164 protein-coding genes (1 of these 164 running past the window's edge) are annotated in these 230,686 nt (G+C 34.2%); 72 read left to right on the top strand and 92 right to left on the bottom strand.

What is annotated here, in order from left to right; genetic code table 11:
- The 3 genes from AVL50_RS29165 to AVL50_RS29155 form a co-directional block, all read left to right on the top strand.
- On the top strand, window positions 1-184 hold the 3' portion of the coding sequence (locus AVL50_RS29165) for an AraC family transcriptional regulator (RefSeq protein WP_062621094.1). Its footprint begins 737 nt before the window's first position; 184 of the gene's 921 nt are visible here — the last part of the coding sequence; the start codon falls outside the window, past its left edge; it ends in the stop codon at window positions 182-184.
- 312 nt (window positions 185-496) lie between these two features.
- A complete protein-coding gene (ispG, locus tag AVL50_RS29160; RefSeq protein WP_062621010.1) occupies window positions 497-2,464 on the top strand; it encodes a (E)-4-hydroxy-3-methylbut-2-enyl-diphosphate synthase in 1,968 nt (655 codons plus the stop codon).
- Window positions 2,465-2,714: 250 nt separating this feature from the next.
- Entirely contained in the window at window positions 2,715-3,443 is a 729-nt protein-coding gene (locus tag AVL50_RS29155; protein ID WP_082796061.1) for a DUF4184 family protein, read from the top strand.
- A gap of 76 nt (window positions 3,444-3,519) precedes the next feature.
- Here the strand turns inward: AVL50_RS29155 and AVL50_RS29150 are convergent, their stop codons facing one another.
- From AVL50_RS29150 to AVL50_RS29135, 4 genes are all read right to left on the bottom strand, one after another.
- Window positions 3,520-4,122 (bottom strand): DUF445 domain-containing protein, encoded by a 603-nt coding sequence (locus AVL50_RS29150; RefSeq protein WP_063850979.1) that lies wholly within the window; start codon window positions 4,120-4,122, stop codon window positions 3,520-3,522.
- Window positions 4,122-4,709: a Maf family nucleotide pyrophosphatase gene (locus AVL50_RS29145; RefSeq protein WP_062621003.1), complete on the bottom strand. Its 588-nt coding sequence runs from the start codon at window positions 4,707-4,709 to the stop codon at window positions 4,122-4,124. Before AVL50_RS29145 ends, AVL50_RS29150 begins: the two co-directional genes overlap by 1 nt.
- 77 nt (window positions 4,710-4,786) lie before the next feature.
- Window positions 4,787-8,404 carry a caspase family protein gene (locus AVL50_RS29140; protein WP_062621001.1) on the bottom strand — a complete coding sequence of 1,206 codons (3,618 nt, stop codon included), beginning with the start codon at window positions 8,402-8,404 and terminating at the stop codon, window positions 4,787-4,789.
- 54 nt (window positions 8,405-8,458) lie between these two features.
- Window positions 8,459-8,719 (bottom strand): DUF2061 domain-containing protein, encoded by a 261-nt coding sequence (locus AVL50_RS29135; RefSeq protein WP_082796060.1) that lies wholly within the window; start codon window positions 8,717-8,719, stop codon window positions 8,459-8,461.
- Between the two features lie 229 nt (window positions 8,720-8,948).
- Between AVL50_RS29135 and AVL50_RS29130 the strand changes: the two genes are divergently transcribed.
- The 5 genes from AVL50_RS29130 (at window position 8,949) to AVL50_RS29110 (ending at window position 14,513) form a co-directional block, all read left to right on the top strand.
- Window positions 8,949-9,317, top strand: a complete 369-nt coding sequence (locus AVL50_RS29130) for a hypothetical protein (RefSeq protein WP_062620999.1) — start codon at window positions 8,949-8,951, stop codon at window positions 9,315-9,317.
- A gap of 30 nt (window positions 9,318-9,347) precedes the next feature.
- Complete coding sequence (locus tag AVL50_RS29125) at window positions 9,348-9,929, top strand: Pathogenesis-related transcriptional factor and ERF protein (protein ID WP_062620996.1); 582 nt, start codon at window positions 9,348-9,350, stop codon at window positions 9,927-9,929.
- 282 nt (window positions 9,930-10,211) lie between these two features.
- A complete protein-coding gene (locus AVL50_RS29120; protein WP_062620994.1) occupies window positions 10,212-10,790 on the top strand; it encodes a DinB family protein in 579 nt (192 codons plus the stop codon).
- A 274-nt stretch (window positions 10,791-11,064) separates the two neighbouring features.
- Window positions 11,065-12,804, top strand: a complete 1,740-nt coding sequence (locus tag AVL50_RS29115; RefSeq protein ID WP_062620992.1) for an ABC transporter ATP-binding protein — start codon at window positions 11,065-11,067, stop codon at window positions 12,802-12,804.
- Between the two features lie 212 nt (window positions 12,805-13,016).
- Window positions 13,017-14,513, top strand: a complete 1,497-nt coding sequence (locus AVL50_RS29110) for a SulP family inorganic anion transporter (protein ID WP_062620990.1) — start codon at window positions 13,017-13,019, stop codon at window positions 14,511-14,513.
- A gap of 378 nt (window positions 14,514-14,891) precedes the next feature.
- Here the strand turns inward: AVL50_RS29110 and AVL50_RS29105 are convergent, their stop codons facing one another.
- The 8 genes from AVL50_RS29105 to AVL50_RS29070 all read right to left on the bottom strand — a co-directional run bounded on the left by AVL50_RS29105 (window position 14,892) and on the right by AVL50_RS29070 (window position 30,867).
- Window positions 14,892-16,385: a sulfatase gene (locus tag AVL50_RS29105; protein WP_062620988.1), complete on the bottom strand. Its 1,494-nt coding sequence runs from the start codon at window positions 16,383-16,385 to the stop codon at window positions 14,892-14,894.
- Window positions 16,386-16,543: 158 nt separating this feature from the next.
- Window positions 16,544-20,611 carry a hybrid sensor histidine kinase/response regulator transcription factor gene (locus AVL50_RS29100; protein ID WP_062620986.1) on the bottom strand — a complete coding sequence of 1,356 codons (4,068 nt, stop codon included), beginning with the start codon at window positions 20,609-20,611 and terminating at the stop codon, window positions 16,544-16,546.
- Between the two features lie 159 nt (window positions 20,612-20,770).
- A complete protein-coding gene (locus AVL50_RS29095) occupies window positions 20,771-22,063 on the bottom strand; it encodes a hypothetical protein (RefSeq protein ID WP_062620983.1) in 1,293 nt (430 codons plus the stop codon).
- 139 nt (window positions 22,064-22,202) lie between these two features.
- Complete coding sequence (locus tag AVL50_RS29090; protein ID WP_062621090.1) at window positions 22,203-24,746, bottom strand: TonB-dependent receptor; 2,544 nt, start codon at window positions 24,744-24,746, stop codon at window positions 22,203-22,205.
- A 255-nt stretch (window positions 24,747-25,001) separates the two neighbouring features.
- Window positions 25,002-26,213, bottom strand: a complete 1,212-nt coding sequence (locus tag AVL50_RS29085; protein ID WP_062620974.1) for an NAD(P)/FAD-dependent oxidoreductase — start codon at window positions 26,211-26,213, stop codon at window positions 25,002-25,004.
- Window positions 26,214-26,309: 96 nt separating this feature from the next.
- Window positions 26,310-28,667: a YfhO family protein gene (locus AVL50_RS29080; protein WP_062620972.1), complete on the bottom strand. Its 2,358-nt coding sequence runs from the start codon at window positions 28,665-28,667 to the stop codon at window positions 26,310-26,312.
- A 137-nt stretch (window positions 28,668-28,804) separates the two neighbouring features.
- On the bottom strand, window positions 28,805-30,004 hold the full coding sequence (locus tag AVL50_RS29075) for a glycosyltransferase (protein ID WP_062620970.1): 1,200 nt from the start codon (window positions 30,002-30,004) through the stop codon (window positions 28,805-28,807).
- Window positions 30,004-30,867, bottom strand: coding sequence for a hypothetical protein (locus AVL50_RS29070; protein ID WP_062620968.1), 864 nt, complete (start codon window positions 30,865-30,867; stop codon window positions 30,004-30,006). Before AVL50_RS29070 ends, AVL50_RS29075 begins: the two co-directional genes overlap by 1 nt.
- Before the next feature lie 130 nt (window positions 30,868-30,997).
- Between AVL50_RS29070 and AVL50_RS29065 the strand changes: the two genes are divergently transcribed.
- Genes AVL50_RS29065 through AVL50_RS29055 form a run of 3 tightly spaced genes read left to right on the top strand, consistent with a single transcriptional unit; the run spans window position 30,998 to window position 34,377 of the window.
- On the top strand, window positions 30,998-31,876 hold the full coding sequence (locus AVL50_RS29065) for an N-acetylneuraminate synthase family protein (protein ID WP_062621089.1): 879 nt from the start codon (window positions 30,998-31,000) through the stop codon (window positions 31,874-31,876).
- Complete coding sequence (locus tag AVL50_RS29060; RefSeq protein WP_062620966.1) at window positions 31,876-33,027, top strand: acylneuraminate cytidylyltransferase; 1,152 nt, start codon at window positions 31,876-31,878, stop codon at window positions 33,025-33,027. Before AVL50_RS29065 ends, AVL50_RS29060 begins: the two co-directional genes overlap by 1 nt.
- Window positions 33,028-33,030: 3 nt before the next feature.
- Entirely contained in the window at window positions 33,031-34,377 is a 1,347-nt protein-coding gene (locus AVL50_RS29055) for a flippase (protein WP_062620965.1), read from the top strand.
- A 44-nt stretch (window positions 34,378-34,421) separates the two neighbouring features.
- Here the strand turns inward: AVL50_RS29055 and AVL50_RS29050 are convergent, their stop codons facing one another.
- From AVL50_RS29050 to AVL50_RS29040, 3 genes are all read right to left on the bottom strand, one after another.
- Complete coding sequence (locus AVL50_RS29050; RefSeq protein WP_062620963.1) at window positions 34,422-35,876, bottom strand: LysM peptidoglycan-binding domain-containing protein; 1,455 nt, start codon at window positions 35,874-35,876, stop codon at window positions 34,422-34,424.
- A gap of 308 nt (window positions 35,877-36,184) precedes the next feature.
- Window positions 36,185-38,749, bottom strand: a complete 2,565-nt coding sequence (locus AVL50_RS29045; RefSeq protein ID WP_082796059.1) for an FG-GAP repeat protein — start codon at window positions 38,747-38,749, stop codon at window positions 36,185-36,187.
- A gap of 567 nt (window positions 38,750-39,316) precedes the next feature.
- Complete coding sequence (locus AVL50_RS29040; protein ID WP_062620959.1) at window positions 39,317-41,851, bottom strand: FG-GAP repeat protein; 2,535 nt, start codon at window positions 41,849-41,851, stop codon at window positions 39,317-39,319.
- A gap of 266 nt (window positions 41,852-42,117) precedes the next feature.
- On the opposite strand from AVL50_RS29040, the gene AVL50_RS29035 reads away from it, so the two are divergent.
- Window positions 42,118-42,597: a glutathione peroxidase gene (locus tag AVL50_RS29035; protein ID WP_062620957.1), complete on the top strand. Its 480-nt coding sequence runs from the start codon at window positions 42,118-42,120 to the stop codon at window positions 42,595-42,597.
- 281 nt (window positions 42,598-42,878) lie between these two features.
- On the opposite strand, the gene AVL50_RS29030 is transcribed toward AVL50_RS29035, so the two are convergent.
- From AVL50_RS29030 to AVL50_RS29010, 5 genes are all read right to left on the bottom strand, one after another.
- Window positions 42,879-45,119, bottom strand: coding sequence for a GH92 family glycosyl hydrolase (locus AVL50_RS29030; protein WP_062621087.1), 2,241 nt, complete (start codon window positions 45,117-45,119; stop codon window positions 42,879-42,881).
- Between the two features lie 63 nt (window positions 45,120-45,182).
- Entirely contained in the window at window positions 45,183-48,227 is a 3,045-nt protein-coding gene (locus AVL50_RS29025) for a GH92 family glycosyl hydrolase (RefSeq protein WP_063850978.1), read from the bottom strand.
- Window positions 48,228-48,249: 22 nt separating this feature from the next.
- Window positions 48,250-50,442, bottom strand: a complete 2,193-nt coding sequence (locus tag AVL50_RS29020) for a beta-N-acetylhexosaminidase (RefSeq protein ID WP_062620956.1) — start codon at window positions 50,440-50,442, stop codon at window positions 48,250-48,252.
- A gap of 150 nt (window positions 50,443-50,592) precedes the next feature.
- Window positions 50,593-52,818 (bottom strand): GH92 family glycosyl hydrolase, encoded by a 2,226-nt coding sequence (locus tag AVL50_RS29015; protein WP_082796058.1) that lies wholly within the window; start codon window positions 52,816-52,818, stop codon window positions 50,593-50,595.
- 56 nt (window positions 52,819-52,874) lie between these two features.
- The gene (locus AVL50_RS29010; protein WP_062620954.1) at window positions 52,875-53,855 is read right to left on the bottom strand and encodes an isoaspartyl peptidase/L-asparaginase family protein; all 981 of its coding nucleotides are present in this window, start codon (window positions 53,853-53,855) and stop codon (window positions 52,875-52,877) included.
- A gap of 314 nt (window positions 53,856-54,169) precedes the next feature.
- Here AVL50_RS29010 and AVL50_RS29005 point away from each other — a divergent pair, with 314 nt between their 5' ends.
- Complete coding sequence (locus tag AVL50_RS29005; RefSeq protein WP_062620953.1) at window positions 54,170-57,088, top strand: two-component regulator propeller domain-containing protein; 2,919 nt, start codon at window positions 54,170-54,172, stop codon at window positions 57,086-57,088.
- A 78-nt stretch (window positions 57,089-57,166) separates the two neighbouring features.
- On the opposite strand, the gene AVL50_RS29000 is transcribed toward AVL50_RS29005, so the two are convergent.
- The 4 genes from AVL50_RS29000 to AVL50_RS28985 form a co-directional block, all read right to left on the bottom strand.
- The gene (locus AVL50_RS29000; RefSeq protein ID WP_062620951.1) at window positions 57,167-58,741 is read right to left on the bottom strand and encodes a M28 family peptidase; all 1,575 of its coding nucleotides are present in this window, start codon (window positions 58,739-58,741) and stop codon (window positions 57,167-57,169) included.
- Window positions 58,742-58,858: 117 nt separating this feature from the next.
- Entirely contained in the window at window positions 58,859-59,344 is a 486-nt protein-coding gene (locus AVL50_RS28995) for an Lrp/AsnC family transcriptional regulator (protein WP_062620950.1), read from the bottom strand.
- Window positions 59,345-59,535: 191 nt separating this feature from the next.
- A complete protein-coding gene (locus AVL50_RS28990; RefSeq protein WP_062620948.1) occupies window positions 59,536-60,786 on the bottom strand; it encodes an N-acetylmuramoyl-L-alanine amidase in 1,251 nt (416 codons plus the stop codon).
- A gap of 314 nt (window positions 60,787-61,100) precedes the next feature.
- Window positions 61,101-62,426 (bottom strand): aspartate kinase, encoded by a 1,326-nt coding sequence (locus tag AVL50_RS28985; protein WP_062620947.1) that lies wholly within the window; start codon window positions 62,424-62,426, stop codon window positions 61,101-61,103.
- A gap of 394 nt (window positions 62,427-62,820) precedes the next feature.
- Between AVL50_RS28985 and AVL50_RS28980 the strand changes: the two genes are divergently transcribed.
- The 6 genes from AVL50_RS28980 to AVL50_RS28955 all read left to right on the top strand — a co-directional run bounded on the left by AVL50_RS28980 (window position 62,821) and on the right by AVL50_RS28955 (window position 69,435).
- Window positions 62,821-63,597, top strand: coding sequence for a carbonic anhydrase family protein (locus AVL50_RS28980; RefSeq protein ID WP_062620945.1), 777 nt, complete (start codon window positions 62,821-62,823; stop codon window positions 63,595-63,597).
- Between the two features lie 106 nt (window positions 63,598-63,703).
- Window positions 63,704-64,999 carry a sigma-54-dependent Fis family transcriptional regulator gene (locus AVL50_RS28975; protein ID WP_062620944.1) on the top strand — a complete coding sequence of 432 codons (1,296 nt, stop codon included), beginning with the start codon at window positions 63,704-63,706 and terminating at the stop codon, window positions 64,997-64,999.
- 11 nt (window positions 65,000-65,010) lie between these two features.
- Complete coding sequence (locus tag AVL50_RS28970; RefSeq protein ID WP_062620941.1) at window positions 65,011-65,367, top strand: Hpt domain-containing protein; 357 nt, start codon at window positions 65,011-65,013, stop codon at window positions 65,365-65,367.
- 83 nt (window positions 65,368-65,450) lie between these two features.
- Window positions 65,451-65,831 carry a RidA family protein gene (locus tag AVL50_RS28965; RefSeq protein WP_062620939.1) on the top strand — a complete coding sequence of 127 codons (381 nt, stop codon included), beginning with the start codon at window positions 65,451-65,453 and terminating at the stop codon, window positions 65,829-65,831.
- A 196-nt stretch (window positions 65,832-66,027) separates the two neighbouring features.
- Entirely contained in the window at window positions 66,028-68,118 is a 2,091-nt protein-coding gene (gene pta / locus AVL50_RS28960) for a phosphate acetyltransferase (RefSeq protein ID WP_062620938.1), read from the top strand.
- Window positions 68,119-68,226: 108 nt separating this feature from the next.
- Complete coding sequence (locus tag AVL50_RS28955; RefSeq protein ID WP_062620936.1) at window positions 68,227-69,435, top strand: acetate/propionate family kinase; 1,209 nt, start codon at window positions 68,227-68,229, stop codon at window positions 69,433-69,435.
- A 278-nt stretch (window positions 69,436-69,713) separates the two neighbouring features.
- On the opposite strand, the gene AVL50_RS28950 is transcribed toward AVL50_RS28955, so the two are convergent.
- Window positions 69,714-70,226, bottom strand: a complete 513-nt coding sequence (locus tag AVL50_RS28950) for a hypothetical protein (protein ID WP_062620934.1) — start codon at window positions 70,224-70,226, stop codon at window positions 69,714-69,716.
- A 188-nt stretch (window positions 70,227-70,414) separates the two neighbouring features.
- On the opposite strand from AVL50_RS28950, the gene AVL50_RS28945 reads away from it, so the two are divergent.
- Both AVL50_RS28945 and AVL50_RS28940 read left to right on the top strand, forming a co-directional pair.
- Window positions 70,415-71,317 (top strand): DNA/RNA non-specific endonuclease, encoded by a 903-nt coding sequence (locus AVL50_RS28945; protein ID WP_062620932.1) that lies wholly within the window; start codon window positions 70,415-70,417, stop codon window positions 71,315-71,317.
- Window positions 71,318-71,400: 83 nt separating this feature from the next.
- Complete coding sequence (locus AVL50_RS28940) at window positions 71,401-73,140, top strand: PAS domain S-box protein (protein ID WP_062620930.1); 1,740 nt, start codon at window positions 71,401-71,403, stop codon at window positions 73,138-73,140.
- Window positions 73,141-73,150: 10 nt separating this feature from the next.
- Here the strand turns inward: AVL50_RS28940 and AVL50_RS28935 are convergent, their stop codons facing one another.
- Window positions 73,151-73,645 (bottom strand): cupin domain-containing protein, encoded by a 495-nt coding sequence (locus tag AVL50_RS28935; RefSeq protein WP_062620928.1) that lies wholly within the window; start codon window positions 73,643-73,645, stop codon window positions 73,151-73,153.
- A gap of 230 nt (window positions 73,646-73,875) precedes the next feature.
- Here AVL50_RS28935 and AVL50_RS28930 point away from each other — a divergent pair, with 230 nt between their 5' ends.
- Entirely contained in the window at window positions 73,876-74,508 is a 633-nt protein-coding gene (locus AVL50_RS28930) for a Crp/Fnr family transcriptional regulator (protein ID WP_062620926.1), read from the top strand.
- A gap of 67 nt (window positions 74,509-74,575) precedes the next feature.
- Entirely contained in the window at window positions 74,576-74,878 is a 303-nt protein-coding gene (locus tag AVL50_RS28925; RefSeq protein ID WP_062620925.1) for a rhodanese-like domain-containing protein, read from the top strand.
- A 75-nt stretch (window positions 74,879-74,953) separates the two neighbouring features.
- Here the strand turns inward: AVL50_RS28925 and AVL50_RS28920 are convergent, their stop codons facing one another.
- The gene (locus AVL50_RS28920) at window positions 74,954-77,299 is read right to left on the bottom strand and encodes an outer membrane beta-barrel family protein (RefSeq protein WP_062620923.1); all 2,346 of its coding nucleotides are present in this window, start codon (window positions 77,297-77,299) and stop codon (window positions 74,954-74,956) included.
- A 418-nt stretch (window positions 77,300-77,717) separates the two neighbouring features.
- On the opposite strand from AVL50_RS28920, the gene AVL50_RS28915 reads away from it, so the two are divergent.
- Window positions 77,718-79,643 (top strand): AAA domain-containing protein, encoded by a 1,926-nt coding sequence (locus AVL50_RS28915; RefSeq protein ID WP_062620921.1) that lies wholly within the window; start codon window positions 77,718-77,720, stop codon window positions 79,641-79,643.
- A 59-nt stretch (window positions 79,644-79,702) separates the two neighbouring features.
- On the opposite strand, the gene AVL50_RS28910 is transcribed toward AVL50_RS28915, so the two are convergent.
- A complete protein-coding gene (locus AVL50_RS28910; RefSeq protein ID WP_062620919.1) occupies window positions 79,703-81,166 on the bottom strand; it encodes a caspase family protein in 1,464 nt (487 codons plus the stop codon).
- A gap of 189 nt (window positions 81,167-81,355) precedes the next feature.
- Between AVL50_RS28910 and AVL50_RS28905 the strand changes: the two genes are divergently transcribed.
- Window positions 81,356-82,264, top strand: coding sequence for a DMT family transporter (locus AVL50_RS28905; RefSeq protein WP_082796054.1), 909 nt, complete (start codon window positions 81,356-81,358; stop codon window positions 82,262-82,264).
- Window positions 82,265-82,322: 58 nt separating this feature from the next.
- Here the strand turns inward: AVL50_RS28905 and AVL50_RS28900 are convergent, their stop codons facing one another.
- The 3 genes from AVL50_RS28900 to AVL50_RS33695 form a co-directional block, all read right to left on the bottom strand.
- A complete protein-coding gene (locus AVL50_RS28900; protein WP_157491660.1) occupies window positions 82,323-83,309 on the bottom strand; it encodes a hypothetical protein in 987 nt (328 codons plus the stop codon).
- A 324-nt stretch (window positions 83,310-83,633) separates the two neighbouring features.
- Window positions 83,634-84,074, bottom strand: coding sequence for a hypothetical protein (locus AVL50_RS28895; protein WP_062620913.1), 441 nt, complete (start codon window positions 84,072-84,074; stop codon window positions 83,634-83,636).
- A 115-nt stretch (window positions 84,075-84,189) separates the two neighbouring features.
- A complete protein-coding gene (locus AVL50_RS33695; RefSeq protein ID WP_062620911.1) occupies window positions 84,190-84,867 on the bottom strand; it encodes an FKBP-type peptidyl-prolyl cis-trans isomerase in 678 nt (225 codons plus the stop codon).
- 263 nt (window positions 84,868-85,130) lie between these two features.
- On the opposite strand from AVL50_RS33695, the gene AVL50_RS28885 reads away from it, so the two are divergent.
- Entirely contained in the window at window positions 85,131-87,578 is a 2,448-nt protein-coding gene (locus AVL50_RS28885; RefSeq protein ID WP_062620909.1) for a PspC domain-containing protein, read from the top strand.
- Between the two features lie 4 nt (window positions 87,579-87,582).
- Here the strand turns inward: AVL50_RS28885 and AVL50_RS28880 are convergent, their stop codons facing one another.
- Entirely contained in the window at window positions 87,583-89,247 is a 1,665-nt protein-coding gene (locus AVL50_RS28880; RefSeq protein ID WP_157491658.1) for a hypothetical protein, read from the bottom strand.
- Window positions 89,248-89,691: 444 nt separating this feature from the next.
- On the opposite strand from AVL50_RS28880, the gene AVL50_RS28875 reads away from it, so the two are divergent.
- The gene (locus tag AVL50_RS28875; protein ID WP_082796053.1) at window positions 89,692-90,165 is read left to right on the top strand and encodes an LEA type 2 family protein; all 474 of its coding nucleotides are present in this window, start codon (window positions 89,692-89,694) and stop codon (window positions 90,163-90,165) included.
- A 70-nt stretch (window positions 90,166-90,235) separates the two neighbouring features.
- On the opposite strand, the gene AVL50_RS28870 is transcribed toward AVL50_RS28875, so the two are convergent.
- Both AVL50_RS28870 and AVL50_RS28865 read right to left on the bottom strand, forming a co-directional pair.
- On the bottom strand, window positions 90,236-93,478 hold the full coding sequence (locus AVL50_RS28870; RefSeq protein ID WP_062620904.1) for an MFS transporter: 3,243 nt from the start codon (window positions 93,476-93,478) through the stop codon (window positions 90,236-90,238).
- Window positions 93,479-93,583: 105 nt separating this feature from the next.
- Window positions 93,584-94,159: a hypothetical protein gene (locus AVL50_RS28865; RefSeq protein WP_062620903.1), complete on the bottom strand. Its 576-nt coding sequence runs from the start codon at window positions 94,157-94,159 to the stop codon at window positions 93,584-93,586.
- A gap of 216 nt (window positions 94,160-94,375) precedes the next feature.
- Between AVL50_RS28865 and AVL50_RS28860 the strand changes: the two genes are divergently transcribed.
- The 5 genes from AVL50_RS28860 to AVL50_RS28840 all read left to right on the top strand — a co-directional run bounded on the left by AVL50_RS28860 (window position 94,376) and on the right by AVL50_RS28840 (window position 99,070).
- Window positions 94,376-94,885, top strand: a complete 510-nt coding sequence (locus tag AVL50_RS28860; RefSeq protein WP_062620897.1) for an HIRAN domain-containing protein — start codon at window positions 94,376-94,378, stop codon at window positions 94,883-94,885.
- Between the two features lie 36 nt (window positions 94,886-94,921).
- Window positions 94,922-95,560 carry a YceI family protein gene (locus AVL50_RS28855; RefSeq protein ID WP_062620896.1) on the top strand — a complete coding sequence of 213 codons (639 nt, stop codon included), beginning with the start codon at window positions 94,922-94,924 and terminating at the stop codon, window positions 95,558-95,560.
- 529 nt (window positions 95,561-96,089) lie between these two features.
- Window positions 96,090-97,226, top strand: coding sequence for a DNA polymerase III subunit gamma/tau (locus tag AVL50_RS28850; protein ID WP_062621083.1), 1,137 nt, complete (start codon window positions 96,090-96,092; stop codon window positions 97,224-97,226).
- 65 nt (window positions 97,227-97,291) lie between these two features.
- Window positions 97,292-97,909 carry a hypothetical protein gene (locus AVL50_RS28845; protein ID WP_062620894.1) on the top strand — a complete coding sequence of 206 codons (618 nt, stop codon included), beginning with the start codon at window positions 97,292-97,294 and terminating at the stop codon, window positions 97,907-97,909.
- 51 nt (window positions 97,910-97,960) lie between these two features.
- Entirely contained in the window at window positions 97,961-99,070 is a 1,110-nt protein-coding gene (locus AVL50_RS28840) for a DUF4421 domain-containing protein (protein ID WP_082796052.1), read from the top strand.
- 57 nt (window positions 99,071-99,127) lie between these two features.
- Here AVL50_RS28840 and AVL50_RS28835 read toward each other — a convergent pair whose 3' ends face one another.
- The 9 genes from AVL50_RS28835 to radA form a co-directional block, all read right to left on the bottom strand.
- Complete coding sequence (locus AVL50_RS28835) at window positions 99,128-101,866, bottom strand: 4-alpha-glucanotransferase (protein ID WP_062620890.1); 2,739 nt, start codon at window positions 101,864-101,866, stop codon at window positions 99,128-99,130.
- Between the two features lie 206 nt (window positions 101,867-102,072).
- Window positions 102,073-102,705 (bottom strand): hypothetical protein, encoded by a 633-nt coding sequence (locus AVL50_RS28830; RefSeq protein WP_157491656.1) that lies wholly within the window; start codon window positions 102,703-102,705, stop codon window positions 102,073-102,075.
- A 121-nt stretch (window positions 102,706-102,826) separates the two neighbouring features.
- Complete coding sequence (locus tag AVL50_RS28825) at window positions 102,827-103,765, bottom strand: methyltransferase domain-containing protein (RefSeq protein WP_172826946.1); 939 nt, start codon at window positions 103,763-103,765, stop codon at window positions 102,827-102,829.
- 83 nt (window positions 103,766-103,848) lie between these two features.
- Window positions 103,849-104,310 carry a YdeI/OmpD-associated family protein gene (locus tag AVL50_RS28820; protein ID WP_062620884.1) on the bottom strand — a complete coding sequence of 154 codons (462 nt, stop codon included), beginning with the start codon at window positions 104,308-104,310 and terminating at the stop codon, window positions 103,849-103,851.
- Window positions 104,311-104,323: 13 nt separating this feature from the next.
- Entirely contained in the window at window positions 104,324-104,839 is a 516-nt protein-coding gene (locus tag AVL50_RS28815) for a GNAT family N-acetyltransferase (protein ID WP_062620882.1), read from the bottom strand.
- The gene (locus AVL50_RS28810) at window positions 104,839-105,984 is read right to left on the bottom strand and encodes a hypothetical protein (protein ID WP_157491655.1); all 1,146 of its coding nucleotides are present in this window, start codon (window positions 105,982-105,984) and stop codon (window positions 104,839-104,841) included. The genes AVL50_RS28815 and AVL50_RS28810 overlap by 1 nt, the downstream gene beginning before the upstream one ends.
- Window positions 105,951-107,855 (bottom strand): ABC-F family ATP-binding cassette domain-containing protein, encoded by a 1,905-nt coding sequence (locus tag AVL50_RS28805; protein WP_062620879.1) that lies wholly within the window; start codon window positions 107,853-107,855, stop codon window positions 105,951-105,953. Before AVL50_RS28805 ends, AVL50_RS28810 begins: the two co-directional genes overlap by 34 nt.
- A gap of 81 nt (window positions 107,856-107,936) precedes the next feature.
- Window positions 107,937-109,835: an OmpA family protein gene (locus AVL50_RS28800; RefSeq protein ID WP_062620878.1), complete on the bottom strand. Its 1,899-nt coding sequence runs from the start codon at window positions 109,833-109,835 to the stop codon at window positions 107,937-107,939.
- A 5-nt stretch (window positions 109,836-109,840) separates the two neighbouring features.
- Window positions 109,841-111,247 carry a DNA repair protein RadA gene (gene radA / locus AVL50_RS28795; RefSeq protein ID WP_062620877.1) on the bottom strand — a complete coding sequence of 469 codons (1,407 nt, stop codon included), beginning with the start codon at window positions 111,245-111,247 and terminating at the stop codon, window positions 109,841-109,843.
- A gap of 249 nt (window positions 111,248-111,496) precedes the next feature.
- Between radA and AVL50_RS28790 the strand changes: the two genes are divergently transcribed.
- The 5 genes from AVL50_RS28790 to AVL50_RS28770 all read left to right on the top strand — a co-directional run bounded on the left by AVL50_RS28790 (window position 111,497) and on the right by AVL50_RS28770 (window position 114,978).
- Window positions 111,497-113,002, top strand: coding sequence for an MBOAT family protein (locus tag AVL50_RS28790; RefSeq protein WP_062620875.1), 1,506 nt, complete (start codon window positions 111,497-111,499; stop codon window positions 113,000-113,002).
- Window positions 113,003-113,019: 17 nt separating this feature from the next.
- The gene (locus AVL50_RS28785; RefSeq protein WP_062620873.1) at window positions 113,020-113,514 is read left to right on the top strand and encodes a MepB family protein; all 495 of its coding nucleotides are present in this window, start codon (window positions 113,020-113,022) and stop codon (window positions 113,512-113,514) included.
- A gap of 53 nt (window positions 113,515-113,567) precedes the next feature.
- Complete coding sequence (locus AVL50_RS28780; RefSeq protein ID WP_062620871.1) at window positions 113,568-113,855, top strand: YciI family protein; 288 nt, start codon at window positions 113,568-113,570, stop codon at window positions 113,853-113,855.
- 119 nt (window positions 113,856-113,974) lie between these two features.
- Complete coding sequence (locus AVL50_RS28775; RefSeq protein WP_062620870.1) at window positions 113,975-114,475, top strand: nuclear transport factor 2 family protein; 501 nt, start codon at window positions 113,975-113,977, stop codon at window positions 114,473-114,475.
- A gap of 2 nt (window positions 114,476-114,477) precedes the next feature.
- On the top strand, window positions 114,478-114,978 hold the full coding sequence (locus AVL50_RS28770; RefSeq protein ID WP_082796051.1) for a nuclear transport factor 2 family protein: 501 nt from the start codon (window positions 114,478-114,480) through the stop codon (window positions 114,976-114,978).
- 157 nt (window positions 114,979-115,135) lie between these two features.
- On the opposite strand, the gene AVL50_RS28765 is transcribed toward AVL50_RS28770, so the two are convergent.
- Window positions 115,136-116,536: a polysaccharide biosynthesis C-terminal domain-containing protein gene (locus AVL50_RS28765; RefSeq protein WP_062620868.1), complete on the bottom strand. Its 1,401-nt coding sequence runs from the start codon at window positions 116,534-116,536 to the stop codon at window positions 115,136-115,138.
- Window positions 116,537-116,701: 165 nt separating this feature from the next.
- Between AVL50_RS28765 and AVL50_RS28760 the strand changes: the two genes are divergently transcribed.
- The 4 genes from AVL50_RS28760 (at window position 116,702) to AVL50_RS28745 (ending at window position 119,987) form a co-directional block, all read left to right on the top strand.
- Window positions 116,702-117,166, top strand: coding sequence for a GreA/GreB family elongation factor (locus tag AVL50_RS28760; RefSeq protein ID WP_062620866.1), 465 nt, complete (start codon window positions 116,702-116,704; stop codon window positions 117,164-117,166).
- Between the two features lie 27 nt (window positions 117,167-117,193).
- Window positions 117,194-118,015 carry a hypothetical protein gene (locus tag AVL50_RS28755; protein ID WP_157491653.1) on the top strand — a complete coding sequence of 274 codons (822 nt, stop codon included), beginning with the start codon at window positions 117,194-117,196 and terminating at the stop codon, window positions 118,013-118,015.
- Between the two features lie 126 nt (window positions 118,016-118,141).
- Window positions 118,142-119,422 carry a hypothetical protein gene (locus AVL50_RS28750; RefSeq protein ID WP_062620863.1) on the top strand — a complete coding sequence of 427 codons (1,281 nt, stop codon included), beginning with the start codon at window positions 118,142-118,144 and terminating at the stop codon, window positions 119,420-119,422.
- 178 nt (window positions 119,423-119,600) lie between these two features.
- Window positions 119,601-119,987: a methylglyoxal synthase gene (locus AVL50_RS28745; RefSeq protein ID WP_062620862.1), complete on the top strand. Its 387-nt coding sequence runs from the start codon at window positions 119,601-119,603 to the stop codon at window positions 119,985-119,987.
- Between the two features lie 108 nt (window positions 119,988-120,095).
- On the opposite strand, the gene AVL50_RS28740 is transcribed toward AVL50_RS28745, so the two are convergent.
- Both AVL50_RS28740 and ffh read right to left on the bottom strand, forming a co-directional pair.
- On the bottom strand, window positions 120,096-122,093 hold the full coding sequence (locus AVL50_RS28740) for an LruC domain-containing protein (protein WP_062620860.1): 1,998 nt from the start codon (window positions 122,091-122,093) through the stop codon (window positions 120,096-120,098).
- A 328-nt stretch (window positions 122,094-122,421) separates the two neighbouring features.
- A complete protein-coding gene (gene ffh / locus AVL50_RS28735) occupies window positions 122,422-123,795 on the bottom strand; it encodes a signal recognition particle protein (RefSeq protein ID WP_062620858.1) in 1,374 nt (457 codons plus the stop codon).
- Window positions 123,796-124,279: 484 nt separating this feature from the next.
- Between ffh and AVL50_RS28730 the strand changes: the two genes are divergently transcribed.
- Window positions 124,280-126,310: a tetratricopeptide repeat protein gene (locus AVL50_RS28730; RefSeq protein WP_062620856.1), complete on the top strand. Its 2,031-nt coding sequence runs from the start codon at window positions 124,280-124,282 to the stop codon at window positions 126,308-126,310.
- 92 nt (window positions 126,311-126,402) lie between these two features.
- Here AVL50_RS28730 and AVL50_RS28725 read toward each other — a convergent pair whose 3' ends face one another.
- Window positions 126,403-128,268 (bottom strand): DUF349 domain-containing protein, encoded by a 1,866-nt coding sequence (locus AVL50_RS28725; RefSeq protein ID WP_062620855.1) that lies wholly within the window; start codon window positions 128,266-128,268, stop codon window positions 126,403-126,405.
- 266 nt (window positions 128,269-128,534) lie between these two features.
- On the opposite strand from AVL50_RS28725, the gene AVL50_RS28720 reads away from it, so the two are divergent.
- Both AVL50_RS28720 and AVL50_RS28715 read left to right on the top strand, forming a co-directional pair.
- The gene (locus AVL50_RS28720; RefSeq protein ID WP_062620853.1) at window positions 128,535-129,755 is read left to right on the top strand and encodes an NADH-quinone oxidoreductase subunit D; all 1,221 of its coding nucleotides are present in this window, start codon (window positions 128,535-128,537) and stop codon (window positions 129,753-129,755) included.
- 22 nt (window positions 129,756-129,777) lie between these two features.
- Entirely contained in the window at window positions 129,778-131,046 is a 1,269-nt protein-coding gene (locus AVL50_RS28715; protein ID WP_062620852.1) for a glycosyltransferase family 4 protein, read from the top strand.
- A gap of 6 nt (window positions 131,047-131,052) precedes the next feature.
- Here the strand turns inward: AVL50_RS28715 and AVL50_RS28710 are convergent, their stop codons facing one another.
- Together AVL50_RS28710 and AVL50_RS28705 are read right to left on the bottom strand one after the other, a co-directional pair.
- Window positions 131,053-131,787 carry a TrkA family potassium uptake protein gene (locus tag AVL50_RS28710; RefSeq protein ID WP_062620850.1) on the bottom strand — a complete coding sequence of 245 codons (735 nt, stop codon included), beginning with the start codon at window positions 131,785-131,787 and terminating at the stop codon, window positions 131,053-131,055.
- Window positions 131,788-131,789: 2 nt separating this feature from the next.
- Window positions 131,790-133,595, bottom strand: a complete 1,806-nt coding sequence (locus tag AVL50_RS28705) for a TrkH family potassium uptake protein (protein ID WP_062620849.1) — start codon at window positions 133,593-133,595, stop codon at window positions 131,790-131,792.
- A 127-nt stretch (window positions 133,596-133,722) separates the two neighbouring features.
- Here AVL50_RS28705 and AVL50_RS28700 point away from each other — a divergent pair, with 127 nt between their 5' ends.
- On the top strand, window positions 133,723-133,938 hold the full coding sequence (locus AVL50_RS28700; RefSeq protein ID WP_062620847.1) for a hypothetical protein: 216 nt from the start codon (window positions 133,723-133,725) through the stop codon (window positions 133,936-133,938).
- A gap of 6 nt (window positions 133,939-133,944) precedes the next feature.
- On the opposite strand, the gene hemH is transcribed toward AVL50_RS28700, so the two are convergent.
- From hemH to ychF, 4 genes are all read right to left on the bottom strand, one after another.
- Entirely contained in the window at window positions 133,945-134,994 is a 1,050-nt protein-coding gene (gene hemH / locus AVL50_RS28695) for a ferrochelatase (protein WP_062620846.1), read from the bottom strand.
- A 129-nt stretch (window positions 134,995-135,123) separates the two neighbouring features.
- Window positions 135,124-136,329: a hybrid sensor histidine kinase/response regulator gene (locus AVL50_RS28690; protein ID WP_062620844.1), complete on the bottom strand. Its 1,206-nt coding sequence runs from the start codon at window positions 136,327-136,329 to the stop codon at window positions 135,124-135,126.
- Between the two features lie 79 nt (window positions 136,330-136,408).
- Window positions 136,409-137,173, bottom strand: a complete 765-nt coding sequence (locus AVL50_RS28685) for a glycoside hydrolase family 25 protein (protein ID WP_082796050.1) — start codon at window positions 137,171-137,173, stop codon at window positions 136,409-136,411.
- Window positions 137,174-137,367: 194 nt separating this feature from the next.
- On the bottom strand, window positions 137,368-138,468 hold the full coding sequence (gene ychF, locus AVL50_RS28680) for a redox-regulated ATPase YchF (protein ID WP_062620841.1): 1,101 nt from the start codon (window positions 138,466-138,468) through the stop codon (window positions 137,368-137,370).
- Window positions 138,469-138,747: 279 nt separating this feature from the next.
- On the opposite strand from ychF, the gene AVL50_RS28675 reads away from it, so the two are divergent.
- Together AVL50_RS28675 and AVL50_RS28670 are read left to right on the top strand one after the other, a co-directional pair.
- Window positions 138,748-139,533 (top strand): O-methyltransferase, encoded by a 786-nt coding sequence (locus tag AVL50_RS28675; protein ID WP_062620839.1) that lies wholly within the window; start codon window positions 138,748-138,750, stop codon window positions 139,531-139,533.
- On the top strand, window positions 139,526-139,918 hold the full coding sequence (locus tag AVL50_RS28670) for a phosphoribosyl-AMP cyclohydrolase (RefSeq protein ID WP_062620837.1): 393 nt from the start codon (window positions 139,526-139,528) through the stop codon (window positions 139,916-139,918). The genes AVL50_RS28675 and AVL50_RS28670 overlap by 8 nt, the downstream gene beginning before the upstream one ends.
- A 28-nt stretch (window positions 139,919-139,946) precedes the next feature.
- Here AVL50_RS28670 and AVL50_RS28665 read toward each other — a convergent pair whose 3' ends face one another.
- A complete protein-coding gene (locus tag AVL50_RS28665) occupies window positions 139,947-140,669 on the bottom strand; it encodes an outer membrane beta-barrel protein (protein WP_062620835.1) in 723 nt (240 codons plus the stop codon).
- 559 nt (window positions 140,670-141,228) lie between these two features.
- Here AVL50_RS28665 and AVL50_RS28655 point away from each other — a divergent pair.
- Window positions 141,229-141,834: a hypothetical protein gene (locus AVL50_RS28655; RefSeq protein ID WP_157491652.1), complete on the top strand. Its 606-nt coding sequence runs from the start codon at window positions 141,229-141,231 to the stop codon at window positions 141,832-141,834.
- On the top strand, window positions 141,815-142,165 hold the full coding sequence (locus AVL50_RS28650) for an MGMT family protein (RefSeq protein ID WP_062620830.1): 351 nt from the start codon (window positions 141,815-141,817) through the stop codon (window positions 142,163-142,165). Before AVL50_RS28655 ends, AVL50_RS28650 begins: the two co-directional genes overlap by 20 nt.
- A gap of 63 nt (window positions 142,166-142,228) precedes the next feature.
- On the opposite strand, the gene AVL50_RS28645 is transcribed toward AVL50_RS28650, so the two are convergent.
- The 11 genes from AVL50_RS28645 to AVL50_RS28595 form a co-directional block, all read right to left on the bottom strand.
- Window positions 142,229-142,519, bottom strand: a complete 291-nt coding sequence (locus AVL50_RS28645; protein WP_157491651.1) for a hypothetical protein — start codon at window positions 142,517-142,519, stop codon at window positions 142,229-142,231.
- A 95-nt stretch (window positions 142,520-142,614) separates the two neighbouring features.
- On the bottom strand, window positions 142,615-143,208 hold the full coding sequence (locus AVL50_RS28640; protein WP_157491650.1) for a hypothetical protein: 594 nt from the start codon (window positions 143,206-143,208) through the stop codon (window positions 142,615-142,617).
- Window positions 143,209-143,279: 71 nt separating this feature from the next.
- Complete coding sequence (locus tag AVL50_RS28635) at window positions 143,280-144,038, bottom strand: hypothetical protein (protein ID WP_157491649.1); 759 nt, start codon at window positions 144,036-144,038, stop codon at window positions 143,280-143,282.
- A 63-nt stretch (window positions 144,039-144,101) separates the two neighbouring features.
- Window positions 144,102-144,914: a hypothetical protein gene (locus AVL50_RS28630; protein ID WP_062620822.1), complete on the bottom strand. Its 813-nt coding sequence runs from the start codon at window positions 144,912-144,914 to the stop codon at window positions 144,102-144,104.
- Window positions 144,915-144,972: 58 nt separating this feature from the next.
- Window positions 144,973-145,563, bottom strand: coding sequence for a DUF4291 domain-containing protein (locus AVL50_RS28625; RefSeq protein ID WP_062620821.1), 591 nt, complete (start codon window positions 145,561-145,563; stop codon window positions 144,973-144,975).
- Between the two features lie 292 nt (window positions 145,564-145,855).
- Complete coding sequence (locus tag AVL50_RS28620) at window positions 145,856-146,845, bottom strand: zinc-binding alcohol dehydrogenase family protein (protein WP_216639099.1); 990 nt, start codon at window positions 146,843-146,845, stop codon at window positions 145,856-145,858.
- Window positions 146,846-146,965: 120 nt separating this feature from the next.
- On the bottom strand, window positions 146,966-147,829 hold the full coding sequence (locus tag AVL50_RS28615) for an AraC family transcriptional regulator (protein ID WP_062620819.1): 864 nt from the start codon (window positions 147,827-147,829) through the stop codon (window positions 146,966-146,968).
- 13 nt (window positions 147,830-147,842) lie between these two features.
- Window positions 147,843-148,526: a hypothetical protein gene (locus tag AVL50_RS28610; protein WP_062620817.1), complete on the bottom strand. Its 684-nt coding sequence runs from the start codon at window positions 148,524-148,526 to the stop codon at window positions 147,843-147,845.
- Window positions 148,527-148,801: 275 nt separating this feature from the next.
- On the bottom strand, window positions 148,802-149,146 hold the full coding sequence (locus AVL50_RS28605) for an antibiotic biosynthesis monooxygenase (protein WP_062620815.1): 345 nt from the start codon (window positions 149,144-149,146) through the stop codon (window positions 148,802-148,804).
- Between the two features lie 97 nt (window positions 149,147-149,243).
- Window positions 149,244-151,688 (bottom strand): hypothetical protein, encoded by a 2,445-nt coding sequence (locus tag AVL50_RS28600; RefSeq protein ID WP_062620813.1) that lies wholly within the window; start codon window positions 151,686-151,688, stop codon window positions 149,244-149,246.
- A 200-nt stretch (window positions 151,689-151,888) separates the two neighbouring features.
- A complete protein-coding gene (locus AVL50_RS28595; RefSeq protein WP_062620811.1) occupies window positions 151,889-153,094 on the bottom strand; it encodes an erythromycin esterase family protein in 1,206 nt (401 codons plus the stop codon).
- Between the two features lie 373 nt (window positions 153,095-153,467).
- Here AVL50_RS28595 and AVL50_RS28590 point away from each other — a divergent pair, with 373 nt between their 5' ends.
- From AVL50_RS28590 to AVL50_RS28565, 6 genes are all read left to right on the top strand, one after another.
- The gene (locus AVL50_RS28590; protein ID WP_062620809.1) at window positions 153,468-154,121 is read left to right on the top strand and encodes a hypothetical protein; all 654 of its coding nucleotides are present in this window, start codon (window positions 153,468-153,470) and stop codon (window positions 154,119-154,121) included.
- A 3-nt stretch (window positions 154,122-154,124) separates the two neighbouring features.
- On the top strand, window positions 154,125-154,499 hold the full coding sequence (locus AVL50_RS28585; RefSeq protein ID WP_062620808.1) for a hypothetical protein: 375 nt from the start codon (window positions 154,125-154,127) through the stop codon (window positions 154,497-154,499).
- A gap of 2 nt (window positions 154,500-154,501) precedes the next feature.
- Entirely contained in the window at window positions 154,502-155,095 is a 594-nt protein-coding gene (locus AVL50_RS28580; protein ID WP_157491648.1) for a hypothetical protein, read from the top strand.
- Between the two features lie 186 nt (window positions 155,096-155,281).
- Entirely contained in the window at window positions 155,282-156,061 is a 780-nt protein-coding gene (locus tag AVL50_RS28575; RefSeq protein ID WP_062620806.1) for a hypothetical protein, read from the top strand.
- 54 nt (window positions 156,062-156,115) lie between these two features.
- Window positions 156,116-158,713, top strand: coding sequence for a leucine-rich repeat domain-containing protein (locus tag AVL50_RS28570; protein WP_157491647.1), 2,598 nt, complete (start codon window positions 156,116-156,118; stop codon window positions 158,711-158,713).
- 539 nt (window positions 158,714-159,252) lie between these two features.
- Entirely contained in the window at window positions 159,253-159,780 is a 528-nt protein-coding gene (locus tag AVL50_RS28565) for a hypothetical protein (RefSeq protein WP_062620802.1), read from the top strand.
- A gap of 29 nt (window positions 159,781-159,809) precedes the next feature.
- On the opposite strand, the gene AVL50_RS28560 is transcribed toward AVL50_RS28565, so the two are convergent.
- Window positions 159,810-160,229: a hypothetical protein gene (locus AVL50_RS28560; protein ID WP_062620801.1), complete on the bottom strand. Its 420-nt coding sequence runs from the start codon at window positions 160,227-160,229 to the stop codon at window positions 159,810-159,812.
- A gap of 260 nt (window positions 160,230-160,489) precedes the next feature.
- Here AVL50_RS28560 and AVL50_RS28555 point away from each other — a divergent pair, with 260 nt between their 5' ends.
- From AVL50_RS28555 to AVL50_RS28545, 3 genes are all read left to right on the top strand, one after another.
- Window positions 160,490-161,524 carry a type I restriction enzyme HsdR N-terminal domain-containing protein gene (locus AVL50_RS28555; protein ID WP_062620799.1) on the top strand — a complete coding sequence of 345 codons (1,035 nt, stop codon included), beginning with the start codon at window positions 160,490-160,492 and terminating at the stop codon, window positions 161,522-161,524.
- Between the two features lie 107 nt (window positions 161,525-161,631).
- A complete protein-coding gene (locus AVL50_RS28550; protein WP_062620797.1) occupies window positions 161,632-162,813 on the top strand; it encodes a DUF255 domain-containing protein in 1,182 nt (393 codons plus the stop codon).
- Window positions 162,814-162,937: 124 nt separating this feature from the next.
- Window positions 162,938-164,134 carry a transglutaminase family protein gene (locus AVL50_RS28545; RefSeq protein ID WP_062620796.1) on the top strand — a complete coding sequence of 399 codons (1,197 nt, stop codon included), beginning with the start codon at window positions 162,938-162,940 and terminating at the stop codon, window positions 164,132-164,134.
- A gap of 64 nt (window positions 164,135-164,198) precedes the next feature.
- Here the strand turns inward: AVL50_RS28545 and AVL50_RS28540 are convergent, their stop codons facing one another.
- A complete protein-coding gene (locus AVL50_RS28540) occupies window positions 164,199-164,564 on the bottom strand; it encodes a hypothetical protein (protein ID WP_062620794.1) in 366 nt (121 codons plus the stop codon).
- A 498-nt stretch (window positions 164,565-165,062) separates the two neighbouring features.
- Here AVL50_RS28540 and AVL50_RS28535 point away from each other — a divergent pair, with 498 nt between their 5' ends.
- Entirely contained in the window at window positions 165,063-165,845 is a 783-nt protein-coding gene (locus tag AVL50_RS28535; protein WP_062620793.1) for a sensor histidine kinase, read from the top strand.
- The gene (locus AVL50_RS28530; protein ID WP_062620791.1) at window positions 165,842-166,537 is read left to right on the top strand and encodes a LytTR family DNA-binding domain-containing protein; all 696 of its coding nucleotides are present in this window, start codon (window positions 165,842-165,844) and stop codon (window positions 166,535-166,537) included. Before AVL50_RS28535 ends, AVL50_RS28530 begins: the two co-directional genes overlap by 4 nt.
- Before the next feature lie 67 nt (window positions 166,538-166,604).
- Here the strand turns inward: AVL50_RS28530 and AVL50_RS28525 are convergent, their stop codons facing one another.
- The 3 genes from AVL50_RS28525 to AVL50_RS28515 form a co-directional block, all read right to left on the bottom strand.
- A complete protein-coding gene (locus AVL50_RS28525) occupies window positions 166,605-169,259 on the bottom strand; it encodes a GAF domain-containing SpoIIE family protein phosphatase (protein WP_082796047.1) in 2,655 nt (884 codons plus the stop codon).
- 103 nt (window positions 169,260-169,362) lie between these two features.
- Window positions 169,363-170,424, bottom strand: coding sequence for an ABC transporter ATP-binding protein (locus AVL50_RS28520; RefSeq protein ID WP_062620788.1), 1,062 nt, complete (start codon window positions 170,422-170,424; stop codon window positions 169,363-169,365).
- Window positions 170,424-171,449: an iron ABC transporter permease gene (locus AVL50_RS28515; protein WP_062620787.1), complete on the bottom strand. Its 1,026-nt coding sequence runs from the start codon at window positions 171,447-171,449 to the stop codon at window positions 170,424-170,426. Before AVL50_RS28515 ends, AVL50_RS28520 begins: the two co-directional genes overlap by 1 nt.
- A 100-nt stretch (window positions 171,450-171,549) precedes the next feature.
- Between AVL50_RS28515 and AVL50_RS28510 the strand changes: the two genes are divergently transcribed.
- The 4 genes from AVL50_RS28510 to purB all read left to right on the top strand — a co-directional run bounded on the left by AVL50_RS28510 (window position 171,550) and on the right by purB (window position 176,584).
- On the top strand, window positions 171,550-172,191 hold the full coding sequence (locus tag AVL50_RS28510; protein ID WP_062620785.1) for an HAD hydrolase-like protein: 642 nt from the start codon (window positions 171,550-171,552) through the stop codon (window positions 172,189-172,191).
- 87 nt (window positions 172,192-172,278) lie between these two features.
- Window positions 172,279-174,723 carry a penicillin acylase family protein gene (locus tag AVL50_RS28505; RefSeq protein WP_062620783.1) on the top strand — a complete coding sequence of 815 codons (2,445 nt, stop codon included), beginning with the start codon at window positions 172,279-172,281 and terminating at the stop codon, window positions 174,721-174,723.
- Window positions 174,716-175,108 (top strand): hypothetical protein, encoded by a 393-nt coding sequence (locus tag AVL50_RS28500; protein WP_062620781.1) that lies wholly within the window; start codon window positions 174,716-174,718, stop codon window positions 175,106-175,108. The genes AVL50_RS28505 and AVL50_RS28500 overlap by 8 nt, the downstream gene beginning before the upstream one ends.
- A gap of 132 nt (window positions 175,109-175,240) precedes the next feature.
- Window positions 175,241-176,584 carry an adenylosuccinate lyase gene (gene purB, locus AVL50_RS28495; protein WP_062620780.1) on the top strand — a complete coding sequence of 448 codons (1,344 nt, stop codon included), beginning with the start codon at window positions 175,241-175,243 and terminating at the stop codon, window positions 176,582-176,584.
- A 126-nt stretch (window positions 176,585-176,710) separates the two neighbouring features.
- Here the strand turns inward: purB and AVL50_RS28490 are convergent, their stop codons facing one another.
- Window positions 176,711-177,931: an S-adenosylmethionine:tRNA ribosyltransferase-isomerase gene (locus AVL50_RS28490; RefSeq protein WP_062621075.1), complete on the bottom strand. Its 1,221-nt coding sequence runs from the start codon at window positions 177,929-177,931 to the stop codon at window positions 176,711-176,713.
- A 348-nt stretch (window positions 177,932-178,279) separates the two neighbouring features.
- Between AVL50_RS28490 and AVL50_RS28485 the strand changes: the two genes are divergently transcribed.
- The 3 genes from AVL50_RS28485 (at window position 178,280) to AVL50_RS28475 (ending at window position 181,795) form a co-directional block, all read left to right on the top strand.
- Window positions 178,280-179,965 carry a glycosyltransferase family 39 protein gene (locus AVL50_RS28485; protein WP_063850989.1) on the top strand — a complete coding sequence of 562 codons (1,686 nt, stop codon included), beginning with the start codon at window positions 178,280-178,282 and terminating at the stop codon, window positions 179,963-179,965.
- The gene (locus tag AVL50_RS28480; RefSeq protein WP_062620777.1) at window positions 179,952-180,629 is read left to right on the top strand and encodes a phosphatase PAP2 family protein; all 678 of its coding nucleotides are present in this window, start codon (window positions 179,952-179,954) and stop codon (window positions 180,627-180,629) included. Before AVL50_RS28485 ends, AVL50_RS28480 begins: the two co-directional genes overlap by 14 nt.
- 122 nt (window positions 180,630-180,751) lie before the next feature.
- Window positions 180,752-181,795, top strand: coding sequence for a quinone-dependent dihydroorotate dehydrogenase (locus AVL50_RS28475; protein ID WP_062620775.1), 1,044 nt, complete (start codon window positions 180,752-180,754; stop codon window positions 181,793-181,795).
- A gap of 199 nt (window positions 181,796-181,994) precedes the next feature.
- On the opposite strand, the gene AVL50_RS28470 is transcribed toward AVL50_RS28475, so the two are convergent.
- Both AVL50_RS28470 and AVL50_RS28465 read right to left on the bottom strand, forming a co-directional pair.
- Window positions 181,995-182,795 (bottom strand): hypothetical protein, encoded by an 801-nt coding sequence (locus AVL50_RS28470; RefSeq protein WP_062620774.1) that lies wholly within the window; start codon window positions 182,793-182,795, stop codon window positions 181,995-181,997.
- Window positions 182,796-182,882: 87 nt separating this feature from the next.
- A complete protein-coding gene (locus AVL50_RS28465; protein ID WP_062620772.1) occupies window positions 182,883-184,793 on the bottom strand; it encodes an ATP-dependent DNA helicase RecQ in 1,911 nt (636 codons plus the stop codon).
- Window positions 184,794-184,928: 135 nt separating this feature from the next.
- Between AVL50_RS28465 and pyrE the strand changes: the two genes are divergently transcribed.
- The 4 genes from pyrE (at window position 184,929) to AVL50_RS28445 (ending at window position 189,734) form a co-directional block, all read left to right on the top strand.
- Window positions 184,929-185,564 (top strand): orotate phosphoribosyltransferase, encoded by a 636-nt coding sequence (gene pyrE, locus AVL50_RS28460; RefSeq protein WP_044200907.1) that lies wholly within the window; start codon window positions 184,929-184,931, stop codon window positions 185,562-185,564.
- Between the two features lie 208 nt (window positions 185,565-185,772).
- Window positions 185,773-187,155, top strand: a complete 1,383-nt coding sequence (locus AVL50_RS28455) for a hypothetical protein (RefSeq protein ID WP_062620770.1) — start codon at window positions 185,773-185,775, stop codon at window positions 187,153-187,155.
- Window positions 187,156-187,734 carry a hypothetical protein gene (locus AVL50_RS28450; protein ID WP_062620768.1) on the top strand — a complete coding sequence of 193 codons (579 nt, stop codon included), beginning with the start codon at window positions 187,156-187,158 and terminating at the stop codon, window positions 187,732-187,734. It begins immediately after the preceding gene.
- Window positions 187,735-187,880: 146 nt separating this feature from the next.
- Entirely contained in the window at window positions 187,881-189,734 is a 1,854-nt protein-coding gene (locus AVL50_RS28445) for a hypothetical protein (RefSeq protein WP_062620767.1), read from the top strand.
- A gap of 64 nt (window positions 189,735-189,798) precedes the next feature.
- Here AVL50_RS28445 and AVL50_RS28440 read toward each other — a convergent pair whose 3' ends face one another.
- Entirely contained in the window at window positions 189,799-190,776 is a 978-nt protein-coding gene (locus AVL50_RS28440) for a helix-turn-helix transcriptional regulator (protein ID WP_062620765.1), read from the bottom strand.
- Between the two features lie 84 nt (window positions 190,777-190,860).
- Window positions 190,861-192,429: an arylsulfatase gene (locus AVL50_RS28435; protein WP_062620764.1), complete on the bottom strand. Its 1,569-nt coding sequence runs from the start codon at window positions 192,427-192,429 to the stop codon at window positions 190,861-190,863.
- Window positions 192,430-192,854: 425 nt separating this feature from the next.
- Between AVL50_RS28435 and AVL50_RS28430 the strand changes: the two genes are divergently transcribed.
- Window positions 192,855-193,544 (top strand): hypothetical protein, encoded by a 690-nt coding sequence (locus AVL50_RS28430; RefSeq protein ID WP_062620762.1) that lies wholly within the window; start codon window positions 192,855-192,857, stop codon window positions 193,542-193,544.
- A gap of 43 nt (window positions 193,545-193,587) precedes the next feature.
- Here AVL50_RS28430 and AVL50_RS28425 read toward each other — a convergent pair whose 3' ends face one another.
- The 17 genes from AVL50_RS28425 to AVL50_RS28345 form a co-directional block, all read right to left on the bottom strand.
- The gene (locus tag AVL50_RS28425; RefSeq protein ID WP_157491646.1) at window positions 193,588-194,382 is read right to left on the bottom strand and encodes a hypothetical protein; all 795 of its coding nucleotides are present in this window, start codon (window positions 194,380-194,382) and stop codon (window positions 193,588-193,590) included.
- A 259-nt stretch (window positions 194,383-194,641) separates the two neighbouring features.
- Window positions 194,642-195,331: a hypothetical protein gene (locus AVL50_RS28420; protein ID WP_062620758.1), complete on the bottom strand. Its 690-nt coding sequence runs from the start codon at window positions 195,329-195,331 to the stop codon at window positions 194,642-194,644.
- A gap of 179 nt (window positions 195,332-195,510) precedes the next feature.
- On the bottom strand, window positions 195,511-196,179 hold the full coding sequence (locus AVL50_RS28415; RefSeq protein ID WP_062620757.1) for a YEATS-associated helix-containing protein: 669 nt from the start codon (window positions 196,177-196,179) through the stop codon (window positions 195,511-195,513).
- A 64-nt stretch (window positions 196,180-196,243) separates the two neighbouring features.
- Window positions 196,244-197,248, bottom strand: a complete 1,005-nt coding sequence (locus AVL50_RS28410) for a lipopolysaccharide assembly protein LapB (protein WP_062620755.1) — start codon at window positions 197,246-197,248, stop codon at window positions 196,244-196,246.
- A gap of 90 nt (window positions 197,249-197,338) precedes the next feature.
- A complete protein-coding gene (locus AVL50_RS28405; protein WP_172826945.1) occupies window positions 197,339-198,184 on the bottom strand; it encodes a DUF1735 domain-containing protein in 846 nt (281 codons plus the stop codon).
- A gap of 11 nt (window positions 198,185-198,195) precedes the next feature.
- Window positions 198,196-199,878: a RagB/SusD family nutrient uptake outer membrane protein gene (locus AVL50_RS28400; RefSeq protein WP_082796045.1), complete on the bottom strand. Its 1,683-nt coding sequence runs from the start codon at window positions 199,876-199,878 to the stop codon at window positions 198,196-198,198.
- Between the two features lie 12 nt (window positions 199,879-199,890).
- Window positions 199,891-202,917: a SusC/RagA family TonB-linked outer membrane protein gene (locus AVL50_RS28395; RefSeq protein ID WP_062620750.1), complete on the bottom strand. Its 3,027-nt coding sequence runs from the start codon at window positions 202,915-202,917 to the stop codon at window positions 199,891-199,893.
- A gap of 12 nt (window positions 202,918-202,929) precedes the next feature.
- The gene (locus AVL50_RS28390) at window positions 202,930-204,711 is read right to left on the bottom strand and encodes a RagB/SusD family nutrient uptake outer membrane protein (RefSeq protein WP_062620747.1); all 1,782 of its coding nucleotides are present in this window, start codon (window positions 204,709-204,711) and stop codon (window positions 202,930-202,932) included.
- A 1-nt stretch (window position 204,712) separates the two neighbouring features.
- Complete coding sequence (locus AVL50_RS28385) at window positions 204,713-207,829, bottom strand: TonB-dependent receptor (RefSeq protein WP_063850988.1); 3,117 nt, start codon at window positions 207,827-207,829, stop codon at window positions 204,713-204,715.
- Window positions 207,830-207,861: 32 nt separating this feature from the next.
- Window positions 207,862-210,093 (bottom strand): beta-galactosidase, encoded by a 2,232-nt coding sequence (locus AVL50_RS28380; RefSeq protein WP_062620744.1) that lies wholly within the window; start codon window positions 210,091-210,093, stop codon window positions 207,862-207,864.
- A gap of 61 nt (window positions 210,094-210,154) precedes the next feature.
- On the bottom strand, window positions 210,155-211,507 hold the full coding sequence (locus AVL50_RS28375; RefSeq protein WP_062620742.1) for a sulfatase-like hydrolase/transferase: 1,353 nt from the start codon (window positions 211,505-211,507) through the stop codon (window positions 210,155-210,157).
- 7 nt (window positions 211,508-211,514) lie between these two features.
- Complete coding sequence (locus AVL50_RS28370) at window positions 211,515-212,879, bottom strand: sulfatase (RefSeq protein ID WP_082796044.1); 1,365 nt, start codon at window positions 212,877-212,879, stop codon at window positions 211,515-211,517.
- Window positions 212,880-212,884: 5 nt separating this feature from the next.
- Window positions 212,885-214,639 carry an arylsulfatase gene (locus tag AVL50_RS28365; RefSeq protein ID WP_062620739.1) on the bottom strand — a complete coding sequence of 585 codons (1,755 nt, stop codon included), beginning with the start codon at window positions 214,637-214,639 and terminating at the stop codon, window positions 212,885-212,887.
- A gap of 70 nt (window positions 214,640-214,709) precedes the next feature.
- Entirely contained in the window at window positions 214,710-217,340 is a 2,631-nt protein-coding gene (locus AVL50_RS28360) for a glycoside hydrolase family 2 protein (RefSeq protein ID WP_082796043.1), read from the bottom strand.
- A gap of 931 nt (window positions 217,341-218,271) precedes the next feature.
- Window positions 218,272-219,615 (bottom strand): sulfatase, encoded by a 1,344-nt coding sequence (locus tag AVL50_RS28355; protein ID WP_062620735.1) that lies wholly within the window; start codon window positions 219,613-219,615, stop codon window positions 218,272-218,274.
- The gene (locus AVL50_RS28350; protein ID WP_172826944.1) at window positions 219,615-226,772 is read right to left on the bottom strand and encodes a ZmpA/ZmpB/ZmpC family metallo-endopeptidase-related protein; all 7,158 of its coding nucleotides are present in this window, start codon (window positions 226,770-226,772) and stop codon (window positions 219,615-219,617) included. Before AVL50_RS28350 ends, AVL50_RS28355 begins: the two co-directional genes overlap by 1 nt.
- A gap of 143 nt (window positions 226,773-226,915) precedes the next feature.
- Window positions 226,916-230,611 carry a T9SS type A sorting domain-containing protein gene (locus tag AVL50_RS28345; protein ID WP_062620727.1) on the bottom strand — a complete coding sequence of 1,232 codons (3,696 nt, stop codon included), beginning with the start codon at window positions 230,609-230,611 and terminating at the stop codon, window positions 226,916-226,918.
- Window positions 230,612-230,686 lie beyond the last annotated feature (75 nt).

The following is a 230,686-nucleotide window of genomic DNA, read 5'->3' as shown; positions in this document are numbered from 1 at the left end:
TTATATCGAATACCAAAGAATGGAAAAAGCAGTTGAATTGCTTCGTACATCAAGAAAGAGTATCCGTGCTATCGGATCTGAAGTAGGCTATAAAGACACTGCATATTTCTGTAGACGTTTCAAAATGATGTTTGGTATTCCTGCAGGAAAAATGAGAAGAAGAGATTCATTAATGAATGTATAATCTCTCTTTAAAAATATATGCTATCAGGCGGAGGCTCTTATTAGGAGCCTCTTTTTTTTGACCAAATATCCCTACAATATAAACAAAACATTAAGATTTTGGTTATTGGTAACATAAGTAGAAAGACAATAGAACTGTGAACAAAATCGTTTTATTTTTGATTTTTAAACTCCAATAGCTGAAAAAAAAGAAATTTCTCTTCACTTGGCTTTTAGGAATCAACGATAAATTATTTTTGACTTAATACTTATAACATTTATTCTATTCCCAATCTAAATTTTATCTGTATTTTTGTCGCAAACAAGCATTTCAATGAAAAAAGAAGATATTCAAACATATAACTACTGCGACAATATTAACGCATATCAGAGAAGGCAAACCGTAACCGTTAATATTGGAGGAGTTCCTATGGGAGGAGACAACCCTATACGAATTCAATCTATGACCACTGTAGACACAATGGATACAGAAGGCTCCATAGAGGAAATAATAAGAATGGTTGAATCAGGTTGTGAGTATGTAAGAATCACTGCTCCTAGTAAAAAGGAAGCTGAAAACCTTCAAAATATTAAAGATGGATTAAGAGCTAGAGGCTTTAATGTCCCTTTAGTAGCTGATATACATTTTACTCCAAACGCAGCAGAAGTAGCCGCTAAAATCGTTGAAAAAGTAAGAATCAATCCTGGTAATTATGCCGATAAGAAAAAATTTGATTTTATTGAATACGATGATGCTACGTATCAAGCAGAGCTAGATAGAATCAGAGAAAAATTTATTCCTTTAGTTGAAATCTGTAAAGAATACGGAACAGCAATGAGAATTGGTACAAACCATGGCTCTTTGTCTGACCGTATCTTAAGCCGTTATGGAGACACACCTCTTGGAATGGTTGAATCTGCTTTGGAATTCCTTAGAATTTGCGATGAATTAGACTATCATGAAATTGTACTTTCTATGAAAGCAAGTAACACTCAAGTGATGGTACAGGCATACAGACTATTAGTTCAGAAAATGGATGAAGAGGGGCTTAAGCCTTACCCTCTGCATTTAGGTGTTACAGAAGCTGGTGATGGTGAAGATGGCAGGGTAAAATCTGCTGTTGGGATTGGAACACTTTTAGAAGATGGCTTAGGGGATACAGTACGTGTTTCTTTAACTGAGGCACCAGAAGCAGAAGCTCCTGTTGCTGAAGCCTTGATCAAGAGATATGATAACAGAAGAGAAGAAAGTAATGTCATTCCAACCTCAATTACTTCATCTCCTAAAAACCCTTTTAAATATGAAAGAAGGTCAACTGCAGAAGTAGCCACTTTTGGTGATCACAATGTACCAAGAGTAATTGCTAACTTTGCTCCGGTGGATGAAATCACTATGAAAAGTTTAAAAGTCATTGGTCACCATTATTTACCTGCTACAGACAAGTGGGCTATGAGTGATCATGGTGCTGATTATATCTATACAGGTACTAAGCCTCTTCCTTTTATGGCTCCAAATGGATTGAAAAATATTGTTGACGCTTCAATCTGGAACAAAGAAGATGACACCTACCCTCTTTTTGAGTTATCTGAATACATTGATAGTAGCAACAACTTACACCAAGATCTTAATTTTGTAAGGACTACTTTAAAGGAGCTTGATGAATCCATCATCGCTACTTTAAAAAATGCATCTAATGTGGTACTTATGATTCATACTGAAAATGCTCATGCGATGCCAGAATTAAGAGCTTTACTGTATAAGTTGTATAGCAATGATGTAAAAACACCTGTGATCATTGAAAGAAACTACACAGATCTCACAGATGATCAGTTACAACTTTATAGTTCTACAGACATTGGTGGTTTATTGATTGATGGTCTAGGTGATGGTGTGATGTTGAGCACTGATAACAGTTTAGAATCCATTGAATTCTGTAATCGCTTATCATTCGGCATTTTACAAGCAGCACGAACAAGAATGACAAAAACGGAGTATATTTCATGTCCTTCATGCGGTCGTACTTTGTTTGACTTACAGGAAACAACGGCTATGATTCGTCAGAGAACGGATCACTTAAAAGGTGTCAAAATTGGAATCATGGGTTGTATTGTTAATGGACCTGGTGAAATGGCTGATGCTGATTATGGTTATGTTGGATCAGGTAAGGGTAAAATTACATTATACAGAGGTCAGGAGGTTGTGAAACGATCTGTTCCTGAAGAAAATGCAGTAGATGAATTAATCAAACTTATTGATGAAGACGGTAATTGGTTTGCTCCTTCGGAAGAAGTTGTTCAATAATAAATAATAGTATTGTAAAGGAGGGTTAGGTGAAAGCTTAACCCTTTTTTATTAATACTATATTCCATTATTCGAATTGTGTACACAGAATATGAATCAGAATTAATTATTATCTATTTTCGACTTAGCACCTAAAGAAAAATAGAAATAAAGTAATTTTATTACATCAATATAACCGGATTATTTATTTGACGGTATGTTATATGTATTCATCTTTATATATTAAAATACACAAAACCTGCTTAAACCTATGCCCATAACATTTGCTCACCCAAGTGCTGTATTACCACTTTTTAGATATTCGCATTATTTGTCAGTATCTGCATTAATCATTGGAAGTGTTATTCCTGATTTTGAACATTATCTTCAACTTCAACAAAGTGTAAAATTAGGCCATACGATATTAGGGATTTTTGTCTTCAATTTACCTGTAGGTATTTTAGTTTATTACATCAATAAAAGGCTTTTTAAACCTGTCTTAAGAAGAGTGACACCTATACGATTTAAAAGACAGCAACCCCGTACTCAATATTCATTTTTTCAAATTTCCCTATCTATTTTCATTGGGGTTATCACTCACTTCCTATTGGACGCAATCACTGGAGAAGAAGGATTTTTCGTCAAAGATCTACCTTACCTTATGGATGACGTTAATGTCACCCCTAATTTTAAAATGAACATTCATAATATTATTTGGGTCAGTATTTCATTATTCGGTACAATTCAATGCATTTGGTTAGGGATTACCGCCTTTGATTTAAATAACAGCCTTGTAAAAGTAAAATTTACAGAATGGTTTCCTGCTTTTTGGGTAGAGTTAATTATTGTTCTTTTCTTAGTAATTTTTATTAGAAACTTAATTCTACCAAAGCCTTTGATACTTTGGGATTGGGGCATTGCTATCGGCGGTGCGTTTTTCTACGCTCTAACCTTTACATGTTTCAGATGGCGTTATTTTTTGAAAATGATCAGGAAATAAAAGTTGCCTAATAAAATGAAAGGATTGAGCAAAGTAACCCAATCCTTTCTGAAAGTTATAAATGAGGAATGATCAATTAAGCTAGCATTAATATTCCTACTTGAATTAAACCAATAAAGAAACCTAAAACAGCACCCATTATTTCAATAAAAGTGAGTTCTTGCTTAATTACTGACATTAATAAATCTTCAAATTTTGCATCGGAGAAGTCCATTACTTTCTCATAGACCACTTGTTCAATACTTATGCCTGAGATATTACTTCCAATATCATCTAAAAGTTTGGGGACCATTTCCTTCACAGAATTCTCCATCCCTGTTCTGATCTGTTGGATAATAGCATCACCTCCAAACATCTGTAACATTGGACCAAATTGAGTTGCTTTTTCATCTACAAACTCATTTACCCTCACCATAATGGCCTTAAAAAGCTTCTCTTTATTTTCCTCCGTCTTCAATTTATCTAAGATCATATCAGGGGTAAAAAGATCTTTCTCCACAATAATCCCTAATCTTCTTGCTAAAGTCTTCTTTCTTCTAGGAAAAACTCCGTGCAATGTAAAAAACAGTACTTTAATTGGCTTTCTTGGATGAAAAAGCATCTTAATCGCCACATAGTTAGTAATCCACCCAATTCCAGCAGAGATCACCGGAAACATCCACATTAAATATGAATTCATTAATTATCTTCTTTTAGTATTTGATTTAATTTTTGATATAAAATAGCTGTTGGCAACCCCATGACTGTAAAATATGATCCCTCAATTTTTTCAATCATTGTCATGCCAATCCATTCTTGGATACCATAGGCTCCTGCTTTGTCAAAAGGTTTTTTTTCATCAATATAATAATTCAAAACCTCATCACTCATTGGAAGAAAAGTCACTAAGGTTTCATCTGTGAATGAAATTACTTTTGAATGCGTTTTTATACATACAGCAGAATAAACGGTATGAGATTTCCCTGACAAACCTTGTAACATTGCTTTTGCCTCATCAAAGTCTTTTGGTTTACCTAATACATCTTTTTGGTTTACCACCACAGTATCGGAGAAAATCGCAATTTCATTTTCATTTAAATCATCAAATGCCACTGCCTTTTGGTTAGCAATATATTCTGCTACCTCTTGAGAAGGGAGGCTTTCTGGATAGGACTCATCTACCTCTCTGACTTTTATTTCAAAGGGGATGTCCATATCTTTTAAAAGCGAGGCTCTTCTAGGACTTTTTGAAGCCAAAATTATTTTTTTACCTTTTAAATCTATCATCAGGTATTATTTCTCTTTGTTGTTCAGTTTTTCAAAACTCAAAAGTAATAAATTTGATCCTTTTAAAGACTTTCCTATTAGAGATCCTTAAAAAAGTTTAGAATATCAATTATACATTCTTCAATCAAAGACTCTTTTTCTTTTGCTAGATATACTTTGTGGTATTTTTCACTTTTACCTTCCACTATTTTCATTGTCAAGGAAATAGAATCATTGACAACAGAATATCTTCCTTTGACTTGATATACATCTACGCCTTTTGCAAATGGAGAAAAAGTAAAATAATTATAACCGCTATTTAGCCCTTCCGATAATCTTAAGAGCCTTTCATCAATAGCTTTTGACAAACCTTCATGGTCCACCCAAGAACTATCTTCTTCAATATCACTAGAAGAAATACGCGATAAAGCAGTTGAAATATCTATACCATTTTTTACTTCATCTGTTACTCTACCAATATCAAAACTATCTCCTCCTTCTGGAATTCTCATTTCAGGCTGTTGAGATGCTCCAAACCTTTCTGCTAACCTCGGCACCTCATCGACGGCATTTCCAAACATCATTTGAACATCCAAAAACTCCCCTTTTCTCAATGTTCCTCTTTTCAGGTAATCCAAAATAGCATATGTCAACAATCCCTGCCCATACATTGTAGATTCATAACTTACTTTATCTGCTGCTGAACCTGCTAAAAGATACATCCCAGACCTTGACCTCACTCTTTCTAATGCTCTCAATCGAACTGACTCATCATCTACATTACGCATAGCAATTATTGTTTCGGCAAATTTCCCTGCATTACAAGCATCCATGATAAATACTTGGCGGGTAATAGGAATTTTCTTCATCCAATCCAGCCATTCTTTACCTGCAATAGTATAATTATCTCTAATTGACGTATCTTTCAGATCTGCAGTCATCATATCTTTTGTGAGATAATAAAAATCTTCATCTCCATTTTGCTCCTGCACTGCCATGCCATGCCCTGCTAAAAAGACAAATAATACATCTGATGGATTGGCTAAAACCTGAAGGCTATCAAAACTTCTTTTAATATTTTCTTTAGAAGGCTGATAAAGGGGATTCTCTGAACTTGTTGAGAAGAGATCTACCTTCACACGATGTTCTCCAAATAATTCTTCTGCTGACTCTTGAATAGATGAAGCAATCTTCTCTGCATCACTTGCCGCATATTTCAGGTCTAATGTATTTCCCCTATAATCAGAAACACCTATTACAATTCCATAGAATGAAGGGATCTCTTTTTGCGTATTTTTTGACTTATGTTTAATTGTAAGTCCTCTTCCAGATAAGGTACCCTGTTTGTTCTCCACCTTTATTGTGATCTGATTTAATGCATCACCACTTTGAAAAAGATAGCTTAACTTTTCCATAGGGACAGCATACTTAACAGTCTGCTGTTTTTGTTTTAGGATATTAAGGTTAAGGTGGTTAACATCTATAGCCACTTTATAAGGAGAAGCATCATCCAATACTTCTTTATTATTGACTAACACCGATACCTTCCCTATGCCACCACCTCTATCGAAAACCTCTATATAAAGCTTATTATTTTTAGTATAAGAGTTTGCTTCAGGGAATAAAGAAACGGTACTTAAAAGTGGCACTTCACGGAGAGGTTGTCCGTTGAAAAGCTTGGTCCCTAAACCAGGCTCCCAATACATACCTTGCAACTGCCCCAAATCAATGGTTTCATTATCTACTACATAATAAAGATTATTCATGTTCGCTTCAGAAGCATCGAATAACCCTGAAAAATGTTCCACAACCCAACCTACATCTCCATCAGAAAGCACTGCTCCGTATTTGTATGGAGATTCTAAATCCCAAATTCCTACCGCAAAGTCATTTGACAGTGTAACAAAAACTTGTTTACCTGGAAAATCAAACAACTCAATAATATCTCCATTACTTTGCACATAGTTGAAAACCTCATTTTTTAAGTCGCTTGAAAAAGATTGTAACTGTCCACTTTCCTCTGCGACCAATATATATTTACCATCGTAAGTAAACGTACTGCTCTTAACAGGGTGCTCAACCATTCTTTCCTGAAGAATTTCACCTTCAGAAAGACTATATAAAGAGAGCTTATTTTTACCTCCTATTAATATCGATTGACCATCAAGACTGAAAGCCAATGAATTAATAAGCCAGTCGCTTACTCTTATTTTCTTTAAGAGCTTAAAGTTATTTCTTACATCTAGAATATGAACGGTTCGATTACTTAAGCTTAAGGCTACTTTTGTACCATCCAAAGAAATATCAAGAGCGGTGATATTATTGAAAGAACTGAATATCTTTCTAGCCTCTTCAAGGTGATTGAGATTTTGTAGTATCAGATCTCCCCCATTGTTAGCTAATATAGCCAAAGTGTCAACAGGGTGAAGCTTTGCAATTGTTATGGGATAATTAAAGTTTTTAGAGAACTTAAGTTTATAATTATTTTTATGATCCCAAACTTTAAATGTACTATCTATGGACGTCGTGACCAATTCACCTCTTCTGTTGAAGAAAATAGAAGAAACACATTGATGATGAGCCTTCCATTTTTTTAAATCCCCCCTGCTCCCTGACTCCCAGAGCCTTACATACCCACTTTCAGAGGATACCGCAATAGCATTAGAAGCTAATGACGCTGAAAAACCAATAGCTTTATCCAATATTGGTTTCCAAGCTGCTTTTAACCGAGAACCTTTGATCTCCCAGAGTGCTATTTCTCCATTTTTATAGGCCACAACAGCAAGTTCTCCTTTTCTATTAAAAGCATTCGTTACTATTTCACGCTCTTCAAAAGTAGAAATTAGCACTAATTTATCATTCTCAAGACTATAGTAGTAAGCGTGATTACCATGTGAAGTAACAATTAGCCTATCAATAGAATGTGAGTAAGTAATCGACCTTACAGCATTGTTATCCGGTAAACGAATAGGCTCCGAAACGGCGTCTGTTTGTTGGTTCCAAACCCTTAAAGTACCATCGTAGCCACCCGAAACAATTACTTTTTTACTATTGATATAAATAAGGTCTGTTACCCAATCATCATGAAGGCTTTTGGAATACTTAAGTTTTTTCTGAGTCGTATTCCAGATCTCTACTTCCCCATTATATTTACCAAAAGCAACCCAAGAATTGGATTTTGGTTTTGTAATAAAACAAGAAATACCACCTGTCATTTCATGAGCCCAACTCCTTAAATCTTGCTCATTTTCTTGCCAATTCCAATGGTATATATTCCCTTGTGAATCAATAAAAACTACAATATTTTTTAGAAATTTAACTTCAATAACAGGATCGTCAAGATCTTCTACTTCAGCCAAAAGAGCTCCGGTTTTGGTTTGCCAAACTTTGACTTTATGATCAGCTCCACAAGTGGCTATAAACTTTTTATCAAAAGATAAAGCAATATCAGTAATTTCAATTTCATGAGCATTGATTGTCCTCAGTAGTCTTTCCTGCTCTATATCCCACAGTTTTACCTTTTTATCTTTTCCAGCAGATATAACCAAAGAAGCATCTTTGCTAATATCTAAAGCTGTCACTTCTCCAAGATGTCCTTGAGAAAAGGTAAGTGTAATGTTAGAAGTTTGGGGAAATAAAAAAATTGGGAAACAAAAAAGAAGGTTCAATAAAATTATCAACCTTCTTTTTTGTATATGATTTTCAATGAAGTACATATCACATTGTTTAATTTACAATGTAAATATAACCATCAAATTAATTTCAAAATATTATTTAGTGAATTTTTCCCATGCTCTTTCATGGAAATAATAAAGTACCATCTTAGAAAATACTTCAAATGAACCAATTGAGACAGCCATTGTTATTTCACCTGTAACAAAATAAGAAATTACCATAGTATCAACCGTTCCTACAGCTCTCCATGAAACTGATTTAGCAACGCTCACCCATTTAGGCTGTTTATTACTCTTGTCTTTCACAGCCTGATCGCTTTCTTCGATCTTTCTCTCTAAAACTTTATCTACAAGCATTAAGTTATTAGTTTATTTTTTTGAGTAAAAATCTTTACTCTAGTGGATTAGTAGGCAATTATATAAATAAGTTTACAAAATTCAAAAAATCACGTTATATTTTACGTAAAATTATGTTTTTATAAAATAAACCTAGATAAAATTGTATAATTCATTGCATTTGATTTAATTAACATTTAATTGAATATAGCTACCAATTAGCGTCGATACTAATATACTTAACAAACTAATGAGAAAAAGGAAAAACTATCCTGGAGAACAGCGTGAAGTAGGAACGAAAGACTACAGCTTAATCCTGGGTAACTTGATGAATTACCGCAATCAACTAATGAGAGAAAATGATGAACAGAGAATGGGATTTATTTTTTCTAAGATAGCTGAAAAATTAAAAGAACTTGGATGTTTACGTGCCTCAAATACCGTGAAAAATAGAGTTGGACGTCGAAAACTAGGTCTTTATCAAGACATTACTCAAAAGAAAAAAGAAGAAGTAATTGAGATAACGAACAAGTACTGGCATGAGGCTAAGGAAAGACATGAAGCTGCTAAAGAAAAGAACAAAAAAGCTGCTAAGAAAAGTTCAACTGTGACAATTTAATTATTTTTTAAATATCTCTCCTCATCTATCATGCTTGTCAAATTACAACTAAAAAACTCTCCAAATCAGGTGATCGTTGATGATCATGTATATGAATTTTTAAGAGACAATCCGTACTACAAGAGCCTAGACTTTATCTACAACCTCAGGGAGCATTCTTCAGGAAGAGCAGTTTTCCAAAAATCTTGGAAACAGAGTGATGGTAAATACAAAACAGAAACTATTTATCTTCATAAACTTATTGCTGAAAAATATTTAGATGAAAGTTCAAAGGGAGATTACACTTTAATCAGAATTATTAATGGTAATAAGTTAGATTGTCGGATCAAGAACCTTACCTATTCAAACCGATCAATTATTAAAAGAAACACACCTTCTAAACATAATAAGACCGGTTATATTGGAGTAGTAAAAGACAAGTATAGCTACAGAGCAGTTATTTATAAGGACAGAAAACCAATTTCTTTAGGCACTTATAAAACACCTCAAGAAGCTGCACTTGCTTATAATAAGAAGTCAATTGAATTGTTTGGTAAGACAAGAAACCTCAATAAAATTAAGGACATTGAGGAAATTACTCCTGATGTCCCTAACAGGGAAAGTCTTGATTAAAATTCACCAACTTTTTTTACAACTTTATCGCTAATATTAAGTGATTACTGCATTTTTTTAATTTGCTTTATCGAAGATATTAACTAAAACAACTACCTCTTTCATATGTTAAATGGAATTTGATTTTCTATTATATGAAAGAGGTAGTTTTTTATGTCTAAAATTTCCCAATACAAAATCATCATTATTTACAACCATATTTAAGTGATTTCAAAATCTTGATTGAAATCAAGATTTTGAAAATTAAAGGGTGGCATATTTGTTTAAATTAAATACTTAAACATGAAAATTGATCAAAAACAATTCCTTCGCTCCCTTCTTCAGAATCTTCAAGAAGAATTAACTCAAACTCAAGACCTGGAAAAGCTTCCTATAGACACATTGCAGTTTCGTAAAAATGAAAAGGCTTGGAATATTCTTGAATGCCTTTATCATTTAAATCTCTATGGTGAATTTTATATTCCTCACTTCCTTAGGCTACTAACAAAAGCACAACCTAAAAAAAGAGATGTTTACAGAAGTGGGTGGCTAGGTAATTACTTTGCTAATAGTATGAAACCTACAGCTCAGAAAGTAAAAAATAAAATGCCCTCTCCTAAGGACAAAAACCCATTAGGTTTACCCTTAGAAAAAGATATCATTTCAACAAGAATCAAACAGCTTAATGAGCTTATTGAAGTGGTCAATAAGGCTCAGGAAAAAGATTTAGAGAAAAAAAGGTGTCCCATAACAATTTCAAAATTTATTACACTACAGTTGGGTGACACGATACATTTCATCATTAATCATGAAGAAAGACATATGCTACAAGTGAAGAAAATATTGATTTATAAAGAAGAGTTAGAACAATTAAATTCTTAATAAATTATGTAATTTCTGATAGAAAATCATTGAATAGTAGGATAATAAGAAAACACTGAACCTTTTAAAGATTCTACTTTCGTTACACAGGGTTAGAAATTTTTTTTTGGTACTTTTAGAATAAGCAGAATTTATTAACCCATTAATGACATTTACACCCAAGTACTAACTGTAATTTAATCACTATCAGGTCTATACATATAAAATGTATAGATCTTTTTTTTGTCCAATTTTTGATGTAGTATTATGTAAAGAATATCTTACGTTACTTAATATGGCAAAACAAAGAATTTCACTTCAGAAAGTTTTCAAAGAAATCATATGGCCTAGAAGAAAATATCTTCTTATTGGCTTATTACTAATTATTGTCAATCGTTTAAGTGGACTTGTATTACCTGGTGCAAGTAAGTACTTGATGGATGATGTGATTGTCAATGAAGATTACGAAAAATTGAAACTATTAGTCTCTGTTGTTATTTCTTCCATCTTCATCCAAGCCTTCAGTAGTTTTATGCTCACAAAGGTACTAAGTATTGAAGCACAGCGCCTTATTTCGGAATTGAGAGCCAAGGTTCAAAAACACATTATATCTTTACCTATCTCCTTCTTTGACAACACTAAGTCAGGTGTACTGGTCTCCAGAATAATGAGTGATGTGGAAGGCGTTAGAAATTTAGTAGGTACAGGATTGGTACAGTTAATTGGTGGGACTATTACAGCTGTTATTTCAACTATTTTATTGGTAAAAATTAGTCTATCAATGACTTTGTTTGTACTTATTCCGGTTTCTATTTTTGGAGTAGTATCTATGAAGGCTTTCAAATCTATCCGACCTATTTTCAGGAAAAGAGGACAGATTAAAGCAGAGGTTACAGGTCGACTTACTGAATCTTTGAATGGCGTTAGGGTAATCAAAGGGTTTAATGCTGAGAGTGAGGAAAATCGAATTTTTGAGGACGGTGTCATCCGTTTATTCAATAACATAAAAAAGAGTATGACAGCCACAGCTATTATGACCAGTTCTAGTGCTTTTCTTTTGGGATTGGCCTCCACTGGAATTATGGGTATTGGTGGCTATAAGATCATGCAAGGAGAATTGACTGTGGGTGATTTCCTTTCTTTCACATTGTATCTTGGTTTTATGGTTGCTCCAATTGTACAAATGAGTAACATAGGCAGTCAACTTACAGAAGCTTTTGCAGGGTTAGATCGAACAGAAGAAATTATGAATCAAGCTGGCGAACAAGATGATCCTTTAAGAGTGGAAGTTGTTCCTCAAGAAATCAATGGGGATATCAAGTTTGAAAATGTTTCTTTTGAATACGAAGAAAACAAGGAGGTTTTACATAATATAAGTTTCAACGCCAAAGCAGGAAGTATTACGGCACTTGTTGGTTCATCGGGATCAGGAAAAACAACTATAGCAAGTTTGGCTGCTTCCTTTTTGAATCCAACCAAAGGAACTATTTTTCTTGATAAACAAGATCTCAGAACCGTCTATCTTCCCTCTTTCAGACAGCATCTTGGAGTTGTACTTCAAGATGATTTCCTTTTTGAAGGAAGTATAAGAGAAAACATCCTATTTTCAAACCCAGAAGCTTCAGAAGATGAATTACAAAATGCAATAAAAAGTGCGTATGTTGATGAATTTACGGACAGATTTGATGATGGACTTCTAACAATAATAGGAGAAAGAGGAGTGAAATTATCAGGTGGCCAACGACAAAGAATTGCAATTGCTAGAGCTATAATTGCCGACCCTCAAATCATCATTTTAGATGAAGCAACCTCAAATTTGGACACTGAAAGTGAAGCTTTAATTCAAGAATCATTGGCAAAATTAATGCAAGGAAGAACTACTATTGTCATTGCACATCGCTTAAGCACCATACAACAGGCTGATCAGATACTAGTAATGGACAAAGGTGAAATTATTGAAACAGGTACACACAATGAGCTACTAGATAAGCAAGGAAGGTACTATCAACTATATAAATATCAGGCAAGAATATAATTTAAAAAAAATAACAATTGTTTTAGTATAAACATTTTTCATTATACGCTTTGTTATTAATGTTTTTGATTAGTTTCATAATTCAATTTCATTTTTATCCAAATATGAAACGATGATTGTTAGCATTGTTCTAGAGAAAGTGTACAGACTATTATTGTATTAAAATCAGATACTATATTAATTCAACAGATAATCTGTCTATAACTTTTAAGATGAACAAATCAAATTTATTCAACAACTATAAGAAGGATTTTCCTGCTAGTATAGTTGTATTTCTAGTAGCATTACCCCTCTGCCTCGGAATTGCATTAGCCTCAGGTGCGCCATTACTTTCAGGTGTCATTGCTGGTATCATTGGAGGAATTGTAGTAGCCTCATTTAGTGGATCTGCAGTTGGTGTAAGTGGTCCTGCAGCTGGACTTGCTGTTATCGTTTTCCACTCAATTCAAGATTTAGGTTCTTTTGAAGCTTTTCTTTGTACCGTTGTTTTAGCCGGTGTTATTCAAATTCTCCTTGGTGTTTTTAAAGCGGGTGTGATTGGATATTACTTCCCCAATGCTGTTATCAAAGGAATGTTGACTGGTATTGGTATTAATATTCTTTTCCAACAATTGCCTAATGCATTGGGTTATGTTGGTCCGGAACATGAACTAACGTTGAGCCTTTCCAATATCACATTAGGTGCAGTGATTGTAACTGCTGTATCGTTACTCATTTTGATTAGCTGGGAAAAACCTTTTATTCAAAAAAACAGGTTCCTTAAAATTATACCAGGACCGTTAGCAACAGTATTGTTCGGCATTCTTTTTTACGTAGGTACAGAAGGGCACCCTACCTTAGGTATTCTTGATTCACAATTAGTTGCTTTACCTGTGATTCACAATATGGATGAGTTTTTAGGAACGTTCAGATTTCCTGACTTTAGTGCATGGAACAATCCACATGTTTATACTATCGCTTTTACAATGGCAATTGTGGCTAGTTTAGAAACACTTCTGTCTGTTGAGGCTGCTGATAAAATGGACCCTCAAAAAAGACACACACCTACCAACCGTGAACTAATTGCACAAGGTACTGGTAATATTATTTCTGGTTTGATTGGCGGGCTTCCGATTACTCAAGTAATTGTTCGTAGTTCTGTTAACGTTCAATCCGGTGGACAAAGTAAATTATCAGCCATTTTCCATGGCGTTTTGCTATTCATCTGTGTATTGACTATTCCAGTTTTATTGGATTTGATTCCATTAGCATGTTTAGCTGCTATACTTTTGACAGTAGGTTACAAACTTGCTAAACCCCAAAACTTTATTCAGATGTACAATAAAGGTATTCAACAGTTTTTACCTTTCATTGTAACTACTTTAGGTGTTGTATTTACAGACTTATTAGAGGGTATTGCATTGGGACTTATCGTTTCTGTTGTAGAAGTGGTTTGGGAAGCAATGAAAGATACTGTTGAGGTTAAAAAAGAAGAATTAGAAGCAGACCAAAATGGTCCAATTCATATTGAGCTTTCTAATCAAGTAAGTTTCTTGAATAAGGCTCAAGTTAAAAAGGCATTAGATGAAGTACCTGAAAATTCACAAGTTATTATTGATGCTAGTAAAAGTAAGGCACTTCATAGTGATGTAAAAGAAATTATTGAAGACTTTATGAAAAGTGAAGCAGACCAAAAGAATATTCAAGCTGAATTGATATTAGCGAAATAATCTTTGAAACACAATTTTTTAATTTTAGGCTCCTTGCAGTATTGCAAGGAGTTTTTTTATATTAATTCTATTGGAACAGTAGATAATTCTTTTCTGATTATTTCTTCAAAAAAGAAAAAATGACTGCTAGGGAGTAGAATAAATCATCAAGAACCACATCACCAAATAGTAATGAGGTTCTCAGTTTATGATTTACGAAAACAATCTTTATTGAAAGTAGGTACTAAATCAAAAATAAATCATGATTTATTCTAATTTATTTTTTGTGAGTACAACGCTAAAAACGTATTAATAGTAGTTCTGTTAAGAGTTTTTTGAAGGAAATAATCGCAAAACAATAAATAGAATTAGTATTAGATAATTTTGAATTCGTACTTACTATTCAATTAGTACAGGTTTTCTTTTAGAAGATTTATCCAACATTTCTTGATGCAGGTCTTCATAAAGTTGTAACCTCCTTTTCTGGTAATCTGAAGATTGCAACCATATTACAGGCTGATTATCAACATTCCAAGTATTCCATAGATCAGCTAAATAAGCTTTCTTTTTGGATTGACTTTCTACTATATTTTTATCCTCATAAGGATCCTTTTTCATGTCAAAAAGTTGAGGCTGACCACCAGGTTTATTCAATAGGTATTTTGAATCTACAGTTCTAACAGCCCAAGATTTACCCTCATATTCTCTCCAGAAGATCGCTTCATGGGGGGAACCTTTTTTCTCTTTTTTAATGAATGGGAGCAGGTCAATTCCGTCGAGCTTTGCCCCTGTTGTATCCACACCCGCCACAGCATATGCAGTTGAAGCGATATCCAAAGATGAAACCAATCCTTCAAACTCAAGAGCCTCGTTGATTCCATTTGGCCAATGAACAAAAAACGGAACGTGTACACCGCCTTCAAAGAAAGAGCCTTTACCTTTTTTAAAAGGATAATTGCTAGTATAATGTACCGGTTGCCATGGTTTTATACCACGGTCTCCACCATTATCTGACAAGAAAAATATAATTGTATTTTCCAATTTCCCAGTTTCCTTTAGCGCATTGACAACCATTCCAATTCCTTGGTCCATTTCATCAATCATAGCCGCATAAACTCTGCGATATTTGTTTTCAATATGGCTGTACTTTTTTATCGTTTCTTTAGGTGCCTCAAGTGGCTGATGAGGAGCATTATAAGCCAAATACAACAAAAAAGGCTTGTCGGTGGACTTCACAAAAGCAGCTGCATCACGACTTAATGCTTTGGTCAAATACTCCTTAAATTCTCCAGCTCCATTATTTCGCCAAAGAGGTTTATAATCCCCTTCGTTTGCACAATAATTTGGATCGCCATTTTTATTGATCAAAGGTGAAATTGCATTTATTCCCGAAGGGAAATAACTATGTCCGCCAGATAAAAATCCATAAAAATGATCAAAACCTCTATTATTAGGGTGATAAGGAGGAGCACCACCCATATGCCACTTTCCTATAATTGCAGTCTTATATCCTACCTTTTGCAATCTTTCTCCAAATGTCTTTTCCTCAAGTGGCAATCCCATATGTAAATCAAAAGGTGAGTTAGTAGGATTGATTTCCATTCCAAACCTAGCCTGATATCGACCAGTGAGAAGACCAGCACGGGAAGGCCCACAATAAGGATGCGTTACATATGCATTAGTACAAATGATTCCATTACTAGCAAGTGCGTCCAATTGAGGTGTCTTGATGTCTTTACAACCTGTAAAACCTACGTCCCCATACCCTAGATCATCCGCTAGAATTACTATAATATTAGGTCGATTTCCCTTTTGAGTTTGAGCTCTTACAACTTGTGGTAAAACTGTTATTAAAAACAGTATTGCAATAAGTATTTTTTCATTTTTCATCATTTCAAATCAGATTTTAATGTACTCTTCTCCATGTATTGAAGCAACAGTCAAATATCTTTACTTGAAAAGAAAATGAAGAGATAAATCATTCATAATAAAGGGCTATAAACATTTGTTCTCTTTATCTGAACATTTATTACTCTACTAAAAATCAATACTTAAACCGTATCATGATCCAGTTTTTCTCTAAGTTCACTTGGTAAAATACCATATTGTTTTTTGAAACATTTTGCGAAATAGGAAGTCGTATTAAAGCCTGTTTGATACATGATTTCTTTGATACTCCAATCTGTTTTTTCAAGGTATTGATGAGCACAAGTCAACCTGTATCTTCTAATATAATCACCTGCTGAGAGTCCTGTTAGATCCTTGAATTTATGATAGAGTCCAGTTCTACTCATCCCCATTTTACTCACTAATGCGTCTACATTAAAATTCGCATCCATCAAATTATCCTCAAGAATTGTAATTACTTCTTCTAAGAATTTTTTATCTTTTGATATCATTTCAATTGCTTTAGGAATTATGAGATCTGGTGTTTGAAATTCTTGAACCAAAGACGATCGGTAAGCAATTATATTATTTACTTTATGAAGAAGTACGTTTATATTAAATGGCTTACAGATGTAATCGTCTGCTCCCATTTTTAAACCTTGTACTTGACTTTCATCAGAAGTTTTTGCGGATAAGAAAATGAAAGGTATGTGATCATATTCTCTATTGGAACGTACTGTTTTCGCAAACTCCAAGCCATCCAAAACAGGCATCATGATATCACTTATAATCAAATGAGGTGTATGCTTGTTTAATAATTCCAAAGCCTCTTTACCATTACTAGCCTCCTTAACTTTGTAGTGATGTATAATTCCTTCCCTTAAGAAAAATCGCATATCCTCATTGTCTTCTACCAACAAAACCAATGGTTTATTTTTAGATTCAATTGGAGAGGTAGTATTGTTTTCCTTTAAATCTAACCTTTGCTCCGCCCCTTCTTTGTTGTTTGTTTTTGGAAGTTTGTTCACTTTGATTTTATCAGTTTTATAATACACATCTGACATTGGAATTTTTACAATAAATCTTGCTCCCGATGTATATGTATTATCCAACTCGATTGAGCCATGATGTAATTCCACTAAACTTTTAGTCAATGATAATCCAATACCAGAACTATGGTTGCTGTCAGCAATTTTATCTTTGAAATTAAAAAAGCGATCAAACAGTTTGCTTTTATTTTCTAAAGGAATTCCATCTCCTGTATCTTGAACTATGAAGTGAAAACTATCTTCAACAATTTTTATCAATAATAAAACCTCACCTCCTGCTTTGTTGAATTTGAAAGCATTCGAAAGAAGATTATAAATAATCTTTTCCATTGCATCAGGTGAAAATAAAATGGTAATGGGTGAAAGAGGGGTTTCTATCTCAAAGTTAATTTGTCTTTTTTGGGCTAATGGATAGAACGGTTGAATAAGATCTTGAATAAAACTAATAATATCATTCCTCTCAAATTCTAATTCGTAATTATCCGTTTCCATTTTTCTAAAATCCAATACCTGATTGATTAACTTCAATAATAATGAGCTGTTCTTTTTCATCAAGGTATATTGATTCAAACGTTCTTGATGAGACAAATCCATATCATTTTCATTAAGGTAATCTAAAGGGCCGTTGATGAGCGTTAGCGGTGTTCTGAACTCATGCGAGATATTCGTAAAAAACTGAAGTTTCATCTTGTAAATGGCTTCTTCCTTTTCTTTTTCAAGCTGAGTTACTAACAATCTATGCTTGTTTTCGCGTCTTTTCTTCATTATGTCACTGAACCCAACTATCATTACGAAAATCAAAAATATATAAAAGAAATAGGCCCAATTACTTTTCCAAAAAATGGGCTTTATCATGAAACGAAACTTTGTACTATTTATAGACCAAACCCCATCATTATTGGCACCTCTAACTTCAAAAATATAATTCCCTGCCGGAAGGTTTGTGTAGCTTACAAAGCGACGTGATGCTGTTGCATTTTGCCATGTACCTTGATAACCTAACAAACGATATTGGTATTTATTATTATCAGGAGATAAGAAATGCAATGCTGAAAACTCAAATGACACACTATTTTCATTATAATTTAAAATAATATCTTGAGGTGTATTTATACTATTTTTCAACAAAACTCTCCCTTCCACCTCATCACCTGCTGTGATTGCCTTATTCCATAGGTAAAATGCTGTAATTTGTACTTTAGGAGGATTTTGATTAGACAGAACCTTTTCAGGATAAAAGCTATTGAAACCATTTATACCGCCAAAAAACATCATTTCATTATCTAACTTTAAACAAGCTTGTTCTTGAAATTCATTCGCTTGTAAGCCGTCACTTACATCATAAGTAGTATATAAACTATCTGCTACATTTATTTTACATAAACCTGTATTTGTCGAGACCCATAAATTCCCTTTTAAATCCTCCAATATTCCTTTTATGGTATTGTTGGGTAAACCATTTTCAGTAGTTAAGCGTTTAAATTCTTCTTTTTTTTCATCTTCAAGTCTGTTCAAACCTCCACCCAAAGTGCCTGCCCATATTCTGTTTTGATTATCTTCCAAAAGGGAAATAATATAATCATGACTTATGGATAATTCATTCTCTTTTTCATGTTTGAAAACCTTAAAAGAAGGATTCTCTAAATATTTCTCCTCACTACTTATTTTCACCAATCCCTTGTCGGTGCCAACCCAAATATTTTCACTAGTATCAATAAGTAAACTTCGAACTGTATTGGATGGAAAATTGGAAAGGGTACTTGTATTGAATTGAGTTAGCTGTTTTGTTTTGGGATTGAACCTCAGTAAGCCATCAAAATAAGTACCCAACCAAATGACATCTTTTTCATCTTGTTCCACACAAAAAACAGCACCCTTATACTCTTTGAATTTATCAACCTTATCATTTTTTGAGGAAGACTCTACCCAATAAGGTCCACTTCCATTTGAGGTTCCAATAAACATTTTTGCAGTACTTCCTACCCTTAATTCTTTGATACATACTGCTAGATCAATTTCTCTTATTTTCTGATAATTATTTCTTCCTTCTTTAAAATCACTTAAATTAATTACATTTACACCTCTCTGAGTTCCAATCCATAACTTTTGACTTTGACTAACAGCAAATGATTTCACTGTGTTATTCGATATATTATTATTGATGGATGATTTATAAATATGTCGAAATTGTTCACTTCTACGGTTGTATTTATTCAATCCACCACCCTGTGTACCTACCCAAAGCAAGCCGGTATAATCCTTATAAATAGATCGAATAGAGTTGGTAGTCAAACTTTTATCATTAGCAATTTGATGGGTAAATGATTTCAGAATATTCACATTATTTTCTGATAAATTCAGAAGCTGTAAACCATAGATGGCACCCATCCAAAATGTTTCCTTTTTATCATTCAAGAGTACCGTACAGCTTTGATTTGTTAACCTTACTAGCTGATTATTAGAATAAGAATGCAATCCACTCAAAGTAGCAAGAATTAGCTTTTCTTTCTTCATTATGATATCATAAATGGAGATTGAACTCACAATTTTTTCAATATCATATTGCCCTTTTTCCTTTTGTTTTATGAGAAATAATCCTTGTGTTGTGCCGGCAAAAATATTCCCTTTCTTATCTTTTATTATACTATTTACCTCAAGGTTTTTATCATGATTATAAGTCAGAATATTTTCAATTATTGCTTTTCCAGTTTCAGCATCAAAAATTACTTTATCCAACCCTCTTCTTGTTCCTACCCAAAGAGTATCCTCATCCATCCATAATTCTTTGATATAATCATTACTTAATTTCCCTTGGTGTTCATTACCTTCCGTCGTAATTATGACAATTTCATTCGTTTTTTGATTAAAATAGTTGAGCCCCTTTCCTGTTGTTCCTATCCATAAGTTTCCTTTCCTATCTTCTTCAATTTTATATATTAGATTACTGCTTAAACGCAGTTTACCATTCGGATGAATTCCATAACGATGAAAGCTATAACCATCATATTTGTTGAGTCCATCATTGGTCCCAAACCATAAAAACCCATATTGGTCTTGTAAAATACATAACACATCATTCTGGCTTAAACCATCATTACTTGTTATGCTTTCAAAAGAACCTAAAGACTGGGCAGAGCTGAAAAAAGGATGAAGAAAAATGAATAAGATCAAATAATATTTCATACAAAATCAAGGAAGTGAATAAGTATTCTAATTTAATGTTTCCTCCACCTTTGATCTATTCTAAAAAGATGAGATTGAAGACCTTTAAAATCTGACACCTTAATTTGATTAATTTATTGACTACTTAAATGTTCTTTTGAATGATTCTAGTGGTCAGCTTTAAAGGATTTCATTGTAATCACTACCCAAAATAATTGCTTTAAAGTCACCTGTTGTCAATATCTTTTTAATCGCCTCATTTTTATTGGGTGCCTTTTCATAATATGATTTACAAATGAGAAATCCCATCGTATAACCAAGATTGCTCGGCCTGTCTTTAATTGCTCCACCGTTATGCATCCATTTTGACAAGTCTTTGCTGTAGATATCTCTCTTTAATTCGTTCATCACAAAATCATAGTTTTTTTGAACAGACAAATAATCAAGATTACGTTGCACTCCAGGGCTTACTTCTTGATTTTCCGTCAGCAATGAAACTAAAAAGTCGCAGGAACCTTCTTCTATTAGTTTACCAAAGAGCACTTCTTTTCCTTCAAAATCAGAATATGATTGCTGAAAGTGCATCAGTTCATGCACCAAATCAAACTTCATATTCTCAAACTCAGTGATGGTTGCAATTTGCCAATCATTCAGATTTTCCTTAGGCATACTATCCGATTTGGCAAACATGTCTACACCTATGTACAAACTTGATTCAGTAAGCGTACCAGATCCATTGATCAAATCAGGAACAATATAGGTTTTAGGAAATACTGCTTTAGGATATAAACTTGCAAACTTCTGCATCATTTGGGTAGCTTCTTGTGCTACTTTGTGTAATTTTTCTTGGCTTATATGATTCCTTAAGTAGAGATAATAATTAGGATTTTTTTTAATCATCACCTTATACATTTTATCAGTATTTTCATATCGTATATGATAATAATCTTTCAGAGCAAATGATCCTTCACAGATATAATTTGAAAGATAAATCCGTCCATTTAGAGTATCAGTAAGTGCCTGATCAAAATACTTCCAAAACCGATCAACAGGTGCGGTTACAATTTCAAAATTTGACACATTGTTCTGTTGTAACTCAATTTGATGAAGAAGGCTATCCAACTCTTCTCTCATATCATGATTTCTTGTCAATTTTTCAAGACCTAGCTTTTGAAGAATATAAGGACTATTCAATCCATATTTGATGGACTCCTTTACTGCTAATAGGGCTGAATCTGCTATGTTTGCTATTCCAAATTGCCATGCAGAATAAACAAAAAGTTCACTGGATTGATTTTGTTGACCTGCTTTAAAATATAAATGAGCCGCTTTTGCATTCTCTCCTCTCTCTCTGAAAACATCACATTGTATTCCCACTTGACCTAAATCCAATAGATCGCACGTCTGGGTATTTTCTTTTTGGCAACTAACTGAAAGTAAAAACAATAAGTATAATAGCGGATTGAGCTTCATTTTTTATTTAATTTTTTTAATAAGAAGAAGAGCAACTCATGATAACTATTTAAGGGTATTTTCAAAAGAAATAGAAAAGATAATTTATAAAAAAACCTCATCACCATAAGGCAATGAGGTTAAAACAATAATCACAATATTAAAAAGTGAATCCTAGTTTAGTATAGAAATAAGCTCCATTGAATCCCATTTGAACAGCATCATGATAACCACCTGATTCGGTAGCTAAAGGATCTTGTTTTGTAGGATACACATTGAAGATGTTATTTCCACCTAAAGTCCAGTTCACTTTTGGATTAACAGCGTAAGTAATAGCGATGTCTGTTGTTACCCTAGGGGCATAATGATCAACTTCTCCATCCCAGTTCATTAATTCTACTTCAGAATATCTGTTCAGACGAATCATTGATGATAATTTTTTATGGTTATGGCTCAAAGAGAAATTGAATTTACTTCTTGGAGCCGAAGCCAATAAGAACATCTGTTCTCTTTCTCCAAAATAAATATCTTCCTTTCCTTCTAATTTTTCATTGGTATTAATGTCACCTAATTCCATGTGGTTGAAGTTACCTGCCACTGAAGCTGTGAAATTATGCAAATCCATCTGGTAAGTATAAGCCAATACAACGTCTACACCATATGTTCTTGTATCTAATGCATTTGTAAAGAATTGAGCAGCACCTACATTCAAATCTTTCAAATCGTCTCCAATATCTGGATCATCATCTGTAAATGCACCTGTCAATACAATTCTATCGTCAATTGCTACATAGTAACCATCCACTGTTAAAGATAGGCCTTCAATTGGATTTAATGTAAAACCTAAACTTGCATTCAATGCTTTCTCTTGTGATAACTCAGGAATACCTAAAGCCTTTGCTAATTCACTATCGTTTGGAGCAATTACTTTATCAATTGTCACACCACCTTCCACGTCTGTAAATGTTGAACTGTAGTGTTTTTGTGCCAATGAAGGTGCTCTAAAACCTGTACTTACCGAACCTCTCATCGCAAAGGCAGGAGAAAACTCATATCTCGTTGCAATTTTACCATTCAGTGTTGAACCAAAATCACTGTAGTTTTCATATCTACCCGCTATAGCAACCATCCACTTTTCAGTAATATCAGTTTCAATATCTAAGTACAAAGCAACATTTGTTCTGTGAGCATTGACAACATTTTCAGGTCTAAAACCTGGGAAACCTTGTGAACCACCTGGTGCACCTTCAGGAGCTCCGCCAGTACCATTTGGATATTGTGCATATGAATCATACTCACCAGCACCAATTCCGTAGGTATCAATTCTAAATTCAGAACCAAATGCAATGTTCATTCCTTCTAAAATACCATCATAGTATTTTGAAACATCAACACCTGTTACATTTTGAGATAAATAATGTTTACCTGCATAAAAACTTGTAGGTGACATCATTCCCATTGATGCATTTACTGTATTGTTCAATGAATACTTGAATTCGTTGTGACCGAAAGTGTTGTTAAAATCAATTTTCCAGTCTTTATAATTTGTTTTCACACCAGCACTGATTGAGAAGTCAGTAATGTCTGAAATAATATTTGGATCAAAACCGTCAGGAAAGATACCTGGAACATTTCTGTCATCATCTGCTGTACGTGTCCATGCATAAGATTCACCATGACGATAGTTTGCTCCACCAAAAGCATAAATTTCTGTATTTTCAGAAAGCGGTAAACCTGCATTAAAGAATGCTCCCCCACTTTGGGCCAGTGCATCACCAACGTAGTTTCTAAATACTTCTTGATCTTCTGGTACTCTATTGGTTCTATCTCTGAATTGATATTGACCTGTAAGGTTCAAATATCCACCATCGTTACCTAATTTTGTTCCGTAGTTTACGTCCATATTCGCAGTCGCACCATCTCCTTCTGAAGTCACACCAGTTCCTATATTGACATTAACGCCTTCACTGTTTTTCTTTAATACAATATTGATTACACCAGCAATTGCATCAGAACCATATTGAGCTGAAGCACCATCTCTAAGAATTTCAATTCTCTCAATTGCCGCCATAGGAATAGCATTCAAGTCGGTACCTGTATTACCTCTACCGCGTGTACCATAAATATTGACTAATGAAGATTGATGTCTTCTCTTACCATTAATTAAAACCAACGTTTGGTCTGGACCTAAACCTCTCAAAGTCGCAGGGTCAACGTGGTCTGCACCATCTGCACCAGACTGACGGTTGGCATTGAATGAAGGAGCAACATATTGTAGTAATTGGTTCATATCCAACTGCCCTGTTGCTGCTGTTACTTCTTCTAAATTAATAACATCAATAGCCACAGGTGTTTCAGTCACTGTTCTGTTTTGACTTCTTGAACCTACCACTTCAATGGCCTCTAATTCCATAGCATCCTCTTTCATTATCACTTTGATATTTTGAGTTGCTATAACTACTTGTTCTTGAAATCCCATCAAGCGAACTACCAATTCAGAGTTCTCTTTGACTTCAATCTGAAATTGTCCTTCAAAGTTGGCCGCTGTACCATGCGAAGGGTTTGATTTCTCATATATTACAGCTCCAGGCAACGGATCTCCATTTTGATCATTAATAATACCTGAGATAAGTGTAGTTTGAGCATTTAGGCTCGTGAAAGATATGAGTAGTAATAAAAATAAATTCGGTAAGATCTGTTTCATGTAATTATTGTACTTTTCTTCTTTTCTCTGTTTGAGATGAATCAAAGTTGTAGGGATTAAGATCACAAAAACAAATCATATACAGTGTTACAAGGAGTATTAAATCTTATTAATAATATTCCACTGTTTGTTAGTTTTAGATAAAAGAGCTGTGTTCAAAATTTAACACCACTTCTCATGTGTTAAATTTTGAACACTTTATTTATATTAAAATAGTACAGTAAAATCACATTGAAATTGTACTATTCAAAGATTTTAATTGTTTTTTGATGCAATAAAGGCAGTTGTCCAAGCAGCTTGAAAATTAAATCCACCTGTAATTCCATCAATATCCATGATTTCACCCGCAAAATGTAAGTTCTTTACTTTCTTGCTTTCCATGGTTTTTACATCAATATCAGAGAGGCTGATTCCTCCACAAGTCACAAATTCCTCTTTAAACTTTGTCTGACCCACCACATCATATTGATCAGACAAAAGGAAATTGATCAGTTTATTCAATTCCTTTTTACTTAGGTCCAACCAAAGTTTAGTTTCAGGCACCTCAATTCTTTGCAAGCAATAATCCCATAAACGCTGAGGCAACTGAAATGGGTTCTTATTTTTGATTTGCTTTTTCTTTAAAACCTCTTTTTGTTCATAGATATATTGCCTTAATTCCTCTTCCGTGTAATTACTCAGCCATGAAACAAGAATTGAAAATTGATAATTTTTATCAGATAATGTCCTAGCTCCCCAAGCTGAAGTTCTTAATACAACTGGTCCACTTACACCCCAATGTGTAATTAATAGAGGTCCTTCTTCTACCAATTTTTTCTCACCAATCACTCTAATTTTAGCGTTAGGAACCGATAATCCCATCAAAGCAGTAAGTGGTTTATGATTTATTTTAAAAGTAAATAAAGAAGGAACCGGACTTTCAATTTTATGCCCAAGAGATTTCAACCAATTAAAACCATCTATCTTAGGCTGTCCTCCAGTACAAACAATTACTTTATCAAAAACCTCTTGTTGTCCATCAATCTCCAAACCGATGCTCTCCTCTTCTAAAGCTGTAAGACTTTGCACCGTAGTACTGTATCTTAATTGAATCCCCAATCTCCTCACTTCATTCATCAAGCAATCAATGATGGTTTGAGAATCATCTGTATCAGGAAACATTCTTCCATCCTCTTCTGCTTTTATTTTCACACCTCTATCTTCAAACCATTTTACAGTATCTTGGCTATTAAAATGGCCAAATGCTTTTTTGAGAAATTTTTCACCCCTTGGATAATGTTTTGACAAGGGAACAGGTTGATAAATCACATTAGTGACATTACACCTTCCCCCTCCAGATATTTTTACTTTTCCTAATACCTTACTTGTTTTCTCAATGATATGTACTTCAGCTTCTGGATTATTTTCCGCTGAATGTATGGCTGCAAAGAACCCTGCAGCACCTCCTCCAATAACTCCTATTTTCATTTTTCTGTATTTTGAGCAAAGGTAATTAATAAGTTCAACTACAAAAAAAGCGAAGCCTTCAAAAGACTTCGCTTTATATTTAAGATAAGAGAAACTCTATTTTTTTGTTTCCTTATAAATAACTAATCCAATGGCTCCAAATAGTAGCAAGATTGTAAGATAACCGGCAATTTTTGAAATCATTCCTCCAACTACAAAAGAGTTGGGGTCAAAATCAAAGGTAATCTCATGCTTTCCTGCTGGAATTTGTAAACCTCTTAAAACATAATTGGCACAAACAATATCCACAGGTTCCCCATCAATTTTAGCTACCCAACCTGCAGGGTACCACACTTCTGAGAAAACAGCAAAACCTCCATTCTTACTATCAGCCGTATATTTCAACCTTCTTTGATTAAATGAAGTCAATTTGATTTGGTCACCTTCCGCAAAATTAGTTGTGATTTCAGCATTCGGGAATTTCTGAACATCCACAATTGCTTGGAAACTTGGATCAATGGTTGATAAAGCTTCCATTTCTTCATCTGCAGAATTGACCTTAATTACCTTATCCACAAACCAAGCATGTCCTAAAGCATTTGGATTTCTATAAACCGCTTGTGCTGTTGAACCTAAGATTGCATATTTCATATTCAGCATGTTCAAAGCAGGTGTTGCTTTTACTGGCAAAGGCTGTCCTGATTGGATACCTGAGGCTAGAGTTTGCATTTCTGTCATTAATTCACGCTCAATGAGGTCTTGATATCTGCGCAACTTAGCGGCAAAATAACCACCAATTGACTTATGATAATATGATGTATTGGCTTCATTAAAAGTACTTGTTGTCAAGTTTAAGACCCTATAGTTCGGATCTTTGTCTTTTAAGATTTCTTTATCTGCTGCTGTTGGAGAGTGGAATTCAGCATTCGATTTTTTCTGGAATGAAGACTCATTAATGTATCGCTTTGCTACTACCCAAACATCCGTAAAGGTCAAAATTGATAATACAACAACAAGAATTGATGTTTTGATTTTCCCTTTAGAATATACAAATAATGTCACTAAAGCTAATAGTAAGAATATGATTGATCTTCTCACATCACTTCTCATTACAAAAACTCTTTCCTCTTCTAAGATCCCTTTATTAGTAAGACCTAACTGTTGGATGATTCCTGCATCTCTTGGACCACTGACATCCATGAAACCTGCTCCTAGCCACATTAAGATCAAAAGTCCTAAAGTACTTCCACCTGCATATAAAAATGCTTTTTGGTTCTTTTCATTCCATCCTTCTTTTATTAGCTTATCCAAACCAATAGCACCACCTAAAGCCATCACAACACAGCTCACTCCTAATGACATCGCCGGTGTTCTGAATTTATTCATACCTGGTAAAATATCAAATAAGGTATAGTTGAACCATTGAAGGTTTTTTCCCCATGCAAACATTAAGGTAATTAATGCACCACCAATTAGCCAAGCTCTAGTTTTAGTATCAAGAATAAATAATGCTAAAATGAAAAAGAATGAGATCAAAATACCTTGGTAAATTGGACCTCCAGTAAAAGGCTGCTCCCCAAAGTATAATGGCATTCTAAAATTAGGCTGACTCAATACTTGATTTTCAACTGTCCTTTTTCCATATTTTTTTACCAAAGCTTCAACTAAAGGTCCATCTTTAGAGATTTTTTCATGGCTACTTCCTCCATAGAAATTTGGAGCTAAAAGTGTTAGAGATTCCATTTTCCCTTCACTCCAACTGAATGCATACCCTTTGTCCAATCCTTCTTCTGTGTGATTATTTTGTTCACCTGGTAAAGGAGTTAATTCTTTTTTACCTCTAATTGAAAACTCTGAATATTCTTTAGTTGTCAAGACTCTCCATAATTGAGATGATGCTCCTAAACCAACTGAAAGAATTCCGATAGGTACAATAATCTTTAGGAAATAAGCCAATTCACCTTTTTTATAGGCATATATTAATTCAACAATACCATAAATCAAGCATACAAAAACCAAGTAATATGTAATTTGATAGTGCCCTGCTCTCAATTCCAGCAACATAGCCCCAGCTAAAACGCCTGCCCCTAATAATAATTTCTTATCAAAAAGAAGACGCATACCACCAATTACCAATGCAGCATATCCAATGGCTAAAAGTTTTGTCATATGACCCGCTTCTAGTGATGTAATATAAAAAGTATTGAAGGCGAATGCAGCCGATATAAAAGCTGCAATCCATGGGTTTACTCTAAAACACATCAAACAAATCCATAATGTCGTCATGAGTAACAAAACTGTCATTGGAGATTCGTAGTTTTCATACATTCCAAACATTGAAATAGTATAAAGGACATGGGCTGGATCACCCTGAATACTAGAGAAAAGTAATTCTGGCATACCAGAAAACATGGCCGAGTTCCATAATGGTGGCTCCCCTGTTTTTTCTGATTCAAGGTGAGACTGATGAGACATCCCTTTAAAGTGAACTAAGTCACTTTGCTGAATCGATTTATTATCAAAAAATTCTGGACTAAAGTATATTATAGTCAAAATAAAAAATACTGGTATTACTAATACCCAATTATATTTTTGAAAACTAAATTTGTTCATTAATTATCTGTATTTTTTTCTTGGTTTAATCTTCCTTCTATTATTTTTTTAAAATTAAAGCCTGCATCTTTAATATTAAATTTTTCAACTGCATTTTTCCTAATTAATTCCCTATTGTAAGTTTTATCCTCTTCAATCCAATCCTGAATTCCTCTCGCCAAACAATCAGAGTCAATTTCTTCTAAAAGCACACCATTCGATTCATTCAGTACTTCTCTCATTCCTCCATTAGCAAAAGACATTACGGGTGTTCCACAGTACAAGCTTTCCAACATAACGTTTGTCAATACATCTTCACGCGTCGGCAAAATAAATAAATCTGAGGCACTATAGGCCATAGCCATTTCCTTTTCAGAAGTTAAAAGACCTGCAATTTTTATATTTTCTGAATCAAAAAGCGTTTTATCATAGTTACCCACAATAAGAAGCTGTATATTCTTCAAATCTACTTTTTTCAATGCTTCAATTAAAATATCAGCTCCTTTTCGGTAATTGGAAACCCTTTCACTAATAAAAAGAATTACTTTTTCTTCCTTATTTAAATTGAAAAACGACCTTGCTATCTCCTTTTCATAAATCTTATATTCACTTTCATCTAAGCAATTATAAAGTAAATTATGTTTGAAATTTGATAGTAATTCACTTCTTAGGGAGTGATCCATTACCCATTGAGAAGGAGCCGAGATCTCAATATCTTTATTGGAGAAAGCCTCTCTTTTCACTTTTCTGAAATCTGCTTCCAAAGCAGCAAATTCTTTGAATCTGTTGAGATCATTTAAATAATGAAATCCTCCTAAAAAATGAGCCATATCGTGCAAATAAATAACAATAGGCTTATCTATATTTTTAAAGAAAGACGGGTAATCTAAAAAGTTGGTAGTCCAATGTAAAACAACAACATCTGCCTGTTTAACAAAAGGATGTCTATCTACTCGAAATAATGAAAAAGGTGAACTAAACCCTTCACAATCTGGATTTTCTTTTAATACTTTGGGGAAAATCCTTATTGCTTTCCACAATGAAGATAGTTTTCTAAACCATACTGAAGGATTAAATGCATAGACTTCTTTCAGTCCATTTGTCTCTGCCCTTGTAATTATCTTAGAATCAACACCGTGATGCAACAGTCCTTTATGTAAACGAAAGGCTGCTTTACCTGCTCCTCCATTGGGATATGTACTGATATGAACTACTTTCATTAGCCTTTTTGAATAATGTGATCTAATGTTTCAAATGGATAAGAGTCGATCCAGCTGTCCTGAGACAAATTTAAAATTTTTTGTTCTCCAGATTGAATAGTTGGATGTGAATTGAAATGCTCATAGACCTTAAAATGGTCATACTGATATTTAAATTGATCTACAGCTTTTGACCAGGAATTCTGATCTGAGGCATTCTTTCGGACATCTTTCTTTTTAGAATCATAAAAATGAGTAATGTTTGCCTTCTTATAATCTCTCATCACTGTACTATCACAACCTAGAAGATAAATCTCAGAATAACCCAAATACAAAAGATAAGGAATCATCATTTGAGGGCCATTAATTGGAGGCATAATTGGTTTAGATATATCATTGAAAGCATCGGTATGTCGGGCTAAAAACAAATATTCTACTTTTCTGTTTTTGAAAAGACCTTCTCTACTTTCTATAAATGGAATATTTTTATGACCTGTAACAATTTTAGTTCTTTCAGGAAGCTCCTTATCAGATTTCTGAAGCCAGTCTAGGTAATTATCCAAAATTAAGGGTTCATGATATGGTGCATAAAAATGAGCAAGGGGGTTAATCACTTTAATATCTTCATGCAAAAAGGCATTACTAATGGTGTAACAATCCTCATTTTCCAACAATTTTAAGTTCTCTAACTTTAAAGAAGGTCCTGTGGCAATCATAAAACACCTCTTGCCCTTTTTAGTATTTTTTAATGATTTATTAGCCTTAATTAGCTCTTTTTTATTGAACGAAAAAAATTGTAGATCAGCAAACCTCTTAAATAAATAAACATAAACTTTTTTCGGCAACCAATCCTTTATAAAACTTTCAGCTTTTACTCTATTCATTAATTTAATTTTTATTGAATATCAACCCCTTATCTGCTTCTAAAAACTAATGTATAAATGGGTTACATTTAATGGTTTTATTTCTAACCAAGAAAATGTAATTTTGATTGATACAAATCTAAAAAACATTATGACTAATATATATAAACAACCTAAAGTTATTGCTGAAATTGGTTGTAACCATAAAGGTGATATGGAAATTGCCAAAGAGCTGATCAAGCTTGCTAAATTCTGTAATGCAGATGTGGCAAAATTCCAAAAGAGAAATAATAAAGAGTTACTGACTGAAGAACAATATCAAGCCCCACATCCTAATCCTAGAAATTCTTATGGAGATACTTATGGTGAACATAGAGAATATCTTGAGTTTAACTTGGAGCAACATAAAGAATTAAAGGAATTCTGTGAGTCTATCGATATAGAGTATTCTACTTCTGTTTGGGATGTTACTTCTGCTCAAGAAATTATTCAACTCAACCCTACTTTAATCAAAGTTCCTTCTGCTTGTAATAATAACTTTGAGATGCTTAAAGTATTGAGAGATGAATACCAAGGTGAAGTACATTTATCTTTTGGTATGACCTCAAAATCAGAAGAGCTTGAAATCATTAACTTTTTCAATGAAACATCTCAAGGAAAAGATAGATTAGTGATTTATTCTTGTACATCAGGTTACCCAGTTCCTTTTGAAGATGTTTGTCTTCTTGAAATTAAAAGGTTACAGGAAAACTATGGTGACAAAGTAAAAGATGTAGGTTTTTCTGGACATCATTTGGGAATTGCCATTGACAATGCGGCTTATACTCTTGGTGCTACTTGGGTTGAACGCCACTTTACGAAAGACAGAACGTGGAAAGGTACTGATCATGCTGCCTCTTTAGAACCTACAGGACTTCAAAAATTATGTAGAGATTTAAAAGCGACCTACACAGCTTTATCATATAAAAAAGAAGAGATTCTAGATATCGAAAAAGTTCAAAGAGAAAAATTAAAGTACAGAAAATCATAATGTCTTCTATTGCATTTATCCCTGTTAGAGGAGGAAGCAAATCTATCCCTTTAAAAAATATCAAAGCATTTTGCGGTCAGCCTTTAGTGTACTGGACAGTAAAAGCCGCTGTGGATTCTCATCAATTTGATACTGTAGTAGTTGCAACAGACTCTATTGAAATCAAAAAAGCAGTTCAATCTTTTCAATTTCAAAATGTAGAGATTTATGACCGCTCAGCTGAAAACGCTCAAGATCATTCTTCTACAGAAAGTGTGATGCTAGAGTACATCAATCAGCTAGAGTCTGACAGCAACAAAATTTTCACTTTGATTCAAGCCACATCGCCACTCCTTAGTGCCAATGATATTGAACAGGGGTTTGCCAAGTTTAAACAGGAAGGTATTGATTCTGTCATTTCATGTGTAAGGGAAAAACGTTTTTACTGGAATGAAGACGGAACCCCTATTAATTATGATTATAGAAACAGACCTAGAAGGCAAGATTTTGATGGTATGCTCGTTGAAAATGGTGCATTTTATATTAATACCGTAAATAATATCATTAAAGATAAAAACAGGCTGAGTGGGAATATTGGTGTAGTTGAATTACCTCATTATACTGCTGTTGAGATTGACGAGGAAGATGATTGGATCATTGCTGAAAAATTAATGCATAAACATTTGTTCCAAGATAAAACTTCTGATATCAAACTTGTACTTTCAGATGTTGACGGCGTACTTACTGATGCTGGCATGTATTATTCTGAAAATGGTGAAGAACTCAAAAAGTTCAATACAAGAGATGGTATGGCCTTCCAACTATTAAGAGAAAATGGTATAAAAACTGGAATTGTAACTTCTGAAGACACTCAACTTGTAGAGAGAAGAGGCAAAAAAATGAAAGTTGATTTTCTTTATCAAGGTAAAAAAGATGGAGGAAAGCTAGAAGTTGCCAAAAAGATTTGTGGTGAATTAAATATTAAATTATCACAAGTTGCTTATATCGGTGACGACATCAACTGTAAAGACCTTCTATCTTCGGTAGGTTTAGCCGCTTGCCCAAATGATGCATTGAAGAAGATTAAAGAAATTCAAAATATTAAAATTCTTTCTAAGAAAGGCGGTGAAGGAGCCTTTAGAGAGTTTGTTGAAGATTATATCCTGATTTAGTCCATGAGAAAAATTTTCGAGGATTTTAATAATTGGCGGAAAAAAGAGGGTGTCGTTGCCATCTTTAAAAACCTCAATTGGCTCGCTTTTGATAAAGTTTCAAGGATCTTAGTTGGTCTCTTTATCAATGCTTGGGTAAGGAGATATTTGGGTGTTGAAGATGTTGGGCTTTGGGAGTATTCCATCGCCTTAACTGTGATGTTTACGAGCATCGCCACTTTTGGGCTTGAAAGAATTGTAATAAGAGATTTACTGAGTACTAAATTTAAAGAGGAAGACGTTTTAGGCACTTCCTTTTTATTTAGGGCTTCTACTTCATTACTGAGCGGATTAGGAATTGTGGCATATATCTACTTTTTCTCGGAAGTAGAATCCTCACTGCTGATGATGTTAGGTATATTGGGTGCTTCAGGGCTATTTTTTCAGACCAGTGATATCATACAATATTTTTACCAAGCTCATTTGGATGTTAAAAAGACTGTAATTGTCAAAAACATCTCATTTATCTCTTTTTCGCTTTTTAAAATATTCTTGATCTACAACGAAAGCAGTTTGTTTTTCTTTGCTCTTGTCAACACTTTGGATATTTGCATAGGCAGTATATTCTTACTAGGTATTTACGCTTTTGAGACCAAGAAAATAAGGCTTTGGAAATTCAATATACAATACCTAAAAGAACTGTTTAGAGATTCTTGGCCTTTAGCCGTTTCGAGTTTAGCCTTCATTATTTATTCCAAAATTGATCAAATAATGCTGGGTGATTTAAGAGAGTCTACTTATGATGTTGGTATTTATGGTACAGCAAGTAAGCTCTATGACATACCAATTTCAGTCATTGGAATTATCTTAGCGTCCATTTACCCGCCCTTTATTGAGCTATGGAATAGAGACTCAAAACAACAGTTTTATGACCGTTATAAGAAAACTACTTTAGGATTGACAGTTTTAGCTTATTTAGGATGTCTATTTAATTGGTTCTTTGGGGAATGGATTATCTTATTTCTATTCGGCGATGCCTTTTTACCATCTTATCACATCTTCTCAATTCAGTGCATTGGAGCTATATTTTTATTCAATGCATCTTTAAGGTCAAATTATTTATCCCTTTCTAATAATCAACATATTATAATGTACAGTACCATCTTGGGAAGTATTATCAATGTGGGGTTGAATCTTTATTTGATACCAGAATATGGCGGTACAGGAGCAGCCTATGCTACATTAATTACTCAGTTTTTCAGTTTATATGTAGTGAATATCTTTTTTAAAGAGACAAGAAAAATTTCTTTGATTCAGGTCCGAAACTTATTTTTAATAGATGCCTATCTTTTCCTTAAAAGAAAGAGATAGACACCTATCTTTAATTCTGATTAATGGTATTAAAGAGCTATCAATTATTGGCGAATATAAACTCTTAGTTCTTGACCTGGATGAATCACATCTGAAGATAATTCATTCAGCTTCCTGATATCCTCTGGCTGGATATCATATTTATTTGAAATAGTACCAATGCTTTCTCCAGGTAAAATTTTATGATCAAAGAACAACGCTGGAACTCCTACCTTTACCACTTCATTATTTTTCAAAATTCTATCCATAGAAATAGGTTTACCTTCTGCATCTAATACCTTTTTTTCCGGTACTTTATAATGATTGGCTATACTGATAACGGTTTCACCAGCTTTACTTTTATGCTTAAACCAGAAATCTTCTTTCTTATTATCATTCATAGCTGAAATTTGTCCCATTATAAATCCACTCAATTGGTTCAGTCTCTTTTCTTGAGCTGGAGTCAATTTATTCGTTCTTTCAGCTTGTTCAATCATTGTAATTCCTTCCTTCAGCTTTCCAATTCCATAAGTGTAATTTCTAAGATCAGCCATCTGTTTCAAAATATCCCCTTCTAGCTTTTTAAAGTAAAGGTCAGATTCTGTTAAAGTCTCTTCTGTTGAAGAATTCATTTCCTCTCCTGTATCAGAGCTACTATCTATTGATGTACCACTAAAAGAAAGTATAAAGCTAAAAATTGTTGAGATAAAAAGTCCTAAAAGAAAAGAAATTGAACCAATAATTGTATATCTGATTTTGTTCTTTTTTGATAAACCTCTTCTTCTATTAACAGGCCCTGACTTTCTTTTTAACCTTGAAGTAGATGGTGCAGGTTCCGTGACTTCCACTTCCTGTTCCTGTGCTTTTACCTGAGATGCTTGTTCCCTTTTTAATTCCTCATCAATTAACTCTACTCTTTTTTGAGCATTGGTCACCCCAACTTCTGCCGCTCTTGCAAAGAATTGTCTTGCTTGGTCAATATTTCGAAAAGTACCCATTCCCTTCTCACACATATCACCTAATAAATAAAGGGTTTCTCCATCTAGCAATAGATCATCAGCATAATCGTAAGCTATTGCTTTAAAAGTCTCATCATACAACTCTTGTTTATAAAGACTTTTAATATCTAACAATTTTTGTGTACGATCTAATTCCGGTAATTTCAAGGCAAATAATAAGTCTTTTTCATGCTGCCTTAAAGACTCTTCATCTTTCTCATTAATAATTTGCTCAACTTTACTCTGAATTTCTTCAGAATAATTGTCCAACATTCGAATTGTATATTGAATAGAACCAAAAACATAAGTATCCGTACTTTCTGACGTTCCTTCAAAAGAAAAAGTAGCTCCTGCTTCAAAGGAATCTACAGGTTCATTGGCTATTATTCTGGGAGAAAGGTCTGAGATTACGAGTACCGCATCCTCCTCTAGTTTACCATAAAAAACTTTACATCTATCACCAATTACAATTGGTGTTTCACGATTAAACTGATAACGCTCTTGAAGTTCCTGTATTGTCATATTTAAAAAGTTCTATCCTTTTTTGAGTAATATTTTACCATTATCCTAATCTAGGAAATTTATTGAAATCATGTTTCAAAAATATTATTTTTCTGTAAAAGAAAAAGGCTATTTCATCTCTGAAATAGCCTTTTTTGAGCTTTAAGTACTAAGCCGAAAATAAATGATAATTAATTCTTAGTTTTTTTTGCGAGTACAACGCTCAAAAACAAATAAATAGTGGTTCTATTTAAAGTTTTTGAAAGGCAGTAATCGGAAAAAACAATATGAATTAGTGTTATTTAATTTTGGCTTAGTACTTATAAGGATTAATACCTAAATGTATAAACTAAGTTTGCTTTAGTATCAACAAGTTTAATAATTAAATGATCGCTATTTACATTTAATTTCACATTGCCATTACCATCTACTTTTCCATTTTGTAATAATCTTCCATCAGCACTAAAAATTGAATATGAATATTCATTATTTGATAAATCGATAAATTGAAGAGCACTCGAAGCACCTCTTAATAGAGGATCAGTATTCAACAATTTCGGTACACTGTTCTGTAATTCACTTGCTAATGATCCACCAGATACTTCACGTAAATTACTAACACCTACAGGATAGTTGAATGTAAAGAAGAATTGCTCAGGATTCTCCTCTGCTAATACAACTACATGATCATCATGAAATCTTACCCCAGTACCAAAACGAATGGCATCTGTTTCGCCTGCAGGAACAAACAATGCAAGTGAATCATATGTAGAATTAGCAACATCTACATTGTAAAGATATGCTCCACCATGTACTTCTTCACCATAAGCACCAACTAATAAAGATCCACCTTTTAGTTTCACATCAGAACCAAAACCATCTCCATGACTTGATGACGGATTATTAATTGTCAAGTGCGGAACATTTGAAGTCCAAAGTGCTCCAGAATTCTTTTCGAATATATGTACTTTTCCAATAAGGTTTGATGAACTTACATAATCTGTAATTGCAATTCTGTCACCTTCAATATCTAAGTGTATTCCATATTGGAAACCAGAATTATCAGGAGATACCAACTCTACATCAGGAGTAACAGAAGTAGTGTTAAAACCACTAGCTGGCAGGTTATAAACATATGCAGTACCTCTCCATGAATTTTTACCTAATGCTCCAACCAAAATTGCATCATCAGATAAACGGATTTGATGTCCAAAATACTCATTCCCTCTTGGAGAAGGTGAAACTAAAGTTGTCACTTTTGAACCATCTTTCCATGAAGCTCCTGTTTTTGTAAAGTAGAAACCTCTACCCGTGTAGCCTGAATATCGATATGCTCCAACTACAATTTCAGAAGATTTGTTATCAACAGAAAATCCAAAATAGCCAGAGCTTCCTAAAGGATTTTTTAAAGTTTTAGTTTCTGTTGCATTTGCCCAGCCACTTGCAGGCTTTTCATAGACATAAACAGTATTAGATGCTGGTGCTCCAACTACAATATCGTCACCATGAATAGAAACAGCAAAACCAAACATATCATTATTGCTTCTGTCAGATGGTGTCAATTTCGCTTTTAGCAACCACTTCCCGTTTTGTCTTTCGTAAACAAATGCTGTTCCTGACATCGTTTCAGTAGTTTCAAAAGCACCCAATACCATTACATCTCCATCAATGTCCAAATGTCTTGATCTTGTGTAATTTGAACGAGGTACACCTGTTGCATTACCGAAGAAATAAAGTTTGTCAATTTCTTTCACTGGAGCAGCTACCACAAGTTCACTATTTCCAAAATAACATACTTCTTTTCCGAAAAGATCTCCTTCTTGACCATCTTCAGCCACATAAGTTTTGACTAATCTAGCCGAATCAGCAACAAAATTAAGGGCATATTCATACACCTTGCCTTTGTTATTGTTTTTGCTTCTAGCACTAATTGCTATTCCGTTTCCACTTATGCTCAAAGCAGCACCGAAATGATCATTATTCACTAGTTCAGACTCAGTAATACTAAAAGCTTCCTTTCTGTCAGTCCAATCAGAACCTGCAGATTTCTTGAAGATTTTCACTGAACCTTTTTTCGATCGTCCATACTCAGTAGCAGCAATAAAATTTCCATCTTCAGATATAGATACATGCATACCTAATTGAAAATCTGGAGCAGATGAAGTTAATTTAGCTTTAGCAGTGATAGTAGATCCAACTGATGAATCAATATCAAAAACATACAAAGCACCCGTCCAAGAAGAGTTACCTATAGCTCCTGATACTAATGTGCTTCCTGCTAAAGCAATTTCATGACCAACATATTCTTTTGAGCTTGGAGATGAAGAAGTTAAAGTAGTTAGCTTAGGGGTCTGTGTGCTCCACTTGCTCCCCGCTGATTTTTTATATAAGGCAATTCTACCTTGATAATTATAGGCCTTAAAAGCACCTACTGCAATTTCGTTGTCTCCAAGAGCAACGGAATAACCAAAATGATCTCCTGTATGATAAGGAGAAGATAATTCTAAAGTTTCAGTCATGTCTGACCAGCCTGAAGCAGGTTTTTCATAAACATAAACTTTACCCGATAATGGAGCTCCAACAACAATCACATCATCATTGACTGCAATTGAAAATCCAAATAAGTCATCGTTAGCCAATAGACCTTTAGAAGATCTTAAAATGGCTACATTTTCCCATACATTGTTTACATTTTTGTAAACATAGGCCGCACCTGCATAATCTGAAGATCTAATACCTCCGACTACCATAATGTCACCATGTTTTTCAATACTGTTAATATCTTGATACAAATCAAGATCTGGAGCAACACTGTAACAGTATGAAATGTTAGACATGAGGAGGAGGAGTACGCACAAAGACATGTTACGCACCCAGAAATAGTTCGCTTTCATTGTTTTGAGTTTAATTTAAAATCGTTAAATAAAATTTAATAAAAAGTACTTTTGACAAAAGTATTGATTAATATTTAAATAGCAAAGGAGTTATTTATTTTTTGTAATATTTATTTTAACTTCACAAAGGGTTTTTAATTAATTCACTCAAAGATAACCTGTTTTAAATTTGTTTATCAAGTCAGTTTTTATTGATATAAATATTGTTATATGATTTATAATTACATTCTCATCTAAAAAGCCAATAATGATCAATTCATCTACATACAGATGAATATCAAGTCGTATTATTACAACAATTCCATCAAAAATTAATTCGCATTCAAAAAAATTAGGCTATTCCAAAAAATGAAATAGCCTTATTCTACTGACTCTATAGTTGTAACCTAATTCAGATAAGTACTAAATCAAAAATAAATCATAGTTAATTCTAATTTATTTTTTGTAAGTACAACGCTAAAAAACGTATTAATAGTGGTTCTATTAAAAGTTTTTTTGAAGGAAGCAATCGCAAAACAATAAATAGAATTAGTATTAGATAATTTTGAATTTGTACTTAATTATTCACTAATATCTAAATGTGTATTTCGTTTTAGACTTCGATTCAATAAGCTGTATGATAAAATGAGCACCTTCAGTTTCTAATTCAATCTGTCTTTTAGAATTTAATTCTCCCTTTTGTAATAATTTACCATCAACACCTATAACAGAATAGGAATAATGTTTAGACTGAAGGTCTACAAACTGTAAAATCCTTGACACGTGTCTTAACACAGGATCTGTATTCAATAATTTAGGAATAGCAATTAAGTCTTGATCTTTTATTGAAGTAACAGCACTAATTGTAGGCAATGTGAAAGTATGAAGAAAGTCTCCTTTTCTATTCCCTGCCAAAACCACTAAATGGTTTTCCATCAATTTTAGATCAGCACCAAATAAATCATTTTCTTCACCTCTTTCTAATTGATAATTGAAAATCCACCTCGCATTATAATCAGTAAGTTGATAAACATGAGCTGATCCAATTTTGTTATCACCATAAGATCCAATTGCAAGAGTATCACCTTTTATATGAATTGCACTCCCAAAACCACTTCCATCTGCTGGGTTTGGATTTTCGATTACATAACTTTCTGTCCTATCAGTCCATAATTTGCCTTCTTCTCTCTGGTATACATAAACGTTTCCATTTACATCTCTTCCATAATCAGTAACAGCAATAGTATTCTGATTTAAATCGAAATGAATTCCAAATTGATAATCTTCACCATCATTGGATACTGAAAGGTCTACAGGTGGAGTGTTAAGATCCAATTCTCCATTAGGTGGAATATTGTAAACATAAACGGTCCCTTTCCAATTGTTATTCCCTAAAGCTCCTATTGCTATTGTATTCCCTTCAATTTTTAAAACATGACCATAGTATTCATTGACTTGCGGTGATGGAGAAGTTAGATTATGTACTGTTAAATCATCAGACCAAGTGGCTCCATCTCTTCTATAAAGGTAGGCACTACCTTGGTAGTTATTAGTTTGGTACGCTCCCACTAAGATTGTTTTATCTTGCACATCTACAGAATAACCAAAGTAACCTTTGTTTATAGGCGAAAGTGCTCGAGTTTCTTTCATACTTTTCCATGTCTCTGTAGATGACTTTTCAAACACATAAGTCTTCTCTGCGTTTGGTGCTCCTACAACAATTACATCTCCTTGGATCGCAACTGCAAAACCGAACATATCTCCCTTTTGGCCATCACTTGGTACTAACATTGCTACCTCAACCCACATTTCATTCTCAAAATGATACACAAATGCAACTCCTGAATGATCTCCGTCATAAGCACCCATCACCATATAATTACCATCAATGTCAATATGTCTAGACTTGGTATAATATTCTCTATTGAATGGACCTTCCTGATCTCCAAAGAAATATAATTTATCGTTTTCTTTTGAAGGAGCAGCCACAATCAATTTTCCTTCCCCAAAATAACAAAGTTCCTTACCAAAAAGATGCCCTTCTTCAGCATCATGTGCCTCATAAGTATTAATCAAACTTACAGATGGTTTATCATCTGCAATCGAATATTCATAGACTTTACCTTGTCCATTATTCTTTTCTCTTGCACTTATTGCTATTCGATTTTCATTAAAATTCAATGCTGAACCAAAAAGATCTCCATTGACAATGTCATTTTCGCTGATATTAAATTTTTCTGTTCTATCACTCCAAGCTTCAGTATCTGATTTCACAAACATTCTCACCGAACCGGCTTTACTACGTCCATATTCTGTAGCTGCAATAGTATTTTGATCCTCTGATATTGCAAGGTGAATTCCCAATTGATAATCTGGTGATGACGCTGTTAGTTTTGCCATTGGAAGTAAAGTCCCCTCAACTGTTTTTTCAGCAGTTATATCATAAACGAACAATGCTCCATTCCAAGAAGAATACCCTAATGCTCCTGTTACTAACGTAGTACCTTGTAATACAATCTCGTGACCAACATATTCATTTGTTGTTGGAGATGCTGACAGCAAAGTAGTAAGAGTTGTATTTTGTTCACTCCATTTTTCATTTTCCAATTTTTGGTATAATGCAATACGACCTTGGTAATTATACGCTTGATAAGCTCCCACAGCAATTTCATTTGCTCCAATTGCAACTGAATAACCAAAATGATCACCTCGTTGATAAGGTGTCGATAAAACAGCAGATTCTGTCATATCTTCCCATCCTGTTTCAGGTTTTTCAAAAACATAAACTTTTCCAGCTTTTGGAGCCCCTACTACAATAGTAGTTTCAGTCAAAGCGATTGAATAACCAAACCAATCATCATCTGCTTCATTATTTACAGAAGAACTCAGAATTGCAATCTTGTCCCAAGTATTATTTACATTTTGATAAACATAAACTGCCCCTTTGTAGTCTGATGATTTAAAACCACCTACCACCATGATATCACCCTGTTTTTCGACACTATTTATATCATTATATAAATCAATATGAGGAGCAACATCAGCAGAATAAGCCAATATTGATGTTAAAAAAAATAAAACACATAATACGATATTACGCATTTCTAAATAGTTTGCTTGCATTTGCTTTATAGTTGTTGAATAAACAATAGATTTGTGCAAATATCTTTATCGAAAATGATAATTCAAAAAAAGAAACCCAACTTTCATCACTCACAACATCATTTTAGTGTATTTTGTTATTATTCTTATTTCATTCGAAATACTAATAAAAAAGTAAAACATTAAGAGGATTTTTATGTTTATTTATATTGATGATTGATTATTCACTTTCATATCATCATCTTTAAATTTTATAAAATTTCAATCAATATTCCAGCAATAAAAATATGAGTACACCATTTTATGACTTCTCTGCAAAAAACACGTTAGGAGAAGATATAGCCATGAGTGACTTTGAAGGAAAAACGGTATTAGTGGTGAATACTGCTACACAATGTGGTTTAACTCCCCAATTTCATGGATTAGAAGAACTATATCAAAAATACAAGGATAAAGGTTTAGTGATCATTGGTTTTCCGTGTAATCAGTTTGCTAGTCAAGAACCTGTTGAAAATAAGGATATGGTCTCTACTTGCCAATTAAACTATGGCGTGACTTTTCCACTTACTGCAAAGGTAAATGTGAATGGCTCGGATGCTCACCCTATTTTTAAGTTTTTGAAAAAGGAACTTCCAGGCACGCTTATCAATGCCATCAAGTGGAATTTCACAAAGTTCTTAATTGATAAAAATGGAAATCCAGTAAAGCGTTTTGCTCCAAATACTGAACCTCAAAAAATCGAAGGTGATATTTTGAAGGTATTATAAATTTTAATTTGATGTCAGACGTTATTTTGAAATTAAACAGATAGCGATCTGATATTAAGCAGTTGAACAATTAAAATCGGAAGTTTTGGATTTTCTTTTTTAGCCCACTCTGCGTTAGAATATCATCACGTAGCTTCGGCTATGCTCTTCTATTCTGCCTTGATTAGACTAAAAAATAATAATTCAACTTATCCCAATTTTAAATGTGCAACTGCTTAGTGCATATAAAAAAGTCAAGGCCTTTCAGCCCTGACTTTTTTTATACAGTTTGTAGTGATTCTCTATTTTGTAGTAAAGATAATTTCCTTAGCTCCCACTAAATCTTTGTGAGAAATAAAGTACCCTTTCTTCGTTTTTCCATTCACTTTGATGGATTGAATATGGTTTGTATTTCCACCTTCTTTTTTAATGACAAGCTCATCAGTTCCCCAAACATCGTGATCTAGTTTGATCGTCACTTTATCAAAAGCTGGAGTAGTTAATGCGTATTGAGGTGTTGATGGTGCATCTGGATAGAAGCCCATCATAGAGAAAACTACCCAAGCTGACATCGTACCTGTATCATCGTTTCCGGCAATACCGTCAGGCTTGTTCGTGAAATATTTCTCTCTTAATTCAATTACCTTGTCTTGTGTTTTGTATTCTTTTCCTTTGATGTAGTTGTAAGCATAAGGATATGCCATATCTGGCTCATTGGCCATATCGAATTGATCTTTTTCGAAGATCTCATCTAAACGGTTGACGAAAGCTTTGCTAGCGCCAAACTGCTTTACTAAACCAGGAATATCATATTGTACCATTAGGTTGTATTGATAAGCATTCCCTTCTACGTACCCGATATTGTGCTCAAAGTTTGCACCATGTGCTGGATCAAATGGTTCGTGCCATTTACCATCCATGTGTTTCGGTCTTAAGAAGTTTGACTCTTTGTCAAACATCTTTTTATAACCCATTGAACGGTTATAGAACTCTTTGTACTTTTCTTGATCACCCAATTCTTTTGCAAACTGAGCAATACTCCAATCTGCCACCGTATATTCTAATGTTGTTGAAACTGAACCCCAAAGTTTATCTTCTAATTCATCTTCTACAGGAACATAACCGTATTTTATATAATTGTCTACACATGGTCTTACCGGGTTACCTCCTTCAACAGGGTAAGCTGATTTAAGAATGGCTTCAAATGCTTTCTGCTCATCAAAACCTCTTAGTCCTCTTAAATAAGTATCCGCTACGACGATTGCAGCAGGATCACCTACCATCGTAAATGTCTCTGTTCCGTTTAATTCCCACTTTGGTAACCAACCTGTTTCATCATAAATATCCAACATGGTATTGACCATATTCAATTGTTGCTCTGGATAAACAAGCGTCATCAATTGGTGCAAGTTTCTGTAAGTATCCCAAAGACTGAAAACAGTATAACGTTCACCTTCTGTTTTCTTTGTTTTACGCGTTTTTGCTTCAGGGTATTCTCCATTTACATCACTCATTACATTCGGGTGAATCATAGAGTGATAAAGGGCTGTATAAAAAACAGTTTTGTCATCATCAGAACCTCCTTCTACTTCAATTCTTGATAATTTTTCATTCCAATTGTCTTTGGCTCTGTTGGCAATTTCATCAAATGAAACGTTAGCAACTTCTTTTTCTAAATTCTCTCTTGCATTTTCGATACTTACATAAGAAATCCCAATTTTTACTTCTACCTCAGTCGCTACTTCAAAATCATAAGAGAAATAAGCTCCTAATGAATCACCAATGATTGGGTAATAAGCATCTTCAATAATTCTTTGCTGACCATTGTAAGCAGACATCCATTGTGCTTCAATGCCATCAATTTTGTTGTGCTGTTGCCAAACTCCTGTTCTATCTGCTTTCTTATTTACTTTCATCACGAAGTAAACAGGATAAATAGTTTTAGGATTATTATAGCAGAAAGACCCTATCATTCTCATTCCTTCGATCTCCTGATCATTGACAACTTTTACCATTGCACCACTTTCATTAGAAAGGGCTTGACCTAAGTTCAAAAGTAAATTGGCTTTACCTGCTGGGAATTTATATTTACTAATCCCTGCTCTTTGTGTCGCCGTCACTTCAGTTGCAACTTGATATTTCTCTAAAAAGTTAGAATAATACCCTGCCTTAGCTGTTTCTTTTGAATAAGTAGTACCGTATTCTGATGGATGAATATTCAAATCGCCCGTTGTCGGCATTACAATAACTGCTCCTAAATCAGGACAACCTACACCACTTAAGTTGACGTGGCTATAACCTGTAAAAATGGTATTTTCATAAGCATATGGGAAGGACAACCAATCGCTGTCTTTTTCCATTTTATTGCCTTTACCTGATGTATTAAAAGGAACTACTGAAACCATACCTCTTGGTGCAATTGCTCCAGGGTTAGTGGCTCCGTAATTTGAAGTTCCGATAAATGGGTTCACATACTCCGTGTAATCTTGTGCTAAAAGTGAAGTGCTCAAGAAAAGAGTTAATAAGTAAAATACTTTTTTCATTGCATCTATTTTGAAATTAAGCCCCATGCCTAAGTAATACACATGGGGCCTTTATAATTGGCTTTATTCAATCACTAATTCATCTGTAAACATCCAAGGTGTGTTTCCTGCACCTAAATGCCAAGTAGGTAATTTCTCGAATGGCTCAGCTACCACTTTTACATATTGGTAAGTACCGTTCACTTCTGCTGAGAATCTTGTTACGCTGATCACTGGGTGATCATTTGGCATTTCAACTGTTTGTTGGCTTACCTCTGTAAATTCTTTGCCGTCTTTTGAAACGAAGAATGTAATTTTTTGAGGTAAGAATAACCATGAAGAGGTGTTTTCCAAGAAGCCCATAGACAATTGGTGTAATTGTTTTGGCTCACCTAAATCCACAACAGCTTCCAAGTCTTGTCCTGAAACGCCATCCCACTTACCGTCTCTTAAGTTATCTGACGCATATTCTCCATTCAGAATACCATTATCACCAGCATCATATGAAGCATTTTTCTCATAGTTGATCGTCAACTTAGGGAATTCTTCGCCAGTATTGTAATACGATTTTTTGAAATCAAATTCTGATACTTTGCTTGATGCACCTTCCTCATTGACAGCAATCGCTTTTACCATCGTAGATTGATTCAATGTAAACTCTTCAGTGTACTCTTTTGAAGAAGTTGTTGGTGTTGAACCGTCCAATGTGTAGTAAACTTTCACGTTTGGTGTGATGCATTTTAATCCTACTGTTGCAGTGGAGTTAAACAACACTGATTTATTTGTGATTGCCGGGCGGAAAACCTGATCTCTTACTTCCAATAATTCTGCTTCTTCTGAAGGTAAAATGGCATAAGAAACTGGACGGCTTTCTTTTGCCTCACCCCATGTCGATTTTGAAGCTCCCATTTCAAATGTGATTTTTCCACCTTCTTCAATTTGCTGATGCGTGATAAATGATTTATCAAATGGGTTACCATTTAAAGTTGCACCTTGAATATAAAGATTATTGATGTCGTTGTTTTTCGCTTCAATCACGAAATCGTTTCCATTGTCCAAGTGAATGGTCACTTTTGAGAAAATCGGGCTACCAATGATATACTCTCCGTTGGCTGGGTTTACAGGATAGAAGCCCATTGCTGAGAACACGTACCAAGCCGACATCTGACCACAATCTTCATTACCTGAAAGACCATCTCTTTCGGCAGTATACATTTCGTCCATCACTTGACGGATTCTTGCTTGTGTTTTAGAAGGCTGACCTGCGTAGTTGTATAAATAAATAGCGTGGTGCGAAGGCTCATTACCTTGTGCATACTGTCCAATCAAACCTGTCACATCATGTGCCATATGGTTATCATTTACAGCTTCTTGCTCAAACATTTCATCCACTTTCGCTACAAAACCAGCGTCACCACCGTGCAATTCAATCAAGCCGTTCACGTCTTGTGGAGCAAAGAAGTTATAATGCCATGCATTTCCTTCTGTATATTCACCAGCTCCCAATAAAGAAATATTCATTGGGTCAAAAGGTGTCACCCAATTACCATATAAGTCTTTACCTCTGATAAAACCTGTTTCTTCGTTGAATAACAACTTATAATTTAAAGCTCTATTGCTGTATTTTTTGTAATCTTCTGTTTTACCCAAACGCTTTGCTACTTGAGCTACCGTCCACATATCATAAGCATATTCCACTTGCTTAGAAACAGAGTTTGCTTCTTTTTCCATTGGAATATATCCTTCAGCATTAAACCAGTTCAATCCTCTTCTTGGATCTTCAGCCGCAGCTACTAATGCCTCATATGCTTTTTCTTCGTCAAAATTAGTTTGACCTTTCAGCATTGCATCCACAATTACAGGTGCTGAGTGGAATCCAATCATTGTTCCTGTTTCATTAGCGGCTAATTCCCAAACTGGCAACTGACCTGATTGCTCATATTTTGCCAACATTGATTTAATGAAATCGTTGTTTTCTTTTGGCGATGTTAATGTAAATAATGGATGCGTAGCTCGGAAAGTATCCCATAAAGAGAAAAGCGTGTAGTTTGTAAACCCTTCCGCTTTATGAATTTTATGATCCATTCCTCTGTACTGATGATCAACGTCCATGAATACGTTTGGAACCGTCATAGAATGGTATAAAGAAGTATAGAAAATAGTACGTTGTACTTGGTCTCCACCTTCTACTTCAATTTTTGAAAGCTTTTCATTCCAAGTTAAATCAGCTTGTCTTTTTACTGCTTCAAAATCGAAACCTTGTGTTTCTGCTTCCATATTTTTACGAGCACCTTCCACTGATACAGCTGAAATAGCCACTTTCACAACTACTTCCTCATCTAGTTTAGTGTCATAATTGATGACTGCTTTTACATCATTTCCTTCTACTTTTGATGGTCCGTCAATCAACTCACCACCTTTAACACCTTGAACGGATTTGAAAGGTTTTGAAAATTGAGCTACAAAATAAATGTACTGATCTCTTGCCCAACCTGATGAACGTCTTAAACCAACAATCTCATTATCACCATTCACTTTAAACCATGTTTCTTTCGGTGAATCAGAAATACCATGTTTTAAGTCTAAGATAATATGTGAAGCATCAGACTCAGGGAAAGTATAACGGTGTAAACCTACTCTAGTCGTTGCTGTTAACTCTGCTAATACTTTATAATCTTCTAAAAATACAGAATAATACCCTGGATCGGCTTGCTCATTTACATGCTCAAAACGCGAGCGGTATCCTTCATCAGGATTAGCTTTAGTGCCCGGCTCAGTTTTGATTTCACCCACTGTAGGCATTAATAAAATATCTCCATAATCTCCGCCTCCTGTTCCTTGAAGGTGCGTATGTGAAAATCCCATTACCGAAGAATCTGAAACGTGATATCCAGAACTCCAGTCCCATCCTTCAACACCGGTATCTGGACTTAACTGCACCATACCAAATGGCACCGTAGCACCAGGGAAGGTATGTCCATGACCACCTGTTCCGATAAACGGATCAACATATTTTGTGTAAGATATAATTTCAGGCTCGTCTTGAGCACTACTTGCAACGTTATTTAGATGGGACACACACCCAAAAAGGAGTGGAATCCACAATAAAGAAATGGAGAATCGATTCATGTTATAATTAAATAGTAAAGTATTATTGTATGATAATTTCGTCAATAAACAACCAAGATGGATTGCCTGATCCCATTGTTCCTTTCGGCAATTCACCCCCGTTGGTATATATAATCTTGATAGATTTAATCTCTTTGATTTTTGATAAGTCCTCCCAATTATAAATTAATACGTCTCCGTCAGTCGAAACGGTTTCGGATTTAAATTTATTAGCAGATTTATACTTTTTCCCATCTTTAGAATAAAGCATTTCAATATTCTTTGGTGCCATAATCCATGAGCCTACTTCATCATAAGCTCTGAGTTGAATGCTTGAGATAGATGTCTTATTTTCAAAGGATAATGTTGCTGTCACGTCCTTTCCATTGAAACCTAACCAGCTTTCATCTTTGAATTTTCTTTCAGAACCTAAACGTCCATCAACTAAACCTTGTACACCCGCTTTTTCATAAGGATTTGAAGGAGGTGTAGATAATTCAATTGTTGCATTACTTCCTTTATGCATCACGAAGTTTGAAGAAACAGGATCACCATAAGGCCTTCCATTTCTATAACCTTGAATGATAACTTTCCCTGTTTCTTTCACTTCGACAGCTTTATTGTAATCAACAAACACTTCTGATAAAGGCGTTTTATATTTTAAGCTCACACCATCAATTAATGGTTTGGCTTGTACTTTCAATTGTCCATTCTCATTCAAAATTTCAACATCTAAAACTTTAGATGATGGGCCATACTGAATGCCTTTTGAATCCAAGTAAGAATATTCTTTTTCCAGTCTTTCAGAAAAGTCTTCGAAACCTTTCTGCTGACCGATCCACAATGCTTCTGAGAATGCAATGATTCTTGGGAAAACCATAAAATCTAGACGAGCATTATCAGGAATTCTTTCCGTCCAAACTGTACATTCACCACCCAATACATGATGGTGCTTCTCTTTTGCTAAATCTGAAGGAACAGGTTGATAGTTGTACACTTGCTTTACATCCGTCGTCACAATATCATAATCGAAATAACACATTCCTGTAGGTGATACGATGACATCATTGCCCATTTCAGCAATCTTTCTTACAGCATCTTTATCATGGAAATCTCTCCACAACTGTACTGTTGCGGTTTCCGATAATCCTCCTTCAAGAATCTCATCCCAACCTGTCATTTTCTTACTATTGGCATTCACCATTTTCTCGACTCTCTTGATAAAGTAGCTTTGCAGTTCGTGCTCATCTTCTAAACCTTCAGTTTTGATTTTAGCTTGGCATTTAGGACACTCTTTCCATCTTGCTTTAGGGCACTCATCCCCTCCTATGTGCATGTATTTTGACGGGAACAATGGCATAATTTCATCCAGAATATTTTGAACAAACTCATATGTTCTTTCATTGCCTGCACATAAAACATCTTCGTGAACACCCCATTCTGTTTGTACCTCAAAAGGCCCTCCTGTACATGAAAATTCTGGATAAGAAGCTAATGCGGCCACCATATGACCTGGCATATCAATTTCAGGAATCACTTCTATTCCTCTTTTCGCAGCATATGCCACTACTTCTTTGATTTCCTCTTGTGTATAAAAACCACCGTATTTTGTACCGTCTTTTTCAGTTCTATAGGCTGAGTTTTCAGTTAAAAGCGGGTATTGTTTCACTTCAATTCTCCAGCCCTGATCCTCAGTCAAGTGCCAGTGAAATTTATTCATTTTGTAATGTGCCATTAAGTCTAAGTAAGACTTGATGGTTTTCACATCAAAAAAATGTCTGCTCACGTCCAGCATCATTCCTCTCCATGCAAAAAGTGGAGCATCGTTGATTACAACTGCTGGAACTTCCTTTGTACTTCCTATAAGTTGAAGTAAGGTGGCAGAAGCATTAATAGTACCTTTTGTAGTTTTAGCTTCAAGCTTTATTAATTGATCTGTTACTGTTAATTGATAACCTTCCTCTTCTTTAATATTTTGGCCCAGAAGGATCAATAAAGCGGCCTCTTCTTTATTCTCTACAACTTGTAAAGAAATGCCTGTTTGAAACTTCACCTCCTCTAAAAAGTGATGGATATCAAATGCTTTGTCCTCTACAAAAAGTGTAGTCTCATTGGTAAGGACAAAATGATTTTCATTCCAGTTTACCTCTTGAGGAAATGGAATAAGCGTGGGCTTGTTTTGTGCAAAAACAAGGCTTTGGACCAAAAGTAATGCTGTTAGTAAATATAGTTTCATTTCAATTTTGTTTATCTGATTAGTTAAGTATTTGTAGTAGTTTATTTGCAGTGTTATGGCGTTAAGAATTTTATCTTACAACCGTTTTTGATTAAGATTAATAAATAGGTTGGTACGGAGCCGCTTATTCAACAGCTCCGTACTTTTATGTTAAATGAACTCTAAAGTTCCTCCTTTCATCAATTCGTTGTGACTGATTTTCCAACCTTTGATTTCCTCTCCATTGAAAAGTACTTTCTTCACTGTTGGCTTAGCATCAGAAACTGTTTTTGCAACAATATTTAATGTATTTCCATTGCCCAATTGAACCGTAGCGTTATTGAATAAAGGCGTCCCTAAGTCATACATTGCATTACCTGGGTTTACGGGGTAAAGACCAATTGAACTTAAGATAAACCATGATGACATCTGACCGCAATCTTCATTACCACATACGCCGTCAGGTGTTGACTTGTATTGCGTATTCATGATTTCACGGATCAATTTCTGTCCTTTTTCAGGCTTATTGATGTAGTTGTACAAATAGGCAACGTGGTGACTTGGTTCGTTACCGTGTGCGTATTGACCAATCATACCTGTTGAGAAAATTGGCAACTCATCTTCTGGGGCTGGATAGTAAGTGAACATTGAATCTAATCTTTGCTCAAAACGATCTGCACCACCCATTGCATCAATCAATCCTTCAATGTTTTGTGGCACATAGAAGAAATATTGCCATGCGTTACTTTCGCAGAAGTGATCTGTATAATCTTTAGGAAGGAAATCTTTAATAAACTCCCCTTTTCTATCTTTTGGACGCATAAATGAAGATTCCTCATCATAAACATGTCTCCAGTTTTCAGCACGCTTCGCGAAGTATTTATAATCGTCCTCCTTTCCTAATGCTTTTGCAAACTCAGCAATACACCAGTCATCGTAAGCGTATTCTAATGTTTTAGAAACTGACCAGTTTTCGTGATCAAAATTCAATGGCACATAACCTAATTTGATATAATCCGCCATTGCATCCCCTTTCTCATTCATCGCTGAGGCCTTACATGCTTCATACGCTTTTTCAACATCAAAACCTTTGATTCCTTTGAAATAAGCATCAGTAATTACAGGAACAGCGTGGTACCCAATCATCATATTTGTTTCGTTACCTTTCATCGACCATACAGGAAGTAAACCTGTTTCGTCATATTGAGAAAGGAATGAATTGATCATATCTGGTACTCTTTGTGTGTGGATCATAGTATACAGCGGGTGTGCTGCTCTGTAAGTATCCCATAAAGAGAATGTGTCGTATTTTTTATAACCTTTCGCAACGTGATTTTTTTGATCCGCACCTTTATAAGCACCATCAACATCTGAGTGTAAAGTTGGAGCCAATAAAGACTGATACATTGCTGTATAGAAAACTTTCAGATGCTCCTCATTCATAGAAGAAACTTTGATTTTTTCTAGTTCAGTTTCCCAAGTATCCGATGCGTCTTTTCTTACTTGATCAAAATCCCAAGTTGTATTTTCAGCGGCTAAGTTCTTTTGTGCTCCTTCAATGCTTGATGATGAAAGGGCCACCTTTACCAAAACTTCATTTTTATCATTTGGTGTATCAAAATTGAAATAACCTCTTGTTTTCAAAGCTTGAATCTCATTGCCTTCAACTACTTTAAGGTCATCTCCTTTTACAGAATTCACTAACTGATAAGAAGTGAATGGAACACTGAATTTCGCTACAAAATATTCTTTTTGGACAGGCGCCCATCCTGATGAAAATCTATAACCAACTACTGTTTGATTGTCGATCACTTTCAAATATGTATCTGTAGGACCATCCCAGTTCAAGGCATAACCTAGGTTGATATAAATTTGAGATTTATCGTCCTTCGGGAAAGTATATTTATGAAAACCAGTTCTAGAAGTAGCAGTCATTTCAGCGTGGATATCATAATCCAATAAATCCACAGCATAATAACCTGGCTCTGCTTTTTCTTGATCGTGAGAGAACAATGAAACTGGACGCACATTTCCATTTTCAGTCAGTGTTCTGTCTGATTTACTGTTGAAAGGCATCACCAAAATATCATATAAATCTCCTGCACCTGTACCTGACAAATGTGTATGAGAAAAACCGGCTATTGTTGAATCAGGCCAAAAATAACCTGCAATTCTATCCCATCCACCATAACCGTTGTCAGGTGAAAGTTGCACCATACCGTGAGGTACAGTTGCACCAGGGTAAGTATTACCTGGGCCGTCAGTTCCAACAAATGGGTTGACATAATCTGTATATCTAACCTTTTTAGTAGATGTTTGCTCCTTCTCATTAGAAGTACAAGCACCTAAAAAAGGCAGGATTAATAAAGCTAGTAATGTTGACCTTAATTTAATCATCGATAAGGGTAGTTATAAATAATATGTAATTTGATTTTAGTGGGAATACACCAACGCTACCATTTCATTTTGAACTGGGCGTCTTCCATTCTATTCCCATTTTCCGTATCTACAATTGCGTAGTTAAATCCATTTCTAATACTATATCCTCCGTATTCCCCATTTTTATTAATGGCCAGAAAACCTACTTGAAGGTTTTCCATACGGGATTTATGTGTGTCCATAATTCTTTTGACAGCAATCTCACAAGCTTCAACAGGTGATTTGCCCATTCTCATATGCTCTACTACCATGGCCGACCCTGCCGTTCTGATCACAGCCTCACCAAGACCAGTTGCACATGCTGCTCCAATTTCTCCATCTACAAATAAACCTGCACCAATCAAAGGAGAATCTCCCACTCTGCCATGCATTTTATATGCTGCACCAGAAGTGGTACAAGCACCGGCAATATGACCTTTTGCATCAATGGCCAAGGCACCGATAGTGTCATGGTTTTCTATATTAATGACTGGCTTATACTCTGATTTCTTCAACCACTCTTCCCAATCTTTTTTTGATCTTTCAGTCAATAAGTTTTCCTCCTTAAATCCTTCTGCTAGCGCGAATGTTTGCGCTCCTTCTCCCACCAACATGGCATGAGGTGTTTTTTCCATTACTAATCTTGCCACAGAAATTGGGTGCATAATGTTTTCTAAAGCGGCAACAGCTCCACATTCGTACTCGTGATTCATGATACACGCATCTAACGTCACTTTTCCGTCACGATCAGGCAAACCTCCGTATCCTACACTTCTTTCCTTTGGGTCAGCTTCAGGTACTCTCACTCCTGCCTCAACAGCATCAAGTGCGGCGCCACCGTCTTTTAAGATCTCCCAGCCTGCTTCATTTGCTCCAAACCCATGATTCCAAGTGGATATCATCAAAGGCTTATTACCTTTTCTCTTTCCTGCAAACGAAAAAGTAGATAATGAAGGTGTAATCAACGCGGCTGATGACAATGCCGAAATTCTCAAAAAATCTCTTCTGCTACCCATAGTTTAAAAATAAAAATTGAGGATTTAGTAATTATTTAACGTGTTAAATTTACACATTCATCTAAAATAAACGCATAAACACGCACAAACAAGCTCAAACAAATGATATTTATTAACAAAATCATGCAAAAAGAAAGAGGAAAAATTAGATTCGAAAGAGCTTTTTTCTTCTTTTGAAAATCCGTTTTTAGGGAAATGGGTTTATTTAAGGTGCTCCTTCAAAGTATGTACAATATTATTTGACTATTAAGTTTAATAGATGCATATTAACGTAAATTATACAATTATAACACACTACTACACAAAATCTGAAAATGCAGCAACTAACATTGCTTAAGAATGGCTTTGCTGTTCTTTTATGCACACTATTAACAGCGCCTTCAGTATTATCGAACAATCTAACGCCAGTTAAACTCTCAGGATTTACAACTAAACAGGGATTGTCCCAAAACAATGTAAACGCTATCATTTACGATAAGAATGGTTTTTTATGGATTGGTACTGATGACGGACTCAATGTTTTTGACGGCAATTCGTTTAGAACTTTTGTTGCCTCAGACATGATTGATTATGGATTAAATTTCAACACAATAAGATGTTTAGCAGTTGACCCTGAAGATAATAACTTATGGATAGGCACTAATGGAGCTCTTGAAAGAATGAACCTGAAAGATAAAAGGGTTCAACGAGTGGTATTAGAAAACAAAGAAGAGGTTGAAGATGTAAAAGGTATTACATGGTCATCAGAAAATGAACAATGGGTTGGAGTCAACAACCTTGGTGTTTTTTATTCTGACGATCAGGAAACGTATTATAAAATACCTAACAGTAAGGTCTCCATCAACGCTTTAGTTTCATTTCAAGAGTATATTTTAGTGGGACATGACAATGGCTTATTTATTTACTCCGCTAAAACACATGATAAGTTATTTATACCGAATTTCAAGTTCTTTTCTGAAAAATCAATTTTCTCTTTAAAAGTCACTAAAAATCAACTATATATTGGCACTACGCTTGGTGATTTGTTTAAAGTGGACCAAGATTTAAAAATCAAAAAACTGTATTCAGGATCGAATAAAATCAAATCCATTACTGAAGATAATAATGGAAATATTTGGCTTGGAACGGAAGGAAATGGCATTATCCGTTTGAAGAAAGAGGAAGACTATAAACCCTACACTTTACTTCATCATAAGTGTACAAATAGAACAATCAATCACCTTTATTATGGTGCTAATCATAACATCTGGATTGGAACATTTGGCAATGGTCTCCAACTTTATAATGAGAATGACCCTTTCTTTACGTTAAGCGAAGATAAAACTTACGGAAAAGGTCTATCCCATAACAGTGTGACTTCATTTGAACAATTAAATCAAAATGAAATCTTGATTGGAACTGATGGCGGTGGAGTGGACAAACTAAATATTCAAAATGGTAATATTGAAAATGTGGTACCTAAACAATATGTTATTTCATTGAAAAAAATAGATGATTTAATTTTAGTCGGCACCTATCAAAGTGGATTGCGAATACTTGACAAAAAAAATATACTCTCTCCGTTAGATGCAATAGATCAATATCACAACGATCTTTCAACGGATAATGTATGGGACATTGAAGAAGATTATTTTGGAAATATCTGGCTTGCTACCACCAATGGCGTCGTCAAACTTAATCTTAAGAAAAAATCTTTTGTGAGGTATAAAAATAATCCTGATGACTCTCATTCCATCTCCAATAATGATACCCGCAAAATCTATAGAGATATAAAAGGTGATATATGGATTGGCACTTTCAACGGTTTAAATAGATACGACAAAGAAAGTGACACTTTCAAACAGATTCATTTCAAGAGTAAGAAAAATCAAAATATCAATATCAACAACGCCATCATTTCAATTGCTGAAGATGATAAACTTAATTTGTGGATTGGTACGTTTGGCAGTGGGTTATGGAAACTCGACCGACAGACAGATTCTTTATATGCTTCTGGAATAAATAACAGGTTGCCGAACAAGGTTATCTACTCAATTGAAAACGATTCTCATGGTGCATTATGGTTATCCACCAACCAAGGCATAACTTCTTACAATCCTAAGGATGAAAGCATCAGAAAGTTCACAGAAGAAGATGGATTACAAGGGAAACAGTTTAATGTGGGTGCGTCTTTGATGTTGAAAAATAACTTTCTGATATTTGGAGGCACAGAAGGGTTGAATATTTTCAACCCCACCAAAACTATTACCTTTTTGCAAAATATTCCAGAGGTAAAAGTAAATAGTATCACTGTGGTCAGAAATCAATTAACGAATAAAGACGTTGATATTTCACAATTAAATCAAGTTAGCTTATCTCCTGAACAACGTACCTTTTATATCAATTACTTCGGTTTGGAATACAATTACCAACATAATATTGAATATGAATACCGTTTGCGAAATTTTGAAAGCAATTGGAATCAGTCATTATCCAATTCTTCAATGTTGTACTCCAATCTGCCCAACGGTACTTATTTCTTTGAGATCAGATGTCGATATAAAAATCAAAAATGGGGTAATACATTAAGTTTCCCAATCATATTGAAAGCCTATTACTGGGAAACACCCCTTTTCAAATTTGCTATCATTCTAACGTTAATTCTTATAGGCTTAGGGATTTATTTTCTTTATGTACGCAACTTGAAACATCAGAAAGTAGCCCTCAATAAAATCGTTAAAGAAAGAACACAGGAACTCTTGAATAAGGAAATTGATATTATTGAAGTAGAAAATCAGAAGGCTCAATTGATCAAAGAAACCTTGAAACTAAGAGAAAAAGAGTTGACCACTCATGTTTTAAGGTTGGCTCATATGAACACTTTGGTAGATCAGATTGATAAGAAATTAGAAGATCTTCAACAATCAAATGATCCTATTTCAAAAAATAAAATCAGCAGTATTAGACGTGAAATCAAACAAGCAGAAAATATTGAGAATGATTGGAAAACCTTAAATACGCTATTCTCTGAAGTTCATCAAAACTTTGCTCAGAAACTCAAAGAAAATCACCCCGACTTAACAGAAGGAAATTTAAGACTTTGTAATCTTATCAAATTAAATATGTCCAGTAAAGACATAGCCGCAATCCTTGGTATTTCTCTCAACAGCGTGAAAGTGGCTAGAAAGAGGCTGAGAAAAAGACTTGGCTTGGAAATAGATGACAGTTTAGAAGAATACCTAAAAAACATTTAAGTATTCTCACTCAAATAAAAAACCTCGAAAAATGATTCAAACACTTTTCGAGGTTTTATTTTATATAATAGCTTTAATCTATTTTTGTTGTTCCGTTTTTTGATCAACAATAGGTGCTTTATCTCTATTTGCCAATTCCCATGCTGTAGAAAAAACTAACTTAGCTCTTTTGGCCATTGGACCAAACGTGATCTTATCTACCGTATCTGTTGGTTGATGATAATCTTCATGTGTACCATTAAAATAGAAAATCACAGGAATACCATGCTTTGCAAAGTTATAATGATCTGACCTGTAATAATACCTGTTTGGATCATCTTTCGCATTATAAGTATAATCTAGATCCAATTCAGGAACATATTTCTTTGCTACTTGCTCATGGAGTTCGTGTAATTCAGATGATAGCATATCCGCACCAATCACATAAACAAAGTCTGGGTTTTCACTATGTGCTTCATCCCCTCTTCCAATCATATCAATATTCAGGTCAGCAATTGTTTTCTCTAATGGGAAAATTGGATGATCTGAATAGTATTCTGACCCCAATAAACCTTTCTCCTCTCCTGTTACAGTCATAAAAAGAATAGATCTTCTTGGACCATTCCCTTCTTTCTTTGCTTGAGAAAAAGCATTGATAATTTCAAGAAGTCCAGTTGTACCCGAGCCATCATCATCTGCACCATTATGAATTTCACCATTGATAATTCCTACGTGATCATAGTGAGATGTTACAACCAACACCTCATCTTTCAGATCCGTTCCCTCCATAAAGCCTAATACATTTTCAGTAGGCATTTTTCGAGTACTGAATTTAGCATTGATTTCCATTTTGTAGCTTTCGCCTGTTGCTGAAGGTTTTCCTTTAGCAATCGCCTTATCTATCTGCTTTTCTAATTTCTTTTGATCGACACCAATCATTTTAAAGAAACTAGATGGTTTTACTAATATTAAACCGAAACCATTGTCTGAAGTCTCTGATGGCTTTTCAAAAGTTAATCTTCCTTTGGAAATATAGCTACCATATCTACTTGATTGAGTGTTGAATTTTTCGTCAGACTCACTAATCACAATTGCAAAAGAAGCTCCTCTCTCAGCAGCAATCTTAGCTTTCTTTCTAAGACCGCTCATCTTATTTGAAGCCCCATACTTACTTGGTGTATTTTCAAAAAAGACTACACCCTTTCCTTTCACATCAATATTCTGATAGTCGCTAACGCCTTCATTGTCCTCACCGTAACCAATAAACACAACCTCTAATTCTTTTTGGAATGAGAAGTTACCATATGGAAAAATATCTTCAATCAACTGCATTGAGACATTTCCTTTAGAAAGCGTAAAATTGGTATATTTTTGATTATAAAGATCAAATTGTTGAAAATAAGGATTAGGAACGTTAGGCACTGGCCCTTGCAGTCCTTGATCCATAAAAAATTGAGCAATATAATCGGCGGCCATTTTCTGACCTCTTTCCCCTGTCTCTCTACCTTCAAACTCATCTGAAGCGAGTATAGAAAGATGGGATTTCATTTCTGATTCTGTTATAGTAGACTTGTACTTATTTACCTCTTCGCTATTTGCTTCTAGGGTAATGTTCTGAGCAAAAGAAGAGGAGATCGTTAATGATAATAGGGACGTTAAAAGTATCTGTTTCATAAAACGCTACGGCTGGGTAGTTATATTGAATTGAATTGGTAATATGATTAGTGTCCAACGTTTAAAATGAGCATTAGACACTAATCATAATTGCTAGATTTATTTTTTAAAAAAGACCTAAGGCACTGGAATCGTATGAGCATCTTTTGGCGATGAAAGTACAATCATTGACTGTAAATCATCTACCTCTTTAATTTCACTAAGTTTATTTAATAAAACTCTTTGATACTCTTCAATATCAGTTGTTATGACTTTCAACAAGTAATGGCTATTACCAGTAACGTGATGACATTCAATAACCTCAGGAATATTCTCTACTTGCTTTAAGAAAGACGTATGATTTTCTTGATTGTGCTTCTCGATTTTTACGTTAACAAAAGTAGTTACTCCCAAGCCTAAAGCTTTGGTATTCAACTTTGCATGGTAACTTTCAATGATGCCTGAGTTCTCCAATTTTTTTACTCTTTCCAACGTAGGGGCTGGAGATAAGTCAATCTCTTTGGATAACTGAGCGTTTGTTATTTTAGCTTGTTTCTGAAGAATATCCAATATTCTTCTATCAGTTTGATCAAGCCTTAATACTGCTTTTTTAAACGTTGACATTTATAAGTAATTATAATGATTAAATATGTGCTGTGAGTATATTTCGATAGTTTATAGAAATAAAATATTCATTTATCATTAAGATAGAATATCGCAATTTATTAGAATATTTTGTTAATTACGAATTACACCAACTAAAATTTCGAAAAAGTAAAAAACAATTCAGTTCACAAAATATGCTAGAAGTAAATTTAGGGTGTATGCTTGGTCTTCTGATAATTGACATATTCTAATATGCCATAAAAATAACTGTTGGCTACTTCAATCACTCTTTCAGAAATTTTACCTGTTTTCAGATCGTTATCGTTCAGTGCTTTGAGTTCATTAATATTGTCTTGCAACAGAGGTTCCCCATAACATAATGGACTGTTTAACAGCCTACATAGACGAAGATTTCTTGCATAAATTCCATTCCCTAAAGGCATTGCTACATTCTTCAAATAGCGTGGTTCATTGGTGTTATTGACCGCTGGTACTTTGAGGTAATCAACAAACTGTTCCATTATAAATTTGCTAAGGAAATAAGAGTCCTTCGTATTATCACTCACCAGTATTCTGAGGAAGTCATATCGATCTCTTTTTGTTGCTAATTCTTTACGCATAAAGGAACCTGGAACAAACACCATACTGAAGTTTCGCTGAGATGGTTTTTGCCATCCTACATTCAATTCATCTGCGTTGTAATGCAATACTACCGTAACATCCGGCTTGAAGTAATTGATTTTATTAGCTCTTATTTCTAAATCATCCTGAAGGTAATAATCCCTATAAATTTTAGATTCAGGTGAATGATAAAGAATGTGCAACAATTGTTTTTTTGTTAGCTTTCGATGCGTTCTTAGTTTATTGGGGAGATGCTTGCTTTTCCATGAATCATAAGACTCATTGGATGCACCTTTATTTCCTACTGAAGTTCTTGTCAGAAAAACCTCAGCTCCATATTTTTCTAAACTGTCTTTCAAGACATAAGCTGTAGTCAGTGTTAAATCTCCTTCCCTCAGATTGATTTTTTCTCCATTGGCTAATGTCATATCAATAAACCGCCCTTCAATTTTGGCCATTTTCATGTCCGATGCTATATGTCCAGGATCAATAGCTACTCTTATTCCCGAAAGTGGTTTCATCACTGTAGTAGGAATAAAATTATGATTCAGCTTTAATATCCTAATAGTTTGAATCAAGTCTTCTGAAAATGGTTTTACTCCTTTTGTGGCGTAGACATTATATTGGAAATTTCTATCTGTAAATTCAAAAACATCTTTCAAAGTGGAAAGCTCATTCCATGGAAGAAAAAATTCTGGCATACCCCTTTTATGATGCAATGCAGAAGCATAAATAGTTATTCCTCTCTCATTGATAGTAAAATATTCATAAAGATACGGGCTTTTGACAAGGTACTTTTCTGCTCTTCTTTTGTAGTAATTAGCAAGTTGTTTATTCATTTGAGCATAAACATCCCCACCTACCTCAAAAAAGAGTAGAATTGAAAAAAAAAGTATTTTTAGGGATTGTCTGAGCATTACGCGTGATCTTAATTAGGGCTCCAAATTTAAGTAGTTAATACTGTAGTATTTACAAACAAATGAAAAAGATGGGTAAATCTCACTAAAAAAGTAATTTTTTAATGATTATTGCCCAATAATTTACAAAACAACAATATTAATGTCAATTCCTGTTGAAACAAAAAAAGACTCCAACAAACGAGTCGCTGGAGCCCCTGAAATCTATTTTTATCTTTTTTTTGACAGATTGGTCATTAAACCAATGCTTCGCTGTATAATTCTTTGTGTAATAAATTCAGTGCATTGTTTTTCTCAAAAGTTGGTATCAATACAGAAATGTTACTCTTACTACCACCATAAGAAATCATTCTAACAGGCAACGATTTTAATGCGTTAACCACAGATGAGACAATATTTGCATTTTCAACAAGCATTTGACCTACTACACAAACAATTGTCATGTCTTTGTCTACTTCTACTAAACCTAATGATTGTAAGTCACGAACGATTTCTTCTAAATGTGTATCATTGTCAATCGTCAATGAAACTGCCACTTCTGAAGTTGTAATCATATCAATTGGCGTACTGTATTTCTCAAATACTTCAAATACTTGTTTTAAGAAACCGTAAGCCATTAACATTCGGCTTGATTTGATTTTAATGGCAACAATACCATTTTTAGCAGCAACTGATTTTACAGGAATTGCATTATCCGAAGTTGGTCCAATCAAAGTACCAAAAGCTCTAGGAGCCATTGTATTCTTCAATCTTACCGGAATATCTTTTGTTTGAGCAGGTAAAACAGCAAGCGGATGAAGGATTTTTGCACCGAAGTACGCTAACTCCGCTGCTTCATCATATGTTAATTGTTCTACTGCTTTTGTATTTTCTACAAAACGAGGGTCGTTATTGTGCATGCCATCAATATCAGTCCAGATTTGAACTTCTTCAGCATTGATACAAGCACCAACAATTGTAGCAGTATAATCACTACCACCTCTTTGCAAGTTATCTATTTTTTCAAATTCATTCGTACAGATATAACCTTGAGTAATAAACAAGTTATCCTCTTTATGCTCCGCTAGAATAGCTGCTAATCTTTTTTCGATTTCATCATATAAAGGCTCTCCATTTTCAGATCTCATAAAGTCAAGAGCGGGCAAAAGCACTGACTTCACTCCTTGTTCAGAAAGGTATAAGTGCATCAATTTAGTGGAAATTAATTCACCTTGTGCATGAATTTCTCTCTCCTGTTCTGTTGAAAAACCTTCTACAGCATAAGAATTTAACAATGCATATTTTTCATCCATTAATGCATGAGCCTCTTCTCTTGAAGATTCTTCTTGAAGAAGTTCATATATATGTTGATCATACTTTGGCTTAAAATCAGCGACTAATTTCTCTACTAATTGCTTATCGCCTGCAAAGTAAGCATCACAAATACCTACTAACGCATTAGTCGTACCTGAAACAGCTGACAATACAACTATTTTTGGCTTTTCATCCACAATTAGATTTGAAACTTGAACCATTCGTTCTGCTGAACCTACCGAAGTACCTCCAAACTTATAAACTAACATCGCACTAAATCTGTTTTCTTTGTTAAATCCTTAATTATGTTACAAATATGATAGAGCTAATTTTGTTCTTGAAATTTAAACATGAAAAATACCCAAATTTCACAAAATGTTATATATAAAACACATCAAGTAATTTATAACATCATTTTTTGAAGAGATAAATAGCTAATTTCCTAAATATCACTACATATAACAACGTAACTTAACAAAGTATCAAATGAAACATTAAGAAATATTTAAAACTAAAAATTCGTTAAATGTTATTTATTTTGATGGAATTCTAATTTGATGATAATAATTACCATATTTGATTCTTTATAGTCACTACTTATTATTACTATTTACATGACATTTGAGCGGTGAAATAATCCGTTTAGAAAACTCTCATTTTATTATGAAATTAACACTAGCAAAAATTAGTATTATCTGTCTCACTTTCGTAACATTCTCATGTTCAAAAACTGAAAAGCAAAATACTGATCACCACGATGGTAATATAGCATACACAGAAGCAGAATGTGATTTTGGAGATATACAGTCACCAATCAATATCCTTTCTCAGAGAACAAAAGGGATAATTAAGTCTAGAATTAATATTGAGGCACACTGTAATGCAGTAGAAAACAAAGGCCATACTGTGCAAATTGATTTTGACAGTACTTCAAAATTAGTTTTTGGAGATGACCAATACAGTTTTAAACAGCTACATTTTCATACCCCATCTGAACATCAGATCGATGGTATTACCTACCCTATGGAAATGCACATGGTAAATGTATTAGATAATGATGAATCTGATAAGCCACATTTCCTTGTAATCGGTGTTTTATTTAAAATGGGTAAGGAAAATAAATTCTTAAATGAGTTCATAAATAAAATCCCTAAAGATAGTAATGGGTTGGTAAAAGTAAATGAAGCTGAAGTCAACCTTGAAGATCTTTTTGGAAGTTATGATTGTGAAGAGATGAAACATTATTTTCATTACAATGGTTCTTTAACTACTCCTCCATTCACAGAGACTGTTTCTTGGCATGTTAATCAAGTAATTTTTGAAGCATCAGAAGAACAGATCAAAATTATGAACAAAATAGAAGGCAATAACGCCAGACATATTCAAGATTTGAAAGGAAGATATGTAGAAAAAGAAGATCTATATGTTTCTTCAAACTAATTTCAATAGAGAAATTAGATATAAAAGACTATAAAATAAAGGTGATCTTTTCAAGGTCGCCTTTTTTTATAAATTTGCAATTCATTACTAATCAATCCTTTTTAAAATGAATGCAATACTCCTTACTAATACAACAGATCTCAGTCATTACTTCCTCCCTTTCTTACCCCAATTAAAAGTATATTCATATATAGAGGATCTTTTGCATTTTGAAGATATTGAAATCATTATTATAGATGAACAAACTATTCATTCCAATGTGGAATTAGACCTAAAAGCAATCAATACAGAGTTCGGTAATGCAACAAAGTATATTATTTCAACAAAAAATTGTATTCAAAATTTAGAATTCTACCAAAAAAATGAAATCCAGCATTATATATTACATGATGAAAATTTTGAAGAGAGGCTAAAGAATCATTTTTCTAACATCTCCATCGATACAAATAAAAATAATTTCACATTCTCAGATTTAATTAAAGGAAGCTCTAAAGCCATTGAAAAAGTTTTCCATTTGATGAAGAAAGCATCCACCAGTAATATTACTGTCAACATAACAGGTGAAACTGGAACAGGTAAAGAGCTGGTAGCGAGATCAATTCACGAAAACTCTCATCGCGGTCACAATAATATGGTAGCTGTTAACATTGCGTCCATACCCAAAGACCTTATCGAAAGTGAATTGTTTGGTTATGAACAGGGAGCATTTACGGGAGCCACACAGAGAAGGATTGGAAAGTTTGAGGAAGCCAAAGGAGGAACATTATTTTTAGATGAAATTGGAGAGCTTCCTCTAGATCTTCAAACAAAACTTCTAAGAGTCCTACAAGAAGGAGAATTGACCCGCCTTGGTGGAAATGATGTCATAAAAACGGATGTACGACTTATCACTGCCACTCACCGTGATCTTTACTCAGAAGTGTCCAATAATACATTCCGTGAAGACCTTTATTACAGAATTTTGGGACTTCCAATTCACCTCCCTCCTTTAAGGGAAAGAAAAGAGGATATTATTGAACTCACCAATAACTTTTTGGTAATGGTTTGTCAGGAAAATAATATTCAGCCACAAAAAACACTAGGCAATAGTGCTGTTCAAAAACTACTCAATTACAGCTTTCCTGGCAACATTAGACAACTAAAGGCGATCATTGATTTGAGTGTTGTTCTTTCCTCCAATTATGTAATAAGTGCAAGTGACATATTAATTGAATATCAAAAAAACGATATTAATTTGTTGGAAAAAGAACGAACTCTTGAAGAATATAACATTGAGATCATTGAGCACTTTTTGAAAAAGTACTCAGGAAAGGTGAACTTTGTAGCAGACAAGCTTGAAATGAGCAAGTCTAAAATTTATAAGTGGATTGCTGAAGGCAAATTGACCAAACCAAAAACCTAAATTTTATTCTCATGAGTACAGTTCAAAATACACAACTTTATAATCTATCTCAGTTAGAAATGCTCTCAAGAGGCGACCAAGGATTTGTAGATAAAATGCTCAATTCTTTTACTGGTAACCTTAAAGATGGTATTAAGGAAATAACTGATGCCTATAAATTGCATGATTGGACTACCATAGGTAAAGTGGCTCATAAATTAAAACCATCTATGCTAGTACTTGGAGTTACTAGTTTGAAAGAAACTATCATTTACCTAGAGAAAGATCATGGAAATGTCGATGAGAAAGAAATTAGTAACAAAGTGGAAGGCTTTCTTGAAAAATGCGGAATTTTGTTAATGCAAATCCAACAAATTTCGAATAATTAAGAAAAAAACTGACATCTGTCACTTAGAGGGTAAAAGTATCTATCTATTTTTGCAGAGTAAAACGAAAAATTAAATTTACTCTAATGAAAGAAATTATTTTTAGTGAACTTGCCCCATCACCCTTAGGGCCGTATTCTCAAGCTATTTTAACGAATGACACTCTTTATGTATCTGGTCAAATCGGCATCAACCAGTCAACAGGAGAATTTGTGTCTGATTCAATCGAGAATGAAACACATCAGGTAATGAAGAATCTTGGTTTCATTTTAAAGGAGGCCGGAATGACTTATGAGAATGTAGTCAAATGTAGTATCTTTGTCAGAGATATGAATGACTTTGCGAGGATAAATGAAGTATATGCTACTTACTTCAATGAAGAGACTGCACCTGCAAGAGAGACGGTACAAGTAGCCCGTCTGCCAAAAGATGTAGGAATTGAGATCTCTTGTATTGCAATTAAATAAGTAAAAAAATGACCTGTTTCGTAGATTGTTTTTATCAAATGTTATCTTAAATCGATGCATTAGTAATAATTCACAATTAATTGAAACATAGAATTTGATAATACGTGCATAAATAGAGATCTTTTCATTGTTGGGAGATCTCTATTATTCATTTTATCTACCACGCATATAAAAATCAACCACCATTTCAAATCAAATGACAAATTCGATTTACATCAGTACTGCAGAGCCTAATAGTGGCAAAGCCTTAGTTGCCTTGGGTATTCTAGAAAACTCGTTACGTAAAAGTTCTAAAGTGGGCTTCTTCAAACCAGTAATTGGAGACTTCAACTCTGGAAAAGAAGATGAACACATTTCTTTGGTAATCGAGCACTTCGGACTAGACCAAACGCATGAGGAAGCTTATGGTTTGACGCTGAAAAGAGCAAACGAGCTTATCTCTCAAGGCAAAAAAGATGAGATGCTTGAAATCGTAATCGATAAATACAAAAAATTAGAAGAGCGTTTCGACTTTATTCTAATTGAAAGTAGTGATTATAAAAATAGTATTACATTAGAACATAGCTTGAATATTGAGTTTGCTAAAAACTTAGCGGCTCCTGTTCTAATCTTAACAAACGCACACAAAAAATCTCTTGATGACTGTACTGACTCATTGAGAGTTGCTATTGATGAATTCAAGTCAAACGACTGCCAAGTGATTGGTGCAATTGTCAATAGAGTAAATCCTGATATCGTAACTGAATTACATAGAGGGTTAGCTGAGAAATTTGCAAGCAAAAGTATGCTTTTAGCAACTATACCAGCAGATGAGAGAATCTCAAGTCCAACAATCAGAGATATTGCAGAGCACTTAGATGCAAAAGTCTTATACGGAGTAAGAAATCTTGATGTATTGGTTGACAATATGACTATTGCCGCTATGCAAATGCAAAACTTCTTACCGAAGATCAAAGACAACTCATTGGTAATGACTCCTGGCGATAGAGGTGACATCGTTTTAGGTACATTATCTGCACATAGATCTCAGAATTACCCTAACATTGCAGGTTTACTTTTAACTACTGGATTAGAGCCAGACGACTCTATCAAGAAAGTAATTGAAGGTATGAAAGATATGTTCCCTGTACTTTCAGTAAAGGAAAACACTTATCATACTGCAAATTCTGCTGCGGATGTTACTGCATCTATGCGTCCAAATGATCTAACTCGTATCGCTTATGCAAAAGAACTTTTTGAACAACATGTTGATTCAAAAATGTTAGAGGAGTTATTGAGCACTGTGAAGATTGATGGTATGACTCCAAAAATGTTCCAGTACACATTAACGCAACGTGCTAAGAAAAAGAAAGCAAAAATTGTATTGCCTGAAGGTAACGATCCAAGAATCCTTGAGGCTACTGCTATTCTTGCTACTCAAAATATTGTTGATATTGTATTACTAGGTAAAAAAGACGAGTTGGTTGACATTGCTAGAAAAAATGCAATCAATCTTGATTTTGACTTAGTGGAGGTAATCAACCCTGTAGAATATGTGAAATTCAATGAGTACGTAAATACTTTATATGAATTAAGAAAGCATAAAGGTATGAACTTGGATATGGCAACGGATGCAATGTCAGACGTTTCATATTTCGGTACTATGATGGTACAAATGGGTGATGCTAACGGTATGGTTTCAGGTGCAGTACATACTACAGCCGCTACAATCCGTCCAGCATTACAAGTAATCAAAACTAAACCTGGTACATCAGTAGTATCTTCAGTATTCTTTATGAGTTTACCGGATAGAGTTTTAGTATATGGTGACTGTGCTGTAAACCCTAATCCAAATTCAGATCAATTGGCTGAAATTGCACTTTCTTCTGCTGAAACTGCTATCGCATTTGGTATTGAGCCAAAAATCGCAATGCTTTCTTATTCTTCTGGTTCATCTGGATCTGGTGAGGAAGTAGAGAAAGTTCGTAAAGCAACTGAAATTGCAAAAGCAAAGCGTCCTGATCTTAAAATTGAAGGTCCTATTCAGTACGATGCTGCTGTAGATGCAACTGTAGGACAAAAGAAAATGCCTGGTTCTGAAGTAGCTGGTCAAGCAAACGTATTGATCTTCCCTGACTTGAACACAGGTAACAACACTTATAAGGCCGTTCAAAGAGAAACAGGAGCATTAGCAATTGGTCCGGTTCTTCAAGGTTTGAACAAGCCAGTTAACGACTTAAGTAGAGGTTGTTTAGTAGAAGATATCTTAAATACAGTGATCATTACTGCAATTCAAGGTATCCAATAGTAAACAATTATTAATAATAATACTTATTAAGAATACCCTTTGCAGCCTGTAAAGGGTATTCTTATTAATTCGCAAAAAATTTAATTTAAAAATACTTCATACAGTTCAATGAAAATTCTTGTAATCAACGCAGGTAGTTCTTCTTTAAAATACCAATTGTTCGAAATGGAAGGCGAACAAGTTCTTTGCTCAGGTATTGTAGAAAGAATTGGTTTAGAAAATGGTATCATCACGCACAAAACTTTTGATGCGGAAGGTAATGCTTCTAAAACTAAACTTGAACTTCCTATTCCAAATCACAATGTTGGTCTTAATGAGGTGGTAAACCTTCTTACTGACTCGGACAATGGCGTGATCCAAAATACAGATGATATTCAAGCTGTTGGTCATAGAGTTGTACATGGTGGTGAGTTCTTCAACAAAACAATGCTAATTGACGCTGATGTTGAAGATAAAATCAAAGAGTGTTTTCAATTGGCACCTCTTCACAACCCTGCCAACTTACAAGGTATCTTAGATTGTACTAAAATCTTTGCCAAGGCAAAACAAGTTGCTGTTTTTGATACAGCATTCCACCAAACTATGCCTGCAAAATCATACAGATACGCTATTCCTACTGAATTGTATGAAAAGAATGGTGTTCGTGTATATGGTATGCATGGTACTTCTCACAAGTACGTATCTGAACAAACAATCAAGTATTTAGGTCTTGAAGGTAAAGATTCAAAAGTTATCACAGTACACTTAGGTAACGGCTGTTCAATGGCTGCGGTTAGAAACGGTGAGTGTGTTGATACTTCAATGGGCTTCTCTCCTCTTGATGGTTTGATGATGGGTACTCGTTCAGGTGACATCGATCCTGCAGTAGTTTTCTACTTAATGGACAAGTTAGGAATGAAATCTGAGGAAGTTTATGACTTATTAAACAAGAAATCAGGTATGCTTGGTGTAACTGGCGACAGTGACATGAGGGATATCGAAGATAGATTCAACGCAGGTGACGAAGTGGCTATCTTAGCGCTTCATATGTACACTTACAGAATCAAGAAATATATTGGTGCTTACATGGCAGCATTAAACGGTGCTGATGCTATTGTATTTACTGCTGGTGTGGGTGAAAACGACCATGGTGTTCGTCTTTTAGCTGCTAATGAGTTAGAGCACTTAGGAGTTGTAGTTGACGAAGCGAAAAACCATAAGTTAAGAGCTTCTGATATTGAAGAGATCCACTCAGCTGACTCTAAAGTGAAAGTTTTAGTAGTTCCTACTAATGAGGAATTAGAAATTGCTCAACAAACTTTAGAAGTAATTGGATAATTCGTCCTCCAAAACTAAAAAATCCCATACCAGTAAAACGGTATGGGATTTTTTTTGGGAAAAACCGTAATTTCAATTCTGAAATCACGGCCGATAATTAGGTTTTAACAGGAAGTTTCGTCTTCATTTAACGATGTTTGATCATCCTATAAACCTAAGTACGGTGTTTTTATGCTTTAGTCAATCCTGCTTTACACTTGTTGTCATAAGTTTATCAAAGAATAACATTGATACAAGTTTGTTAACAGAGCTCTATGAACTTTTAGCAACTCAGATGATTAACTATAGATCGATTCCAATCGTTTTCGTTCAATAACCTCTGATTGATTAGTGGTGATTTTATCCACTACAATATGTTCAGGCAAGGTTTGAGATTTTGCTGTTTTACATAACACAAATTGATGATTGGACATTCTACCTACCACTCCAACTTGGTCCAAATCATTCATATCTAACAAATCATATAATTTATCTCTTTCTTTAAGATCTGTAACTAGGTAGAGTTTATGACAATGTTTTAAAGCTTCAATTATTTTTGGATTATTTTCAACAAAAGACACATCTGATAAAACTAAAAAACCTATTATCATATTATTTGAATTTGAATAAATAATAGCATCTAATTTCATTTCTGATGAAGAAGGAAAATAATCTTTTTGAATTAATATTTTATTGGTTTTTAATCCAGCTTGAAGTGCAATAGACTTCCCAAAGCTCTTTTTTAAATTCTTATAAAGTGATTCACTAATTCCGTCATTAATCAGCTTTGTAGAAATATTAAGAGTAGACATGTTTGTAAAATTTAGGTTATTAAATTGTTTAGCCATCACATTGTAAAAGGATACGTTTGCTAATAATTCCTCTTACAATAGTTCATTTAAATAATACAAAATATCATTAAGTACAAAAATTATAGATTTACTTTCCGAAAAGTTGTACTTATTTTTACATTAATCATTAAAATAGTTCAATTACACATATGAAGCTCAAATTTTCACTTCTAATCGTATTCATTGTTACCGCGATTACAAGTTTTAGTCAAGACTACAAAGAAGTTCCCAAATCATATTTCCCCTCTTTTGAGGAAAATTATCAAATCATCAGGCATAAAAACTATATTATTGCCTATAGTGAAGAACATGAACAAGCTGCGTTTGTGATCTATAAACTCACAAAAGAAGAATTACATAAACATGTTGACAGATCTGATCATTTTGAAGTGGATCAGGACGTAACAACTTCTTCTGCAGACGAGGACGATTACTATCATTCAGGCTATGATAGAGGACACCTTGCCCCTGCTGCTGATATGTCATTTAGTGAAACGGCTATGGAAGAAAGTTTTTATTACTCAAATATGAGTCCTCAACTTCCTTCTTTCAACAGAGGTATTTGGAAAAGAATGGAAGAACAGGTAAGAGACTGGGCTTATTTGAAAGACAGTATTATTGTAATCACAGGTCCAGTATTAGAAGATGATCTGAAAGAAATTGGTCCTAATCATGTAAGTATTCCTGAATATTTCTTTAAAGTGATTCTATTTCAAGATGAAAAAAATGAGTTCAACGCATTAGGTATGCTCGTTGAAAATAAAAAATCTTCTCTTCCCCTATCCCATTACTATGTCCCTGTCGACTCTATCGAAAGTGTGACCAACATTAATTTCTTTCCAGGTTTAACCACACAGGAAGAGTTTGAAAATCACTATGATGCAGTTGATTGGCCTGTAGAAAACATTAGTTATGAATTGATTGAAGAAGAAGAAAAGGAGGAACATAAAGAAGATGAAAACGCCAGACAATGTGAAGCTTATACAAAAAGTGGACAAAAATGTAAGAGAAAAGCTAATGAAAATTCAAGATTTTGCTGGCAACATCAATAAAATTTAAAAACGTTAAGACTTTTTAAGATCATATTCATTAAATTGGGGATAATAGCATCCGAAATGTTATTACCCCAAAATATATGAATGTATTTCTTCAAAATGACAAGGAAAAAATAAAGACTTCTACAGCTACAACCAAAAACAATCATTACTTGATCATCAATAGTAATGGAAACATCAAATTCATCTCAAAGGACTTTTTAGATGGTTCACACACCTTTGAGGAAAATAGATCAATAGCCGTAGGACTTTCTCCAAAAAATCAGATTGTGTTCAAGCAGAAAATTTTTGAAGCTTTAGACACTCAGGATACTATTGTCTTTGAATTTACAATCTCTATAAGCTCAAAACCACACCTTTACAAGATCACACTTTTTCCATTCTTCATCAACGAGGCTTTTGTCAATGCCACTTTTGAGGAAGTCAATCGAGAAAAAGAACTTCATCTAAAAAGATTTAAGGATACTTATATTCATTCTCTAGATGCTATTATATGGATTGACCCTTTTTCTAAAGAAGTTATTTTTTCTAACCCTGCTTTTGAAAAGATAACAGGCTATTCAGAAACAGAAACATTAAATCAATCAATTTTCAACCTCATCTCATTAGAAGATAAACAAAAAGGTAAAAAGGAGTTTTCACTTCTAAAAAAGAATAAAAGTATAGTCACAAAAACAGTACTGATCACAAAAGAGAGAAAAGAACTCCATGTTGAATTGAGTGCTAATGTGGTTACTTCTGAGAATGACTCTCCTTATATTGTTTGTGTTATAAAGGATCAAACAGCACTTGCTAAAGCTAAAAAAGAATTAAAGGATAACTCTAGGAGATATGAAGCCGTTCTAGATAATTCCAAGATAAAAATCTGTCAGTTTGATCTCCAATTGAAACTTCTGTGGACAGGGCAATCCAATGACACTATCACTTCCAATTTTCTTACTGAAAAAGATTACGGACGCACCATCAAAGAAATCATCAGAAATGAGTCTGGTGTAAATATCTATCATTTGATGAATGAAACTCTTAAATCACAGAGTACTGAATTTGGAAGCTTCTCCATTTTGTATGACAAAGAATGGAAAGTAGTGGAAGTATATTTCACACCAATTTTAGAAAAAGGAAAAACAGTCGGTTTAAATGTTGTTTTCTTAAATATATCGGATCAAAAAAGAATTGAAGATAAATTAGATCACTTTGTATATAGAGCTGCACACGACTTGAGAGGCCCTATCACTACCATTCAAGGATTAATACAATTAATCAAAGCAACCGATGAAAGTAACAATTATACAAGCATGTTGGAAGAAACTGTTTGGACACAAGATATGCATCTTCAAAAAATCCTAGCTTTTTATTATAACCAGAAAAAAGAAATCAATATTCTACAAGTTGATCTCATAAAAATTGTCCAACAACTTAATGCTTTTATTAGTAATTCTGGTTACAATATTTGTATATCTACAGAAAATAAAAGTAGGAAAATTATCTTTTCAGACAGCGAACGTATTTTATTGCTCTTCAAAAATATCTGCAGTACTATTCTACAAAATGTTTCTAGAGATATTCATGTTGAATTAAACATCATCATCAAGGACATAAAAAATGGAATCTATTTATCTTTTGAAGATAATGTTTCCCCAAAAGACTCATTTGATTCCATTCTTAATAGAAATAATGCTGTTGAATATATTCACAATGACTTCTCAAAAGGTATTTTTATCACCACTGATATTATCGAAAAATTAAAAGGGAAATATCAAGTGAAGTATACCAAAAAAAGAACGCAATTGCTTGAAATTCTATTACCGGATCTAAAGTAAAACCCTTGGATTAACTTCTTTTGAAAGACTGAATAATTTCTGTGTGATCTGGAAACTCTTCCACTAACACATCAATATTTGCGATTTCAAAGTCTTCAAACTCAAACCCTGGAGCAACCGTACAACCCACTAATACAAAGTCATCTTCATTTTCAACTAAAGCTCTAGCTGCAAACCAGTTTCCGCCTTTGATAACATATTGAGGCACCTCTCCTTCTAAAAAGTTCTTCCCTACAATAGTTTCAATCAACTCACCGTTCGGCGTAATTTCAACGATCTTCACTCTAGCCCCATCGTAGTGATGCCAAATTTCAGTATATTTCAATTTATGAAAAGTGGAAAATTCATTCTTTCCCATTAAGTAGTAAATAGCTGTTGAGGCATTTCTTTCCACTCCGTCTGCATTGACTTCAATTGATTTATGAGAACGGTAAGTTTCATAAAAATATCCCCCTTCAGGATGTGGCGTCATCCCTAAAAATTCAATGATATCGTTTTTTTTCATCTTTAGTATTTATATTTTAAGAGCAAGAGTTGTTCTTCTCTTCTTCCAATATACATTTTTTCAATTTAGAAATTGGAATTCTTTTGGTGATTAAGAACAGTTTTAATAATTACTTAATTATAACATCTGTGAAAGGATATTCTCATCATAATATTTACAAAAACACTATTATGAGAAGATAGAATAAAGTAAATTTGAAACATGTACAAATCATCATATATTAATTTGTTATGAAAAATAATATCGAGCATTTTATTCAGAATAGTTTCCCCACACTACCTGCTGATCATCCACTAAAACAAGAGTTTTTAGATGTAGGAGAATTAATTTCAATTGATGAAGGTGAGTTTTTAATTGATTTGAATGAGGAAATGACTTTTGTGCCGATTGTTACCAATGGTGTATTGAAAGTAACAAGGGAAGATGATGAAGGGAATGAACTTTTTTTATATTATTTGGAATACGGTGAAACTTGTACTATTTCAATGATGTATCAAGAAAGTGCAGTAAGGGTAACTGCTGAAGAAAAGTCACTAGTCTATAAAGTACCACTAACTAAAATCAATGACTGGATGGCACGCTTTCCTGAATGGAGAGATTTTGTAATGCATGCTTATAAGGTCCGCTTTGATGGTTTATTAAGAGCTATTGATGAACTAGCATTTAAAAAAATGGATGAACGCTTGATCAATTATCTTCAAAAAGTCAGAGATATAAAAGGAACAGATTTATTGCATATTTCACATTCAGAAATTGCATTAAATTTAAATACTTCAAGAGAGGTAATTTCAAGATTACTGAAGCAATTAGAAAAAATCGGAAAAGTAAAGCTTGGCAGAAATAAAGTTGAACTTCTTGCGTAACATTTATCACAAAGGAATTCTAGTGATTCACTAATTTTGTTTTATCATCATATTTAAAAAACACACTATGGGATTTTTAAGAAAATTATTCGGGCTTGGGCCTAAGGTTGATTATAATGAATTAGTAGCCAATGGGGCTAAAGTTTTAGATGTTAGAAGCACTGGAGAATTCTCTTCTGGAAACTTTAAAGGATCTATCAATATCCCATTGGATCAGGTGAGCAAAAGAATGCCTGAAATTCTAAAAATGGGTGAACCATTAGTAGTTGTCTGTAAATCTGGAATCAGAGCTTCTAATGCCATTTCAAAAATTAAAAAAGCTGGAATTAAAGAAGTTCATAACGCAGGTGGCTGGACCAATTTGAAATAAAAAATAGTACATAAAGAATGCTACCCAACAACGTCGGGTAGTATTACTTTATATACTATTATCTATGAATTCCTACTACAATCCTCCCCCGTTAGATTGTAACTTTCTCTTTTGACGTCCTTGGAACTGACCTCCAAAGGCATAAGAGAATGATAATCTATACACAGGATTTTCTTGTTGAAAGTCTGTCATCTCTATGAAACCGTCTCCAAAAGCGGTTCTTTGCTCACCACTGTATAGCAAGTTATTAATTTTGAAACTCAAGCTACCTTTGTGATTCAATACTGATTTTTTGATGGCTAAATCCATTGAGTATTGAGGATCTGTAATTCTTTGAGCATCATAATTTTCACCTGTATACCTTCCCATCAACTGTACTGTAAGTGTTTTTATTGGGGTTACTTTTGCACTTAACTTTGCTGACCAGTTAATTGGATTATTATCGGCTGGAATCGTGTATTCTTCATTATCATCTTGAATATCCAAGTAGTAAAGGTCAACTGATCCATTCCACTCCAACCACTTTGTCATGTTATAATTAGATGATAATGATACTCCGCCTGTCATCGATTCCCCTAAGTTTCTATATGTAATTACTGTAAGATCACGATCTGCTTCGTATTCAACTATTTCTCTAATAATATTTGTTGAATGTCTCATATAAACAGCTGTGTTTACACTAAACGCTCCTCCCATAAAACCATGAGAGACTTCTAATGAATTAGTATATGAAGGTTGTAAACCTGGGTTACCTCTCATTACACTTTGTGGATTGGAAGACATTTCAATTGGCAACAATTGCATTACGTTCGGTCTCTTAATTCTTCTACTATAACTGAAACCCACTGTATTTTTTTCTCCTAATTTATGTTGAATATGCAATGAAGGGAATAATGACTGATAGTCAATTGTATAAGTTGTATCAGCAATTGAAGAATTAGTAATTTTACCTTCCATCAATGCAGATTCAGCTCTTAACCCAGCTTTAATACGAGTTTTTCCTAATTGCAATGAATAAGAACCATAAACTGCATGTACTTGTTCCAAATAAGGATAAGTATAAGAAAGTGTATCATCAGAGATAAAATTGATACTCTGCACTCTCATTTCAGCATCTGTCATTTGTCCTTTATAACCCACCTCAAAAGACGATTTATCATTAATTTGCTGATCATAATCAACGCCTAATTGACTGTAAAACCAGTTCGCTGAGTTATTATTTCTACTGATTTCTTGCCATTCTCCATTTCCAATTTTCTGAGCGTTTTGAGGGATGATATCTGCCTCTCCGATATTGGCAAATAAATCAACCTCCAAGTTTCCTTTCTTGAATTCCTTTCTGTGATTCAGGTTAAATTGATCACCTTGAGCTAAATTATAATTCTTACCCAACTGAAGGTTCCCATCTACCACTTCATCACCATTCAAATATTCATTGTTATATTCAGAAAATGCATCCGATTCCCATCTCCATCGTTCATAAGCAAAAGTTGAAGTATTTGTTGAATCCCAGAAGTAATCCATTCCTAAACGAACATTTCTAAAACCATTATCATCATTGATATTCTCGTGCTGTCTTAAATTATTTATAGTGTTATCCGTATAATCCCTATTTAAGTCACGAGTATTATCCCATTCATTAGTACTCATATAAGATTGAGCAAAGAAGTTCAATTTTTTCACTCTGTAGTTTAAGCCAATAAAACCTGAGTACTTGCTATTTGACCCTGCATTCAAGCTAAAGTTGCCATTAAAACCTTTTAATGCATCTTTCTTCGTAATTACATTAATAATTCCCGACAAACCATCAGGGTCATACTTTGATGAAGGGTTTGTAATTACTTCAATTCTATCCACAGCATCTGCAGGAAGAGACTGTAATATTTGATTAATATCCATTTGAGAAGGTTTACCATCCAACAACACTCTTACATTATTGTCACCTCTTAATGAAATTGTTCCATCAGCACCTACATTCACTTCAGGTAAAGTATTCAGAATTTCAGATGTAGAATTACCATCAGCAATCATGGCTTCACTTACATTGATTACTTTTTTGTCAATTCGATTTTCGATGAATGATTTCTCACCAGTAATTTCAACCTCTTCAAGTTGCTCTACCGATGAAACCAATACAATTTCACCTAATTCTAACTTTGATTTTTTAGGAGTTAATTCAATCTCCTCAATGTAATTTTCATAACCGATGAATTGAACAACAAGATTGTATTTCCCTAACGGTACTTTTGTAAGTGCGAATTCTCCATTATCGTCTGATAATGCTCCTGTAATTGATTTTTTATCCGCATCTAATAATGCAATTGATGCATAACCTACGGGTTGATTGTTATCCTGATCAATTAAACGGCCTTTAACCGTTCCTTTGGCAAGTGGCTCATTGCCCAATGTGGTAAACGACATAAAGATGAGGCATATAAACGCAACATATGCACTTACGAGTGTAGAAGTCTTCATAGATTGTATAATATAATTTGACACTAATAGTTAATTACTGCTTTTTAAACAGTTTCATAGATATAGTTGAATGTTAAATACTTAACTGGAAGTTGTATTAAGTTTCACATTCTTTAATAATTAATTCAATTATAGATGTTCAATTTTAAATTCACAAACAAATCACAGTAAAAATTATAAATTCACTAAAACAGACCCCTATTCTGTAACACTGTTGAACACACTTGTTCATTATCGTACGAAAATTACAATTAATACTATATTCACTATTAAAGACACTGCGGTTTTAAAAGGGTTGCATGAATTCGTAATTTTTTCAAAAAAATCTAAATCATTTATGTAGTTTAGTTGAAAACGACAAAATATGGATAAGGATCAAATCAAAGAACATTTCAAGAAACAGCTTGAATTACTCCAACTAGAAAGAAAGGAAGACTTAGAACAATACAAAAAGTTAATGAGTGACACCTCCATTGAAGAAAGAAGAAAAAGAGGTATTTGCTGGCACCCTGTACAACTCAACAAAACTTCTTTTGATGCTGGAGATCGAATTATTATTGAAGTAACAAGAAATGAAAACCATACAGAAAGTCATGTTTTTCAATCTGGTAAAAGTATTTCTTTGTTTTCAACAGCTGGTAAAAATGAGGAGCATACTGAAAATGTTAAAGCGGTTGTCAATTATGTAAAGAAAAATACAATGACAATCACCTTAAATGCTGATGATAGTCCCGACTGGATTAATGATGGACAATTAGGAGTTCAGTTATTATTTGATGAAAGTACTTATAAAGAAATGGAAAGAGCAATTACACTATGCATGAATAGTGAAGATGCTACTTTACAAAAACATAAAAATATTTTATTTGGGGATTTAAAGGCTAAATTCAATTCCATTTATGAATACAACATCCCTTATTTGAATGAGAGTCAGAATAAGGCTTTGATGAATGTATTATCAGCAGAAGATGTGGCTATTATTCACGGACCTCCCGGTACAGGTAAAACCACAACCATCATCCAATGTATTATTCAAAACCTCAAAAATACTGATCAAGTATTGGTTTGTGCTCCAAGTAATGCTGCTGTGGATTTACTCACTGAAAAGTTGGTAGAAAAAAAGGTCGATGTTGTACGTTTAGGACACCCCGCAAGAATTACAGATACTATTTTACAACAAACAATTGATGTAAAAACAACCAAACATATCAGGTATAAAGAACTTAAGGCTGTAAAACAACAAGAAAATCAGTACCGAAATGCGGCTCAAAAATATAAACGAAATTTTGGCCGAGAAGAAAGAGAAGAAAGGAAAATGCTTTGGTCTGAAGCCAACAAACTAAGAAAAGAAGTCAGATCTCTTTCTGAATATATTGCCAATGATATCATCGATAAAGCACAAGTGATTACCTGTACTTTAGTTGGTTCTTCTACACAAGTATTGAGAGGCAAAAGGTTTTCTACAGTTTATATCGATGAGGCAGGTCAAGGTTTAGAAGCAGCAACATGGATTCCAATACAAAGGGCCGATCGTATTATTTTAGCTGGAGACCACCAACAATTGCCTCCTACGATCAAATCAATAAAAGCAGCCAAAGAAGGTTTAGAGAAAACATTATTTGAGCAGTTAATCACTTCCAAAAAAGTGGATGTGATGCTGCAAGAACAATACAGAATGAATGAGAAAATCATGAATTTCTCTTCTGAATTTTTCTATAACAATAGCCTCATTGCCAACGAAAATGTAAAAGATCATTTAATTTTTGATGGAGATTTACCATTAGAATTTATAGATACTGCCGGAACTGGTTTCAACGATTACACTGATCCTGAGTCATTGAGTACTAGTAATAAGGAAGAGGCTGATATTCTTCAAAAACATATGACTGCTTATTTTGAAGAAATACAGCAACAACAAAAATTTGAAGAAGTCCAAAATGTTGGTGTGATCACTCCATATAAAGCTCAAGTGAAAGCGTTAAAAAGTACGCTCTATCACCTTGACTTTTCTGATGAAGTCAAAAGTAAAATTAATATCAATACTGTTGATTCTTTTCAAGGCCAAGAAAGAGATATTATTTATATAAGTCTTGTTCGTTCTAATGATGACGGAGTAATAGGTTTTCTTCAAAATACAAAAAGAATGAACGTTGCCATGACAAGAGCTAGGAAAAAACTTGTAGTCATTGGTGATTCAAGTACTATTTGCAGGCATCATTTTTATAAAAAGTTTGTTGACTATACTCAAGAAATTGGTGCGTATAGAAGTGCTTTTGAATTGATGTATTAATTTATGATATAGAAATTCAGTTGGTTTTAATCAGGAAGTGAAATGTTTCCTGATTAAAATCATTCTGTTATACCTCTTGAAATGAGAACATCTTTAGCTCTTTGAAGGCCGTTTTCGCTTGCTTTTATAAGCCAGCTTTCGTAATCCAAATCTGTATAACCTAAACGTTCTAATTTCTCTTTTTCTTTAAAGATCAATGAGGACAATTCAAATTGGCAGAATGGATTTCCCTTTTTCGCTCCATTGAGTAAATAATAATACTCATATTTCAACTTCTTGAACCTCTTACAATATCTGCCTGCATAGAAATAACCAATTGCATTTTTATCATCTACTGATGATGTGATTAGCTGTTGCAAGCTAGAATGACTTTGAATAGGCACCATTCCTTCTGACTGTAAAATGGTCAGTAGAAGCAGATGTTCATTGTTCATCTGATCAAAATGTTCTGCTGTAAATGCAGTGTAAGCTCGCTGTGAAAACTCTTGCTTTTCATCTTCACTTAACCGAATACCATGTCTGCAATGACTCATATAAGAAGCCCAAAAGGATGCTTCTACATTTCCACTTTTAGCCATTATATAAAACTCGTTGGCTATTTTTTGAAGTTGCACCGAATTTAAAAATGTTTTTTTAGAGAACTCAAGCGATAAATCCTTCAAATAACCATAGTAAATATTCACTAAAACTTCTATTCTCTCCTTTTCACTTACACTAGACGTTGAGCTCTTTGCCTTAAAAACAAAATCTGAAATTCCAACAGTCTCACCAAAGAAGCCTAATACAGGATTTGATGAAAGTGTTTGAAGTTCCAACTGCAACTTTTGAGCAGTGACGATACTATCCTTTGAATGTATTTCTAAAGCTGAGATAAATTTTTGGGCAAATGGGGAATGTTGTCCTGAAATACCATCAGAAACAGGATTTAATCTACCCGAACTTAATACAAATCGTCCTTTTTCTTTTAATTGATTTTTTAAAAATACATCTGCATTCCAATGATAATTTCTAGTAACACCACTCCTACTTTGGATAATTTTTTCATTAAATGCTCCTCCAAAACAAACGTCCACCACCAACATGACTTGTTGTGACGGAAGATTATCAGTAATGCTTTTGATATGCTGAAATGGCAAATACGTTAATAAGTTAGGATCTAAAGCCTCACTTTTAGTTTCCTTCATGACCAAAAAACCTTCTTTATAATATGTATTATCGTATGTACCATGACCAGCAATATAAAGTAGAAAGCGATCATTCTTTTTTAATTTTCTGTGATAGGTCTTAAGGACAGAAATAACCTCATTAGAAGATGGGTTCTTTAAGATTTCTGTATCAAACAAATATTTATTTTTTAATAAATCACCCACTTTTTCCACATCATGGATTGGGTTATTCAATGTTGGAAAGTAATCATACTTATCTGTACCAATCAATAAGGCATAAGTTTTAGAATTAATATCTAATTGATATTCCTCTTCATAATCAGGATTAATAACAATACTCCTATCGGTCTGCCCCATTACAAAAGTGAGGTTTACCAAAAGAAAACAAAGAAGAAATAGGGTTTGTCGAAAATTTAAAGTCATAGTACCTATCAATTAAAGCAATATATAAGGGGTTAAAGTATCTATTATTTAAAATAATACTATAATCGTGCTATTTTTTTCGATATTTGAAAAAATAAACTTCCATCAACTTTCAAATCAACTGTGCGAGCAATAAATAAATTTTATTTCTTCCTGGTATTTACCACTCTTATTTGGGGGGTAAATTTCCACGTCACCCAAGTAGCTTTACAATATACATCTGCTATGCTAACAGGCACTTATAGATATACTTTAGGTGCAATTTTGCTTGTGATTATCATGTATTTCAGAAAGCCTACAAAAGAAGATATTAAAACTGCTTTTTCCAAATGGAAAAGTATCGTTTTTGTGGGTGTGGTAGGTGCATTTGTCTATAATATCCTTTTCCTGGAGGGCATGAAATACACTTCTGCTTTTAATGGCGTGTTAATTATAGGACTCACTCCATTAAATACGGCTTTAATATCAATACCGATGTTAAAGCAGAAACTCAATCTCAGACAAGTTATAGCAATGATGTTTGGTTTCTTAGGGATTTTGTTTGTCCTTTCAAAAGGTGACATCAGCGTCATTACGAATCTCTCTTTCTCCAAAGGAGATATTTACATTTTATGCGCGAATCTTAGTTTTTCCTTTGGTAATGTCTATATCAAAAAGTATCTAGGTGGCGTTGCTCCACTCTGGCTTACAACTTTAGTCACTGTAGTTGCCTGTATTTGTTTTATTGGCTTTAGCGTCTTTATGGAGGACTTTATTTTCCCTACTAATTTGGAATATCTAAGTGCATTGTTCTTCATGGGAGCCTTATCAACCGCTTTATGTGGTGCTTTTTGGTTTATTTCCATCAAAGAAATTGGAGCAGAAACAAGTGCCCTATTTATGAATTTAGTTCCTGTTTTTGGTGCTTCTGCCTCATTCATATTAGGAGAGGAAATTGTGACACCTCAATTGTTTGGAGGTTTCTTGGTGATCACCGGCTTATTGATCAACAGTGTAAAACTGAAGTCAAAAAAGGCAGTGTTAGAACACTAAAAAAGAACAAAAAAATACCCGCCAAAAATTGACGGGCATTAATACAATATACTCTAAATTATAATTGATATAATCTTTCGGCTATCTCTTTATTATGAGATAGCCCCATTTTTTTTCTCAATCTAGACTTCGCTACATTAATTGCATTTGCTGTAGTATTTCTTAATTGAGCTATTTCTTTTGAAGACATACCTAATTTCATATAGGCACATAGTTCTCTATCATTTTTTGTCAACACAGGATATTGTTCGATTAAGCGAACTGAGAATTCAGCATTGACATCTTGAATATTTCCTTGTAGTGTGTGAAGCTTCTTATCTGTATCTAATTGAGATCTCAATTCAATGATGATCTTTTGAAGCTCCTTTTTCATTTCTGTCTTTCCTGAGAGCCCTTCTAATTGATGAAGTACCTTTTCCTTGTTTTTCATTTGAACAAGGACATTAGCATTGATACTTTCAATATCATTCTGTTTTAATGAAAGCTGATTTTCTAGCTCTTGTTTTTGAACACTTAGTTCACTTAACTGAGCTTCAACTTTCTTCTCACTGCTTTTTAAGATTTCATTTTTCTCGTTTAAGGCTTCGTATTCAACTTTCTTTGAGTGGTTCTTATACACTCTAATTGTGAAAAATATGATACCAGAAACTACAATTAATGTAGCAATGTGAAATACAGAGGCTTGCCAGTTCTCAATTTCAATAAAAAATTTATCTGGAAAAAATATTTTTGCCAATACTATTAAAAAAATCATAGAAGCAATAAAAAAGAGTGTTTTTCCACTTAGTTGATTTTCTTTTTGAAAGACCATCAAAATCATAGCAGATAGGAAAATAAAACTTTCCAAAAGGGTACTTGGAATTACCAAAGTAAATAATACTCCGATAAAGGACATTGATACTGCATTAAGCTGATTAGACATATCATATCGTTTATACTTGATAAACTGCATATCTAATAATAATGTAGCGATCATTACTGATGGTATCAAAACAGTAAAAGCTGTCTTGGAAACCAAAAATAGAAGTGAAGATAATATTGTCATTACGATCAAAGCTTTATGACCAATAAGACAAATTTTGTTTTTTAATACACAATTAGCGAGAGATGGTTCCGAAAAAAAATTGTTTTCATTTAAAGCATACACATCCCTTACTAAAGGACTTTTTGTTTCGAGCGAATTCATGTTATAAGTAATTAGTTAATCATCATTCTACTAATAATCTGTTACAAACTTACGGCAACATACGCTCGAACATTGTCAGCAGTGTTGTAAAAAGTTTAAACTATGTTGCAACACTATAAATTATCACTTAAAAAAAAAGAGACCACATAAAATGTGGCCTCTCGGTATATTTTTGAAGGTTTTTTATTTTTTATTGATATTGATTACAGCTACTCTTACACCTACTAAAGCATTAATAGAACTGATCATTTTGTCTGATCCTGCATAAAAAACATGTGTTCCATCTGTTTGTGTCATCGGCACAGCTTCATTTCTCATTTTCATTTTTGACTTTCCTCCATTATTAATTGTAACTACCGGAGTTAAGAAACCTGTATCTTTAACTGACAATTGAATATGCTCAGAATTATTGTGTTCAAATTTTTTCTCTAAAAACTCTGAATATTCTACTTCAGATTGTTTTGGAGTTACAAATGAAACTGATGGTTCCTGATCATCTCCATCTTCTAGCGTAGTAATGATTTCTTTTGTGACATCTGTCAGATATTCTTTACTATCTATAGTTTGTGCAATCGAAAATTGAGTAACAAAAATGGCCCAAGTCAATAAAAATATCTTTTTCATAAAAGTCCAGGTTTAAATGTAACTGTAACACTATATATAAACGGAATTGTATTGAAAAAGATTCTTAATTAAGTGAAAAAGTTTCTTTGATTTGAAGTATTAAACTCCATTAACATTACTTTACTCCAATTACCTCAATATCAAAGAATAAAGTGGCATTTGCTGGAATTGGACCAATTGCTCTTGAACCATATCCTAACTCAGCTGGGATCATCAACATGGCACGTGAACCGATCGGTAAATTCATCACACCTTCATCCCATCCTTTGATCACTTCACCAACACCCACATTAAACTCAAATGGCATATTTCTATCTCTTGAAGAATCAAACTTTTTCCCATCTTCTAAAAGACCTGTGTAATGAACGATTACTTTCTGACCTTTTTGAGGTTTTTCACCTTTACCTTCTGTCAACATCTTAATCCCTAAACCAGAAGCCAAGAAGTCATATCCTATTTTAATTTTTTCATCATTCCAAACTTCAATAGCTGTCTGGATAAATAAAAGCTCAAGCGCTGAGACCTTCAATTTCTTATTGGTTACCATTTTTTTGTATGATAATGGATCTGATGATTTATCAAAATTGAAATCAATGCGGAGCTCTTTCTTTTTTCTATCTAAAAAGAAATAAGATTTTCCTTCGATAAATTTTGCACACAGTCCTTCAAAGCGAGAATCTGTATAACAAAAATCTGTCTCTTCTGAAGCTTCGTTACACTTATCGCACTGAGCATAAGATGAGAGCGAAAAAAAGAAAGACAATACTGTTGCTAAGAATAAAAAATTTTTCATGTCTAAATTAATGCGTAATTCAAATATTATACTTCAAATATACTAGAGGCATTAAATATTATAGAAAATTGTGTTCAAAATGTACAAAAATGAACAGTTTATTATTTTTAATCGAAATGGACAAACCTCAATAAATTACACCTTAAACACTGTATATCAGAAACTTACAAATTCACTCGAAGCTAATCTGCAAAATTGGTCAAATTTTAGATTTGATTGATTATACTTATACATTGAAAACCACAATACTTAATCACTTTTATATGATTCAGAATAATGTACATATAGGAAATAATATATTTAAAATCACAGAAGAAGCCAAGTCTCTTTTGGACGGCTACAGAAGTGCCCTATATGATCATTTGAAAAGTTTCAATAATTCTGAGATCATTATTAAAGAGATTGAATACAAGCTAGCTGAACTGCTTTTGCCTTGTATTGACAACGAATTTGATTTTCTTACCGAAGATGACGTAAAACAAGCTATCTTAATCATTGGCCTTCCTGATGGTTATACAATTCCTGATTTACAAAAGGAACAGAATACTGAATTTCAAAAACAGTCAATATATGACGAAACGGTTTCTTCTTTATCTGAAAAAATCAAGGACCTCTATAGGGATATTGATCGACAACAAATAGGTGGAGTTGCGGCAGGCATAGCTGATTCTCTTAAGACTGACCCACTTTGGATTAGGTTATTATTATTACTGCCTATCTTTTTCTTGAGCTCCACTAAAGTTCCTATGTTAACTTTTGCAGTGGCTTACCTAGTGGGATGGTTATTACTTCCTGAAAAAAGAAACATTCAAAGAGATGAAAATACACGAATTTTCTTTAGAGATAAGGAAAATAAAATCTTTGGAGGCGTTGCAGCAGGTTTGAGTAACTATTTAGGAATTGATATTAATTGGATTCGATTCGGTTTGATTGTATCTACTTATTTTCTGAATGAGTTAATTGTATTATATGCTGTCATTTGGATTGTTACGCCTTATTCAAGAAGCTTGAAAGACAAATTTCAAAGTAAAGGAGTTCAATTCAATCTTACAGAAATTGAAGCGTACCTGACAAAGACTTTTGAAAACACCAATTTCTCTGGTCAATATTTCCAAGACCTCTACATTAAGTTTGAAAACACTAATGTCAATGTAAGCCCACTCTTATATAAATTAGCAAGAGCTTTATCCTTTATATTAGGGTCCATCTTATTTATATTCACGATTACAATGGTTTTCACTTCGATTCCCATTCTTGGAATCAGTCTTAAGATTATACCATTGTATTCAATTTTCAACTATGTTTCTAACGATATTGCCAATGAGGTTTTATTAGAATATGACCGTAATATTTTAAATACTATTCAATATAGTATTCCAAATACAACAGCTATCATTAGTGCCATTGAATTTACGGTACTTTCTGTTTTATTATTTGTGATTAGTACTTCTTTGATCACTTTCAGAAAGAGCGTAAACAACACTGTACTTTTTGCATTGATTACTTTGAATGTTGTTTTTACAATCCTACTTTTGACGGCTTTAAATATGTCAGTCCATAACTTTGACAATCAAGCTACTCACAAAGAAGAGGTATTATTACCGCTAGGTGCAATGCCTTTAGATTTAAAAATGGAAAAGTTGGGCAATTTACCTATTAACGAAACTAAGATTTACCTCAAGAGCTACGACGGAGACAAACTAAAATTAGTTTTCTTGCAAGAAGCATTGGGTAAGACAAGGGAAAGAGCAATTATTAATGCTAAAGCCATTGACTACTCTTCCAAGATAGATGCTAACACAATCACTTTAGGTTCGCATTTTGCATTTCCAAGAGGTGTCAAGTATAGAATGCAATCTATGAAGCTCTTCATTTATGTTCCACATGGTAAATTGTTTACAATAGACAATAAAATCAAGAAAAAGATTGCCGAGCAGGATATTGAATTTGAACATTATGACAAGAGAAGATTCTTAGTTTTTGATACAGATGACATCTGCCATTCTTTCAATAAAGATGATATTGACGATACTCAAAATAAAGTTCAATTCTCAAAAAAGAATGATCACAACGTTCATCAAGATCACTTTAATTCTTCTTTCACATCAACAGATAAGGATAAAAAACTTCACATCAGAGTCACTCCTACCGACTCATTGGAGATTTATGGAAATCTTAATGTAGATATCACATTTGATGACGACATTGACTTTACTAATATTAATCTGAACAGCGATAAATATTTAGTAAAAAGTATCAATGGCACATTGAAGATATATCCTGTTTCCGAAGAAAATGACGAGGAGGAACACACTTTAAAAATCTCATCTCCTAAAGACATTGCTTTTATTAAATTTAATGGAAAAGGTGATCTTAAAGTAGCAAAATGTAGTGTGGACACTGTGAAGTTTGAACTTGATGGTAAGATTGATGCTGACATTGCAATCGAAAGTGAATTTTTATATACCACTTTAATTGGGTCATCAAATATGGTACTCAATGGAAAGAGTCAGAAAGCATTTATCTTTGCTAATGATGGGTCTCAAATTGAGGGTAAAAATTTTATAACTCAAGAAGTAAAGGCAAAAGCAAAAGGAGTTTCAAAAATAGAAATTACCGCAAAACAAAATGCTACTATTTTTCAAACTCCTTTAAGTAAAGTGACAATATTAGGAGATCCTATTCACTTTGAGAAACACACACAACGTTAATATTTTAAGATCGATTGACGATTGCTTTTCTATGTACCCTCCATGCGTTCAATCCTCTTACTTTCTTTGCCTCACCATAACTTGTCAATGATATCTTTGGACCGCTTGTTCCATTATCTGACATATATTCATCAAACATCATTGCAAGGTTCATATTCAATGTTTTCTTTGCATCTTCCTCATCTACAAACTCAAAATCAGCTGATGTATCATCAATTACTTTGACTTTGTATACATGCTTGTAAGTAAGCTTTTTTGAGGATAAGTTAGTCAAGAAACCATTGCCATCTGGTTCGGCATAACATATTTCTATATAATTTCCGCTATTTACATCATCTTCCTCATCCACAGAAATTTCTGGTGCTTTGGAATTAGAAATGACAGCATTTGAAGAGGAGCTCTCCCCTTTCTTACTTTTCACGTCACTAACAGCAATAAATAATTCATGTTGCTTCTCATTCACCTCTGCAAATGAATCATTGATTTTTTCCGTTAGCTTATCTATAAATGATTTATTAGTAGAAATTTCATCTCTAAGCATGGTTTGCAACTCCTGCTGTCTACGTGTCACTTCATCGGCAACGTTAGTGATTTGTCCCATTTCATTTTCCAGCTTTGAGTTCAGCTGTTCAATTTTTTCAGCGACATTTTCCTCGATAAGATTCATCTTATCACGCAACTCTAAACGCTCACCTTTGATTTTTGTAAATCTTAAATCAACCTTCTTCAATTCATTCCCATGATCGTCTGTCAAGAAACTAATTTCTTTATTCAGCTTCTCCAACTGCTTAGAAAAAGATTGAAGCGCGTCATCTTTCACGTACTCATCTTTGATGTCAATAATATTTCTTTCCACTTGATCTAGACGCGATAAAAATTCACGAACCGATTCTTTGTTAAAAGAAGACTCATTGACTTCTGTAATTTGATCTGAGACAGATTTTAATTTTTCCTCTAAAGAATCAAAAACTTCAGTAAGTTCTTTCTTTCTAGATTTTTGAAGGATCTCAATCTGCTCTTCTAATTTCTCTATTTTTTTAAGACTAGCTTCAAGTACCAAAATTTTCTCTTGGTCTTCTTTTTCCTTGGATTCTAATCTCTTATTTTCTGTTTCTAAGTCATTGATCCTTTGCTCAAGCACTTGAAACCTCTGAAGAAACTCTACTTGTAATAGTTTTATAGGTTCGTCAACTGAAGCCTTACCCTCCGTTTTCTTCCCTTCTTCACTAAATTCTTCATTCTGATCTTCATGATCAGCGTCTTGTAAATTCATCATCAAAGCAAAAATAAAGTTTGCTGTTTTAGTATCTGAGACAAATAATGTTAAATCATTGACAGATTTTGCTTCCAAGATATTAGAGAAATTATCAACAATTTCACTTTTGTAAGCAAATAATCTATCCATGTCCCATTTAGGAGTTCTATTCGACAAGGAATACAACTCTAAACAAATATCCTCAAAAACTAACTCGTCGAGGTTATTATATTCAATAAAATCTTTTTTTGAATATAAGTTTACGCCTCTTCCTTTTAGTTTAAAACATTGTTTGCCATCTCCAATATTACCTTTCCCTTCTTCTAGAAGAGAATAAAAACGATAAACTGAAAACTCAATAATTTGAAAGAAGACACTTCTTTTATCAGGTTGAATCATCGTTGTTATAGTCATATTTTTTTGGCAAACCTTGGATTATTATTGGCTGCAAATTTAGTGTAATTCATTTAATAAAGAATAGATTAATAGATCGTTAACATGTATTCACATATACTATAAATATAACTCAAGTAGTAAAATACCATCATCCATTGTCATAAATTTACTCTTTACTTTCCTCTCTAAAAAAAAGAGATGTTTAATATCCTCTGACAAAGTATTTTTTTCATAATATTTCTTGGATAGATGATAATCTTACATCGAGCTTTTAACTGAGGAGACTGAAATTCATTGAATAATCATATTAAATACACTTCTTAATTCATAAAAAAGTAAAGCTTCAACAGGGGACTTCATTAGGTGCTTTATGAATAATCTCTTATTTTTGATTAAAAGATACATACAGCATAAAATGTAAGTATCGTCGTATATCTGTAATTTTTTTTAAACTAAAATAGAATGAACTTTAAAAGTCTATTACAATACTTTTTAACAAGCATCTTATTATTATCATTGACTTCATGCGGTCCTGAAGCACCTGAGTTTGTTACATTGAAAAATATGGAAATGTTCTCTCTTGAAGATGGTAACTTTGTAGTTAAAGCGGAGGCTGTGTTATACAATCCCAATAGCGTTTCAATTACAATTGATGAAATTCATGTAGATGTACTTGTTAATGGAAATAATATTGGATCTGTGAATCAAAATTTAAGTTCTGAAGCTAAGAAAAAATCAGAATTCACTTTACCTCTTGAAGTTCAATTCCCTCCTAAAGCATTATTCTCCAATTTATTAGGCGGAATTATTAACATGGCTACTGGTGAAGACTTTGAAGTAAGATATTCTGGGTATGTTAAAACAAAAGCATTAGGCGTCTCTTTTAAAGTTCCTTTTGATCAAAAAGAAACAATTGGTTTAAGCATTTTAAACTAATCTGTCAAAATATATAAGGCCACTCAAAAATGATGAGTGGCCTTTCTTTTTTAGAATAATAAGATTCTTTTTATTCCAATACTACTTTCTGTAGGTTGATGGAGGTTCTGAATGCTCTTCTTACATTATTCATTATAATTTCTACCATGTGCATATCCGTAGCTAGCAGTAAGAAGAATGATTTCTCATCAATCTCATACAAATAACTATCTTTCAAAGTGTACATATCACCAACCCATGCATCAGCCTTTGTTGATATATAAGTACCAATCATCATTCTGTTTTTATATAAAAGAGTATGCGCATCACCATTTCCAATGGCTATTTCACCATCTTTGACAATATACAACCCTCCCTCTTTCAGTGCTTCGGCATTGATAATCGTTTTTCCTTTTTCTACGAATTTCAAATTAGATATTTCAGCCAAATCAGAAAGTTCATCACCTGTTAGATTATGAAATTCAGAAATGTTTGAATAGAAAAGTGCCTTAGAGAAAGTAAATTTAGGTGTTGTTTTCCAATCCAAACTGTCTACATCCCTTAGAAGTTCTCTTAAGTCAGATTCCGTCTTATGGTCTAATCTTGAAAAAGATTCCTCTAAAGTATCCGGAAAGTTTACTTTTAATATCCAAGCAGCCAATTCTGAAAGTAGTTTGCTTGAATCAAAAAGATAACCCACAAGCATATTAGGATTACACATTCTAGGTTTAAATGCCAAAGCATATAAAGCTGAAGCTCTTGCCCAGGAAGACAGCCAGTTTGGATCTCTTGTCGCTAATCTAACTAAAGCATAATCACTCGTATAAGATTCTCTATAATATAAGTCTTGTAATTTCTTCACTCTTTCCTCTGCAGAGGCATCTTCAAACAGAGGCAATACATAACCTTTTATATCTTCATCAATAAGTACATCAAGTAATTCTACTGCGTAACCAATACTATCTGCAGTTCCTAATTCATAGTTTTTTCGAATCAATTTCAAAGAACCCCTATCATAAAGCATATCCAATAAAAGGAACATCTGATTATAATTACTAATAATCTCGGCTTGTATAGCACGTTGAACTAATACTGTTTCCTTTGAATCTTCTAACTCCAAAGAAACCGCAATATTCCAATAACAGTTATTCGCTTCCCTTTTAAGTGCTTCCTTCAAAAACAAGATCTGATATTCATCTTCAGCATTCCATCCTAATGCACTGAGAAGAGAAAGAGCCTCATATGAAATTCTTCTCTCTGGAGATGTTATCTTTTCTGATAAAAGCTGTACAGATTCTTCACTACCAATTTTTGCGTAGGCTTGTAGAATTAGTCGTTTGGTCTGCTGTATTTGACCATTTTTATGAAAGGCATTTTCCAAAATCTTAGCACCCTCTTTACCCACAGCTACAATTGCAGACAATGCTACCCTTTCATCACCTTTAATAGATAAACGCTCTACCAAAACTGGAATTAGTGTGGATATTTTGTGATATCCCACCAAAGACATTGCTTCTACTCTTACATCATAATTGTAATCTCTGATTAATTTGGAAACTGTATTTTCCAACTTTTCATCATAACAACTAAAAATTAACCTTGAAGCCTTCATCCGCTTTTTCGGATCAGGAGACTTTGATAATTCTATAATATTCTCTATGTCACTTTCTAATAATACTTCAGCTTTCAAATCATGAGCTAATGCCTCCGCGACTGCTATTAATTCATCATCTTCGAATGTACCCTGAACAAAAGCATTCAAAGCATCTGCACTTTCATAAATTCTATATTCTTTGATTTTACTTAAAGCAATTCTTTTATTGACAAACCTCAACAGGTTTCCTTTTTCTGATAAAATTGATCTGAATAGAAAAATATCTAATCTCTCGATGAGTTTAAAAAGAAGCGGTGAGAGTTTTGTAGAAACTGAATTCCACCTACTTTGAAGCAAATTCTGAATTTTATTATTCTGAAACCTATTTCCCTGATCTGATGTATATTCATTTTCTGTTGAGTTGGCCGCCAATAAATTTTGAAGAGAAACTCTGTATTGAGCATACATTTTAAATGTGATAAAGACCCAAACTCCCACTATTGCAAAAATTACAAAGTTGTTATAAAGTATATTATAACCGCCCAATCTGGAAATAAGAATCATCAAAATACCAGCCCCTAATGTTGACATTTGAGCAACTGTCCCTTCTACTAAAGTTTGAGCTTCATATCTTATTTCCGTTGGCAATGGAAAGAAAAAGATCTTTACTGTGGGACTTTCTAAGGAATCCCTCAAGGCATCTGTCACAAGTTTTGACATTGATATGATCAAAAAGAACATGAGAAAAGCTCCCGATTCTTTACTATGACCAAATAAAGAACCTATCACTAAATCAATCACTCCAAAAAACACTAAGATACCGGGAAGTAACATCAATGAATATTGTAATCCATAAACTTCCAAAATCTTATCATTAAGGAACGTTTGTACTAAAAAGGAAACAATAATGACAAAAGCCTCAAAAAAGGCAAGGAAATTGGCAAGCTCTTGTTCTTTCAAAAAGTACTGTGGTGTTACTGTTACAAATGAATAGTCTACAAAAGCTGCTGAAAAACTTGAACACATTACAAACGTACTGATCATAAAAAAGTACTTCTTATAATCTCTTAAACGCACTCTTTTATGTGGTTCTGTTTTGTGTTCATCCACAGTCATGGCTTCAGCTGCATGCATTCTAAAGTTTCGAAGTATATAAACGATAGAAACAAGACATCCTAAATAAGAAATAGCTCCTACAAGAGATAAATAAGAAAAAGATGGTAATAGGTTTTGTACAAGAGGTACCGAGAAGAAGGCCAAAATCGTCGCTACAGCTTGTCCTGTATCAATTCCACCTGATAAACGTTTACTTTGAGAAAAATTAAAAAGACGTCCAAATGCTCCCCAGAAAATCAATAATGAAATAGATGCAATTGGCCCCAGTGTAGCAAAACCAAAGAAGACTACCCATTGATTTTCATCTAAAAGAATCAACATCCCCGTTATACTACCTATTATTAAAAAAATAATCGTAGATGTAAAATAAACGAGTTTACGGAAACCAATAATATTTTGAAGTTTGGAGAATAATATGGTAAAGATGATACCTAAAACACCTTGTGTCACCAAGGCTAATGGGAAATCTTCCTCATTTCCAAACTTAGAGATAAAGAGGGTATTAATGGCAACACTATAACTGGCCATAAAAATACCTGTAAAAAAGCCTAAGGTTAGTAGTGCTGCAATTCGAGGCCACTCTGATGAAAGGCCTCCAACCATAGTGAGCAGTAATTTTTTCATAGTAAGTCGAAGTAGTATTGAGCTAATCTAAAAAGCTATAAAAGATGGATGTAAATGATAAAAAATCAATCTTACTGAGAGGAGGAATTCTTAATTCATTAGAACTTAATCTTCTCTTTTCATCAGAATTTCATTCATAATGTAGGCATCTCTAATTCTATTCGGATTCTTAAAAAGCTGAGCAACATTTTTCTTTTTCTTTGGCCTTCTCTTTTTGGCAATTGTTTTACCCTTTTCAACTTTCTCTTTATCGAGATCGTCATTGGTGAAATCATCCTGCCACTGATAATCATCTTGATCATCATAATATCGATCCATTTCAGACTCGTAAGTTTCTTCAGCCACATTTGAAGGGCTATACTGGTCTAAATCACGAACTAATCTTTCTTCTGATTTTTGAGGATCCAAAGGATTGATATCACGTTGTCTTGACTCTATCTTTCCAGGGTCTGATAGAATATTCAACAAGTCTGTAAAAGATGTTGGTGCTTTTACTTCTTCCCTATTTTGAATATGATCACCCTCACTTTGATTTATTTCTCCTTGGTTTGTTGGAGGGATAATAGTTTCTTGATTAATATTTTTGTTTTTATTCTTATCGTTTTTCTTCTTCCCTAAGTTAGATAAATACCAGTATACAACTAAGCCTATAACTGAAAAAATGAGTTCCTGAATATCCATTATTTATATAATATATGTGGTAAAAACCATGACAAATGCTATTTCTATCATTAAAGATAATGATAATACAAATATTTTTTAGAGAATTGGTTATTATTTGAGGGATAAACACTCATTTAATATAATTTTTTAAAGATTTATTCAATATTTATATTTTCCTATTTTTTGACGTTCAATAATCTATTATTTTTCGAACAAATTTAAACTAAGAAATTTATGTCGCTTACCACTTGGGCTATAATAATTGCCATAACAATCCTTTTTATTTTTTATTTAAGATTTAAAAAGAACTCAAAAAACCAAGCTTTAAAAAAACAGGAAGCGGAAGCTAAAAAGAAATACCAGCTTTATCTCAAAAGGTTTAACGACACTTCAAATCTAAAAAAATTAGAACCTCAGATTACTAAAGTTGCTGGCACAAAATATGAGAATGAAGACACCGGTGTCAACAGACAAGATATTATTAAAAAATCAAAAGAAGGAGAATTACTAATGTTGATTCCTGATGAGTTGAACCGTTTTGACAGTTCAGCCATCAAAGTTGTAAAACTAAATGACGAACAAATCGGATTTCTTGATATGGATATTTCCGTAGAAATCAAGTCCAGACTCAAAAGTCAATCATTAGTAGAGGCAAAAATTTTGAAAATTTATAAAGAAAAAGACAATTTTGAAGTTGAGATAGCTTTACAACGCTATAGTCGTAAATTAAAACAACCACTTTAAACAGTTTGTAATACAACTAAATAATCTACAAAACAAATGACAAAGTTAGTTAATTATCTTATCGGAGCTTTATTAATCTCTGCAATAGGTTGCTCATCACCTAATAAATCAAATGAGTCATCATCTACTACTTCTACTGAAGAGGTGAAGTCAGAGGCAAAATACACATATGATCCAAATGGCACTGTAGTTTCTTTCACAGCATTCAAAACAACTGATAAAGTTGGTGTAGGTGGAAAATTCTTAAAATTTGATGTTACTCCTAAAACTGAAGAAGTCAGCAATGCAATGGATATCCTTCCTGGTTTAACGTTTTCAATTCCTGTCAACTCTATCGAAACTAATGATGTTGGTAGAAATGGTAAAATCGTTGAGCACTTCTTTGGTACATTATTGAACAATGAAACAATTAAAGGAGAAGTAAAATCAGTGAGCAATGGTAAAGCCACTGTTAGTATTACTATGAACGACGTAACAAAAGACGTTGAGCTTGTAGCGAAAGCTGATAAAAATGTTGTAGTACTAAAAGGCTCAATCGATATGGCTACTTGGGATGGTTTAGGTGCTATCGATGCGTTGAACAAAGTTTGCTATGACTTACACAAAGGTGCTGACGGACAATCAAAATTATGGTCTGATGTAGAGCTTTTTGTTAAAGCCAAATTAGCAATGTAATTAGAGTTGCTTCTACTCTTATGCAGAAGCATAATAATATATATACAAAGAGAGTTGATTTAGAAATATAAATCAACTCTCTTTTTTTATTCCTTTGCAAAAAGAAAGACCACTATTTACATAGTGGTCTTGATTAATTGAAAGTTTGTCTTTTTTAAATTAGATTATTAATCTTCAAAAGTCTGATTAGTAAAGTTCTAATTTTATGTCTTTATAATTAGTTGGAAATTTGTCTCTAGTAGTTTATAAAAATTATATCTATTCGATATCAGATTCGTTTCGTTATCAAAAGCCTTTGCGAAAAGAACTTTTTGTTACAATACAAATTTACTAATAATTTTCATTAAATAATATATCATTATAAAATATATTCAAATAGTGCAATGGAATTAGCAATAGAGCTCTTCTTCTATTAAATATTCATCAAATTGTTATACTTCATTTAAAAAGAAAAAGCCGAGAAACATTTCAACTGACTCACTTTTTTTTAACTTTGTATTCAATATTTTTAGAAACTGAAAAGGATTTTATGGATAATTTCGTTGTTTCGGCTCGTAAGTACCGTCCCAATACATTCCAAACTGTTGTTGGTCAAGAACATATCACAAACACACTAAAGAATGCTGTTTTAAGTAATCACTTAGCACAAGCATTTTTATTTTGTGGTCCAAGGGGTGTGGGTAAAACAACCAATGCTAGAATTCTTGCTAAAACTATCAATTGCGACAATTTATCAAAGGAAGGAGACCCTTGTAATGAATGTGCATCTTGTTCTAGTTTTAATAATAATGCTTCTTTAAATATTGTTGAACTTGACGCTGCTTCCAACAACTCCGTGGAAGATATCAGAAATTTAATTGAACAAGTTCGATATGCTCCTCAGCCAGGCAAAAAGAAGGTCTACATTATTGATGAGGTGCACATGCTTTCAACTGCCGCTTTTAATGCTTTCCTTAAGACATTAGAAGAGCCCCCATCCTATGCTATCTTTATCTTGGCCACTACTGAAAAACATAAAATCTTACCAACAATTCTTTCTCGTTGTCAGATTTTTGATTTCAATAGAATCACTGTCAAAGAAATTGTAGGTCAACTTTCAAAAATTGCATCAAATGAAAATATAAAAGCTGACAATGATGCACTCCATCTTATTGCTCAAAAAGCAGATGGTGGTATGAGAGATGCTCTATCCATGTTTGATATGATTGTTACATTCTCTAATAATAATGTAATTGATTACCAAACAACAGTAGACAACCTACATATTTTGGATTATGATTACTATTTCAAACTAACAGACTTCTTAAATAAAGGAGATGCTTCTCAAGCATTGATGGTGTTTGATGAGATTTTGAGAAAAGGGTTTGATGGACATAATTTCATTAATGGATTAGCTGAACACTTCAGAAACATTTTAGTATGTAAGGATACGGTGACTTTAGAGTTATTGGATGTTTCTGATACTGTAAAGCAGAGGTATGACCAACAAGCTAAAGAAGTGCCAATGTCATTTATTATGACGGCATTGAACATTTGCAGTGATTGCGATACTAAATACAAAGAAAGTAAAAATCAACGTCTTCATGTTGAGCTGGCCTTAATGAAAATGGCACATATTAATAAAGCCATCCGTTTAGCTCAAATAGAAATAAAAAAAAAAGACTAGCTGAACTTAAGGCAAAACAAAAAGCTTTAAGTGCTGAGAAGAAACCTGCAGAAAAAAAATCTCTTGTGAGTGAACTAACTCAACAAGAGAATAAAATTCATATTCAAACTACCACAAAAGTTTCAGGTAATTTAGAACAACTTAAGTCTGGTTTGTCTAATAAGGCTAAAAGTATTAAAGCTACTGAACAAAAACAGGTGGCTTCAACTGCTTCTTCAATACCTCCTACACCACAACAACCAACACCTCCACCAGCTCCTAGCTTTGGAAGTAGTAAACCTAAAAAGAGTAAAGCCATTGTAGGCCAATCTTTTACTTTAGAGCAGGCTAAAAAAATATGGACCTCATTTGCTGATGAGTACAGACAAAATGGAAAGAGTAAATTTGCTAGTATATTATTAGACGAAAATGAAATTACTCTTGATAGTCAGTTAAATATAATTGTTGAAATCACGAATACTATTCAAAATGAACATTTGAATATTGTAAGACCTGAGCTTCTAAGACAACTCCGAACAGAGTTGAAAAATGAAACGATAGAGATTTCTACCAAATTAATACAAATTGAAGAAAGCAAAGAACCTAAACGTTTGTATTCTCCTCAAGATAAATTACAATTCTTACAAGAGAAATATCCAGCTTTGAAAACTTTACAGCAAAAGCTTGGACTTGATTTTGATTAATATTTTGTTTTTCTTCATTATTATTTTTTAAACTCACTTACATACTCTTAATTGAAATTTTACGCGCTTCTACTTACGTTATCGCTATCACTGTATTATAGTTATAACAACATATACGCACAGAATGATTCTATTCCAAATGAAGTTGTCTTGGATCATGATACGACTTATTATAAATCGTACAACAATGACCTTCATTTGAGATTATATTCTGTTTATAAATTTAATAACCTTATTCTCACAGGGAATAATGATCAATCCAAAAGGATCGTTTACTCTCCAAATGGCAACTTAAACTTAGGTTTTGGTTTTAACTACAGAGGCTTAGGCATTAACATCGGTATCAACTTCCCAGCCATTAATAATGATAATGATACCTTTGGAGAAACAAAAAAGCTGGATATGCGCTCTTATGTTTACGGACGAAAAGTTGCCATTGATTTCGGTTTACAATTTTATAATGGATTCTATATCAGTGAATATGAAAGTAGAAACAGCTTTAATCAAAGTAATCAACCAACTCAATTAAGGGGTGACATGAAGATTAATACTATTGGTGTTTCAACTTTATTTGTTCAAAACCATAGAAAATTTTCATTCAGAGCCGCTTTTGCACAAACAGAGGTTCAGAAAAAAACAGCAGGATCTCTTCTTTATGGTCCTTATATCAACTTCCTAAATATAAAAGCCGACTCCTCATTGATTCCATCTCATATAAGAGAGGAATATCAGCTAGAAGACAACATCATTAAAGGTGTTTATGGAAGTGCTGGATTAATGGGTGGATATGCATTCTCATTGATTATTTACAAACGCATCTTTTTTACAGGTGCACTCGCTCTTGGATACGGCCTCAATTACGGTAATACATGGTATGACACTACTGAAGGTAGGTTTAATGAAGATGTTTGGGATACTGGCTTTAAATTGAATACTAGAACCGCTTTTGGTTATAATAATAGAAGAACTTATCTAGGCTTTTCATTCGTTCTAGAGTCTTATAATATTGCTACCAGCTATGACATCACTGAGTTATACTGGATGGGACAATTTCGATTTAATATTGTCAGAAGATTTGATTGGAAAGTTCCTCCTCTCGATTGGATAATGGATCGGCTTCCTATCTTGAAAAACTCTGGCAAAGAGGCTTCAGACATATAGAAAAAGGTCACTTGAACTGAATCAAGTGACCTTTGCTTTTAATATATCAATCGAATATTAATATTCTGTATTTCTACCTGAAGCAGTGATCAAACCTTTCAACTTAGAGTTGAATGCTTTTTGTTTCACCAATTCTTCACAAGTAAAGTGCATTCTATATCTCCAGTAATGGTGCTTGATAGCAGGAACGTTGATACGTTCATCTTCTGGATTTTCTCTTCTCAACTCACCATCAATCGCAAGTAAATCTTGTAGAGGGAAAATAGTCCAGATTGAGTCAGCATACAAATGCTGTACTAAAACCTGCTCAGCAATCCAAGGCTCACAATGTTGTGGCGCTTCACCCCAGTTACCAAGAATTTCATTATAGAATCTTTGAGTTTCACCTCTATCTTCTTCCCACCAGCCTCTAACAGTTGACATATCATGTGAAGATGGAGATGCTACAGATTCGTAAGGATAGTTACCTGGGTGACCAAATGCAATTGTAGGGTCTTTAGGCATTCTTTGGATCTCTAAGCTTAAAATTTCAAGTTCAGTCATCACACCTGGAACACAATCAGGAACCATACCTAAATCCTCACCACAAATCAACATGTTTGTCGCTTCTTTGATTGCTGGTAATTTTTCCATTGCTTGCGAAGCCCAAAGATCTTCCTGACGTTTGAAGAAGTAATCAACATATAAATCCCAGAAAGTATGCTTCTGAAAGCTTTCCAATTCATTAAATGTTCTTGACTTATCCATTGTTACACGAGGAGCATAATGCATACCGTCATCATAACCTAAAGCTGCAATTAGCAATACTTCATTATGAAGGCTATATAAACCATCTCTTACTGCGTCTAATCTTGCTTGATCAGCTTCATCTTTCGCATTAAGACCATTGAAGTAAGTTTGAATTTTCACTTGAGAATCAAACTGCTCCTTGAAGTCATAAGCACCTGTATACTTTTCATTTAAGAACTCAGCTCTTACCCAATCAGTATCAGCTCCAAACATCTCACCCAAGAAATGCTCACGGATGTATGGCTTACAGAAACGATCAAAATCAAATCTCACTCCTCTGCTTTCAAACTCATTGATGTGTAAAGGAAGAGCAGGTCTGAACTGACCTAATAAACCTTGAACAGAGTCAATTGGAATCTCCCAAATACGGAAGAAGCCTAAAATATGATCAATTCTGAACGTTTGGAAATACTGTGACAAGTGAGTCATTCTACTTGTCCACCAAGCATAGCCATCTTCTTTCATTGTATCCCAGTCATATGTCGGGAATCCCCAGTTCTGACCGTTTACAGCAAAATCATCTGGTGGAGCACCAGCTTGACCGTTCATATTATATAAGTGAGGTGCTGTCCAAGCATCTGCAGAATATCTGTAGATACCAATTGGAATATCACCTTTTAATACTACACCATTATCTTGAGCATATTCAGATGCTTCAAGCAATTGAGCATGAAGATGATACTGAACAAACACGTAGAAGTTCACATCATCTTTAACTTTTGATTTTGAAGCAAAAAGTTTAGCTACTTCTTTCTCATCATATTTAGCAAACTTCTCAAATTTAGAGAAATCTGGTGTTTTATATTTATCTCTCAAATGACAGAAAGCAGCATATGGCAACAACCAATCTTCTTGCTCTTTCATAAATGCTTTTACTTTTGCATCCTTAAAGAAGCTTGCTTTTTGCTCAGACCAAATCTCCTTAAGGTAATCCATTTTTGCATTCATTACAGCCTCATAATCGACAGTATCCAATGCATTTAATTTTTCCTTAAGATTTTTCAGCTTCGTCATCTTCTTCTTATCCTTTAAAGCTCCAACAGCTTCAAGGTTGATGTAAAGAGGATGTAATGCATAAACTGACACAGAAGCATATGGATAAGAATCTACCCATGTATAAGTGGCCATTGTATCATTAACAGGTAAGATCTGTACCAATCTCATTCCTGTTTCTTTCGACCAATCCACTAAACCTTTGATATCCAAGAACTCTCCTACTCCAAGACCTTGTTCAGACCTTAGTGAGAATACAGGAAGGGCAACACCCATTCCTCTCCAAGCTCTCTTATCATAAGTGAATCTATGATCAGCAAAACGAACATATGTTTTTGGATCATTTTCCTGAATGTCAAAAACATGATCAAATCCACCTTCTAATTCAACATGATTAGCATCTTTTGTAGATACTAATACATATTTATATTTTAATTTGTGGTGATTCTTTTTAATAGGAGTTGTAACCGTCCAAAGCTTACGCTCGTTGTCGTAATTCATTGGAAGGGCATTATTGATATCCCAATTTCCTAATTCGTCTACAGACCCAACTACTTTTGCTACCATGTCCTTGTTAATACGAGGCACATTTACTTCAAAAGTATACTTTGCATCTTTAGTTGACTTTTTAGCTGCTTTATTTTTAGGAGCTGATGTTTGGAAAATTACATCAAACGCCGCTGTATCATAGGCGTTTTCTGTTTCGTGGTAAGGATTCCAAGCATCTTGTAAGATATAATTCTTGTACAAAGTTTTGTCTAGTTCCACTTTTCTTGGAGCTCCATCCTCTTGGTATACAATACCATTTGACTTATCAACTAAAAGATAGTTGTAAGTAAAACTCTTTGCTTTAGTTTTTGAGAGGTCAACTTCTGCAAACCAAACTCCCCCCCCTAAATATGACATTTCTAGGGCCTCATCTTTTTTGTTTTTTCCCAAACTTGGTAAAGAACCAACAATTTTTAATTGCTGACCAAATTGAGTATCATAATGTATTTTAAAGGTCGCTTTCATTAAGAACGATTTTATAGAATTTCCAGTTTTAATGGTTTTCAACACCACTTTGTTTAGCTAAAATACTATAATGTTATTCTTATTAAAAAGGGTTTTTAATACATTTTTTAGTTTTTTTTTTCGCAACGGTTTGCGTTACGGTATGCATGATTAAAATCATCAAATTTATTCTTCTAATGATCCACTTTCTTCCTCAAGATCTCGCCTTATAATACATTAATGAGATTTATATCCTGTCTTTTTTCTTGTTTCAATTCCACCCAATAGCGTCCTTTGGTCAAAATCTCTGACAAGTAGAAGCTTTGTATAACACGTTCTCCTTTAGAGGTTTGAATATTAGTATTATAGACCGAATTCCCCTCTCTATTGTAAATACTAAACTGTATTGTTGAACCAAACTCAACGGTTCTAAGCATCAACTTTATAGGATTATTCTGATTTTCTTTAGTGAACAATAAAATCTGTAGCTGAGATTCACCAGAAAGGTTTAAAGAAGAGACTACTTCAGTAAATCCGTTTTTTTCTACTTTTACAATTCTATAATATTTTGATGGAAAATGATCCATAAATCGCACTGCCATATTTGGATTTACACTGTTAGATGTCTCTATTTCCGTTTTTTTATGCCAGTCTTTATTATTATCAGACCCTTGTATGTAAAGTTTATTTTCCTCTACATCAAATGAGTTTTCGAAAGTAAGCATTACTTCTTTCCCCGTTACACTACCCTTCAACTTTTGATCATGTGACATGTTTTCAAATGTAGATTGATCGGTTTGTTGTGAGAAAGTATTGAGAATAAATATTAGGTTAACTAATAGGCAAAGTATTGGTTTCATGGTATTTAAATATAGTTTTTAGGCAAATTTTATCTTTCTATATCTAAAAAACCAATATTTTCTCTTAATAGTTTATAATTGAATTTTGAGAAGAAAAGCTGTGAATTATTCTAAGCTATTTTTATTGGAATGATTTAAGCTTTCTATAAAATATTTTGAGAGTATTGATCCATGCCGTGGTTGTAAACGGATAAAATTTGTGGATTCTTTCAATTTTAAGAAGGTATTTTTTTACAGAATTATAGTCATTTACAATAGTAGTATCGCTATTACCTATTTTAAATACTGACCTTACAAATTGATTTCCACAGATCATCTTAAAACCATTTTTAGTGAAAAGGTTTTTCAACGTTTCTAATGTAAAATGAATTGTGTGAGCATTTTGAAGGTAGAGTAAAAAGTCTGATTTATAATTGCGGTGCACTTCTTTTACGCCTGGAACTTCTATGTAAACCAAAGAGTCTTTATGCAATCGCTCTTTTAGTAGTTCTAGCTCTTTATCCAAATCTAGAATATGCTCCATTACATGGGAATAAATGACTAAATCTGGCTTTTGATCCTCAAATGAAAAATCATTGATTGTTCCCATTTCTAGATCTAAGTCGTAATTTTTCTTTCCCCAATTGATGTAATCTTCTCCTAAATCTATACCTTTTATAGTATGTCCTTTTTCTTTGAAAACTTTTAGGATTCCTCCTGCTCCACATCCTACTTCAACGACAAACATATTCTTTTTCTGAATCAGCTGGTGTTCATCCAAGTAGTTGTAAAGACTTTCTCCTCTCTTTTGCTGATCAAGGAAAAATGTTTCTGTTGCAGTGTTATTTGCATCATATAACTTACGGTATTCAGCATTATAAAACTCATTATAGCTAGTCTGATCCATTCTGGGGCTAGTGTAGATCAAGCCACAATCAGAACAAAGGTTTGTTTCAAAATACAAACCATACCTGTCTTTTTTTCCAATTACTTCCTTGGTAGAACCACCACATACAGGACAACTGACTTCTTCAAAAGTATAAGTACCATCTGAAACTTTATTGGTGATTTGATCTTTCATTTTAATTTGTAGATCATTCAGTTTCAATGTTGAAATTTTATCGTTTTCTAATCTAGTGAGAAGCATATTTGTTGTTGTTTTAATCAGACTTTGGAAAGCGCCATTATCATACCAATAATTCTATTGGCCTTTTCCTCATCATCTCTTGTATTGTAGATCCAATTGACATAATCTTTCTTCTTTTCTTCTGAAAGCTTTTCAAAGTTATCCTGTACTGTTTTCGATTCCAACTCCAAACATGATTTTATTTCGTCAGGAATATCCACACTTGCTTCATCAAGATATAGTTGAATCAATACTTCATCTCCTTCCTCTTTTTTTATTTTTTTCCGTATTTGAGCTTTTACTGGTAAAAAAAGATTTCCATTCCCCATTGGCATCAATTTATAATTTGTCAACTCATAATCATCTATATAACCATTCACTCTCACCCAGCCAAAAGGATTGTTTTTATCCATTGGAATCGTTGGCAACTCAGCATAAGTCCAACCTCCTTTACCAGGAAATTTTTCTAGTTTATATTTTCCGTCGGCAATTAATTTCATTATAGTATGCTATTTAATAGTAGAAGTTAAAGCCATAAACTTGTATTTCTTCTTTATTGATATCCAAAGCCTCATTTCTAACAAAACCCATTCTCTCATACATCGTCCAAGCTAATTTCATTGGTTTTGTGGAATGAATAATTAATCGTTCCCGTTTCAAATCCTTGCCTTTTTTCAAACAATACTCTACTAACTTTTTGCCAATACCTTTCCCTTGATGCTGATGACTAACAGCTAGAAGTCTAAATCCGCATGCATTCATTACAGTTGTAGCCGTTCCTTCAGAACCGTAATCAGACATTTCTTTTACAAATACAACTGCTCCTGCTATCTGGTCATTTTCTAATGCAACATGAATAGAAACATGTTCCTTTTCCGTAAGGTCTCCGACGTTTGAAAGCATTTCATAGTATTCTGGCATTTCTTCCTTTTGTGGAAAATCTTTTAACGCAGCATAAACCTCTACCATCATTTTACCAATGGAGAGATACTCACTTTTCTTTGCTTCTCTAATAACAATTTTATTCATTATTGATCTGTCAATCTTTTGGTTGGGAGTGAAAGCAATTCTGATTCTGTTTTGAACTCTTGTCCTTCTACATAAATTCTACCTGATGTTTTTAATGCGAGGTCAACATAATCCTTTAAAACAATGGGTAATCCTTTTACGTTCAAATCTGCTTTATTAAGGATAATTTCAATAGGGTGTTTTATTTCAGAAATAAGAGAAAGATCACGGATAACGGAGTTATTATCTGCTACTAATATAAATGTATTACCATCCTTAAACTCATTTTGAGCATTAATTATAGCTTCAATATCATTTTCAGGAAGATCGCCTCCATCCCCGTTGTTTTTTACTTTTGTCATGAGGTTAAAAACAGGAATTACTCTACTATCTCTTATGGTATAAATACCACCTGTTTTACCGATACTTTTTTGTGATGTGATTTTTGTATCTCCATCATTGAAGAAAACAAAACCAATCACTTGATCTTGAGCTCTTTCCTTAATCAGCCAGGATAATAAATCAATGGTATAAGGATACATACTCCCTGTCCAGTCACTGATAATAACAGCTCGATTCCAATTGTCTCTATTTTTTTCAAAAACTTCCGAAGTAATATGGATTAATTCATCCTCTACCTTCAATTTTTTCTTGACAAGATGTTCGAATTTTTTATCAATATTTTTCTTTCTGATGACTTCCTGCTCGGGTAATAGCGGTTTTCTTGGGCGTGAACTATAATAAGCAACAATACCATGAAACATTGCTTCAAAGTCTGCTTTGGATTCACCTTTTGTTTGACGGATTATTCTCCATCGGATTATTGGATCATCTATTGACCCTTCAAACCAGTGTGTGAATTGTTCTATTCGATTGGTATTGAGCTCTGAGAAATCAAAATCTTTGGGATGATTGGTATAGACCAATTGTACAGAGTCGATTTGTAGACGGTCTATTTCTTGTGCTTCTGGCAATTCATTGATTTCAAATTGACCATAGTTCATTGGGAGGGTAAAGAAATGTTTTGTAGAGTCAAAATGCACTTGATCTACATCGCGGTATGATGCACGAAAATACAGTTGATGGGCAGACTGTGCCCACCCATCAACGGTAAAAAATAATATAAAAACTATTAGCCATTGGCTATTTCGTCTAATTCCATCCATCGCATCATCTTATCATCTGCTTCTTCCATCACTACGCCAAGTCTTTCAGAAATCTCTCTGATTTCATCAACATCAGTGACTGAACCATCTGATAATTTACTTTCTAAATTTTCCTTTTCCTCTTCAAGTACTTCTATTTCCTTTTCTAAGGCTTCGTATTCTTGTTTTTCTTTGAATGAAAGCTTTTTAGTGGTTGTTTTAGGACGTTCTTTCTTTTCTTGCTGTTGCTTTTTCTCTTTTTCTTCACGAGCAGCAATCTTCTTCAAACGCTCCTGTTCATCCATATAAGCTCTGTATTCAGAATACTTGCCATTGAAATCTTTGATCACACCATTGCCTTCAAAAACAAATAAATGATCAACCAATTTATCCATAAAGTACCTGTCGTGTGTTACAACAATAACACATCCTTGGAACTCTTCCAAAAAGTCTTCCAAAACACTTAAAGTAGGGATATCCAAGTCATTGGTAGGCTCGTCAAGTATTAAAAAGTTAGGATTTCGTAATAAAACGGTGCACAAGTACAATCTTTTACGCTCTCCACCACTCAATGTAGAAATATACGAATGCTGTTTTTCAGGTGTAAAAAGGAATCGGTTCAATAACTGTAAAGGTGTCAAAGTGGTACCGTCTGACATCGCATGATTTTCTGTGATATCACGAACTACATCAATTACTTTAATGTCCTCATCAAATGAAAGTCCTTTCTGAGTATAGTAACCGTAAACAATCGTCTCACCTTTGGTAATTGTACCAGAATCGATCGACTCACTTCCCGTCAACATATTCAAGAAAGTAGATTTACCTACCCCATTATTACCGACAATACCGACGCGCTCTTTACGCTTAAAGATATAAGAGAAATCATCTACAATTTTCTTATCACCAAATGCTTTATTAACACCTTCAAACTCGAGGATTTTCTTTCCTAAGCGAGACATATTCACGGCAATCTCTGCTTTCTCTTCTGTCTTTCCACTCTTAGCTGTTTTCTTCAAATCATGGAAAGCATCCATTCTGAATTTCTGCTTTGTCCCTCTCGCTTTTGGCATTCTTCTTACCCAATCGAGTTCTTTACGCATCAAGTTTTTTGCCTTATCTACTGTGGCAGCATGATTGGCTTCCCTCTCTGCTTTTTTCTCGATGTAGTAAGAATAATTTCCTTTATGATTGTAGATTACACCGTCTTCTAATTCTAAGATTTCATTACAAATACGGTCTAAGAAATATCTATCGTGAGTCACTAAAAGAATAGACAATTTAGCTCTTGTCAAATACTCTTCCAGCCATTCGATCATATCTAAATCAAGGTGGTTAGTAGGCTCATCCAAAATCAATAAACCAGGCTCTTCAATTAAGATTTTACTTAATGCCACCCTTTTTTGCTGACCACCCGAAAGTGATTTCATTGGAGCCGAAAGATCTTCAATTTTAAAAGCGGTAAGAATTTGCTTCACTCTTGCTTCTGCATCCCACGCTTTCAATTCCTCCATCTTCTGCGTAGCCTTATCCAATTGCTTTAAAGTAGCATCTGAATAATCTGCACCACTATCTGCTAACGCTTTTTCGTAATCACGCACCGCAGTGATAATTGGCGAATCACTTGAAAGCACATAATCCAAAACGGATTGATCTGGCTCAAATTGAGGTTCTTGTTCTAATAAACCAACGGTAATATCTTTATTGATAGCTATCGTCCCACTATCCAAGGATTCATTTCCAACAATGGCATTGAGCAAAGTGGATTTACCTCCACCATTTTTCGCTACTAACGCTACTTTTTGTCCTTTTTGAATCCCAAAGCTTATATTTTCATAAAGAGGTTTTTCTCCCCAATATTTAGTTGCACTATCAACTGATATTAAATTCATCTTTCTCTGCTAATTTTTTTCGCAAATTAGTAAAAAACACTTAATCTAACACTTCAATTATGTTTATGATTGTTTGCTTTCTTACAAAATCTCGAACTCTATCCTTCTATTCTCTTTTCTACCTGATTCTAAACTATTATCTGCAATAGGTTTTTTCTCTCCATAACCCACAGCTTTCAACCTGCTAGAATCAATTCCATGTTGAATTAAATAATTTGTAACAGCTTCAGCTCTTTTTTGAGAAAGGTTTAAGTTATACTCATTAGTACCAATATTATCCGTGTGACCTGAGATCTCTACACTTAAACTAGGATTCAAAATCAAGAAATCTTTTATCTTGTTTAATTCTACATCGCTTTTCTTTTGAAGTACATATTCGTTTGAATTAAAAAAGATATTGCTCAGTGTTATATTCGTACCTTGATCTACTCGCTGTAAAAATATATCTAGGGTTACCCCTTCAACTCCAGCATTATGCATATCAAAAGTCAAGCTTTGAAATAGGTAACCTGGTTTTGATACATACAATGCATATTCTTCATTTTGATTGAGGACAATTAGATATTTTCCCGTTTCTCCATCTGATAATACTTTTGATTCTGTTTTCTCATTATCCAAGAGTTTCAGTTCTAGTTGTGCCTTAATTGGGGTTTTTGTAATGGCATCATAAACCACACCTTTCAAATAAGTGCTCAATGATTGTGGTAGAATTTCTTCCGGCAAGTCAAATGAAACAATCTTACTTGTGCGTTTATTCCCCTCCACATGTTCCTTCGAAAAATATCCTTTTTTACCGTCAGCAGAAACCACTAAAGAAACTTGATCTGCATGATCGTTTATTGGATATCCTAAGTTCATAGGTTGAGTCCAACCTGCTCCGTCTTTTTCTGATTTGAACAAATCCAATCCGCCAAAACCTAAATGTCCTTCTGATGAAAAGTAAAGAGTATGACCGTTAGAATGAATATAGGGAGAGATATCATCATCATTTGTATTCACCTCTTCTCCTAAATTGACGGCAGGCATCCACTCATTGTTTGCATTCATGTGCGATACCCAAATATCTTTCTTTCCTTGTCCTCCTCTGCGATCAGATACAAAATAAAGTGTTCTTCCATCAGCTGAAAGTGAGGGTTGAGATTCCCAATCTCTAGAATTAATATTAGGACCTAAATTTTTGGGTTCAGACCATCTATCTCCTACTTTTTGAGTAATAAATAAATCACAACTACCATATCCCATCCTTTCTCTTGTTGATTCACAAGAGGTAAAAATCATAATAGTCCCATCAGCTGAAATAGAACACGTCCCTTCGTTGAATGGCGTATTGAGCTCCTCCACTTCTTGTGGTGAAGACCAATTATCATTAAAAAAGTTGGATTTAAAAATATTCTCATTCTCTCTTTCATTACGAGCTGTAAAATAAAGCTCTTTCCCATCTGCAGTAATGGCTGGAAAATATTGCTGGTCTTTTACATTGACCTGATCTCCAATATTTTCATAAGAATAAGGTAAAACTTTATGAATATTTTCGAGTGCGTAATTGGAAGAAGCCACTATTTTATTGGCCCTCCCAATTTCTCTGTATTGTCTTCTCGTTGGATTAAATGCCAGAAAAGAACTTGCATAACGAATTGCTTTGTCATAGTTGCCTAAAGACCACTCATATTCAGCCAAAGAAAGATGTGCCAGCATAAATTTTGAATTCTGACTACAACACTTCATCAACTCTCTATAAAGTTGCCTGGCTTTTTCGTAATCTTTATCCAAAATGTTTAAATAGGCTAATAAATAATAGCTATCGCCATTGGTATTATCCTCTGCAATAGACTTTTCCAAATATAATTTGGCATCAATAAAATTCCTTTCTGCTACCGCTTTTTCTCCTTTTTGAAAAAGTTTCACCGATTTGGATGACTGCCCAAAAACAGTGAAAGAAAATACGATCAGCAACTGAATAAGTACTAAGCTACGTTTCATTAAATCTAAGTAAATAACTTTTCTGCCATTTCGGCAACCGTTCCAACAGGAACTACTTTCATTTTATACTTCTTGAGGTCAAGGCCTTTTACATTGTATTTAGAAATATACATTTCTTTGAAACCTAATTTCTCAGCCTCAACTATTCTGTTTTCAATTCTTGACACTGCTCTTACTTCACCTCCTAGACCTACTTCTGCCGCTAAACAAGTCGTTGATTCAATAGATATATCTTCAAATGAAGAGATTAGGGAAGCTACTACGGCCAGATCAATGGCGGGATCTTCTACTCTTAATCCTCCTGCGACATTAAGAAAAACATCTGAAAAATTTAGTTTATATCCACTTCTTTTCTCTAAAACCGCCAGAAGCATATTCAACCTTTTTGAATCATAACCTGTAGGGCTTCTTTGAGGATTACCATATACAGATGGAGTAACGAGTGACTGGATTTCTACTAACAACGGTCTGTTACCTTCCATAACTGTACCAATTGCAACACCGCTCAGACCATCATCTCTTTGAGAGAGTAAAATTTCTGAAGGATTACTCACTTCTCTCAGGCCACTTGCAATCATCTCGTAGATGCCCAATTCAGAGGTAGAACCAAATCTATTTTTGATCGTTCTCAAGATTCTGTAGCTCATATGACGGTCTCCTTCAAACTGCAAAACTGTGTCCACCATATGTTCTAAGACTTTTGGCCCTGCCAAACTACCTTCTTTGGTAATGTGTCCAATCATCAATACAGGTGTCCCAGTGTCTTTGGCAAAACGAATCATCTCTGCGGCACATTCTTTCACTTGAGAAACACTTCCTGCTGCTGCCTCTAAAAGTGGAGATACTAATGTCTGTATCGAATCAATCACCATTACATCTGGCGTCATTTTCTCTACATGGGCGAATATTTTCGATGTATCTGTTTCAGTCAATACATAAGTTTCTTCTGACGAGAAAGGCAGACGTTCAGCGCGCTGTCTAATTTGCTGACCGCTTTCCTCTCCAGATACATATAGTACTTGTTTATCTTTTAATGACAAAGCTATTTGAAGCATTAAGGTTGATTTACCGATACCTGGCTCTCCTCCAATCATGACAGCTGAACCATGGACGATTCCACCTCCTAATACTCTGTTTAATTCTTCATCCTGAGTGACAATACGACCTTCTTTTTCGTATTTCACCTCATTTATTTTTATGGGTTTTGATGTTTCTTGCTTGGAATTGACATAACCTCCGCTTCTATCATTACTTGAAGTCATTTTCCAGCTTCCCTTCTTTGGCGTTTCGTCTTGGATTACTTCTTCAACAAATGAATTCCATTCGTTACAAGACGGGCATTTGCCTTGCCATTTTGGTGATTCAAATCCACAATGTTGACAGAAATAAGCCGTCTTTACTTTCTTTGCCATCTTCGCTCTACTTTAAAAATCGTTTTACTTTAAATCCATCCGAAGTTAAAAAGGAATTATTAGAATTATTCTATTCTCAATATTCTTTTTTTACAAAAAAAGAGAGCACTTTTGCGTAAATAGTAAATTATGGTCAAAAGAAAAGTCTATTTAAATTCTTTATTTTCTTTTGTCCTAGTGCTTAAATGAGGTAACTTCGATGAAGTTGACTTTTTTGATTTATATTTTTTGAAATAATCCTACAGACGAATGCTTGAATTGGTTACCTATTCTGAAAATAGCCCTTTACTTTTTACTCAAGTAATTTTTTGGGTGCTTTTTGGAGCAATCATTATCACCTATCAGTTTATATATAAAAATATTTCAGCGAGGAACTTCTTGTTGCTTTGTGCTAGTTTGTATTTTTATTATATGTCAAGCGGTTTCTATTTTGTCTTGCTCATCTTCTCCACCATTGTGGATTATTATATTGGAGAAGCCATCTTCAATTCAACCAATCCTTCCAAAAGAAAAAAGTTAGTCTTTTTAAGTGCTTTAATCAATCTCAGCTTATTGGCTTATTTTAAATACACCTTTTTCTTCACAGAAGGCATCAACGAGTTATTTCACTTAGAATTAGAACAAGAAAATTACCTTGCTGCATTCCTCAACACCGTTTTTGGAACAGCTATGGATACTTCTAATATATTCCTCCCTATTGGTATTTCTTTTTATACTTTCCAGACTATTAGTTATTCTGTAGATATTTATAGAGGTGATATCAAACCTGTGGATTCTATTTGGGACTTTGCTCTTTTTGTAAGCTTCTTTCCACAATTAGTAGCGGGACCAATCGTAAGAGCATCAGAATTTATTCCTCAAATCTACAATCCTTACAAGGTTCGAGAAAGTGAATTTGGGCATGCTTTATTTTTAATTGCAGGTGGTCTAATAAAGAAAATTCTAATCTCTGATTATATTTCCATCAATTTTGTAGACAGGATTTTTGAGTCTCCTTGGTCCTACTCAGGGTTTGAAAACTTAATGGCTGCCTATGGTTATGCCATCCAAATTTATTGTGATTTTAGTGGTTATACTGACATTGCCATTGGCGTGGCGGTATTATTAGGTTTCAGACTTCCACTAAACTTCAATTCTCCTTATAAAGCAACAGACATCACTGACTTTTGGAGAAGGTGGCACATTTCTCTTTCATCTTTCTTAAGAGATTACCTTTATATCCCATTAGGTGGAAATAGAAAAGGAAAAATCAGAACGTATATCAACCTTATCATCACCATGGTGTTAGGAGGCTTGTGGCACGGTGCTCATTTCCGTTTTATTTATTGGGGAATTCTTCATGGCGTTGGTCTTGCTGTTCACAAATTGTGGCGTGAAATCACAAAAAACAGAATTCCAAATACTTCACTCACAAAAGCTATTGGTGGTTTTGTCACTTTTCATTTCGTCTGTTATGCATGGATCTACTTCAGAGCTGAAGACATGCAACATGCTGAAAGTATGATCAACCAGATTTTGACCAATATTGACCTTTCCATTGCCTTGGAAGTGATTGTTGCTTACAAACAAGTATTCGGTGTTATGGTTTTAGGTTTCTTTATGCATTGGATGCCTCAAACTTGGAAAGATAAAATTGCTATTGAATTCATTGCGATGCCTGATTTTGCAAAAGCATCCTTCTTGTTTTTTATAGGTTTTATTTTGTTTCAAAGCAGATCTTCTGAAATTCAACCTTTTATCTATTTCCAGTTCTAATAGTATTTCAAAAGCTAATGTATAAGACCATAGAGAAAATTAAAACTGAAGTTTATGACGAATGCTCTTTCCAATTTTCAGACTTTGAAATTGAACATGAAAGTCAAGAGTACGAAGCTTGCCGTTTTAAATTAAATGGAATGAATATTTTAAGTCGGAAATCAAAAATAACACCTAAGAAGGTCGGACAGTTTGTCACCTTCTGGAAACGAAACCAAGAAAAAGTAACAGCACCTTTTAATGCCTCTGACCCCATTGATTTCTATGTGGTGAATGTTCAACAGGATGAAAAAACAGGACAATTTGTTTTTCCTAAGTCTGTTTTGATTAAGAAAGGAATCATGACTACCAACAAAAAAGAAGGAAAAAGAGGTTTCAGAGTCTATCCTTCATGGAATAATACCACAAATAAACAAGCTGAACGTACTCAAAAATGGCAATTAAACTATTTTTATGAGATAAATAATTCAATTAACTTGAAAAAAATAACAGACTTGTATGAGGCAAAATAACTGCCTCTTTTTTATAGATTAAAATCAAAAACAAACTAAAAAACAATTGAAACATGTTTATCATCAATTTAACTTACAAAACGGACTTAGAAAAAGTTGATCAATTCTTAGAAGAACATATTGAATATCTTGATGAGCAATATGAGCTAGAGAATTTCATTGCTTCGGGACGAAAAATACCTAGAACGGGAGGAGTTATCCTTTCCAATCTTGAGTCAAAAACTAAACTTGAAGAGATACTAAAAAAAGATCCTTTTCATAAAAATGAATTGGCAGATTATGATATTATTGAATTTGTTCCTAGTAAAACTTCTGAAGAATTGAAGTTTCTAATTCCATAATTTCACTCCATATGTTCTATTTTGAAGTGAATTCTTTGAAATTTAAACTTTTTGATTTGAAATTCTAAATCCCAAAAATACTTGAATGATGAACTTTGTACTGTACAAAAAAAACAGTTATGAAATCATTATTCATCCTTTTATTTTCTCTTCTAACCTTAGGCTCATATGCACAGTCTAAGGTTGCTCCAGCACAAACCGTTACTCAATTATTCATAGCCACTGATCAAAAAGATTGGCAACAAGTAGAAGACGTTTTCAATGAAAAAGTAGTATTGGATTATTCTTCTATGAATAACAACCCTGCAACAAGTCTTAGTCCACAGGCAATCACAACAGCTTGGAAAACTATTCTACCTGGGTTTGAACACACACATCATCAAGTTGGAAATTTCATTACTGAAATAAAAGGTAATCAAGCCACAGTATTCTGTTATGGCACTGCTAAGCATTATCTTCCTGATGACAATGGAAACGTTTGGACCGTTGTAGGTTCTTATGATTTTGAACTGATCAAATCGGGTAAAGGAAATTGGAAAATCTCTTCCATGAAATTCAACTATAAATATCAAGATGGCAACACTTCATTGCCTAGTAAGGCTATTCAAAAAGTAAAGTAAATATGATAAGATCTATAATCGCTTTCAGTTTAATTGTATTATTAACGAATTGTTCTATTTCACAAAAAGATACTTCATCAACAATTGGAAATCGTAATAAAGCTCAGGTAAAGGCTTTTTTCTCCGCACTAGAAAACGAAAACATTGATGGTTTGGTAAAATTATTCTCTGAAGATGCAAAACATATTAATCCGTATTCTTCTGGTTTATTTTTAGAAGGCGCCAACGGAAAAGAAGGAATTAGAAATTACTGGACACCTGTTTTTGGCAATTTTGATGGAATGAAATTTCCCATTGAAGAATTATACGCAATGGAAGACCCCTCTATTGTTTTCGTGAAATACAAAGGCGAAATCAAATTAAAAAATGATGCAGGGGTTTATCAAAATAATTACTATTCCACTTTCAAATTTGATGATCAAGGATTCATTACAGAATATGTTGAAATCTTTAATCCGATAGTGGCTGCCAGAGGTTTTGGAATGATAGATCAAATTAAATAAAATACTTCTCAAGTGTATATATAAACAGAGTTTGATTCAATTATCTAAAGATCGAACTTTATTCAAACAGAGTGGTAATTCATACTTAAAGATTGTGTATGAAAGTTTAAGAAGGCCTTTCAATTTTTGAAAGGTCTTTTTGAGGTCAATAGCATTACTAAACATGTTTGAACCAGCTTGATTTAAAATAAATAGCAGTAATCATGACCCCAACCATAATTGTCAAAACACCCTTAACTAACACAGTAAATTCAACGATTTCTAATGATAAAAACAAAACTCCCAATATCACTATCATTGTAAATAAAATCTCCAATTTATTAAACCCTTTTAAAGTTGATATTGGAAGAAAAAAACTAATAAAACCATACACTAAATAGCTAATAAAAGTAGCTATTGCAGCGCCCATGATTCCAAAAAATGGCAACAATAATAAGTTCGCTACTACATTAAAAACAGTAACTCCGATGGAAAGGTGTGATAAAAACTTTGTTTTTTCTTTAAATTCAAGTATTGAAGTACTCAATAGAAAGTAAGGCCGATAGTTCATTGTTATGATTATCACAATAGCAATTGGATACACGTCTTTGAGGCTTTCATTCTTGACCAACAAATCAAAAATCTCTCTAGTCCATATGCTGATACACATGGTTCCTAGAATGAATAAAATTGAAAGGCTTCGAATAATATGTTGTGCTTGCTGTAACTTATTATTTTTGAATAGATCAACGATAACGGGCACAACTGCCAATCTCACACCGTTACTTAATTGAAAAACTTTATCTCCTATGGAATAGGATAAATTGTATCTACCAATGGCATTTATAGGAACATTTGAAAATTCCATCAAAACACGATCAGAATAATCCAGAATATAGGCGGAAAAATGATGAGGCAATGTTGATGTTCCTAATTTTAATAATGGTTTCAGTTTTGAGTAAGGCCTTAACACAGGATAAAGTTTTTTCCTAAAAAAGAGTGAAATGAACGAAATCCCCATCAAAATACCACCCACTGCGTTTGCATAAAACCATCCCATATAGCCCATTTCCAAAAAGGCAATACAATAATAATTCATAGAAGCCACGACCAACCCAACCCCAACAGTTCTATAAAACAATGCTTTCGGTTTTATATTCAACTGATAATAAAGAGAACCAATAAAAGTAAGTGTTGAATTAAAAAAGATGGGCAATCCAGCTAAAGTAATGATGACAAGTTGATTATTTTGAGCTTCAGAAGGTATTACAAAATAAAGAACTATGCTCTGAATTATTACAAAAGGAAAGTTCCAGATTAATAAAATACCCAGTACTTTCCTCCAGATCCAAATATACTTTTGAGGGTGATTGTAATATGCATTCGTGATCACAATCGTCAATCCTAAAAATTGAAACAGCCCCAACCCTACCATAAAGGCATTGACCACGCCATAAAGTCCATAATCAAAAGCCGTCAAATGAGGAGTGATCAAAGGAAGTAAAAGCATATTGACTACCCCGACCAATTGGGGAGCAATTCCGTAAAGAAAAGAATTGGATAGTACTTTTTGAAGCATAGTTATACGTTGATACTTCGACAAAGTAAATAGGAATAATAATTGTATTCAAAGATTAAAAGCAATTTATATGAATCTAAGTGATAGGATTACTTAAAAATTCAAACTGCTTTATCATAATTTTCCTATTTATTCATATTTTTGTTTTTTAATTATTTAAAGAGAATGAATAAATCTACTTATATTACAAAAGAAGGAATGGAGTCTCTGCAAAATGAAGTGCAGGAGATTTGGGAAGAAAGAAAAGTGGTAACTCAAGCTGTAAGTGATGCAGCTGCTATGGGAGACCGCTCTGAAAACGCCGAGTATATTTATGGCAAGAAAAAACTTCGTGAAATAGACGGACGCTTGACTTACCTAAGAAGAAGAATTAATACATTAAAGGTTTTTGATCAAAAAGTGGATGATACTAGAGCCATGTTTAGTGCTTATGTGACATTCAAAGATCAAACAAACAGAGAGATGACGCTTCGTTTAGTAGGTCCAGATGAGGCCGATATTAAAAAACAAAGTATCAGTATTGCTTCTCCTATCGGCAAATCATTATTGAATCAATCAGTTGGTGACGCTGTTGAGGTAACAACACCGGCAGGAAAAAAAACATTTACAATTCTTAAGGTTAAGTATTAACCCCATATAAGTACAATGATGAACTTTATGACTAAAAGATTTTTTTTAAGTACAGTGATTACACTGTTAATCTCTCACTTTACATTTGCCCAAGATCTTTATGTATTACATGTTAGTGGTGATATCTTAAATACCACCAACAATGTAAATCTAAAAGTTGGTGACATGATTAGTCAGGATGCTTCTCTTTCTTTTGGCTCCAATAATGCCAAAGCAATTGTAATTGGAAAGAGTACTGGCAAGATGCTTTTAGATGGCAGTAAGAGTAAAAAAACTCCTACTGGAGAATTTATGAGTCTAGTGTCCGAAGTATTATTCCCTATTCAGTCCAACAAACAAATGAGTACTCGAAGTGTGCTTTTTGAAACAGTCGCTGATATTAGTGATTATTTCAACGGAGATGCTTATGTATTTATCACCGATTCTCTGATTTTGGATATCAACCAAGAGAAGTACCCTCTTAATGAGGAAAAGCAGATGGCTTTAAGGTTTACTTCTGGCGAAGAAATATTCAATAGATGGATTCCGAATTTTGGAGACAACAAGCTTCTGCTAGAAAAAGATAGCTTATTTGAAGGTGCCAGCTTAGATGAAATTGAAACTGTTGATGTTTACTATGTGGTAAAAGCAACTAGAAAAATTGATCATATTGGAAGTTTTGATCCTATTTTTGTGAATCAAGAACAGCTTAAAGAAGAACTGATTTCTTTAAAGTCTTTCTTGACTACAAATCAAACTTCAAAGGTGGAAGAAATTCAAGCTGAACTTTATCAATATGTGTTGGACATTTACGGTCAAACAGATTTTGAAATGTTTAATGAGTGGATCAAAAACGAAGGAATTATTTAAGCACATGTTTTTGAAAACTTTAATTTGGTTTCAAACATGTACAAATCAAAAATATATTCCCTACAAAAAGCAAGGCATTATTATTGTCTTGCTTTTTTTATGATTTCAGATTTTTAATAGTACAACATGACTTCCGAAAAAAAAGACAAACGTTTAATTTATAGAATGCAGCGGAATAAGTCTCTGATGTGGGGACTATCTTCCATTAATGCAATTATTATGATGGTGGGGCTATTGTTTTACATGACAATCGTTTATGTAATGCCTGATGAAATTCTTTTGATTGAATTGATGTCTGCCACAAGAAATGCATTATTCAAAGCAGAGGAAAAGCCTGCTAAAGACCGTTTCCTCTTTGTCAACTGTTCTTGGGAAAAAGACCTTACAGCTAAAGTAGACACCAATAATTTTGTAATTGGCAATGTAGATATCACCAACAGAAAGTCTATTACAAAATTCCTTTCACTTCTGAATCAAAACCCTGACAATCATGAATTCCTCTTGGTCGATATACGCTTCTATGACAAATCAGAAGATGACAGTCTGATGGAAGCGGAATTCCAAAAGGCAAAAAATACAATTGTATCCTATCATAAAGGAGCTAATAATGCCCCCAAATATCCCGTGGTTGATGTTCCTTTGGGGTTGTCTGATCTACAGGTTCAGGAACTAAATCATGAAGAAACCATTACATTGAAATATCATTTGATGCAAGGAGATTCTCTTAAAACAACTCCACTGTTAATTGCGGAGCAGATTTATGGAGACACTTTAGAAAGAGGATATTTCTTTAGTAAATTCAGAGGAAACTACATGCTCAATGGCTACATCTTGGATTATCCAATTCGACCTTATGACCTGTTTGTTGCCAACAATTATACTTACATTCAGATGCATGAATTACTAAGTATGCCTCCATTCCTAGTGGAAGATTTCACCAAAGATAGGATTATTGTATTAGGTGATTTTGAAGACCGAGATATTCATAAGACAATCTATGGTTTTATGCCTGGGCCACTAATTCTTACCAACGCTTTTATTACTTTAGAAAAAGGCTACAATAAAATCACTATTGGTTTCTTCATATTCTTGTTCATTTGCTTCACGTTTATATCTCATAAAGCATTGACATTTAAAGATCCAATTACTGTATTTATGCAGAAATTCTTTGAATCTGATCACTTTTTGGTGGAATTATTACAAGATTCTCTTTTCTACCTCATTTATTTTGCGGTAATGTCAGTGATCTCTTATACTTTATTCAACATTCACCTTACAATTCTGATTCTTTCTTTCTATATGTATGCCTTAGAGCAAGGTTTACTTTTCTATAAAGAATGGATTGAAGAAAAAGATGCTGAGGCAGAGAAAAAAGTTGACTCTGAAGAACTACAAGAAGATGAATAGTAAAGCAAACAGACAAAATGTATTTCAAAATACCTGATAACTTTTGTCTTAATGGTTTTAGTAATATAGATCATCCTATTTTATAAAAATAGTATTGTATTTTGGAGCATGTTTTGAGGAAGTACTCATTACATGCTCTTTTTTTGAGCTAAATCAAATAAACTCGATATTTAATAATATGCATACTGAATTCAAAAAAGTAGCAATGATTGCTCACGATGGCAAAAAAGCAGAGATGGTGGGCTTTTTCAAAGATCACATGGATGTTCTTGAAAATATGAATATTGTTGCAACAGGTACAACAGGTAGTCATTTAGTAAAAGCTGGACTTGAAGTAGATTGTAAACTTTCTGGACCAAAAGGTGGTGATGCTCAGATTGCCGCACTAGTTGCTGAAGGTGATGTGGATGCAGTATTCTTTTTTAGAGATCCGCTTGGAAAGCACCCACACGAACCAGATGTTCAGATGTTGATGAGAGTTTGTGACTTATATGATGTGCCATTGGCAACAAACCCTGCTTCAGGACACTTATTAATGGAAGGAATTAGAAAATTCTCAAAGTAGATTAACTTCTTTGTAAAAAAAAGAGAGTCACCATAAAATATATTATGGTGACTTTTTGTTAAACTAGTTGTGAGTTTGAAGAAGTAATTTCTTCAACGTGGTGATTTTCTACTGGTCGAGATACATCAAATCCGTTTTTCGATTTCCAGCATCATCAGTGTACCAATTTCTTCGGTTCACTCCAGCACTTTCAACAAACTCTCTAAAGTTTAAGTATGCATTTGTAATATCTATACTCTCTTTAGGTGGATGAAACTTATGAGCGATGTGCAATCCCCATGGGTGACCATCTGCTGTTTTATAATTTCCACTATCCTCACCTGATGTTCTTAACGATTGATCATATTTAGATGTTGGAGTACCATTCGCTAAGTGCAATTCATTTGCTCTGTTCTTATTGATAAAGATAAATGGATTGAAGTCTTCGACAGGGAATGAACTCATGTCTACAGGAGTAACAAATGTAGTTTCAATCACAAACTCATCACTCTTTCTGATATCTCCATTTCCTTTCACTAATCCAAAGTGATTGTCAAAAACAATCATGACCGGCACAGAAGGGTCAATACCTGTTTCCAATCCTTTTGCATCCAATGAAACTACATCATTGAGGATTTTTGCTCCTGTAATACTTGCAATTGAATCCGCATGAATAGGCAATTGGTAGGCAAAACCACAAGGAAGATCCGATCTTACAGATTTCACTAAGAAAGTAGAATATACTTTCACTACTTTATTCTGTCCATTAGCCACAAAATTATGTCTGTATTGCACCATAATATCATTGAAATCATAATCCCCTTTTTGTGGATATAAATCTTCAAAAGCAAAAGTTCCAAAACCATTTTCACCAGGAGTATAATTATCAAATGCCTTGTCTGGATCATCAGGATAATTATCAAATCCATCTACTACACCATCATTATCGGAGTCCTCTCCTTCAAAATCACTTTCTCTACATCTGAATGAAGTTAGATCATTCATTTTTCTACCCATTGTTGCTACTTCGATGTATGAACCATCTTTCACATCCATATAGATCAATTTACTATCACTATGATTGGTTGATGCATAGATATAATCGAAACGATCAATAGTAACACCTGTGAGATAGTGAGGAAAATTATCAGCACTAATTCTAGTAGCATCCAAGTTTGTACTATCCTCATTCACAGCTAAACGGAATAAACCTCCAGAACAAGCCTGATAAATTGTACCATCAGAAGCAAAGGTTAAATCCCCTCCACCATTTTGGTTATTTGCAATTCCTGATCCAGTTAATGTTTTCACAACACTTCCATCACTCGGATCAATCATAGCATAGTTATTACCATTACCAATATACAGTAATCCATCCCATTTATTAAAAGCCATACGTGGATAACCACTATCTAATGAACTAATACCTGTTGTTAATTTCTTGATTGTAGATGTTGTCTGTGCCTCTTTATCATAAGAATACAGCGTTCCTTTAACATCATAGTAGAATATATTATTCTCTTGATCATAAGCCATTGCATAACCTCCAGTATTGATGGTTCCGTAATCCGTTTGATCATAGGTATCACTCTCAATTGCTATACTGAAAAAAGCACCTTGGTGATTCATTGCATAAACGTAATCTTCACAGCCTGCCAATGCTCGTCTGTTCGATGCAGTCATTTCTTGTGCTAACTTATCAAAGTCAACTTCTACTTCATTGCTTGTAATACTTACTAACTTATACCATTCTTTACCTTTAAGTCTTTTGACTATATATAATTTCTCTACATAGGAAGGTAATGTCACTCTGTAAGTAGAAATACCTTCTTCATTTGAGATCGTGTTTCCAAGTTTTGTATAATTACCTTGGTCATCCATCATGTAGATTGAATACAATGCTTTACCTGTGAATGCAGACGAAGAAATTGCAATATTAAAAGATTGAGTTACATCATAGTTAAAATCAGCAGGCACCTCAATATCATTCACACTGCTGTTGGGTTGGGCGGTTGGATCATTATTTAAATCATCATTGATTTCCTCTTCCACTGTCTTTGTACAAGAAGAGATCAATCCGACAAGAGATAATATCAAACCTATTCTAATTAAGGATTGAATATTCATTGGGTTATAAAAATTAGGTTACAAAGTTTTACAAATGCACTACTATAACACTACTTGTGTTTAATTCATTCCAATTATGTAAGTTTGAATAACTTAAAAAAGAATAATGTAATTAAATCTTCAAAATTATTTTAATAATTAAGGTGCTTATTAAAATAATACAATAAAATGACAGAGAATATATTAACTTATGAAGTTTAATAGAATCAAAAGTAGGTATCAAATACACCGCCTTACATCAAACTGATCAAAACACTTTTTCATACAAAAACAAAAAAACCACTCCGATAAACAATCGAAGTGGTTTTCTTTTCAATCTAGGTTAAGATTATCTCTTTTTCCCGCCACCTAAACGGCTACGTAGAGATCCTTTCTTTTTACCTTTCATTTTATTGCTCATACCTGGGATTCCAGACATTTTATTTACTTTTTTCATCATCTTACGCATTTCTTCAAACTGCTTGATCAAGTTGTTCACTTGTTGCACTGAAGTACCAGAACCATTTGCCAAACGTTTCTTACGTGATTGGTTTAAGCTATCTGGGTTCATTCTTTCGTAAGGAGTCATTGACTGGATGATTGCTTCCACTGGCTTGAACGCGTCAGAATCAATTTCTTGATCTTTCACCATTTTGTTCAAACCTGGAACCATACCGATCAAATCTTTCAAATCACCCATCTTTTTGATGTGTTGGATTTGAGATAATAAGTCATTAAAATCGAATTGGTTCTTTCTTAATTTCTTATTTAATCTTCTTGCTTCTTCTTCATCGAAAGCTTGTTGAGCTCTTTCTACTAATGAAACAACGTCACCCATACCAAGGATACGCTGTGCCATACGATCTGGATAGAACTCATCTAAAGTATTTTCTAGTTTCTCACCTGTTGAGATGAACTTAATTGGCTTATCTACTACTCTTCTAATCGAAAGAGCAGCACCACCTCTTGTATCACCATCTAACTTTGTAAGAACAACACCATCAAAATCAAGACGATCATTGAAAGTTTTAGCAGTATTTACAGCATCTTGACCAGTCATCGAATCCACTACGAAAAGTGTCTCTGAAGGATTCAAAGCTTTTTTAACTGCTTCAATCTCCGCCATCATTTGCTCATCAACAGCCAAACGACCTGCTGTATCGACCACAACAATGCTTTTACCGTTTTCCTTTGCAAATTTTACAGCGTTCTGAGCAATCTCTACAGGGTTTTTGTTTTCACGCTCCGTGTAAACATCCACACCAATTTGCTCACCCAATGTTTCCAACTGATCAATGGCGGCAGGTCTGTAAACATCCGCTGCAACTAATAATACTTGTTGGCCTTGTTTTTTTAATCTTAATCCAAGCTTACCTGTAAAAGTAGTTTTACCAGAACCTTGTAGACCAGAGATCAAAACAGTTGCTGGGTTACCTTGAGGTGTAAAAGCGACCATTTCGCCACCCATCAACTCAGTTAATTTATCACTTACAATTTTAGTGAATAATTGACCTGGTTTTACGTCAATAAGAATGTTCTGTCCTAAAGCTTGCTCACGAATCTCATTCGTAATTTCTTTAGCTACTTTAAAGTTAACATCGGCTTCTAGTAAAGCACGACGAATCTCCTTTACAGTTGAAGCAACGTTAATTTCACTGATCGAACCTTCACCTTTTAGGTTTTTAATGGCACGATCAATCCTGTTACTAAGATTATCAAACATATATTATATGAATTCCTTGTATTAATACTATTTCTAATTAGTCTGCAAAAATAAAATTTTAACGGATCAATTACAATAAATAAACTCCTTCAATAGTGATTATTTTGAATTAAATAGTAACAACATCGCTCCAAACTTAGTAGCTTCCTTATTATTAGAGAATTACGAAAAACATCAGAAAAGTGACACAAAATCCATTTCAACTGCAAATCAGCAGTTTAGTGGAACGATAGATTTTTTGAGCTACATTAAATCAGTTACGTTTAAGGTTAGAATGAAAAATTTTCTTTAAAAAGTTGAAAAAATATTCGGCTTTGATATAAGAAAATACAATTAATCTGTGTTATAGTATTATAAGATTAAATTTATCATCTTAAGAAATTAGCTTTTGAATTTTGGACCCCAAAATAGTAGGTCAGTTTGTCAATCAAATTTCACTCGAAAGAAGGTCCAGAATCCACTAAATATCATATTCATAACTATAATGATATATACCAATAGATTATATCTGTATACTTTTGTAATTTTCTTTTCTTTAGCCTTTGATAACTCTTTTGCTCAAGATGTGGAATCATTGAAGAAGCAAGCCAAATTTAACAATGACCCTGAGGCTTGGTATCAGCTAGGACTTACCTATGAAGAAGGACAAATTGAGAAGAAAAATGTAAAAAAAGCAAGTCAGTATTATGAAAAGGCGGTTTTACAAAACCACCCCGCTGCCGCATTGCATTTAGCTAAAATCAAGGAAGCTAAAGGTGAAACTACTGAAGTCATTAAGCTATACAATATTGCTGCTAAAGGTAAAAATGCTGAAGCACATTACATTTTAGGCAAGTATTATCAAAAGGGTCAAATTGTTGGAAAAGATCAAGATAAAGCAATCTACCATTTATTAAGGTCATGGGATCAAAATTTCAAAGACTCAGATGAATTATTAAAAGATTTAGACTTAAATACTTACGCTAACAAAAACACAGATATTTTCTATCAGAAGTACTTAGGCGACAGTGGAAATGCTCAATCTGAATATGCTTTAGGTCTAGCTTATAAAAACGGTGATGAAGTACCCAAAGACTTGAATAAGAGCTTTGATTTACTTACTAAGGCCGCCGATAAGAATCATCCTGAAGCTCAATATGAATTGGCATTATTTTACAAAAATGGACTTGTAGGAAACAAAGATTCCAGAAAAGCAGTTTCCCTATTGCTTAAATCTGCCAACAATAATAATAGAGAGGCGATTCAGATGTTGTCTAAAATGGACATCAAAACTTTCGTTGATCCCAACAACCTTGAATATATTCAATACAAAGCAATTGCTGATAATGATGCGGAAGCACAATATGAATTATATTTGCTTTATGCCAACAAGAAAAATCCAACAAAAGAAGATGAATTGAAAAAAGTTGAGTTTTGCCAAAGAGCTGCGCTTCAAGATTATCAACCTGCCATGTTATCCTTAGCAGATTTATATTTCAATGGCACTCCTCCACTCCAAAAAAGTGCAACTTCAGCTTTCAAATGGAGAAGACAAGCCGCTTATGTGGGGTCTGACTCTGCTGAATATTTATTGGGCAACATGTATGCAATGGGTGAAGGCGTGGCACAGAGTGAAGCTTCTGCTATTAAATGGTATATGAAAGCCGCAAACCATGGTGTTTATTCTGCAAAAGTAGCTTTAAAGCAATATGACATTTCTAAATATTTAGATAAAAGTGACCTTGAGTATGCTACTTACTTGGCAAACCAAGGTAATCTTGAAGCTCAATTAATGTTAGGTAAATACTATTTCAAAAAAGAAAAGCTATCTGCTATTAATTGGCTCAGTAAAGCTGCAGGGCAAAATTCGGCTGAGGCTGAACTGTACTTAGGTGATATTTATAAAGATGGAAAATGTCAGACGGCTCAAGATCTAGGAAAAGCTGAGAACCATTATCAAAAAGCTATTGCGTTGGGTAATCAAGATGCCTACTTGAAAATGGCACAACTTTACGCTTATCAAAAAAATAACCAGGAAGTTAGTGCTTCGGCGAGCAAACCTGAAGCCATGAATTACGCCAGCCAATATATGACCAGATCTGTTGCAGTGGATAGTAAAGATACAGATACTAATCCTGAGGCCTATTTGATCATTGCTGACATCCAAATTCAAGAAAAAAATTATGTTGAGGCGATTAAGCAGTATGACCTTTACATCAAAAGTTTTGACGAAGCCAACGGCAATCATAAGGAGTTTATTGATGTTCTAAACAAACAAGCAAATGCTTACGCGTCGATAGATGAGGTCAATAGTGCTTTACTTCAGATTGACATTGCTTTGGCTAAATCTGACGATTTCAGTCAGCTGAAAGGATTCAAAGAAGAGTACTCAAATATCAAAGGAGAACTATTTTACACTCAAGCAGCTTTATTATTCCAAAAAGGAGATAAATACAAAGCTTGTAATGGTTTTCAGAAAGCGAAAGCTTTGGGAATTAAAATAGAATCAAAATATGAAGATCTTTGCATGAATTAAGAGTTACTATTCTTTTTATTTTATGTAAAAAAATAAGGGCATTCACAGTTAAATTGTGAATGCCCTTTTTAATATGACTTTTATCTTAAAAATTAAGATTCCATGCTTCTAATCACTTTCAATTGATCTTTCAATTTAGCAACCTCAACTTTCGCTTCATCAATCTTTACATTGTACTCTTCTAACAGTTTATTCGCTGTTTTAGAGTTAGCAAAGAAAGCTAAGTTATTTTGCCATAAAGCAATATCATCCTCTAAGTTTTTGATACGAGTTCTGATATTTTGTTCTTGGTTTCTCAAACGATTACCGCCACCTGGCAAGTGGTTGAATACGGAAGCCAATGCTTGTAATTTACCTTTTTCGTCTAAATCTTCAGAGTTACCTACATACTCCTCCACTACTGCGACAAATTTGTCTACAATAGTATCTTTTTCTTTACGAGGTACAAAACCGATAGCAAAGAATGCTTCTGCTTTTTCATCTAACAACTTTTGGTCGAAAGCAGCCTTATCAGCAACAAGTTTAGAAATCTCTAAACATACTTCTTCTTTCTTCTTCAAGTTTTCAATAAACTCTTTAGATTCTTCCTGACGTTTGTTACGCTTTCTTTCGAAGAATGCATCACAAGCTGCCTTGAATTCAGCATATACAGAATCTCTGAATTTTTCAGGAACTGGACCAATACCTTTCCACTCTTTTTGTAAAGCGATCAATGCATCAGCTGTAGCATTCCAATCCGAAGATTCTTTTAATTCTTCTGCTTTTTCAACTAAGGCTTTTTTCTTCTCTAAGTTTACTGCTCTTTGAGCTTCTAATACTTCAAAGAATTTGTTTTTGTTGGCAAAGAATTGCTTGAAGTTTGCCCAGAATTGCTTGTTGATACCATTTGCCACTTCTCTTGGAACTGGACCAATTGCCTCCCACTCTTTCTGCACTTCTAATAATTTCTTTGTCTCCTCGTTCCACTCTTTGATACGATCTGTATCGAAAGTTGAGAAAGGTTCTACTTTCAAGCATAATGCTTGCTTCAATTTCATGTTTTCTTCCAACACTTTCTTGAACTCTTCAGCATGCTTTCTCTTCAAGTCGTAGATCTTATCTGAAATCTCTTTGAATGCATTCCAGATATTATCTTTTTCCTCTTTTGGAACTGGACCAATGTTTCTGAACTCTTCGTGATACTGGTTTAATGAAACTACAGCTTCATTGATATTTTCAACATCAAGAAGTTTTTGTGCTCTTTCGATTAAACCTTTTTTCGCTTTTAAGTTCTTTTGTCTATCCAACTCTTTCAATTCAAATTCAATGCTCATTTGATCATAGAATCTGTCTAAAAGAGCTCCATAAGTTTTATAGATTTCTTCAGCATTTTGTTGAGGAACCGCACCAATCGTTTTCCATTGTGCTTGCAATTCCTTCACTTTGTTCATTACTCCTTTGTCATCAGTTGTTTCGATCAACTCTTTCACTTGAGCAATAATACTACGCTTTTTCTTTAAGTTATCATCACGCATTTTTTGCATTTGCTCAAAATGTTGACGACGACTTGTTCTAATTGTACCGAAAGCTTCGTAAAATGCTTTTGCGTCAGCATCTGCATATTCAAAACCTTCTACATCACCATTGCTAGCTTTGAATTCCTCACGAGCTTTAGCTTCTTCTTCCTTTCTTAGAGGTTCAAAAACTTCTTTGATTTGCTTCGCGATTTTCTCAGCTTTAACAACATCAGAATTACCTACTAGCTTTTGGATTTCTTTTAATAACTCTTCTTTTGAGTGACTAGAGAAATCTACATCTTCTTGTAATTCTTCTTCTACTGTTTGTGAAGACTCATCATCACCGAAATCCGCAACGTCATCGCCCATATCAGCAACATCGTCTAATTGTGGAGCAGTGTTTTCTACTGCATTTGAATCTTGGATTTCGTTTGCCTGAGTTTCGTCTTGTGGTGTACCCATCTTAAAAAGCGGTTAAAAGTGCATCAATATATACTACTGACCATCCCTAAAAATGATTAGGATGGACCATTGGCCAAAAAATTCCCTCAAAAATGAGATGTATTTTTCTCGGACAAAATTAAACATTTTTGGTATTTATAATAATGATTCAACAATTTTGATCCTAATTTTACAGTTTTATTAATGGAATTAAGGAAGGTCTTCTCATTTTTCTTGAATTTTTGATGTTTATCTATCAATTTTGAAAATCTGAGGACAAACAAAATATGGAAAAAAGACAAATTCAATATCAGTTTCAAGAAGATCATTTAATCAATTCTTCGAAGAATTTTTTTGATGCATCCAAACTTAAAATGGAGGAAATGGTGATCAACCTAGGTCCTCATCACCCTTCTACGCACGGTGTATTACGTCTTGAAGTATTAACAGATGGAGAATATGTTGTTGACTTGGTTCCTCACTTAGGTTACCTGCACCGCTGTTTTGAGAAACATGCGGAAAACCTCAATTTCCAACAAATTATTCCTTACGTAGACCGTATGGACTACATGGCTGCCATTAATTCTGAGCACGCTTTTGCCATGGGAGTTGAAAAAATGATGGGAATAGATGAGAAAATTCCCAAGCGAGTTGAGTATATTAGAGTATTAGTTGCCGAATTGAACCGTTTAGCGTCTCATTTTATCGCTATTGGTACTTACGGTTTGGATATTGGTGCAACCACACCTTTCTTATGGATGATGAGAGATAGAGAACATATCCTTCGTCTATTAGAATGGGTTTCGGGTGCCCGAATGTTGTATAACTATATCTGGATTGGAGGCCTCTATTATGATTTACCTGTAGGTTTTGAAGAAAGATGTGCAGAGTTTATCGAATATTTTGAACCTAAACTTCAAGAGTTAAAAGAACTTATTATTGATAATAAAATATTCATTGAGAGAACAGCTAATGTAGGTGTACTGCCTTTGGATATTGCAATTAATTATGGCACATCAGGTCCAGTTTTAAGAGGATCAGGTTTAGCACATGATTTAAGAAAAGTGGATGCCTATTCTGTTTATCCTGAACTGGATTTTGACATTCCAGTCGGCGAAGGTAAAATGGGAACAGTTGGCGACTGCTGGGATAGAACTTACGTAAGAGTTCTTGAGTGTTGGGAGTCGTTAAAAATTATGAAACAGTGTGTTGCTCAATTGACCACTGACCATAAAAGAGATCGTACTTTTGATCCTCAAGCTTTAGTTCCGAAAAAGATCCGTCCAAAAGCGATGGATTTCTATAGTAGAGCTGAAAATCCAAAAGGTGAATTAGGATATTTCTTCAGAACAAATGGCAAATCTGATATACCTGAACGTTTAAAAGTAAGAGCATGTTCTTTTTGTAATTTATCAGTATTACCTGAAATATCAAAAGGAGTATTATTATCAGACCTGATCGCAATAATTGGCTCAATTGATGTAGTAATGGGTGAAGTTGACCGTTAATTCTGGTTATTTCTAGAGAAGAATGATATTAAAGTCCAATAAGTTTAAAAATATCAATGAATACATCAGTAATAATACAGACCTAAACATTTGTATTATTACTCATTGCTATCCGCCAGATTTTGGAGCAGCGCCTCATCAGTATGCTCATATGGCTGAGAGTTTTCGTGCTATTGGACACAACGTAACTGTTCTCACATCACATCCTTACTACCCTACCGGAAAACTTCAATTAAAAGATTTCTTCACCTTTAGAAATCAAACTAAAATTAACAATGTTGACGTTTTTAGACATTGGTTAATTCCTTCACAAAAAAACAATGCATTCTTACGTCTTCTGAGTATGACAACAATGCTGATTAGCATGCTATTCTCTATCAACTTACTCAAAAGTAGAAAGATTGATGTTGTAATTGTACAGACTCCCCCTATCACATTGCCTTTACTAGGAATTCTTCTCAAAAGAATTCAAGATGTTAAACTAGTCCTTAATGTGTCGGATCTTTGGCCACAAGCAATGGTAGACCTGGGAAGTATCAGAAAAGGATCATTCGCTTATAAGATACTTCACAAGCTAGAAAAGTTTTATTATAACAAAGCTGACTTTATTATTACTCAATCAGACGAAACGAAAGATTATATTGAAGACATCGGATACAAAGATGTATTTTTATATCGAATTGGTGCCGATATCAATACTTTTTATCCGAGGAAAAACCTTACCAAACATCATCAACTTAAAATAGTGTATACAGGTGTTTTGGGCGTGGCACACGGTATTTTAGACCTCATTAAAACTGTTCCTTTTGATGAACTGGATTGCGAAATGCATATTTATGGAGGAGGTATTGAAGAGGATAAGATTAGAAATTATATCCTTAACAACAATCTAAAGAATGTAGTTTTACATCCTAAGGTAAACTATAAGAAGGTTCCTGAAGTAGTAAAGAAATATGATGTTGCCCTTATTTCTCAAAAGAGATATGTGAAGGGAACGTTACCTGCTAAGCTTTATGAAAGTTTAAGTCTTGGTATGCCTGTATTATTCCACGGCCAAGGGGAAGGTGAAGAATTGGTTTTAAAACATGAATGCGGTCTTACTTCAAGACCTAATGATTTGGAGCAACTCATAAGAAATATAAAGTCTTTACAAAACTTAACTCATGAAGAATACCAACAACTTGCATCTAGATCGCGAAAAGCGGCTGTAAGTTATTATGACAGAGATGTACAGTTCTCAAAGTTCTACGAAGAATTGAAAACCGTAACTCGCCCCCTGATTTTAGCCTAATGGGCTTTAATTATCTACCAGATCAGTCACTTGCTTCAACCTTTCTTTTGCACCAGCAAGTACTAATGTATGATTTTCATGTAGTGTAATATCTCTAAAATCCTGAATAAAAACTTTTTCATCCTGCTCTTCTTTCTTATGAACAGAGTGAGAGTTTTCTTTAAGGCAAATTACAGATACATGATAGTTATCTCTAAATTTCAAAGTTCGAATACTTTTCCCTAAAAATACCTTAGGTACATCCAACTCAACAATATAAACTCCAGGAGCCACTTCGTCCATAGCCTTCACTTGGTTATTCATTAATTCCAAAGCAAACCTTTTCCCTTCTTGCTTCTCTGGAAAGATTACTCTTGAAATTCCCATTTTACCCAATACTTTTGCATGCATATCACGAGTTGCTCGGGCAAAAATTTCATGCACACCAATTTCTTTAAGTGCTTCAATGGCTAAAAGTTTTGTTTCAAAATTCTTTCCGTGAGAAAGAATTACTGTATCTGTTGGTTTAATATGTTTCTTAAGTGCTAATGGGTTTGTTGTATCCGTTTCATATAAATATTCAAACCCCATTTCCCTTAATCTCTTAAGCGTAATGAAACTGTCTTTTGACTCTCTTACTGATTCAAAATCATTATGAAGAATAATTAATAAATCTTCCTCACTATCTCTCAACGTCAGGGCAACTTCAATACCGAAGGCTCCCATTCCTATTAATACAAATCGTTTTTCTACTTTTTTCATTGTTAACCAACTAAAATTGATGTTTCTGGATAACGGTACTTGAAGTTATCATGATTTTCTCCTAATAATGAGACCAATGTAAATAAGCCAATTTTACCAGAGAACATAATCAATGCGATCAAGAGTTTCCCCATTATTGATAAGTCTGCTGTAATTCCTCTTGAAAGACCTGCAGTTCCCATTGCTGAAAAGAATTCAAAGAAGAGATCTTCCGTTTCCAATAACGGCTCTATAATTACGAGTAAAAACAGACCAAAAAATGACAATAAAATAGACATCATAAATACTATAACTGCTCTACGAATGGAGGACTCTTCTATGGTGTTCCAACCTATATGTACATGATTATGACCTGTTATTTGAGCTTTCAAGTATTTCAAAAGAATATAAGCTGTTGTCACTTTAATTCCTCCTGCCGTAGAGTTAGGAGCTCCGCCGATATACATCAGCATGATCATCATCATAATACTCCCCACAGATAGCTCTCCAATTTCAACCACTGAAAACCCCGCGGTACGACAAGTAATACTTGTAAAAAAAATCTGAAAAACCGAATCTGAAGCAGACTGACTATTCCATAAATCAAAATCCGTAATATATAATCCTAAAGCCCCAAAGAAAATCAAAAAGACCGTAACATTAATAGAGATTCTGGATTGCAGACAAAAGTTTCTCTTGAACTTCTCCTTTCTTTTAAATACTTGTCCATAAGTCTTAAAACCTATTCCTCCAACAACAATGAGCAACATTATAATGGTGCCCGAAAACCAATCTGTTGAAAATTCAGCACCTTGTAAACCATTGGGAAAATTAGAAAAACCTGCATTACAGAATGCTGAAATGGAATGAAAAATTGACACGAATATTCTATCAGGCGTAGAAAGCTCTAGATCGCTCCAAGCAATATAAAGTGCTGTTGCTCCAATCAATTCAATGGTAAAAGTGATGTAAAAAATCTTCTTCAAAATATCAGCCGATGAACTGATACTATCTGATTCCACCATATCTTGAATCACAAATTCTTCTCTTGTTTTTACGCCTTGTTGAATGGTCAAGGCTATAAAAGTAGTCAGGGTTACAATTCCCAATCCACCAATCTGAAATAGAAACATCAAGATGAACTGCCCTTTGAAAGTAAAAACTTCACTGATGTTAAAAGGCGCTAAACCCGTCACACACACGGCCGATGTTGAGGTAAACAAAGCATCTACCCAACCAATAGGCTTAATAGTAGCTTCAGGCAACATCAACAACCCTGTTCCCATTGCAATAATAAACAGAAGGGAACCTACAATCATAGAAGTACTGTTTGCTGTAAAAAAAAGCCAAGTAGACCTGTTGTTTGCTAAAGAATCTAGACTTGCCACAATCATGATCACTTGCACAACAACAATGTATGTTGACCACCCCCAATGCTCTCCATCCTCTTGGTAGCTATCCATAAAAAATGCTCTAACAACCAAAATGCCAAGGATAGAAATGATAAAAAGGAGATTAATTACATTCTCTTTGATGAAAATTTTCTTGTCCTTCAAAAAGAAAAGTTTCACAATAATAACAACTGCATAAGTAGTGGCAATCCACCTGTCATACCTTACTACTTCTACAAGTTCCCTTTTATTCAGATCAAAACCCTGCGTATAAATTAATGTTGATAATGCGGCTGTCCCTAATAATAATTCAATTTTAGGGTTATGCTTTTCTAACCAGTTCTGAAGGTTATTGATCCATACATTTCTTTGCTCAACAACAACTTTATAGACTGTCAAAATGAATTTCAACAACCTTATTTTCTGTTTATCAGGCATTTATTAGATCTTCTTAAAGAAATTTAACTGTCAATTCACTAAATATAATTGTCTTCATTAAACAGAGTTTAGAAAACAACGTATAATTTCAAGATTAACAAAAAAAATTCACAAATCCCTCATTATTATGACACAGTTAATTGTATCAGTAAAAGATGATAAAAATGCATCTATCATAAAAGAACTGTTGAAAGATTTATCTTTCATTGATAAGATACAAGAAATCAATTCAGTAGAAGAAGAACTTACTTCAGAAGAACAATTAGAAAATGTCAAAAAACACATTTTAGAACTTAAATCACAGCATAAAGATATGTCTGTAAAAGTGGATTGGAAGGGTTAATAATTCCTAATCAAACAATTCCGGAACGTGTGCTTCATTGCCTTTGACTAAATCTTCAAGACACTTTATCCACATTGGGTGATCATTCAGGCTTTCTACTAACTGCCAATGTTCTCCCCCATTTTCCTCAAAAATTTCTTTATATTCTTCTCCTACTTCCACAGTTGTCTCCAAACAATCTGCTACAAAGGCCGGTGAGAATGCTAGGACACTTTTCTTTCCTTTTTTAGTAAGATCTATGATTGTGTCTTCAGTGTAAGGCTGAATCCAAGGATCCTTACCTAATCTAGATTGGAAACAAACACTGTATTTATTGTCAGGAAGTCCTAATTCTTTGGCAATCAAATCTGCTGTTTCAAAACAAGCTGAACGGTAACAGAATGTATTTTTTGTATATCCTTTACGATTACATTTCCCACCTTCACCTCTTAATTTACAGCACGTTTTAATATCTGCTTTGATAATTTGACGTTCTGGAAGACCATGAAAACTAAAAATCACGTGGTCATAATCATGAGAACGCAGGTACTTGTTACCAATATCAGCAAAAGTCTTGATATACAACGGATGACGGTGATAATGTTGTACATAACTTACATCTGGAATCACCTGCCATTTCTGCGTTAATTCCATCACTTTTTGAGCAACAGAACCTGTGGTAGCTGAAGCATATTGAGGGAATAAAGGAACTACAACAATTTCTGAAATATCATTATTTCTAAGTTCATTGAGTGCACTTTCTATAGAAGGGTTCTGATATCTCATACCTAAAGCTACATGATAGCCTTCTCCTAATTTTTCTTGAAGGAGTTTCTTGCATTCAATACCATAGTATAATAAAGGAGAGCCATTTTCTGTCCAAACTTTTTTGTATTCAACAGCTGATTTTGGAGCTCTAAAAGGTGCAATAATTAAGTTGACTAATGGCCATCTTTTATAGAAAGGAATATCGATTACCCTTTCATCCATTAGAAATTCTCTTAAATACTTTCTTACGTCACCTGTACTATTGCTGTCAGGTGTTCCCAAATTAACTAGTAATACCCCTTTTTTCATTTGTAGTTATGTAAATCCCCTCCTATTATAGTTGGGTTAATGTCTATAAAAAAATGAATCTTTACTAAATCGAATAGTTTAGTAAAGATTCTTCTGTCGTTCATTTAACCTATATGTAGGATGAAAGTTTTAATTTTCACTGACTTTTTTGAATGCAACAATAAAATCTGCACCTTCACCATAAGTAGACTCGCAAGCAACAGTACCATTCATGTCTTCTACCATTTTCTTAACAATAGATAAACCAAGCCCTGTACTATGCTCACCCCCAGTTGGTCTAGCTGACAATTTCTGGAATCTTCCAAAAAGTTTTTTCTTATCGTTTTCATTCAAACCAGGACCTTCATCTTTAATATGAATTTCCAACTTCTCCTCTACTTCAAGGATGAATACTTTTATCTTTTTGTCTTTTGGACTAAATTTCACAGCATTGGAAATCAAATTCTGTAATATTTGTCCGAAATAAGTTTCATCAACATTAGCGTATAAATCCTCACCTGCCTCAACCTCCATAGTAATGTTTTTCTTTTGAGCTGTTAGCTCAAAACGTTCCACACCTTCTTTGACTAATTTTGAAAGATTCAGAGGTTGAATTGCTAAGTTTGATGTTTGAGATTCTAAAGCATTAAGATCTAAAATTTGTGTAATCAGCTCTTCTTGCTTTTTGATAGAATCTTGAATCATGGAGATATATTCTTTCTGTTCAGAACTGAAAGTTTCCATATCAAACTTCATCAATTCAATCAATCCATCAATCTGACTTAATGGACTTTTTAAATCATGAGCGACGATCCCAATCAGATGATTTTTTTCACCATCCAATTCAATCAACTCTTCATTTTGAACTTGTAAAGCTTTGGTTCGACTTTTCACTTTTTCTTCCAACTTCTCGTTAGCTTCTTGAAGTGAGTAAAATAACCTTCTGTTCTCCACTTTTAAATTATAGGCTTCTATTGCATTATCAATAGTCACCATTAATTCATCTCTATTCCAAGGTTTAGTGATATATCTATACACCTCACCTTTACTGATGGCATTAATAATATCTTGAACATCACTATAGCCCGTCAAAACAATACGCATAATATCAGGATACAACTCTCTGACTCTTTCAAATAGTTCTACGCCTGTCATTTTTGGCATACGCTGATCTGAAATGACTACACTTATATTTTGATGTTCTTCTTTTAGGATTTCTAAGGCTTCGTCCCCGCTGTTTGCAATCAACACTTTATATACCTTTCTGAATCCAGCTCTAAAAGAAACTAAATTTTGTTGTTCATCATCTACGTAGAGTACTGTGGGTTTACTCTTTTTCGTTTGAACACTATCCATATAAATAAATTCTATCTTTTTCGCTTAGGTGCCAAAATTACAAAGTAAATAGATGTAAATCGAATAAATTATATTTTTTTTACTTTAAACCTACTTTCGGCAATGACTTAGGGATATGAATCTTCAAATCATCGACCTCATACTTCCCTGGAATACACATTCTTTTTAGATCTTCAATTGTCCCATGAAACACATTAAGGTCAACATCTCCTTCAATTCCTCTTGAATTACCACTATCAGTATATTGCCACATACTCCATTTTTTTTTGTCATCTTTCAGAGCAGGCTTGAATACTTTACCATAGGCCGCTATCCAGATTGGGTATTTCTCAAATGCTTCCCTTTTATAAAAAACGTCATGGTAAAAAGAATAATTGGTGTAAATAATGGGTTTTATTCCATATTTCTTCTCCACAAGATTCAACCAAATACTTACATTTTCCCTAATCTTTTCGATTGCTACTCCGTCAAAAGTTTCAACATCCAAAACTGGGGGTAAATCTCCTTGCTCCAGCTTTACATGTTTAACAAACCAATCTGCCTGTGCATAAGGATCAACCTTGGGTCTGAAAAAATGATACGCAGACTTGATAATCTCTTCCTGATGTGCCGCCTTCCAGTTTTTTTCAAAATGATTATCCTTCAGGTGATTTCCTTCTGTAGCTTTCATAAACACAAAAGAAAAGCCATCCTTCACCACTTCTTTGAAGTCTACATCTTTTTGATAATGGGAAATATCAATCCCATGCACACTGTAGCCTACTCTTTTCCTAAAAGTTATATTAAAAAACACACATACTAGCAGTGCAACAACAGTACAAAAGAGAATTATAAGTTTTTTCACTGTAAGTACTCGTTCGAAATTACTTTAAATACTTCTAATTATTACTTTGCGATGACTATTTTCAAAATAAAATAGTACCTCATTGGAGACGTCTTTCAGTGCTGTACTCAAAATTAACAATCGAGTACTCAGACAAAACAAAACCCACTATCAGAAAAACTTTCCAATAGTGGGTCTTGATCGTATTATATTGATTATACGTTGAATCTGAAGTGCATTACATCACCATCTTCAACAGTATATTCTTTACCTTCTACTTGCAGTTTACCTGCTTCTTTACAAGCTAACTCTGATTTATGCTCAACATAATCAGCATAGTGAATTACCTCTGCACGGATAAAACCTTTCTCAAAGTCAGTATGGATTACACCTGCCGCTTGAGGTGCCTTCCATCCTTTACGGATAGTCCAAGCTCTTACCTCTTTTTCACCTGCTGTAAAGTATGTAATCAAGTCTAACAATGCATAAGAAGCTCTGATTAAACGATCTAAACCAGATTCAGTTAAACCATACTCCTCTAAGAACATTGCTTTTTCGTCTTCATCATCTAAACCAGCAATTTGCTCCTCAATCGCCGCACAAACTTTGATCAATTGAGCGTTTTCTTTATCAGCAATTGCTCTCATGTTGTTCACAAGTTCGTTATCCTCATGAATACCTTCCTCGTCAACGTTCGCTAAGTAGATTACTGGTTTTGCAGTTAAAAGCATCAAATCTGAAACTACTTCCCATTCTTCTTCAGACGCATCGATTGAACGAGCGTTTTCACCACTTTCTAAATGTGCTTGGAACTTCTCTAATGCAGCAACAATTTTCTTTGCTTCAGCATTACCTGTCTTTGCCATTTTAGTGTTCTTCTGTAATTTTTTCTCAACAGACTCCAAGTCTTTCAACTGAAGCTCCATGTCGATTACAGCTTTATCTTCCTCTGGGTCTACTTTACCAGCAACGTGAACAATATTTGGATCATCGAAGCATCTTACTACGTGGATAATAGCATCTACTTCACGGATATTGGCTAAGAACTTGTTTCCTAAACCTTCACCCTTACTAGCTCCCTTTACCAAACCTGCAATATCAACAAACTCAATTACAGTAGGTAATGTTTTTTGAGGGTTTACCAATTCCTCAAGAACTTTAATTCTTGGGTCCGGAACCACTACAACACCTACGTTAGGGTCGATTGTACAGAAAGGAAAGTTTGCTGATTCAGCATTTTCAGCGCTTGTTAAAGCATTAAATAACGTTGATTTTCCTACGTTTGGTAAACCAACAATACCACATTTTAATCCCATTGATATATATCTTATTTCAGAAGATTAATTCTTTGTCTATTTTTGCATGCCAAATAGCATGAATTCCGCGCAAAGATAATGTAAACTGTGGAATATTTAACTATAAGTCCCCGATCAAAATTATCTAATACTATTTATTATGATTAATTTGCGATTACTTCAACGAAAAACTTTTGGATAATGCCACTCATTTTACTTTTGAGAAGTGTTATTTTCAAAGTACAATCAAACCAATTCAAGTAAAGGCTGATTTTGCCGGAGGACTTAACTGACAGGTATATGCAAGTTTTAGACTTTATAAAATATAAATTTATAGCAGGTAATGCACACGGTTTGCATTCCCCTTTTGTATATGAACTCTATACACAGGTTATTGCACCGGAAAAGTGGTATTATATTTTTGATAAAATTGAAGCCACAAGAAAAGAATTACTTTCTAATAATGATAAGATAGAGGTTGAAGATCTAGGGGCAGGTTCTAAAGTCAATAAACAAAAAAAACGAAAAATCTCTAAGATTGCCTCTTCTTCTTTATGTTCTCCTCGTGAAGGTGCACTTCTCTTTGAGTTAATTGGAAAATATAAATACAAAAAGGTCTTAGAACTAGGAACATCGTTAGGCATTTCCACTTTGTATTTATCGAGTTATAGTAAAGATATTGAGACGATTACTCTTGAAGGAAGTTCAACTATTGCTTCTGTTGCAAAGGATAATTTCAAGAAGTTTGAGGGAGTTAACATTGAATTGATGGAAGGGAATATTGATGACAATCTACAATCTGCTCTTGATAAATTTATCAAAGTAGATGTCGTTTATTTTGATGCAAACCACAAGTACAAACCTACGATTAAGTACTTTGAACAGTGTCTTCCTCATATACATGAGAATTCTCTTTTCATCTTTGATGACATTTATTGGTCAAAAGGAATGAAGAAAGCATGGAATGAAATCTGTAAACACCCAAGTGTAGGTATTTCTGTAGACCTTTATGACCTGGGATTGATTTTTTTCAGGCAAAAACAACCAAAGCAATTTTTTACATTACAAAATAAACCAAATGAATAAAAAAGTTTTAGAAGAAGGCTCCGCTATTGAGATTCAATTTGAGAAAAGAGGAGGATTTGTCCCTGTTATTGTTCAAGAAGTTGAAAATATGGAAATCTTGATGCAAGGATGGGCCAATGAATTAGCATTACAAAAGACAATAGAATTAGGAAAAGCTACTTTCTGGAGTACTTCAAGAGACGAACTTTGGACCAAAGGGTTAACTTCTGGCGATTATCTGGAAATAGTAGAAATTTTGACTGACTGCGATCAGGATGTTCTTTTATACAAAGTAAAAATGATGGGCAAAGGTGCCTGCCATACTAAAAACAGTGAAGGAACAACACGTAAGTCTTGTTTTTACAGAAAAATTGAAGATGGTCAATTGACCAACCTTGATCAATAATATAAGGGAGAATTAATGTCCAAATACATTAATTCTCTTTTCTTGGACTTGAAAGTTTTCCATAAGACAATGGAATGAAGCAAGAGAAATTAATAGACATAGCTTGATCATTCCCATTGACATTACCTAATTCTGACACATTATCGAGATAATCCGTTAGAGGATTGACAAAGGTAGCACTCAACCCAAATCCAAAATTATTCTCAAAATAATAAGTCATTCCCACTCTCGTTGGAAGTGACATTGCGAAATTTGAATACTCTTCATTTTGGTTTCTTGTCTCAAAAATACCGTTGGGTTCATCTTTTAAATTTTCAATCAACTCATTGCCATCCTCATCCATTGGGTTGTAATAGAATACACCCAACCCTTGCGCAACATACAATCTAAAATGTCTACTGTTGACAATATTAAATTGCACTGATAGACTTGTGTTTAATGTATGTGATTGAAAAAAATTGTTCGGAAAAGGAGGTTCCAAAGGAGGAAGCGTATTAGGATCATTCAACTTTTGACCTTGCAAATACAAATAGCTTGCATCAAGCCTTAAGTTCAAACGTTTTTGTGCTCTCATTAACAGTCCAACATTAAGACCTCCATTTACTTTTGAAAAAGTTGGAGAAAGGTCACCACTATAGGAACCTAATGCTATACCAATTTCCAAAACAGATTTTGGTCTATTGGGTAATTTTTCCTGACTGTAAGAGTGAAAAGAGCATATAAAAAAAGCTAATAGTAATAGGTATTTCATAATCAATGTTTTCGTGCCCATTCTACAAATTTAAGAATCTTCTCATCGGAAAGAATTTTCTCTTTTGTATTAAAATTCCTTCCCAGTTCTTTTTCTGAGTACGTTTGATGTATAAAGTTATGGCATTTTCTACAAATATTAATGCCACTATAAATCATTTCTTCTTTTGTGAAGTTTTTCTTAAACCACTTATTTTTGTGTGTACTTTTAGGAATCAAATGATGGAAAGTCAATTCTGTCTTTTTTTCGCACATTTCACAAATTCCTATCGTATCAGGCTTCGGCATATTAAAATTAAGAATGTGTATGATAATAAGATGAATATAATGGTCAAATTTTTGATTGTAAATTTTAACGATTACTTTTTTAATATTATTGGAATAAGTCCATAATGAATATAGTTTTTTGTTTATTTTGTTGGAATAACTGTCTTTATTTAAACTTAAAATAGTTCAATTGTCAAATTAGTACGTATACAAGAATAAAAATGGTTTTGCAACCGACGCTCAGATTAAATTCATTAATGCACTTGATCGGAATGATACAATATTTTTTTCATATGAAACTAAAAATCACATTTTATCTAATTTTCTTAACTCTACCATTCATCAGCGCTGCTCAAGATTTAAAAAGTAAAGAAAATGTTATTGAACATCTAATGCTGAACCCAAGGGACACTTTATTATGGGAGTGTTACATTGGGAAATCATGGAATTCAATGAACATTTATGAAAAAGAGCAATGTGTAGAGCTTTCTGCAAGATATTCTGAAAACTTGAAGAAAAAATTAACAGAACAGAAAATTTCTTACGATAAAATAAAAACCAAATCTTTTGCTTCTGAAGTAGATTCTATAGAAGCTACCGCTGAAAAACTTTTAACCAATGATTTCTTAAAAGAAGAAAAAGAACTTGAAAATACCGCAAAGCTTGCAGCAGAAGCAAGTATTGCCGAGTTGAAATCACTTTCACAAAACACTAAAAAGAATCTTCCACTAATTGAAGACCTTTTGAAAAGTAAAACCAAAGAACTCAATATTGAATACCAAGGAATTCAGTCTGAAAACGGTGAAGAGGTTTTATCTTGGATAAAAATGTATGGACAAAAAATCTATACTGTCACTTATAAACAAATCATTGAGAACAATGAGCCAAAAAGAGAGTAACGAAAAATCTTCCTTCTTCCAAGATGTTTGGGAAGTGGTCAAATTAATACCAAAAGGACGAGTAACCTCTTACGGTGCAATTGGTGCTTATTTGGGAAGAAAAGGCAGTGCTAGAATGGTAGGCTGGGCCATGAATGCTTCTCACGGTGACGATGCTGTTCCTGCACATAGAGTTGTCAACAAACAAGGTTTGCTCACCGGAAAACATCATTTCGATGTCAAAAACCCAATGCAAGTACGTTTAGAAGAAGAAGGTGTGGTTGTAGTAGACAATAAAATTCAGAACATGGATAAGATCTATTGGGACCCTTCCATTGAACTTGAATTATAATTGCGACTTTAAAATAAAACGTTTAACCCCTAATCTACGATTGAACATAGATTAGGGATTTTTTTATTTGATCTCATCAACTTCAATAAAATCAGGGCCTCCATCAACAGGATAACCTTCTACTTTATGACCAATGATAGTGACTTTTTTATCTACATACTCATCCAAATTAACTGTATTACTTCTTAATGCGACACCAGATAAAGTATGTGTTCCATATTGATATGTCGTTATTCCTTGCTCTTCAATTACTCCAGTCAATTCAACACTGTTTGAGTTAACATCATTCTTGGCACATGAGAAGCCGATAAGACTCATTGATAATAGTAGAAAAAAAACTTTTAAAATATTCATGACAAAATTCTGATTATGAAAAATCATTAATCCGCCTAAATGGTATAGGCACCTACAGACCTAAATAGAAAACTGAATAATTAAGTTCAAAAAATTCAATCTAGAATTTCAATAGAGCGTACAACTAAAACAGGGATTTTATTCTTTATTGCATTAATGACAGCTGAGATCTGATATTCTTTTTCAGAAACAAATTCACTTGTTATTTCCTTACTTCTTTCTTCTGAAAACTCCACATATACCTTTTGAATAGGCCATGAAATATATTTTTGAAGCTCATATGGTGTTTCTACAAAACCTGAAACAATTGTTATAAACTCTCCATCCCACACTCCCGTAAACTCTGAATCTAAATCTCTACCACACTTTTGAATCAGTTTAGTTTTTACTCTCCCTGAATTGTATATTTTGATTTTTGCTGGACAGGGCAAATAGAAAATACTCCCATTCCACTTGTACAAATTACCCCGAAAAAGAGTAGCTTTTAAAACAATAAGAATCAGAAAAGCTAGAAATACCAGAGTCAATAATATAACATTTTTAGTATCACTGAAAAATATGGTTAAAATAAAATGTGTAATGGTGCCTGCAAATAATACAAAATAGCCCGCAATATCACCCAGCCCCATTCCAAAAGATATATGCTTATAGAATATACCCAGGAGACAGATGACAACTAATAATGTCAATACAATCAGGTTTGAAATTTCCCAGAACGGCATGTTGATTCAATTATTGGTTATAAATGTTTTCAATTATCTTATTTCTTCTCTCTTTGACTTAAATATTGATGAAAGTCCCACCCTATTCTCATTCTATTTTCAGCACTTGTACGTCCTGGATTCTCCTTCATAAATTCAGCATAATAATACTCTTCACATTCAAGTGATTTATTATAATATTCTAAAACACTGATTAAACTTGAAAGTGTATAACCAAACCTTTCCGTAGAAATAATACTTGACAATTGTTCATTGAATAAAGGGTAAGTTAAAAGGTAACCTTCTAAATCAAATGTTCTATTTTTACGGTCTCCATAACTGTACTCAAAAATGACAGTTGTATCCGTTTTTATAATGATACTTTGGCTCCCAATACACTCCACTTTCAATGAGAGAGCATCCCATTTGTTGCAGAAATTTATAGAATCAATTAAAATTGGATGACTGACAGTTATTTTCCTTGTGATTAATTCCTTATCCCATTGTTGATTTCCTTTTTCCAAATCAGTCCAATAATACTCTCTGGTTCTTTTGGTTAAGAACATCTTCTCTACTAGAGATTGAGAAATAATAAGACTTTCCTCTAATTTCAACCGTTCTTCTTTTTCACCTTTTATAGTGTAATCATAAGCTTCATAATTCCCTTTTTTATTTTTTTCAAAAACCAGTTCAGTCACTTTACTATATTTCGTACCATCTGGAGCATCTATTAATTGGAAAGTCAAAGAAGTTGGACTTTGTGCAAATAAAAAATCAGATATAGCCATCAATAGAAGGAGAGATAATAGCTTGTTCATTTCAAGTCAAAGTTTTGTGTTGTTTCTTTAAGTAATCCTTTCGTTCTTCTTTAAAAAACTGTATCAATTCTGTTTTTTCAACTCTTCAGCATAAATATTATCTTCTTTTGAAGAACTAACTTCTAAAGCTTCAATAATTATTCCTTTTAAAAATTCAATTTCGTAATACTCCGACAGAATTGGTTTTAATTGACTCATTTTTTGAAGTGCCATTGAAGAAATCACCCAACCTTTGTATTCATCTTCCCACTGTTCAACAAATTCTAATAGTTTATTCTGAAGATTGACATCTTGTTCAAAATTTGCTAAAATCTGTATTGCCATGACCTGTTCACTGATGTCCTTTGAATCTATAAACTTCCAACAAGATGACTTCACAGCTTTTGTATCATAGGCAACATATTTATCGATCAAAATATCCAATGGCAATCCGCTTGAAGAGGATGATAAAATTCGAAATAAGTCATCAGATGCAGAAGAGACTTTATTGGCCATTACAGCCATGGTACTCCAAGTCTTCAACAATGAAGACTCATCTGAATTAATTCTATCAATTAGCTCATCATTAAAATCAACATCTTGTATAATGCCAATCAGCCTGTATGCAAATACTCTTTTCGTTTCATTCGTAGAATTGAATAATTCGTGGATGGACTCTTTGTATTCATGACTATTTTTCAAAAAGTCAAAACGGCCCGCAATTTCATATTCAATTAGGAGATTATTTACCCGAAAAAAATCATCTTCATCAAACTCTTCGTTATACTTTACAAATCTGATTTCTTCAATAAGTTTCTTCGCTAATTCATCATTCGTTTCGTTTATTTTGTTAGCAGTAAAAGTGAATAAAAATAAGATAACAGTTAATAGTTTCATTTTAAATTGATCATTAAATTAGGTAAATCATTAATAGTCATTCTGATAATAGTCTTTTTTATTTTATACCGATTTTCTTCTCTATTGTAACTGGTACAGGATATAGCTTTTCGATTGGCAAGAAACGTTTCAATTCTTTATGCTTTCCTGCCTTACGCAGAAGATTCATTTTTTTCACCATAGGAGTCATATCAACAATTTCATCAATCCATTCTTGATTATACTCTTCAATTAAAAACCTACTTATCCCTACCTGAATTGTTCTTTCTGTTAACTTCCCTCCTTTTAAAGTTCTTTCAGGGTCCCATTGAATATGGACTTTTGCATCTTTAAATAGCTTTTCCCATTCATAACCGCTTTTGTAAGTATCTTTATCTGGGTCGGTCAACACACCCAATGACAATGCCTTTTCCCAGCATTCTCTCTTTATCTTAATACCTAAGATATATTCTTGATTAGACTTAGTTCCCCAATTACTCCTTTCCATCAGCCATAAAAAAGAAGGTTTAACCCAAGTCATTCTATTAAATGAAAAAGGAGATTCAAATTTTTGGTTTTTTATCGCAGGCAGTGCTATTGACTTATTATAGGCTTGATAAACTGTAATAGTTTTTTTGTCATAGACTGCTCTAATTTCTTGATATTTCATCTTCGTATAAGTTTTGTTAGTACTGCTTGCTTGTTTTCGATATTTATAAAAAAACCAATTGATATTTTATAAATAATAAAATAGGACACACAACTATTTAAAAATCATAGCTTAATTTAATGAAAGTGAGTGCATATTCAAAATATGTATTTCGTATTAATCTCCCTCAAAATAAATTTTTAATAAAAAAGGATCAAGGTTTCCTCTAAAAAGAAATACTTGATCCTTTATTCTAAAATTAGCAAGAAATCATAAGCATATTATAATTTCTAAACCTCTCCAGTAATCTTTACTAGATAGTAAGTAATAACTTTCCTTTTACTTTTCCAGTTTGCAACTTCTCATGAGCTTCTTTTACATTACTCAAAGGCATTGTTTCATAAACTGGATTAATTTTCCCTTCCTCTAGCCATTGGAATAACTCTTTCAATCCATTCTCTACCAGAGTATATTGATGGTTGAAAGTAGCATATAATTCAGAGAAAGAAATGGTTGGAGCCTTTCCGAAATGTTTTACACTTTCCTCCATCAAATTAAAATCACCTAACCCTGCCAAAAATCCAAATATTACAATATGGCCCAATGGAGCCAATAATTCCAAATCATCTTTCACTGAATTACCAACTACAGGGTTGAAAACATAATCAATGCTATTTTCACCAACTGCTTCCTTTACTTTCTCTTTCCAATTTTCATCAGAAGTATTAAAGGCATAGTTCACTCCCATACTCAAAGCATTCTCTACTTTTTCCTGCTTACGTTCTAATGCAACAATATTTAATTTTAATAATTTTGCAATTTGAACCAAAGCTGTTCCAACACCACCTGAGGCTGCATAAATCAAGGCTGTTTTTCCTTCTTCTACTTTTGCTACATTTTTCAACATATGGTAGGCTGTGAAGTAGTTAACTGGCAACACTGCAGATTTTATTAAATCCGCTTGATCATCTAATACCACTAATTTATCAGCATCTACCAAGGTATATTCTGCATAAACAGCAGAACCAATCACTCCCAAAAATGCTACCTTACTTCCTTTTTTAAATGCTGTACCATTCGCATCTTCGATAATTCCTGTTCCCTCCACACCTGGTATAAAAGGCAATTCAGGCATCATACCTGGAGGCATATTTCCTTCTCTGATTATTGTATCGATAAAATTGACTGGAGCTGCATATACTTTTACTAAAACCTGTCCTTCTTTTGGAACAGGACGATTTACCTCTTTTAACTCTAAAACTTCTGTTCCACCTGTTCTTGTGATTTGTATTGCTTTCATCATTGTATTTTTGATTGACAAAGAGAATTAATAAAGATTGCTTCTCTACAACTGATTACATGACAAAGATAGTTCATCTAACCAGCCCAGCGGTAATACAAAAAAAGGAAGAAGTGTCACTTTTTACTGATTTAATCGAAAAGACTTCGGAGTGGTCTGAGTATATTTCTTAAAAAAACGCCCGAAATAAGAAGGCTGGCTAAATTGAAGTACATGGCTTATTTCAGCAATATCCATATCTGTATAAAGCAACATATTTTTAGCCTCTAGTAATACACGATTTGAAATATGTTCTTTAGCATTTGAACCCGTATGAGCCTTTATTCGATCATTGAGGTAATTAGCAGTAAGGTTTAACTGTTCTGCATAAAAGGCAACAGATCTTTGCTCGATAAAATGATTTTCAACCAAATGTTTAAACCTTTCTACAAAAAGTTTTTCCGAGGATAAACCTTGAGAACGTGTCTGATACTTTTCAAAGATAGTTTTACTTTTTTCAAGAAGTGACAACAACAAGTACTTACACAGATCTTTATTTCTTTTCTCTTTTAGTATCATATTGAAAAGCAGTACAACTTCCTCTTTCTCTTCTTTGTTTAAATGCAACAGATTCTGTTGCAAGGTACTGAAAAAGGTGTACTGTGAAGAGAGGTTTGAAATGTGAGGCAATAAAATTTCAGGTTTAAAGAAAATCAGAAAACCTTTCATTGCCTCTCCTCTTACAAAGCTGAATATATGTTGAGGGGATTGAAAAAATAAAACATCATTTAGATTTGCATGCATATTTTGGTCAATATGCATTTCTCCTTCTTGCTGATTTTCTAAAAAGATGACAGAGAAAAAATCACGCCGATGAGCAGGAACCATTTTTGAGGTATCAGGGTAAGTATCTTCATGTGTGAGCACATCAAAACCCTCATGAATTGGAGTTCGCTTTAACCCTATAAAATGGTAAAGCTCTTTTATGGTAGAAATCTTCTTGATCATCGAACTGAAAATACTATTTTTCTTTTGATGATAGTATTTTCTTTAATCTATATTTCTCAAAATAGTTCTCATGTCCTATGTTATTGACTTCCTGTTGAGCTAAGAACTTTACAAAAGCGTTTGTTTTAATATTGTATTTCCAAAGGGTTGGATACACTTTTTCTGTTCTGTCATTATAAGACATTCCTAAAATTGAAACAGTCGATTTATCCTCCCAATATGCTTCTTCCGGAAAACAAGGTGTGCCACACATCATCAATTCAATCGCTGAAGAATCTTCCTCCGCCACTTTTACAAGATATACTTTTATATCAATTTCCCTTCCCATATACTCCAAGCTTCCGTCGTTGTTTTCTACAATCTCCAATCCATAACTATCCATATCAATATAATAAGTGGAGTCAGGTGAATACATAAATGTTTTTTCAAAAAGTTGTTTATCCTCTTCAAACAGACCATATCTCACCAAGTTTGGATTAGATGTTAATGGCGTACCTTCATTTGGAAAAATAGTTTCTGATATCTGATGAAAAGCTAACCATTTCGATTTTGAGGTTTTATTTAATGTAGAGCTTGAGCCTTGGTCTACTTCTGTTAGCACTTCAACTTTTTCATTAGTTGAAGTTTCCTTTTTCAGATCTCCACAAGCATAGATTAGGAAAGAAGCACTGAGTGTCAGAAGAATTTGTTTGTTCATTTTCAGATGAATGTTTTCGGCAAAAAAATTGAATAGAGATTTAGTCTAAAAATTAAGGACAAGCTGAACCAAATGTACATGGATAAAACCCGCCAAAACTAATTACTGTTATTAAAAAATCGAAGTTAACAATAAGTCCTAGTATTAAAAATTGAAGCCCTGCAGTATGTATGGTAAAAATACCTTCCTTTTTTATCTTAAAACCTGTAAGATAGCAAAAAGCATGTTTGGAATCATAAGATCTTCATCACAGATTCCAAACATGCTTCATTATTTTATTGGTGATAACTATTGCTGTCTACTGGTGCTTCATCACGATCATCCAATCCATAGTCTCTAATTATTTGACCAACTCGAATGCTATAATCAGAGAATATATGCTTTTTACCTGAAGCTTGTCCCTTTCGATGCAACATGTTATTTCTCCAGTGTTCAATAGCTTTTTCATCTTCCCAATATGAAAGCGAAAGCATCTTATTGGGGTTTTGAAGACTTTGAAATCTTTCAATAGAGATAAATCCTTCCATTCCTTCTAGCATAGGCTTAAGCTTTGATGCTATTTCTAAATACTCTTGCTTATTTTCTTCCTTTGGTAATACTTCAAAAATTACTGCTATCATTTCAACTTTTCGTTAAATATTAATTGGCTTCAAAAAAATCAAACAAAGATAGTAGCCAATAATTTCCAGAAAGTTGTTTTTGTTGTTTTTAACTTCATTACAAAAGTATCTCACACCCCTGTAATGCTTCTCTTACATCTTCGGGGATTATTGTAATTTTATTTCCTCTTAGGTCTAAGACCTTTAAAGATTTGAGGTGTTTTACATCGTAACAGAAGTTTTCATTCGTTAAATTGTTTTTACTTAAATCAAGTTTGTTCAAATTGGATAAGGCTTTGACAGACTTATCGTTTAACCTGAATTCAAACATACTCAACTTGCTTAATACCAATTCTTCTAAATTTAGAAATAACTCGAGATCATTGTTATTTAGGTAAAACTTCTTTGGGTTATTTGGTTTAAAAATAAAACTTCTCACCTTATGGAAATAGGGTAAATCTTTTGGAAAAGGAAGGTTTTTATGTTCAAGTTTTCTGATATCATGCCATCTGATTACGTCAGTTTCAAAAAGTCCTATACTACTGTACATCTCCTTTCGAAGGTCTGAACAAAGTGGTGCGATTGACAGAATTGAATCCAAACCAAAATTATATTTCTTGTAATGATATGTAAGCATTGTTGCTATCTGATGTTCTGTCAATACAAACTCAAATTTATTGATTATCTCTTTACAGCCCTTTCTAGCGGTGAAAATCTTATTAGACCTTAATTTGAATGAGAGAGCCTTTCTATAGTCATCTGGTGTATATTTCTCCAATAGAGGTAGAAGTTTTTTGTAAGCTAACTTTGAGTGCATTATGTAAAATACTTTCTCGAAAAGCACTTGAGGAATTCCTCCAGTATTCATCAGCTCTATAGCTAGATCTAAATTATTTGGGTCATCACTATCTAAAAAATTATTTAAATTTTCTATCATATCTTTATCCTCTTCCATTAAGAAAGAAGGCGAAGCAGTCTCTTTCAACTCGGTCAACTGTCTTTCGTCAATCATAATACATCTATTGATTAACTGCTCTGGAATTTTAATAACCTCTTTTGGAGTTTTGCCAACTACTAAATGTGTCACCTCCTCATCAAATTTTGTTTTCACCTGAAAAGGAAGAGTATTTATTTTTTCTTTTATAATAGTTTTATTTTCTGAGAATTTTCCCAAAAGAAAAAATTTAGACTGAGGGTCAATTGAAGTATTTTCAACCCTTCTATTATGAAGTTCTTGATTTGCCTCTTGATTTAAACGTCCATTAGATATACATAGCATTAATAGCAATTCATATTTCGTATATGTATCAATTGGGCTATTATTCAAAAGAAGGTGTATTAACCTTAACTTTTGAGCATCATTTAATGGTGAAGAAACTACACTACCAATTGGATATGTTTTCAGCCATTTCAATTTCCTTAGTTTGAATAAATCATTAAAGCCTATCTCTATTTCATCAAAGTTGATATTGAGTGATTTTAACGATTTTAATTGATGGATACCTGTTAGATCTTTAAGATCTGAGGACCTTATATCTAAAAATGAAATTTTTCTTAATTGTGAAAAGCTACCATCCAATTTCACGAAAGAATTACCTCTAATATTTAGATTTTCTAAAACATCATTTTCAATAAATGGTTCTTCTAATACAGTGAATGAATTATTACTGGCATTGAGTTCTGAAAAGCTTTGATTATTAACAAGGATTGAAGGAAATGAAATTAATTTGTTATTCTCTAAGTCAAGATACCTTAAATTTTTATTATTCTCTAAAATTGGCTTGGGCAAGATAGTAATATTAGTATTACATATTACTAAATAATCTAGATTATACTTCACCCCTTCCTCAAAACAATGTTCAAGATTTTGAATTGGAATGTTATCTATCTTAAGGCGTCTAATTCCCCTGGATTTGAAAATCTTATTCGGAAGCTCATTAACTGCACTATCTGAAATATAAAACTCCTCTAAATTTAGCAAACTTGCTTTAATAGGAAGTTTACAGGTAGTCAGCTTATTCAATGTCACTTTTTGAAGAGTCTCAGATAAAAATAAATCAGCTGGCAAACTTTCAACTTTACCATATATTTCAAATGTGAGTAAATTATTAAAACTAACTTTTGAATTAAATTTTGTTTGTTGGTTTGATGAAATAAATATTTCTTGACAATTAAACTTTTCCGTTTCCAGGAGAATAATATCAGCTTCTAAGTTTAGCTTATCTAGCTTTAGATTTTCATCATCAAAGTTGTTGAGTATTATTGTACTATTAGGGCAATTCAATGAGACATTTAACTCACTTAAACCTGTTAGTTGTAGTATACTATCATCAATCAAAAGATTTAATGGAAACTCATGGGCTGAATTAATGGTTAAACTACTTAATTCTTCTAGAGTGGATAGAATTTCACATATTTCATTAAATGACAAATTAAACTTATCCATATCAACTATGACATGTGACAAATATTGAGTGTAATGTTCATTATACTCGTTATACTCATCATAACTTTGGCCGAGTAATTCTATACAGTTGTTTGCTTCTTCAGTAGTGTTCTTCATTGTGTTTACACAAAAAAACATGTGCTTATTTTTTCTATAGATTGCTATCAGACAATAATACTACTAGAAAGTATAAGTATCAACACAATTAATAACGCCACTTATGATTATTTGCTTTCACAAATCTATTTTTACTTCAGCAATAAAAAAATACAATTCCTCTCACCATTAAATCTCATCGTAAGAGGAATGTAAAATGACTATTGTGTTTTCAAGGAACCTTCTTTCTTTGTACAGGGCTTCATTTCCTCAATATAAATTACTCCGTCAAGTATATTCATCCAATCTCTGACTTCTACCCTATGTCTAAGTCCTTTCATGCTGAAGTTTTTTTTCTTACCAGAATATGATCTAAAATCAAGGAAAGCTTGTTTGTAACCTAGAGCTTTAAAATCGTTTTCAATACTGCTTCTATGAGGCTCTTTTATATCATAATTATGAAGAGCATCTGTTTGATTTGTCCAGCCTGTACTTCCACTAAATGAAGTAAATCCTAAACTGTAAATTTGACTTCCAAGTACTTTATGTACCTCACCTCCAAGACTCACCACTTTCTTACTTGTATTTCTAGCAATATGAAAATTATGCGCCCACACTATGATTTTTTCATCCTTAAAACGCTTATTAGACAACCAAAGTAAGTTATCAGCCATGTACTTATCACGAATATTTAGTGTTTCTCTAATATTTGAAGCAGTTCTCATCTTTGAGTGACCGATCAAGCTATGTAATTCTTGCTTCCTAAAATCATTTTTAGGATAAGAAGTATAAAGTTGTTCGAGTTCTTTGAAATAGAAACTCAATTCTTCTTCCTCTAAATCATATGCTTTATTATCTTTCACTAACACATCAAACACTTTGAAGAATCGTTCAGCATTTGAAACTTTAAGGTTATTTTCCTTTAAAAAAGTTCTAAATTCATTTCTATAATTTTCATTAAAATAAAGCTGCATATCAAAGCCTGAAATATAAAGTGGATCTTTCGATTTCAATGTGTTCTCCAAATATGAAAATAGTGGATCACACTCACTACATTGAGTCCAAATTGGGAAGATACCCTTATGTGCATCTTCAAAATTTAGGGAGTCTCTTTCAAAAGCTCCTTGTAAATCATAAAAGTTACTTTCAAAAGCGATAACATCAAACCCACACTCTTCATGCAAGTATTTCACAAGCCTCGCCTTCATTAGAAAGGTAGGTGCATCACCATGATCTTGTTCCCCTAATAAAACAATCTTTGAATCACCTATTGCTGATTTGATTGCTTTCAAATCCGTATTGTCTTGATGATTGATATCCATCGATTTGATTTCACAAGCATCCGTCCGGATGTATTCTTTGATCTCTTTTTGAGCAAATAGTTTGCATGACAATAAAATAAAAGTCAGAATTAATAGTTTTTTCATTTTAAGAGTATTTACAGTTTTGTTTTTAAGCTGAAGAGAATAGACATTCCCTTCTCAATTATTCTGACAGCTTTTTAAAAAAAAAGGTTTGAATTTAAAATGTAATACTTAAACTATAAATAGATTTTGATGATGATGTTATTCAGAATCTATCATTGGTCAATTTTTATTAAAATCAATTCTGAAAATTACAGACCAATCTCCATGCTATTATTGAATAAGTTATAATTTTCAATTTTTCCAATGAAAGATCTTAAAATTTGCAAATCATTGAAAAATATAAAGGCTTCTTCCGCAGAATCATTTTTTATTTATAATTAAGCCATAAATTGTGCTGAAATTTCAATGAAGGAATAATTAACAATTATCTAAAATGAACAAAACATCAATTTTTACAGCCTTAATCATGGCATTGATTGTGTCTATTTCTTTTACAGGATGTAAAAGCCAAAAGAAAATTGCTGAGGAACAAGCTCAAGCAGAACTACTAGCCAAAACAAACAAAGCACAGGCTGACCTAAGAGCAATGGTTGGCAAAGAATATACTTCGTTGGATGAAGTGGCTGCCGATGAAGCTCGTCTTGAAGAAATTAAATCTTACAACTTAGAGGATGCTGAAGTAAAGGAATTAATTGGACAGGTGGAGAAAAATCTTCAAATGTCTCGTGAAGCTTTAGAAAAAAAGTTAGCGGAAGAGCAAAAAGCGAAAGAGGAAGCTCAAAAAACAGTAGTAGAAGAAGCGCAGAAAAGAGACATTTACTATTTATTGGATAATATTGCTGGATCTGGCTCTTCGCAAGAAGGTAATTTAATGATCACTGAAGCTTTATCAATGTTCTCTTCTCCAGATGTTCCTGTATTGATTGAAATTTATAATGATGGTGATATTGTCGATTATGACAAACCTACAACTGCTCAAAAGTATTTAGAATACCTTAAAGACGTTAAGCGTAATCCTGATCAAATCAAAGAATTTAAGAAGGATGCTAACGGCAAAATCACTGAATTAATTTTAAAGAAAAGATAATCCATGAAATCTCTTCAGTATCTTTTATTCTTCTTGTTTCTATTTTCTACCTCTAGCTACTCTTATGCACAGAGTGGCACAAAAGAAGTACTAGCCTTAAAACTCAATGAAATATTTGAGGAAATTTCAGATCGAAAAACACCACCAAAAGAAGTTGGACGTCTGATTGATTATGCTAGTGGTCTTTTTGCTCCGAAGGCAAAAGTTGAAGTGGATTATATGGGAACGAATTTGGAAGATAAGTTTTATAGCCCTCGAAAATATTTAATCAGGGTGAGTAAAATGCCTGATCATGGCATCATTATCAAAGCAAAAGATATTGAAGGCATTGACCGCAAAGGTCGGATTACAGGTTTAAAAATTATTGAAATCATATAATTATGAATACTATAAAAAAATTAAGTATCCTATTTTTCTGCTTGATTGGACTTCAAGCTTTTGCTCAAGATGCTCCAAAAGAAGAGCCTCCGATGCCTCCTGCTAGAAAGGTGGCCATTGACTCTTTAGCACTTGAGAAAGTACATGATTTGAGTAAGTATATCAGCAAAATTGGTGATAAAGAAACTTCATTTTCTGAAGCAAACAGAGTGATCGAAAGAGCTTTGGAACTTTTCGTGGAAGATGCTCAAATGGGTGTTTCGACTTTAGGTAAGAAACAAGTGAGATACTTCGGCATTCGTAAGTATTTAGAGCGTTTAAATAAATTGAACTATAAGTCTGTCAATATTGACTGGTTTGATATTCAATATATCTCAGATCTTGAAAAACAACCTGACGGCCGTTACGTTGGTGTGATTACAATCTACCAAAAGTTTACAGGTGTAACTGAAGACGGTTTGGTATACAAAGACATCACTAAAAAGGACATCACGGTTTATGTGGAGCGCAAAACTACACAAATTGGTGGTAGAGAAATTGGTTTCTGGGATGTACTATTAGGTGACATCAGAGTATCAGAAACGAAAAAAGGTTAATAAAAATTAGCATTCATAAAGCTTGGTTGGTATGATATTGTTAAGTATCAGTACAAAAGTAAACGAACAACTCTAGGTTGTACTTTTTCTTCTGTCCTAGTATTTAGACAATAACATAGCAATCAAGCTCTATTCATATACATGAGAAAGTTATTTACACTATTTTTTTTACTCGTTTGCTGTCAAATGAGTTTTTCCCAAACTATAGGGAATTATAAGGGGGATGAGTCCAAATTATATGCGGAAACAAAACAGTTTACGCAATTTATAAAACGATTCAACAACGAAGAAGACAAAAACGGACAACCCTACCCTACAGGCTCTTATAAGTTTAGAGAAAACACATACAGAAAAAATTATATGGAGATTTTATTTGATGGACAAAACACGGGTATTTCACGTCAGATGAAAGATGATTTCATTACTGATGTAACTGATTCTAAGTCCCCCAAATACATCGAAAAATATAATGGTGAGTATTTTGCAGAAGTAAATACTAGATTTTTATACAATGGACGAAATGTGAACGTTACTTTGTATATGGTCAAGGAACTAGATAGTTTGGGTTTTAAGTGGGCTATTTCTGATGTTTATTCTCAAAACTGGAATGAGCTATTTAGCGATAACGATCCAAAAAGAAACTTCCTTCACCCAATGAGTCACGAAATTGACTTTATGAATTTGCATAGAGCTTTTGGTGACAAAAAAGAAATTCAAGATTATGCTTCAAAAGGATATGAAGTAGATTATACTAGTATTCTTTTCTATTTAATAAAAACGGGCGACTTGAAATTTGTAACTGTTGAGAGTATCAAGTTTCACGTATTCCAAATTCACGGTTGGTATTTTACAGTTGAAAAATTTGAAAGAGATTCATACAACTCTGGATGGTTGATTTCTGGATTAATGCCACTGAAAGAAGAAGATATAGAAACCATGAGAAGGTACGTCCTTCACAAGAATTAATCTATATCTGAACTATTTAAATGTTGATTTTTAGTAAGTAAACCATAATTAAAGATGCGAAACGGGTATCTTATCTTTCTAATGCTCTTGCTCTTTGGTGTTTCTGTTCAAGTAAATGCTCAAGATGGTCAAGAAAATGAAATCCCTGCTGAGAAGCTCAATCAATACAAATCTGAGGCAAAAGACTTAGTAATGTATTTTGAGGGAATGCTCAATGATATTGCAGGTGAAGACTACACTAACCAAGAAAAAGGAATTATCATCAATGACACGTATCTGAAAGTATTTGCTTCAGATAAAACTCAAATTGAAGACGATTTAGATCCAAACCGTCAAGTGGTATCCAATAAGGATGCTCAAGCTTATTTGAAAGATGTAGACTTCTTCTTTAAGCAAGCTAATTTCGAGTTTATCATTGAAAATATCAGTCATAGTGTCACCAATGAAGGCGTTCTTTATTTCACTGTTACATTGACTAGAAAATTAGATGGTATCACTGTAAGTGGTGATACACTTGAAAATTCAATGGAACGCTTTGTTGAGATCAACCTTGACCCTGAAGAGCTTGATCTTAAAATTGCTTCAATTTACACTACCAAATTAAGTCAAAAAGAAGACATGGCACTTTGGTGGAATAAATTGGATGACACCTGGAGAGGAATTGTTGGTAATGGCATTACGCTTGAAAACAACATCCCTTTAAGAGAAGTTGTTTCTGTAATTGACACTGTAATGATCACTAAAAACGACAGTACTGTGGCTTTAGATGAAAGTATCTTCAAACATTTGGAAAACTTCCTTCAAAAAACGGAATTAGATGTTTCTCTCAATCCCGAAATTATTGACCTAGCTCCTTTAAGTAAGCTGAGAAGCCTTGAGGAATTAAATATTTCTGGAACTGGAGTGAATGACCTTTCTCCTATCAGAACATTGACAAACTTGAAGTCATTGAAATGTGAAATGACAGGTATCAATTCATTAGATCCACTGATTTATTGTACAAACATTGAGGTACTAATGATCAATGACACTCAGATTGAAGATTTGACAGTTGTTGAAAACTTTGAAAACCTTGAAGAATTATATTGCTTCAACACCAACATTGCAGATATTTCTGCGGTGGAAGACTTGGAGAAATTAAAAGTAGTTTGGGCTAATGATACACAAATAGCTTCTATTGATGCATTGAACGCTTGTAAGTCACTTCGTTCATTAGACATTTCTAACACTCCTGTCAATTCAATTGATGCCTTAATGGGATTAACAAAATTGGAACAATTGACCATTGACAAAACAAACGTTGGTGACCTGTCTTCATTAGCAACTACCAAAGCGTTGAAAACACTATCTGCTGACAAAACTCAAATCAGTAGTCTTTCGCCATTGAATGCCCTTGAAAATCTGGACAGAGTGTATTGTGATGAGACTGGCATTAATACTTCCATTGCTCAAGCTTTTATGCGCAAGCACCCTAACACTTTAGTGATTTATGGTTCTAACCAATTAAAAGAATGGTGGAATAGCATGTCAGAAGTATGGAAGAAAGTATTATTGACACACGCAGGTTTATCAGGCAACCCTGAAAAGGAGCAATTACAACAACTTGCTAATATCAAGGAAATCAACCTTGAAACAACCAATGGCATTCAAAACCTTGAGCCATTAAGTTTCTTGGTCAACTTAGAGAAATTAAACGCTTCAAATACTGGTATCACTTCTTTAGATCCATTAAAAAACTGCCCTAATTTATCAGTGCTTAATGTTTCTAATACGAATGTAAACTCTGTTGAAGTGTTAGCTGAATTGAAATTATTAAAACGTGTGACATTAGACAAAACGAAAGTTACGGACTTAGATCCCTTAGCGGACTTACCTAAACTTTCTCGATTAAAAATCAATGACACACCTGTAAGCTCAATTTCAGCTTTGAGAAAATTGACTTCATTGAAGACATTGGAAGCAGATCATACACAATGTAGTGATGCTACAGTAATCAACTTCTCAAAAGAAAGTACTGCTCAAATTATCTTCAGAACAGAGAAATTGACAACTTGGTGGTTTGGCTTAAATACTGAATGGCAAAAAGTTTTTGATCAACAAGCAAAGATCAAAGGTGATGTTCCAACAAAGTACGAGTTACATAAAATCAATATTATTGAAGAAATTGATTTAAGTAATCACAAAGCAATCAGAGATCTTTCTCCGTTGACGATGTTATATAAATTGAAAGCGTTGGATATCTCTTTCACGAGAATCACAGATCTTAACCCTATCAAAAATATCTCAACATTAGAGAAACTTTCTTGTGACAATACCCCGGTTTCAGATATTACTCCTATTGCCAGTTTAAAAGGTATCAAGGAACTCAATATTTCTAACACTATTGTTACTAAGTTTGATGCTTTAGGTGGTTTAAACCAGCTTCAGAAACTTAAAGTTTCAGGTATTGTGAAAGTAAAAAACATCTCTTACGTTTCTAACATGAAGGAATTAACCGCTTTTGAATGTTATAATACTAGCGTTAATAACTTAAAGCCATTGGTTGACCTTCCAAAACTTAAGAGTTTGAAATGTTACAAAACGAAATTGAATCAGAAAAAAGTAGATGCTTTCAAAAATAGCATGCCGAATGTAACGGTTGATTTCTACTAATAGATCTAAATTCAAAAGAAAACCCTCTATTTGACACTATAAAGAAACTATTTTCTATACGGTGTCAAATAGAGGGTTATTTTTTTATGACAATCAATCCTCTTCTTTTGGATAATAAAAACAGGATGAATGATGTTGACTAGTACCGTATGGGCATTTGGAATTGATTACATGAGCACAAGAGTTACATCTTACTGAATCTTCTGTCTCTTTGTTGCAATAACTCTCTGGATCGCAACTGAATATTGAAAATAAGCTCAATACGATTAGGTTTAAGTTTTTCATATCTAGTTAGTAAAAAATTGAAAGTTGGTAAATGAGTTTTACTTCACAAAAAATCTTATTCAAAGAATAAAGTTAAAACGATAAAGTATTCATCACCTAGTAACTTAAAAGTTCATTTTAAAGAATAATTTAACGGCAAGAGTGATAATTGAGTTGCCCACCATTTTGTAACTAACTGATAATCTAACGTGCAATAAATGTTAAAATCTTTAACTTCACTTGGTAATCAAAATTGAGGGCTTTTTCTTTACATTATGGAAGGAGAAATTCAAAAATTTCAGGCAAGTGAAATCAACACCCTGAAAGGATTGGCCGGTGCAAAAATCAATGATGTAATTTATCATGTTTGGAGCAATATTGCCAAAGACGACGAAGAATACCAATGTTTAGATTGGTTAGAACTTCGTTTTGAAGATAAAACAAGGTTGACTTTTACCGCTGGTGAAGAAAGTGATGGCATCAAAATCGTGATTTTTGACATCATAGAGGAAAGGAAAAAACTTTTGGAGCAGTTCCAGGGAAAAATTGATATCAAAAGCTTTAGAGTCATTAAAATGGACCTTTGGGCCGATGTACTTCATGAAACTATCACTGAAGTAAAACTTTCAAAAATTAAAGAAGACTTTTATTTGAATGATGAAATGATTCTTGTTTTTGAGAATGAAAACCAACTTAAAATAAGACTTTCAGAAGAAGACGGCTTGAAAGTAGAAGTCTTTGAAGATGAACCTCCAGTGATTAACTCATTAGATGATTATCCAGAACCTGAAGAAGATTTATAAAATGAAAGGTGACACAGAGGTCACCTTTTTTATATTCTAAATGCTAAACCAAAAGACAAGGCAAACATTCTTCGTGCAAAATACCAATCACCATTAATTTGTAATGCAAGGTTATCTGCAATTCCTCTTGAATATCCTCCACCAAGAGCAAAATCGGTCTGACTGACTAATACACCCTTCATACTAAAGTGAAAATCTGGAACGAAATAAATTCTATTGCCTAAAATTAATGAGTGACGTTCATTTAAAAACTCATAACCCGCAGTCAAAGACATATTGCTACTCATGAAATAATTCAATTCTGCATTACCATAAAAAGTAGTTTTTCCACTACTAAATGCGGGACCAATACTTCCTGATAATTCAATATTACCTTGATTAGAGTTTTGAGCTGATGTTTCGTTAATAAAAAATGTTAGCAGTAAAGCAATTCCAAATAAAATTCTCATATTCAATTATTCCTAGTTTTTAAAATTGAATCCAAAAGTAATGAAGCCAATTCTTAAAAAGAGCTAAGTTGAGATTTATTAAGTTCTTTTGTTTCAAATCATTGAAAAGCAACAAAGTGTTAAATATATAAACCTAACTATTTACTCATTAATAGAAATAGATTTAAAAATGAGATAATAATGTTTAAAATAAGAATATTTACTCTTATATTTAACAATACAATTAAATCAAACTTTTTTATCTAAGAATTTACACTATCATGAAGTGGCTGTCTAAAGCAAAAAAAGACAGAGTCGTTTTTATCAACAATAAAACGAATGATGTCACCTATTTGCCCCATACAAAAACAAGATCATTGAACAATCCAGAAGAGCAAGTTCAACTTCAAACTTATCTTTCATTGATTTATGAACATGGATATCCTGCTGAAAATGTAAGGGTTTGTGTACCAGTAAAAATGGGTTCAGCGACTAAAGAAGCAGATATAATTACCTACAATGATGTGGAAGGGTATCAACCGTATATGATTGTAGAGTGCAAGAAAAAAGGTGTCCCAGAAAGTGTTTTTCAAGGTGCCATTGATCAAGGTTTTTCCTATGCAAGTGCCACATTAGCCAAATATGTTTGGACCACTGATGGAGATAAAAATGCTTATCATGAAGTATTGAATGATAGAATAGGTGAACGAAAAAACAATAAACTTCCTTCTCCACCTCCTTTTCAAGGTAGCAGTAATATTGGTTTCAAATTGAAGACAATATTATTCCGTTTGCTTAATGCACCTCTAAGATTGTTAGGAGAACTTTTCAAGATGCCAAGTATCCAAAATGCCTTTATTTATATAGGCATTCTTCTGATGGTAATGACGCTTTTGACAAAAATTGCTTTAGAAAATATGCATAGTATCCTTAAAGTTTCAAATACATTATGGATGAAATACGGCATGGACTTCTCCTGGATTTATTACGTACTTGCTTTTAGTGCGTTAATGATTACCATTAGTGTAGGAGGTGCATTGAGCTTCATCCCAAATATGGGGCGTAATGCATTGAAAAAGAAACAAGTTATTTTACTCAGCATTTTCTTATTTATTCCTGTTTGGTTTGCAGGTTCTGAGTTTACAAAATCATGGTGGAACTGGCAACATTACACCAATATGAAACATGAAATGTGGATGTTTATGGGACCTCAATTGGCCATAGCTCCTATCCAATTAGTTCTGTTTGCAGTTATATTAGCCCTATCGAAAAAGAAACCAAAATACCAGCCACAAAGAAAAAGATTAGCGAGATAGTCCATATTTGTATTTTTATTATTAAATTAAAATTAGAGAAACCTACATTGATATAAATTAAAGTAGGTTTTCTTGCTTCTTTCTTTTTTTACCAATTAAAAAAATTCATGCGCTCACTAATACTATTCTTATTACTACTTCCTACAGTAGTTGGTGCTCAAGCAATTCAATTCAAAAACTTAAAGCTTGATGATGCTTTCCAAAAAGCAAAAAAAGAGAATAAGGATGTTTTCATCACTGTATATACTACTTATTGCGAATCTTGTAATATGATGCAGGAGGAAATATTCAACGAGAAAAAAGTAGGCAGTTATTACAATCAGAATTATGTTTCACTATTAATTGACGCGGATAGTAAGGAAGGAAAAAAGCTAGTCAATGAATATAAACTCCACGATTACCCCTCTTTTCTTTTCATAGATCAAAACAATCAACCTCTTCACTTATTTGTAGGAAATATGTCTGAGAATGACTTCATGAAAAGTACAAAAGAAGCGAAAGATCCCAATCAACAATTATATACATTGAAGAAGAAAGTCAATAAAAACTCTTCCATTCAAGAATTAAGTGAATACATTTATGTCACTTATAAAGCTTCAATGGATGATCCAGAACTTTTATCTGCCTTTCTCACAAACATTAAGCACGATCATATTGAATTAAAAACCATTTGGTTTGCACTACGAGAAGCTACAGTTCATAATGGCCTTCATTCTGAAGCCTTGACGTATGTTATAAAACATGCTAGAGAAATTGAAAAGCAATATGGTGTGAAAGAAATTATTCAGACAATAAATGGTGCCGCTAAAGTTTCTATGAAACCCTTCGTAGAGAAAAAAGACACAAAAGGCTGGCAAGAATTGATGGCCTATCTAGAAAAAGAATTAGGAAGACAAGGGCAAACATTGAACTGTGCCTATAATCCTACATATTATCTTAACATTAAAGATTTTAATACAGCTTACAACAAAATGGAACAAGGTGTTGAAATCTTGAAGGATAGAGATCAAGAAGTTAGAGCATACCTTTATAGAAACTGGGCCTGGAACATCTACAATTATTATGATGAAACTGAGAAAGTAAAAACGGGCTTGAAATGGATTAATGAAGCAATTGCAGTTCACCCTACTTGTATGAACCTTGAAACTAAAGCAGGTTTATTGTTCAAAGACAAGAATTATAAGGAAGCAAAAATAATTGCTCAACAAGCTGTTCAATTAGAAAAGAAAGAAAAAGTTCATGCAATGCTTGCGCACAACATACTTCAAGAGCTTGAAAGTATAGAGTAAACACGCATAAACAATTATTAATAAGAAATAAACGGCATCATTATTCATAATGATGCCGTTTTTGTATTTTGACTTTCGATGAAATAAAACTGATTTTAGCATCAATTAAACCTAATTGAAGGTCATGAAAAAAATTATTACTATTCTTTTGAGCACTCTAGCTTTATGGAGTTGCTCAGAGTCAAAATTCAATGGAGTTAATCCACAATATCATACTTTATTAGAGAAAGCATTAGAGAAAGCTGGAAACAATAAAACTGAAATTGAAAAAGCTATTAATGGCATTTCGAAAGAACAAAAAGATGGTATGGCTTATCTGATTGCTTACATGCCAGAAAGAGACCTTAAAAGTCTTTCTGCTTCCTACCTTATCAACAATGTTGAATTAGGGTATAAAGCAAAAGAAGAGTTTCCTTGGGCACAAAACCTTCCTGATTCTATCTTTTTTAATGATGTACTTCCTTATGCTTTGATGAATGAGAGAAGAGATGACTGGAGGCAAGACTTTTATAACCGTTTTGCTCCTATAGTCAAAGATTGCAAAACGATTGAAGAAGCCATCAAAATTGTAAATGACACAATCATTGATGTGGTAAAAGTGAAATATTCGACAGAAAGAGAAAAACCCGATCAATCTCCTTATGAGTCTATTGACCAAGGTCTAGCATCTTGTTCTGGTTTATCAGTACTTTTAGCGGATGCATTTAGAGCTGTAGGTATTCCAGCACGTTTAGCCGGAACACCTAATTGGACTTTAAAACAAGGAAACCACAACTGGAATGAAGTGTGGGTAAATGGTCGTTGGTATTTCACAGAGTATTACCCATCAGGGTTAGATCAAGGTTGGTTCCTAGCAGATGCAGGCGTAGCTGATGTCAATAAGCCTGAAAACTGGATTTATGCTTCTTCATGGAAACCTGCAGAACATGCTTTCCCATTAGTATGGGATTATGATATCAGATATGTTCACGCGTACAACGTTACTGATAGATATATTGGTCTTTGGAAGGCAGAAGAAGCAAAAAGAGCTTCTCTAGGAGATAAAATTACAGTCCGTGTCAAAATGTTCAAAAATAAGGAGTGCACATTAATCAGTGACAACAGAGTGGAAACACAAGTTACTCTTTCAAAAGATAATGAAGTCATTGAGAACGGTACTACAGCAGGACCAACAAAAGACATGAATGATATTCTTGAATTCTATCTTGATAAAGGTAAAAAATATACTCTAACCTATATCGACAGTAAAGGGAAGCCTGTTTCAAAAAATATTACTGCGGAAGATAAACCACTTGATATTACGTTGTATAAAACGATATAATGACCACAAAAAAATGCCACTTATTCACTACAAATAAGTGGCATTTTTTATCGTTGCATCATTCCTATTTTTCATTTAATCGGATAATTATGATTGTCAATTTTCCGATTAAGAAATAGAAAAAGCCATATAAAGTAGCATGTGATGACACCTTCAGGCCACCCGCTAACATTCCCATTGAAACACTCCCTACGGCTTCAATATGTACAAAAGCACTGTACAGCCCAATCAGTTGAAAGAAAACACCTAATACAAGAGAGAATGTTGCCAGCTCCCCTGCTACAGAAAGTGATTTTTCGGGGGTGAATTTTCTGGAATTGATATTGAAAATTCGAACAACAAGCAACGCTATCATTACTATACCTGAAATTGATATTGTCGTCATTGCTTCTATACCACCAATGTAGAAAAACTCTGCTATTGCATTCATAAGTCTAATGTTTAAAAAGTTAAAGAATACCCAAACTTACATCTCCCTATCATCCTAAATATAAAGTGTCGTTCAATAACCTTTTTTTATCGAAGGATAATCTAAAACTGTAGATTACTGAATTAGTCCATCGATTAATCTACGTACTCTGACTATTAATCTACAAAAAAGGAAATATTATCGACATTAAAATAATATCTCAGAAAAATTCCGAATATTTATAGTATGATACAGCTCAGAAATTTCATATCGCACCGGACTACTTTCGAAGTTATATATTGGGGATGTTCCTTTTTAATTATCTTTTTATTCTTAGGGCATTTTCATCAAGATTACTTTAATACATTTGTTTTTTGTCTGATTTGGTTTCCTTTTACTATAGGCTTCACCTTATACCTTAGTAATACTTTGGTAAAAAAATTTCTTCTGCAAAAAAAGAAATACTTTAAATTTGGACTCTATCTTTTCTATGCTATTCTTGTTAATACATACGTGCAAATGATATTGGTAATAGGCTGTTTGATTGTATTTGCTGACCTGCAATATGAAAAAATGAACCCTATTTTAAATGACTTTTCGATGTTGTGGTTTGTACAACTCTTCATCTCTGCCATGTATACTGCTCTAGTACAAATAAGGGAAGAACAGGAAAGAAAAGAGACCATCCATCAATTGGAAAAAGAAAAACTAGAGATTGGATATCAGTTAAAGGAACTGGAATTAAATACACTCAAGGAACAAATACATCCTCATTTTCTTTTCAATACTTTGAATAATATATATGGTTTAGCCATTGAAAAGAGTGATGATCTTCCTAAAGTTTTACTTCAATTAAGTGGTTTATTAGATTACCTAGTATACCAATCCAAAGAAGAAAAAGTAGCATTAGTCAAAGAAGTAAAATTACTTCAGGAATATATTGCATTAGAACAATTAAGATTAGATGACCGTTTTCAATTAAACATGCATTTTGAAGGTATAAATCCCGAGATTCAGATCACTCCTTTCCTCTTGTTTCCAATGGTTGAAAATGCATTTAAACATGGAATAAAAAAAACAAGTCAATCTGCCTATCTAAATATCATCACTGCGTTTCAAGAGAAGGAGTTTATTTTTGAAGTAGAAAATAGCAAACCTCAAAAAATTGAATATTTCCAATCTGGAGGAACAGGTTTAGAGAACCTAAGAAGGAGACTTAATTTATATTATCCAAACTGTCATCAATTCAATATTATTCAAACCGAAGCTTATTATAAAGCAGTCCTTACCATCCAATTATGAGTACAAAAGTTTTAATTATAGACGATGAACCTATTTCAAGAAGAATTACAAAAAACTTCTTATCTCAGGTAGAAGGATATGAAGTTGTTGGAGAAGCGGCGGATGCACAAGTTGGTTTTACTGAGATTGTCCAAAAAGAAGTGGACCTCATCTTTTTGGATATTGAAATGCCTGAAATTTCCGGGCTTGATTTTTTAAGATCACTAGCCAAACCTCCTAAGGTTATTATTATAAGTGCTCATCGTGAGTACGCTATTGAGGGCTTTGATCTGAACGTTGTAGACTACCTCTTGAAACCTGTTTCCCTAGAACGTTTCAAGTCAGCCATAGAGAAGTTTGAAGCCTTGAATACCGCCAACACCATCGATCTTAAGAAAGTGTTAGGTGATTATTTATTTATAAGGGCAGACCGAAAACATCATAAAATCAACTTTTCAGAAATTCTTTATATCGAAAGTCAAGCGGATTATTTAATGATTTACAGTAACAATAATACGAAGTGGAAAACAAAAGAAACTCTATCTGCTATTGAAACTAAATTGCCCTCTACTTTTATCCGCATCCACCGATCTTTTATTGTCAATATGGAACATGTAAAAGCATTTAACAGAGAATTAGTAGAAATTGGAGGTGAAGAGCTTCCCGTCAGTAAAAGTTTCAGAGAGGTAGTTATTCAGTTTTTTGAAAGCTAAATTTGAACAAAATAAAAGGCAACAGTTGAAGTTAACTGTTGCCTTTTCAATGGATTTAGATTTAAAATTAAACCTTCACACCCATTACTGTAATATCATCACGCTGTTCAATCTCTCCAACAATATGTTGATCAAGAATCTCTTCTAGAGCTTCTTCTTGTTCAGCCATTGTCTTCGATGCATTTGAAGCAATAATATCTTTCAATTTCAGAGAACCGATCTTTTCTCTGTTTGCATTATTTTGATCCACATATCCATCTGTTGAAAGATAGATAATGTCATCTTTTTGCAATACAAGGTGATGATCTGTAAACTCTTTATTTTTTCTACTTGAGTAACCAATTGATTTGATATCACCTTGGATCACCTCAAGCTCTTTCTTCTTTTGAGTGTAAACGAAAATTGGACGCTTAGCACCAGAGAATTGAATATGAACTCCATCCTTCTCCTCTTTCATAGCGATTAATGCTACATCCATTCCGTCATCATTCATTGAATTCTCTTGCTGTAATGACTCTTTCACACCAACATTAAGCGCATTTAAGATCTCTACAGTATCAGTAATTCCTTTTACGTTGACAATATCATTCAACAATGCATTACCAATCATTGACATGAATGCTCCAGGAACACCGTGCCCTGTACAATCCACTACTGCAATAAATTTCATTACAGTTCCATTCACTTCCTTACGCTTGAACCAGTAGAAATCACCAGAAACGATGTCTTTCGAACGGTACAAGATAAAGTGTTCATTAAAGTTCTCTTTAAGCAATGACTCAGAAGGTAAGATTGCATTTTGGATAGTTTTAGCATAACGCATACTATCTGTGATACTCTTGTTCTTCTCAGACAATTCTTTGTAAGAAATATAATTGGCTACCGCAATTGAAGCATAAGACGCCAAAGCTTTCAAATTAGATATATTGATATCATTGTATTGATTTGGCTCTTTAGATTGCATTGTAATCACACCTAACACCTTCGTTTCCACAATTAGTGGCATATAGATAATAGATTGATTAATTTTTGTCGGTAAGCTTCTTCCTTGTGGAATATAAAGCGGACTTTCCTCATCAAAGTTGTTGATAATTAATTCCACTTCATTATTGAAACACCAAGATGCTAAGCTATAGGCATCAGAAATAGAAACGCTGTAGTAGTTTTCTAATCCAATATCTGACACTTGATTTCTAAATTCAAGGCGTTTGTCAAACTTATTGTAAATACCAATACCAAACGTATTTGCAGGCACCAACTCCATCACACTCTCTTGCAAATCAAGCATGTGCTTATCGAAATCTAGTGTTGCTGTAAATTTCTGTCCAATATCTTTTACAGAAAGCATTTCTTCGTGTGATTTTACAACTTCCTCATTGGCTTTTTCTAAACGGCCAGTAATTTCTTGTAAATCGTCACGTTGTTCTTTTAATTTCTGAGAGTTTTTATAGAAAACAAAGATCAAGATCAATGAAATAGCCGCTACAACAAAATATAGCATTCTTTCCGTCTCTACCTCTTCTTTCTCCTCCTCAATTTGAACAATTGTAGTTTCTTGATTAGAGATTTGATTACGCATTCTTTCTAACATCTGAGATGTTTTGTATTGTGCTTCCTCATATCTCAATTCGTTCTCAATCAATGAATTTGTCAATCGCTCTAAATAGCTCTCTAGCGATTTCTTATTCTTAGGATTGATATCTTTATCTAACTTTTCAGAAATCTTTTGAATCTCCTTTCTTAAGTTAGCTCCATTTTCTTGCAACAATTGCTTTTCAGCTTCAAGTGAGTTGAATACTGCTTGGAAGTTTTCTGAGTACTCCATATTGGTCTCTCCTTGTGAACCTCCAGATCCGTCAGAGATGTATACAAACATATAATTATCTTCATAATCATACTTTGTTTTAATGATAGAGTAATCATCGATTTCAAAGTTAGCTTCACTTAAAGAGTCGGCGTATACTTCAAACTCACCATTTTTATCGGTGATAAAGTTTTTCTCATCGATTCTCACATTTAAAGAATCAGCAGGAGAAATATCTTCATCATAGACAACCACAACTAGAATTGGATCAACATAGATATCATCCTCCTTTGGTTTTGATTTAACCACTGAAGGTGATGTAGTCTTTTTCTTTGCCACTTTTGCAGTAGCTGTTTTTCCATTTTCAGAAGGCAATGTAATTGTCACCTTGCTGAGCTGTGAATTATACTCTACATATTTCTGTTTGATTGGATCACCGTCTACCAAAAAGATTGTATTGCTCTGAACTTTATAATTTCTGTCAATGATCAGCTGGAAAGCACCTTTATTGTTGGTCTTTACCGCATTGAACTTCTGACCAGAGATTTTAACGTATTTTCCTGGAACTGGCTTACCATCTTTTAAAATTTCACCGTCAATATATACAGGTGCAAACGTTAAGAGTACTTTGATGACATTTGAGTTTTCAAAAGCCCAAGTCTGCATCTTGTATCCTCTTTTGATTACGTTTAAATTTCTAATTTTTGATGGATTTGCTGTAGTAAATGAAAATTTCCCGTCAACACTTGTAGTAGCCACCTGATTCCCATCAAGGTATACTAATGAATTGTATACTGGTTGCTGGTCCTCATCAATAACAATACCCTTCACTACCTTATCTTGAGCTATGAGACTGAAGGCTGTTGTTAATAATAAAAATAGAGTTAATATGTAACTTTTGCTTAATTGCTTCATCATTAGTAAGGATGAATGATAAAAAAATTTGACTTTATGCCAATTGTAATTATAACCAAATATAAACGAAAAGGAGTCAAAACCACAATAATTAATAAATATAATTTCAATCCAGCTGATATAATTTCATTAACTCACTGAATAGACTACATTTAGATAAATCATAAGTGTATTTTTTACCATCAAAATTCACTTCCCAATGTAACGCCTCTTCTTTTTCCATTCCCCTCAAAATAATATCAAATTGAGGATTTCCATCTATATATGCACCTTCAGAGATCATCTTTTTCAATTCCCATTCAAGGTATATTACCGGATCAATTGGTCCTTTATAATTTTCAACTTCTTGTGATAATGAAATTTTAAAAGAAAACAACCGTTCAGATGCACAGAAGTTGAAAACACCGCTTTTAGCATTAAAAGCAATTGAAGGAGATGAGAACGTTTGATTGATAAAATTGGTCGCCACTATTTCTGAAGGTGATCCTATTTTAACTTCTTTGTCATACAAAATCCATAGGTTATCAGCCACTTGCAGTGACATTTCGATTTCATGCGTACTTAGTAAAATTGCTTTTTGCTTTTTTCGGGCAATACTTTTTAAAAGCTGGAATATTTCAATTCTATTGATCAAATCTAAATGTGCTGAGGGCTCATCTAAAAAGATTACATCTGTGTTCTGTGCAATTGCTCTCGCAATCATCACTTTCTGTCTTTCACCATCTGACAATGTATTAATATAACGTTCTTTAAGATGATCTGCTCCAACATCTTTCAAAGCGTCTAAAGCAATTCTATGATCTTCTTCCTTTAGCTTTCCCCACCAATTGACATAGGGATACCTTCCCATTAATACGGTTTCAAAAACAGTTAATTTCCCTACGATTGAAGTATTAGAAAAAACAAAACTAATCAACAAAGAGCGTTGTGTGTTGCTCAATTCATTTAACACTTGACCATTGATTGTCACTTCACCTTCCAATGGAATAATTTCACCTGAAAGTGTCTTCAATAGTGTAGATTTCCCAACACCATTCACTCCAATCAAGACATTGAATTCTCCTCTTCTGAGATGAAGTTCACCGTACTTCCCCACTACTTTCGGAGCTACACCTTTATCCTGATAGCCAGTAATCAGATTTCTAGTTGATAAAACACTTTCATTCATTATTTTCTTCCTTTTAACATGGCTATAATCACTATTGGAGCACCGATAAGAGATGTAATGGAATTGATTGGAATAACCACTCCTGAATCACTCCAATGAGAAATCGTATCACAAATTAACATTCCCAATGCTCCAATAACTGCACTGAGAGGTAATAGTTTAAAATGATCTGAAGATTTAGCGACAACTCTTGCAATATGAGGCGCTGCTATACCCACAAAACCAATGGGACCACAAAAGCCGGTAACACCACCTGCTAATAAGCTTGCAGATAGGATACTTAAAATTCTATATCGTTGAACAGACAGTCCCATGCTCTTTGCATATTGTTCTCCCAAAAGCATAAGGTTCATAGATCTGCAAAGTGTTAAGGCAATAATAAAACCTACTACAACAAAGACGGTGAGTATGATAATTTGCTCATAAACAATACCTCCCAAACTCCCGAAAGTCCATAAGATATACTCCTGAAGCTGATCTGGATGACTGAAATACTGTGCAATTCCTACTAATGACGCAGTCAATGCCCCCAACATCATTCCTACAATCAGCAATGCAACATTATCATTGACTTTGTGTGCAACCAATAATACAATAAACATTACAATTGCCGCTCCGGCAGAAGAAGCAAAAACCGTGAGCCAAATACCAAAATTCTCTAAATAGGAAATAGAATTGATTCCTAGTCCAATTCCAGAAGACAAAGAAACCAAGGCAACCCCAAGTGATGCACCTGAATTAATACCTAAAACAGAAGGCCCTGCCATTGGATTTCTAAATAATGCTTGCATCAATAAACCACTTATGGATAATGCTATTCCTACCAACACCGCCACCAACGCTTTTGGCACTCTAATCAACCAAAGTATGGTTGCTGTACTATCCTCCTGCTCTCCACCAAAAAAGGTTTTCATAATATCTGATATTGAAATATTCGAAGAGCCTATGCTTATGTCGATGAAAAACAAGGGAATAATTGCTAGGCTTAACCCTATTAATTTAATATCAATATATTTTTTATTCATAAAATTCTGTAATCCTCAAATTGCGGTTTGCAATATGGCTACATAAAATGATTTTTGTATTAATTTTAGTCACTCTTTTAGTATGAATAAACTTTTTTTGATGTTTAAAAAAACTATTCTTTTTGATTTTGATGGTACAATTGCAGATACTCTCCCACTTGTAGAAAGTATCATTCAGAAGATTGGTCCTCGGTATAAATTAGACTTATCTGAAAATAGATTAAGTGTCTATAAAGACTTGCCTGCTAAAGAAATTCTGCATAAAATCAAACTCAAAAAATGGTTACTTCCTTTGTTTGTACTAGAGATGAAATATAGATTGTACTTAAAAAAGTCTGCTATTCCACTTTTTCCAGCTCTAAAAAACCAAATTTTACGTTTATACCAAGAAGGGTATGACATTCAGATTTTGAGTTCAAATGCTACCAAAACCATTCAAAAGATATTGGAAAAAGAAAAGTTAAACAAGGCTATTTCTACTATTCATTCTTCTTCAAAACTATTTGGAAAACATAAAAAACTAAGTGTTTTAAAACAGAAATATGGTGATCATTTACTTTATGTGGGTGATGAAGTTAGAGATGCAGAAGCTTGTAATATTGCTCAAATACCAATGATTGCTGTAGGTTGGGGGTATAACTCACCAAAAGCACTTCAAAAAGCACAAATTGCAGTTCTTGTGGAAGATCAAGAAAAACTCTTTCAGACAATCCATCACTATTTTTCTGAATTTCAACCGTAAATACAATTCAGTATTCATTCAGGTTTGTAACAAGTAGAAGAATATGTATTTTTACTCTACTTTTTACATTTTAGTAATCTAAATACAATGAGATCCTCTATAGCAGGCATTATTTCAGCTTTTACTTTTTTTTGTATCGTCGCTTTAGACTCAAAAATTAATAATATACCACCGTTGGGAAGGTTCCTTGATCCTTTTCAGGGTTTTTGGCAAAATGAGGTAAAGAATGAAAAACTTCCAGAGTTCATTAAATTACCCAAGATGATTTCTGATGGAGTTATTTATTATGACTCTTTACTAATACCTCATATCTACTCTGAAAATGAACATGATCTGTACTACTTACAAGGATATGTAACGGCAAGACATAGACTTTGGCAGATGGATTTTCAAGCAATGGCAGCTGCGGGAAGACTTTCTGAAGTATTTGGCAATATCACAGTCAAATATGACAGAGGCATGCGAAGACAAGGGTTGCAATATGGAGCCGAAAAATTTATCAAGAGTATCAAAAATGATAAAAAAATGATGTCTGTATTGAATGCTTACACTAACGGCGTCAATGCATATATTGAACAGTTATCCTATGCTGACTACCCAGTAGAATATAAATTTTTCAATTATAAACCTGAAAAGTGGACTCCTCTAAAAACTGCATTGATTTTCAAGTTCATTCAATACTCTCTATCCGGCCCGGATTATGATTTTGAGAATACAAACTCATTACAACATCTTGGCAAGAAGAACTTTGACCTTTTATTTCCAGAAATCTTACCTTTTCAAGAACCTATTGCCAATAATGACTCTATTTGGGACAATCTTGAAGTGATAGAAGTTCAAGCTCCTCAAAATATCAACCTGCTTTCTGGGCTAAGAAAACACGCTGTTGAAAAAGAGGACCCTGATAATGGCAGTAACAACTGGGCCGTGAGCGGTTCAAAAACTAAAAGTGGCAACCCCATTTTGTGTAATGACCCTCACCTTAGTTTAACAATGCCTTCAATTTGGTTTTCTAATCAGCTTACTCACCCTGAAGCTAACGTGATGGGTATGTCAATTCCAGGTATCCCTTGTATTGTTGTCGGTTTTAATGAAAACATTGCTTGGGGTGTAACAAGTGCAAGAAGAGATGATAGAGACTGGTACAAGATCTTATTTCAAGATAAATCAAGAACACATTATTTAATTGATAATTACTGGTCTAAAGCAGATTTAAGGATTGAGGAAATTAAAATTAGAGATAAAGAGCCTTTATTAGATACGGTTCGATACACACGCTGGGGACCTATTGTTTATGACCAGAGCTTTGGTAATTCAGATCAAAAAGAAGGTTATGCACTTCGTTGGACTGCTCATGATGCCTCTAGAGAATTAAGATCACTTTTTCTTATAAACAATGCGAAAGATTATAAAGAGTTTGATAAGGGGTTAAGTTATTTCTCTGGACCGGCATTAAACTTTGCTTTTATTTCCAAAGACAGTACTATCGCTATGAATATCCAAGGAAAGTTTCCCAACCGATGGAAAAACCAAGGAAAGTTTGTATTGGATGGTACTCGTTTAGACACCAAATGGCAAGGCTTTATTCCTAACGAACATAATATAAGAGTAATCAACCCTGAAATTGGTTATGTGAGTTCAGCAAACGAACATCCTGCCAATAACAACTACCCTTATTACCACTATGGGCAATATTTTGAATATTACAGAAACAGACGTATTCATCAACTATTAGATAGTGCTGAAGATTTGTCGATAGAGGAATTATCAAGTATGATGAATGATAATTACAGCTTATTTGCTGAAGAGAATTTGAGCTTCATGCTTGAGCACCTAAAAACTGCAGATTTAACAGAAAGTCAAAGAAGTGTATTTTCGAGCTTGCAAGGATGGGATTATTTCTATTCGCCAGAAAATAGTACATCTATTTATTTTGAGGAATGGGCTAAAGCTGTCAGTGAAATTATTTGGGATGAATTCCACAACCACCCTTCAAAAGAATATGCTATACCAACAAGAGCCAATACTTTTTACTTATTACAGCACAAACCTAACCTTATTTTTATTGATGAATTAGAAACTGCTAAGAAGGAAAGTATAGATGACGTCATTACTGAAGCATTTATGGCTGCCTGTCAAAAGGTAGAAGAATGGAATACTAAAAACCCAACTTTAGATCTGACTTGGGCCAATTATAAAAACACCATGGTACAGCACCTTGGCCGTTTGCCTGGTTTTAACGTAGAGCATCTTCAAAATGGAGGTTATAAAGGTATTGTCAATGCTACGAAAGAAAAGCACGGGCCTAGTTTTAGAATGCTAGTAGAGATGACACCTGATGGGCCGAGTGCCTATCAAGTCATTCCTGGAGGACAATCAGGCAATGCAGGCAGCCCCTATTATGACAATATGGTTCCTAAGTTTGAAAAAGGAGAATTATTTAAAGTAGACTTTTTCAAAAAAGAAGATTACCTCAAAACACCTCCAGAGCAATTACTTAAGTCTGAAAGAATAGAAAAAGAAAATGTATAACAATTATATAATTTATGGAGCAAGCATTGCCATCGGGAGCAGTTTATTACAATTGTTTTTCCCTTGGTGGATTGTTGTGTTTCCTTGTTTTGCCTTAGGTGTATTAAAGCAAAAGCAAAACTTTCTCCCTATTTTCCTTACGGGTTTTATCAGTATTGGCCTTCTTTGGGGTGTTTATGCTGCAATGATTCAGATTTACACAGGATCAGAATTAAGCCATAGAGTGGCTGAAATGTTCCAACTTCCTTCCAATGATTTTATTGGTATCATCAGTGCCTTGATTGGTGGATTTACAGGCGGGCTTTCTGCACTGTGTGGCGCATTGATTAATTGGGCTTCGAAAGACTTAAAGCCAGTGGAAAGATCTAGTTCTTCTTCTGAGTAAAAGAGCATCCTAATCGTAAAAAATCATTGATGAGAATGTGATGAAAAATTCTATCAAATATTTATCAAGAATAATGATCAAGTGATTATATTTGCGACTTGAAAAGTTTTTCACAATTTTCCTATAACAAAAATGGAGCTAAATCAACTAAGTGCGGTATCACCTATTGATGGCAGATACAGAAGTAAAACCTCATCTTTATCAGAATATTTCTCTGAATATGCGTTGATAAGATATAGAGTTTGGGTAGAAATTGAATACTTCATTGCTTTATGTGAGTCACCACTTCCACAACTAGAAGGTTTTGATAAATCTTTATACGCTCCAATCAGAAAAATCTATCAAGAATTCAGCTTAGAAGACGCTGAAAAAGTAAAGGAGTTTGAGAAAGTAACAAACCATGATGTAAAATCAGTTGAGTATTTCATCAAAGAGAAATTTGACGATTTAGGCATCAAAGAGCAAAAAGAATTTGTTCACTTCGGTTTAACTTCTCAAGATGTAAACAACACTGCAATTCCTCTTTCTTTAAAGAAAGCAAACGAGGATGTTGTAATCCCAATGATTGAAGAAGTAATCTCAATGATTGACGTATTGGCAAATGAGTGGGAAAAGCAACCTATTCTTGCATTAACTCACGGTCAGCCAGCTTCTCCTTCACGTTTGGGTAAAGAATTCAAAGTATTTAGCTACAGAGCTAAAAAGCAATTGGAAGCATTAAAGCAAATTCCTTATTCTGCTAAATTTGGTGGAGCAACAGGTAACTTCAATGCTCACCACGTAGCATACCCTACTATTGACTGGGTAGAATTTGGTAATGATTTTGTCAACGAGCAATTAGGTTTAGATCGTTCTCAATTCACTACACAAATTGAAAACTACGACAACCTTGCTGCTTTATTTGACGGTTTCAAAAGAATCAACACCATCTTAATTGATTTATCGAGAGATATTTGGCAGTACGTTTCAATGCGTTACTTCAAGCAAAAAATCAATAAGAACGAAGTAGGTTCTTCTGCAATGCCTCATAAAGTAAACCCAATCGACTTTGAAAACGCTGAAGGTAACTTAGGTATTGCTTCTGCTATTTTAGAACACTTGGCAGTGAAATTACCAATCTCAAGACTACAAAGAGACCTTACTGACTCAACTGTATTGAGAAACATTGGTGTACCTTTAGGACATATCCTTATTGCTTTACAGTCGCTTCAAAAAGGTTTGAACAAGTTAGAGTTAAATGCGGATCAACTTCAAGCAGATTTGGAAGACAACTGGGCAGTAGTTGCTGAAGCAATTCAAACAGTATTAAGAAGAGAAGGTATTCCTAACCCTTACGAAATGTTGAAAGACTTAACGCGTAAGAATGAAAAAATTACTGCGGAAAGTATTTCTGTTTTCATTAGCGGTTTAGATGTATCAGAAAATATCAAAGAAGAATTGAAGAAAATCACTCCTTATAACTACACAGGTATCTAGGAATTGTCAATTCTCTTACACTAAAAAGCCGACCTCTTTCATCAAGAGGTCGGCTTTTTTATTCGCTATATATTTTAATTAAGTACTAAGCAAAATTGATTCTTAAATATTTTTTGTAATTACAACTTAACTTCTAAATAATAAAGAAGAATCACCATAACTCAAGAAACGATAATCGTTATTCAAAGCTGCATCATATACTTTTCTCCAGTCTTCACCAATAAATGCTGCTATTAACAATACGAGCGTAGTACTTGGCAAGTGGAAATTCGTTACCAAAGCATCAATGACCCTGAATGTATACCCTGGCATAATAAAAATAGAAGTTTCACCACTCAATGTATCCACACCTTTATTTTCCATTAAATCCAAGACTGCTTGAAAAGCCTCCTTTCTTGATGGTAACTCTTGATTGGCTTTCTCATAAGGCTCTAATTTTTTAATATCAAAATCAGCTTCCATATTTTCCAATAAACGAACACCAAACCAATACGTACTTTCCAAAGTTCTCATGGAAGTTGTACCCACACAAGCTACTTTTTCGGCTTCGATTAACGCCTTTATATTTTCTTTTGTGACAATGATCTGCTCATTGTGCATGTCATGATCCGTTACCACATCAGATGAAATAGGTTTAAAAGTACCCGCACTTACATGCAATGTCACTTCTTCCTCTTTCACACCCTTATCTGCCAATTGCTTTAATACATCCTCTGTAAAATGTAACCCAGCAGTTGGGGCCGCTACAGCTCCTTCGTTTTTAGAATAAACCGTCTGATAAGTATCTTTATCTTCTTCAGTTGCTTCTCTTTTAATATAAGGAGGAAGAGGTGTATTTCCTGCCGCTGAAATAATATCAACAAACTTCAGTGCATCATTTTCCCATTCAAACTTCACATATCTTTTTGAACGATCTTCATGACTTACTGTCAATTTCTCAATTTTTCCGTCTACTTCTACGGCGGCTTCTAACTTTTGGTCTTTCCAACGTTTGAAGTTACCAATAGCACACTCCCAAACAGTACCGCTTCCCGCCAACATTGCGGCAGAAATGTCTTTTGTTGGAGCTACAGGGTTCAGCAAGAAAACTTCAATTTGAGCTCCTGTTTCCTTTTTAAAGTAAAGTCTTGCAGGTAAAACCTTTGTATTATTAAAAAACAAAGAGTAAGATTCATCAAACTCATTGACAATTTCTTTGAATATTTTATGCTCAATATTTCCACCTTTGTAAAGCATAAGTTTCGACTCATCTCTTGGGGAATGAGGATGCTTTGCAATTCTTTCAGTAGGCAATTCATACTGGTAATTTGCCAGGTCGATTTGAGGTAATTTAATATTTTGTTCCATGCTTTTTAATTTTTCAGTTGGCAAATTTCGTGAATTCAAAGACATGAACAAAAAAGAGTTTTAAAATAGTTGATAATTCATTGAAATTCATAAAATGTAGTTTACCTTATTGAAAGTTAAAAAGTACATTTCTTTACCTTGTATTCACATCCAATTCATCTCTTTCTAGAAGTGTAGTTTAAGCCTTAAATTATCTCTATAGGGCATTAGACAACAAGGACTCACTTTATTCATTTTGGAGAAAAAGGGTTGAAAAAAAGTTGACAACCCCTTCATTTTCTGTTGAAAGGACATTGATAAATTTGCTAAACAACAAATTGCTTAGTGAATAAATTGATGTCAGTAAAAATGAATCAACATACAAATTTAAGTGCTAAAAACTTCCTGTTTCTATTAGTACTTCTTCTTATAGTTAATGGTGTAGGACTTTTCCATCCCATTTTTAATATTGATTCAGCACTTTATGCTTGTATTTCCAAATACATCGTCAATTCAAACGATATCATACATCTTATAGTATATGATAAAGATTGGCTCGACAAGCCCCACTTCCCATTTTGGGTTTGTGCATTAAGTATGAAATTATTCGGCATTAATAGCTTCGCCTATAAATTACCATCTTTCCTTTTCTTCTGCCTAGGACTTTATTACACCTATCAAATCGCTGTTCGACAATACAATAAACAGGTAGCACAATGGAGTGTTTTACTGACTGGAACAGCATTACATATCATCCTCTCAAACAATGATGTAAGGGCTGAAGCTATCTTAATTGGTGTATTAATGGGCGCTGCATATTATACTTATTTACTTTTTGAAAAAGGAAGTCTTAAAAACATAGTTTTGGCATCCCTTTTTACTGCATTTGCTATCATGACCAAAGGTATTTTTATACTAATCATTATTTATTCCGCATTGATTGGCCATGCTCTTTTAAATCAAAAAGTGAAATGTTTAATAAAAAAAAGATGGGCTATTACTTTATTACTAACTTCAGTATTTATTGCTCCTGAACTTATTGCATTATACATACAATTTGACATGCACCCCGAGAAAATTATTTTTGATACTCAAAATGTATCAGGCATACAATTTTTCTTATGGGACAGTCAATTTGGTCGTTTTTTTAATTCAGGACCAATAAAGGGCAATGGAGATCCTTTTTTCTTTCTCCATACTTTGCTTTGGGCTTTTGCTCCTTGGGCGTTGATTGGATACTTCACCCTTTTCAAAGAAATTAAAGCTGGACTTGGTCAGCAGGAAAAAGAATATTACAATCTCTTCGGGTTTGTTGTTATATTTATTTTATTTTCTCTTTCCAGTTTTCAACTCCCCCATTATACCAATATCATTTTTCCGTTTCTCTCCATTATTACAGCAAGAGAAATTGTCAACAGTAGATCGTCCAAACTTTCTCAGCAAATAATACAATACAGTACCATCACGTATAGCCTGTTATTTGCCATCCTCTTATTATTGATCGAATTTGTTTATTTCGATCGCTTCTCTTCATTGGGTGGACTACTATTATCCATCATTGCAGCTGTCATTTTCTACCTCGTATATTTTAAAGATGGAATACAACGATACGCTCTTCAAGCTGTAATAACGACTTGCATTTTTGGTTTCTACATCCACCAAGTATTTTATAAAGATGTACTCACTTATCAAGGAAGTATAGAAGCTGCCGAGTACATCAACACTCACCATAAAGGGAGAAAAACAATTCTCCTAGCAAAAAGCTGGTTAATGGAATTTTACAATGAACAACCCACTTCCTACTTATACAACTGGGAACGTATCAAGCAACTCTCCCCACATGAACGTCCGTTGATCTACTGTTATGAAGATCAATTAGAAGAGATCGAAGAAATGAACATGGAATATACAATCTCCAAAACTTTTAAGGCTTTTCATATTACAATATTAAATGCAGAATTTCTACAGAAGAAAACTAGAAAGGATGCCTTACATACATTTTATCTTATAGATCTTCAAACACCAAAAAATTTATCACATCATGTATCAAAGTAAAAAGATTTACAATGTTTTGCTGATAACGGCTTTCAGTTTTTTTGTACCATTGTTGATTGCTGTGATCACAAGGGAAAATGAGACGGCATGGATGGTTCATTTTTTTAATGGAAACCGTACAACATTTTGGGATTATTTTTTTAAATACACCACAGACCTTGGTCATGGTATTTGTCTGATACCTGTTTTACTTTTGGTCTTTTATTATAAAAAAGAGTTTTGGCCTGTGGTTATTGTAGCTTCAGCTTTGCATGGAATTTTAGTACCACTGTTTAAAAAAGTTATTTTTGCTGGTTCCACTTTTTCAATGCGTCCGGCCGCCTTACATGGTGCTGAAAGTTTCAATCAAATACTTGACATTCCATTTCATTATCATCATAGTTTACCCTCAGGACATACAACCACAGCATTTGTGATTGGTGGAATTATTATGCTATTACTCCCGAACTGGAAAGGGATAACATTGGGTTTGCTTTATGGTATCGTTGTGGCAATTTCAAGAATGTATCTTGTACAGCACTTCTTTATTGATGTTGCTGCTGGAGGGATACTAGGTTTAAGTTCTGTGTTAGTGGCATGGATGCTGTGTCTACGTTTTGATTTGATACATTATATCCCTTGGAAAAAAAGACAAAATGCAGGAGACATTATTCAGACAATGTAATATTTAGGCAAACAAAATTAACTTATGCTAGTTTGATTAGGGACATAATTCTAACTACCTTTGCACCGTTTTAAGCGAAAACTGATCGTAAGTTTTCATTTTTGTCTAAATTTTGTGTCGAAATGAGTTTCTACAAATCTGTTGTCAGACCTTTCTTGTTTCAGGTAGACCCTGAGAAAATCCACCATTTTACAGTTAATTATTTAAAAACTGCCTTCTCACTACCTTTTGCCAAAAGCATTGCGAAAGGCATTTACAAGGTCAATGATTCAAGACTTGAGAGAGAAGTTTTCGGTATCAAATTCCCATCTCCTGTTGGTTTAGCTGCAGGTTTTGATAAAGATGCAAAACTGATTGATGAATTCGAATGCTTTGGCTTCGGGTTTATCGAGATTGGGACATTGACTCCTGTTGGACAACCAGGAAATGAAAAACCAAGAATTTTCAGACTTCCTCCAGATCAAGGCTTGATCAACAGAATGGGCTTCAACAACGAAGGGCTTCAACCTGCCGTTGACCGCTTAAAGAAAAGAAAATCAAAAGTAATTGTAGGTGGTAATATTGGTAAAAACAAAGTTACACCTAACGAAGAAGCCGTAGAGGATTACAAAAAAGGATTCCATGCACTTTTTGATCATGTAGATTATTTCACTGTCAACATCTCCTCGCCAAATACACCTAACTTAAGAGCTTTACAGGACAAAGAGCCTTTAAAAGAATTACTGGGAACGCTAAAAGCTTTGAATGCTGAGAAAAGTAATCCTAAACCAATTCTTCTGAAAATTGCACCAGATTTGACAAACGAGCAGTTGGACGATATCCTTGAAGTAGTACAAGAAACAAAAATTGATGGTGTAATTGCAACAAACACTACCATCAGCCGTGATGGTTTGAGTACTCCAAAAGAAAGAGTGGATGAAATTGGAATGGGTGGTTTGAGTGGTGTTCCTGTTAGAAACAGGTCTACTGAAGTAATCAAATATCTTTATGAAAAGTCAGGAAAAACACTGGATATCATTGGTGTAGGTGGTATTCACTCTGCAGAAGATGCTATTGAAAAATTAGAGGCTGGAGCCAAGTTAGTACAGGTTTACACGGGCTTTATTTACGAGGGTCCAGCTATCGTTAAGAACATAAATAAGGCAGTAATTAAAAAACTTCAATAAATTTTTACATTTTTCGAAACCTTATTCACAATCGTTCGTTAATACATGTAAAAGAAAGATTGTTGTAGTTAATGAAATTGTCGAGGAGAGAGCACCAAAATATTTTGGTGCTTTCTTTTTATATCTATTTTTTTCTGATTTATGCATCAAAAGCAAGTTTGTCTCACTTAGAAGATTCGCTTCGTTTATGATTATAATTTTATTTAGTCACGTGCAATTTGAAGCTTTGAGGATATAGAGGTTCTGAAATAAATTGACCTCCTACAACTTGAACTCTATTTATATCTGACCCAACCTGAGTACAAAGCAATACTTTCTGATTTGTAATTTTTTTTACATTCCCATTAGATGCATATAATATCCATTTATAATCAATTCCTGTTTTATCAAAGAAATCTGGAGCTTTGAAACCTTCAATATTACCACCTGTACCTTGAATAGGCTGAGGCTTTTTCTCAAATTTCACCACCTTGTAAGAATATGATAACGAATACCCTATACCTGACTTACTCAAAGTTTTGACTTGATTATCGAATGTCAAATTAATACTTATGTTTGATGTGGTATAGACAGATTTTTCAACACATAATCTACAGTCCCAATTATAATAATACCCTTCATCCCTACAATCCGGATTGGTATCACTGATCCATCTGACATTATTATTACCTTGGTATGTTGAATACTTTAATTGGAATAAAACACTACTTGTAATAAGTTGAAGCCTATCCCAATCAGGTTCATCTGGAATTGAGTAACTTAAACCTGTGCCATTTACACTCACATCGTAAGTTGGACAAGATAAAGCACTCCTATCATAATCTGTAGCTCCTTTTAAGTAAACCATAGTATAGCTACCCAAATATTTCAATTGTACACTACTTGTACCGCCTTCAGGATTCTCTATCAAAGGAGGTTCCTCAACTGCATTAGAATTGATTTGAGCAATAGATTGAAATGAAAGTATTCCAAAAATTAGAATAATTAAATTGGTTTTCATCAGTAAAATAAATTTATAGAAAATTGTTTTGTTAGCTTTTAAAACAAAGTCTGCTTGTTCTTTATTCTACAAATATAAAAAGTAATACTAATTTAACACAATCTTCTTATCCTCTGACCATTTTACTTTCTTCCTTTCAAACAATTCATTCAAGGATTTTGTAAAACCTTCAATATCTATTGGAAGCAGTGTACTTTCTAGTTCATGTAATGAAAAGCTGTCTTCTTTGAGCACCTCCAGAATATCATTTTCATATGATTTCACCTCTTTGCTCCACTGATTTGTCTTTTTCTTTTGTAGGCAGTTATCACAAATCCCACAGTTTTCTCCTTCATAATCCCCAAAGTACTCACGCAGTGCCACACTCCTACATTTGTCTCTATTCTCAATAAAATTGATCATAGATTTCGCTTTGGAATAGTCTTGATTTTTACGTTGTGAAAGCAATTTCTTATTAATGGGCAACTGATTATGTAAGTATCTTGGCAAAATGAAAGTAATTTGAGGAGTATCTCTTTTAGGCTGGTAGTTGATCACTTCTAATTTATGCAATTCATTAAGCATAGAAGTGACTCTATCCAACGGAATACCATTCTTGAAAGCAATATCTTTTTCTTCAATTTTCACAAAACTATTGAAGAGATCACCACCATACATACGCAACATTCCTTTCATCATTAATTCAAAATGAGGGTGACGTATTAAATATGCATAAAAATCTTCTGGAGTAGATTTGATCATGACCGTAGGATCATGAAATACACTTTCATTGAAAAGTAATACTTCTTGTTCTTCCAATCTTTTTAAAGCATAATAAGTTTCTGTTGGAGGCAGGTCATATTTTTTAATAAAGGGCTTTATGTAAAAATTAAAAGAGGTCATTTCTCCACTACCCACTGCCAAGCGGTAATGATTGCCTAAACATTGATATACTCTTCGTAAAAAGTCAATAGAAGGATGCCTTTGTTCTACCCATTCCAATAACTTTTTCCGCTGATTCCCACTCCCCAATAACACCGCATAAGCTTTTTCTCCATCACGGCCTCCTCTTCCCGCTTCTTGATAATAGGCTTCCAAACTTTCTGGAGCGCCAATATTGACCACTACTCTCACATCAGGTTTGTCAATCCCCATCCCAAAAGCATTAGTGGAAACTATGATTCTCACCTGACCTTTGATCCATGCAGACTGCTTCAATTCTCTAGCCTCTGTTGGTAAACCAGCATGATAAAAATCCGCACTGATATACTGATTATTGAGCATCTCAGCAAACTGCATTGCTTGCTTTCTTGTTCTCACGTAAACAATTCCAGAACCTTGTACTTTATTTAAAATTTCTAATAGCTTACGGAAATGATCTTCTTGCTTAAATACTGAAAAAGAAAGGTTTGGACGATTAAAACTTCCTTTGAAAACGGTGTGTTTTTGAAAATTCAGATGCTCAATGATGTCTTCCTGTGTTTTAGCTGTAGCAGTAGCAGTCAATGCCATACATGGCACCTCTGGAATAATTTCACGAACTTCTTTAATTTTTAAATATTGAGGTCTGAAATCAAAACCCCACTGAGAAATACAATGTGCTTCATCTACTACCAAAAGCCCCACTGACATTCTTTTCAGTCGTTCCGTAAACATTGGAGTTTTCAAGCGTTCAGGAGAAACATAAAGAAATTTCACAGCGCCTTGCACTACATTTTCTAACAGAATATCGATTTCTCTTGTATTCAGACCTGAATAAAGTGCTTTAGCTGGAATACCTCTTCTGGTCAATTGTTCTACCTGATCCTTCATCAAAGCAATCAACGGTGTAATGACAATACATACTCCTTTCCTAGCAATACCTGGCACTTGAAAACAGATTGACTTTCCTCCTCCGGTAGGAAGTAAAGCCAAAGTATCTTTACCTTGATAGGCATTTTCAATGATATCACCTTGTAAGGGTCTAAATGCATCGTATCCCCAAAACTTCTTTAATATTTGTAAGAATCCCTCTCTCATTTCACTCAATTGACATATATTTTTCAGAAATCAAATATCAGAAATTTATTTTACGAATTTCTCTCTTATTTTTGCAAAAATTTAAAAGGCTGTCATTTGTTTGCCTTTCACTTTAATACAACATCAGCAATAACCATGGAAAATACAATTGCAAAAAAAGTTGCTTCACTTTTATTGGAAATTAATGCCATCAAAATCCGTCCAAACGCACCTTTCACGTGGGCATCGGGTTGGAAATCTCCAATTTACTGTGACAACAGATTGTCATTATCACATCCTCATGCAAGAACTTATATCAAGAATGCACTTTGTGCTAAGATCCAGGAACAATTTGAAGATGCCGAAGCAATTGTAGGTGTAGCTACAGCGGGTATTCCTCAAGGTGCTTTGATTGCTGATGCTTTAGGTCTTCCTTTCGCTTATGTAAGATCGAAACCAAAAGGCCACGGTATGACCAACATGATCGAGGGTGAATTAAAAGAAGGTGCTAAAGTAGTAGTGATCGAAGATTTGATTTCTACAGGCGGAAGTTCATTGAAAGCTTCTGAAGCATTAAAAGAAGCTGGTATTGAAGTTTTAGGTATGGCCGCTATTTTCACTTATGGTTTTGACTTATCTGTAGAAAATTTTGAAAATGCAGGTATCCCATTAGTAACTCTTTCTAACTACAACGCCATGTTAGAGCTAGCGTTAGAAAAAGATTATATCAAATCTGAAGATATTGAATCTCTTAAATCTTGGAGATCTGCTCCTTCTGAATGGGGAAAGTAATTTATAAAACAGATTATTAGGCATGATTTTATTATTAACTGCTTGATTTTTCTGTACACTGTAAGAAGCATGATTTAATGTTGTTTTTATGTAAAACCGCCTTAAATCATGCTTCTTTTTTAATAAAAATCCTGTTTTTTGTCCAAACTTGCTATACTTTGCCTAATTTAGGGAACAAATTCAGTGTGATTTCTGTTTTTTTCTTACAATGTATTATGATATTGCATTTGGTGTGATTTCTCCGGATGATGAGCAAATTACTCCAACTAGAATTGATGAGCTTTTAGCTGAGGGATATTTTCGACATGCCCGTAATATGGCATCATATGAAATGATGTATTTTGAAGACCAAATGAATGGAGTACTTCCACTTCGATGTGCCCTCACCCCCCAAATGTTTACCAAATCACAGCGGAAGAAAATCAATCAGACATTGAGGAAATTTAATGTAGAAATCACTCCTCTGAATATCACACCAAAGCACATACAACTTTACAAAGAGTATAGACTCAATCGTTTTGAGGAGGAAGATAAATCCTTGATCGAGTATTTCGGCGTCAATGCTGTTGATGAGTTGGATATACTTCCTTACAATACCTGGCAAATAAGTTTCTGGGAAAACGATCAATTGATTGCCGCTTCATTTTTTGATGTAGGCGACAAAGCCATTTCCAGTCTAATGGCAATTTATGATTATGACTATAAAAAAGATGGGTTAGGTTTTATTTCTATGCTGATAGAAATGAACTGGGCTCTAGAAAATAATCATGAGTACTATTACCCTGGTTACACTTTAGATCTTCCTTCATGTTTTGATTATAAACTACGATTACCAAACGTTGCATTTTACGATTGGGAAAGTAAGTGGCATGATTGGGGCAGTGTAGATCTTGAATCCACAAAACGTTTTAAAACTGTTCTTCATTTAGAAAGAATGGTTAAAGAAGTGAACCGCAATTGCCTTGTGAAAGGTCATACTACAGAAGAACAACAATTCTTTGGAAGTCTTTGGCACAATATGTTTGATTATACTCAAGCAGTGGAAGCACCTATTTATGGTTCTTTCCCTATTGGTCAATACCATCAAATTACCCTCATTTATCTTCCTGATGAAGGAACATTCCTTACAAAACCTCACTTATTTGATCTGAAAAAAGGAATTCCTAATGAAATCAAAACCAACTCACCAGAGGAGATTGCGGAATATATCAACGCGTATTTTGCCCATGTGCAAGTGGTTGAAACAAGAATCAATCAAGCCATTGGTGATTTAGAACACATGATTGACATCAGTCAGATAAAATTTGATGAGGTAGATGTAATGGGCAACGCCTCAAGGCATCCTAACTTCAAGTGGGTTTCTTGTAAAAAAGGAAATATGCAATGGATGATTATGCCTTTCTGGGATGAAGATCGTCAGCAGTATTTCTATCACCCACTGACCTTCAAGTTTATGCAAAATAGGTGGGTCTCTCCTTTCGGATTATGCACGCCAGAAATGGCATTATTGAAAATTAGTCATTACATTCGCCAAAATGAGGAATTTGATAATGATTTTCTCTCAGATAAACATAATCACGACAAAGACTAAATGAGCATACAAGATAATTTTAAATTTCTTGAACATGTTGCTGATACCGACAGAAAAGTACAATCTTTTGATAACTGGCAACAAATCAACTCACATACAATTATTACAATGGCTAGGAAGTTTCTGGTAGAGCATCAAATCTCTGTCCGAAAAATTCCTTTGAAAACTATTCATGCTTTTATTACTGACTCAGCCCTTGAATCTTTAAAAATTCAACAACAGCGGTGGGCCATCCTTTTCGCCAATGCTGTCACATTCAGCAATCCATGCCAACAACACCTTACACTTGTGAAAATCCTTCGCGATGCTTCACTTGAAGAAGTAGAGATTTTGCATTATCTCAAAAAACACTCATTTATTGAATATGAAACATCAAGAATCTGGGTACCTGTTTTGGGTATGGAACAATGGGCCATCAGAGAACTGGACTGCTCAGGAATTGATATAGAAATCATTCTTGAAAACTTGATGATGAAAAGGTTGATTGAAATTTCTCCCTCACAAGAAGAAATGAGAATCGCACCTTTGGGTATGCATTTTATAATGGAATGTGAAGTGCCTTATGGTGTCAAAAAATAGACATTTTCTTTATGTTATATCATCATATCCCCTTTTATAGTTTTCGTTTTTGATATTTACCCCCCTTTAAATTAACATTTGGACAAGATTTTCATTTCTCCCCATAGTAATTTTACTCCATAAATAATTACTAAAAAACTTAAGAAATGAAATTGATTAACACTATTACACTTCTATCATTATTACTATTGTTTACTGTTCCAAGCATTGCTCAAAATCAACAAAAAACTGTTATTGCCGAATGCAACCCTTTTTACAATTATAGTTTAAATAAAACCTACCTTAAAGGAGTCGATTACGAGCGGATTATTGAAGGAAATGACAATTTTAAAAATGGCAAACTGAGGATGTGCATTCCATTGGTTTCACAACTTTGGGTTCCCCTTACCTTAGATGATGCCCTTGCTCATGAGATTAGAATGGCCAAAAAAATGGGGATTAATACTTTCCGTTTCCCTTTCTTTATCTCTAATACTAATTCTTATACTGATTCGTTTATTGAAGTAGTACATAAGTACCTGGAGGTAGCTGAAAAGAGAAATATTGATTTCAAATTTTCTATTGAGATTATAATAAGAAGACCTGCAAAATTAAATCATTCAGCTTTTTTGGAGCAAGCGAAACATAAGCTTCGTAAAATCTATGACAACAAAATTGGAAACACTCGTTGGCTGAAAGATCAAAATGGAGATATTATGGTTTTTGTCAAAAGCCCTGAGCATATCCACCATGATTTCAATGCCAATTCTAAAATAAAAACAGGTAAAGAAGTTACTCCAAAATTAATGGAGATCAAAAACTACTATAAGTACTTATTTGAAGATGTCTATGGCACTTTTTCATTAGTCTACTTCAATAATTTTGTGAAAGATATGGAATTTGCTAAAAACGTATTACAGCATTTTTCTTCGATGTATTATCCTCCTTTCAAACAATTCAGAGTAAACGAAATGAATCGTATTGCTAATATTTGTAAGAAAAATAAGGCTCCGTTTATTCAGCCTGTTTACGCCAACTACCTGGACAGTAGATTAAAAAAGAAAAGTGATAAAAAATACATTGGCAAAAACAGCAGGAATAACTACGTACCAAAGGATCTTTTTGTGAATTCACTTCCTACAAATTTCACACAGGATTTTAGAAAAACATTAGATTTTGCAGTTCAAAGAGATGCTCAAATCATTGATATTACGTCTTGGAATAATTTTGATCATGGTACACACATCAGTCCTGAACTCCACACTGAGTTTGCTTTTGGTGAAATACTCCGCTATAAGTTAAAAGAATGGAAAAAAGAAAGTGATGATCTTCATGAACAGTGTATCGTCAGTCAATTCAAGCCATTAGATACAAACGGTATTACTGTCAATGAAAATGTCAATCCATTCAATAAAAAAGGTGTAAACCGTTCAAAAATTGAGATCATAACTTTACTCAATAAGAAAGCTTCACTTTATGTAGGTTCTCAATATATCAAAGAAGTTGAGGCTGGTTTAGATTATGTTTTAGTAGATAAAGATTCAATTAAAGGGAAGATAAATATTGTAAGAGATCATTCTAAGATTATTGAATACAGTATTCCTAATTTGCCAGTAGATCAATATCCTGACGCCCTTTATTACTCGTCCACTTCACTAAAATCACACCTCTGGAATTACTATTCTTATGATATGATCTATGAAGAAATCTACAAAAATAGAGCGCGTTACCTACTGAGTAATCAGCAATTAAAACTATGGTCTGAAGCTGCGGTCTCTTATGCTCTTGCAAAGCAGAAACTGCTGGAGACTTATCATTTCAACTACTCGAAATATGAAAAGTTGAAAGTAAAAGAAGAAAAAAAATATTATGCTTCCATAAAAAAGATTTTGTCTCCACTACACTATAAAATCTTTATTGAGATGGAAGATGACATCAAAAATGGGACGTTACTAGCGGAAGAAATCAGTTTTGATGAAGAATTAGGATTCGATAATTATAACCTCTTACAACCAGAATAATATTAAATATGAGGTACATTTTTTCAATAGCCCTTGGTTTTATAACTATGGGTTATTTTTGGGCTTAACTTTGAAAATCGCTGGGTGACTTCCCAAATTTCTTTTTAAAAGCATATGAAAACTTAGCAATAGATTTATAGCCGTATTTTCTTGATATTTCGGTAACTGTTAAGTTGTTGGCTGCAAGACTGATTTTAGCTTGTTCCAACCTGTAGTTTTGATGAAAACGATGGATGGAAGTTCCAAAAACATTATTAAAATCCCTTCTCAATTTGGAGACTGAAAAACCATATTGGTCTGCAATTTCTTCTAAAGATGGGGGCAGTTCATAAGTACTCAAAATATCATCTTTTATTTTAAATAAAGCTTCTAGATCATTTTGATGAAGAAATTTTTCCTTTGTGATTTTCCTACTTAATATTCTTTCATAAAAAACACCAATGATTTCACTTGCTCTTGCAATAATAAGAGAATTCTCAACAGGAACAGGTTTATTTAATTTTTTGAGGTCAAAAAGTTCTTTCAAGAGTAAATTGATTTCCAAGGGCATATGATCGTAAATCATCCATGTTTTTTCTGTATTAAAAACATCCCCAAAATAATCTGAAAACATTAAAAAACTACTTTCCATCACTTTGGTAGAAGTTCTCACTCCCAACCATTGGTGCACCTGTCCTTTTCTCATCAATACATCAAAAGTTAAAGCAGTATCAAAAATGGCCATCCCTTCAGACAATTCCACTTTAGTTTCATCCTTAAGGTGTCCTCTCATTAGATCACCTTGATAAGAGAAACGAAAGCATAAATGTCTATTAACTTCATTATTGCCATAAATTGTCAACTTATGGTCTTGATGAAAAGTTACAGTATTCAAGGTAATTTCTATTCCATCAGTCATCCTGAAATATCTAACCTCCAAATCCATCAAATCATGAGAAAGACGGTAATGCTGATCTTTAATTTCTCCACCATATTTTTCTTGTAATTGAAGAATTAAATCATGGATACTTCCTTCTTGTAACTCTATATGAGGAATGTTCATTTCTTAATGCTTAATGATGAAAACCTACTACCAAATTGGCAGTAGGTTTGACGTATGTGTACTAACGAATTTAATAAAAAAAGACTATTTCTTATCGAATTGCTTTTTCATTTCTTCCAAGTCAGTCATGAATTTTTTCATTCTGAAAGTCTCATAACCAAGGTTTGAAACATCAATCTGGAAGCCCATTTGGAATGGGTAACCTTCCATAGTACCTAAGAATTCTTTTACTTTTGCACCTGCAGGCACCATCACCCACATTTGATCTACCAACCAACGGAAATACATTTCTGATTCAAACTTAGCAGTTTCAAAAGGATCTGATCTTAAGTTAGACACTGTAGGCCATGTAGAACTTTGACGTACAGCAGTACGGAAGTTTCCTTCTGACTGTGTGAATGAGATTTTCAGATCATCAATTCTGATCGCATCAAACTTACCATTCTGAGCAAAGTAGTAGATCTCATGACGAGGGCCTTCCTCCTCTTTTCCTTGGAAATAAGGCATAAAATTGTAACCATCTAAATGTACTCTCCATTCTTTACCATTGGCTTCAAAACCTTTCTTAGCATCTGCAACTACATCATCATAACCTGCTGCTGCCGCTAAAGTTGGCAACCAGTCTTCATGAGACATGATTTCGTTGATTTCAGTTCCTGCCTCAATAACACCTGGCCATTTTACCACTTGTGGCACTCTCATACCACCTTCGTATGTAGTTCCTTTTTCTCCATGGAAAGGCGAACTACCACCGTCAGGCCATGTAAATTTCTCAGCACCATTGTCTGTAGAGTAAATGACGATCGTGTTATCATCAATCCCCAGCTCATCTAAAAGATCTAATAAAGTTCCCACTTGCAGATCGTGTTCAGCCATACCGTCTGGATAAAGACCTTTACCTGTTACTCCAACAGATTCGGGTTTCAAACGTGTATGCAAGTGCATTCTTGAAGAGTTGAACCAAACAAAGAAAGGCTCATCCTTTTCCACTGCATTTTCGATAAACTTCACGGAAGCGGCTAAAAACTCATCATCCACAGTCTCCATACGCTTTCTTGTCAATGGACCTGTATCTGAAATTCTACCGTCTGCATAAGAATGAATCACTCCTCTTGGGCCCCATTTCTTTCTAAACTCTGGATCCTTAGGGTAAGATTCTGTTTCTGGCTCCTCTTCAGCATTTAGGTGGTATAAGTTTCCAAAAAACTCATCGAAACCGTGATTAGTTGGAAGATGCTTATCCTGATCCCCCAAGTGGTTTTTACCAAACTGTCCCGTCGTGTATCCTTTTTCTTTTAAAACATCACCAATTGTGGGTGCCCAATCAGGAATACCATGATCTGTACCAGGCATACCGATCGTTAAAAGTCCTGTACGGAAAGGGTGCTGACCTAAAGCAAAAGCCGAACGGCCTGCTGTACATGATTGCTGTGCATATTGATCTGTAAAAATTGCACCTTCGCTAGCGATTCTATCAATGTTTGGTGTTCTGTATCCCATCATACCTCTGTTATAAGCAGAGATATTCCAGTAGCCAATATCATCACCCCAAATCACCAAGATGTTGGGCTGTTTCTTGTTTGATTTTTTCTTTTGAGCAAAACCTCCGAAAGAGATTAAAGTTGCTAAAATAAGTAAGGAAATCTTTTTCATCTATTCTACAATTTGTAAACAACTATTCCATCAGTTTTCCTGATAGTTGATTGTATAAACGGACCTAAAAACTTCTTGCTTTTACTTTCGTGTTCTTTGATTTTACCGAGGTGTTCTTTTGCATTTCATATTAACAATGCGTCAAACAATATTATCAGATTTGATATCAATGTTCGACAATTAGGTATACTTAATTGGTTATAAGTTTTAAGTTAAATTTCACTTAAAACAATTTTATCCCATTTTTATCGTCTTAAGGGAAATTTTAAGGTTTAGATTAAAATATTTTAAACAACTACTTTTATCCATTTCAAGGGTACGTCAATAGTACATCACTACAGAAAATAGCTTTTTTATCTCAATAGAAAGATGAAAAATTAAAGTGTAATACTTTCAATCATTATTCACTTTAAACAAACTAAGTAATGAAAAACCTAGTAATTATTATTCTTGTAGTAATGTCTTCAACTACTTTATTCGCCCAAGAAAAGCAAAAAGAAGTGGGTGCTGTTTTCAATGACTTCAACTCTTTTGGTATTACCTATAGAACTGGTAACTCTAATGGAATGTGGCGCTTTACGTCCTTAGCGGCATTCGGTTCTTCCAACGACATGAAAGCAGACAGTGTCTCAAGAGATGGCTCAAGTCTTTCTGTCAGCCTAGCAATTGGTAGAGAGTTTCGTAAATCGATCGGTAATCAATTGGAGTTTAGGTATGGTCTTGATGTAAGATATGCTTACAACTCTAATGAATTTAAGAGTCAAGGGTATTATTATGACTGGAATTATGATAATAACGGTCAACTCACCTCTCCAACTATTATTGAAAGTAGAAGCGAAAACATAGAAGTCACAAATAGTGTGGGCATTCAACTGGTTTTGGGTGTTAATTATGTCGTAAAAGAGAAACTAGTTTTTGGTTTGGAAATTAATCCTGCCTTTATGTTTACTTCTGGTGAAAAAACTGATAAAACATATTCTTCAGACAATGAAATACAGGAATACCTTAATGTAAATACATATAATGCTAACTATGAGCAGACGTATGATATCTCAAGATATGACTGGGGTTTCAATAGCGGAATTGGTCAAGTGAGTATTTTATACCGCTTCTAATAGCTTATGATATTAATGCACTGTAAACTGTGTTTACAGTGCATTAAATCACTTTATAATAACCAAAATTGATATAATATTCATAAAACCCATCTCCTATAATTCTATTTGTTGTTGAACCAAAAACTCCATTTGTCTTATCTAGTTTCACCCCTAGTTCAAATTTATGCAATAAGTTATATTCCCAATAATCCAATGTCAGCCTATTATCAATTGTGCTTGCTATCCAAAGATTTTGATCTTCATATCCAAAAGTAGCCTCGTATCTTCCAAAAGGAATTGATGGAGTAGCATCGGGAAGTGTTGCAAGAGGAAAATTTAATCTGAATTTTGATACTATGTAATTCTTATGATTGTGAAGCTTCCATCCAAAATAAACGGATGGTTCCAAAATCCAATTATCAAAACCACTGAGGTACTTACTTTTCCCTGTGGGTAAAATTGCTTTTAATGAAGACGCCACACCTTGAAAACCACCTTTTTGATAATTCTTGGAATAAAAGTTCCTTGTATAAGTCACACTGAAATCTCCCATTGTCATAAATGAGGAATTGTCTTGCCATGAATTGGAGAAATTATACTCCATGTTCAAGAAGCTTTGAGCACTGAGTTTTAAAGTTCCATTGGCTGTATGAGATAAAAGGTATTGATCAGAAGCAAACTTATAAAAATCCATATTGAAATCGATATAGGAGAAATTGTATAAGGTTGACCTTACAGCTGTCATACCTTTTTCCTGTTGTGCGAAAAGGGAATTGCAATAAAATAATAATAGGATCAAGAAAAAATAGCCATAACTATTACTTCTTGTTTTTGAAATCTGTGGTAAATAAATCATGAGATTTTGCTCACCAATAATAAAGCATCTCTTATTATCAATGATTTGAAAGGGTTAAGAATTCTATTTGGTTTTAGTAAGTAATCTTTTTCGTAATAACATTACTCATTACGAATGTGAGCTTTATTATTTTCTAAAGAAAGAGGTTTAACATTCTTAAAAAGTGGACAAAGGTTATTAGCACTTAATTAAGATAATAAGTGAAAACAAGTAAGATAGACCATTTATCAAACTTGTTTTCCTTATCAATGTCAAGGCTTTATTTCCTATTTAAAGTCAGAATATGTGATTTTTTAATCCATGAGAATGCAAAAAACTCAATTGCCACAAATTCTCCCCAAAAGACATAATTCTCAACTAATGATTTCTGTGTTACACTATAATAAATGAAACAGATCAATATAAAACCAACTGATACCCATATTACGATTGCGAAAAACTTATAGATTTGATTCTTTTTCTTGTTCCTTTCTTTATCATCTACTTTGGAGAATTTAAAATAAGACACACCGCCTACTAAACTCATAAAAGCTATTGCCGCAATGTTGTGTATCCAAAGTTTGATGTCATTACAACTATGACCAAATAATGCATAAACTGTAGCTGGATTAATCAATGGACTGATTGCTTTTGTGGGTACTAAGACCACAATTAGCCCCATAATTCCCGCAATTGATGTTAACCTATTATCGCTCACTTTTTCATTTTCTGTTTTTTCATAACCTTGGTAAGAAATTAACAAAATAGAAAAAGTTGAAACGGTGATAATAAAAAACACCGCAGACCTGGTATAATAATACTGACTGAAGGAATCTAGAAAGGTAAAATTAAAAAAACCATAAAGTAGGAAAGGCATCAACATACCTAGAATGCCTATTATAAATCTTTGGATATATAGGTCTTTTTTATACTTGTCACAGTAGGGACTCTCATTTTTATCTAGTAGCATTTTTGAATGTAAATTGATGAAAATATATTTAAATATAAACACCAAATACACAATAAAAAATGCATTACCAATTACATCACTACATTACACACCACTCACTTAAACTAGGCACACCTATTTTTCTGTAGTAATGACATTTCATTAAAACGTGAAGAAGTAAATTAATTTAAAACCTAGGATTAGAAAAAGTGAAAATAGTTCCTTCCCTTTTTAGTGATTTCCCAACGGTCCATATCATTCACTATTAAATGGTCTACATATCCGTCTTTTTTTAATGCTTCAAGACTACTGACCGCATCTTGCTCACAAAGGCTTGTATCTTCCATCAAACCCTCTACTTTTCTTCTTTTTTGAGGAAGTTTATTTTTCATCGCTTCTAATACAGCCAATTCATTTCCGTCAATTTCTATAAAATCTTCTTTCTTGAATTCGTTGGATTTTTCATCATAACCTTCCGTAACAATCTCTTCTACACCCTCCTCAATATTGCTAATTTTCTTCTTCAGTTGCTCCATCAATACTTTATCACCTATTGATGTAATAAATCTTCTTGCAAAAATACTTGCGATTAGACAAAGTCCTATCAGTTCTAAAAACTCTTCAGTTGTGGCAGTTTCCGGCTTGAAATTGAAAGAAGTGAACTTCAAAAACAAAGGAATCATCAAAGAAGCACCTACTCCCAAGAATAGGCACTGAAGCAAGGTTTGCTGTTTATCTTCTTGGCTTGGGAATTCGTGATAATAATTAATGATACCACCAATAATACCGACTATTATTAAAATAAGAATTGTGTAGAAAAGATCTGAACCAAAGAAAAACTGTTGAAGAGCGGGATTTTGAGTTTGCATATAATTATTGATTTTATTGTTGCTGTAGTTTCTTTTTTAAAAATAACAATTTGGTTTTGACTTTTTAAAATAAGGTCTGCGTATAATTTATTTTTTTATACAATTCCTCAATTTTCTTTTCTATTAAGGCACTCTTTGCATCAGTATCCCCCATTTCAAAAGCCTTTTTGAGAAAGGTTTCACTAGACTCAAAATCATTTTGTAAATGCTTTATATAACCCATAAGAGTATAAATTGAACGTATATTGGGGTCCAAACTAATTACACTGTTTAACTCGATTAAAGCACGATCATATTCCTGTTTTGCTGTATAATGAAACCCTTTTAATAAAAGTGGCTGTATAACAAAAATATTTTCAATTTTATTGATTATCTCAAGGAATCTTTTCTGATTTGTCTCTTGAACAAGATTTTCAATCCAAAACTCTTTATTAAACTGTTCTTCTCCTTTAAGGTTTTTCATTAGTTTAATCCATTTTAAGCTATTGATGGTTATTAAATCTTTATACAACTCCTCTGCTTTATTAAATTTATGATCATGAAATAAACAAAAAGACCTTATTAACATAGCCATAGGATAATTTGGATTTAGCTCAATACTTCTATTTATAATATTTAGGGCTTTACCGTATTTTTCTAATTTTAAAGAAGTTCTTGATAAATGATAAAGTGCTAAACTGTTATCATTTTGAAGGAATAAAGAGTGAAGAAAATCGCTTTCTGCTTTTATGTAGTTTTTATCAAGGTAATGTATTATTCCTCTGGCTAGAAAATATTTTACATTAGAGGCTTCAATTTGAAGGCATAATTCTATGTACTGAAGAGCTTTAGCTCTATTATTACTTTGCAAGTGAAATGAATATGCATTGTAATAGATTTCAAGCTTCTCTTTCTCAAACGGCAAATCGTATTTATGTATTAGACTTATAGATTCTTCAAGTAATTGACATGAATCTATAATATCTCCTTTTTTTAAATTGATAGCATTCAGGTACATTCCATGAAACTTCCAAAGGTAATACACTCTTTTTATAATTTGCACGGGGCTTTTCATGATTAAAAATCTCATTTTTTTGTAATACTATTTTAAAAATAGCAAAAAAGCTCCCAACAGCAAAAACACTGTTGAGAGCTCCATAAATAGTCCACAAAATATATATTACCACGTTTCGAAAACGATGTTTCTTGTTGCGAAAATCAGCGTGTCAGTGGCTTCATAAACAATACTATCTCTTTGGAATGAGTAGGATAAGTAGAGTTCTTTTTTGTCTGCTGACATGCTTGCTGATTTAGAATGGAAATTCTCTTCCTCTTCGGCTGTGATGAAAATTTCTTCTGCTTGTTGGTCAATTTCCATTTTGCCACTTAAATAACTGATACCGTTGGTTTCCACCATTTGACTTGTTTTTGTATTCAACGTCCACGATTGGTTTTTCTCCAATGTTGGTTTAGAATAGATTCTTGTCCAAGTTGAATCCGTATTGAGGTTGATTGCTTTTGTTGTTCCTTTATGATACCATGTACCATCGAGGTGAGCAATGTATTTGAAAGCAATAATCGTATAGTCTTTTTCAGCGTGTACTTGATCTAATGAAGTACTTGTTATTCGTACCGGCAATGCATAATTGGTGTAAGGCTCACTCATTGACGTTAATTTGTCCATATCGAAATTGACGGTGACATCACCTTGCATTTTTCCTTCTGGAATCACGATTTCTTCTGTATTACTTAAAGTGTAAACATCACTTGGCAATAGCTTAAAGCGAGTGTTCTGAAGTAGTTCTGAATCTACCTCAAACTTTGCCCACTCGTTTTGTTTATTTTCCCTTTTTCCTCCTAAAGCTACCCCTAGTTTGATGTATTCATACTCATCTACTATCAAAGTACGGACAGGGTTTTGGAAGGAAAAATATACAGTTGTTGTATCAAAATCATTTAAGTAATCTTCGTAAGTACAGCTTGAAAAAAGTACTACGGCTAAAATATAATTTACTATCTTTTTCATCATTCTATTATTTACCATCCATCATTTTGTTCTAAACCCAATACCATTTGATTAAAGGGTATAGGTCCATAGCACATATGCTCGCTGAAGTGTCTTTCCTCTACATTTGGATAATCGTATTGAAATTCACCTTCTTCATTTTTTACAATTCTTACTCCTTTTATTGTTGTACTCAATGGAGCATTCCATCTTCTCAAATCCCAGAAGCGATGTCCTTCAAAACAAAGTTCTACTCTTCTTTCTCTATGAATCAGTTCTCTGAAAGCGTCCTTTCCCATCGAAGCTATTTCTTCCACATATTGTGTATCTTTTATATTGGCTCTTCTTCTGATTTCAATGATAGCTTCTTTGGCACTCATTGTTACTCCTCCAAAAGAAACAGGGACATCCGGTCCTACCCACTCATTGGCACTTTCGGCAAGGTTAAGGAATATTTCACCAAATCTGAAAAGTGCATAGTAATGCAAACCAACGCTTGAATCTAAGTCTTCAGTTGTTGCATTAGTTGACATCCATTTCCTTAAATAATAGCCTGTTCTTGTAGCGTTAATATGCTGGGCTTGTGTATCAAAACCTCCTACAAAAGTTTCTATTGAACGGTTTTTAAAAGAGGCTCCATTATACATGATTGTCCCTTTATATCGGCTTGAAAGGTGATCATATGGATGTTGAGGATCGTAATTACTATTGGGGTGATCAATAGGATAACCATCATCTCCGAAAAATGCTTCTGCTAGATTTTGTGAAGGCGATGTCCTTCCTTCTCCATTGGATGAAGGTGGAAAGTTTTGTTTGAAGAAATTATTATTACGGTCAAATTTTCTCATAATGATTTCATTGTGACTATTGACGTTGTAATAATTATCCAGATTATTCCAGCTGATTTTTGGTAGAGAAGTACGGGTTTTAGAGAGTAATTCTAATGACGCTTTAGCCACTTCTGACCAATCTTTTACATTAAAAGCTGGGCTTGAAGCATATAAAAGAACTCTTGATTTCAATGCCATTGCCACTATAGAAGTAGCCCTGCCAATATGTGCTTGCCCTACCACATGATCATTACCATCATATTCTTCAGGAAGAAACTCAATGGCTTTATTACAGTCTTCAAGAATAAAATCAACTACCTCTTCATAGGTCGCTCTTTTGATGGAATTCCCTTTTTGGATATCACCTTCTAGGGGTGTTCTATAGACAGGCACACCCATCATTTCACCGCCAACAGGACCAGCATAAGACTGCAGGAGTTTCCAATAATACCATGCTCTTAAGAAATGAGCTTCACCATTCAAACGTGTTTTGATTTGATCATTCAATACATGATCAGAAAGATAATAATTGGCGTCCTGACCGTATTTGATCCATAAATTAATGTACTCGATCTGCTGGTACCAACTGTCCCAATGCCCTAGATTATTGTTGTCACTTCTCCAGCCTCCTGTACCATTTTGATAAAGTAGACTTCCGTAATCATTAGTGGTTGCATTATCTGTGGCACAATCCATCAAACTATGGTTTTCCCAACCAAAATTAGTGGGCATTGCCTCATAGGCATTGAGTAAAACGCCTTCTGCGTAGATAGGATTTGTCCATACATTTTCATCTGAAACAGAACCATCAAAATTGGTTTCCAAATAATTGTTGCAAGAACAGATCAACAAGCCTAATAGTATGTAATATATATTTTTCTTCATCTCCTTCTTGATTTAAATAGTCAAATGAACGCCAAGTACATATGATCTCAATAATGGGAAATTCGTATAGCCCGAATTGATATTGGATGGGTCTACATTCTTCAGATTTGACCATGTGAAAAGGTTGTTTCCTCTAGCGTAAATCTTGAAATTACTGACCACATTGTTGGTCCATTTTCTTACAGGTACACGATAAGTCAACTGTAAATTATCCAATCTTATATAATCACCATTTTCTACCCAGAAATCTGTAGTTTGGAAATTATTGTTGGCCTCCTTTGTGGTTAACCTTGGGTAACTTCCATTAGGGTTTGATTCCGACCAACGATCCCAAGCTACATCAGTGTATTTGCTTTCACCGTAATTCCAGTAGTAGGCATTATTTAAAAGTACTTCTCTGCCTATTACTCCTGAAAACTGAGCAAAGAGTTCAAAATGTTTGTAATTCAGCTTAATGTGGCTGTTTAATATAAAATCAGGGTAAGTATCACCAATAATTGTTTTGTCTGATTTATCGATCACACCATCACCATTTTGGTCTACAAACTTAATATCACCTGGCCTCAAAGTGCCGAAATTCTGCGATGGGTGATTTCTGATTTCATCATACGACTGAAATAAACCATTTGACGCATAACCATAAATAGCATTCACAGGCTTTCCAACTCTATTTTGATATTGCTCATTATAGTCCAAGAAGTTACCGTCCATCACTTTAGATTGTGTGTACATACCTCCCACTCCAATTCTATATCTAAAGCGGTTGATTTTATTTTTATAATCTAAAGAAAGTTCAACTCCTTCATTCTTCACCTGACCATAATTTTCATATCTGGCAAACACCTCACCGTTGATCATTTTATTTGAGATCTGTTCTGGAATATCGTATCTGAAATTATAGAAATAATGAGCGTAGAAACTGAGGTTATTTTTGATTCGGCCTTCGATTCCCACATTCAGTTCTTCCTGTTTTTCCCAAATCAAATGCTCACTTCCTGTATGCACAAGGTCCGTCGTTTTCAAGGTCGTGTTGTTGTTACTTCCTAAATACACATTGCCCGATTGTTTCCATACATTTTCATGTAATCTGTGATTGAGATAAGAACGATCCGTAGACATCATCCCGTAGTTGGCTTTAAGTTTGAGGTAATCAAAAATGCTATTGTACATAAATGCCTCTTCTGAAATTACCCATCCTAAACTCCCCACATAATTCAGCTGATGAGGTTGATTGTTCAGGCGGTTTGTACCATAATTACTTACAATGCCCTCTACGATATATTTCTTATTGAAAGTATAAGAAGCTAAAAATGAAGCGGTCATATTTTGTGGTTCTTGTACCGAAGATTTGATCTCTTGACGGTAAAAACTGTACATCCCTTGAAGATAAATATGATGTTTCTCTTTAAAAGTTTTGTCGTATTTCAATCTTCCGTACATCATGTAATTTCTCATCACATGATCTGAAGATTTACTTTGAGTACTTAATTCCGTTTTTCTACTTTTCTGTACTAATGAAGATAAAGTGTCTGACTGATAAACAGTGAAAAAGGAGTTGTAATTGGCTTTCTGACCGTAAGTGACGCTATTATAAGTATCAATTCCAACATTAATATCCGCTGATAAGCCTTCCGTGATACTCTTTAAGTTGAAATCAAGTCCCATGTTGGTCTGCCCCATAATTCTCTGTTCTTTCTCGAAACCTCTTTCCGTTACTTCTGCATAAATGTTTCTATTGATCAAACGGGAAACACCAAATCCTGCGGGATTAATATCACTTGTATTTTCAGGGATTTGCAAAGGATACTCATTTGGACGGTGCGTAGAAAGCATGTCGTAAAAATCACGACCTGTCAATGTACTGCTGTTGATGATTTCAGTTCTGGCAGAAATGTTTGCATTGAGGGTGATGACTTTATTCATTCTTGCTTTCAGGTTGGCTCTGATATTAAAGCGATCCAATCCATTTTGAGGACCTTCAGCTACCATTCCTTCTTGTCTTTGATACCCCAAATTCACTGCATATTTACTATTCCTGGTCGCTCCTGTTAGAGATACATAGGCTTTTTGATAAGTGGTTTGATCCTTTAGAAGAAGGTTTGAAAAGTCGTTATTGGGGTATCTCATCAAATCACTTCCCATTTTAAAACCTTCAAGATCTGCACTTGAATAAAAGGGAGAAAGGCCATCATTACTCCTTGCTTCATTGTAAAGTAAAGCCGAATTGTAACTGTCTAAATAATGATGTTTTGTGGTGGGCGTTTGTACCCCTTGTTCGTACCCTACATCAATCTTTCTTTTTACAGCTTCACCTTTTTTGGTTGTAATCCAAATCACTCCATTGATGGCAGAAGGACCTACCAATATCTTCGCTCTAAGGTCTTTTAAGTATTCAATCGACTCTATTTCTTCAATATTGATCTGATAAATACTTCTCTCAAAACCATCAATATAAACTGCTGGAGCATTGTCGCCTGTTGTACTTAATCCACGCATGGTCATATTAGAAATATCCCAACCTGGATTACTTGTCAATTGCTCCACCAATAAACTTGGGTCTGTACCAGTAATGGCTGTTCCCACATTTAAACCATAAGTATGACTCAAGTATTTATCATCTATTTTGGATGAAAACGAAGTAGATGTTTCTCTTTTCTGCACTTGAAAACCACCTTCCAACGCTACTTTTTCAAAAGGAACTTGTTGTGGTCTCAAAAAGAAACCCTTTTTCTTCTCCGATTTTTTCAACGTGTATTCCTGTGTTTTCATCCCCTCTGCTTCCACAGTCACTTTATCGCCATCAAGTCCTGTGATGACTACCTGACCATCACTGTCCGTATAAAAAACATCTTCAGAACCATCTAATAAAGGAACTGTCATGATAGCACCTTTTATAGGGTAATGTCTTTCATCTAAAACTCTACAACTTACTTCTACAAAATCTCTGTTCTGACCAAAACCCAGTGTAGAGAGCAGTAAGAAAACCATTAGCCCCACTGTTTTGCCACAAGATCTGTATGTATCAATTCTTTTTTTCATTGTTTTTCAGATTTACCAGCCAGGATTTTGTTTAAATTTCTCACTCATAAAAATCACATCTCTTGGCCATGGGTACCAATAGTGCTTTTCTTCAAAAACCCTTGTTGTTCCCACCACATCTATCACTTCGTAATGTTCAGCGCCCGTCTCATTATTGCGGGTTACTTTCATGCCTTTGATCTGTCTGTTTTCAGAAAGGTGAGCAATGTGCCATCTTCTCATATCCCACCATCTTTGGAATTCACCATTCAGCTCCACGCTTCTTTCATTCCAAATTCTCTTTCTGAAAGTAGTTTTATCTTGAGTGTACATGGTGTGAACAGGTGGCATCCCTACTCTTTCTCTTACTTTATTGATCGCATCAACAGCTGTTAAACTGCTTCCTTCTGCTGTCCCCATTGGACCATAAGCTTCATTGACAGCCTCGGCATAATCAAGGTAAGCTTGTGTAAGACGCATATAGTTCCAGTTCATAAAATAGCTACCGTCTTGTTGCCATGGGTTTGCTGTTTCAGGCCAGAACTTTCTCATATAATAACCTGTCACTAAATCGGGTCCTGCCCCAGTGATATCCACTCCATTTTTTTCTGAAACACCACCTTCATCATAAGAAAAATCTAAAATTCTTGGGTTTCCTTTGACATCAATACCGTGTTGCTGTCCATGGTGCAATACTGAATATTCTAATCTTGGATCTCTGTTTTTATAAGGATTTTGAGGATCATACTCAGGGTCATCATTGATATCCAATCCATTGATGGTCTCAAAGGAACGGACGAGGTTATGCGTGGCTAATGTATATCTATTATTACTCAATCCAAATGAACGAGGGATGTACAATTGCTTTAAAGTACTTCCATAACCAATAAATCCATTTTGGATATAAGGGAAAATACATTCGCTTGAAGCCACATTATTTCTGCTGTAAAAAATCTCTGCATATTCTTCAAATGTTTTTCCATCTACTAATGTAAAACCTGCTTTTTCTGCTTTAGCGATTGTATTGGCAATCTCGATAGCAGCAACTCTACATTTTTCTTCGTGGTATTGATTGCCATAGCCATTTGAAATGTTCATTGTTGGGCTTGCATCATATAATAAAGCCATGCCCTTTAGAAACTGAGCCATCGTTGCTGAAGCTCTACTATATGTAATTCCTGATCTACTATCTGGTAATAGATCAATTGCAGCTTCGCAGTCTTGAATTATTCTTTGTGTTGTCTCTTCATAAGAAAGGCGTTCAAAATCGAGATCTTCATCCACTTCGTATACCCTATCGATATAGTGCATACCGCCGTATCTTTTAATCAGTTCAAAATGATAGAAAGCTCTTAAAAAGTAGGCTTGCCCTTGAAGATCTTTTCTCTGGCCTTCTGTCAGCACCGTAGAAATTTCAGCTTCAATAATCACGCGGTTAGCTACTCTTAAAGCAGTCATGGCATTGTAAAAAGTAGAAGCTTCACCATAACCGTTTCCTTTGGCCCAACCTACTTCAAATGCACCTGCTGAGTTATCATAATTTCCTGTGTTAACATACTGAGCATAGTCTTGCCAAGCTGTATTACTAGGGCATTGGAACTGATCAGAAACAGTACTTATGGCCGTGTTTTGTTTGTATAAATGATAATTAAACAACCCTTTGTAACCATAATCCAAATAGGCTCTAAAGTTGGAAAAGTTAGAGAAAATATCCTCATCTGTCACAATTGACTCTTCTACCCCATCAAGGTAAGACTCACATGAGCTAAAAAATGAAGAGAGTACGATTAAAATATATAGTCTTATCTTCATCATTCTAGAATTTTACCGTTAAACCTGTATTATAACTTCTAATCAATGGATAAGAAGAAAGGGTGGCCGCTTCGGGATCAAATCTTTTATCCATTTCTGTAATGGTAAATAGGTTATTACCTCCTATGTAAACCATAATACTTCCAATACCCGTATTCTTTTTCAAGCTTTTACTTTTTATCAAATAGCTCAACTCTACCCTTTTCAAACGTAAATAATCAGCCTTCTGGAATTGGTAATCACTGTATTGCTGATTGTGCTGACGGGTGGTATTATTAGACCTTAAAATCGGCACATTTGTACTTCTGTTATAAGGAGACCAAGCATCTAGATTGTGTGGGTTAGCTTGTTCGTAATCAGCACTTGTAAACTCAAAAAGCAAGGCATCCGGCACTGATTTCTGCACTCCGCTTACACCTGTAAATAAGCTACTGAACTGTAATCCTTTCCATGTAAAACCTAACTGAAAAGAGTAAGTAAACATAGGATAGTCTTGATAAGCGGCTACAATTTTATCTAAATCATTGATCACCCCATCGCCATTGTAATCCACGTATTTTATATCGCCTGGAATTCGGTTTTCTTGTCCCCAAACTGAACCTGGAGAGTTGTAAACGTCATCCCAATCCTGATAGACCCCATCCGTTTTCAATGTGTAATCAGAACCGATTGGCTTTCCTGCATCTTTCAAATAATCTGGTGTTTTATGAGGATCATCTCTGAACACCACTCTATTTTGAGAGAAACTCGCAATGGCTCTCGCATTAATATTGAAATCTTTTCTAATGTTTTTATTCCAGCCTAATGTCGCTTCAAAACCTTGTGATTTTGTCTCACCAATATTTTCATAAGGGTTATCCAAACCAAACCAAGGTGGAATCGTTTTTCTTTCCAATAACATGCCCGAGCGGTGTTCATTGAAAAGGTCTAGTACTAATGAAAGGTTGGAGAACATTTGTAATTCTATACCGATATTGGCTTTAATGGCTCTCTCCCAAGTAGCATTAGGGTTTGCCGCTCTTCCTTCCTTATTGGTATAAGCTTTTGAAGGTGGACTCCCAAAATAGAAATTACCCCCGTTTTCATAGGTCTCTAAGTAAGTCCAGCGGTTGACTCCTTTATCATAACCTACTTCACCATAAGAGCCTCTGATTTTCAATAGATCTACAACATCATAAAGGCGAGTATCTTTAAAGAATTTTTCATTGGAAATAATCCAACCGCCTGCAAATGAAGGGAAGAAACCAAAACGTAAGCCTGGTGCAAATTTCTCTGAACCATTATAAGCTCCGTTCATTTCTATAAAATAGCGCTGATCATAATCGTATGTAGCTCTACCAATCCAGCTTTCTTCAAAAGAAGGCCAATTAACTCTAGAAATATTTTGCGCACGCATAAATAATCCCATCGCTGACACTGTATGTTTATCAAACTGACGGCTGTACCTTAATGCAGCTTCGTAATATAAATTCCTTTTGTAAGCACCCAACGATTCATTTCCTATTGTTACAGGTCCTATGATGTAATTATCTGAAGGAAAACGTAAAGTGTCTGTGGGTGTATAGAGATAAGAAGGAACATTGAATCCTGAATTTCTTCCTGATTTATTGGATATGGTCTGCTTATAATCAAAGGCCGTATTGTAGGAAAGTTTGCCTGTCAATGATAAACCTTTGGTGATAAAGTCAAGTCCTTGTGTTAACTGAATATCAGATGCTTGAACATTTCTTCTGTTCCTGTGCGCTCCACTATAATTTAATAGTAAATAAGGATTGGAACCTCCACCGTCATGGCCTAAGTTTCCGTCAGAATATTGAATAGGGAAAATATAAGTCGGTGCTTTGTAATAAATCAACTTAAAGAAATCTGACTTCGCCCAATCATCATCACTACTGCTTCCGTATCCAGCTTGATTTTTAAATGATAAGCTACCTGCCAGACCAATTTTGATCTTCGTGCTATTGGTTACTTTTACATTAAAATTCGTTCTGTAGTTGTAGCGCTCATAGCTGAAACCTGGGTTGTAATATTCACTGGGTTCTGTCTTAAAAATATCCCCATCATTGGCATAGCCTAAAGACACAAAATAGTTGATTCTCTTACTACCACCACTTACGTTGAAATTGTAATTGGAAGTGATACCATAATCTTTGACCAATTCATCATACCAGTTGACTTCAGGATATAAATCAGGATTCACATTGTTTCTCCAGTTATTAATATCCTCCTCTGAGTAATAGGCATTGGGATCAAAAATTCGATCATTTTTCAAGGCTTGGTTTTTCATTTCCATTACAGAAACTCTATCCGCCATTTCAAAATCAGAGATAGGCTGTTTGAAAGAAAAATTGGTTGAAAAAGTGAATTTTGGTTTGCCTTCTTCTCCTTGTTTTGTGGTAATTAAAATTACACCATTGGCACCTTTTGCACCAAAAACGGCTGTCGCTGAGGCATCTTTTAATACTGAAATGCTTTCAATTTCATTAGGATCAATATCTTCATAATCCCTTTCAATACCATCCACTAAAAATAAGGGAGAGTTGTCTACCCATGACGCTTTACCACGGATAAAAATATCGGCAGCACTTTCTCCAGGTTGGCCTGTAGTCTGAATGGCAGAAAGACCTGACACTAAACCAACTAATGAATTTGTCAAACTTACGGATCCTCTCGTTTTTAAAAGTTCATCACCCGCCGTTTGAACAATGGCGCCTACTACACTTTCTTTTTTCTGAGTATCATAACCGATCACAACCACCTCGTCCATTTGAGTTACATTGGGTTTGAGGGAAATAGAGATTTGTGATCCGGTTGAAATAGTTATTTCTTTTGATTGATAGCCCAAATATCTCACTACTAATACTTTTGTAGAAATGGGCATCATGATTTTAAATTTGCCATCAAAATCAGTGGTGGTACCAATATTGGTCCCTTCCACGATGACACTGGCACCGATTAAAGTTTCACCGGTGATATCATCTTTCACTACACCTTCAATTATTGCCTCTTCCTGTGCTAATGCGTTATAACCAAATATTCCATTGAGTAACAGTAAAGCGATAAGGTATTTTAGTAGTGTAAACAGACGAAATGTATTTCTTGTTAATAAAAATTCTTTCATTTCATTTAAAATTCTTAAGTCAGATATGGACATTAAGGAACAACAATGATGTCGGTTTGTTGATCAGTATGGGTTATAATCTTTATCAGATATTTACCGGAGGATAAGTTTTTGAGGTCGATTACTCTGTGCATTCTTGGTTCGGATGACGAAGCTAGTAACCGACCATCAAAATTGACAACTTGAAATGTATATTCTCCTATCAGATCAACAGTGTATTTCTTATCATCAAGTCTTATTAATCTTTTTTTTTTCTTCTTTTTGCCTTGCTTTAAAGAAGTAACTTGATCACGTTTGTTGGATTCCTCTACAAAGGATTGGAGTACCTTTTTATTGAATACTCTTGCTGAATCTGTGGCGGATGAAGTGAATTTGAAAAAGTGACTTCCTACATAAAGAATTTCTCCTTTACCCAGCGGTTGCAATCCCATGGCAATAGTACCATCAGGCCATTTTGCAAGCGGAGTTAAACCTTCTGTCTGAGTGATTGCGATTTTATCAAACTTAGGAATCACTGAATCATTAGTTTTTAATTCACCATAATCCTGTTCCATTTTCAACCTCGCTTTATTATTTCCTTTTTTCAGGTATTTAAAACCTAAGCCTAAATAACTGTCCAATCGAGTATTGCCTTTGTTTGTTACTTCTTTTTGGTTATTGAAATAATAGTTCCCAAATCTTCCAGCAATCAATACATTCAGCCCTTCATTTTTAATCTGTTTTTTCAATGCACCTGCCACTTTTTTGTTGGTCATTGGCATAGAAGGCACTAATAATGGAAGTGATTTATCATATTCACCATGAATCAACTGCTTTTCAGTAATTACATTCACAGGTAAATCGCTGTCCATATTGGTTAAATTGAATGCCGATACATACATATCAAAATTGAATTCTTCTGATAAGTACGCATAGATTTTATTCATTTGTGGCCAAAGAAAATTTACTTTAGCTTCTGGAATCGGTGTTTCCAAAATTGTTTTTTCTTCTCCTGTCACTTCATGCTTCAGATAGTCTTGAAGTTCATAAAATGCATCCTTCTTTTTTCTGTTTCTATCCAATATCCCGTAGTGCTCAATGCCGTATTCTTCACCACCTTTTTCAGCTTGCCCATTATAAGTAAAGTAAACAAAACCAGTACAGCCTAATTTAAAGGCCTCACCTAGCATTGCACTCAATTCTTCTTCTGTAGCATTACCACTTTTGGTACTGAACTCCCCTAACCAAACGGGCTTTGTGTTTTGGAACATTGAGCGGATAAAGTTGACCGAAGCACCTACTTTATAAGCATTTTTTCCATAAGGGTACACATTGATACCAATGATATCAGCATAAGCATAATTGATTTCAGGGTCCAATGCCACATTGGCTCCATATTTACCAGACCATTTCCACATCATATTTTGAATGTACAAATGCTCTTTGTCTATCTTTTTACACTCCGCTATTAAGCCACCAATAAACTCTGCCTTAGCGACACAGTTCCATAAATTCCAATCTCCAAATTGTTTTCTATGCTCATCTGGCATTTGATTCCAATCTGAATTCGGCACCTCTCTGTAAGGCTCCACTTTCCCAAAAGAACCGAAGTTGGTATGCCAAGCGGTATTCAATTGTTCAATGGATTCATATCTTCCTCTCAACCAATTTTTAAAGCCTTCTCTGCTGTGCTTATTGTAGTCCAGCCATTGCTCTTTATCCGCAAAATGTGGCTCTGTATACACAGAATAGGCAATGATCGATTGACGGTCTTTCAAGTGAGCCACCGTATTTCTTACATAGTTGTAATAATGCTTTTTAAAAGGCGCTGACGAAAATGATAAACGGTCGTATTGGTTTTTACCGTTCACATCTTTCACCAACAGTTCTTTGGAAGTATATTTTTGTTCAAACCAAACAGGCTTCCAAGCATGTGCCGATTGATTGAGCTGAAGTACAATAGACAGGTCATTTTCTTCAATCAGATCTAGTAATTGATCTAATTTTTCGAAGGTAAAAACACCCTCTTTGGCTTCAATATGATCCCAAGCTATATTCAGGCGAATACCATTTAAGCCCAGTTTCTTAATGTTCTTGATATCTTCTTCCCAATGTCCTTCATTCCAATGGTCCAAGCCCCAATATTGAATCCCTTTAAAGAGAACAGGCTCACCATTTCTTAATACCACAGGTTTCTCACCAATATGACCTACAGTAGTTGGTAAGACTTGCGCCAGTAATGAATTAGAAATCAGTAAGGTGATTAGTAATAAAAAAATCTTCATTTCATTAAAGTTAGATCTGTAGGGTTAGCCCGATTTTATCATCTGACTAACCCAACTTCTATTATTTTGTGTGCTTCTTTCCGCCTTTACCTTTTCCTTTCCCTCCTTTTTTCTTCTTCTTCATATTTGAAAAGTCGCCAGGTTTTTTCAGTTCATCTACAGTTGCTTTTAAGAAGTCGTACTGCTTTTTCTCTTTTTCAGATAACGCAGTCACGTCCAGTTTTTTCTTTTCCTTAGGGTCTTTCCTATAGTTAAAAAATTCACCTGTAGAATAGTATTTGTATTTTGTGTTAAATGCATACTGTTTTACTGGATAGGTCTTCTTTCCGAAATAACTATTGAAAACAAATTGACGCACTTCTTTTGGTTCTTTCCCTAACAGTTGATCATGGAAACTGATACCATGTAATTCTGTATCAGGCATTTTTGCTCCTGTCAAATCTAGAAGTGTAGGATAAAAATCAGTAAGATCAATCAAGTTTTCATTCACATGAGGCTTTACATAACCTGGGCAATTGGCTACGAAAGGAACGTGAGTACCATGGTAGATGGTCTTTCCTTTACCTCCTTTGATTTGTTGTCCCTGCCAGTTGGTCACTACTTTTGATGAAGTACCATTGTCTCCAATCAACATGATCACTGTATTTTCTCTCAGCTTATTTTTCTCTAAGTTCTTTACAATCTGACCAATCATTTTATCCATATATTCCACATTACTTTGGAAGTATTTCGGATCGTTTAGTGACAAGTCTTTCAATGTATCGTACTCTGCCATACCTGGTACGGGTTGGAAAGGATCGTGCGTTAACATCATTGTATAATACACGAAGAAGGGCTTTTTCTTATTTTTTTTCACGAAGTCATTCACAAAACCATTGATGACATCTGGTCCGTAAATATTATCATTCGGTACTGACTTGCCATTTTTTGTCAAAACCGCATTTTTGAATCTTGGTAAACCTTTTTGCTTGATATTCCAAAGGCAATACTCATCAAAACCAAAGTGATATGGATCTTGTAAAGCATCTTCTGTATCTCTTGTATAACTCAATTGCCACTTACCAGCAATCGCTGTTGCATAACCTTCCGCTTTGATGGCGTTGGCAAACGTTTTTACATGCTGTGGAAGGTAACCGAATTGCTCATAATTATGAGAATTGTATTTTCCTGACATGATTTTCACCCTTGTAGGAGTACAAATTGGTGTAGAGTGAGCATTCTCAAATTTAATCCCCGTCTCTGCCAATTTATCAATGTTAGGCGTCTTATAATCATCCGTACCGTAACAGCCCACTGCTTCTGCACCGATGTCATCAATCAGGATCAAGATGACATTTTTCTTATCTTGAGCATAGCTATTTAAACCTATAATTAAGAGGGCAATAGCGATGAATATTTTGCGTAAGTTCTTCATTGTCGTGTTATTTAGTCTCTTTCATTTCAGGTTGAAACTTGTTGCCTTTCAATTTCTTATTAAAAGACTTCATTCTGTTGATGTATTTATTGTACATCTCCTCCTTGCTTGATTTAATGTTTTTTGATTCAATCGGGTCATTTGCAAGGTCAAAAACAGAAGCTTCTAACTCTTTAGAAAATACTTTTAATTTACCAGACTCTGCATTTATTACTACCTTCTCTGGATGCGAACTTCTATACTTATGAGGCTTATGAACTTTGAAATTACCTTTTCTGTAGGCTTCCACATTTTTACCTTGGAAGTAGAAAAATTCATTTCTTGGTGATTTCACTCCTTCTTTCAGTGTTGGTAAGATATTTAAACCATCAATTTTATAATCGGGTAAATCAGCACCAATCATCGATGCAATTGTAGGGTAAATATCAATTTGTGAAACCATTTCATCCACTTGTTGTGATTTCACTGTTCCAGGCATGTAAAAAATTCCTGGGACTCTATGACCACCTTCAAAGGTAGTTCCTTTGCCTTCTCTAAAAATACCTGCGTTTCCTGCATGATCCCCTTGTTTTAAAGAAGGACCATTGTCAGATGATACAATGATAAGCGTGTTCTCTTCTAAACCTTGCTCTTTCACTGTTTTTAGAACTTGACTCACAGACCAGTCAATTTCCATAATTACATCACCGTATAAACCGTTTTTTGATTTTCCTTTGTGTTTGTCAGATACAGCTAATGGCGTATGCGGCATGTTGTGAGCCAAATATAAGAAAAATGGTTCATCTTTCTTAGCTTTTATGTACTCTACTGCTTTTTCAGTATAACGAGTGGTTAATTGAGCTGGATCTGGATTAACTTCAATCATTTTCTCATTGTCATAAAAATGCAATTCACCATTGATTTTTAAGTCATGAGAGTGTGGTAATCCATAAAATGTATCGAAACCGTGATTTAATGGAAGGTATTCATCATGATAACCTAAGTGCCATTTTCCGACAAGTGCAGTAGCATACCCATTGTCTTTTAATAATTCTGCTAAAGTTGTCAATTCATAATTCAAACCTTTTGGCGTATCCAAATATACTCTAGGCACACCGGCTCTTGGTGGGTACATTCCCGTCAGCAATGCTGCTCTGGAAGGTGAACAGATATTTGACCCTGCATAAAGATTGGTCATTTTAGTACCTTGCTCCGCCATTTTATCCATGGTCGGCGTTTCGTTTAATGAGCCATCGTAACAGCTCAAATCTGCATAACCCATGTCATCCATATAAATGATAATGACATTTGGTTTTTGTTTCTTCTGAGCTTGCATTGAGATATTGAATCCCAATAGCAAGCTGAATAATAAGGTGAAGTGCTTTAATTTCATTTCAATTATGATTGTTGTGTGCTGTTAATTACAATTTCTTTCAATCTGAAGTCATTCGCTGGATTAATATCATTGTTCACTCTGACTTTCACTTTATATTTTCCTTTTTTAAGGTGAAGTTTTCCCATCTTCATATCGCCCCAAGTGAATTCGTGTACCTCAGTACGCTCCTCTCTGTCAGGACTTTCAATCTGCTGTGTTTTGAAGGCTTGTTGAATTTCTTTTGTGATAATTTTGTCTCCAACTTCAATCATCAATTTAAACCCAACAAACGCTTCAGAACAGCTATATAACATATCAAAGCTATAGTCTCCATCTTCCACTACTTTGATATCCCATTGAATTACTCCTTTCTTATTTTTGAAGTTTTTCGCCCAGTCATTCGACCAGCCTTTTCCTTCGTATCTTACTTTATTTCTAGTCGTTCCGTCAACAGCGGCTAACACTGTCTTAGGCGCTTCTTTGTGACCTACTTCAATTTTCTCTGCTAATGGCTCTTTACCGCCATTTGTCATTTCCATAAACCAATTATGATAATCAGAAGTCATCTCTTTTACCACCTCAGGCTTCGATTTACTTAAGTCTTTCAACTGAGAAGGATCAATGTTCATATCATAAAGTGTTGTATCATTGTCTTTACTCATCACCAATCTGTACTGTTCATTTCTTACGGCTCCTGCAGGTGCTTCTTCAAAATGCCAAGGCTGATTGTGTGTGTAAATGATTCTTTCTTCCCAGTTTTTATCTTTTCCTTTCATCAAAGGCACTAAGCTTTTACCATGAATTTTTAAAGAGTCAGGAATAGTAATGCCACAAAGTTCAGCAAGCGTAGGGAAAATATCAATATGCGCTGTCAATTGTTCTACTTTTTCTTTCTTCATACCTGGAGCTTTGATAAAGAAAGGAACTCTTACGCCACCTTCATGAACTGTGGCTTTTTTACCTCTCATCTCCGCATTGTAACGCTCTCCATTAGGGCCGTTATCAGTAGTATAAATGAAGATTGTATTTTCATATAACCCTAAATCTTTCAGCTTTGCGATCAAACGACCTACGTTGTCATCGATATTTTCACACATACCGTAAACAGCCGCCGTTCTTTCATCCAACCCCATTTTCTCGTATTTACTGTAATACTCGTCTCCTACTTGGAATGGAGCGTGAGGTGCATTGTAAGGGATAAAACAGAAGAAGTTTTCGCCTTTATTTTTCTCAATAAATTGAATTGCTCTATCTGTCAATACATCTGTGATATACCCTTCCGTTTTTTCGTACTCTCCTTTTTCATTTTCTAATTCAGTGTCAAAGTAGTTGTTCCAGTGACCTGAACAGAAACCAAAAAATGTATCAAAACCTTGTCCTACTGGGTTGTGAGGATAAGTAGAACCGTTGTGCCACTTTCCAAATAAACCGGTTTGGTAGTTGTTACTTTTAAATAACTCTGCCAATGTCACTTCATCAGCATTCATCACCTCTTTGCGTCTTGTCACCCAGTTTACACCAGTAGCCAAATTGTATCTACCAGTCAGTAAACTAGCTCTTGTTGGTGCACAAACAGCATTCACTAAAAAGTGATCTAAAGTAACATTTTCTTTTGCAAACTGATCAATGTTAGGGGTAGATATATGAGGATTTCCTGTTACTCCCAAATCTCCATAACCCTGATCATCTGTCAGAATCATTACAACATTTGGTTTTTGCTGACCAAAGGCGGTCAAACCAAAGAGTAAAAAGATATATATAAGATTAAGAACTTTCATTTCAATAGATTTTTAGAAAAGAAAAGGTAGCCAAGTAGTCACACATGCTACCTTTTCTGCAGTTAAATGATTAAAGTTGACTAAGTACTTCAGCAGGTTGATCTTTCAAGACCTTGTTCAACGTCTGCACACTGAACTCTACTTTACCAGCACTTTGTACTGTTGGTTGCCACACTATTTTTTTAGTTTCTCCTGGGATAAGATCAAAGTAGTTGTCCGTCCAAGTTCCGTTTTCTACAGAAGAAATGATTTTCACACCTCTTAGTACTTTGTCAGTGGATAATTCAATCACATAAGTACCACCTTTCTGAGCTACTACTTTTTTCTCTAATTGATAGTCAGTTGCCAATGCTAGATCTTTATTTCTAGCCGCGAAGAATTCGTTTTTATCAATAGTTTTTCCTTTTTGAGTTAAAGTAGTCACAACAACTAATTCTTTTTTGGCAATTGCTAGTTCGGTCATTGGGAATTGATAATACACTTTAGAAGTATTTGGATCAATAGTCACATCCATCATTTCTGATTTTACCACTTGACCGTTCAAGTTCAACACATCTACTTTTAGTTTCGCTTTTTCAGCTTTCAACAAATCTGATACGATATATACATTAAATTGTTCTTCGTCTAATGATACTGAAGTGATCACATCCTTGTAAGCATCTCTTACTGCATAATGCGATGCTTTCCATTTACCTTCATAATCAATACTTGCCCATGAAGCTACTGGCCAGCAGTCATTTACCTGCCAGTACAATGATCCCATACAGTGAGGCATTTTTCTACGGTGCGTTTCAATCGCAAACTGTAAATCATAAGCCTGGTACAATTGTGAAGCGTAAACTACTTTCTCAAAATTGTTGCCATCTACAGCAAACTCTTTCGTCACATTTTTCATGATTCTCTTGTTACCATGCTTCGCTTTCTGATGGTTTCTCATGCCTGGTGACCAAAGTGAAAGATCCTCTTTTGTCACATATTTTTGCATTGTTTCTACCTCAGGGTAAGATTGATAACCGTACTCACTCATAAATCTTGGCACATGTGATTTGTAGTAATCCCATGATTTCGGTCCTTTCCAAACATCCCATAAGTGTCTGTCTCCTTTTGTCTCTAAGTGATCACCGTATTTTCTGAAGTAAGGAGAAGATGCCCAGTAATCTTTGTCGTCGTACTCATGTAAAGTATTTGGAATTTCTTCTGTAAATAATCTGAAGTAATCGTTGATAATTTTTGTAGAATCTGCTTCAGACCATTTCATCTGCTTTTGGATTCCCCATCCAAACCATGCCCACTCAATCTCGTTGTTACCGCACCACATACCTACTGAAGCGTGATTTCTCAAACGAATCACATTTTCTTTTACTTCTTCTTTTACGTTGGCTACAAAATTTTCATCGCCAGGATACAAGCTACAAGCAAACATAAAGTCTTGCCAAACGATCAAACCGTACTTATCGCAAAGGTCATAGAAAAGGTCTTTTTCGTAAGTACCACCACCCCAAACACGAATCATGTTCATGTTCGCATCAGCACAAGCTTTGATTGTTTCTTCCATTTTCTCGTCAGAAACTTCCGTCAAGAACATATCACCAGGAATGTAGTTTGTACCTTTCATGAATACGTCCACACCATTCAATCTGATCTTGAAAGATTCACCGATATCGTCTTTTTCAGTAATTAAGTTGATCGTTCTAATACCGATATTCTGTGTATTTTCATCCAATACTTTCTCACCTTCTCTTACCACTAATTTGATTGGGTAAAGGTTTTGCTCTCCTAAACCATTAGACCACCATAATTTTGGCTTCTTAATATTGAAGTTCAAAGTAGCTGATTTATCATTTGCAGAAACCTTTACCTCTTGTGATGCATATTTCTTACCTGACTTTGCATCCAACACATCAATCGTCACCTTCGCATTCTCCACTACATTTAAGTTTACTGTAGTCAAGATGTCCACATTTTTTTCTGATACATTCTTTTGTTGATAACGGATATTATCAACTGTCACTTTATTCCATGACTTCAAATAGATATTTCTATAGATACCCGAAGTCACCAAACGCGGACCCCAGTCCCATCCGTAGTGATAGCCTGCTTTACGTGTCATCACTGACAATTTTCTATCACCTGTATTACCAGTTTTTGAATCGTCATTGATAGCATACAAAGGATAACCTACTTCATCCCAAAGTGGCGTCGCCATTTTAATTGGGCTATGGAAATAAACTTTCAATTCGTTCTCTCCTTTTTTCAATCCTTTTGTGACATCGACCGTCCAGCTTCTAAACATGTTATCCGCTGTTAAGATTTTCTTACCGTTTAAGTATACATCAGCGTAAGTATCCAATCCCTCAAAAACCAATTCTTGTTTTTGCTTGTTTAAATCGTTTACCTTAAATGTCGTCTTGTAAACCCAATCTTTTTTATCTACCCACTGTACTTTCTTTTCGTTAGTACCAAAGTAAGGATCTTCAATTTTCTTATGATCCAATAAGTCAGTATGCACACATCCCGGAACGGTAGCAGACATCCATTCGTTTTTATCCGCTTGCTTAAATTCCCATCCCTTATTAATAATTAATTGGTCGACCTGGGCTAAAGAAACTGTCCCATAGCATAACGCCACGATGCTGAACAGTAAAAGTCTTTTGATTGAATTACACATAAACAGTTCTATTATTATTTCAAAAAATTTCATTTCAATAATGTCCCCCTTTCATTAGGCCGGCGTCTATATCGCCTTTGAACATGTTACAAATTTACGCTTAATAATTCCTTCTTAAGGGGTATATATATTGAAAACAGAAGGGTATATATCTTGCAAAATCGTTGTTTTTGATAGTGTGTGAGTAGTTTTTATAAATGGGGTTGTGGTTTTGAAGATTTGTAATCAGGCTAATATTTTAATTTGAAATGATGATTGGATAGAATGAATATTGCCTTATCCAATGAGGTAAATGTGATGAGTTTATATTAGAATACGGCTTGATGACTACCCACTGGTGCAAGTGTTAAGCCGTAGGCGTCACTTGTGTCTAAAAATCGGAAAAGTCTCCAGACTTCCGATTCAACATAAATAGTTTTGATGTATTGAAATATTTCTATAATACATTCTGATTTTAGTGAATAATCAGACCTATAATAAATTTTACTAAATAATTATGGGATAAAGCTCTATTACTTTTTTTGTCTATTAGAAGTCTGGAGACTTCTTCCAATGTTAGACACAAGTGACGCCTAAGGCTTAACACTTGCGCCAGTGGTGTTTTTATCGATACCTCCTCTTAAAATACCCAGTACCTCTGTTTTCATTTTGATTTGATTTCCCTTTAATAATGGTGCGAACTCGGGAGATTACGGTATATGCCATGATTAAGGCTAGAATGAAGAATATAAAAACCATAGTTTACTTATTGTTTGGATTTCGTTGAATATTGTTTGCTATACAAATATAAAATTTATTATGAAATACTACTGCTCATTTATGACCAGCTTACTTCATTGGTATTTTCTAGTTGTTATAGAGTCAAATTTTGAAATTTATATGCAAAGAAAAAGAACCCCCATATCTATGAAGGTTCTTTCCGATGTTTACTTACTAATAAATTACTACTGTAATAAATATTACTTTATTCTATTAAATTATTCTTCCATGATACACCACCAGTTTCGATGATATGTTTCTTCAATATTTTATCGAAGTTTTTCTTTTTCTTAGGAAGCTTATCTGCTGGAATTGGATTTTGCTCCTTTATGTCTTTTTTCATATCGTAGAAAACGAAAGGTTGGCAGGCTGAATTTTGCATGTATTTCCAGCCGTTTTTCTGAACGCTGTAGAATACTGTCCCGTCTACGCAATCGCTTCTGTTTCCTCTACGGACACCGATGTCTGTTCTGTCGGCTTTTTCAATTTCTCCTTTTAATAAGAATTTTGTTTGATCGATGCCTGATAATTCGCCTTCGTAATTGATCCCTGCCATGCTTGTCATGGTTGGGAAGAAGTCGGTTACAGACATATAGTGATCTGTTACTTGACCTTTTTTGATTTTATCACCCCAACGGATGATGAATGGCACTCTTAAACCACCTTCTAATAAATCTCCTTTTTGACCGCTTAATACACCATTATCTGCTCCGTGATTTTCTGCTCCTCCATTATCAGATACAAACATGATGACTGTGTTGTCCAGCTGTTTGTTATCTTCTAGTTTTTTAATGACTCTTGCAATTTGATCATCCATATGTTCTACTAAGGCTACATATTTTGCTCTTTTATCACTGATGCCTTTCTCTCTTGCTTTTACTTTTTCATAGTATTCTGCCGGAGGTTGAAGCGGTGAGTGAGGTGCAGTATACGTTAAGAAAAGGCAGAAAGGATCGTTCTTTTTCGTGTCTAAATAATCTAAAGTCCAGTCCGTGAAAAGGTCTGTACAGTGTCCTTCTGGCTCAATTTTCTCCTCATTTTTTCTCATCCAATTTTCATTATAACGAACATGCTCATAGTAATCCGTCATCCCTACTAGCCAGCCATGGAAAAACTCAAAACCTCTATTGTTTGGTAAGTTGGGAGCTTCATGACCAAGGTGCCACTTTCCGATTAAGGCAGTGCTGTAATCGTTTGCCTTCATCACGTCCATGATCGTTGTCGCTTTTGGATCAAAGAAGCCATAACTGTTGGCTGGATTTGCTCTTACTACACCTGGCACACCTACTAAATCAGGGTATTTACCAGTGTACATTGAAGCTCTTGATGGAGAGCAAACGGATGAGGTAGTATGGAAGTTGGTAAACAATGCTCCCTCATTTGCTATTTTGTCGATGGTTGGAGATTGGATGTCTTTTGCTCCATAGCAAGTTAAATCTCCATAACCCAAATCATCTGCTACGATGATTAAAAAATTGGGCTTATTCTGTGCAGTCACACTTAATGCACCGAATAATAGTAGTGCTAAAAATCTTAATCTTAAAACCATTATCTTTTCTTAATTTTAATATGCTTTAAACCATCAATAAGTAGTATATAAATACCGCTTGGGATGCCGTGAAGCGCAACCCTGTTTTTCGGTTGTGTTAGTTCTTTTTGTAAGATGACTTTCCCCATTAAGTCCACCACTTTGATGTTTGAGGCTTTGCTCAATTCTATGGTGATCTGATCCTCGAAAGGATTAGGGTATACTTTCACTTGAGCTTGATTGTCTTCAATATCAGTAACTGTACTTTTCTTAAAAGTGGCTGATATTGTTCTATGTTCCCATACATCTGTGAAAGTGAAATTGGTCATCGCTCCTACTGAATCTCCATCTACAAAAACCTGTTCTACTTCGTAACCTGGGTCAGGAATAATTTCGAATGTAAAATCCATTCCTTCTTCCACTTCTGCGAGTTGAGGTTCGATACTTCCGTTATCCCCTGCCAAAGCTGGAATCAAGAATATTTGAGGTTCATACACTTTGAAAACGGCTGTGAAATCATAGCTTTGTTTTACTTCTTCAAAAGTATAAGTCATTGCTCCTTCCAAAGTATCGTTATCAATGATCAAGTAATCTACATCATAACCTTCGTCAGGTGTGATGGTGAAAGTGATGTCATCATGATGGTAGACCATTGAAGTTTCTGGTGAAATCGTACCGTTTGCCGTTTGGGTAACATAAATAAAATGTTCTTCTGCCCCATAAATAGCTACGTATTCCGTATCACTTTCTCCTACTACTACTTTTATATTCTGACTATCACTATAATAAACGCCATTCAATTGCCATTCAATAAAGAAGTGCCCTCCATTCGGTAAAGCTGACAGTTTTACGGTTTCACCGATTGCATAACGTCCGCTTCCTTCTTGTGTACCCCATTTTGGTTTATTATTGGAAGCTATTACAGAACGTTTTTCTATTCCTGAGAAATAAGGACGAGGATGCATGTCATAATCATTTTCTATGGCAATTGTCCATTCATTTTCAAAATCCCAGCCTTCAAACGTATCAGAATTAGAGAACAGATCTGTAGTGATTACACCTTGGCTTCCTTGAATATGAGAACTATTTTGACCCGTGGTTTCTAAATCCCAATAAGAATTTGAAACTACAGTTCCTTCCGTATGTCCTGTCCCTATCAGACCTCCTGTTGAAGATGCACCAGTAACTTCTCCTACCGCATAACATCTATCAATGATTGATTCATTATAAATTGCTCCAACAAGACCGCCTACATTTCTTTCTCCTTCTACTACACTAGCATTCACAAAAGAGATTGATTTTTCCAGTTGACTCTTTTTATTGAGATCTCCTAAAAGACCTCCAATAAAACGCTCTCCGTGAACTTTTCCTGTGGCAGAAATCTTGGAAACCAATACACTATCCGTACGGCCTACTATGGCTCCGATAAACCTTTCTCCTGTAAAATCAACCTCCAACATTTGAACGTTTTCAACTGTTGCCCCAGAAGATGCAAAGCCAATCAAACCAATATTTCTTTCTTTTGGACGGTGAATTGTAAGGTTTTTGATTTTATAACCATTACCATTGAAATGACCTTTGAAATTGTTGGTTGAGTTGCCAATAGGTCTAAAACCTAATCCTGCATTCCAATCTTTTGTTTCTTCAGCCTCAATATTATTGATTAATTCAACATATGAGTTCCATCTTGTTTTATCATCAATTTCTGAAGAAGCACTTCCCTCAGCAAACCAACGCAACTCTTTTAGCGACGATATTAAATAAGGGTTTTCTTTTGAACCGTCACCTTGAGGTATTTCATAATCGAAAGCTTTAAAAAGCACCTCAATTTGTTTGTTCTCCTCTACTTTTTCTAAAGTGAAAGAAGAAAGGCTTCCTAATGATTGACCATTGATTTTAATATCTTCTACTTCATAACCAATGTTTGGTGTGATTGTAAATTCCTGTGTATCAAAGTAAGTCATGCTCACCGATTCTGGTGTGATCACTCCATGCGTTGAAGGAAGAACATCGACTTGATAAATTGAAGGAATAAATACGGCCTCTACAATAACATCTTCATCTACTTCAAAAGTATATTCTATGGCTTCGCTCACTATTTCATCGTTCACTTTCCAATGACCAAATGTTGTTCCAGTGTGAGGTACCGCCTTCAAAGTAACATCTGAACCAATATAATATGCTCCGTCTCCTATGATTTCTCCATAAATTGGATTTTCATTCAAGACAATCACACTCACCTGATTCAACCATTTAAAGAAAGGTCTTGAGGCTGTGCCATAGGCATCATTTTGTGTGATTTCATAGGTAGTTTCAAAATCCCAATTTTCAAAATTTTGAGCATCACTAAATGCTACTGTTGGTAAACCATAAACGTCTTCTGATCCTGCCGAAGTGGTCTGTCCTGTTGTCTCAATATCCCAATAGCTATCCGAAATAGTCACTAGGTTATTCTCGTTACTGAAATGACCAGTCCCTGCTAATCCTCCTACATTACTGCTACCGCTGATTTCACCAAATGCTATTGCGTGAGTTATGGATGATTTATTGTACATCGTTCCCGATAAACCTCCGATATTTTTCTCTCCTTCATAGACTGATACGTCTACGCCTGAGATTAAATGTGCTCCATAAGAATTGCTATTGAAGTCGCCGAAAAGTCCTCCTACTCCTCTTTCACCGTGTACTTTTCCTGATACAAGCAAGTGTGTCACTTTTGAACTATTATCAGCTTTTCCTATTACAGAACCTACATTTCTTAAACCTGTAACCTGTACATTTTCTAATTCCAGATGTCTAATTTCTGCCCCATTTGCATAACCAATAAACCCTGTATTACTTAATGTTGGTCTATTGATATATAGATTCTTAATCGTTTTATAATTCCCTTCAAAAGATCCTGTGAAATTCTTATCTGAATTACCAATCGGTAAGAAACCGAGACCTGCATTCCACTCTTGTGTAGCAGTGGCATCAAGATCATTCATCAATAAAACATGTGAAGACCACCTTGTTCCATCACCAATACCCGTTGTTGTATCACCTTGAGAGTACCATCTTAATTCCTCCAAAGATGTAATTTTATAAGGATTAGCTAATGTTCCTTCTCCTTGAGGAATTGTATAATTATAAGTTTTGAAAAGTACTTCTATCTCTATATCTGAAGTTGGCTGTTCAATTCTTACAGTTGGCACTCTACCAATTGAAATACCATTTAATAACACCTCATCTACCTCATAGCCTCTATTGGCCATAATTTCAAATTCTTCATCCATGGTCACATCCATCCAAACAGTATCCGATAAAACAGAACCATTAGGGGAGTAAATTGCTGTCACTTTGTAGAGAATGGGCTCAAAGACAGCGATAAAACTTTTATTATTATTTAAAGTCAATGTATACTCCTTGTTTTCACTTACCACTTCATCACCATTTTTCCAATGGATAAAGTTAGCTCCATCAACAGGTGAGGCTTTGAGTGTTACTTCTGAATTTCTTGGATAACTTCCAGCACCTTCCACTGTGCCTAATTCAGGCGTTGTATTATTGACATTGACGGTGTATTGTCCCATCCATTTGAAATAAGGTCTTGGAAGTTCATCATACTCAGCATTTTGAGTGATTTCCCATACATCATCACTAGCCCAATTTCCTAGGTTTTCAAGGTCACTAAACGAAGCAGAAGGTAATCCAAATGTGTCTTCCACACCTGCTGATGTCAATTGAGTTGTAGTTTCTGTGTCCCAGTAACTATCAGTAATGATGGAAAGGTTATTTTCATTTGAGAAGTGACCTGTCCCTACCAATCCTCCAACATTGCTTGACGCATTCACTTTACCAAAAGCATAAGCATTTGATATCGTTACTTTATTGTACATCGTACCAGCAAGACCTCCTGCATTTTTCTCTCCTTCATATACTGATACATCTACCGCTGAAATTAAATATGTACCATTTGACTGACTATTGATATCACCAAATAATCCACCAATTCCTCTTTCACCATAAACACTTCCTGAAGCGATAATGTTGTTCACCTCTGTCGATGCATCAGCTTTTCCAATAACAGCACCCACATTTCTTAAACCTATAAAGGCCACATTTCTAATTTCTATTTGACTGATTTGGGCACCAGACGAATACCCAAAAAGTCCTATATTACTTTGTGTAGGTCTGTTGATTGTAAGGTCAGTAATAAGGTTGCTATTACCATTGAAAACTCCTTTAAAGTTTTTAGCATCGTCACCGATAGGAGAAAAACCGAGTCCAGCATTCCACTCTTTTGTGGCTGAAGCATCAATGTTTTCTATTAACTCATAATGATATGACCATCTTGTGCCGTTGCCTATTCCCGTTGTAGTATCTCCTTGTGACAACCATCTTAGTTCCTCCAATGTGCTGATTCTATAGGGGTTTTCAGCAGAACCTTCTCCTTCAGGAATTGTATATTGATAAGGTGCATATGCGACTTCAATTTCCGTATCAGTAGCTACCTTTTCCAATTTGATAGTTGGTACTCGACCAATAGATTCTCCATTTAAGGTAACATCAATTACCTCATACCCTGTATTTGGAACGATGGTGAAATCTTTTGTATCAAAAATCGTCATTTCAACTTCTTCTTGAAGAACGGAACCTCGTGCTGAAGGGACTTCTTTTACGGTATAATAAATGGGTTCAAAAACAGCCTCTATGATTGTGTTTTCTTGTAATGTAAAAGTATATTCTTTGGCTTCACTTAAAATGACATCTCCACTTTTCCATCCTTTAAAATCAACACCCTCAACAGGATTCGCGGTTAATTTCACTTCAGAATTTTCAGGATATGCTCCCTCTCCTTCTACTGTCCCATACTCTGGAGTTGTATTGATGATTGCTACTGACAATAAACCGATGGCCTTGAAAAAGGGTCTTGTATTGACATCATAATCATCATATTGAGCCATTTTCCATTTGCTTTCAAAATCCCAGTTTTGAAAAGTTGAGATTTCACTAAAAAGAGACGTTGGTAGACCAAAATCTTCTGTAGATCCTGCAGAAACTGTTTGCGTTGTCGTTTCTTTATCCCAATAACTATTCGACACCGTCACCACATTATTATTATCTGGGTTGTTGTGCCCTGCTCCAACTAGACCTCCTGTATTACTATCGCCACTCACAGATCCATAAGCATAAGAAAAATCAAGGACTGCATTATTATACATCACACCGGCTATACCTCCCACATTTTTCTCCGTGGCAATGACGGATGTATTGACTCCAGAAATAATATAGGATGCTACGGATGCATCATTAAGATCTCCAAAAATACCTCCTACATGTCTTTCCCCTAAAACATTACCTTCGGCGATCACCGTATTGATTTGAGATGAGTTCACAGCTTTTCCAGCAAGAGAGGCTGTATATCTAGCTCCTGTGATCGCTACTTTTTTCAATTGAAGATTAGTAATTGTGGCTCCTGATAGATAACCAAAAAGGGCTACATAATTTTGTTTTTCTCTATGGATCGATAATCCGCTGATTTCCTTTAAGCTTCCTAAAAACGTTCCCGTAAAAGGTGCTGATTCTGTTCCTATTGGTAGGAATCCTTTATCATTATTCCAATTTACAGTAGAGGATGCATCGATGTCATTGACCAAAAGATAATAAGAAGCAAAACGGGCTTTATCGTCAATTGTGGTTGTAGTGTCACCTTGTGATAACCAACGCAATTCTTCAAGACTTGAGATTTTATAAGGATTGACTTCTGTGCCTTCTCCTTCTGGAATAGCATATTGATAAGGTTCAAAAGTCACTTCTATCTCTTTGTCCTCGTTGACCTCTGATAGTGTAAATTGCTCTACCATCCCAAGAGAAATACCATTTACTTTCACCTCTTTCAGTTCATAACCTTTATTAGGGCTAACAACTAAATCAATTACATCAAATTGTGTAGCGTAAATTGTATTGGCTACTGCTTCACCTTCAGTTGTGAAAACGCCTCCTCTGGCAGTGTATACTTCTGTGATTTTAAATTTCTGATCTTCAAAAACAGGTTGAATATATAGATCTTCAGTTAGCGTAACTGTAATTTCTTTTGCTGTAGAATAGACTTCATCTCCAATCAACCAATGTACAAATTCTACATTTTCTGCAGGCTCTACTTTTAAAGTCACTTCTTCACCTTGGGCGTAATACCCATCTCCTGTAATTGCCCCCAATGCAGTATCATAGTTGATCAATTTCACAACGTTCAGTCCCATCCAATTTAGGTAAGGTCGTTGATTGATGTTATCGTAAGTTGCATTTAGTTTTATATTCCAAGTTGATTCAAAATCCCAATCAAACTTTTCACTGGACGCAAAATCAACAGTTTTCAAACCAAATAATGCATCATCCACCAATGCATTTGATGCTTGTGAAGTTGTCTCTGTATCCCAATACACTTTGTTGAGCTTCACTAATTGATCTCCACTTGCATAATGACCAGCTCCTGTAATACCACCATTATTGCTTGTTCCAGTGACTTCACCTGTAGCATAGGTCTCTGAAATTGAAGATGAATTATAGATGACACCTGCTATTCCTCCTACATTTTTTTCATTGTTAGGAACAGTTGCAGATGCAAATGAAATGATGTGATGCACCTCTGAAGTGAAATTGATTTCACCCGATAATCCACCCACTCCTCGATTGCCATTTACAGTTCCAGAAACGATGATATCATGCACCGCAGAACTGTTCGTAATTTTACCTGCTAACACACCACAAAAACGATCTCCTGTAATAGTAGCATTTTCAATTTCTAAATGATGTACATTTCCATTATCTATAAAACCAAATAATCCTTGATACCTTACCGTTGGGTTATTGATAAAAAGGTTTGAAATTCGCTTTCCATTCCCATCAAAGTTACCGATAAAAGGCGTTAATTCAGTGGCTCCAATTGGTGTAAAACCTAATCCTTCATTCCAAGTTGACGTTGCAGATAGATCAATGTTATTGACCATGACATAGGAAGCTTTCATTCTATCCGAACTACTGCTTTCTCCATCTCCCTCACTGATCCATCTTAAATGTTCTGCATTTTCAATAAAATAAGGATATAACTCAGAACCATCTCCTTTATCAGGTTTGGTTTGACCTACAGCAACAGTAATGTTCAAACAGGTTAATATCAGATAAAATATATGTTTCATTTCATTCATTTATTAAAAAGTCAATACGATGTTCATTTCACTCATCATATCCTCAAAAGTACACCCTTCCTATTTTTGCTGAGGGGGTAAGATCTCTAAATAGGAAGGATAAATATTAAAAAATGGTTCTTTTAGAAGTTTAATTACTGTTTAACAACTTTAAAGTTACCTATTTTTTCAACTTGAAGAATATACAAGCCAGACTTTAACAAACTGAAATTGATTTCAAGTACTTTTGAGGTTGTTGTGGATTTGTAAACAAGGTTTCCAATGACATCATAAACAACAACAGCGGTATTAGCTGGAATCCCTTTCACTTGTAACTGATTTTCGACAGGGTTCGGTGCTAATTGAATCTTCACTTGATCTAAACCTCCTACCGAAGTAGGTAATTCATCCAGTTCAAATAACACTTCCAACGTCATATCCGCTTCCACTTCTATAAAAGTATAACTCTCAACACTTCCAACGCTTTCTCCATTTATCAATACTTCATCGATGCTATAACCTTCATCAGGAGTAAAAATAAATGTTTGGTTTTGTCCTGCTACCACTTGCATTGAAGAAGGGGAAACACTTCCGTTTGTTGTCTCTGTGACATTAATCCAATATACTCTATTAAATTCTGCTTCAATAGTGTGATCTGCTTTCAAATCAGTAAAAGTATAAGTGGACAAAGGACCAACTGAAACACCATCTACTAAAACATCTGACAGCATATAATTTTCATCCGCTGTGATTGTAAATGTCTGATCACTGCCTTCTTCCAAAGTAACTGTACCGGGATTAATTGACCCATTTTCTACATCTAACACTGTGATAGTATAGGTCGTTGGTGGAATTAAGCTAAACGTAGCGCCAATCGTATGATCTGAACTTAAGTCTTCAAATGAATAACTTTCAACTACACCTTGAGAAACGCCATCTACTATGACATCTGAAATTTCATAACCTGCATTTGCCTCTATCGTAAACGTTTGATCGCTTCCTTCTTCCAAAGTAACTGTACCAGGACTAATTACTCCATTTTCTACTTCTAATACTGTGATTGTATAAGTTATAGGTGGAATTAAACTAAACGTAGCGCCAATCGTGTGATCTGAACTTATGTTTTCAAATGAATAACTTTCAATTACACCTTGAGAAATGCCATCTACGGTGACATCTGAAATTTCATAACCTGCTTCGGCTACTATCGTAAACGTTTGATCGCTTCCTTCATCCAAAGTAATTGTACCAGGATTGATTGACCCATTTTCTACATCTGATACTGTGATGGTATAAGTTGCAGGTGGAATTAAGCTGAACGTGGCTCCAATCGTATGGTCTGAACTTAAGTTTTCAAATGAATAACTTTCAATTACACCTTGAGAAACGCCATCTACGGTAACATCTGAAATTTCATAACCTGCATTTGCCTCTATCGTAAATATTTGATCGCTTCCTTCTTCCAAAGTAACTGTACCAGGACTAATTACTCCATTTTCTACTTCTAATACAGTAATTGTATAGGTCGTTGGCGGAATTAAGCTGAACGTAGCTCCAATTGTATGGTCTGAACTTAAGTTTTCAAATGAATAACTTTCGATAACGCCTTGAAAAACGCCATCTACTGTGACATCTGAGATTTCATAACCTGCATTTGCCTCTATCGTAAACGTTTGATCACTTCCTTCTTCCAAAGTAACTGTACCGGGATTGATCGCTCCATTTTCTACTTCCAATACCGTGATAGTATAGGTCGTTGGTGGAATCAAGCTGAACGTAGCTCCAATCGTATGATCTGAACTTAAGGTTTCAAATGAATAACTTTCAATAACGCCTTGAGAAACGCCATCTACTGTGACATCTGAAATTTCATAACCTGCATCTGCCTCTATCGTAAACGTTTGAGCACTCCCTTCTTCCAAAGTAACTGTACCAGGATTGATTACGCCATTTTCGACATCTAACACCGTGATAGTATAGGTCGTTGGTGGAATTAAGCTAAACGTAGCTCTAATTGTATGATCTGAACCTAAGTTTTCAAATGAATAACTTGCAATAACTCCTTGAGAAACGCCATCTACCGTGACATCTGAGATTTCATAACCTGCATCTGCCTCTATCGTAAACGTTTGATCACTTCCTTCATCCAAAGTAATTGTACCGGGATTAATTACTCCATTTTCGACATCTAATACAGTGATTGTATAAGTTGTAGGTGGAATTAAGCTGAACGTAGCTCCAATTGTATGATCTGAACTTAAATTCTCAAAAGAATAACTTTCAATGACGCCTTGAGAAACGCCATCTACTGTGACATCTTTAATTTCATAACCTGCATTTGCCTCTATCGTAAACGTTTGATCGCTTCCTTCTTCCAGAGTAACTGTACCAGGATTGATTACGCCATTTTCTACATTTGATACTGTGATGGTATAAGTTGTAGGTGGAATTAAGCTAAACGTGGCGCCAATCGTATGGTCTGAACTTAAGTTTTCAAATGAATAACTTTCAATGACGCCTTGAGAAACGCCATCTACTGTGACATCTGAGATCTCATAACCTGCATTTGCCTCTATCGTAAATGTTTGATTGCTTCCTTCTTCCAAGGTAACTGTACCAGGATTGATTGTGCCATTTTCTGCATCTAACACTGTGATAGTATAAGTTGGAATCGCTTTAAAAATCGCTTCGATCGTATGAGATGCTCCTAATTCAAAACTTAAAGTTGTTGATGTACCTTTTTCGATATCATCTTCAAGCCATTTATCAAATACATACCCCTCTTTCGGAACAGCAGTTAACGTAATGGTTTGACCGATATACAAGTCACCTTCAGTCGTAACACTTCCAAAATCACTACTATTGGTTACAACAGAAAGGTTACTTGCAATATCAGTTTGAAGATAAGGTCTTAAGTTATTATCAATAACAGTAAGTTTTCCAATTCCCCATGTTCCTTCAAAATCAAAACCTGTAAAATTATTTTTATCTGAAAAATCAGCGGTGTTCAATCCCACAGTTTCGGCGCTATACCCATCGGTAGTCACATTTGAAGTTTCTTTATCCCAATACACATTTGTAATCGTAATCACTTTATTACTTGAGGGGTCAGTATGCCCCACTCCGATTACTCCTCCAATATTTTCTATACCTACAACTTTACCAATGCTTATTGTATTTTGTATGATAGATTTATTATACACTCTACCTGCAATACCCCCGAAGTTTTTATCATCAGTATAATCTCCTTTCATCACATTCACGGAAGAAAAAACATAATTCAGTGATGAACTATTATTGATATCACCGAAGACTCCTCCTGAATGTCTGTATGCAGTCACAGTACCACTCACCTTTACATTTTCAACAATCCCTTCCAGATCAATCTTTCCTCCTAATGCTCCAGTATATTGGGAACCTACAATTGATACATTTGTCAATGTTAAATTCTTAATCGTTCCGCTTTCTGTATAACCAAATAATCCAATATAATTTGCATTAGGTCGATTGATCACAAGATAATGGATTGCAAAACCATTCCCATCGTAAACTCCTTTAAAAGTCTTTTTATCAGAACTTGAGTTAAACCACCCAATAGGTCTAAAGCCTTCCCCTGAATTCCAGGTTAAAGTGGCACTTGCATCAATGTCATTTACTTGCTTAAAATAATACTTCCAGCGTGTACCATCGCCCTCTCCGCCATCACCTTCAGAAATCCATTTTAAATGTTCCAAAGTTGATACTATAAAAGGATTCTCTAAAGATCCATCTCCTTGATCGGGCTTGATTTGAGACCACGATAAAAAAGTATTGAAAAGGATAATAAGGTTAAAAAGTAAAAATTTCTTCATTTCATTTGAGTTTATAAGTTGGTTTCATTTCGTTAACAAATTTAGGGAGTTCAGGACCAGTTTGAGAGGTCATAT

Source organism: Flammeovirga sp. SJP92 (genome assembly GCF_001583495.1).
GTDB lineage: Bacteria > Bacteroidota > Bacteroidia > Cytophagales > Flammeovirgaceae > Flammeovirga.
The sequence above is the reverse complement of the archived record's forward strand: the minus strand, read 5'-3'. Positions and strand labels throughout refer to the sequence as shown.

Bases quoted from the DNA above. Each gene is read 5' to 3' on its own strand.
- ispG (WP_062621010.1), top strand. From the start codon at position 497: ATGAAAAAAGAAGATATTCAAACATATAACTACTGCGACAATATTAAC.
- AVL50_RS29155 (WP_082796061.1), top strand. From the start codon at position 2,715: ATGCCCATAACATTTGCTCACCCAAGTGCTGTATTACCACTTTTTAGA.
- AVL50_RS29150 (WP_063850979.1), bottom strand. From the start codon at position 4,122: ATGAATTCATATTTAATGTGGATGTTTCCGGTGATCTCTGCTGGAATT.
- AVL50_RS29145 (WP_062621003.1), bottom strand. From the start codon at position 4,709: ATGATAGATTTAAAAGGTAAAAAAATAATTTTGGCTTCAAAAAGTCCT.
- AVL50_RS29140 (WP_062621001.1), bottom strand. From the start codon at position 8,404: ATGTACTTCATTGAAAATCATATACAAAAAAGAAGGTTGATAATTTTA.
- AVL50_RS29135 (WP_082796060.1), bottom strand. From the start codon at position 8,719: ATGCTTGTAGATAAAGTTTTAGAGAGAAAGATCGAAGAAAGCGATCAG.
- AVL50_RS29130 (WP_062620999.1), top strand. From the start codon at position 8,949: ATGAGAAAAAGGAAAAACTATCCTGGAGAACAGCGTGAAGTAGGAACG.
- AVL50_RS29125 (WP_062620996.1), top strand. From the start codon at position 9,348: ATGCTTGTCAAATTACAACTAAAAAACTCTCCAAATCAGGTGATCGTT.
- AVL50_RS29120 (WP_062620994.1), top strand. From the start codon at position 10,212: ATGAAAATTGATCAAAAACAATTCCTTCGCTCCCTTCTTCAGAATCTT.
- AVL50_RS29115 (WP_062620992.1), top strand. From the start codon at position 11,065: ATGGCAAAACAAAGAATTTCACTTCAGAAAGTTTTCAAAGAAATCATA.
- AVL50_RS29110 (WP_062620990.1), top strand. From the start codon at position 13,017: ATGAACAAATCAAATTTATTCAACAACTATAAGAAGGATTTTCCTGCT.
- AVL50_RS29105 (WP_062620988.1), bottom strand. From the start codon at position 16,385: ATGATGAAAAATGAAAAAATACTTATTGCAATACTGTTTTTAATAACA.
- AVL50_RS29100 (WP_062620986.1), bottom strand. From the start codon at position 20,611: ATGAAATATTATTTGATCTTATTCATTTTTCTTCATCCTTTTTTCAGC.
- AVL50_RS29095 (WP_062620983.1), bottom strand. From the start codon at position 22,063: ATGAAGCTCAATCCGCTATTATACTTATTGTTTTTACTTTCAGTTAGT.
- AVL50_RS29090 (WP_062621090.1), bottom strand. From the start codon at position 24,746: ATGAAACAGATCTTACCGAATTTATTTTTATTACTACTCATATCTTTC.
- AVL50_RS29085 (WP_062620974.1), bottom strand. From the start codon at position 26,213: ATGAAAATAGGAGTTATTGGAGGAGGTGCTGCAGGGTTCTTTGCAGCC.
- AVL50_RS29080 (WP_062620972.1), bottom strand. From the start codon at position 28,667: ATGTCTCATCAGTCTCACCTTGAATCAGAAAAAACAGGGGAGCCACCA.
- AVL50_RS29075 (WP_062620970.1), bottom strand. From the start codon at position 30,004: ATGAAAGTAGTTCATATCAGTACATATCCCAATGGAGGAGCAGGTAAA.
- AVL50_RS29070 (WP_062620968.1), bottom strand. From the start codon at position 30,867: ATGAATAGAGTAAAAGCTGAAAGTTTTATAAAGGATTGGTTGCCGAAA.
- AVL50_RS29065 (WP_062621089.1), top strand. From the start codon at position 30,998: ATGACTAATATATATAAACAACCTAAAGTTATTGCTGAAATTGGTTGT.
- AVL50_RS29060 (WP_062620966.1), top strand. From the start codon at position 31,876: ATGTCTTCTATTGCATTTATCCCTGTTAGAGGAGGAAGCAAATCTATC.
- AVL50_RS29055 (WP_062620965.1), top strand. From the start codon at position 33,031: ATGAGAAAAATTTTCGAGGATTTTAATAATTGGCGGAAAAAAGAGGGT.
- AVL50_RS29050 (WP_062620963.1), bottom strand. From the start codon at position 35,876: ATGACAATACAGGAACTTCAAGAGCGTTATCAGTTTAATCGTGAAACA.
- AVL50_RS29045 (WP_082796059.1), bottom strand. From the start codon at position 38,749: ATGAAAGCGAACTATTTCTGGGTGCGTAACATGTCTTTGTGCGTACTC.
- AVL50_RS29040 (WP_062620959.1), bottom strand. From the start codon at position 41,851: ATGCAAGCAAACTATTTAGAAATGCGTAATATCGTATTATGTGTTTTA.
- AVL50_RS29035 (WP_062620957.1), top strand. From the start codon at position 42,118: ATGAGTACACCATTTTATGACTTCTCTGCAAAAAACACGTTAGGAGAA.
- AVL50_RS29030 (WP_062621087.1), bottom strand. From the start codon at position 45,119: ATGAAAAAAGTATTTTACTTATTAACTCTTTTCTTGAGCACTTCACTT.
- AVL50_RS29025 (WP_063850978.1), bottom strand. From the start codon at position 48,227: ATGAATCGATTCTCCATTTCTTTATTGTGGATTCCACTCCTTTTTGGG.
- AVL50_RS29020 (WP_062620956.1), bottom strand. From the start codon at position 50,442: ATGAAACTATATTTACTAACAGCATTACTTTTGGTCCAAAGCCTTGTT.
- AVL50_RS29015 (WP_082796058.1), bottom strand. From the start codon at position 52,818: ATGATTAAATTAAGGTCAACATTACTAGCTTTATTAATCCTGCCTTTT.
- AVL50_RS29010 (WP_062620954.1), bottom strand. From the start codon at position 53,855: ATGGGTAGCAGAAGAGATTTTTTGAGAATTTCGGCATTGTCATCAGCC.
- AVL50_RS29005 (WP_062620953.1), top strand. From the start codon at position 54,170: ATGCAGCAACTAACATTGCTTAAGAATGGCTTTGCTGTTCTTTTATGC.
- AVL50_RS29000 (WP_062620951.1), bottom strand. From the start codon at position 58,741: ATGAAACAGATACTTTTAACGTCCCTATTATCATTAACGATCTCCTCT.
- AVL50_RS28995 (WP_062620950.1), bottom strand. From the start codon at position 59,344: ATGTCAACGTTTAAAAAAGCAGTATTAAGGCTTGATCAAACTGATAGA.
- AVL50_RS28990 (WP_062620948.1), bottom strand. From the start codon at position 60,786: ATGAATAAACAACTTGCTAATTACTACAAAAGAAGAGCAGAAAAGTAC.
- AVL50_RS28985 (WP_062620947.1), bottom strand. From the start codon at position 62,426: ATGTTAGTTTATAAGTTTGGAGGTACTTCGGTAGGTTCAGCAGAACGA.
- AVL50_RS28980 (WP_062620945.1), top strand. From the start codon at position 62,821: ATGAAATTAACACTAGCAAAAATTAGTATTATCTGTCTCACTTTCGTA.
- AVL50_RS28975 (WP_062620944.1), top strand. From the start codon at position 63,704: ATGAATGCAATACTCCTTACTAATACAACAGATCTCAGTCATTACTTC.
- AVL50_RS28970 (WP_062620941.1), top strand. From the start codon at position 65,011: ATGAGTACAGTTCAAAATACACAACTTTATAATCTATCTCAGTTAGAA.
- AVL50_RS28965 (WP_062620939.1), top strand. From the start codon at position 65,451: ATGAAAGAAATTATTTTTAGTGAACTTGCCCCATCACCCTTAGGGCCG.
- pta (WP_062620938.1), top strand. From the start codon at position 66,028: ATGACAAATTCGATTTACATCAGTACTGCAGAGCCTAATAGTGGCAAA.
- AVL50_RS28955 (WP_062620936.1), top strand. From the start codon at position 68,227: ATGAAAATTCTTGTAATCAACGCAGGTAGTTCTTCTTTAAAATACCAA.
- AVL50_RS28950 (WP_062620934.1), bottom strand. From the start codon at position 70,226: ATGTCTACTCTTAATATTTCTACAAAGCTGATTAATGACGGAATTAGT.
- AVL50_RS28945 (WP_062620932.1), top strand. From the start codon at position 70,415: ATGAAGCTCAAATTTTCACTTCTAATCGTATTCATTGTTACCGCGATT.
- AVL50_RS28940 (WP_062620930.1), top strand. From the start codon at position 71,401: ATGAATGTATTTCTTCAAAATGACAAGGAAAAAATAAAGACTTCTACA.
- AVL50_RS28935 (WP_062620928.1), bottom strand. From the start codon at position 73,645: ATGAAAAAAAACGATATCATTGAATTTTTAGGGATGACGCCACATCCT.
- AVL50_RS28930 (WP_062620926.1), top strand. From the start codon at position 73,876: ATGAAAAATAATATCGAGCATTTTATTCAGAATAGTTTCCCCACACTA.
- AVL50_RS28925 (WP_062620925.1), top strand. From the start codon at position 74,576: ATGGGATTTTTAAGAAAATTATTCGGGCTTGGGCCTAAGGTTGATTAT.
- AVL50_RS28920 (WP_062620923.1), bottom strand. From the start codon at position 77,299: ATGTCGTTTACCACATTGGGCAATGAGCCACTTGCCAAAGGAACGGTT.
- AVL50_RS28915 (WP_062620921.1), top strand. From the start codon at position 77,718: ATGGATAAGGATCAAATCAAAGAACATTTCAAGAAACAGCTTGAATTA.
- AVL50_RS28910 (WP_062620919.1), bottom strand. From the start codon at position 81,166: ATGGGGCAGACCGATAGGAGTATTGTTATTAATCCTGATTATGAAGAG.
- AVL50_RS28900 (WP_157491660.1), bottom strand. From the start codon at position 83,309: ATGACAATATTATCTTCACTTCTATTTTTGGTTTCCAAGACAGCTTTT.
- AVL50_RS28895 (WP_062620913.1), bottom strand. From the start codon at position 84,074: ATGAAAAAGATATTTTTATTGACTTGGGCCATTTTTGTTACTCAATTT.
- AVL50_RS33695 (WP_062620911.1), bottom strand. From the start codon at position 84,867: ATGAAAAATTTTTTATTCTTAGCAACAGTATTGTCTTTCTTTTTTTCG.
- AVL50_RS28885 (WP_062620909.1), top strand. From the start codon at position 85,131: ATGATTCAGAATAATGTACATATAGGAAATAATATATTTAAAATCACA.
- AVL50_RS28880 (WP_157491658.1), bottom strand. From the start codon at position 89,247: ATGACTATAACAACGATGATTCAACCTGATAAAAGAAGTGTCTTCTTT.
- AVL50_RS28875 (WP_082796053.1), top strand. From the start codon at position 89,692: ATGAACTTTAAAAGTCTATTACAATACTTTTTAACAAGCATCTTATTA.
- AVL50_RS28870 (WP_062620904.1), bottom strand. From the start codon at position 93,478: ATGAAAAAATTACTGCTCACTATGGTTGGAGGCCTTTCATCAGAGTGG.
- AVL50_RS28865 (WP_062620903.1), bottom strand. From the start codon at position 94,159: ATGGATATTCAGGAACTCATTTTTTCAGTTATAGGCTTAGTTGTATAC.
- AVL50_RS28860 (WP_062620897.1), top strand. From the start codon at position 94,376: ATGTCGCTTACCACTTGGGCTATAATAATTGCCATAACAATCCTTTTT.
- AVL50_RS28855 (WP_062620896.1), top strand. From the start codon at position 94,922: ATGACAAAGTTAGTTAATTATCTTATCGGAGCTTTATTAATCTCTGCA.
- AVL50_RS28850 (WP_062621083.1), top strand. From the start codon at position 96,090: ATGGATAATTTCGTTGTTTCGGCTCGTAAGTACCGTCCCAATACATTC.
- AVL50_RS28835 (WP_062620890.1), bottom strand. From the start codon at position 101,866: ATGAAAGCGACCTTTAAAATACATTATGATACTCAATTTGGTCAGCAA.
- AVL50_RS28830 (WP_157491656.1), bottom strand. From the start codon at position 102,705: ATGAAACCAATACTTTGCCTATTAGTTAACCTAATATTTATTCTCAAT.
- AVL50_RS28825 (WP_172826946.1), bottom strand. From the start codon at position 103,765: ATGAAAGATCAAATCACCAATAAAGTTTCAGATGGTACTTATACTTTT.
- AVL50_RS28820 (WP_062620884.1), bottom strand. From the start codon at position 104,310: ATGAAATTAATTGCCGACGGAAAATATAAACTAGAAAAATTTCCTGGT.
- AVL50_RS28815 (WP_062620882.1), bottom strand. From the start codon at position 104,839: ATGAATAAAATTGTTATTAGAGAAGCAAAGAAAAGTGAGTATCTCTCC.
- AVL50_RS28810 (WP_157491655.1), bottom strand. From the start codon at position 105,984: ATGGATGGAATTAGACGAAATAGCCAATGGCTAATAGTTTTTATATTA.
- AVL50_RS28805 (WP_062620879.1), bottom strand. From the start codon at position 107,855: ATGAATTTAATATCAGTTGATAGTGCAACTAAATATTGGGGAGAAAAA.
- AVL50_RS28800 (WP_062620878.1), bottom strand. From the start codon at position 109,835: ATGAAACGTAGCTTAGTACTTATTCAGTTGCTGATCGTATTTTCTTTC.
- radA (WP_062620877.1), bottom strand. From the start codon at position 111,247: ATGGCAAAGAAAGTAAAGACGGCTTATTTCTGTCAACATTGTGGATTT.
- AVL50_RS28790 (WP_062620875.1), top strand. From the start codon at position 111,497: ATGCTTGAATTGGTTACCTATTCTGAAAATAGCCCTTTACTTTTTACT.
- AVL50_RS28785 (WP_062620873.1), top strand. From the start codon at position 113,020: ATGTATAAGACCATAGAGAAAATTAAAACTGAAGTTTATGACGAATGC.
- AVL50_RS28780 (WP_062620871.1), top strand. From the start codon at position 113,568: ATGTTTATCATCAATTTAACTTACAAAACGGACTTAGAAAAAGTTGAT.
- AVL50_RS28775 (WP_062620870.1), top strand. From the start codon at position 113,975: ATGAAATCATTATTCATCCTTTTATTTTCTCTTCTAACCTTAGGCTCA.
- AVL50_RS28770 (WP_082796051.1), top strand. From the start codon at position 114,478: ATGATAAGATCTATAATCGCTTTCAGTTTAATTGTATTATTAACGAAT.
- AVL50_RS28765 (WP_062620868.1), bottom strand. From the start codon at position 116,536: ATGCTTCAAAAAGTACTATCCAATTCTTTTCTTTACGGAATTGCTCCC.
- AVL50_RS28760 (WP_062620866.1), top strand. From the start codon at position 116,702: ATGAATAAATCTACTTATATTACAAAAGAAGGAATGGAGTCTCTGCAA.
- AVL50_RS28755 (WP_157491653.1), top strand. From the start codon at position 117,194: ATGACTAAAAGATTTTTTTTAAGTACAGTGATTACACTGTTAATCTCT.
- AVL50_RS28750 (WP_062620863.1), top strand. From the start codon at position 118,142: ATGACTTCCGAAAAAAAAGACAAACGTTTAATTTATAGAATGCAGCGG.
- AVL50_RS28745 (WP_062620862.1), top strand. From the start codon at position 119,601: ATGCATACTGAATTCAAAAAAGTAGCAATGATTGCTCACGATGGCAAA.
- AVL50_RS28740 (WP_062620860.1), bottom strand. From the start codon at position 122,093: ATGAATATTCAATCCTTAATTAGAATAGGTTTGATATTATCTCTTGTC.
- ffh (WP_062620858.1), bottom strand. From the start codon at position 123,795: ATGTTTGATAATCTTAGTAACAGGATTGATCGTGCCATTAAAAACCTA.
- AVL50_RS28730 (WP_062620856.1), top strand. From the start codon at position 124,280: ATGATATATACCAATAGATTATATCTGTATACTTTTGTAATTTTCTTT.
- AVL50_RS28725 (WP_062620855.1), bottom strand. From the start codon at position 128,268: ATGGGTACACCACAAGACGAAACTCAGGCAAACGAAATCCAAGATTCA.
- AVL50_RS28720 (WP_062620853.1), top strand. From the start codon at position 128,535: ATGGAAAAAAGACAAATTCAATATCAGTTTCAAGAAGATCATTTAATC.
- AVL50_RS28715 (WP_062620852.1), top strand. From the start codon at position 129,778: ATGATATTAAAGTCCAATAAGTTTAAAAATATCAATGAATACATCAGT.
- AVL50_RS28710 (WP_062620850.1), bottom strand. From the start codon at position 131,787: ATGAAAAAAGTAGAAAAACGATTTGTATTAATAGGAATGGGAGCCTTC.
- AVL50_RS28705 (WP_062620849.1), bottom strand. From the start codon at position 133,595: ATGCCTGATAAACAGAAAATAAGGTTGTTGAAATTCATTTTGACAGTC.
- AVL50_RS28700 (WP_062620847.1), top strand. From the start codon at position 133,723: ATGACACAGTTAATTGTATCAGTAAAAGATGATAAAAATGCATCTATC.
- hemH (WP_062620846.1), bottom strand. From the start codon at position 134,994: ATGAAAAAAGGGGTATTACTAGTTAATTTGGGAACACCTGACAGCAAT.
- AVL50_RS28690 (WP_062620844.1), bottom strand. From the start codon at position 136,329: ATGGATAGTGTTCAAACGAAAAAGAGTAAACCCACAGTACTCTACGTA.
- ychF (WP_062620841.1), bottom strand. From the start codon at position 138,468: ATGGGATTAAAATGTGGTATTGTTGGTTTACCAAACGTAGGAAAATCA.
- AVL50_RS28675 (WP_062620839.1), top strand. From the start codon at position 138,748: ATGCAAGTTTTAGACTTTATAAAATATAAATTTATAGCAGGTAATGCA.
- AVL50_RS28670 (WP_062620837.1), top strand. From the start codon at position 139,526: ATGAATAAAAAAGTTTTAGAAGAAGGCTCCGCTATTGAGATTCAATTT.
- AVL50_RS28665 (WP_062620835.1), bottom strand. From the start codon at position 140,669: ATGAAATACCTATTACTATTAGCTTTTTTTATATGCTCTTTTCACTCT.
- AVL50_RS28655 (WP_157491652.1), top strand. From the start codon at position 141,229: ATGAAACTAAAAATCACATTTTATCTAATTTTCTTAACTCTACCATTC.
- AVL50_RS28650 (WP_062620830.1), top strand. From the start codon at position 141,815: ATGAGCCAAAAAGAGAGTAACGAAAAATCTTCCTTCTTCCAAGATGTT.
- AVL50_RS28645 (WP_157491651.1), bottom strand. From the start codon at position 142,519: ATGAATATTTTAAAAGTTTTTTTTCTACTATTATCAATGAGTCTTATC.
- AVL50_RS28635 (WP_157491649.1), bottom strand. From the start codon at position 144,038: ATGAACAAGCTATTATCTCTCCTTCTATTGATGGCTATATCTGATTTT.
- AVL50_RS28630 (WP_062620822.1), bottom strand. From the start codon at position 144,914: ATGAAACTATTAACTGTTATCTTATTTTTATTCACTTTTACTGCTAAC.
- AVL50_RS28625 (WP_062620821.1), bottom strand. From the start codon at position 145,563: ATGAAATATCAAGAAATTAGAGCAGTCTATGACAAAAAAACTATTACA.
- AVL50_RS28620 (WP_216639099.1), bottom strand. From the start codon at position 146,845: ATGATGAAAGCAATACAAATCACAAGAACAGGTGGAACAGAAGTTTTA.
- AVL50_RS28615 (WP_062620819.1), bottom strand. From the start codon at position 147,829: ATGATCAAGAAGATTTCTACCATAAAAGAGCTTTACCATTTTATAGGG.
- AVL50_RS28610 (WP_062620817.1), bottom strand. From the start codon at position 148,526: ATGAACAAACAAATTCTTCTGACACTCAGTGCTTCTTTCCTAATCTAT.
- AVL50_RS28605 (WP_062620815.1), bottom strand. From the start codon at position 149,146: ATGATAGCAGTAATTTTTGAAGTATTACCAAAGGAAGAAAATAAGCAA.
- AVL50_RS28600 (WP_062620813.1), bottom strand. From the start codon at position 151,688: ATGAAGAACACTACTGAAGAAGCAAACAACTGTATAGAATTACTCGGC.
- AVL50_RS28595 (WP_062620811.1), bottom strand. From the start codon at position 153,094: ATGAAAAAACTATTAATTCTGACTTTTATTTTATTGTCATGCAAACTA.
- AVL50_RS28590 (WP_062620809.1), top strand. From the start codon at position 153,468: ATGAACAAAACATCAATTTTTACAGCCTTAATCATGGCATTGATTGTG.
- AVL50_RS28585 (WP_062620808.1), top strand. From the start codon at position 154,125: ATGAAATCTCTTCAGTATCTTTTATTCTTCTTGTTTCTATTTTCTACC.
- AVL50_RS28580 (WP_157491648.1), top strand. From the start codon at position 154,502: ATGAATACTATAAAAAAATTAAGTATCCTATTTTTCTGCTTGATTGGA.
- AVL50_RS28575 (WP_062620806.1), top strand. From the start codon at position 155,282: ATGAGTTTTTCCCAAACTATAGGGAATTATAAGGGGGATGAGTCCAAA.
- AVL50_RS28570 (WP_157491647.1), top strand. From the start codon at position 156,116: ATGCGAAACGGGTATCTTATCTTTCTAATGCTCTTGCTCTTTGGTGTT.
- AVL50_RS28565 (WP_062620802.1), top strand. From the start codon at position 159,253: ATGGAAGGAGAAATTCAAAAATTTCAGGCAAGTGAAATCAACACCCTG.
- AVL50_RS28560 (WP_062620801.1), bottom strand. From the start codon at position 160,229: ATGAGAATTTTATTTGGAATTGCTTTACTGCTAACATTTTTTATTAAC.
- AVL50_RS28555 (WP_062620799.1), top strand. From the start codon at position 160,490: ATGAAGTGGCTGTCTAAAGCAAAAAAAGACAGAGTCGTTTTTATCAAC.
- AVL50_RS28550 (WP_062620797.1), top strand. From the start codon at position 161,632: ATGCGCTCACTAATACTATTCTTATTACTACTTCCTACAGTAGTTGGT.
- AVL50_RS28545 (WP_062620796.1), top strand. From the start codon at position 162,938: ATGAAAAAAATTATTACTATTCTTTTGAGCACTCTAGCTTTATGGAGT.
- AVL50_RS28540 (WP_062620794.1), bottom strand. From the start codon at position 164,564: ATGAATGCAATAGCAGAGTTTTTCTACATTGGTGGTATAGAAGCAATG.
- AVL50_RS28535 (WP_062620793.1), top strand. From the start codon at position 165,063: ATGATATTGGTAATAGGCTGTTTGATTGTATTTGCTGACCTGCAATAT.
- AVL50_RS28530 (WP_062620791.1), top strand. From the start codon at position 165,842: ATGAGTACAAAAGTTTTAATTATAGACGATGAACCTATTTCAAGAAGA.
- AVL50_RS28525 (WP_082796047.1), bottom strand. From the start codon at position 169,259: ATGATGAAGCAATTAAGCAAAAGTTACATATTAACTCTATTTTTATTA.
- AVL50_RS28520 (WP_062620788.1), bottom strand. From the start codon at position 170,424: ATGAATGAAAGTGTTTTATCAACTAGAAATCTGATTACTGGCTATCAG.
- AVL50_RS28515 (WP_062620787.1), bottom strand. From the start codon at position 171,449: ATGAATAAAAAATATATTGATATTAAATTAATAGGGTTAAGCCTAGCA.
- AVL50_RS28510 (WP_062620785.1), top strand. From the start codon at position 171,550: ATGTTTAAAAAAACTATTCTTTTTGATTTTGATGGTACAATTGCAGAT.
- AVL50_RS28505 (WP_062620783.1), top strand. From the start codon at position 172,279: ATGAGATCCTCTATAGCAGGCATTATTTCAGCTTTTACTTTTTTTTGT.
- AVL50_RS28500 (WP_062620781.1), top strand. From the start codon at position 174,716: ATGTATAACAATTATATAATTTATGGAGCAAGCATTGCCATCGGGAGC.
- purB (WP_062620780.1), top strand. From the start codon at position 175,241: ATGGAGCTAAATCAACTAAGTGCGGTATCACCTATTGATGGCAGATAC.
- AVL50_RS28490 (WP_062621075.1), bottom strand. From the start codon at position 177,931: ATGGAACAAAATATTAAATTACCTCAAATCGACCTGGCAAATTACCAG.
- AVL50_RS28485 (WP_063850989.1), top strand. From the start codon at position 178,280: ATGAATCAACATACAAATTTAAGTGCTAAAAACTTCCTGTTTCTATTA.
- AVL50_RS28480 (WP_062620777.1), top strand. From the start codon at position 179,952: ATGTATCAAAGTAAAAAGATTTACAATGTTTTGCTGATAACGGCTTTC.
- AVL50_RS28475 (WP_062620775.1), top strand. From the start codon at position 180,752: ATGAGTTTCTACAAATCTGTTGTCAGACCTTTCTTGTTTCAGGTAGAC.
- AVL50_RS28470 (WP_062620774.1), bottom strand. From the start codon at position 182,795: ATGAAAACCAATTTAATTATTCTAATTTTTGGAATACTTTCATTTCAA.
- AVL50_RS28465 (WP_062620772.1), bottom strand. From the start codon at position 184,793: ATGAGAGAGGGATTCTTACAAATATTAAAGAAGTTTTGGGGATACGAT.
- pyrE (WP_044200907.1), top strand. From the start codon at position 184,929: ATGGAAAATACAATTGCAAAAAAAGTTGCTTCACTTTTATTGGAAATT.
- AVL50_RS28455 (WP_062620770.1), top strand. From the start codon at position 185,773: ATGTATTATGATATTGCATTTGGTGTGATTTCTCCGGATGATGAGCAA.
- AVL50_RS28450 (WP_062620768.1), top strand. From the start codon at position 187,156: ATGAGCATACAAGATAATTTTAAATTTCTTGAACATGTTGCTGATACC.
- AVL50_RS28445 (WP_062620767.1), top strand. From the start codon at position 187,881: ATGAAATTGATTAACACTATTACACTTCTATCATTATTACTATTGTTT.
- AVL50_RS28440 (WP_062620765.1), bottom strand. From the start codon at position 190,776: ATGAACATTCCTCATATAGAGTTACAAGAAGGAAGTATCCATGATTTA.
- AVL50_RS28435 (WP_062620764.1), bottom strand. From the start codon at position 192,429: ATGAAAAAGATTTCCTTACTTATTTTAGCAACTTTAATCTCTTTCGGA.
- AVL50_RS28430 (WP_062620762.1), top strand. From the start codon at position 192,855: ATGAAAAACCTAGTAATTATTATTCTTGTAGTAATGTCTTCAACTACT.
- AVL50_RS28425 (WP_157491646.1), bottom strand. From the start codon at position 194,382: ATGATTTATTTACCACAGATTTCAAAAACAAGAAGTAATAGTTATGGC.
- AVL50_RS28420 (WP_062620758.1), bottom strand. From the start codon at position 195,331: ATGCTACTAGATAAAAATGAGAGTCCCTACTGTGACAAGTATAAAAAA.
- AVL50_RS28415 (WP_062620757.1), bottom strand. From the start codon at position 196,179: ATGCAAACTCAAAATCCCGCTCTTCAACAGTTTTTCTTTGGTTCAGAT.
- AVL50_RS28410 (WP_062620755.1), bottom strand. From the start codon at position 197,248: ATGAGATTTTTAATCATGAAAAGCCCCGTGCAAATTATAAAAAGAGTG.
- AVL50_RS28405 (WP_172826945.1), bottom strand. From the start codon at position 198,184: ATGAAAAAGATAGTAAATTATATTTTAGCCGTAGTACTTTTTTCAAGC.
- AVL50_RS28400 (WP_082796045.1), bottom strand. From the start codon at position 199,878: ATGAAGAAAAATATATATTACATACTATTAGGCTTGTTGATCTGTTCT.
- AVL50_RS28395 (WP_062620750.1), bottom strand. From the start codon at position 202,917: ATGAAAAAAAGAATTGATACATACAGATCTTGTGGCAAAACAGTGGGG.
- AVL50_RS28390 (WP_062620747.1), bottom strand. From the start codon at position 204,711: ATGATGAAGATAAGACTATATATTTTAATCGTACTCTCTTCATTTTTT.
- AVL50_RS28385 (WP_063850988.1), bottom strand. From the start codon at position 207,829: ATGAAAGAATTTTTATTAACAAGAAATACATTTCGTCTGTTTACACTA.
- AVL50_RS28380 (WP_062620744.1), bottom strand. From the start codon at position 210,093: ATGAAGATTTTTTTATTACTAATCACCTTACTGATTTCTAATTCATTA.
- AVL50_RS28375 (WP_062620742.1), bottom strand. From the start codon at position 211,507: ATGAAGAACTTACGCAAAATATTCATCGCTATTGCCCTCTTAATTATA.
- AVL50_RS28370 (WP_082796044.1), bottom strand. From the start codon at position 212,879: ATGAAATTAAAGCACTTCACCTTATTATTCAGCTTGCTATTGGGATTC.
- AVL50_RS28365 (WP_062620739.1), bottom strand. From the start codon at position 214,639: ATGAAAGTTCTTAATCTTATATATATCTTTTTACTCTTTGGTTTGACC.
- AVL50_RS28360 (WP_082796043.1), bottom strand. From the start codon at position 217,340: ATGAAATTTTTTGAAATAATAATAGAACTGTTTATGTGTAATTCAATC.
- AVL50_RS28355 (WP_062620735.1), bottom strand. From the start codon at position 219,615: ATGGTTTTAAGATTAAGATTTTTAGCACTACTATTATTCGGTGCATTA.
- AVL50_RS28350 (WP_172826944.1), bottom strand. From the start codon at position 226,772: ATGAAACATATATTTTATCTGATATTAACCTGTTTGAACATTACTGTT.
- AVL50_RS28345 (WP_062620727.1), bottom strand. From the start codon at position 230,611: ATGAAGAAATTTTTACTTTTTAACCTTATTATCCTTTTCAATACTTTT.